We start from the raw sequence: 227077 nt of genomic DNA, 5'->3' as shown, positions 1-227077 counted from the left end.
AAGCACATGACCATTCTTGACGAACTGCCGAAAACCGCGGTGGGCAAGGTGTTCAAACCCGATCTGCGTAAGCGCGCGATCTCCCGCATCTACAACCAGGCGCTGGAAGAGGCCGGGGTGGCAACCCGCGTGCGCGATGTGGTCGACGACAAGAAACGCGGGCTGGTGGCCCGTCTGGATCGCAACGGTGCGGACGAAGCAGCCGTATCGCGCGTGCTGGGCGATTTCACCAGGCCGTGGGAATGGGCGGCCTGAGATGGCCGACTACGCGCGCCTGCTGGACGAGGAAATCCACGCCTTCATCGCGCGTACCAACGCCAGCTACCCCGAAGACGCGGCCGGGCTCGATATCGCGGGCCAGCGCCGCGTCTATGACGCGATGTGTGCCGATTTTCACGCTGGCCGGCCCGATGGGGTCGCGGTCGAGGATCGTTCGGTTTCGAAAGTGCCGCTGCGGATCTACACGGCCGGAGAGCCGTCTTGCACGGTGCTTTATTTGCACGGGGGCGGTTTTTTGGTTGGCGGGCTGGACAGTCACGACGATGTCTGCGCCGAAATCTGTGCGGGTACAGGCTATCGCGTGGTGGCCGTGGCGTATCGGCTGTCGCCCGAGCACAAGCACCCGGCCGCTTTTGAGGATGCGCGGACGGCTCTGGAGTGGGTTATCGAAAGTTTCGAGGGTCCGGTCGTGCTGGCCGGAGACAGTGCCGGTGGCAATCTTGCCGCGGCGCTTGCCCATAGTTCACGCGGGAAAACGCGCAGGATTGCGGGGCAGGTGCTGATTTATCCGGGGCTAGGCGGCGACAGCAACGCCACGTCCTATCACGATCACGCCGAAGCGCCGATGCTGAGCCGGTCGGATCTGGAATTTTACGACGGTATCCGCGCCGATGGTGCGCCGCCGCGGACTGATCCGACCTATGCCCCGCTGGGCGATCGCGATTTTCGAAAGCTGCCGCGCACGGTCATCTTTACGGCCGAGTGTGACCCGCTGCAAAGCGATGGGCCAGCCTATGCCGATCGGCTGCGGCAGGCAGAGGTTCCGGTACATCTGGTGGATGAGCCGGGACTTGTGCATGGCTATCTGCGCGCGCGACACATGTCGAACCGGGCCAGAGAAAGCTTTGAGCGCATCATACTGGCGATCGAGGCTTTGGGGCAGGGGCTTTGGCCCTATGACTGAAGGCGCTGGCGGATGCGCCGCAGGGGGCGCTGCCCCCGTCCGCTTATGCGGACTCCCCCGGGATATTTGGACCCCACAGAAAAACGGCGTTCGCGCTTCTTTGAGGTCATAGATATTCCCGCCCGAGGCACCGCGCTTGGCGCGGGACTGAATCAGGTCAGGAAAGAGCCGGCTTTCATGCTGTCGGGCACCGCGGCGCCAAGGCGTGAGAGGATCGTCGGCGCGAGCTGAAGCTGATCAATGACCGTTTCTTCGGCGGGGCCCTCGGCATCACCGAAATAGTAGAGTGCGGCCTCTTGTTGCAGATCGCTGCGCCCGCCGTGGTGGCCGCGCTCGTCCTGCCCGTGGTCGGCTGTCACGATGATCTCGTAGCCCATGGCGCGCCATTTGGGGATGAAGGGGGCCAGCATTTCGTCCATCACCGCGCAGGCATGGTCCATTTCCTGGCAGTCGTGAAAAAAGCGGTGGCCCATGCTGTCAAGCGTACAGGTGTGCAGCATCCCGTAGGTCAGATCGAAACGGCCGCAGAGGTTGGTGAGCGTGGCGAACAGGTCGACGTCCGAAGGTGTCATCTGATTGATCAACCCATAGCCCGTCATGGTGTGAAACCGGCCGTGGTTGATCGTGTCGCTGTCGGGTTCGTCGTATTCGATATCGCGCACCAGATCGAAGGGATGGCGATTGAAGAAGGACGACCAGAAGGAATGCGCCACGGCGCCGGTCACGCCGCCGGATTTGCGCACCTGGCTGAACACATCGGGCTGCGAAAGACGGAATACGTTGCCGTTGCCGGTGCATCCGTGCTCCTGCGGGCTGACGCCTGTATGGATCGACGCGTAACAGGAGGCCGAAATCGACGGCAGCACCGCGCGATGTTTCCAGACGCGCGCCTCTCCCGAGTGAACCCAGCCTTCGAGATTGCCGAACAGGCGGCGCCAGTTGCGCCAGGGCACCCCGTCGAGGATGATGAGGAGAAGTTTGCGGTCCATCTCGCGGCCTCCGTTTTTATCGGTACATCAAACCCGCCTCGGCGTGGGAGCGCAAGATCCCGATGCGCCCGGCAGCCGGCGGCTTCCGGCCCTTTTCTTCACTCTTGGCAGGCCATATACCTGCGTTACCTCGCAGTCTGATGAGGTGGCTTCCATCCTGAACCTGACGTAAGGATTTGATTTGATGAGTGGTTCCTCTGCGCGCACCTGGATTGAAATCAACACGGGCTGGGGCAACGACGTTCTGACGCTGGAAGACGGCTATTTCGACATCTACACCTCGAGCGGCACCGATACGCTGATCGTGAACCGCCTTTTGTCTGAGGTGAAGCTGGGCGCGAGCGTTGCGGGCTTTGGTGTTACCCATCCCGGCGGGGCTGCCATCGTTTCCAATGTAGAAATCCTGCAACTTACCGACATCACTTACAATGTCATCAACGGCAAGATCACCCTGCCCAGCACGCTGACCGGCACCGCGGGCAATGATCTGATGATCACGCGCACCTATGACGATACGCTTTCGGGTGGGGATGGCGACGATTGGCTTGTGTCACAATGGGGCGATGATGTGATGCACGGTGGCAATGGCAATGATCGGATATATGCCGGTCGGGACAATGACACGGTGTATGGCGATGCCGGACATGACTTTCTGAGCGGCGAGACGGGCGAAGACAAGATATACGGCGGTGCCGGAGACGATGTGATTTCGGGCGGTAAGCAAAACGATAGTGTCTGGGGCGATACGGGCAACGACCGTCTGTCGGGCAACAGCGGACGCGATGTCCTGTATGGCGGCTCTGGCAACGATGTGCTGCTGGGAGGTGGCGGCATCGATTTGCTATATGGGCAGGGCGGGAATGATCGGATCAAGGGCGGCGTGGGGTATGACAGCCTGTCCGGGGGGCAGGGCCGCGATGTGCTGATGGGCGGGGCCGGCCTTGATGTCCTGGAAGGGCAGCAAGGCCGCGACAGGCTTACTGGCGGCGAAGGCGCCGATATCTTCCGGTTCCGCAAGGGCCATGGGCAGGATATTGTGACCGACTTCGAGGTTGGTGTCGATCATCTTCAGATCATTGGCGGGCCGAACCGCATCGGGCGCCTGACTTTTGAGGCCGAAGGCGCGGATACACGTGTCAGCTTTGGCAAGCTGGAGATTCTTGTCGAGGATGTGACCGTGGCCGAATTGCGCGATGCGGATCACTTCCAGCTTCTCTGATCTCCCGAAGCGTTCGCGCGACGCTTTTGGTGCGGCTGAGATATCTTTGAAGTGAGGCGCGCGGTTTTCGCATCCGCGCGGCGAAAACCGGGACCAGGTGATCCTTTTGCGTATGCCCACGGCTATGCGTGGCAACGAGCCTATGCCCCTCATACCGCGACTTGCAGCGGGGCATCTGTCCCAGACCAGAGGCCCGTTTGAAGCCCATGAGCCATGCTCAAAACCCCGACGCTCCGCCTTTGGAACGGTTGGAATTCGAGTACTTATGCAAAGAAGAAGCGGAAACTGACCGTCAGTTTCCGGCGCTTTCCATGCGGCGATGGTCCAGCACCTCTTCGAGCCAGCCGAGTTTCATCTCGGGGACCGAGGACAGGAGCAGGTCGGTGTAGTCGTCGAACGGCGGGGCGAGCACCTGGCTTTTCGGCCCGTAACGCACCACTTTACCCTGATACATCACCGCGATGGAATCGGCGATCGCGCGCACCGTGGCGAGGTCGTGGGTGATGAACAGATAGGCCACATCCTCGATCTTCTGCAGGTTCAGCAGCAGTTTCAGGATGCCGTCCGCGACCAGCGGATCAAGTGCCGAGGTGACCTCGTCGCAGATGATGAGCTTGGGCTTGGCCGCCAGCGCGCGGGCGATGCAGACGCGCTGTTTCTGGCCGCCCGAGAGTTCGGCGGGATAGCGGTCGATGAAGCCGTCGCCGAGTTCGATCTCGTCCAGCAACTCCTGGATGCGGCGGCGTTTTTCGGCGCCTTTCATGTTGAAGTAGAATTCGAGCGGGCGGCCGATGATGGTGCCCACCGTCTGGCGTGGGTTCATCGCCACATCGGCCATCTGGTAGATCATCTGCAGTTCGCGCAGGTCTTCGCGGCTGCGGCCCTGCAGATCTCCCGAGAGCGTGCGCCCTGCAAAGTCGATCTTGCCCGAGGTCGGCGGCAGCAGCCCGGTAATGACGCGGGCAAGGGTGGATTTGCCCGAACCGGATTCGCCCACGATGGCAAGCGTCTGGCCGGGGTGCAGATCGACCGAGACCTTCTTCAGGACGTCGAAATTTGTGCCCCGGTAGCGCGCGGTGATGTTGTTGACGCTTAGCAGCGGTTGCGGCGTCGGCTGCTTTTCCTGATGTTCGATCGAGCGGACCGAGACCAGCGCCTGCGTATATTCCTCTTGCGGGGCGTTGATGATCTGGTCGGTGGTGCCGTACTCGACCATGTCGCCATTGCGCAGCACCATGATGTGGTCGCTGACCTGCGCCACCACGGCCAGATCGTGCGTGATATAAAGCGCGGCCACGCCGGTGTCGCGGATCGCTTCCTTGATCGCGGCCAGCACGTCGATCTGAGTGGTCACGTCCAGCGCGGTGGTGGGTTCGTCGAACACCACCAGATCGGGTTGCGGGCACAGCGCCAGCGCGGTCATGCAGCGTTGCAGCTGGCCGCCCGAGACCTGGTGCGGATAGCGGTTGCCGATCTTTTCGGGGTTCGGCAGGCCAAGCTTGCGGAACAGGGCCACGGCGCGCTCTTCCGCTTCGGACTTGGAGCAGCGGCCGTGCAGGATTGCCGCCTCGGTCACCTGCTCCATGATCTTGCGTGCGGGATTGAAAGAGGCGGCCGCCGATTGCGAAACATAGGTGACCTCGGCCCCACGCAGGCGGCGTACGCCGCGCAGGCCGATGTTCAGGATGTCCCGCCCGTTGACCCAGACCTCGCCGCCGGTGATCTCGACCCCGCCACGGCCATAGGCCATCGAGGCCAGACCGATGGTCGATTTGCCGGCGCCGGATTCTCCGATCAGCCCCAGAACTTCGCCCGGTTGCAGATCGAAGGACACGCCATGCACGATTTCGATGTCATGCGGGCGTTCACCGGGCGGGTAGACGGTGGCGCCAATCTTCAGATCGCGGACTTTCAGAAGCGGCTCACTCATCCGCGGCCTCCTTTCAGCGAGGTGGTGCGGTTCAGCACCCAGTCGGCCACGAGGTTGACCGAGATGGCCAGCGTGGCGATGGCAATGGCCGGGACCAGCGCGGCGGGGATGCCGTAGATGATACCGTCCTTGTTTTCCTTCACGATGCCGCCCCAGTCTGCAGCGGGCGGCTGGATGCCGAGGCCCAGGAACGACAGGGTCGACACGAAGAGCACCATGAAGATGAAGCGCAGGCCCATTTCCGCAACCAGCGGCGACAGGGCGTTGGGCAGGATTTCCCGGAAGATCACCCAAGTGTTGCCTTCGCCGCGCAGGCGGGCGGCTTCGACGTAGTCCATCACGTTGATGTCCACCGCCACGGCGCGGGCCAGCCGGTAGACGCGAGTGGAATCCAGCAGCCCCATCACCAGAACCAGCACCGGCAGGGTGACGGGCATCACCGACAGCACCACAAGCGCGAAGATCAGCGTGGGGATCGACATGATCAGATCGACAAAGCGCGACAGCACCTGATCGGCCCAGCCCCCGAGCACGGCGGCCAGCAGCCCCAGCACGGCGCCCGTGGTAAAGCTGAGCACGGTGGCGGCGGCGGCGATGAAGATCGTCGTGCGCCCGCCATAGATCATCCGGCTAAGCAGGTCGCGGCCGATGTTGTCGGTGCCAAGCCAATGCTCGGCGCTGGCCGGTTCCCACACGCCGCCGACGATTTCGGCAAGCCCATAGGGGGCGATGAGCGGCGCAAAGATCGCCGCAAGGAAATAGGCCGCGGTAAAGAAAAGGCCGACGGCGGCGGCAAAGGGAATCCTCATGCTCCGCTCCATTCATTCGGGTTCTGCGGGCGGCTCATTTCGGGTGCCTCAACCGCGGGTTCGACAGGATCGACACGATATCGGCCACAAGGTTCAGCCCGATATAGACGGCGGCGAAGATCAGGCCGCAGGCCTGCACCACCGGCACGTCGCGCTTGCTGACGTGATCGACCAGATATTGGCCCATGCCGGGATAGGTGAACACCACCTCGATCACCACGACGCCGACCACCAAATAGGCGAGGTTCAGCATCACCACGTTGACCACGGGCGCGATCGAGTTCGGGAAGGCGTGGCGCCAGATGATCCGGAACATCGTCATGCCCTTCAGCTCGGCCGTTTCGATATAGGCCGATTGCATCACGTTCAGGATCGCCGCGCGGGTCATCCGCATCATATGCGCCAGCACCACCAGCGTCAGCACGGCAACGGGCAGGGCGATGGAGTGAAGTTTGGCACCAAGGCTCATCGAGGGGTAGATGGTCGACACCGACGGCGCCCAGCCCAGTTTGACCCCGATGAAATACATCAGCACATAGCCGATCAGGAATTCGGGCACCGAGATCGAGGCCAGCGTTACTGCCGAGATCAATTTGTCCGGCCATTTATCACGGTAGCGCACGGCGAGCAGGCCGAGAAAAATGGCCAGTGGCACCGACACGAGCGCGGCCCAGAAGGCAAGGAACAGCGTATTGCCCATGCGGGTCCACAGCTGGTCTGCGATGTCCTGCCCGGAAGTCAGCGCGGTGCCGAGGTCTCCGGTCAGGGCGCCACCCAGCCAGGCGAAATAGCGGCTGAGAGCAGGTTCGTTCAGGCCCAGTTCGGCCCGAAGGTTGGCCAGCGCCTCTGGCGTGGCGGATTGGCCGAGGATGGATTGTGCCACATCCCCCGGCAGAATCTGCGTGCCCGCGAAGATCAGGATCGAGACGAGGAACAGCAGGAGGAGACCCAGCGCGATGCGCTGGGCCAACAGTCTTGCGATCGGGCCCATATCAGGCGGCGACCCACATCTTCATCGGAGCGTAGAAGTTGTTGAGTTCAAAGCCGACCTTGGCCTCTTCCCAACCTGCCACGCGGTTGCCCACGCCATCGACGAAGTCGTTGAACATCGGGCAGATCAGCCCGCCCTCGTCATGTACCAGCATCGACATTTCGGCGTACATCGCTGTCCGCTTGGCTTCGTCCAGTTCGGCGCGCGCCGCGAACAGCAGCTCGTCGAAACGGTCGTTGAAGAACCGTGTATCGTTCCAGTCAGCCGACGACAGGTAGGCCGTCGAGAACATCGAGTCCTGCGTCGGGCGGCCGCCCCAGTAGCTGGTGCAGAACGGCTGGGCGTTCCAGACTTCCGACCAGTAGCCATCGTTCGGTTCGCGCTTGATGTCCAGCGTGATGCCGGCCGCAGCCGCCGATTGCTGGAACAGCGCTGCCGCGTCGGGCGCGCTGGGGAACGAGTTGTCCGAGGTGCGCAGGAGCACCGGACCGTCGTGGCCCGATTTCTCGAAGTGGAACTTCGCCTTGTCCGGGTCATAGGTGCGCTGTTCCAGCGCCGTGTACAGCGGGTAGGACGAGTTGATCGGAGTGTCGTTGCCGACCGAGCCGTAGCCGAAAAGGATCTTTTCGACCATTTCCTCGCGGTTGATGGCGTATTTCAGCGCCAGCCGCAGATCCTTGTTGTCGAAGGGGGCCGTGTTGCAATGCATGATGAACACGTAGTGGCCCGGGCCTGCGGTTGTCTTGATCTCGATGTTGGGCGCGCGGCCCACCAGGCCGGCGGTGCGCGGCGGGACGCGGTTGACCATGTCGACCTGGCCCGATTGCAGCGCCGCCATGCGGGCGGTGTCATCGTTGATGACGATGAACTCGATGGTGTCGGCATGGCCGATGTCACCCCAGTAATCATCGCGTTTCGACGCGACGAAGCGGACGCCCATGTCGACCTCTTGCAGGACATAGGGGCCGGTGCCGATGGCGGCTGTCGGATCGTCCTTGCCGCCATTGGGCTGGATGATCAGGTGGTAGTCGGTCATCAGGTAGGGCAGGTCGGCGTTGGGCTGTTCCAGCTCGACGACGAAGGTATCGCCATCGACCGACATGCCCGCGATTCCGCGCATGATGCCCAGCGCGCCCGATTTGGTGTCTTCGCCCGAATGGCGCTCCATCGTGGCCAGCACGTCTTCGGCGGTGACGGACTTGCCGTTCGAGAAGGTGATTCCCTGACGCACCTTGAAGCGCCAGACCTTGGCGTCGGGCGAGCTTTCCCAGCTTTCCGCGACCTTGCCTTCAAGCCCGCCCTGCGGGTGCAGTTCGACCAGCGGTTCCCCCCAGAGACGGCTGACCGAGGTCGCCGTGGCGTTGGCGGCAACGGCCGGATCAAGGCTGTCCGACGATGCACCGCCCTGAATGCCGACCTTGATCGTGCCGCCTTTCTGCGGGGTCGCTGCGCGGGCCGAGTTGGTGTAAAGTCCGGTGGCAAGCGTGGTTGTCAGGCCAAGCGCCGTGGCGCGGCCGATAAACTCGCGGCGTTTCATCCGGCCAGCCATCACGCGGCTGGCGTAGAAATCAAGTTGGTCTTTCATTCGAAAGTCTCCCGGTTGTTTTAGTCCGTGCTTGAACACAGTTTTTGTTGATTGGTGAGTCAACGTTGGCGCATTTCCGCCTGTGTCGCAAGCTTTAATGGCGGGACCATCCCGCCGGCGCGTCACAGATTATCGCGTGCGATCGTGTCACGGACATCACGATCATACACCAATTCGTCGTTTTCGTAGGCCTCCAGCCGGGCTGAAAGATGAAAGCTGTCGGCGTCCGACCACATGGCGCTGAAGGTTTCCGTGCGCAGGCGAATCCCGTCACGCTCCAGTTCATCGGTCCAGTGGCATTCGCCCCGGGCCGAGGTCGGGCTGTCGGGGTGGATGCTCCAGCGTTCGCGGGCAATCGTTCCAGAGATCAGGCCGTGGTCGGCGTCGCGAAGCTTGCCGAAATCGTCCTCGATCACCAGATGAACCTCGCCGGTGGCATGGTCGATTTCGCTGCGTCGGATATTGCGGCCTTCGCGCAATGTCTCGGTCTGCCAGGGCGCTTCCGCGTCGGGCTCGGGAAAGACCCATTCCGCATCGGTCGCCGCAGGGCGCAGCGGCAGATCGACCTGCCCCGACTGCAGCGTCACCGCCGCGCGTTCGGGCGCAGGCCAGAGCAGCGGCCAATAGGCGGAAGAGATCGCAACCCGCAACCGATGGCCCGCAGGCAGGCGATAGGCGATGTGATCAAGATCCAGCGCGATGTCATAAGACTGCCCCGGAACCAGCGGTTCCGGGCTGGCCGGGCTGTCGCGATGCGACAGGTTCAGCACGCCATAGGTGATCCGGGTCGAGGCGCCATCGGGGTGAATGTGGTTCAGGCGCACGGCGATCTGTCCCTGCGGGCGATCCGCCGAAAGCCGCAGGCGGATGGCCGGAGCGCCCACGATATCCATGTCGTGCGCTGCCGGGACGCTGTCGAAACAGGCGGAAAAAGCATCGTCGCCGCGCTGATCGCCCGGAAGTTCGGGGCCCAGCCAGATGGCGCAATATTCGCCCGAGGCCGCGCCGCAATCGGCGGGCGAGTCGACCGTAATGCTCAAAGCACCCGGCGTCTCGCGCGACAGCGTGCCGTCGCCCAGATGCCAGGTTTCAACCGGCAAATGGGCCGTGGCGCCGCCCTGTTCGGTAATCCAGCGGCCGGGGCGTTCGGTGTACCATGTCGCGGGGCGCACCCCGTCCATCAGGTAGGCGCGATACTCCGGGTCACCTTCAACGCCCGTGTCGATGCCCTTCAGCCAGCGATCCCACCAGCGGAGCGCTTCTTGCAGGAACCCGATGCGCGGTTCGGGCACGGCGAAATGCGGATACTTGTGCACCCAGGGGCCAACGATCCCCTTGGCGCCGGGCACCTGTTCGACCAGTTGCGGCACGGCGTTCTTGTAGCTGTCGCTCCAGCCGCCCACGGCCAGAACGCGCGCTTTGATCGCGCCGAAATCCTCGCAGACCGACCCGTGCCGCCAATAGGCATCGCGGCGCTGGTGGCGCAGCCAGACCTGCGGCAGAAAGGGTTCGTTTTTCAACCGGTCGAGCCATATCTCGCGCCAGTCGTCGGGGCGCAGGGCCGGGTCGGGCGCGCGGCTTGAATAGCTCCACATCGTGGCGCCCCAGCCAAGGTTCTCGTTCAGCAGCGCGCCGCCCTTGTAATGAATGTCGTCGGCAAAGCGGTCGACCGTGGAACACAGCGTGATGATCGCTTTCAGCGCCTCGGGCTGCATCGCGGCGACCTGAAGCGAATTGAAGCCGCCCCAGCTGATCCCCATCATGCCCACGTTTCCGTTGCACCACGGCTGCGCGGCGGCCCATTCGATCACCTCGACCGCATCGTCCAGTTCCTGCCGGGTGTATTCATCCTCCATCAGGCCGTCGCTGTCGCCATTGCCGCGCATGTCGACACGCAGGCAGGCGTAGCCGCGCTTGGCGAAGTAGGGATGGGTCAGCGCATCGCGGGCGCAGGTGCCATCGCGTTTGCGATAGGGCAGGTATTCAAGGATCACCGGAACCGGATCGGTTTCTGCATCCTTGGGGCGCCAGACCCGGGTGGACAGTCGGCAGCCGTCTGACAAGGTGATCCCAAGATCGGGAAGCTCTTCGATATCGCGCAGGGCGTTCGTGGAAGTCATGGGCGCCTGTTTCGTTTGATGCGGTGCGGCTGTCAACCGCGCGCAAGTGGGGTGCGCGTCAAGATAGGGTGCTAAACCCGCACGGCGACTAATAAATCCATCACGTTGGTTCCGGTTGGCCCGGTCGTCAGAAGTGCCCCGGCGGATCGCAGGAACGGGCCCGAATCGGCGCGTTCCAAGGCGTCGGCCGCGCTGGGTGCCCATGTTGCGCCAGTGACAAGGCCGCCTGCCGCATCGGTCGGGCCATCGCTGCCATCGGTGCCTCCGACGATCACGGCAAGGCCCTTGGTTCCCGAAATCTCGCGCGCGAGGGCCAGCGCCAGCGCCTGATTGCGCCCGCCTTCGCCGGGATCGTCGGGCAGGTGAACGGTGGGTTCGCCGCCCAGAATCAGCACGCCGGGGGCCATGTTGCGGATGCGCGGGCCCCATGTTTCGGCGAGCGCGCTCAGGTCGTCATGCAGCGCCTCGCGGTTGTCTTGCACGATCAGCCCCAGCCCGTCCGCATGGGCGGCGGCGGCATCGCGCGCAATGGTGTTGCTGGCGATAATGCGGGTGGTGCAGCCCGGCACGAAATCGTCTGGCGGCGCGCCGATGCCCGATCCGATCACCGCCAGATCGTCGCCCGGAACGTCCGAGATCGCCAGCACGTCCACATGCGCGCCAGCAAAGCCCGACAGCAGCCCGCCGCCTTTCACGCGGCTGATCTGGCGCCGCTGTTCGTTCATCGCCGTAATGTCGAGCCCCGCGCCCAGCAGGCGCCGGTTCAGCGCGGCCAGATCGTCCAGCGTGGAGCCCGGCACCAGATCCTCGGCCAGGGCAGATGCCCCACCCGAGACCAGCAGCAACAGGCGCGACCCGTGAGCCATCTCGCCCACAGCTGTGCGCAGGGCGGCCCCGCCGCGCAGGCTGCGCGCATCGGGCACCGGGTGGGCGGATTCGATCACCTCGGCGCCGGTCAACCCCTTGGCGTGGCCGTCCTTGGTCACCACCAGTGCGGGCACGCCCGGGAAGCGGGTCAGCGCGGCGCGTGTCATCTCTCCGGCCGCTTTGCCGACGGCAAGGATGCAGTCGGGGCGGGGTAAGTCGCTCAGGGCCGCCTCGGTCGCGGCGTAGCCGCCCACCGCATCGACCCCGGCCTGCCAGATCGCGTGCGCCAGATCTGCGGGGGTGCTCATGCCTCCATCCAGATCGTCGTCGGGCCGTCGTTCACCAGCGACACGGCCATGTCGGCGCCAAAGCGCCCCGTGGCCACCGGCACGCCCTGCGCCGCCAGTGCGCGGGTGAAATGTTCGTACAGCCGTTCCCCATCCGCAGGCGCGGCGGCCGAGGAGAACCCCGGCCGGTTCCCGCGCGAGGTGTCGGCGGCCAGCGTGAACTGGCTGATTACCAGCGCCGCGCCTCCGCAATCCAGCAGCGATCGGTTCATGCGATCGTCTTCGTCGCGGAAGATGCGCAGCTTGGCGATCTTGGCGGCCAGCGCCTCGGCCCGCGCGTCGTCATCGCCCTGCATTGCGCAGACAAGGATCATCGCGCCCATGCCGATCTCTCCGATCACCGCGCCGCCAACGGTGACGCGGGCCTCGGTTACCCGTTGAATCACTGCACGCATGGCCTAGCCTCTCCAGTCAACGATATCGGACACCGGTGCGCGCGTGGTGCGAAACCTGTTTTCCGGTGCGTCAGGGTCGGCATAGCCGAAGGAAATCGCGCAGAGCACCAGCCGGTCATCGGGGATACCGAATTGACGGTGCAACAGCGGGCTATAGCTGGCCACGGCCGCCTGCGGCACCGTGGCAACGCCATGCGCCTGCGCGGCCAGCGTAAAGGCGGCGACGAATCCGCCGCTGTCCATCGCGCCATATTCGCCCAGTTCCACCGGGCTGGTGATAATCGCGCAATGGGGCGCGTCGAACAGGGCGAAATTGCGCATCGTCTGCCGGGCCGAGCCTTCGCGGTCGCCCTTGGTGACGCCGACGGCCTCATACAGCGCCCAGCCGCATTCACGCCGCCGCGCCTGATAGACGCCGCTATAGCCTTTGGGAAACGGCAGATCGGGCGCGGGGGTGCCATTGGCCACCTCGTTCTGCAGCGCCTTACGGAACCTGTCCGTGTCTTCGCCGCTGGTCACGATCACCTGCCACGGCTGCGCATTGCACCACGACGGCACCCGGCGCGCGGTTTCCACAATGGCGGTGATGGTGTCGCGCGGCACCGGATCGGGGCGGAAGGCGCGGCAGGAAAAGCGCGCGGCCATAAGCGTATCAAGGTCTTGCGGGGAAACTGTCATGCTGTGGCTGGGCCCTCGTGGTGTTCGCGCGAAGAATGGGCGCAAGCCAACACGGGTGCAAGGGGGGGGCATCGGCGCGGTGGTCAAACCTGCGCGGCGGCGGTATCAGTGGCTCGAGGCACCGGATTTTTCAGCAAGAGCGCGTTTTGCCATGACCCTTGATCCCGAGACCCCCGCAGCCCCCGCGGGAGAGGAACACCGCTTTCCCTGCGATCAATGCGGCGGCGACATGCGGTTCGATCCGGGCAACGCGCGGATGCTGTGCGACCATTGCGGCAATGCCGAACCCATTGGTGCAGGGCCGTGGGCCGGGGCAGCCCTGCGCGAACTGGATTTCGACGCCGGCCTTGCCAACAAGCTGCCCGAGGCCGAGATCGAGGAAACCCGCGTTCTGCAATGCCCCAACTGCGGCGCGCAGGTGGAGTTCGACCCGGAAACCCACGCAGCCGAATGCCCGTTCTGCGCCACGCCAGTGGTGACGGATACCGGCGCGAACCGGCATATCAAACCGCGTGGCGTGCTGCCCTTTGCGCTGGACGAGGGATCCGCCCGCGCCGCGATGACGGACTGGCTGGGCAAACTGTGGTTCGCGCCGAACGGGTTGCAGGATTACGCGCGAAAGGGGCGGCGGATGCAGGGCATCTATGTGCCTTACTGGACCTTCGATGCCGACACCAAAAGCAGTTACACGGGCGAACGTGGCACGGTGTATTACGAAACCCGCACGGTGATGCGCGATGGCAAGCGGCAGCAACAGCAGGTGCCCAAAGTCCGCTGGACCCCGGTGCGCGGGCGGGTGGCGCGGTTCTTCGACGATGTGCTGGTGCTGGCCTCGCGCAGCCTGCCCAAACGCTATACGGATGCGCTGCAACCTTGGGATCTGTCGGCGCTGGAGCCCTATCAGCCGCAATACCTTGCCGGGTTCCGGGCCGAGGCCTATCAGGTGGAACTGGCCGACGGCTTTGCCGAGGCGCGCTCGCATATGGCCTCGGTGATCGAACGCGATGTGCGGTTCGACATCGGCGGCGACCGGCAGCGCATCCACTCGCTGGACACGGATGTGAAGGACGTGACCTTCAAGCATGTCCTGCTGCCGGTCTGGCTCGCCGCCTACAAGTATCGCGGCGAAACCTATCGGTTTGTCGTCAACGGCCAGTCGGGCCGGGTCCAGGGCGAACGGCCGTGGTCGGCGATCAAGATCGCGATTGCCGTGGTGGCGGGGCTGATCGTGGCCGGAGCCATCGGCTATGTCTACGCGATGAACAGCTAGAGCAGGCGCCAGCCGGGATCAGGCGCCCGGTGGGGGGGGAGGCATCACCGTGAACAGCCGCGCCAGGTCGGTCACGTCACCCGCTCGCAGCCAGCCGTCCTGACCTTCGGTCCAGACGTAGGTTTCGCGCGTCAATCCGCCCTCGCCAACCATTCGGCCCAGCCGCGCCTTGGAAAACGGGCCCTTGGTCTCGCCGCCTTCGGCAATATGCCAGACCCGCTCGACCGGGGGCGGGGGCGGGGCGGCCGGGGCAGCGGCAGGCACGGGTGCCGCGCCCCAGGGTCCGGGCTGGGCCATCTGCTGGGCCATTGCCATGCCCATGCCCGCGCCCAGACCGGCCGCCATTCCGCCGCCTGCGGGATTGTTCGCCGCGGCCGTCATCGCCTCGGCGGCGGAATATTGGGTGAATTTCGTCAGATCGCCTGCCAGGCCCATCGAGGTCCGCTTGTCCAGTGCCGCCTCGACCGCCGGAGGAAGCGAGATGTTTTCGATATACAGTTCGGGGATGGTGACCCCGTAGGCCGCTACAGTCTCGGAGATCGCGCTGGCCACCAGCTTGCCCAGATCGGCGGTGTTCGCCGCCATGTCGAGAACGGGAATGCCTGACCCGGCCAGCACGCGCGACACTTCCTGCACGATGATGTTGCGGATCTGGAAACTGATCTCGTCCATGGTGAATTCGCCATCGGTGCCGACGATCTCGGTCAGGAAACGGCCCGGGTCGGTCACCCGCACGGAATAGGTGCCGAAGGCGCGCAACCGCACGGGCCCGAATTCCGGATCGCGCGCGATGATCGGGTTCTTGGTGCCCCATTTCAGATCGTTGAACCGGGTGGTGGCAACGAAGTAGACCTCGGATTTGAACGGCGACTGGAACCCGTGATCCCAATGCTGCAACGAGGTCATGATCGGCATATTGTTGGTTTCAAGCATGTAGAGGCCGGGCGTGAAAACGTCTGCCAATTGGCCTTCGTGAACGAAGACGGCGGCTTGCCCCTCGCGCACAGTCAGCTTGGCGCCATATTTGATCTCGTGGCCTTCGCGTTCGAACCGCCAGACCATCGTATCGCGGGTGTCATCCGTCCAATGAATGACGTCGATGAACTGCCCGCTCAGGAAATCGAAAATGCCCATGTGAAATCGGTCCTTTCCATGCTCGCCTTCCGCATCGTCACGCTTGGTGCGGTTGGCGCGTTATGAGTATTTATACAAAGAAGAAGCCGGGGGTCAGGCCCTGTCTTTGCGTTTGGCGCGTTCTGGGCTTCTTCTTTGCTCAAATACTCAAATCCCTCGGTATCCACGCCCATATCCGGCGCAAGCGGTGCGAACTTTCAAAGGTCTTCGCCGGTCAATTCGCGCGCGAGGATGCGGACAACGGGGCGCGCGTCCTCCACTGTCATCCCCGGGCGCAGGCGCGGGTCGTATAGCATTTTCAGAAGCAGTTCGTCATGATCGGTCAGCAGCGCGAATTCGTCGTCGTCGTTGAAGATTGACGGGCGCGCCTCGGGGATGTCGTTGGCAAGGCCTAGACCTTGGGCGATTTCCTCGTGAAAACACGACAAGCGCACCAGGTCGGGATGCTCGGCACGCACCAGGGCCACGGCGCGGACGTATTCATTGGGCGTGGCTGGGTCCGGAACGGCGACCACGAGGCAGTAGAAGCTGCGCGGCAGGTTGCCGAACAGATCAAGTTCGTTTGCGCCGATGCCGGGGACCAGCGCCTTGAGCCTGGCCTGCAGGAAGTCTCGGTCGTCCTCTCCTGCGACAAAAACGTGGAAGTTTGCGTTGCCTGACACCGCGCGCACCGAGTGGCCGGTCAAACGGCCCAGTCGCGCGGCATAGCTGGACACGCGATCGGTATCGATTTTTCGGATGTCTTCGGGCACGCTGTCACCGAATTCGAGTCCGATCCGGACCGGTGCACTCCACCGGCTGAGGGGCTTGGCGACATGGCCGTCACGAGCGTTGACCCCGCCGCTGCGGCGATATTCGTCGTAAAACACGATCTTTTCAAAGTTCCGCGCCAGATCGTCGGCATCGAACGGCGTGTCAGCGCCGCCGCCGTCGGTGCGGAGCAAGCCCTGCGTTAAGAGGTTGGTCTGGATCGTGCGGTAATAACCCGCCAGATCGGCGCTGCGGGCCGAGACTTTGCGTTCGCTGGGCGGCGGGGCCAGCCCTTCGGGTCGGCTTTGCGGTGGCAGCGAGGTGCGCGGGCTGATTTCGGTGCAAGCGGCGGCCAGAAGCAACCCGCTAAGGGCCGCCCCGGTCGTCAACATCCGTCCGAACATCCTGCGCATTCCGGTCGGCCCCTGCTTAGCTTCGCGGGGCGGCGGCGCTGGCGGTATCGCCAACGCCGTCGCGGCGGGCGCGCGCGGCGGCCAGGGTTTCGCGCAACTCGGCTTCCATCGTCTTGAGGTCTTCCTCGGCGCTGGCGCGGCGGGCCTTGCCTTCGTCGGCGATGCGCAGGCTGTCTTCGATGGTGCCGATCAGATCGGCGTTTGCCTTCTTCACCGCCTCGATGTCGAACACACCGCGTTCCATTTCCTGTCGCACCATCTTGTTGCTTTCGCGCAGGTTGGCGGCGTTAGCGGTCAGTAGCTCGTTCGTCAGATCGTTGGCGTCGCGCACGGCGGCGGCGGCCTCGGTGCTGCGCTGGATCGTCACCGCTTGTGCGAGCTGGGTTTCCCACAGCGGCACGGTGTTCACCAGGGTCGAATTGATCTTGGTCACCAGGCTCTTGTCGTTTTCCTGCACCAGACGGATCGATGGCAGGGATTGCATCGTCACCTGCCGGGTCAGTTTCAGGTCGTGCACGCGGCGTTCCAGATCGTCGCGGGCGGCGCGCAGGTCGCGCAGCTCTTGCGCCTTCATCACCTGGTCACTCTCGGGGGCTGCATCCACCTCGGCCTCTTTCGCAGGGATGTCCTGCGCGTCCAGCTCGGCGATGCGGGCTTCGCCGGCGGCGATATACAGCGCCAGCTCGTCGTAAAACTTCAGCGTGCGGTCATACAGCAGGTCAAGCGACTTGATGTCTTTCAGAAGCGTATGTTCATGGGCCAGCAGATCGTCGGTGATCCGGTCGATCTGGCTTTGCACCTCTTCATAGCGGGCGGTGAACTTGGCGAAGGGCGCGGCGCGGCCCATCAGCTTTTCCCAGAAGCTGCGTTCGCGGCGTACGTCAAGCTCGTTTACGGAAAAACCACGGATGGTGGTGACGATGCCGCGCAGGCTGTCTCCGGCGGGGCCGACATCCTTGTTGCGCACGTCCTGCAGCATCGCCTGGCTGATTTCCTGCAACTCGGCCTGCGCGCCTGAGCCGAAGTTCACGATCGACCCGGTGTCGGAGATGTCGATTTCATCCATGCGCGCGCGGATTTCGGCGCTGACGGGCGCATCGGCCTGTTCCAGCGGCACGATCTCGCCTTCCGGTTCGGGCAGGGTGATCGAGGTCACCTCGTCCACCAGCGATTTCGCGTGTTCGGCCTTCTGGCGTACCGTGTCGGACATCTGGAATTCCTCGTGGGTTCAGGGTCAGTCGGTCTTTACACCTTCGCGCTGCAATCTGTCGCGCAGCACGTCGATTTCAACAGTCAGGTCGCTGCGGTCGTCCAGCAGCATCTTTTCGGTTCGGGCAGCGAAATTGCGCTCGAGATCGTCCAGCAGCGCCAGGTAGTCGCGGCGGGCCGCATCGTCGCGGGTACGCGCATAGATATCGGCAAAGCGGACCGAGGCATCGCGCGCGCCCATGAGGTAAACCCCAAGGTAGCGGCGTGCGGCGCTCAGGTCGCGGGGGTCGTCCTCGACCGTGCGGAACAGGCGGCGCACGGTGTCCTGGAACTGTTCCACGCGGGTTTCCAGCCGCCGGTCGCCGGCGCGCAGGATCGCGTCGCGCATCGCGGCAAGGTGGGTTTCGGCCTCGTTCACGGCGCGGGCCACCCGGTCCTGCTGGAAGGTGTCGATGCCCTCCATCCCCTTGCTGCGCATCGGGTCAAGGCCAAAGGCCGCAAGGTGCAGCGCGCCGGCCACGGCCCCGTAGATCACCGGCGCGGCAAGCGCGGGGGCATGGGTATAGGCGGCGATCGCGGCGCCGAGCCCGGTCAGGATCGCGGCCAGCAGCTTGCGGGGCAGGGCGGGGCGGCGCGCAACGCGGCGGTCGTTGAATTCCGCCTCGGCCCGAAGGCCGCCGCGCAGCAGCCACGCGCCCAGCCCCAGCGCCCCGGCACCGATCAGCCCCGTTGCCAGCGACAGGGCGCCGCCGCCGAAGGACGTGGCCAGCAAGATCACGGGTGGAGCGAACATCAGGTTCGCGCGCAGACCCACAGGTTCGACGCGCGCGCCATCATAGCCGCCTTTGGACGGGCCGTCCGGCATATTGGCATCGGGGCTGTACTTGCCGCCAAATCGTTGCGCCATGGGCTAAAGCCCCCCGATCAGGCCGGAACTGAGGCCCAGCAACAGCACGAAGAGGGCGAGAAACGCCGGTATCTTAACGCCTTTGGTCGTCATCGCCGCACCCCCTGCCGCCGTTCGCTAAAATCTAGGCGATTCAGGCGCTTCTTGCTAGGGGCTTGCGGCGATCAGTGCCGTTTCCCGCCGTCGCGACCAGTGTTTTGGCCACCCGGCTTGCCGCGTTGTTGGGGGCGCGAACCAGACGGCTTGCCGCGATGGGCGGGTTTGCCGCCTCCGGTGTCGCCGGGTTTTCCGTGCGGCTTGCCGCCAAAGTCCTTGCGGGGGCCTTTGCCGAAATCCTTTCGCGGTCCACGATCCGGGCGGGCGTCGCCATCGCGGTCGTCACGTTTGAAACCGGGTTTGCCACCGAAATCCTTGCGCGGTCCCTTGTTGCCGAACTCCTTGCGCGGTCCACGATCCGGGCGGGCGTCGCCATCGCGGTCGTCGCGCTTGTATCCGGGTTTGCCGCCGAAATCCTTGCGGGGGCCCTTGCCAAAGTCCTTGCGCGGTCCACGGTCGGGGCGCGCGTCACCATCGCGGTCGTCACGCTTGTAGCCGGGCTTGCCACCAAAGTCCTTGCGAGGGCCTCGGTCGCCGCGCGGGTCGGGGCGGCGGGTGGGTTTGTCGCGCTTACCGCCGCCTTCGCCGGTGCCTTCGCCTGACAGATCCAGCCCCTCGGACAGCTCGTCGCCCAGCTGGTCGCGCAGCACGCGGCGTTTGATTTCAAGCACCTCGCCCGCTTTCAGCTGGCCCAGCTGGAACGGACCGTAGGACAGGCGAATCAGCCGGTTCACGGTAAAGCCGATGTCTTCCATCGCGCGGCGAATCTCGCGGTTGCGCCCCTCTCGCAACCCGATGGTCAGCCAGGCATTCGCGCCCTTCTGGCGGTCCAGCGTGATCTGCATCGGCAGGAACTGTTCGCCGTCCACCTCGATCCCTTCGCGCAGCGGATCAAAGGCCGAATCCTGCGGGCGGCCGTTGATGCGGACGCGGTAGCGACGCAGCCAGCCGGTTGCGGGCAACTCCAGCCGGCGCTTCAGCTCGCCATCGTTGGTCAGCAGCAGCAACCCCTCGGAGTTGAGGTCGAGCCGGCCCACGCTCATCACACGCGGCAGGTCGGCCCGCAATGCGTCGAACACCGTGTCGCGCCCCTGTTCGTCACGCTCGGTCGTCACGAGGCCGGGCGCCTTGTGATACAGCCACAGGCGGGTGGGTTCGGCGGCGCGCACGGGGGTGCCGTCGACGGTGATGCGGGCATCGGGGGCGATATTGACGGCAGGGGTATCGACGCGCTTGCCGTCGACCTGAACCCGTCCGGCCAGAATCATGCGTTCGGCATCGCGGCGCGAGGCAACGCCGCGTCGGGCCAGAACCTTGGCGATTCGCTCGCCGTCAGAGGGGGGAGTGGTGCTGTTCATGGCGCCGTCTATCTTGATTCCAAGGCTTGCGAAAGACCCCGTTATCGGGGCAGATCGTCGCCCATGGAGTTCACCAGCCATATGGAGGCCGCGCTGGCCGAGGCGCGTGCCGCAGCCGACCGCGACGAGGTGCCGGTGGGCGCGGTGATCGTGGCGCCCGACGGGCAGGTCGTGGCGCAGGCGGGCAACCGCACCCGCGAACTCTGCGATCCGACCGCCCATGCCGAAATCCTGGCCCTGCGCGAGGCCTGTGCCAAGGCGGGCAGCGAGCGGCTGCCGGGCCATGTGCTGTGGGTCACGCTGGAGCCCTGCGCCATGTGCGCCGCCGCCATCGCCGCCGCGCGCATCGCGCGGGTGTGCTATGGCGCGGCCGATCCGAAATCGGGCGGCGTGGCCCATGGCGCGCGGGTGTTTTCGCATCCTCAGGCGCATCACGCGCCCGAGGTCGTGGACGGGCTGGCCGCCGATCAGTCGCAGGCGCTGCTGCGCGCGTTCTTTGCCGCGCGCCGTGACGCCTGACGAATCAGAGGGTGATTGCAGTCAACACATCGGGTTCGATCACCTCGACTCCGGGCAGCGCGTCGCGCAGGGCATCGGCGGATTGCTCCAGCAGCGGGAATGTCTTGTAGTGGCAGGGGATCACCGTCTTGAAGTTGAAATAGGTCTTGGCCGCCCAGGCCGCTGCCTTCATGTCCATGGTGAAATGGCCGCCCGCGCTGAGGATGCCAACATCGGGGGCGTAATATTTCCCGAACCAATCCATATCGGCCATTATGTCGGTGTCGCCGCTGAAATAGATCGTGCGACCGCCGGCCTTGATGATGAACCCGACCTCGCTGCCGCCCACTTGCGGGCCATCTTTTGAGGGAAAGGTCGAGGAATGTTCGGCCCGCACCATGCTGACGCGCGCATCGCCCAGCTGCACCGTGCCGCCCTTGTTGAAGCCGATCGTTTCGATCCCTTTGGTTTCGCCCCACCACGACATCACGTCGTATTGGCCCACCGCCGGGATACCCAGCTTTTTCGCCAGATCGACCACATCGGCGGAATGGTCGAAATGCGCGTGGGTCATCAGGATATGCGTCGCGCCGTCGATGGCCTTGGCGTGCTGATCTTCCGGCAGCGTCGGGTTGCCGGTCAGCCATGGATCAATCAGCAGGACGGCCTCGCCGGTTTCAAGGCGGAAACTTCCGTGTCCAAGCCAGATGAGTTTCATGAGTGTCTCCCTTTTGTCTGTCGCAGGAGGCTAGCACCTGATTGTGTGATTGCCAGCGCAGAAGCGTGAAACTTAGACGACAGGTGCGGGTGAAGGCTGCCCGAAAACCGGGCGTGGCGTTGAAACATGCAACGATGCCGCGCTTTGCGACGTTGTGTTGTGATTGACCGTGGCAGGTGACAAAAGGTATCCAGCCGCGAAAGAATGTTGCGCCCGGAGGCCCGGGAAGACGCCAGCCAGATGAGGAGCCCGCAATGGCCGAAGTTGAACGCGAAGCAATGGAATACGACGTTGTCATCGTCGGGGCCGGTCCGGCGGGGCTGTCTGCCGCGATCCGTCTGAAACAGCTTGATGCGGACCTGAGCGTCGTGGTGCTGGAAAAGGGCTCGGAAGTCGGGGCGCATATCCTGTCGGGCGCGGTGCTGGACCCCTGCGGGCTGGACGCACTGATCCCCGACTGGAAGGAAAAGGGCGCGCCCGTCACCGTGCCGGTGAAAGAGGACAATTTCTACATTCTCGGCGAAGCCGGGCAGATGCGGATTCCAAATTTCCCGATGCCGCCGCTGATGCACAACCACGGCAACTATATCGTGTCGATGGGCAATGTCTGCCGCTGGATGGCCGAACAGGCCGAGGAACTGGGCGTTGAAATCTTCCCGGGCATGGCCTGTTCCGAAATCGTCTATGGCGAAAATGGCGAAGTCAAAGGCGTGGTCGCGGGCGAATTCGGCAAGGAACCGGATGGCAGCCACGGCCCGAGCTATGAACCGGGGATGGAACTGCACGGGAAATACGTCTTCCTTGGCGAAGGCGTGCGTGGCTCGCTGGCGAAACAGGTGATCGCGAAATACGACCTACAAGCTGGGAAGGAACCGCAGAAGTTCGGCCTTGGCATGAAGGAAATCTGGGAAATCGACCCGGCCAAGCATCGGGAAGGCACCGTGACCCACACGATGGGCTGGCCGCTGGGCAGCAACGCCGGGGGCGGGTCGTTCATCTATCACCTTGACAACAATCAGGTTTATGTCGGTTTCGTCGTCCATCTGAACTACAAGAACCCGCACCTGTTTCCCTACATGGAATTCCAGCGGTTCAAGCATCACCCGATCGTGTCCGAGCTGCTGAAAGGCGGCAAGCGCGTGGCCTATGGCGCGCGGGCAATCACCGAGGGCGGCTATCAGTCGATGCCCAAGATGGTGGCGCCGGGCGTTGCCATGCTGGGCTGTTCGGTGGGCATGGTCAACGTGCCGCGCATCAAGGGCAACCACAACGCGATGCTGTCGGGCAAGGCCGCGGCCGAGGCCGCCTTTGCCGCGATCAAGGACGGGCGCAGCGCCGACGAACTGAGCGATTATGAAACCGAAGTGCGCAATGGCGCCATCGGGGCCGACCTTAAAAAGGTGCGCAACGTCAAACCCTTCTGGTCGAAATACGGCCTTGCCGCCAGCCTTGCGCTGGGCGGGTTCGACATGTGGACGAACACCTTCGGCTTTTCGCTGTTCGGCACCCAAAGCCACGGCAAGACCGACGCCGCCGCAACCGAACCGGCCAGCAAGCACGAACCGATCGACTATCCGAAACCCGATGGCAAGCTGAGCTTTGACCGGCTGACCAACGTCAGCTTCTCGATGACCAACCATGAAGAAAGCCAGCCGCCGCACCTGACGCTGAAAGACCCGGATGTGCCGGTGCGGGTGGATTATTCGGAATACGCGGGCCCGTCGCAGCGGTATTGCCCGGCAGGGGTGTATGAATTCGTCGAGGATGACAACGGCAAGCCGAAGTTTGTCATCAACTTTCAGAACTGCGTGCACTGCAAGACCTGCGACATCAAGGACCCGGCGCAGAATATCGTGTGGACCACACCGCAGGGTGGCGACGGGCCGAACTACCCGAATATGTGATGGGCGACCCTGCGGTGTTCGCAGGGCGCAAACAGTCGGCAGATAAATCAAATTTTATCGCAATGGCGCGCGGCTTTCTGCCTGCGCCATTGCAGCCCGGCCCGGGAATGCATAGCCTTGCGGGAAACGCATGAGGCAGGGCAGAACCGTGATCAACAGGATTTCCCGCGCAGCCATCGCTGCGGTCGTTCTTTCGCTTACCGCACCGCTCCCCGTGGTGGCAGATACCAGTGCGGGGGCCTATCTGGCCGGCCGTCAGGCGCTGTATTCCAGCGATTTCGAGGCTGCGGCCGGTTACTATTCCCGCGCCATGGTGCGCGACCGCGAAAATCCCGCGCTGAAGGAAAATCTTGTCGTGGCACAGGTTGCGGCCGGGCGGCTCGACAAGGCTCTGGCCGTGGCCCAGCTGATGGAAGCCGAGGGCCTGCGCAGCCAAGTCGCGCATATGGCGGTTGTCGCCAACCTGATCGCCGAAGGCGATTACGCCGCTATTCTCGACCGTGACGAAGAAACATTGGGCATCGGCCCGCTCGTCGATGGGTTGGTCGAGGCGTGGGCCGCCTTTGGCAACGGCGACCGCGAGGCCGCTATGGCCCGGTTTGATGCTGTGGCCGAACAGAACGGGCTTCGCACCTTTGCGATGTATCACAAGGCTCTGGCGCTGGCCTCTGCCGGCGATTTCGAGGCCGCCGAGGCGATCTTTACCGTAGACAACGGCGGCCTGTCGCGGATGAGCCGCCGGGGCGCGATTGCCCGGGCCGAGATCCTGTCGCAGCTGGGGCGCAACGACGATGCGCTCGACATGCTGGGCGAGGCGTTCGGCGCTGGGTTCGACCCGGGGCTGACGGCGGTGGCCGACCGGCTGGTTGCGGGGGAAACGCTGCCCTTCAGCCATGTCACCACCGTGCGCGAGGGCATGGCCGAGGTGTTCTATTCCATCGGTCAGGCGCTGAAAGGCGAGGCCTCGGACGATTACGCGCTTGTCTACGCGCGTGTCGCCAGCTTTCTGCGGCCCGAGCATATCGACGCACTATTGCTGAGTGCGGAACTGCTCGACAACCTGCGCCAGTACGATCTGGCCGTCGCGACCTATCGGCAGGTGCCCGCAAGCAGCCCCGATTACCACGCCGCCGAACTGGGCCGGGCCGAAGCGTTGCGCCGCGCCGCCAAGCCGGACGCCGCCATCGAAGTGCTGGAACGGCTGGCGGGCGATTATCCGACATTGCCCATTGTGCACTCCTCGCTGGGTGACTTGCTGCGCCAGCAGGAAAACTACAAAGGTGCCGTCGCGGCCTATGACCGCGCCATCGAATATTCCGAAGAGGGCGCGCAATCGCAGTGGTTCCTTCTGTATGCGCGCGGGATTTCGCACGAGCGGCTAAAGGATTGGGATGCTGCCGAGGCCGATTTCCGGCAGGCGCTGGAGCTGAACCCGGAACAGCCGCAGGTGCTGAACTATCTGGGCTATTCACTGGTCGAACGCGAAAGCCAGTTGGACGAGGCGCTGGATATGATCGAACGCGCGGTCGCCGCGCGGCCTGATAGCGGTTATATCGTCGATAGCCTCGGCTGGGTTCTCTACCGCCTCGGCCGCTATGACGAAGCCGTGCAACACATGGAAAAGGCCGTTGCACTGATGCCGGTGGACCCGGTGGTGAATGACCATCTGGGCGATGTGTTCTGGGCTGTTGGCCGCTTCCGCGAGGCGGAATTCCAGTGGAAGCGTGCGCTGTCCTTCATCGACCCGGACGACACCGATGCCGAGGCCAAGCCCGAGCGTATTCGCCGCAAGCTGGCCGTTGGGCTGGACGCGGTGCTGGCCGAAGAAGGCGCCGAGCCGCTGAAGGTTGCCCGCGACCAGTGAGCGCGACAACTGAATTCGCCCCGGCCAAGATCAACCTGACCCTGCATGTGACGGGGCGGCGGGACGATGGCTATCATCTTCTTGATTCGCTTGTGGTCTTCGCTCGTGTGGGGGATTCCCTGACCATCGCCGATGCGCCAGAAATGGCGCTGTCGGTGACCGGCCGGTTCCGTGACGGCGTGCCCGAGGATGCGCGAAACCTTGTGTGGAAGGCCGCAGAGGCCGCCGGGCGGAGGTTGGCGATTACGCTCGACAAAACCTTGCCGCATGGCGCGGGGATCGGCGGCGGGTCGGCCGATGCGGCGGCAGTTCTGCGGTATTGCGGGGCAGGGGCGCTGGCCGCCGGCATCGGTGCCGATGTGCCGGTCTGCCTTAGCAATATGCCTCAGCGCATGCAGGATATTGGCGCAACGCTGACACCAGCAGCCAAGGTGCCCGCGCTGAATATCGTGCTGGTGCACCCCGGGGTGCATGTGCCGACGCCACAGGTGTTTGCGGCGCTCATCTCACGCGAGAACCCAGATATGGGTGTGTTTCCGGGGTGGGACGATGCGCAGGCCTTCACCGAATGGCTGAGGCAAGGCCGTAACGACATGCAAGAGGCGGCAATTTCCATCGCGCCCCACATCGGCGCGGTGCTGGATGCCTTAGGCGATGCCGATCTGGCGCGCATGTCCGGATCAGGTTCGGCCTGTTTTGGCATTTATCCGGGGCCCGAGGCCGCCGCCGCCGCCGCGCGCCGCATCCAGGCCGCACACCCCGATTGGTGGGCGGTGGCGACACAGACCATCGCCGCCTAAACGCTACGACAGCCGATCGACCACATAATCGGCCAGATCCATCAGCATCGCGCGCATGTCGCTGTCGGGCAGGGCACTCAGCGCCTGTTTTGCGCGCTCGGCATGTGCCACCGCATCCAGCCGCGTGGCCTCAAGCGTGCCGTATTTGCCCATCAGCTCCAGTGCGTGCTCCAGATCGCCATCCTGCTGGTTGCCCTTCTCGATGGTACGGACCCAGAAGGCACGTTCTTCCTCGGTCGCCTGAGCAACGGCCTTGATCACCGGCAGCGTCAGCTTGCGTTCGCGGAAATCGTCGCCCACGTTCTTGCCGGTCGCCGCGCTATCACCTTGATAATCCAGCAGATCATCCGCAATCTGGAACGCCACGCCAAGCCCGTCGCCATAGGCGCGCAGCGCCGCCACCTGATCGTCGGGCGCGCCGGAAATCACGCCGCCCACTTCGGTCGCGGCGGAAAACAGCGCCGCTGTTTTGCCCCGCGCCACTTGCAGGTAAATCGATTCGTCGGTTTTCAGGTCGCTGGCAGCGGTCAGTTGCAACACCTCGCCCTCGGAAATCGTGGCCGAGGCGTTCGACAGGATCTCGAGCACCCGAAGCGAGCCGGTTTCCACCATCAGCAGAAAGGACCGCGCCAGAAGGTAGTCGCCTACCAGTACGCTGGACTGGTTATCCCACAGCAGGTTGGCGGTGGGGCGTCCGCGCCGTTGCTTGCTTTCATCGACCACATCATCATGCAGCAGCGTGGCCGTGTGGATGAATTCGACCGTCGCGGCCAGCTTCACATGGTCGCTGCCCTGATAGCCGCACAGCCGTGCCGCGGCGAGGGTCAGCATGGGGCGCAGGCGCTTGCCGCCCGCGTCGATCAGATGCGCCGTCACCTCGGGGATGCGGGGGGCGTGTTCCGATTTCATCCGTTCGCGGATCAGCACGTTAACGGCGGCCATGTCCTCGGCCAGGGCGTCGGCCAGACGGTCATGCGGTTTGGGGTTGCTTGCGATGTCCATCACTTACTTTCGACACGTCTCGACACCGGGTCGGAGTTTACCTAAATCCGAACACATGAAGGAACTGTTGCGCTCGACCGATCCAACGATACTGGCCTTTGCATCCGCCCTCTTGCAAGGCGAGGATATAGACTGCTTTCAACTGGACGTAAACATGAGCGTCCTTGAAGGTGGCATCGGAATTTTCCCCCGGCGCCTGATGGTGCGCGCCGACGATCACGACCGCGCCGTGCGGGTGATGGTTGACAATGACATCCCGCTCGGCCGTGATTGAATTTCCCGAGGATCAGCTTGTTTTGAATGCCTTTCTTGGCGGACGGATGCAGTTGTGGCAGCCCAAAAAGGGCTATCGCGCCGGTGTCGATCCGGTGCTGCTGGCGGCTTCGGTTCCCGCGATATCCGGGCAGACGGTACTGGACCTCGGCTGCGGTGCGGGGGCTGCGGCATTGTGTCTGGCGACCCGCGTGCCGGGGCTGGACTGCGTCGGGGTCGAACGGCAGCCTGAATTCGCCGCTCTGGCGCAGCGCAACGGGGCGCAGAACGGGCTGCCATTTCACGTGATCTGTGCCGATCTGGCGGCCCCCCCGCCCGATCTGACGGCGCGCCAGTTCGATCATGTGCTGGCCAATCCGCCGTATTTCGTCGAGGGCGCACACAGCCCATCGCCGGATGCCGCCAAAGGCGCCGCGCGGGGCGAGGATACGCCGCTGTCGATCTGGCTGGACATCGCCGCCCGGCGTCTGCGTTCGGGTGGCTATTTCCATATGATTCAACGGATTGATCGGCTGCCGGAGGCTTTGGCCAGCTGTCGTCTTGGCTCGGTCGAGGTGTTGCCGCTGGCGCCGCGCATCGGGCGCGATCCCGGGCTGTTCATCCTGCGGGCGCGGAAGGGCGGACGCGCGGCATTCCGGCTGCGTGCGCCCCTGATTCTGCACAAGGGCGCGACGCACGCGCGCGACGGCGAAGACTACACCGATGAAATTTTGTCCGTTCTGCGGGGCAATGCCCCCCTGAAATGGGCGGATTGTCGCGGCGTTTAGGCTGATTCCCGCGCCTTTACCTTTCGTTCACCACGTTTTGCGACAGAAGCGTGACAGGTTCGAAAGAATGTGCTCAACTTAAAGGGCAACTTTATCAGAGGAGGATCGCCATGAGCATGAGCTCGCATCTTGCGGAACTGAAAAAGAAGCACGAACACCTGAGCATGGAAGTTGAACGCGCCCAGCGGGCGCCGGGGACGGATGGGCTCAAGGTGGTCGACTTGAAGAAGCGAAAACTCAAGCTCAAGGAAGAAATCCAGCGATTGTCATCCTGATTTTCGCGCCCTCATGCTGGCGCGTGCGGCAAGCACCGCGCCGGCTGTAATCAGAACAGCGGCAGCAGCCAGGCCCCAACTTGGCTCTGCCGTGCCGGTGACCACAAGCAGCAAGGTCGACAGCAACGGCGCAGCGTAGGCGCTGGTGCCAAGCAGCTGGATCTCACCGTGTTTTACTCCAATGTCCCAGGTATAAAAGGCAAGCCCCACGGGTCCGAGGCCCAAGGCGGCGACGGAAAGCCAGCCCATCGTGCTGACGGGCCAGATGGTCTCCTCTAGCGCAACATGCAGCACGGCGGACAAGACGCTGGCGCCGATGCAGAATACGGCCACCGATGACGTCGGCGCCGCGCCCACAAAGCGCGAGCCGACCGAATAGGCCGACCATGTCAGCGCGCAGCACAGGGCCAGCCCATAGCCGGGCAGAAAGGCCAGCGAAAACCCCGCCGCGCCTTTGCCCAGTATGATGACAGCAGCCCCGACAAAGCCAAGCAGCGCGCCAGCGGCATGGCCTGCACGCAGACGCTCTCCGGGCAGCAGGCTGGAAAACAGCACGATCAGCAGCGGCCAAAGATAGGCGATCAGCCCGGCCTCGGCAGCAGGCGACAGTCGAAGCGCGGTGAAGTACAGCGCGTGATAGCCGAACAGCCCGATGATCCCGAAGAGGTAAACGCGCAAGGGCACCTGTTTCAGCGCCCGGATATCGCCGCTGGCCGCCGTCCAGACGATACCAAGCGCGCCACCAATCGCAAAGCAGATGGCGTTCAGCAACAGCGGCGGCACCGGGGCGGAACCGACCGTGAAAAAGGCCAAAGCGGCCCACAGCAAAACGGCGCTGAAGCCGATCAACGTAGCGCGGTTCTTGTTCATGGTGCGGGGATTTCCTCGACCGGGATGATTGTGAGGGCACGTGTCACCGAAGCGGTTCGTTCGATTTCCGCAAGGATCCAGTCGCGGAAGGCGCGTATGTGTGGGCGTTCTTCGGCACCTTTGGCGCAGATGAAGCGAAAATGAGCCTGGGTGGAAATCGCAATGCTGTAGGGGGCAACAAGGCGCTTTTCATGCAACTCCTTGATGGTCAGTGATCGCCGCCCCAACATTACGCCAGCACCAGTCAACGCCGCATCAACCGCATGATCCGCTTGGGAAAAATGCGCGCCCTTGGTGGGGGCGTAGTCCATGCCGACGGCGCGGAACCACGCGGGCCAGTCACAGGCCGGGCGCAGAAAATCGATGGATTCATCAAACAGCAGGGGCGCCTCGCGCAGCGATTGCGGGGTGGGATAGCGCCGCGCCAGTTCGGGCGTCATCACCGGGGTCAGCCATTCGTTTGCCAGGGGCAGCGCATAGACGCCGGTATCTTTGCCATAGCCAAAGCGGATCGCCACATCCACGTCGCCCCGGGTCACGTCCAGCACGCGCAGGGTGGCCGACAGGCGCAGGTCGATCTCGGGATGGGCGTTGGCAAATTCATACAGCCGGGGGGCCAGCCATTTCGAGGTGAAGGCAGGCCCCGCCGTCACGGTCAACGAGGTTTCGCCGCCAATCTGCCGCGCCGCGCGCCACGCCGAGGCGAGCAGACGAAACCCCTCGGCCGCGCCCGGAGCCAGCGCCCGCCCTGCATCTGTCAGCTCAACCGCGCGGGTGAGGCGGTGAAACAGGGGCTGGCCCAGGTGGTCTTCCAACGATTTGATTTGAAACGACAGCGCCGCCGGGGTCACGTTCAGTTCGTCGGCCGCGCGGGCGAAGGACATATGCCGCGCCGCTGCATCGAAAGCGCGCAAGGCTGTCAGCGGGGGCAGGGTGTTTGGCATGGCGGTTAAGAATTTCTGATGTGTCGGTGTCGAAACTCTCGTTTGTTGTTTTGTCAGTCAAGCGTCAAATTGCGTGCGGGGAGAGGCGACAGTTAAGGAGAGCATTATGTTCGAGAACCCGACCACCCGCAGCACCCGCACCGCAATGCAGCGCGCCCATGTTGAACGTGGCATGGCGTTTCGCGCCCTTCTGGGGTGGTTCGTGGGGCGTTAAGCTGCACGAATGCAAAAGGGGCCGGCCCGCGCCAGCCCCCTGCCTATCTTGTCACACGCTTAGACGAAGAACTGCGCGCCGTTGGCCGAGATGGTCGACCCGTTGATGAACCCCGAATCGTCTGATGCGAGGAAGACAACGCAGCGCGCGATTTCTTCCGGTTCACCCAGACGGCCTGCCGGGATCTGCGCGATGATGCTGTCGCGAACCTTCTCGGGAACGGCCATCACCATGTCGGTGCCGATGTAGCCGGGGCAGATCGCGTTGGCCGTAATGCCGGCACGCGCACCTTCTTGTGCCAGCGATTTCACGATGCCCAGATCGCCCGCCTTGGTTGCGGCATAGTTAACCTGTGCGAACTGGCCTTTCTGGCCGTTGATCGAGCTGATCACGATGACGCGGCCAAACTTGCGGTCGCGCATGCCGGGCCAGACAGGATGAACGGTGTTGAACACGCCGGTCAGGTTGGTGTCGATCACCTGATGCCATTGCTCTGGTGTCATCTTGTGGAAGGGGGCGTCGCGCGTGATGCCTGCGTTGGCCACGACAACGTCAATGGGCCCGATTTCGGCTTCGACCTTTTCGATGCCAGCCTTGCTTTCATCATAGTCGGCAACATTCCATTTATAGGTCTTGATACCGGTTTCGCTGGTAAAGGCCGCGGCGGCCTCGTCATTGCCGGCATAGGTTGCCGCGACGTCGTAGCCTGCGGCCTTCAACGCCTTGGAAATTGCCTCGCCGATGCCCCGGCTTCCGCCAGTCACAAGTGCCACTCTTGCCATTATATCCTCCGATCTGGGTGTAGTCTTGTAAGTTTGTTAAACAAATTTGCCTTGTTGAGCAATATTATTACCTAGCTATCGGCAAGATATTTCTTGCCGTCCTGCTCTCCCAAACTCCATGTATCGCGCAGCTTTTGTGGATCGGTGAAGTCGATTTTATCCGCCGGTGTTTCCTTGCTCGGCCAGACATAGCTGCGGCCGTTGACATCGGGGAGCGCCTTGTATTCGCGCGTGAGCAGCACCAGCGTCTCTCCGTGGTTGGGTTCCGGCATCGGGGCCTGATCGGCCATGCCGCCATCGACAACGCGGCGGTCGTTCCAAAGGGGTGGTTCAAACACCGGGGGAATCACGGCGGCGGCGCAGATCAGGTCAACCAGCTTGCCCTCGCGCGCGGCGGCGTTGGCGTCCACAAGTTGTGAGGTCAGGCCAATTTTTTGCGCCCAGTTGAAATGCGGCGAACCGACGATGTGCAACTCGGCCTCGTAGGTTGCGGCAAGGGCGGTGCCGGTCAGGGTTGGCCAGCCGGTGTCCGGTGGATGTGCGATCTGAATTTGAAACGCGGGCCCTTCGGCGACCCTTTGCACCGCGTCGTCATCGAAGGCGCTGCTGACAACGTCGCAATACAGGCGCTGGTGCGGGGTGATACCCTCTGCGTCAGCGTTGAAAAGATCGAGATTGCTGTCGCGCTCTTCAAAGGCTGCGCACATCCTGTCGAGCAGGCGATTTTCAAGGCCTGCAATCCAGGCTGCGCCAGCCAGTGCGCCACCGCTGACACCAGTCACTCGTTCAGGGGCAAAGCGGCGGCCACGTTCGATCTGTTTCAGGAAGCCGCCCTGCCAGAAGCAGCGCAGCCCGCCGCCGGAAAAGACGATCTGTTCGGGGTTACGCGGGATATTAGGTGCCATCTGATGCGAACGGGCCCGCATTTGGGCCCGTCATTTGCAAAATCAGGGCCGCTCAAGGCACATGGCAACGCCCATGCCGCCGCCGATGCACAGCGTGGCAAGGCCTTTCTTGGCGTCGCGGCGCTGCATTTCAAACAACAGCGTATTCAGGATGCGCGCGCCCGATGCGCCAATCGGATGGCCAATGGCAATGGCGCCACCGTTTACGTTCACGATCGCCGGATCCCAGCCCATGTCCTTGTTCACGGCGCAGGCCTGGGCGGCGAAGGCTTCGTTCGCTTCGACCAGGTCCAGATCTTCGGGTTTCCAGCCGGCCTTTTCCAGTGCCTTGCGGCTGGCGAAAATCGGACCCACACCCATGATGGACGGGTCCAGCCCGGCAGTGGCGTAAGAGGCGATACGCGCCAGCGGCGTGATCCCGCGCTTTTCGGCGTTATCCGCGCTCATCAGCAGGACACCGGCGGCCCCGTCGTTCAGCCCCGAGGCATTCGCGGCGGTCACCGACCCGTCTTTGGTGAACGCGGGGCGCAGTTTCTGCATCGCTTCCATTGTGGCCCCGTGGCGGATGTATTCGTCGGCATCCATCACCGACTCGCCCTTGCGGGTCTTGATGGTGAAGGGGATGATTTCATCCTTGAACTTACCAGCCTTCTGCGCGGCTTCGGCCTTGTTCTGGCTGGCGACGGCGAATTCGTCCTGCTGGTCGCGGCTGATCTGCCATTTTTCGGCAACGTTCTCAGCGGTCTGGCCCATATGGTAACCGTTGAACGCATCCCACAGGCCGTCGCGGATCATCGTGTCGATATAGCTCATGTCGCCCATCTTGTGGCCCGCGCGCAAATTGGCGGCATGGGGGCTGAGCGTCATGTTTTCCTGGCCGCCAGCGGCCACGATATCGGCGTCGCCCAGCTGGATGTGCTGGGCGCCAAGGGCCACGGCCCGCAGACCCGAACCGCAGACCTGATTGATGCCCCAGGCCGCGCTTTCCTGCGGCAGGCCCGCATTGATATGCGCCTGACGGGCGGGGTTCTGGCCTTGGGCGGCAGTCAGCACCTGGCCCAGAATGGTTTCCGAGACTTCGGACTTGTCGATGCCGGCGCGCTCGACAATGGCAGAGAGAACGGCCGCACCCAGATCATGTGCGGGGGTATTGGCGAAACTTCCGCCAAAGCTGCCGACGCCGGTGCGTGCGGCCGATGCGATAACTACATTCGTCATGGGTCATGGTCCTCTGCCAAGTGTGAAACGGCAAAGCAGCGACGCGGCCCTTGAGGCCGGCCAATGCTTCCCGGTCCTGTTGGCACAAGCAATAGCGCGTTGGTGCAAGTGCAGCAACCGCCATGGTAAACCGCCCTAGGCGCGCGCGCGATTGCCTGCGGTATCAAGCCAGGGCGGATTGAGGGTTGGCGCGCCAAACAGATAGCCTTGCAAGCAATCGACCCCCAGTTCGATCAGCAGTTCGGCATCTTCCAGCCGCTCAACCGATGTGGCGATTACCATCATTTCGAATTGCCGGGCCACCGCGATCATCGCCCGAACCAGGGCCTGATTGTCGGGGTTTTCGGCAAGACGGTCCATATATTGCCCGTCAAGTTTCACCGCATCGAAAAAGAACTCGCGAAAGCGGGCAAAGCGGGTTGTACCTGCGCCAAATTCATCCAGCGCAAAGGCGATTCCCATGGGTTGCAGCCGGTCCATGAAGGAAATCACCAGCTCGGGCATGTCCATGGCTGAATCTTCGGTGATTTCTAGCATCAGCCGTTCGCCCAGGGTTGCGTCTTCGGCAAGATGTCGTTCCAGAGTCTGCATCCAGGGCGTGTACCCGATTGATCGCGCGGAAAGGTTCAGCGACAGTCGGACGGTGGGATTCCCGGCAAGGGTTTTCAGGCCAAGATTCAGTGCCAGAACATCCAGATCGCGGCCCAATTCGGCCTTGGTGACGGAGGGCATGAAATCCCGGGCAGGGATCACGCGGCCAGTGGCATCCAGAACCCGCAAAAGCCCTTCATAAAATCCGGTCGTATGCGGTGGCGCGCTGCGCAGGACGGGCTGAAAGGCCAGCATCGCCTCGCCGTGTTTGACAGCAGCGCGCACCATGTCGATCACCCCGGAATCGCGGCGAGCCACCGCGATATCCAGCGGATTGGAAAGCTCTTGCGCGGTCGGGTCGATCTTGGTTGTCTTGAACAGCTTCATTTCAGGTCCGTGGCAGGCCATCGTGACAAAGAGAGGAACCATGCCGGTATGCGGCCTAAACCTGAACCGATGCTTAACCGGACAATTCTAGACGATGTGCGCGGATAACCCTGTCACCCGCTGTGCTTGGGCGGGGCCCGAGCAGATATATATCGATTATCACGACACCGAATGGGGCGTGCCGGAATACGACAGCAGGGCATTGTGGGAAAAACTGATCCTGGACGGGTTCCAGGCTGGCCTCAGCTGGATCACGATACTGAAGAAACGCGACAATTTCCGCGCCGCCTTTGATGGATTCGATCCGGCCCGGATTGCCTGCTGGGGCCCGGAAGATGTCGAACGCCTGCTGCAGAACCCGGGTATCATCCGCCACCGCGGCAAGATCGAAGCGGCAATCACCAATGCCCAGTCCTGGGAACGGATCGAAGCGCGCGAAGGCTTCGACACGTTCCTTTGGCGATATGTCGACGGCGCGCCCTTGCAGAACACATGGGCGACCCAAGCCGACGTACCGCCCCAGACATCGTTGTCAGCGCGAATCTCGCAAGACCTGAAGGCCGAGGGGTTTCGTTTCTGCGGACCGACAATCGTCTATGCGTTCATGGAAGCGGTTGGCATTGTGAACGACCACATCGTGACCTGCCATCGCCATCGAACGGTGCGCGCGATGGGCCAACGGACGTAAGGGGGCTCTGCCCCCGCCCGCTGCGCGGACTCCCCCGGAGTATTTTTGCGAAGGTGAAGCAGAAAAACCGACCCTGCTTCTTTGGGCGATAAATATCCCCGCCGGAGGCCTCGCGCGTCAGCGCGACTACATGCACTCAGTCTTCGGACAGCAATTCGGCAATGATGGCGCGCGCGCTGTCAGAGTGCCAGTCGGCATCGCCGATCAAGCGGCCCAATTCGCGGCCCTCCCGGTCGATCAGGACGGTGATCGGCAGGCCCAGCACACCCATCTCACGGGCGATGGCCTGCTTCGGGTCCTGAAACGTTGGCAGGTTGTCGATTCCGTTATCCGAGAAAAACTTGGCGATGCCTTGCGGCGTGTTGCGGCCCGTGGCGAGCGTAACAACCTGAAAGTCGTCCCCTCCGAATTCAGATTGCAGCGCCGCCAAGGTCGGCATTTCCTTGCGGCAGGGGGCGCACCACGTGGCCCAGAAGTTCAGCAAGACAAATTGCCCGCGATAATCGGCCAGCGTCCCTTTGCCGCCCTCGGCAGTATGAAACGCCTCGTCAGAGATGTCGCGCGCGGTCTCGTGCAGGGTCAGTTTCTTCATGTCGCCTTCGCGCAGACCGGCGATGGCGCCAGGATCGGCCGCGACCGCATTTGCACAGAGCGCGGCGGCCATATAAAGGGGCAACAGACAATTCAGGCGCATGATCTCTCCGACGTAAAGGCACGATATGACCGACAAGACCGCGAACCAGATGTGGGGTGGCCGTTTCGCCGCCGGACCCGATGCCATCATGGAGGCGATCAACGCCTCGATCGGGTTCGATCGCCGCATGGCCGCGCAGGACATCGCCGGATCGCGGGCCCATGCCGCCATGCTGGCGGCCACGGGCGTGATCAGCGATAGCGATGCCGAGGCGATTGGGGAAGGTCTGCTCACGGTGTTGTCAGAGATCGAGGCGGGCGATTTCGAATTTTCGACGGCGCTGGAAGACATTCACATGAATGTCGAGGCGCGGCTGAAGGATCTGATCGGCGCGCCGGCGGGTCGGTTGCACACCGGACGCAGCCGCAACGATCAGGTGGCGACGGATTTCCGGCTTTGGGTGCGCGACCAGCTTGACACGGCCGAGGGCGGATTGCTGGCGCTGATCCGTGCGCTGCTAGGGCAGGCCGAGGCGGGCGCCGATTGGGTGATGCCGGGCTTTACCCATTTGCAGACCGCGCAGCCGGTGACCTGGGGCCACCACATGATGGCTTATGTCGAAATGTTCGGACGCGACCTGAGCCGGATGCGCGATGCACGCGCGCGGATGAACGAATCGCCTCTTGGGGCCGCGGCACTCGCGGGCACTTCTTTCCCGATCGACCGGGAGATGACGGCGAAGGCGCTGGGCTTCGACCGGCCCGCCGCCAACAGCCTTGACGCGGTATCGGACCGGGATTTTGCGCTCGAATTCCTGGGCGCCGCCAGCATCTGCGCAATGCACCTGTCGCGCATGGCGGAAGAACTGGTGATCTGGTCGTCGGCGCAATTCCGTTTCGTCGCGCTGTCAGACCGTTTTTCGACCGGCTCCAGTATCATGCCGCAGAAGAAGAACCCCGACGCGGCCGAGCTGATCCGCGCCAAGGTGGGGCGCATCTTTGGCGCCAATACCGCGCTGATGATGGTGATGAAGGGGCTGCCGCTGACCTATTCCAAGGACATGCAGGAAGACAAGGAACAGGTCTTCGACGCAGCCGACAACCTGATGCTGGCGCTTGCCGCGATGGAGGGCATGGTGCGCGACATGAGCGCCAATCGTGACTCGCTGGCGGCTGCCGCCGGGTCGGGCTTTTCCACCGCTACCGATTTGGCCGACTGGCTGGTGCGGGTGCTGGGGATGCCGTTCCGCGATGCCCACCATGTCACCGGGTCTTTGGTCGCGCTGGCCGAGGGGCGCGGCTGTGACCTGCCCGATCTGACGCTGGACGATATGCAATCGGTCCATGCCGAGATCACCGACGATGTGTTTACTGTTCTTGGCGTCGAAAATTCGGTAAACTCGCGGATGTCCTATGGTGGGACAGCGCCGGCGCAGGTGCGGGCGCAGATCGAACGCTGGAAATCTCTGTTGGAGTGACTGCGATGACCCTGGCTCGAATCCTGGTGGTCCTAAGCGCCCTTGCAGCCTGTGGCGCCGATGGTGAACCGGTGCAGCCCACGATGAACGCCGGGTTGACGGTTGGCTCGGGCGGGGTGCGCGTGGGTGGCGGCGTGGGTGTCAGCCAAGGGCCGATCTCGCTGATGCTTGGATTCTAGCGCCGGGGCCGTATTGGCCCGGTTCGGGAAACAATATTGCCCAAATTCAGCCTTTTTCGGCGGGTATCGCGGATACTGACCGCAGAGATCCCGCCTAGGAGGCCCCGAGATGACAAGCGCGACACTGGACGACAAGGCGCTACTGGCCGTACCCGAAGCGCCACCGCCGCCGCCGGCTTCGACCATGGTCGAAGTGGCGCGCAAGTACGGCGTCAGCCCGTTCCGGCAACTGTCGGAAATGGTGCGGCTGAACCTTGGGCCGGGGCGGCTGTACCTGCATGAATACTACTCCTCGGGTTTGTACGATCCGGCGATTTCGATGGCCGAGAAGCGGCAGTATGTCGGGCAGAAGGGCAACTGGAACCTGAACGAGGAACTGTCGCCCAAGAAGCTGCTGACGATGCACAATTTCGTTGCCAACAAGGTCATGTACACCTCGTTGATCCGACAGTTGGGCTTTCGCACCACCGAGACACAGGCGGTGGTGTCCGACTCGCGCCGGTTTGGCGAAATCCCCGCGATCACGCAGAAATCCAAGCTGAAAGCCTTCCTGATCGGGCGGGCGCGCTATCCGATCTTTGGCAAACCGACGGCCTATAGCGGCAGTTTCGGGTCGGTCCTGATCCGCGCGCGCGAAGGCGAGATGCTGGTGCTGGGCAATGGCAAGCAGATCAGCATCGACGCCTTCTGCGATGAAATCTTTGCCGAATATGCCAATGGCTACCTGCTGCAAACCGCACTGGAGCAGCACCCCGCGATGGCCGCGATAACGGGCAAGGCGGTTGGGTCGTTGCGCATCGTCACTGTGCGGCAGAACACGATGCCCGAGGTTCTGTATTCGCTGTGGAAGATCCCCGCGCCCAAGGCGATGAGCGACAATTTCTGGCAGGACGGCAGCATGATTGCGCCGGTCGATGCGCTGACGGGGCAGGTGGGGCAGTGCCGCATTGGCACCGGACTGAAGGCTGCCGACATTGACGACCACCCCGTGTCAGGCGCGCGGATCACCGGCTTCGAAGTGCCCCATTGGGAGGCCGCGCGCGCGCTGGTGACCGAGGCGCATGCGCTGTTTCCGGAATTCGGCGTGATCGGATGGGATGTGGCGATGACTCCTGATGGCCCCGCGATCATTGAATGCAACGATAACCCGTTTCACATGCTGTATCAGCTGGCCTATGGCCGGGGCATCCGCAACCCCGAGTTCACCCCGGTGTTCGAGCGTGTCGCCGCGCGCAGCAAGGCGCTGATGGCCGAACGAAAGGCCCAGTTCAAGCAGCGGGTGAAAAAGCACCGCCGCTAGGGTATGACAGAGTTTGGATCGCGCCCGGGTCATTGTTCCCGGGCGTTTTCCGTTTTCGGTATTATCGCGTCAATTTTCGCGATTTCCTGATTTTTGTTCTGTTCCGGAAACAATCCGGCCCCATTTTCGCCCGCTTTGCAACTTAGCCTTTCCTTCGAAACTGGACGATTTCGAACTTAGGGGCATTGTCATGACGACAGCGACAGTTGACAGCAAGGCACTTCTGGCCGTTCCGGCGGCCCCCAAGGCAACAGCCGCCTCGACCATGGTCGAGGTAGCGCGGGCGCACGGCGTGTCACCGATCCGGCAGTTGCGCGAAAGCGTTGCCCTGTCGTTCGGGCGATCGCGGATGAAGCTGCATGAGTACTATGCCGGAGGGCTGTATGATCCGGCGCTGACAGCGCGTGACAAACGCGAATTCGTGGGTGAGCGGGGCAGCTACCTGCTGAATTCCGGGCTGGCGTCCAAGCGGCTGACCTCGCTGCGCGGGGCAATGCGGCACAAGGTATTGCATACCGCGATGATGGAAGCGCTGGGCTTTCGCACAACGGAAACGCAGGCGGTGGTCTCGGATGAGCAGCGGTTCGGAGCCGTCGAAACCTGCACCGATGCGGCGAGCTTGCGTGATTTCCTGATGCATCGCGCGCGGTTTCCGCTGTTTGGCAAGCCGCAATCCTACAGTGGCAGCTTTGGCTCCGCCTTGATCGAGTCGCGTGAGGGCGACGACCTGTTTCTGGGCAATGGAAAACGGATCAAGATTGACGCCTTCTGCGAGGAGATCGTTGCGGAATATGCCTCGGGCTATGTCTTGCAAAGCGCGCTGCGCCAGCACCCCGTGCTGGAGGAGGCGGCTGGCCGCGCGGTCGGCACGATCCGCATCGTGACAGTACGCCGCGCGGCGATGCCCGAGGTGCTCTACACGCTGTGGAAAATCCCGGCCCCCACCGCAATGAGCGACAATTTCTGGCAGGACGGCAGCATGATCGCGCCGATTGACCCCGAGACCGGGATCGTCGGTCAAGTGCGCGCAGGCAGCGGCGTGAAGGGGCGGAATATCGACACGCACCCGGCGACGGGCGCCACTTTGACCGGGCTCCAGCTACCCGACTGGCAGGCCGCGCTGACGTTGGCGCGTGAGGGGCACGCCGTGATGTCGGAATTCGGGGTGATCGGGTGGGATATTGCCGTGACCCCCGAGGGCCCCGCAATCATCGAGGCGAATGCCAACCCGCATCATATGCTTTATCAGTTGGCCCACCGCAGGGGTATCTGGAACGCGGATTTCGCGCACGTCTGGGGCGAGGTGCGTGCACGATCCAAGGCGATGTTGCGCCGCCGTATCCAGCAGGAACTGGGGCGCGTCAAGAAACGCGCATAAGGCTTTGGCCGCGCGGCTGATCGCGCTTGATTGGTACACTCATTCCGGTTTATCCGCGCGATATGGACCATTTCCTTTACCGCGACGGCGCGCTTTTCGCCGAAGACGTTCCGGTGACCGAGATTGCGGCCGCCGTGGGCACGCCGTTTTACGTTTATTCCACCGCGACGCTTCTGCGCCATTATCACCTGTTCGACGAGGCATTGGCGGGCACCGAGCACCTTGTCTGCTATGCAATGAAGGCGGCTGGCAATATGGCGATCCTGCGCACGCTGGCGCAGGCCGGGGCGGGTATGGATGTGGTCAGCCAGGGCGAATACCTGCGCGCCCGTGCCGCTGGCGTTCCAGGCGACAAGATCGTGTTCTCTGGTGTCGGCAAAACCGAGGAAGAGATGCGCGTGGCGCTGGAGGGGGGGATTCGCCAGTTCAACGTCGAATCCGAGCCCGAGATGGAGGCGCTGAGCCGGGTTGCCCAATCCTTGGGCAAAGTCGCTCCGATCACCATTCGCGTGAACCCCGATGTGGATGCCCGCACCCATGCCAAGATTGCGACCGGCAAATCCGAGAACAAATTCGGCATCCCGATTTCGCGCGCCCGCGAGGTCTATGCGATGGCAGCCGCGCTGCCGGGGCTGGAGATCGTCGGGATCGACGTGCATATCGGCAGCCAGCTGACCGAGCTTGAGCCGTTCGAGCAGGCCTATGGCAAAGTGGCGGAACTGACCGAGGCATTGCGCGCCGATGGCCACACCATCGGCCGCCTGGATCTGGGCGGCGGGCTTGGCATTCCCTACACGCGGTCAAATGCCGCGCCCCCGCTGCCAACCGATTATGGCGCCATGATAAAACGGACGCTGGGCCATCTTGGCTGCGAGATCGAGATCGAGCCCGGGCGCCTGATTGCGGGGAACGCCGGGCTGCTGGTGTCCTCGGTCATTTACGTCAAGAACGGCGAGGGGCGCGATTTCCTGATCCTTGACGCGGCGATGAACGATCTGATCCGCCCGGCGATGTATGATGCCCATCACGACATCATTCCGGTCATCGAACCGGTCCCCGGCGCCGAACAGCACCCTTATGACGTGGTCGGACCGGTCTGCGAATCCGGCGATACCTTTGCCCGCCAACGCGACCTTCCGGAGCTGGCCTCGGGCGATCTGGTCGCCTTCCGCAGCGCGGGGGCCTATGGCGCAGTGATGTCCAGCGAATACAACGCGCGGCCCCTGATCCCCGAAGTTCTGGTGAACGGGGATCAATTTGCGGTTATCCGCCGACGCCCGAGCTTTGACGAAATGATGAATCGCGATACCATTCCTTCATGGTTGTGATGCACCCCTGCATTGCGCCCGCAGGAGTATCGCATGGCCCATCGGCACGATGCCGTCCCGACCCTGAATAAGCTGCGTCTGCCGCTGGCTCTGACCCGGCTGGGCCTTTTGGCCGAGCAGGTCTTGCGCTGTTTCTGGCCGCTGATGTCGATCATCATGGTGGTGCTGGCGGCGCTTATGCTGGGGCTGCAAGATCACGCATCGGTCGAATTGGTCTGGGGCGGGGGCATTGTTGCGGTAATTGGCGCGCTGGTGGCGCTGCTGATGGGCGCGCGCGGCTTGCACTGGCCGACACGAATGGACGCGCTGACCCGGCTGGATGCCAGCTTGCCCGGTCGCCCGATTCAGGCGCTGATCGACAGTCAGGCGATTGGCCATGACGATCCAGATTCAGCTGCGCTTTGGCGCGCGCATCAGGCCCGCATGGCACAACGTGCCGCAACTGCACGCGCGGCCCGGCCTGATCTGCGCATTGCGCGGCGCGACCCCTTTGCCCTGCGCTATGTGGCGATGCTGGCGCTTGCCGTTGCCCTGCTGTTCGGCTCGCTCTGGCGGGTTGGGTCGGTGGCCGAGATGACGCCGGGCACCGCGCAGGCCGCCGCCGGGCCAAGCTGGGAAGGCTGGATCGAGCCTCCGCGGCACACCGGTCTGCCGACGCTGTACCTGTCAGATATCACCGGCGCCGCGCTGGAAACTCCCGAAGGCAGCCGCGTGATCCTGCGGTTTTATGGCGAGGTTGGCGCGCTGACCCTGGCCGAAACCGTGTCGGGCCGGATTGGAGAGGTACCCTCGGCTTCGGAGCCGTCACAGGAATTTACCATCGCCCGCTCGGGCGAATTGCGTATTGACGGACCCGGCGGACGAACATGGGATGTTGCGGTGATCCCCGATGCCGCGCCGCGCGTTTCGGTCGCCGCCCCGCCCGAGGCAGAGGCCGCGGGCCAGATGTCGCTGCCATTCACCGCCGAGGACGATTACGGCATCGCCGCAGGCACCGCGCGCATCTCGCTTGACTTGGCCGCGGTCGACCGTCGCTATGGCCTGTCGGGCGAACCAGAGCCGCGAGAGGCCATCTTTCTGCCGCTGCCCATGCCGATTTCGGGCGACCGGGCGCAGTTCACCGAAAAACTGATCGAAGATTTCTCGCAGCATCCCTGGGCCAATCTTCCGGTGACGTTCGAGCTTCAGGTCGAAGATGATGCCGGGCAAAAAGGTGACGCGGCTCCATTTTCCGCGACGCTGCCCGGGCGGCGCTTCTTTGATCCGATGGCCGCCGCCGTGATCGAAATGCGCCGCGACCTGTTGTGGTCGCGCGAAAACGCCCCCCGCATCGCGCAGGTGCTGCGCGCCGTCTCTTACCGACCAGACGATGTGTTCCGCTCGGAAACCGCCTATCTTCGCTTGCGGTTCCTGCTGCGCCGGCTGGAACGTATGGACGAAATCGGCCTTGGTGATCCGCAGGTCGAAGAGCTGGCGCAGGCGATGTGGGATCTGGCGATCCTGCTGGAAGAGGGCGATCTGGGTGACGCGCTGGAACGGTTGCGCCGCGCGCAGGAGCGGCTAAGCGAGGCGATGAAAAACGGCGCCAGCGATCAGGAAATCGCCGAGCTGATGCAGGAATTGCGCCGCGCCACCGACGATTACATGCGTCAGCTCTCACGTCAGGCGCAGAATGGCGAAAACGGCGCGGATCAGCCTCAGCAGGGCCAGAACTCCATGCAGATGTCGCAGAACGATCTGCAACGCATGATGGACCGCATTCAGGAGTTGATGGAACAGGGCCGCATGGCAGAAGCGCAGCAAGCCTTGGAAGAGCTGCAGCAGCTGATGGAAAACATGCGCGTCACGCAGGGGCAGGGCGGGGGCCAGTCGCAGGGCCAGCAGAGCATGGATGATCTGGCCGAAACCCTGCGAAACCAGCAGGGCCTGTCGGATCAGGCCTTCCGCGATCTGCAGGAACAGTTCAACCCCGATGCGCAGGCGGGCGAAAACCAAAACAATCAGGGCCGCAACGGCGGTCAGGGCCGTGGCCAAAGCCACGAAGGTCAGAACCCCGGCCAACAACAGGGCCAGAACCAAGGCCAGGGACAGGGGCAGAATGAAGGCCAGCAGCAGGGCCAAGGTCAGCAACCCGGCGGCGAAAATGGTCAGGGCGGCGATCAGGCCGGAACGCTGGCGGACCGGCAGCGCGCTCTGCGGCAAGAGCTGAACCGCCAGCAGGGCAACTTGCCGGGCGCGGGCACACCCGAGGGCGACGCAGCCCGCGATGCACTGGATCGGGCAGGCCGTGCCATGGACGGCGCCGAAGACTCGCTGCGCCGCGATGATCTGGCCGAAGCCATCGATCAACAGTCCGAAGCGATGGAAGCGCTGCGCGAGGGGCTGCGTGCCCTGGGCGAGGCAATGGCCCAGGAACAACAGCAAGGCCGCCCCGGCCAGGGACAGGCGGAAGGCGACCAACGCGCCCAAAATCGCGATCCGCTGGGCCGCGACACGGGCACAAATGGCTCCATCGGGTCCGAGGAAAACCTGCTACAGGGCGAAGATGTCTATCGCCGCGCCCGCGAATTGCTGGATGAAATCCGGCGCCGTAGTGGGGAGGGTGAACGCCCTGATGTAGAACTCGACTACCTGAAACGCCTTCTGGAGCGGTTCTGACCAAATGTGATTGCTGTTTCTTTGGGGCGAAATATCCCGGGGGAGCCCGCAGCGCGGGCGGGGGCAGCGCCCCCGGCAACGGAATGTTGCGGGCGATCAGTTCGGAATGAAGCCCGACAGGTTCTGGTCAAGCCAGATACGGGCTTTGTCGACCACCGTAACATAATTGGCCACGAAATCCGACAGCGCCGGAACCGCTTCGGTGACTTGACTGGCGTTCATGTAGAGCAGGACCAGACCCACGGTCAGCAGAATCATCACCGAGAACCCGCGCAGAAAGCCTGACCGGCGCGGCGCGCGGACGGGAACCATCTGAACCGGTCCTGGCGCCATGCGGACATCGCGGTCATCCGGCGCAAGGGTCGATTTGATCTCTTCGATATCGGGCAACAAATCGCCACGCGGCGCGCCTGGCGGTGGGGTTGCGGGGGTGCCACGCAGCCGCGCCATACGGTCACGCGCCTGTTGGCTGCGCTTGCTGGCCTCGTCCTCTCCGACGCTGTCCAGACCAAGGTCGCCCTGGCTTTCCAGCCCGGTGCTTTCACTTGCGCGCAGACGGGATTCGTGGCGGGCTTCTTCGCGCAGAATGTCGGCAACACCCGGGTCCAGCCTTCGCTGGCGCGGCACGTCACCGGGTTCTTCCTCGGTGTCGTCGTCATCGGGGGGGGCCGTTCCAGTGTGCGGTGTGACATCCATGGCCAGCTCCGGATCGGGCGTAGAGTCCGTCTGTTCTTCGTCTGCATGAACAGAGACGGCCGGAGCGTCATCGCTCTCCTGCAATCCGGAGTCGGCGGGCAGACGGATCGGATCGCCGTTGCGGGGCTGGAACCATGTATCGCTACAGTTCGAACATTGAACGTCGCGCCCGTCTTCCGGAATGACTTCGTCGGGAACTTCGTACTGGGCGCCGCAATTCGGGCACGCTATCCGCATCGTCCTGCTCCTGTTCCTGTCATTCTGCCTGACCTGCCGAATTTTTTGGGGGATCATAGGCATTTGCCGCTGCCGCGCAAAGAGTCAATCGCAACACCGGCCGATTCCACGGCCTGCAAAACCGCGCAAGGCATTGAAACCCCGCCGCATGTCGGGCAAAAGTCGCGTGTCGTTCTGGGGGCTGGCGTGATCGAGCTTGACAATGTGGGCTACAGCTATGGCGGGGGCGACCTGCTGAGCGATATCTCGGTGCAGCTGGCGCCGGGCTCCTTCCATTTTCTGACCGGCCCGTCCGGCTCGGGCAAAACCACCCTGATGAAGCTGTGCTATGGTGCGCTGCTGCCGACCTCGGGGCAGGTTCGGGCCTTCGATGCCGACATGGCGTCACTGGATCGCGATCAGATGGCGCTGCTGCGGCGGCGGATCGGGGTCGTGCATCAGGATTGCCGGTTTCTGGATCACCTGCCGCTGGCCGACAACGTGGCCCTGCCGCTGACCGTTTCGGGGCGCGATCGTGGCGCCGAGAGCGAAAATCTTGCCGAATTGCTGGCCTGGGTGGGTCTTGGCAGCCGCACCGATGCGCTTCCGCCCGAACTGTCGGGTGGTGAACGTCAGCGTGCTGCCTTGGCGCGCGCGGTCATCATGTCGCCCGATGTGGTGTTGGCGGATGAGCCCACCGGCAACGTCGACTGGGAGATGTCGCAACGGCTGCTGCAATTGCTGGTCGAGCTGAACCGCATGGGCAAGACGGTTCTGATTGCCAGCCACGATCTGACCCTGATCCGCGCCGCAAAGAGCCATGTGCAGGCGCGTGTTCTGCGGATTTCCAACCGAAGGCTTCAGCTCGCGGGGGCCGACCTGTGAGCCGGGGCACCATCCGCGCCTATGTGCTGGGCGATGCGCAGGCTGACCGTGTCGTGCCGCCAACCGGGATCACGGCGCAGCTGACGTTTTTCGTATCAGCTGCGATGGCGTTTCTGGCGGTCTTTGCGCTGGCTTTGTCGCTGGCCTCGGGGCGGCTGGCCGACCGCTGGTCCGACGAACTGGCGCGCAGCGCGACCTTGCGCTTGAGTGCCCCGGCAGATCAGAAAGCCGAGCAGACGGCGGCGGCCCTGCGTATCCTGACCCAAACACCCGGCGTTGCACGGGCACGGGCGCTCAGTGCGGAAGAACAGGCTGCGCTGCTGGCACCGTGGTTCGGGGCCGATCTGCCGCTGGAGGATTTGCCGGTACCCCAGTTGGTCGAGATCATCGAGGGTGACAGCGGCTATGACGTTGCGGGGCTGCGGCTGCGGCTGTCAGCGGAATTGCCTGGGGCCGTGCTGGACGATCACACACGCTGGCGCCGTCCCTTGGTCGAGGCGGCCAACAGCCTGCGGCGATTGGGGTTGATCGCGGTGCTGTTGATCGGCGGCGCGACGGCGGCCATGATCACGCTTGCGGCGAATGCGGCGCTGGCGGCGAATGCGCAGGTGATCGAGGTACTGCGGCTGGTCGGCGCGCGCGACAGCTATATCGCGCAGGCCTTCGTGCGGCGGTTCACGCTGCGGGCGCTGTCGGGGGCCGCGTTGGGCATGGCCGCGGGCATGGGCGCGGTGGCCCTGTTGCCCGAAGCCTCGGACGCGGGCGGGTTTCTGACCGGGCTTGGATTTCAGGGTGCGACATGGCTGGTGCCATTGCTGGTGCCGGTGCTGGGCGCGGTCGTCGCCTTCGCAGCAACATTTGTTGCCGCGAGACGCAGGTTGGGGGAATTGCGATGATCTTACACGGTTGGCAGCTGTTCAAATCGCTGGTGTTCGTCATCCTGATCTACAGCGGAATGGCGGTGCTGGGACTGGTCTTTGCACCTTTTGCGTTGTTCTCGCGAGAACCGGCCTTCATGGCCTGCAAAAGCTTTTGCGGCTGGACCCGGTTTCTGGCGAAATGGATGCTGGGCTTGCGCACAGAAGTGCGGGGCCAGGTGCCCGAAGGAGAGGTGCTGATCGCGGCCAAGCACCAGTCGTTTCTGGATATTCTGTTAATTTTCCAGGCCTTGCCGCGCGGCAAATTCATCATGAAACGCGAGCTGCTGTGGACCCCGATCATTGGTCTTTATGCCAAGCGGGTCGGTTGCATTCCGGTGAACCGGGGCAAACGTGGCACGGCGATTGCCAAGATGGTGCGCGATGTGGCGGCTGAATTCAGCGATCCCGGCCAGTTGGTGATCTACCCCCAAGGCACACGTGTCGCACCTGGGGTTAAGGTGCCCTACAAGGCAGGGACCGGGGTTCTGTACGACTCGCTGAAAGAGCCCTGTTACCCGGTCGCGACGAATGTCGGGCTGTTCTGGCCCAAGAAGGGGCTGCTGCGCAAGCCGGGGCTGGCGGTGGTGGAATTCCTCGAGCCGATCGGGCCGGGCATGGAGCGCGGCGCCTTCATGGCCGAGCTGGAGCAGCGGATCGAAGAGCAATCGGACGCGCTGATGCGCGAGGGCGGTTTCACCGGGTGAGGGAGCCGGGGGGGCGCTGCCCCCCTCCGCTGCGCGGAGTCCCCCGGAGTACTTTGGGAATACTGAAAGAGGGGCGGGCACGCGTGGTGCCCGCCTCTTTTGATTTAGCTGTGGATCGGGCCGTCGCCACAGGCCAGCGCCGCCTCGCGCACCGCTTCGGAGCAGGTGGGGTGGGCGTGGCAGGTCAGCGCGATGTCTTCAGCTGATGCTCCGAATTCCATGGCGACGCAGATTTCGTGGATCAGCTCGCCCGCATTCGGGCCGATGATATGTGCACCCAGTACGCGGTCGGTGTCCTTGTCGGCGAGGATCTTGACGAAACCTTCGGCAGCGAACATGGCCTTGGCGCGGCCGTTGCCCATGAAGGAAAACTTGCCGACCTTGTAGGCGCGGCCTTCTTCCTTGAGCGCCTCTTCGGTCTTGCCGACATTCGCGACCTCGGGCCAGGTATAGATCACGCCGGGGATCACGTTATAATTCACGTGGCCATGTTTGCCCGCGATCACCGAGGCAACGGCCATGCCTTCGTCTTCGGCCTTGTGAGCCAGCATCGGTCCGTCGATACAGTCGCCGATGGCGTAGATGCCCTTGACCGAGGTCTGCCAATCCTTGCCGACCTGGATCTGGCCGCGCTTGCTGAGGTCTACGCCAAGCGCATCAAGGCCGAGACCTTCGGTGTAGGGTTTGCGCCCCGTCGCGACCAGCACGGTATCGGCGTCGATCTCGTGGGTGCTGTCGTCTTTCTTCAGGGTATAGGTGACCTTGGCCTTGGTTTTGCTGGCCTCGGTCTTTTGCACAGCGGCGCCCATCACGAAGGTCATGCCCTGTTTCTTCAGCGTGCGCTGGAAGGTTTTCTGAACCTCGCCATCCATGCCGGGGGTGATGGCATCGAGGTATTCGATCACGGTCACCTCGGCGCCGAGACGGGCGTAGACCGAGCCGAGTTCGAGCCCGATCACGCCGGCGCCGATCACCACCATCTTTTTCGGGATCTTCGGCAGTTCGAGCGCGCCGGTAGAGGTGACGACCACCTTTTCATCAACCTCGACGCCGGGCAGCGACGACGGCTCAGAGCCCGAGGCGATGATGATGTTCTTGGCCTCGTGCACATCGTCGCCGACCTTGACCTTACCGGCCTCGGGGATCGAGGCCCAGCCCTTGATCCAGTCTACCTTGTTCTTCTTGAACAGGAACTCGATGCCCTTTGTGTTCTGGCCGATGGTGTCATCCTTGTAGGAGAGCATCTGTTTCCAGTCGACGCTGGGCGATTTGCCCTTCAGCCCCATGGTCGCAAAGTTATGTTCCGCCTCGTGCAGCATGTGGCTGGCGTGCAGCAGCGCCTTGGAGGGGATGCAGCCCACGTTCAGGCAGGTGCCGCCCAGGGTGTCGCGCCCTTCGACGCAGGCGGTTTTCAGCCCCAGTTGCGCGCAGCGGATCGCGCAGACATAGCCGCCGGGGCCGGAACCGATGATGATGACGTCGTATTGGGCCATTTCAATCTCCTGTAATTCGAGAGGTCTGGAGGCGTGTCCGGCCCATCATGAGGGCGGCCGCGCCGTAGAGTACAGCAAAAAGCCCAAGGCCTTCGCGCACGCCCACCAGGGCGAGCGGGCCGGGGGCTTCGGCAAGGGGAAGCAGGGCAAGGCGCAGGGCGAGGGCGCCGGTGATCGCAGCCAAGGCGACGATGGGCCAGAAGGCAAGGCCACGTTGCAGGAACAGATCAAGCGTTTCGGCAAACCCGAAGGCGGCGGCGCCCAGCAGGATCAGCATGGGCCAGCCGTAGGATTCCAGAGCGCCGAGCGGGCCGGGCAGGAAGGGCAGGTTCAACACGGCCGTCCACCCCAGCCAGGCGGTCATTGCCAGCAGCAGAAAACGGGTGAGGGGGCCTGCCATTGCCCTAGACCAGCGCGGCCAGCAGCATCAGCGCGGTCGCGACCAGCCCGACCATCCAGATCAGCGAGCGCCACGGCACCCAGCCGAACAGGTAGGCCGGCACATAAAACACGCGCGCGATCAGATAGGCCCAGGCGCAGGCGGCGGTGAAGGCGCTGGACCCGGCGTGGGTTGTGACGACCACCGCAATGGTGAAGAGGATCAACCCCTCGAAGTGGTTGTTCATCGCGCGCTGCGCGCGGCCCGCGGTGCCGGTCAGTTCGATGGCGGTGTCGCGGGGGCCAAGCGCCGTGCGATTGCCAACCTGACGACGCGCGATCACCGAATAGATCGCGAATTGCACGATTTGCAAGAGACCGGAGAGGGTGAGAACGGTGATTTCGGGGGTCATGTCAGGGGCTTTCGGCTGGGGGCCGGAGCGGGCGCCGGACGGGGCCGGCGCCGCGCAGGTATTGTTTACAGATCCATCAGCAGGCGGCGGGGATCTTCCAGCGCCTCTTTCACGCGGACGAGGAAGGTGACAGCGCCTTTGCCGTCGACGATGCGGTGATCGTAGGACAGGGCGAGGTACATCATCGGGCGGATTTCGACCTTGCCGTTGATCGCCATGGGGCGGTCCTGGATTTTATGCATGCCGAGGATGCCCGACTGCGGGGGATTCAGGATCGGCGAGGACATGAGCGAGCCGTATACGCCACCGTTGGAGATGGTGAAGGTGCCGCCCTGCATTTCGGCCATCGACAGCTTGCCATCGCGGGCGCGCTTGCCCTTTTCGTTGATCGCCTTTTCGATTTCCGCGAAGGACATCGAATCCGCGTCGCGGATCACCGGAACCACCAGGCCCTGCGGCGTGCCTGCGGCGATGCCCATGTGAACGAAGTTCTTATAAACGATGTCGGTGCCGTCGATTTCGGCGTTGACCTCGGGCACTTCGCGCAGCGCGTGGCAGCAGGCCTTGGTGAAGAAGGACATGAAGCCAAGGCGCACGCCGTGCTTCTTCTCGAACAGGTCCTTGTATTCGTTGCGCAGCGCCATGACCTCGGTCATGTCGACCTCGTTGTAGGTGGTCAGGATGGCGGCGGTGTTCTGCGCATCCTTCAGGCGGCGGGCGATGGTCTGGCGCAGGCGGGTCATCTTTACCCGTTCCTCGCGCGCGGCATCGTCGGCCGGGACCGGCGCTCGCGGCGCTGTGGGGGCGCTGCTGGCGGCCGGAGCGGCCGATGCCGAAGCGATCGCCTTTTGCACGTCTTCCTTCATGATCCGGCCATCGCGGCCCGAACCGGTCACCTTGTCGGCGGAAATTCCGGCTTCGGCCATCGCCTTTTTCGCGGCGGGCGCGTTTTCCACGTCGCCCCGGTTCGAGGCGCCGGGCGCGGGGGCGGCATAGGCTTCGCCGTTGGCGCCCTCTTCCTGCACCTTGGGTGCGCTGGACGCGCCCGAGCCAGAGATCACGCCAAGCTTTGCCGAGGCGCTGACTGTCGTGCCTTCAGCCGCTGTGATTTCAGCCAGAACGCCGGCGGCGGGGCTGGGCACCTCGACGCTGACCTTGTCGGTTTCCAGCTCGCACAGCATTTCATCCTGCGCGACCGTGTCGCCCACGGCCTTGAACCATGTTGAAACCGTCGCCTCGGTCACCGATTCACCCAGCGTCGGCACCATCACATCGGTGCTGCCGCCGCCCGCGGATTTTGCGGGCTCGTCCTTGGCTTCTTTGGTGTCCTTGGCCTTTTGCGAGGGCCGCTCCTCGACGGTCTCGGCGCCTGCTTCGCCAGCTTCGGCGATGGTCGCCAGCAGCGCATCAACGCCTACGGTTTCACCTTCGGCTGCGACGATATCGGCCAGCTTGCCCGATGCGGGGCTGGGCACTTCGACGGTCACCTTGTCGGTTTCCAGCTCACAGAGCATTTCGTCCACCGCAACGCTGTCGCCCGGTTTCTTGAACCAGGTGGCAACGGTTGCTTCGGTCACGGATTCGCCCAGCGTGGGCACGCGTACTTCGGTGGTCATGGCTTAGTTTCCTTCGATGCTCAGCGCCTCGTTCACGAGCGCGGCTTGTTGGGCTTTGTGCTGGCTGGCAAGGCCGGTCGCAGGCGAGGCAGAGGTGGCGCGCCCGGCATAGACGGGGCGCTGATGACGCGCGCCGATCCGGTTCAGCACCCATTCGATATTGGGCTCGATAAAGCTCCACCCGCCCTGGTTCTTGGGCTCTTCCTGACACCAGACCATTTCCGCCTCTTTGAAGCGCTCAAGCTCTTTCACGAGGCTGATCGCCGGGAAGGGATAGAACTGTTCGATGCGCAGCAGGTAAACATCGTTGATGCCGCGGGCGTCGCGTTCTTCAAGCAGGTCGAAGTAGACCTTGCCCGAGCACATGACGACGCGCTTGATCTTGTCGTCCGCCACCAGCTGCGTGTCGGAGTTGCCCTTTTCCGCATCGTCCCACAGCACCCGGTGAAAGCTGGACCCGGTGGTGAAATCCTCGGCCGAGGAGATCGCCAGCTTGTGGCGCAGCAACGATTTCGGGGTCATCAGGATCAGCGGCTTGCGGAAGCTGCGGTGGATCTGACGGCGCAGGATGTGGAAATAGTTGGCCGGAGTCGTACAGTTGGCGACGATCCAGTTGTCCTGTCCGCACATCTGCAGGAACCGTTCCAGGCGCGCGCTGGAGTGTTCCGGGCCTTGCCCTTCGTAGCCGTGCGGCAGCAGGCAGACGAGCCCGGACATCCGCAGCCACTTGCTTTCGCCCGAGCTGACGAACTGGTCGAACATGATCTGCGCGCCGTTGGCGAAATCGCCGAACTGCGCTTCCCACATCACCAGTGCATTGGGCTCGGCCAGGGAATAGCCGTATTCAAAGCCCAGCACCGCGTATTCCGACAGCATCGAGTCGATCACTTCGTAGTTCGACTGGCCGGCGCGGACGTTGTTCAACGGGTAGTAGCGTTCTTCAGTGTCCTGATTCACAAGGCCGGAATGGCGCTGCGAGAAGGTGCCGCGCGTCGAATCCTGCCCGGCAAGGCGGACCGGGTAGCCTTCGGTCAGCAGCGAGCCGAATGCCAGCGCCTCGCCCGTGGCCCAATCAAAACCTTTGCCGGTTTCGAACATCTCGGCCTTTGCGTCCAGCAGGCGCTGCACGGTTTTGTGCACGGGGAACCCATCGGGCGCGGTGCTCAATGCCTTGCCGATTTCGGCCAGCGTTTCGGGCGCGATCTCGGTGGTGCCGCGCACATAATCTTCCTGGTTGCGGTCCAGATGGCTCCACCGGCCATCCAGCCAGTCGGCTTTGTTCGGCTTGTAATCCTTGCCCGCTTCGAATTCATCGTTCAGGTGGGCCTGGAACGCGGCTTTCATATCCTCGATCTCGCCCTCGGGGATCAGCCCATCGGCAACCAGACGTTCGGTATAAAGCGACAGTGTCGTCTTATGCGTCTTGATGTTCTTGTACATGATCGGGTTGGTGAACATCGGCTCGTCGCCTTCGTTGTGACCAAACCGGCGATAGCAGAAGATGTCGATCACCACGTCCTTGTGGAACTTCTGCCGGAATTCGGTTGCCACCTTGGCGGCGTGCACCACGGCTTCGGGATCGTCGCCGTTGACGTGGAAAATCGGCGCCTCGACCATCAGGGCAATGTCGGTGGGGTAGGGGGACGAGCGGCTGAAATGCGGCGCGGTGGTGAACCCGATCTGGTTGTTCACCACGATATGCATGGTGCCGCCGGTGCGGTGCCCGCGCAGCCCCGAAAGGCCGAAACATTCCGCGACAACGCCCTGTCCTGCAAAGGCCGCATCGCCGTGCAGCAGGATCGGCAGCACCTTGGTGCGGTCGCTGTCGCTCAGCTGGTCCTGCTTGGCGCGGGCCTTGCCCAACACCACCGGGTTTACGGCTTCAAGGTGGCTGGGGTTGGCCGTCAGGCTAAGGTGCACCGAGTTGCCATCGAATTCACGGTCCGACGAGGCGCCAAGGTGGTATTTCACGTCGCCCGAGCCATCGACATCCTCGGGCTTGAAGCTGCCGCCCTGGAATTCGTTGAAGATCGCGCGATAGGGTTTCGCCATGACGTTGGCCAGCACCGAAAGGCGGCCACGGTGGGGCATGCCGACGATGATGTCGCGTACACCCAGCGCGCCACCGCGCTTGATGATCTGCTCCATCGCCGGAATCAGCGCCTCGCCCCCGTCAAGACCAAAGCGCTTGGTGCCCATGTACTTGACATGCAGGAACTTTTCGAAACCCTCGGCCTCGACCAGCTTGTTCAGGATCGCCTTGCGCCCTTCGCGGGTAAAGGTGATTTCCTTGTCAAAGCCTTCGATCCGTTCCTTCAGCCAGCCGGCTTCCTCGGGGTTGGAAATGTGCATGTATTGCAGCGCGAAGGTGCCGCAATAGGTGCGTTTCACGATCTCGACGATCTGGCGCATCGGAGCGATCTGCAGCCCCAGCACGTTGTCGATGAAAATCGGGCGGTCCAGATCGGCCTCGCCAAAGCCATAGGTCTTCGGGTCCAGTTCCGGGTGCGGGGTCTGGTCGCGCATCTTCAGCGGGTCCAGATCGGCCACAAGGTGGCCGCGAATACGATAAGCGCGGATCAGCATCAGCGCGCGGATGCTGTCGAGCACGGCGCGCTTGATCTGGTCGTCCGACACAACCTGCCCGGCCTCGACGGCCTTGTCGGCAATCTTGCGCCCGGCGGCTTTTGCCTCGTCCGCCATCGGGCCCCAATCGCCGGTCAGGGCGCCGGTGATTTCGTCATTTGGCTGCGGCGGCCAGTCGCTGCGGGCCCAGCTGGGGCCGCGTGCCTCGGCCTTTACGTCCAGTTCGGCATCGCCCAGCGCGCGAAAGAATTCGGCCCATGCGGCATCGACGGCGTTTGGATCGCCGGCGTATTGTGCGTAAAGCTGTTCGAGATACGCGGCATTGGCCCCTTGCATGAAGGAAGAGGCGTGAAACTGGTCGTTCGGGGAGTGTTCGGTCATTGGAGTGCCCTCGCTAACCGCATTGAATAAAGGTGAGGATGGTCCGGTTGGGCGAATGTGCGACATTCGTCACCGACACAGGTTTCTGATCAGGATTGGTCGACTTGCAGAGGGGGGCAAACGCCTGTTTCACCTGCTCGTCTGACCAACGGAACGCCGCGTCCGCGGATTTCGCGACCTTGATGGCCTGAATTTTTCGGCCTTGAACGCCGACCAGAAACCCGCGCGTGTAGCCACGATATTCGGGGGCGTTCACGTTGACGCTTGGGCCAAGGTCTTGGGCAGCCGCTAGTTGGGGCGCAGCCTGCGATGTCGTTTCATCGCAGGCGGTCAAGGCAAACGTGCAGGCGCAAACTGCGCCAATCCACGCGGCACGCTGCCGCCCTGTCGCGACACGGGGTGTCGCAGTGGGACAGGGCACAGAGATTGCGGCCGCGTGAGGCATTGGGTTAGCCGATCGCCTTCAGCACGGCCTCGCCCAGCCCGGCGGGGCTGTCGGCGACCACGATACCGGCGCTTTTCATCGCTTCGATCTTGCTTTCGGCGTCGCCCTTGCCACCGGCCACGATGGCACCGGCATGGCCCATGCGGCGGCCCGGAGGGGCGGTCCGCCCGGCGATGAACCCGGCCGTCGGCTTCCAGCGGCCCTTTTTCTTTTCGTCGGCCAGGAATTGCGCGGCTTCTTCCTCGGCCGAGCCACCGATTTCGCCGATCATGATGATCGAGGTGGTTTCATCATCGGCCAGGAACCATTCCAGCACGTCGATGTGCTCGGTTCCTTTGATCGGGTCGCCGCCGATGCCCACACAGGTCGACTGACCCAGGCCCACATCGGTGGTCTGCTTCACGGCCTCGTAGGTCAGCGTCCCCGAGCGCGACACAACGCCGACACTGCCGCGACGGTGAATGTGGCCCGGCATGATGCCGATCTTGCAGGCGTCGGGTGTGATGACACCAGGGCAGTTGGGGCCGATCAGGCGGCTTTTGCTGCCTTCCAGCGCGCGCTTGACCTTCATCATGTCCAGCACCGGGATGCCCTCGGTGATGCAGACGATCACTTCCATTTCGGCGTCGATCGCCTCCATGATCGAATCCGCGGCGAAGGGCGGGGGCACATAGATCACGGTGGCGTTGGCCTCGGTCACATGCTTGGCCTCGTGGACCGAGTTGAACACCGGCAGGTCAAGGTGCGTCTGCCCGCCTTTGCCCGGGGTGACGCCGCCCACCATCTTGGTGCCATAGGCGATGGCCTGTTCGGTGTGGAAGGTCCCCTGCGAGCCGGTGAGACCCTGACAGATGACTTTGGTGTTTTCGTTGATCAGGACTGCCATTCGAGGAGCCTCCTAAGTTGTCTTGACTGCCGGGCGTCAGAAGCGACCGCCCTCGATAGTCTGTTCCAGTTTTAACGTTTTGGTCGGAAGAGCGTTGATTTCAAAGGGGTAATTGGCCATGTCGCCGCTTTGGTTCGGGAGCGAGCGGATTTCCCTCTGGCCTGCGCTTGGCCCGCCATCGGACGCGAGCCAAAGCACGATTCTTGAGGTGATATCGGCATAGCAAACATAAACCATCGAGATCGCCTGTCGCGCGCCAGAGGACGAGCGGCCTTTGACCGGAAGCACGACTTCGTCAGTGACAAGAGTGGCAAACCGCTCCAAATCGACCCGACGAAGATGAAACTCCGGGCTGTTCTCCTTCACTTGCGCAATCCACTCGGTTGCGCCGCTCCCGCTTACGGTCTCGACGAAGTAGCGGTCGTTATAAAAACGGCACGCGTCTTCGACCGACGCGTCGGCAAACCCGTAGTTGGGCAAAAGACACGCCAAGAGACCGTACGCCCGCTTCACCCCTTCACGGCCTTCACGATCTTTTCGGCACCGTCCTTCAGGTCGTCCGCGGCAATCACGTCAAGCCCCGAGTTCTGGATGATCTCCTTGCCCTTCTCGACGTTTGTGCCTTCCAGGCGCACGACCAGCGGCACCTTCAGGCCAACCTCTTTCACCGCGGCGATCACGCCCTCGGCGATCACGTCACAGCGCATGATGCCGCCGAAGATGTTCACGAGGATGCCCTTCACGTTCGGGTCCGAGGTGATGATCTTGAACGCTTCGGTCACCTTTTCCTTGGTGGCGCCACCGCCCACGTCAAGGAAGTTGGCCGGTTCGGCGCCGTAGAGCTTGATGATGTCCATTGTCGCCATGGCGAGGCCCGCGCCGTTCACCATGCAGCCGATTTCACCGTCGAGCGCGATATAGTTCAGGTCGTATTTCGAGGCTTCCAGCTCTTTCGGGTCTTCCTCGGTGGTGTCGCGCAGTTCGGCCACTTCGGGCTGGCGGTACATGGCGTTGCCGTCGAACCCCAGCTTGGCGTCCAGCACCTTCAGCTGGTTGCCCGGCATCACGATCAGCGGGTTGATTTCCAGCATCTCCATGTCCTTCTCGATGAAGGCTTTGTAGAGGATGCCCATCAGCTGGACGCACTGCTTGACCGCTGCGCCTTCCAAACCCAGCGAGAACGCGACGCGGCGGCCGTGATAGGGCTGATAGCCGGTGGCCGGATCGACGCTGAAGCTCAGGATTTTTTCGGGCGTGCTGGCGGCGACTTCCTCGATGTCCATGCCACCCTCGGTCGAGCAGACAAAGGACACGCGGCTTGTCTGACGATCCACCAGAAGGGCCAGATAAAGCTCGCGATCAATGTCGGAGCCGTCTTCGATGTAGATGCGGTTGACCTGCTTGCCCGCCGGGCCGGTCTGATGGGTGACCAGAGTTTTGCCAAGCATCTTCTTGGCTTCTTCGGCGGCTTCCTCGACCGATTTGGCAAGGCGCACACCGCCCTTTTCGCCTGCGTCGGCCTCTTTGAAGGACCCCTTGCCGCGACCGCCAGCATGGATTTGTGCCTTGACGACCCAAAGCGGCCCGTCCAGCTCGCCCGCGGCGTTCTTGGCATCTTCGGCTTTCAGAATGGCGCGGCCGTCGGAAACCGGAGCGCCATAGCTGCGAAGAAGGGCCTTGGCCTGATATTCGTGGATGTTCATGGATTACGTCCCATCTGCTAGCGATTGCGTCGGGCTATACGCCCCGTCTTGATATGGCGTTAAACGAAAAATTGCGTTCAGGCACGGGGAAACGGCAAAAAAATCACCTTTGTGATCACGGTGTAAAATGGTGTGATCACAAAACTGGAGTGATGCGCGGGCTTGTGCCGATTTCAGATGCAGGCGACGTGCGAATCAACCCACGGCAGCATTGGCGCCGGGTAAAGGCGCAAAAAAGGCGCCCGGTTCGGGGCGCCTTTTGATTTTTCAGTCTGTAGACAGCTTATGCGAGAGAACTGTCGATACCCTTGCAGGCTTCGACAAGGCCTTTGACCGCGTTGACCGAGTTGTCGAACATCGCCTGCTCGTCCTTGGTCATCTTGATGTCGATGATCCGCTCGATCCCGCCGGCGCCGATCACGGTGGGGACACCCACATACATACCCTTCAGGCCCAGCACGCCATCGCAATAGGCGGCGCAGGGCAGAACGCGCTTCTGGTCTTTCAGATAGGCTTCGGCCATTTCGATGGCCGAGGTGGCGGGCGCATAGAAGGCCGAGCCGGTTTTCAGCAGGCCGACGATTTCGGCGCCGCCGTCACGGGTGCGCTGCACGATGCCGTCCAGTTTTTCCTGCGTGGTCCAGCCCATGCTGACCAGATCGGGCAGGGGGACGCCGGCAACGGTCGAATAGCGGGTCAGCGGTACCATCGTGTCGCCGTGGCCGCCCAGCACGAAGGCGGTGACATCTTTCATCGACACGTTGAATTCGGTGGCAAGGAAGTGGCGGAAGCGCGCGCTGTCCAGCACGCCGGCCATGCCGCAGACCTTTTCATGCGGCAGGCCCGAGAATTCGCGCAGTGCCCAGACCATCGCATCCAGCGGGTTGGTGATGCAGATCACGAAGGCGTCGGGGGCGTTGTCGCGGATGCCTTCGCCGACCGATTTCATGACCTTCAGGTTGATGCCCAGCAGGTCGTCGCGGCTCATCCCCGGCTTGCGCGGCACACCGGCGGTGACGATGCAAACATCCGCGCCCGCGATGTCAGCGTAGGACTGCGTGCCCTTCAGCGTGGCGTCGAACCCTTCCGAGGGGCCCGATTCAGCAATGTCGAGCGCCTTGCCCTCGGGGGTGCCTTCGGCGATGTCGAACAGGACGACGTCGCCCAGTTCCTTGAGGGCAGCGAGATGGGCGAGGGTACCGCCGATCTGACCTGCGCCGATGAGCGCGATTTTGGGTCTGGCCATTGGATAAAGTCTCCGATGCGATGAATTTGCGGTTTGCCTAAGCCCTATCGGCCCAACGTGCAAGCGTCCTGGGGCTGTGCTCTCCTCTGTCACCGGAATTGAGAACAGGTTAAAGACCTGTGGAATTCTTTGTGCCGACAGGATGGACACAGCGATGATCGACGCCTTCTTTTTGGCCGTTGCCGGGCCAGCTGCGTTCTTTGCTGGCATCTCGAAGGGGGGATTCGGATCGGGTGCGGCCTTTGCATCATCGGCGATTCTGGCGCTGTTCCTTGATCCCGGGGTGGCTTTGGGAATCATGCTGCCGCTGCTGATGCTGATCGATCTGGCGACGCTACGGCCTTATTGGAAAACATGGAACTGGGCAGATGCGCGCGTGCTGATCGCGGGCGCCGTGCCGGGCGTTATCATCGGTGCGGTGCTGTACCGCCTGTCCGAGCCAGATGTGATTCGGGTGCTGATCGGAGGCGTTTCGCTGGCGTTTGTCGCATGGCAGGCTGCGAAATCGGCAGGCCTTGTGCCAGTGTCACGCAATCGCCTGTCGCCGATGGCGGGCGTTGTGGCCGGGGCGGTGACAGGGTTCACCAGCTTCGTCAGCCATGCAGGCGGCCCGCCTGCAGCAGTGTACCTGCTGTCGCAAAGGTTGGGAAAAACCGAATACCAAGGCACCACGGTTCTGGTGTTCTGGGTGGTCAATATCGTGAAATTCGTGCCTTACGCATTTCTGGGCCTGTTCACGGCCCAGACGGCATTGGCGGATCTGGTCCTTGCCCCCTTCGCCTTGATCGGCGCCTGGGTTGGCGTGATCGCGCATCGTGCGGTGCCCGAACGTCTGTTCTTCGGGCTGACCTATACGTTGCTGGTGATTACAGGGGCAAAGCTGGTGTTTGACGGCCTGACCTGAGCGGTCAGGCGTCGTTGCCTTCGGCAGGCAGGGCTTCGGCCAATGTCTCGAACGACTGACCCGACGCAACAAGGCAGGTTACGCCAGCGGGAGAGGTGACGGTGATTGTCCAGGTGCCGGTGTCAGTCGAGGCGAACACTTCGACAACCGCGCCCTGTGCACCAAGGCCGATGCTTTGCCGAGTTTCGCCATATCCGCCTGCAAGGCGATCGACGACAACGTCGCGCGGGGCGCAGTTGCGGTATTGCTGAGCCTGTGCGGCGGTCGTCACCGAAGTCAGAGCCACGGCGAGAGTAAGGTACAGTTTATTCAACATGGGTCATCCCCTTGGGCTGTGGCCTGCCCGTCCGGTCTGGCCGCGCCGGAGCGATCCGACGTGCCGGGCCGACAAGCCCAGATTTCCGAAATGTCGAATCCGCTGATCTATGTGTCGGGGGCCTACCCGGCGTGGACGAGATACAGGATCCGGCTGTGGAAACTGTGCGCCTGAGGTGCTTAGGAATGATTAATGGCGCGCCCCTTGTGAGAAAAAAACAAGAACACCCGACGCGAGTCACGCTGCAATCCGCATAATGCTGCGATGCGGCGATTTTCGGCTTGAATTTTTCGAAAATAAATGGCCGGTTGCGGCGCAACATTATGTCTTTGGAGAACGTCATGGACCCGCGCAACCGCCCTTATCGCTCTGCCCTGTACATTCCGGCGTCGAAAGAGCGCGCGCTGGACAAGGCGCGTGGGCTTGCCTGCGATGCGATCATTTTCGATCTGGAAGACGCGGTGACGCCCGAGGAAAAGCCAGCCGCACGCGCGACCCTGGCCAAGGCGATTGAAACGGGAGGCTATGGCAATCGCGCGCGAATCGTACGGATCAACGGGCTAGATACGCAATGGGGCGCCGAAGATGCCGAGGCGGTCGCGGCGATGGGTGTGGATGCCGTTCTGCTACCCAAGGTCGAAAGCCCCGATCACTTGACCGCGCTGGCCGAGATCACGGGCGAACTGCCGATCTGGGCCATGATGGAAACGCCCGTTGGCATGTTGAACGCAACCCAGATCGCCGCGCACCCCAAGCTGGAAGGCATGGTGATGGGGACCAACGATCTGGCGAAGGAATTGCAATGCCGGTTCCGGCCTGACCGTTTGCCAATGTTGACGGGGCTGGGCCTGTGTGTGCTGGCCGCGAAGGCGCATGGTCGAGTGATCGTGGACGGTGTCTATAACGCCTATCTGGACGAGGCCGGGCTGGAAGAGGAAGCAACTCAGGGCCGCGACATGGGCTTTGACGGCAAGACGCTGATTCATCCCGCGCAGGTCGAAATCGCGAACCGCGCCTTTGCGCCGTCGGAAGACGAGATCGACCTGGCCCGCCGCCAGATCGCCGCGTTTGAAGAAACCGAAGCATCGGGGCAGGGGGTCGCCGTGGTGGATGGCCGCATCGTCGAAAACCTGCATGTGGTGACCGCGCGCGAGATTCTGGCCAAGGCCGAGGCCATTGCCGAACTCGCCGCGCAGGGCTAATGTGAAATCGATTCACATAGCAGGGAAACCCAAGCCATGATTCTGTTGATCCTGGGCATCGTCCTTTGGTTCGGGGCGCATTTGTTCAAACGCATCGCCCCCGAACAACGTGCGGCTATGGGCAACGCCGGGCGGGGTGCCGTGGCTGCGGCACTGGCCGTGTCACTGGTGCTGATCGTGTTGGGCTATCGCTGGGCGCCGTTTATCAACGTCTGGTATCCGCCGGAATTCATGTGGCACATCAATAATCTGCTGATGGTTCTTGCGGTGCTCACCTTCGCGACCAGCGAATTGCGCGGGGCCAAGCTGTGGCCCGCAACGCGCATCCGGCATCCACAACTGACATCGGTGAAAATCTGGGCCATCGCACATCTGTTGGTGAACGGCGATCTTGCCTCGGTCATCCTGTTCGGCTCGATGCTGGCCTGGGCTGTTGTCGAGGTGATCGTGATCAACCGGGCCGAGCCGAATTGGACCCCGCCCGCCGTCGCGCCGGGGCGCAAATGGATCAGCGTCATCGCCATTTCGGCGGTGGTTTTCGCCGTCGTCACCGGCATTCACATCTTCCTGGGCGTAAGGCCATTTCCGACATGACAACTCTCTACCGTTTCCTGAGCGAAGACGACACATCCGCCTTTTGCCACAAGGTCTCTGCCGCGCTGGCGAAAGGCTGGCAGCTGCAGGGCGCGCCGACCTATGCCTTTGACGCTGCGCGGGGTGTCATGCGCTGTGGTCAGGCCGTGACCAAGGAAATCGAGGCGTCCTATGCGCCCGACATGAAGCTGGGGGAGCAGTGATGGCCAAGACCAATTCGGGCCGGTTTTTCGAGGATTACAGCCTTGGGCAGACGCTGGTGCATGCGGTGCCGCGCACGGTGAAAATGGGCGAGCGCGCGTTGTATCATGCGCTGTATCCCGCGCGCCATGCGCTCTATTCCTCGGATGCCTTTGCGCAGGCGTGCGGCCTGCCGTTCAGCCCGCTGGACGACATGATCGGGTTCCATGTCGTGTTCGGCAAAACCGTGCCGGATGTCTCGCTGAACGCGGTCGCGAACCTTGGCTATGCCGAAGGCCGCTGGCTGGCGCCGGTCTGGCCGGGGGATACGCTGCGCTCGGAAAGCGAAGTGATCGGGCTGAAGGAAAATTCCAACGGCAAGACCGGCGTGGTCTATGTGCGCACGCGCGGGCTGAACCAGCATGACGAACCCGTGCTGGAATACGTGCGTTGGGTCATGGTGCGAAAAGGCAACGTCGATGCCCCCGCGCCGGAACCTGTGGTGCCTGACCTGGCGAAGGTGGTCGCGCCCGGAGATCTGGTAATCCCGAAGGGGCTGGATTTCACCGGGTACAACTTTGCGCTGGCCGGAGAGCCGCACCGCTGGGGCGATTACGAGGTGGGCGAAACCATCGACCATGTCGACGGCGTGACCATCGAAGAGGCCGAGCACATGCTGGCCACGCGGCTGTGGCAAAACACGGCCAAGGTGCATTTCGATGCCACCTTCCGCCCCGACGGGCAGCGGCTGATCTATGGCGGCCACGTGATTTCGATGGCGCGGGCGCTGTCGTTCAACGGTTTGGCGAACGCTCAGATGGTCGTGGGATTGAATGGCGGCGCACATGCCAACCCGTGCTTCTCGGGCGATACGGTCAAGGCGTGGTCGGAAGTGCTGGACAAGGCCGAAACCGATGCGCCGGGCGTGGGCGCGCTGCGGCTGCGGCTGGTCGCGACCAAGGGAGGAGAGCCGTTCCGCCTGCGGGGCGACGACGGCAAATACCTGCCCGAAGTTCTGCTTGATCTGGATTACTGGGCGCTTGTCCCGCTGTGATCGCTCCAGCTTTGGTGCGGGCCTACCTCAACGCGGCCCGCGGCACCCAATGCAGCCGCAATGCCGGGCGATCCGTGATCACAATTTTCGCGGGCGTGATCACAGGGTGGCGAAAACCCGCAATCTGCGCCAAAAAACCGCGCCGAATCCGCTGCGGACCCCGTGACACTGCCTTGAAATGCGATAATAACGTAGCCAGCCAACCGGAGAGGAGCCATCCATGGCCGATGTCAATCGGGGCAATCGCCCGCTTTCGCCATTCATGCTGGGGCAATATTACCGCCCGCAGATGACATCGATTTCATCCATCATGGTGCGCATCACCGGCATCGCCTCGCTGGGCACCGCCGTGCTGCTGGTGCTGTGGTTGCTGGCGGCGGCCACCTCTGACGGCGCCTTCAATGTCATCGACGGAATTCTGGGCAGCTTTATCGGCGACATCCTGATGCTGCTGGCGACCTGGGCGATCTGGTATCACGTGCTGGGACGCCTGCGTCACGTGATCTGGGATTTCGGCTATGCGGTCGAACTCGACATTTCCGAAAAGATGGGCGCGATCATGTTCATCGGCGCAACGGTCATGGCGATCCTGACCGTCATCATCGTGTAAGGAGCCTGCAAGATGCGATATCTGACCGACCGCAAGCGCGCGCTGGGGCTGGGGGCATCCGGCCAGGGCACACAACATTTCTGGCATATGCTGGTAGGCTCGATCGCGCTGGTGATCCTGATGCCGCTGTTCATCTTCACCTTCGGGGCCGGGTTCGACGGGTCGCGGGAAGAGGTGATTTCCTTCTTCGGCCGCCCGTTTCCCGCAATCCTGACCGCGCTGACGCTGTTCGTCGCGATCACCCACTTCAAGCGCGAAACGCAGGAAGCGATCGAGGATTACGTGCACGGGCTGACCGGCAAGCTGCTGTATATCGCCGTGGGCGCACTGGCCTGGATCCTGATCGCGGCCGGGCTGTTCGCCCTTGTCAAAATCGCACTCTGACGCGCCGGGGACTGACGCAATGACGAAGACATACGAATACGAGACGCATGAATATGACGTCGTGGTCATCGGTGCGGGTGGCGCAGGTTTGCGCGCCACGCTGGGGATGGCGGAGCAGGGGCTGCGCACGGCCTGCGTGACCAAGGTGTTCCCGACCCGGTCGCACACTGTTGCGGCGCAGGGCGGCATTGCGGCGTCGCTGTCGAACATGGGGCCGGACAACTGGCAGTGGCACATGTACGACACGGTCAAGGGTTCGGACTGGCTGGGCGATACCGACGCGATGGAATACCTCGCCCGTGAAGCGCCCAAGGCCGTTTACGAGCTGGAACACTACGGCGTGCCGTTTTCGCGCACCGAAGAGGGAAAGATCTATCAGCGCCCGTTCGGCGGCCACACCACGGAATTCGGCGAAGGCCCCCCGGTGCAGCGCACTTGCGCCGCCGCCGACCGCACCGGCCACGCCATCTTGCACACGCTCTATGGCCAGTCGCTGAAGAACAACGCGGAATTCTACGTCGAATATTTCGCGATCGACCTTATCATGTCCGAAGACGGGCAGTGCCAGGGCGTCGTCTGCTGGAAGCTTGACGACGGCACGATGCATGTCTTCAACGCCAAGATGGTCGTGCTGGCCACGGGCGGCTATGGCCGCGCTTACTTCAGCGCCACCAGCGCCCACACCTGCACCGGCGACGGTGGCGGTATGGTGGCGCGCGCGGGCCTTGGCCTTCAGGACATGGAATTCGTGCAATTCCACCCAACCGGCATCTACGGCTCGGGCTGTCTGATCACCGAAGGCGCGCGGGGCGAGGGTGGATACCTTACCAACTCCGAAGGCGAGCGGTTCATGGAACGCTATGCGCCGACCTATAAAGACCTGGCGCCGCGCGACTATGTCTCGCGCTCGATGACGATGGAAATCCGCGAAGGCCGCGGTGTGGGCGAACATGGCGACCACATCCACCTGAACCTGAGCCACCTGCCGGCCGAGGCGCTGGCCGAACGGCTGCCGGGCATTTCGGAATCGGCCAAGATTTTTGCCGGCGTCGACGTGACCAAGGAACCGATCCCGGTTCTGCCGACCGTGCACTACAACATGGGCGGTATCCCGACGAACTATTGGGGCGAGGTTATCAACCCCACCGCCGACGACAAGAACGCAATCGTGCCGGGCCTTATGGCCGTGGGCGAGGCCGGCTGCGCCAGCGTGCATGGCGCGAACCGGCTTGGTTCGAACTCGCTGATCGACCTTGTGGTGTTCGGCCGTGCCTCGGCCATTCGCGCCGGGCAGGTGGTGGACCCCTCGACCAAGAATCCGGTTCTGAACCAGGCCAGCATCGACAAGGCGTTCGACCGTTTCGACCATTACCGCAACGCCAGCGGGGGCACCCCAACGGCCGAGCTGCGGCTGGAGATGCAGCGCACCATGCAGGCTGATGCTGCCGTGTTCCGCACCTCGAAAACCATGGCCGAAGGCGTCGAGAAGATGACCGCCATCGCCGCCAAGCTTTCCGATCTGAAAGTCACCGACCGCACGCTAGTGTGGAACAGCGACCTGATGGAAACGCTGGAACTGACCAACCTGATGCCCAACGCGCTGGCCACCATCGTCGGTGCCGAGGCGCGCAAGGAAAGCCGCGGCGCCCATGCGCACGAGGATTTCACCGAGCGCGACGACGAAAAATGGCGTGTGCACACCATTGCTCATGTCGATGGAAACAAGGTCGATCTGTCGTATCGCGACGTGATCAAGGATCCGCTGAGCACCGAGGATGAAGGCGGCATCAGCCTGAAAAAGATCGCGCCCAAGGCGCGGACGTTCTGATGGCGATCGAAGGCGTTAGGAGATAACCCATGGTACAATTCTCACTCCCCAAGAACTCGCGCATCACCACAGGCAAGACCTGGCCCAAGCCGGATGGCGCCACCAACGTCCGCAAGTTCCAGATTTACCGCTGGAGCCCTGAGGACGGGGCGAACCCGCGTGTCGATACCTATTTCCTCGACATGGACAAATGCGGCCCGATGGTTCTGGACGCGCTGATCAAGATCAAGAACGAGATCGACCCCACGCTGACCTTCCGCCGGTCCTGCCGCGAAGGCATCTGTGGCTCTTGTGCGATGAACATCGACGGAATCAACACGCTGGCCTGTATCTATGGCCTAGACGAGATCACCGGCGACGTGAAGATCTATCCGCTGCCGCATATGCCGGTGGTCAAGGACCTGATCCCTGACCTGACGCATTTCTACGCCCAGCACGCCAGCATCATGCCGTGGCTGGAAACCAAGACGAACCGCCCGGCGAAAGAATGGCGCCAGTCGATCGAAGACCGCAAGAAGCTGGATGGGCTCTATGAATGCGTTATGTGCGCTTCCTGCTCGACGGCTTGCCCGTCCTACTGGTGGAATGGCGATCGCTACCTCGGGCCTGCTGCGCTTTTGCATGCCTATCGGTGGATCATCGACAGCCGCGATGAAGCCACGGGCGAACGTCTCGACCAGCTTGAAGACCCGTTCAAGCTGTATCGTTGCCACACGATCATGAATTGCACCAAGACCTGCCCGAAAGGTCTGAATCCGGCCAACGCCATCGCGCAGATCAAGAAGATGATGGTCGAACGCGCCGTCTGAGCGGACATCGTTTCAATCAAAAGGCCCGGGGAAACAGGAATTCCCCGGGCCTTTTTTGTTTCTGAATTGTGCGGTAATCGAACAATTTATTTTGTGCGATATGAGCACAATTCATTCCGCAGATTTCGTCAGCGAAAATCGTTTGATCTATTTGCCAGTGAATGCAGCATTCAGGGCAATTTCAACCATTTGTGCAAACGATTTCTCACGTTGTTCCGAGGGCAGGGACTCGCCAGTTTTCAGATGGTCGGAAACTGTCAAAATGGCAAGTGCGCGGCGATCGTATCGCGCGGCGAGGGTATATAGTTCGGCCGCTTCCATTTCCACGGCCAAGATACCGTGCCGTACCATTTGCTCGTTCAGGTCGGGGCGTTCGTCATAGAAGGTATCGGACGAATAAATGCCGCCGACGTGTACCGGCGATCCCGACCCTTCGGCAGCATTGGCAGCCGCGCGCAGAAGGCTCCAATCGGCGCAGGGAGCGTAATCGAATTCGCGGAAGATGGATCGTGACGGAGACCCCATCGTACTGGCCGTCATTGCGATAACGATGTCACGTACTTTCACATGATCCTGCATACCGCCGCATGACCCGATCCGGATCAACGTTTGCGCATCGAAATCACGGATCAGCTCGTTTGCATAGATCGACAGAGAGGGCATTCCCATGCCGCTTCCCTGAATTGTCACCCGGTGACCCTGCCAGGTGCCTGTAAAGCCCAGCATACCCCGTGTTTCGTTGACCAGCCGGACATCGTCCAGAAAGGTCTCTGCGGCCCATTTTGCGCGATAGGGATCGCCGGGCAACAGAACCGTTTCGGCTATGTCACCCGGCTTGGCGCCGATGTGGATGGTCATCCGGCCCGATCAGATCTCGAGTTGCTTGAGATCTGTTCCCTTGGCCATTTCGTCGTGAAACCATTGCGGCTTCCGGCCAAGGCCTGTCCATGTCTGCGTGTGATCGGACGGGTTACGAAATTTCGGAGCTGACCGGGCCCGCCGCGATTTGCCGCGTTTTCCGCTCGCCGCAGCGGCGAGTTCGTCCAGCGAATAGCCGAATTTTGCCGCCGCTTCCTCTGCAGCTTGAAGCGCTTGTTGTCGCTCGCGCTTCTCGGCTGCTTTCAGTTCGTTGTCGATATCGTCCCGAAGTTTGAGAAGTTCCTTGTGGGACATTTCCTGGAGGTTAACGGTCATCTGTCATAGTTCCTATTTACGGAGCTGACGCCAATTAGCGACAATTCGGTGTAATAGAAATCAGTACCGGATAATCCGGTTCTTGGCACGAAGTTTTTGGTAAAGCTACTCGGCAGCCGCTAACGAAGGATTAATTATCGTTACCACGTCTTTCATGATGGCGTTCAATTCAAAGTCCTTGGGGGTGTACACCCGGGCCACTCCCATAGCTTTCAACTGCTTTGCGTCCTCATCGGGAATAATCCCTCCCACCAGCACCGGAACATCTGTCAGCCCGGCGGATTTCAGCCGATCCATGACATCCTGAACCAATGGCAGATGGCTGCCCGACAAGATCGACAGGCCAATCACATGCGCCTTTTCGGAAATGGCAGCCTCGACGATTTCTTCGGGCGTCATGCGAATGCCGTCATAGCTGATGTCCATTCCGCAATCCCGGGCGCGGACGGCAATTTGCTCGGCGCCGTTGGAATGCCCATCAAGGCCGGGCTTGCCGACAAGGAATTTCAACCGCCGGCCCAGCTTGTCGCTGACCGCATCGACGGCGGCGCGCAAATCCTCCAGCCCCTCGGTCTTGTTCGAGGGCGACGCCGAAACACCAGTTGGCCCGCGATAAGTGCCATAGACCTGGCGCATCTCCTCGGCCCATTCGCCGGTGGTCACACCAGCCTTGGCCGCCGCGATCGACGGCTCCATGACGTTCTGTCCCTTCTGTGCCGCCTCACGCAGGCGTGCCAGCGCGGCGGTTACGGCGGCGTCGTCACGGGTGCGGCGCCAGTCGTCCAGCCGGGCGATCTGTTCCTGTTCTGTCGCCGGATCAACAACCATGATCCCGCCATCTGCGCTCATCAGGGGCGAGGGTTCGGTCGTGGTGAATTTGTTCACGCCCACCACGGTGGTTTCTCCCGCCTCGATCCGGTTCAGCCGTTCGGCGTTGGAGTCCACCAGACGCGATTTCATGTAGTCGATGGCGGCAATCGCGCCGCCCATGCTGTCAAGGTTCGCCAGTTCGGCGCGGGCACCATCCTTCAGTTGTTCAACCTTGGCATCCACGGCTGGGTTGTTGTCGAACAGGTCGCCATATTCCAGCAGGTCGGTTTCATAGGCGAGGATTTGCTGCATCCGCATCGACCATTGCTGGTCCCACGGGCGGGGCAGGCCAAGCGCCTCGTTCCAGGCGGGCAGTTGCACCGCCCGCGCCCGCGCCTTTTTGGACAGGGTAACCGCCAGCATTTCAATCAGGATGCGATATACGTTGTTTTCCGGCTGCTGTTCGGTCAGCCCAAGCGAGTTGACTTGAACCCCATAGCGGAAACGCCGCAGCTTCGGGTTTTCCACCCCATAGCGGCTTTCCAGAATCTCGTCCCACAGATCGACAAAGGCGCGCATCTTGCACATCTCGGTGACGAACCGGATGCCGGCGTTCACGAAGAACGAAATCCGCCCGCAGACGGTGTCAAAATCCTCGGCCGGGATGCGCGGCTTCAACTCGTCCAGCACGGCGATGGCAGTGGCCAGCGCAAAGGCCAGTTCCTGCTCCGGCGTCGCGCCGGCTTCTTGCAGGTGGTAGGAACACACATTCATCGGGTTCCACTTGGGCACGTTCTTGTAACAGTATTCGGCCACGTCGCCGATCATCTTCAGGCTGGGCTTGGGCGGGCAGATATAGGTGCCGCGGCTCAGGTATTCCTTGATCAGGTCGTTCTGCACCGTACCTTGCAGCTTCGATACGTCCGCGCCCTGTTCCTCGGCCACAGCGATATAAAGCGCCAGCAACCAGGGCGCTGTCGCGTTGATCGTCATCGAGGTGTTCATCTGTTCCAGCGGGATCTGGTCGAACAGGGTGCGCATGTCGCCCAGATGGGCGACGGGCACGCCCACTTTGCCCACCTCGCCGCGCGCCAGCACATGGTCGCTGTCATAACCCGTCTGGGTGGGCAGGTCGAAAGCCACCGACAGCCCGGTCTGGCCCTTGGCAAGGTTGCCGCGATACAGCTCGTTCGAGGCTTTCGCGGTCGAGTGGCCGGCATAGGTGCGGATCAGCCAGGGGCGGTCTTTTTCGGTCTGCGACATACGAGCCTCTCGGAATCAAGGGTGCGAAATATTGTTACGTACAGGGCCTGATACTTGAAAGATTGTGCCTCTGTCAATTCGCTGCGGCGCGGCATCAAGCGGGGGTATGATACCGGATTTTCTGCATGTGCGAAATGAATCCGTGTCAAAGGGGCCGGGTTTTGGCAGAGTCGCCGGTATTGCAAGCCTTTGACCGGTGACATTCTTTGCGTCACAAGCGGTATCATGTTTCAAACGGTTTCCGTTCCGGTCTGGTTGTTGGCGCTGATCCTGCTGTTCGCGGCGATCACCTTTGCCTCGCATTTCCTGTTTCCCTCGGTGCGATGGTTCTTTCGTCGCAGGCTGGAACGGGCGGTGGCCCGGCTGAACACGCGCCTTGAAAGGCCAATCCAGCCGTTCAAGCTGGCACGCCGCTATGACACGATTCAGCGGCTGGTTTACGACACTGACGTGCTGCGCGCGGTGAAAGAACATGCCCAGGCCGAGGGGATGCCCGAAAACGTGGCCGCCGAGTTGGCCCGCAGGTACGCGCGGGAAATCGTGCCATCCTTTTCGGCCTCGGCCTATTTCGGATTCGCCATCCGGGCAGCGCGGTTCCTGTCGAATGCTCTGTATGATGTACGGATCGGCCAGCCCTTGGCGCAGACTCAGGCGGTGATCCCCCGCGATGCAACGGTGGTTTACGTGATGAACCACCGCTCGAACATGGATTACGTGCTGGTCACCTACCTGGCGGCAAGGCAATCGGCGCTGTCCTACGCAGTAGGGGAATGGGCGCAGGTCTGGCCGCTGAGTTCGCTGATCCGCGCGATGGGGGCCTATTTCATACGCCGCAAATCACGCAACGAACTCTATCGCCGGGTGCTGGCGCGTTACGTCCAGATGGCGACCGAGGCCGGGGTGACTCAGGCCATGTTCCCCGAAGGTGGATTGTCGCGCACCGGGGCCCTGATGCCGCCAAAGCTGGGTCTGTTGAAATACATCGTGGATGGTGCGCGCAATTCCGGGCGCGAGGTCGTGTTCGTGCCGGTGGCACTGAACTATGACCGCGTGCTGGAAGATCGCGCGCTGGTGGCGGCGGCCAATGATCCCGGCCATCGGTTCAACGCGGGCCTTGGCGTGGTGGCCCGTAATGCGCTGCGCCTGCTGTGGCTACGTTTGACGGGGCGTTATCGTCGTTTCGGTTTCGCGGCCGTCAGCTTTGGCGCGCCGGTGTCGCTGAAGGCGTTTGACCCGAAAGACGCCGAAGATGAAACGCAAGCTCTGGCCGACCGGCTGATGCAGCATATCGCTGCGATCGTTCCGGTTCTGGCCGTACCATTGGTGGCGCGGGTGATCTTGGCGCACGCGCCGCTGACCCGCGTTGAAATTGAATTGAAGCTGGGCGATTTGATGGAAGCCTTGCCAGAGGCCACTCAACACTTGCCGCGCGACAGTCGTGCGGTCGCGGCCGAAACAGCCATCGCGCAGTTCCTTGCACGGGGCATCGTGAGTGATGTGGATGATTCCGTCCGTGTCGTGCCGGGGCAGGGGCCGCTCCTCGAGTTCTACGCCAACTCGATCCAACACCTTATTACGGAGGGGGGAGATCATTCTGCATGCGCAAAGTAATTTTCTGCACCTGCTGGGTCATAAAGTTACAAAAAACGTCGCCATACTATTGCAATATTTCTTAACGCCTCTTATCCCATCTTGAGTGACGCCGTGATTCTGCGTTGCGGCAACTGTTTACCCAGGAGGCTTGCATGGCTTTGGATACGCATTCGGACATCGCGCCCTACGACGCGCCCCAGAAAGACCTGTACGAGATGGGCGAAATGCCTCCGCTGGGGTATGTACCGAAACAAATGTACGCCTGGGCCATTCGCCGCGAACGCCACGGCGAACCCGATACTGCAATGGTGCAGGAAGTCGTGGACGTGCCGACGCTGGACAGCCACGAGGTGCTTGTTCTGGTGATGGCGGCGGGCGTCAACTATAACGGCGTCTGGGCCGCGCTTGGTAAACCGATCAGCCCGTTCGACGGCCATGGCGAACCCTATCACATCGCGGGCTCGGATGCCTCGGGCATCGTCTGGGCCGTGGGCGACAAGGTGAAGCGCTGGAAAGTCGGCGACGAGGTCGTGATCCACTGCAACCAGGACGATGGCGACGACGAAGAATGCAACGGCGGCGATCCGATGTATTCGCCCAGCCAGCGGATCTGGGGTTATGAGACGCCTGACGGGTCGTTTGCGCAGTTCACCAACGTGCAGGCACAGCAGCTGATGCCGCGCCCCAAGCACCTGACCTGGGAAGAATCAGCCTGCTACACGCTGACGCTGGCCACCGCCTACCGAATGCTGTTCGGCCACGAACCGCATGACCTGAAACCAGGGCAGAACGTCCTGGTCTGGGGCGCCTCGGGCGGGCTTGGATCTTACGCGATCCAGCTGATCAATACGGCCGGTGCCAATGCCATCGGCGTTATCTCCGATGAATCCAAGCGCCAGTTCGTTCTGGATATTGGCGCTAAAGGCGTGATTAACCGAAAAGATTTCAATTGCTGGGGACAATTGCCCACGGTAAATACCCCGGAATACGCCGAATGGTTTAAAGAAGCGCGCAAATTCGGCAAGGCGATCTGGGACATCACCGGCAAAGGCGTGAATGTCGACATGGTGTTCGAGCACCCGGGCGAGGCGACCTTTCCAGTCTCGACTTTCGTTGTGAAAAAAGGCGGCATGGTCGTGATCTGTGCCGGCACCTCGGGGTTCAACCTGACATTCGACGTGCGCTATATGTGGATGCATCAAAAACGCCTGCAGGGCAGCCATTTCGCGCATCTGAAGCAGGCCAGCGCCGCAAACAAGCTGATGCTTGAGCGGCGGCTTGATCCGTGCATGTCCGAAGTCTTCACATGGGCCGACCTGCCTCAGGCGCATATGAAGATGCTGCGCAATGAACATAAACCCGGGAATATGTCGGTTCTGGTTCAGGCGCCAAAGACAGGGTTGCGGACTTTGGAAGAGGTTTTGGACGCCAAATCCTGAGAATTCATATATCAGTCTTTAAGGCGCCCGCGAATCGGTACCGTGACTCGCGGGCGTCGCGCTGTTTTTGGCCCGCTTGTTACGAATCAAGGCGTTGGAAAATGTCACCCCGCTATTTTGGGGGAGGAAAAACCAGCGAATTCCCTAATGAGATGGGCCGTGATACAGTTTTGTTAATTCGTTGTTAACCTCTATGAAGCGAGTCTTGTCATGCAGAACGAATGGATTCTGGACGTACTGGCTGATCTTAAAACATTTGCCTTAGCCAATGACCTCGGGCGGCTGGCCGAGCAGTTGAATGATACTCAACTTATCGCCGCCACCGAAATTGCGTCCAAATCGCTGGAAACGCGGACGGGTATGAATGGCAACGACGATAGATCTGGACCGGTTTCTAGCGCAACTGGACGCCACCAGAGAGCGTGATGACCTACAGAAGGTTATCGTCGATCTGCGCAACCTACTGGGTGTAGATCATGTCATTTATCACTGGGTAGACAGTACTGGCGATCAGTACGGCTGCGGAACCTATTCAAAGAAATGGGTCGCCCACTACCTTGAGAAGAAGTATCTGCGCGTCGATCCGGTCATCATCGGGTGTTTCCAGCGGTTCCACCCGGTGGACTGGAAGCGGCTTGACTGGTCCTCGAAACCCGCGCGCGAGTTCCTTGCGGATGCGCTGGTGCATGGCGTCGGGAACCAGGGGTATTCCGTGCCGATCCGGGGGCCGGCGGGGCAGTTTGCACTGTTCACGGCCAGCCACAATTCGGATGACGACACCTGGGAAAAGATAATTTCTTACATCGGCCGGGATCTGATTTTGATAGCGCATTTCATCAACCGCAAGGCGCTGAGCTTCGAACCCCGCCGCGCCGGGGATGCCTCTTTGACGCTGTCGCCGCGTGAAATCGATGCGATGACGTTGCTGGCCGTGGGGTACAGCCGCGCGCAGGTGGCCGAGACATTGTCGATCTCTGAACATACCTTGCGGGTGTATATCGAAAGCGCGCGGTTCAAGCTGGGGGCGCAGAACACGACCCACGCGGTGGCCCGCGCGATAGGGTGCGGGCTGATCGTGGTGTGACGCCGCGCGGGTAAACCCACCGCGCGGTGCACTTACCGCTGTTTTCCGACACAGCAGCTATCCCTGGTGGCATCACGCCACCAAGGGGAGAATTTTCATGCTGCGATATCTTTACGCCTCCGAGCTTGACGCCCATCCCGTGCTGCGCCGCGGCATGTTCACCGATCGCGCCGACCAGTTTCGCAATCGTCTTGGCTGGGATGTCAGTGTCGATGCCCAGGGCGAAGAGCGGGATCAATACGATGCTTTGAACCCTCTCTACGTGATCTGGGAACAGCCCGACGGAAGCCACGGCGGGTCGATGCGGTTTCTGCCGACCACCGGTTCGGTCATGGTGAACGAGGTGTTTGGGCACCTGCTGACCGATGGCCCGATTTCAAGCCCGCTTATCTGGGAATGCACCCGGTTCTGTCTGGCGCGCGGTGCGGGCTCGGGCGTTGCTGCCGCGCTGATGCTGGGCGGGGGCGAGATCATGAAAGGCTTTGGCATCGCGCATTTCGCCGCGGTCTTCGACTATCGGATGGAACGCGTCTATCGCGCCATCGGTGCCTCGCCCGAGGTTCTGGGCTCGGAAAACACCGGCCGCCACCGGATCAGCGTGGGATTGTGGAGCTTTTCCGCTTCGGCCCGGGCGCGGGTCGCGCTGAGGGCGGGTGTGTCGCCGACCTTGTCACGGCATTGGTTCGAACGGGCCTTTGGCCGCCGTGGCGCTGGTGGGCGCCGGCTGTCGGCCTGAGGCGCTTCCGCTCTGGTGAAGGGCGCGGCGCGCGGGTAGGGTCGCGCCATGAATTTGCCCGCTGTTACCTTCTCTGACGATCAGGCCGCCGCATTCGATGCCGTTGCCGACATGCTGCGCGATGCCGGCGTGAACCTTGACGACAGCCTGCTGTTGCCGCCGCAGGGCAAGGACCAGGGCACCATGGCCGTTCTGGGCAAGGCCGGGTCGGGCAAGACACTTCTGCTGGCACATCTGTACCACGCGCTGGAACAGGCCGGGGTCGACGTGGTGTCGGGCGATTACGAGGGCCGCAAGCGCAAGGACCGGCGCACGCTCGCCATCCTGGCGCCCACGAACAAGGCGGCCAGTGTTCTGCGCCTGCGCGGCGTGCCGGCGACGACCATCCACCGCATCCTGTATACGCCAGTCTACGACCCCGAATACGAACGCCTTGCCGAATGGCTGGCTGGTGAGGGCGAGCAGCCCGAGATCGAGGGGCTGACCGAACAGGCGCTGGCGCGCGCGGCGGCGTTTTATGCCAACAACAAATCGATTCCCGGCGCGCTGGCCGCCGCCGGTTTGCGCGGGTCCGATTTCATCTCTGGTTGGAAACGCCGGGACGAACCGCTGGACATCGGATTTGTCGACGAAGCCTCGATGCTGGACGCGCGCCAGTTCGACGACCTGCGCGAAATTTTCCCGACGCTTCTGCTGTTCGGCGATCCGGCCCAGCTGGCGCCGGTGAACCAGTCCGGCTCGATGGTGTTCGACGGGCTGGCGAAGAACCGCAAGCTGGAACTCAGCCGCGTGCACCGACAGCACGCCGACAACCCCATCCTGGATCTGGCCCATGCGCTGGCCGATCCCGAACTGACCTTCGAGGCCTTCGAGCGCATGATCGAGGCCGCCGCTGCCAAGGATGATCGCGTGCAATGGGGCCAGCGGGTCGAGGTGGATCTGATGGCGCGCTCACCCGTTTTGGTCTGGCGCAATGCCACGCGGATCCGGCTGATCAACGCCTTCCGCAAGGTCCACGGTGCGCCCGAGGATGCGTTGCTGGAGGGCGAGCCGCTGATTTGCGACGGGATCGAGCTGCCACTGAAGCACCGCAAGAAACGGCTGGATCTTGAGGCGCGCGGGCTGATCAAGGGCGCGCAGGTGATCTATCTGGGGGCAGGGCGCAAGCCGGGGTTCTCGCGCCTGCATGTGATGGGGGCGGAACAGCCGCAGGTGAACGCCGCCTCGATCGTCCAGATCGAAAAGCCCGACGAGGAAGAACCGTTCATCCCCTATGCCGCGCGCATGGGGGCGACGTTCCTGCACGGCGCTGCCTGCACCATTCACAAGGCGCAGGGCTCGCAATGGGACACGGTGCAGGTGTTCGCGCCCGATCTTTATGCCGCCGCGCGGGCGGGCCGGGTCGAGGCGGGGCAGCCGCTGTGGAAACGGCTGGCCTATGTCGCCATCACCCGCGCGCAGAACCGGCTGATCTGGGTGGTGCGCAACCGGCTGTCGAAACCGTCCGAACCGCTGGGCGTGTCCGATCTGCGCGCGCCAGCCGCCGAGTTGAAGCTTGAGATGGAAGAGGAATTCGACGGGCTGTAGCCCCTAGCGGCGCAGCATCGCAAAGGCGGCCGAGGCCAGCCAGCCCGCCAGCGCCGCAATCGCCAGCGACATCAGCCCGTAAAGCATCGCCTGTTCCTGCGCCAGCGTATATAGCCACCGCTCCAGCCCCACCTTGCGCACGTCAATCGTGGTTTCGTGCTTGGACACCACGCGCCCCTCGCGCGTCAGGAAGGTGCGGATGGTATAATCGCCCTCGACCAGATTGGCGGGCAGCTTGACGGAGGTGCGAAACAGCGTCTGTTCAGCCAATACCACCTTTCCTTCGCTTTCCTGATACAGGTCGTCATTGCGTCGGATACGGATCAACGCATTGGTAAAGTTGCGCGAATCCCGGATCGTGTCGGGCGCGCCGACCGACCGGATCGCCCGGTCGATGCTGATCTTGTGGCGCAGGTCCTCGACATTGCTCAGAACCTCGCGGATCGGCCCGGTGCTGGCGACGACGTAAAAGCTGGGTGCCAGGTCGACCTCGACCGCGTCGGTGTTCACCCAGATGCCGAATTCGCGCGACTTGCGGCGCACCAGCACCGGGGCCGAAGGCCCGGCAACGGTGATGACCACGCCCAGCGGCACCTCGGCAATCGGGGCCTCGCGCTTGACTGCGCCGAAGATAAGGATATCGGACCCGTCAAAGCTGGTGGTGATGGCGACCCGGTCGCGCGACAGGCCCAGAACGACCTCTTCCGCCTGGACAAGGCAGGGCAGCAGCAGGAAGATCAGCAACCAACGCATCATCATTACCGTGCCACGCTGGTCAGCGAGTAGAGCTCGCCGGGTTGCAGCAGCAGTTCCAGCGCCAGCTTGCCACAGACCAGCAGAACCAGCGTCGCCAGCAGGATGCGCAGCTGCTCCGCTTTCAGCCGCAGCCCGATCTGAGTGCCCAACTGCGCTCCGATCACGCCGCCCACCAGCAGCAGGATCGCCAGCACCACGTCAACAGTCTGGTTCGTCACCGCATGCGCCATTGTGGTGAAGGCTGTGACAAAGATGATCTGGAACAGCGAGGTGCCAATCACCACCTTCGTCGGCATCCCCAGCAGGTAGATCATCGCCGGCACCATGATGAACCCGCCACCCACGCCCATCACGGCCGACAGCACGCCCACGAACAGCCCGACCAGCACCGGCGGAATGACCGAGATATAGAGCCCCGATGTCCGGAACCGCATCTTGAACGGAAACTTGTGGATCAGCCCGCTGTGGTCACGCCGTTTGACCGTGGGGCGGCCCTGCGTGGCGGCGCGTTTGGCACGGCGTGCAGCGTTGATGCCCTCGACAAACATCAGCGCGCCGACAATGCCAAGGAAAACGACATAGCACAGCCGCACCAGCAGATCGACCTGACCGATGCTTTTCAGATAGTTGAAGATGAAAACGCCGAGCAGTGAGCCGATCAGACCGCCCGTCAGCAGGATCGACCCCATCTTCAGATCGACGGTGCGCCTTCGGAAATGTGCCAGAACCGCAGACACCGACGATGCCACGATCTGGTTGGCCGAAGTCGCCACGGCGACCGCCGGAGGGATGCCCACAAAGAACAGCAGGGGGGTAATCAGGAACCCGCCGCCAACGCCAAACATGCCCGACAGAATGCCCACCAGTCCGCCGAGGCCAAGCAGCAGGAACGCGTTGACGGACACCTCGGCAATGGGAAGGTATATCTGCATGATCATTCCTAAACCGCGCCTGACCGGCAAATCAATGCTGCATCGCAACAATTTGCCGTGGCGTATGGGGCCGGGGTGTCAGCGTTCCTTGACGTAGGGTTCTCCACCCGCGCGTGGTGGGGTGGCCTTGCCGACCAGCCCGGCCAGAATCACCACCACAAGGATATAGGGCAGCGCGTCCATGACCTGCACCGGGATCGTGAAATCGCCCAGCCGCACGGCCTGATAGCGCAGCGCGATGGCTTGCAGGAACCCGAACAATACGCAGGCAAACATCGCGTGCCAAGGCCGCCACTTGGCAAAAATCAGCGCCGCCAGCGCGATATAGCCGCGCCCGGCGGTCATTTCCTTGACGAACCCGGCCTGCAAGGCGGTGGCCAGATAGGCCCCCGCGATTCCGCACAGCACACCGCAGATCGCCACGGCGGCAAAACGCAGTCCAACAACCGAAACGCCCGCCGTATCGACGGCGGCCGGGTTTTCCCCGACCGCGCGCAGGCGTAGGCCAAAGCGCGTGCGATACAGCACCCACCACGACGCCGGCACCGCAAGGAACGCCAGATAGACCAGCACGGAATGGCCCGACAGAAGCTCGGAATACACCTGCTGCACCGGCCCGGCATCGGCGATCAACTGCGATACGGTGCTGCCCGCGGCCTCGGCATCCGATGGGCCGATGGCAAAGGGAAACTCCAGCCCCTCGAACCGCGCGCCCCCCATCAGGGACGGCGTGCGCCCACCCTGGCTGAACCAATCCTGCGCGATCAGAACGGTGATCCCCGACGCCAGGAAATTGATCGCGACGCCCGAAATCAGCTGGTTGCCGCGAAAGGTGATAGAGGCAAGACCATGTAGCGCCGACAGCACCAGCGAAGCCAGCGTGCCTGCCGCAAGGCCCAGCCAGACCGACCCGGTTACCGCCGCAACCGCCGCCGAGAAGAAGGCGGCGGCCAGCATCTTGCCTTCGAGTCCGATATCGAAAATCCCGGCCCGCTCGGAAAACAACCCCGCAAGGCAGGCCAGCAGCAGCGGCGTCGACAGCCGGATTGTCGAATCGAGGACTTGAACGATGGTCAGGAAATCCATGGCGACCTTTCTGCCGTGGCAAGTGTCCGGCGGGGCGTCGAGGGCATCAGGGCAAGCGTGGCCATCATCATTTCCCTTGCGGCGTGGTCGTCGGACGGCGCAGCGCCAGAAACAGCCGCTCCAGCGGCAGGCGCACCATGTTGTCCAACGCACCGGTAAACAGGATCACCAGCGCTTGAATCACCACGATCAGCTCGCGCGGGATGTTCGTCCACAGCGCCAACTCGGCGCCGCCCTGGTACAGAAATCCGAACAGGATCGACGCCAGGAAAACGCCAAACGGGTGAGACCGGCCCATCAGCGCCACGGCGATGCCGATGAAGCCGGCGCCCTCGGTCGCGTTCAGCACCAGCCGTTCCGCCTCGCCCATCACGTTGTTGATCGCCATCATCCCGGCCAACCCGCCGGAAATCAGCATCGCGATCATCGTGATCCGCACCGGAGAGATCCCGGCATAGCGCGCGCCGTTTTCCGAATGCCCATAGGCGCGGATTTCATAGCCCAGCCGCGTGCGCCAGATCAGCACCCAGACCAACACGCAGGCCGCCAGCGCGACCAGAAGCGAGATATTGGCCGGGGCCGCCTTGGAAAATTCAATGCCCAAAGGCGCCAGCAACTCGTGCAGCGTGGGCAGGTGCATGGCGGGGGCAAACCGCTCGGTCGCTGGGTCCATCGCGCCTTCGGGGCGCATCGCGGTGACCAGCATATAGTTCAGCACCGCGGCGGCGATGAAGTTGAACATAATCGTGGTGATTACGATGTGGCTGCCGCGTTTCGCCTGTAACCACGCGGGCAGCGCCGCCCAGGCCGCTCCAAAGATACCGGCGGAAATCGTGGCTGCGATCAGCGCCAGCGACCAATGCGGCCAAGGCACGTACAGGCAGGCAATCGCCACGCCCAATCCGCCCAGCATGGCCTGGCCTTCGCCGCCGATGTTGAACAGCCGCGCGTGAAAGGCGACCGCCACGGCCAGCCCGGTGAACATGAAATTGGTGGCGTAATAGAGCGTATAGCCCCAGCCATAGGTCGATCCCAGCGCGCCATCTACCATCAGCGTCACGGCGGCGACCGGGTCCTCTCCGATGCCAAGGATCACCAGCGCCGACAGGATTGCCGCCAGCAAAAGCGAGATCAGCGGCACCAATACCACCTCGGCCCATTTTGGCATCACGTCCATGGCGGGCCCTTCCTGCTCTGTACCGCTCTGCGCCGGCTCTGCCTGTAGGCGAAACGCGGGGGGGTGCGGGGGGGCATCGCCCCCCCGCTTCGGTCGGATCGCGCAGCGATCCGAAACACCGCAGTCGCACTCATGCCGCTTCCCCCGACATCCCGGCCATCAGCAGGCCAAGCTCGGTCTCGTCCGTTTCCGCAGGTAGCCGCTCGCCCATGATCTGCCCGTCGAACATCACCGCGATCCGGTCGGACAGCGAAAATATCTCGTCCAACTCGACCGAGACCAGCAGGATCGCCTTGCCCGCATCGCGCAGGGCCACGATCTGCTGGTGAATGAATTCGATGGCGCCGATGTCGACACCGCGCGTCGGCTGGCCGATCAGCAGCAGGTCGGGATTGCGCTCGATCTCGCGCGCCACCACGATCTTCTGCTGGTTTCCGCCGGAAAAATTCTTGGCCGTCAGCCACGGGTCCGGCGGGCGCACGTCAAAGCGCGCCATCTTGTCTTCGGTGTCGCGCCGCATCTCGGCGTGGTTCATCATCCCGCCCGCGCCGCAGAACCGCGCGTCGCGGTGATAGCCGAAGGCGATGTTTTCCCAGGCGTGGTAGGCCATGATCAGCCCTTCACGCTGGCGGTCTTCGGGCACATGAGCGATGCCGTCGGCGCGCCGCGCCTGCCCGTCGGCGCCATGCCCCGACAGCGGCAGCGCCCGCCCGTTGATCGACACCGCGCCCGCGCCCTCGCGCATGCCGCCCAGCACCTCCAGCAGTTCGGATTGCCCGTTGCCCGCGACACCCGCGATGCCCAGGATCTCTCCGGCGCGCACCTCAAGGTCGATGCCGCGCAGCCGTTCGACGCCCGCGCCGTCACGCACCCGCAGATCGCGCACTTCCAGCACCGGCTTGCCGGGCCGGGCCGGGGCCTTGTCGACGCGCAGCAGCACCTTGCGGCCCACCATCAGTTCGGCCAGCTCTTCCGGCCCGGTTTCGGCCGTCCTGACCGTTGCGGTCATCTCGCCGCGCCGCATCACGCTGACGCTGTCGGTGATCTCCATGATCTCGCGCAGCTTGTGGGTGATCAGGATCACCGTCTTGCCTTCGTCGCGCAGGCGCCGCAGGATGCGGAACAGTTGATCCGCCTCGGCAGGCGTGAGCACGCCGGTCGGTTCGTCAAGGATCAGAATGTCGGCTTCGCGGTACAGGGCTTTCAGGATTTCGACGCGCTGCTGCTTGCCCACGCCGATCTCTTCGATCACCGAATCCGGGTCGACGTTCAGCCCATAGTCGCGCTCCAGCTCCAGCAGGCTGCGCCGCGCCTTTGCCAACGAGGGCCGCAGCAACCCGCCGCCTTCCGCGCCCAGAATGATGTTTTCCAGAACAGTGAAATTCTCGACCAGTTTGAAATGCTGGAAGACCATCCCGATTCCGGCCGCGATGGCAGCCTGGCTGTCGGGAATATCGACCTTCTTGCCGTGGATCAGGATGTCGCCGGCATCGGCCTTGTAGAACCCGTAAAGGATACTCATCAGCGTGGACTTGCCCGCGCCGTTTTCGCCGATAATGCCATGAATGGTGCCGGGCATCACCCGGATCGAAATGTTCTTGTTGGCCTGAACCGGGCCAAAGGCCTTGGAAATGCCCCGCAGTTCAATGGCCGGAGCAGCGGTCACCCGCTGCTCCGTTGGTTCGGCGCCTGCCATGCTCAGAAGCTCAGGGCAGGGCAGCTGTCGTTTTCATAGTAGGACGTGACCGTGATCTCGCCGTCGATGATTTTCTGGCGGGCTTCGTCCACGGCGGCTTTCATCTCGTCGGTGACCAGATCGGCGTTGTTGTCATCCAGCGCATAGCCCACGCCGTCCTCGGCCAGACCCATGGTGAAGACGCCGGTTTCCACCGCGTCGCCGGCCTTCATCGCCTCGTAGACGGCCACGTCGACGCGCTTCAGCATCGAGGTCAGCACCTTGCCCGGATGCAGGTGGTTCTGGTTGCTGTCCACGCCGATCGACAGAATGCCTTCGTCGGCGGCTGTTTGCAGCACGCCTACGCCGGTGCCGCCCGCAGCGGCATAGATCACGTCGGCGCCCTGGCTGATCTGCGCCTTGGTCAGCTCGGATCCCTTCACCGGGTCGTTCCAGGCGGCGGGGGTGGTGCCTGTCATGTTGGCGACGATTTTGGCGTCGGGGTTCACGGCCTTCACGCCTTGGGCATAGCCGCAGCCAAAGTGGCGGATCAGCGGAACGTCCATCCCGCCCACGAAGCCGACGGTGCCGGATTTCGACGCCATCGCGGCCATCATGCCCACAAGGTACGACCCTTCATGTTCGGCAAAGGCGACCTGACGCAGATTCGGCACGTCCAGCCAGCTGACGTCGATCACGACGAATTTGGTGTCGGGATAGTCGGGTGCAACGGTGCTGAGCGGGTCGGCCATGGCAAAGCCCATGGTCACAATCGGGTTGGCGCCAGCCTCGGCAAAGCGGCGCAGCGCCTGTTCGCGCTGGGCTTCGGACTGCAGTTCGATCTCGCGGTAGGTGCCGCCGGTTTCTTCGGCCCAGCGTTCGGCGCCGGTATAGGCGGCTTCGTTGAAGGATTTGTCAAACTTGCCGCCGAGGTCGAAGATCAGCGCGGGTTCGGCAAGGGACGCACCAGCCGTCAGCGCAAGGCTCGCGGCCGCGCCCAGAAGCGATTTCATCAATGTCATCTTGTAGTCTCCCGGTTCTAGGTCATTGGGGTCGCACGCCTGCGGCGCCGCCCGGTCGGCAGTTTCATCTGCAATGGTTCAAATAAGGCCGCAGGCGGGGGATGGGTCAACCGCTTTTTGGCCTGTCGGGGGGCGTTGGGCGGGTGTCGTCAGGTCAGCGTGCGCTGCATGACCACCGCATCGACATGGGTGCCGTCAGGGTGGGCGTAATAGCCTTTGCGCCGCCCGGCCTCGACATAACCGCAAGTGGCATAAAGCGCCTGTGCACCTTTATTATCGGCGGCGACTTCCAGAAAGGCGCGGGTGGCTCCCCGGCGCGCGGCCTCGGCTTGCCAGTCTTGCATCACTGCCCGCGCCAGCCCTTGCCGCCGCAGGGCCGGATCGGTGGCGATGGTCAGCAACTCGGCCTCGTCATGGATGACCGAGACCAACGCAAACGCACGGGTGTCGCCCATGGCGAAGGTGCCGGGCCGCTCCAGCATGGTGCGGAATTCGCCTGCTGACCACGGCCGGGGGACACGGAACGCCTGCAGGTGCAGGGCGGCCATCTGCTCGGGCGTCATCAATCGAGCATTACCGGAGGCGCATCCCGCGCCGGGGCCGCATCGGCGGCGCGCAGGTACAGCGGCTCGGGTGGGGTAATCTCTCCCTCAGCAGCCTGAGCAAGTCGGGCAATTGCGACGGCAAGGCTGTGGATCGGGGCGGTATGGGCGGCCAGTGCGTCGTCCGCATAGGTCAGGATCGGACCCTGCGGCACCTGTTCGAGCGCCAGCGTTTCGGTTGTCATCGCACCTGCCGCGTCAAAACGGCCAAGGTAGAACCGGCCCCCCGTGGCGGGCACCGCCGCCAGCGCGGGGCGGGGCGCGTCCAGCGCGGCGGCGTGCAGCGTATCGACTCCGACTGCCGGAATGCCAAGGCCCAGCGACAAACCCCGCGCGGCGGACACGGCGATGCGGATACCGGTAAAGTTACCGGGGCCGATGCCCACGCCGATGCGGGTCAGGTCACCCCAGCCCGCACCCGCGTCGCCCAGCACCTCTTGCAGCAGCGGCATCAGCCGTTCGGCTTGCCCCCGGGCCATCGGCTCGACCCGTTCGGCCAGAACGCGGGTGCCCGACAGCAAAGCGGCCGCGCAATGCGCGGCCGATGTGTCAAAGCCAAGGATCAATCCGTCAGACGGCAACCGGGCGAACCTCGGTCACCTCGGGGATGTAGTGGCGCAGCAGGTTCTCGATTCCCATTTTGAGCGTCAGGGTCGAAGACGGGCAGCCCGCGCAGGCACCCTGCATGTGCAGGTAGACCACTCCGCGGTCAAAGCCGTGGAAGGTGATATCGCCACCGTCCTGGGCCACTGCGGGGCGCACGCGGCTGTCGAGCAATTCCTTGATCTGGCCGACGATTTCACCGTCTTCCCCGGTGTGCTCGGCATGGCCCGAGCCGGTGGACTGGCCTTCGTCGATCACCGGCTGGCCCGACTGGAAATGTTCCATGATGGCGCCAAGGATCGCGGGTTTCACATGATCCCAGTCGACGCTGTCGGCCTTGGTCACGGTCACGAAATCGTTGCCGAAGAACACGCCCTCGATACCATCGACTGCGAAGATACGGCTTGCCAGCGGGGATTTGCCCGCCGTGTCGGCGCTGGGGAAATCGGCGGTGCCCATCTCAAGCACGGTCTGCCCCGGCAGAAATTTCAGCGTCGCGGGGTTCGGGGTCGATTCGGTCTGGATGAACATGGGCTCTCTCCACTGGTTTGACCCTGATATGCGGGTGCGGGGGGAAACTGTCAAGCAGTTGGAATGGTTCTAAACTGAACGTGACGGCCTAAGTGATGGCTTCGAGCTTTTCTTTCGACAGGTCGCCCGGCACGATCGTGATCGGGATCGGCAGCGACCCGGCAGATCGCGTCATCTGGGTCACCAGCGGTCCGGGGCCCTTCTTGTCGGTGCCCGCGCCCAGCACCAGAACACCGATTTCCGGGTCTTCGCGCACCTGTTCGATGATTTCGGCCACCGGCTCGCCCTCGCGGATCACCAACTCGGGGTCGATGCCCTGCTTGTCACGCATCCACTTGGCAAATACCTCGAAATGCGCGTGAATCCTCTCGCGCGCCTCTTCCCGCATGATGTCGCCGACGCCGATCCAGTGGTTGAATTCATCTGGAGGGATCACCGACAGGATGGCCACGCCGCCGCCGGTGTGCGCCGCCCGCATCGCGGCAAAACGCATGGCGTTCAGACATTCGCGGCTGTCATCCAGCACGACCAGAAACTTGCGCATTCAATGCTCCTGCGTTGAGCGCGGATCATGACGCAACCGCCCGCGCGGCGCAATAGAAAGAGGTTAATCGTCAGGGCGCGCCGCTTGCGGGCGCCGGAACGACCGATGCGTCAAAGGCCGCCCCGAGCCTGCATCCACCAGCACCGGATCCAGCCGCTCTCCGGTGTCACGGTCGCGCAGGTGGGGGCTGTTTCCATCTCCCAGCGGATCCCAGGTTTCGGTCCACTTGATCAGTGTCACCAGCACCGGATGCAGGGCAAGGCCCTTTTCCGTAAGGCGGTATTCGTAGCGTGGCGGACGTTCCTGATACTGCTTGCGCTCCAGCACGCCTGCGCTTTCCAGCTTGCGCAACCGGTCGGCGAGAACGTGGCGCGTAATGCCCAATCGCTTCTGAAACGCATCGAACCTGCGAACGCCTTGGAAACAATCTCTTAACACCAGCATGGTCCAACGGTCCCCGATGACCGAGAGGCCACGAGCGACAGGGCATGATTCTTCGTTCAGGTCATTCCAACGCATGAGGCACATCTAGCACGGGTTGACAGGTTCCGAAAGGGAACTTACTGCTTTGATGGTTCCAAAACGGAACCCACTTGGAAAGCGAGGGCATGACATGGGCGATCTGAGCACGACCGGGACAACCACGCGCACGCGCAGCTATGACTACGCGGTGGCGGGGCTGAACCTTGCGGCGGCCCGCGTCCTAAGCGGGCTTGAGTACCTGCTGGCGCTGACCCGGGGCGAGTTTGGCAACCGCCCGTCGATGGGCGACACGATGAACATGTCGATCCCCTTCGATCTGTCCCACGGTCACGCGGTGATCGAGGGCACGCCGGCGGATTACCTGCTGAACCCGATGGGTGCGGTGCATGGCGGCTGGGCCGCGACGCTGCTGGATTCGGCAACCGGCGTGGCGGTGCACACCGCGCTTCCGGCGGGGGTGGGCTATACCACTGCGGATCTGAAGGTGAACTACACCCGCGCCATCCGCCCCGGCACCGGCACCCTGCGGGCCGAGGGCCGCGTGATCCACGTTGGGCGCCAGATGGCGACGGCCGAGGCGCGGTTGACCGGCGTGGCAGACGGCAAGCTGTACGCTCATGCCACCGCCACCTGCTTCCTGTTCCCGAACCCCGCGGGACCAAACGCATGAGCGCGGCCATTACCGACCCCGACAGCCTGGCCGCCGATGCCCGCGCCGCGCGCACGCAACTGTTGCTGACCGGCCCGGTCGGGGCCACGCTGGCGCGGTTGGCGGCGCCCAATATCCTTGCCATGCTGGTATCGGCTGCGATGAACATCTCCGAGGCCGCGTTCGCCGGGATGATCGGCGTGTCGGCGCTGGCCGGAATCGCGCTGGTCTATCCGCTGGTGATGCTGGTGCAGATGCTGTCGGCCGGGTCGATGGGCGGGGCGATTTCCTCGGCCGTGTCACGCGCGCTGGGCGCCGGAGAGGCCGCGCGCGCCGGGCGGCTGGTGGTGGCCGCATGGGTCATCGCGGGTACGATTGCACTGGCCTTCGCCGTGGTGCTCCTACTGTTCGGCGCACCAATGTTCTCTGCGCTCTCCGGCGGAGGCGAAGCCGGGCAACAGGCGCTCTCCTATGCGATGATCTACTTTCCGGGCTGCATCGCCGTCTGGCTGACGCATTCGACGCTGTCGGTGATCCGGGGGTGCGGGAACATGGCGATGCCCTCGCTGCTGCTGACGGGGGCCTCGATTGCGACGATCCCGTTGTCGGGGGCGCTGGCGCTGGGCTGGGGGCCGTTTCCGGCGCTGGGCCTTGCGGGGCTGTCGCTGGGCCAGATCAGCGTCTTCGCTGTGACCGCACTCATCGCGGTTTTCTATGTCGCCTCGGGGCGCGCGGGGCTGCGTGTGTCGGGCATCGGGCTGGGCTTGCGCCATTTCGCCGACATCCTGCGGGTGGGCGCGGCATCGTCGCTGAACGCCTTGCAGACGGTCATCACCATCGTCGCGATCACCGCAATTGTCGGCCAGTTCGGAGAGGCGGCGCTGGCCGGGTATGGCCTTGGCGCGCGGCTGGAATTCATCATGGTGCCGGTGGTCTTTGGCGTCGGCGCGGCGATGACGGCCATGGTTGGCGCCAATATGGGCGCGGGCAACCGTGATCGGGCGCTGCGCATCGGCTGGACCGGATCGGTGGCAGCGGGCGCCATCGTCGGCGGCGTCGGGCTGTTCTTTGCGCTGTTCCCCGACCTGTGGCTGGGCCTCTTCTTGGAACCCGACAACGTGGCGGCTCTGGCCGCGGGGCGCAGCTATTTCCGCACCGTGGCCCCGTTCTATGCGCTGTTCGCGCTGGGCCTTGCGCTGTATTTCGCAAGCCAGGGCGCGGGGCGGGTGTTCTGGCCGATCCTGGGCGGCGGCGCGCGCATGATCGTGGCCATCGGCGGCGCACTGGTGCTGACCAGCGCCGGTTTCGGGCTGGGCGGCGCGTTCGTCGCCATCGCGGGCGGCATGGCGGCCTATGGTCTGGTGACGGCCGTGGGGATCGCGCTGACCCGCTGGAGGTAGGCGCGATCCCGGTGCCTTATTCCGCCGCTTCGGCGTAATCCTCCATCGGCGGGCAGATGCAGACAAGGTTCCGGTCGCCGTAAACGTTGTCGACCCGGTTCACCGGCGGCCAGTATTTGTCGACCCGGAAGGCCCCCGGAGGGAAACAGCCCTGCTCGCGGGTATAGGGGCGGTCCCACTCGCGCACGAGGTCTTCCATCGTGTGCGGCGCGTTCTTCAGCGGGTTGTTGTCGCGGTCGATCCGGCCTTCTTCGATCTCGCGAATTTCGGCGCGGATCGCCAGCATCGCATCGCAGAAGCGGTCCAATTCAGCCTTGGTTTCGCTTTCGGTGGGTTCGATCATCAGCGTACCCGCGACCGGCCAGCTCATCGTCGGGGCGTGAAATCCGCAATCGACCAACCGCTTGGCGATGTCATCCACCGTGACGCCCGCGCTGTCGGCAAAGGGACGGGTGTCGATGATGCATTCATGCGCCACGCGCCCCTGCTTGCCGCGATACAGAACCTTGTACGCGCCTTCCAGCCGCTGCGCGATGTAGTTGGCGTTCAGGATTGCGACGCGCGTTGCCTGTGTCAGACCTTCGCCGCCCATCATCAGGCAATAGGCCCATGAAATCGGCAGGAGAGAGGGCGAACCATAGGGCGCGGCCGAGACCGGGCCCTCGGTCCCGCCGGTCGAGGGGTGGCCGGGCAAATGCGGCACCAGATGCGCCTTGACCCCGATCGGGCCCATGCCGGGGCCGCCGCCGCCATGCGGAATGCAGAACGTCTTGTGCAAGTTCAGGTGGCTGACATCGCCGCCAAGGTCGCCGGGGCGCGACAGGCCGACCATCGCGTTCATGTTGGCCCCGTCGATATAGACCTGCCCGCCGTGGTCATGCGTGATGTCGCAGACCTCGCGCACGGTTTCCTCGAACACGCCGTGGGTGCTGGGATAGGTGATCATGCAGCCGGCAAGGTTGTCGGCGTGCTGCGCGGCCTTGGCGCGGAAATCGTCAAGGTCGATGTCACCGTTGGCGGCCGATTTCACCGGCACCACCTTCCAGCCGACCATCTGGGCGCTGGCGGGGTTTGTGCCATGCGCGCTCATCGGGATCAGGCAGATGTTGCGGTGGCCCTGATCGTTGGCGCGGTGGAAGGCCGCGATGGTCAGCAGCCCCGCATATTCGCCCTGTGCGCCGGAGTTCGGCTGCATGGAAATCGCGGCATAGCCGGTGATCTCGCACAGCTTGGCCGACAGGTCGCCGATCACCTCGGCATAGCCCTGCGCCTGATCGGCGGGGGCAAAGGGGTGCAGCCGCGCGAATTCGCGCCAGGTGATCGCCTCCATCTCGGCGGCGGCGTTCAGCTTCATCGTGCAGGACCCGAGCGGGATCATCGCGCGGTCCAGCGCCAGATCACGGTCCGCCAGACGGCGCATGTAGCGCATCATCTCGGTCTCGGCCCGGTTCATGTGGAAAATCGGGTGTTCCAGGTAGGTCGATCTGCGCAGCAGACCCTCGGGCAGGCGGTATTCGGGGGCGAAATCGTCGTCCGGCATGACGATGCCGAAGGCGCGCCAGACCTTTTCGATTGTGGCGGGGCGGGTGCATTCATCCAGCGTGATGCCCACGCGGGTGTCGCCCACGCGGCGCAGGTTGATGCCTTCGCGTACAGCCGCCTGCAACACGCCGCGCTGCAACAGCCCCACGTCAACCGTCACCGTGTCAAAGTACACGTCGGGTTCCACCTTGAACCCTGCCTTTTCCAGCCCCTTGGCCAGCCGAACCGTCTTGCGATGGATACGCTGGGCAATGGCGCGCAGCCCCTCGGGGCCGTGGAATACCGCGTAGAACGACGCCATCACGGCCAGCAGCGCCTGCGCGGTACAGACGTTCGAGGTCGCCTTTTCGCGGCGGATGTGCTGTTCGCGGGTTTGCAGAGACAGGCGATAGGCGCGGTTGCCATGGCTGTCGATGCTGACACCCACGATCCGGCCCGGCATGTTGCGCGCGTATTGCTGTTTCGTTGCCATATAGGCCGCGTGCGGGCCGCCATAGCCGAAGGGCACGCCGAAGCGTTGCGTGGTGCCCACGGCAATGTCGGCGCCCATTGCGCCGGGTTCCTTCAGCATGGTCAGGGCCAGGATGTCGGCGGCCATCACGGCAATCGCCTTGGCGTCGTGCAGGGCGGCGATGGTGTCGGTGAAATCGCGCAGGTGGCCATGGGTGCCGGGATACTGGAACAGCGCGCCGAATACGGCGGATGGGTCCAGATCCTCGGGCGCGCCGACGATCACCTCTATCCCCAGCGGCGCGGCGCGGGTCTGGATCACGGCGATGTTCTGCGGGTGGCAGTTTTCATCGACAAAGAACGCCCCGGCCTTCGATTTCGCGACCCGCTGGGCCATGGTCATCGCCTCGGCGCAGGCGGTCGATTCATCCAGCAGCGAGGCATTGGCGATTTCCAGCCCGGTCAGGTCGCTGACCATCGTCTGAAAATTCAGCAGCGCCTCAAGCCGGCCCTGGCTGATTTCCGGCTGGTACGGCGTGTACGCCGTGTACCACGCCGGGTTTTCCAGGATGTTGCGCTGGATCGCGGGCGGCGTGACCGTGCCGTGGTATCCCTGACCGATCAGCGAGGTCAGCACCTTGTTCTTGCTGGCAGTTTTCCGCATCCGGTACAGCAATTCGCGTTCCGACAGCGGCTTGCCGAAATCCAGCGGGTTTTCCTGCCGGATTGCGCGCGGCACGGTTTCGTCAATCAGCGCGTCCAGATCGGCCACGCCCACCACCTTCAGCATCTCGGCCATTTCGGCGGGCGAGGGGCCGATGTGGCGGCGGTTGGCGAAATCGTAGGGCAGGTAATCGGTGGGTTCGTAGGGCATGGATGCCTCCGCTGTGTCAGCTCGCGCGATGGGAGAGTACGTTTATCAAGGTGCCGGCCGGGTCGCGCAGATAGAACCGGCGCACGCCCCAGGGTTCGTCGGCGGGGCCGTAGTCGGGTGTCAGGCCAAGGGCGCGGACCCGGGCCAGACAGGCGTCGATGTCGTCGACCTCGATCGACAGGGCGGGCACTGGCGTGTCCGATCCGCCCTGCGACATGAATGAGGCCTGTGCCGTCTGCCCGCCTTCGCCCACCAGCGTCACGATCCACCCCATGTCCATCCCTGTGTTCAGGTCAAAGACATCGCGGTAGAACCGGGCCACCGCCCCCGGATCCGGGGTGGCGATGTTGGCGACGATGCGGCGGACGGCCATGGGCCTAGTCTCCGATGAAGTCCTTGTAGGCGGCGTCGTCCATGTAGTCGTCCATCGGCGACAGGTCGGACGGCTTGATCTTGAAGAACCACGCCGCGCCGGTCGGGTCTTCGTTCACCTTGCCGGGGTCGTCGGTCAGGGCGGAATTCACCTCGACGATTTCGCCGTCCAGCGGGGCCAGGATGTCCGATGCCGCCTTGACGCTTTCGATCACGACAACCTCGTCGTCCTTGCTGACCTCGGTGCCTTCCTCGGGCAGCTCGATGAACACCACGTCGCCCAGTTGCTCGGCCGCGTATTCGGTGATGCCGACGACGATCAGATCGCCTTCTTCAAGCAGCCATTCATGCTCTTCGGTATATTTCATGCCAGTTCGATCCTCTCCTGGGTCTTGTTTGGATTAGCGTTTGAAACGGGCCTCGACAAAGGGCAGGGCGGTCACGGTGACCGGCAGCCGCTTGCCGCGCAATTCGCCATATAGCGTGGTTCCCGGCTCGGCCATGTCGGTGGGCACATATCCCATCGCGACGGGGCCGCCCACGGTGGGGCCGAACCCGCCCGAGGTGATGCGCCCGATCTCGGAACCGCCCTCGGCCGCGGCGAACAGCGGCACGCCCTCGCGCATGGGCGCGCGGCCCTCGGGGCGCAGGCCCACGCGTTTTCGCGGCGCGCCTTCCGTAAGCTCGGCAAGGATCGGCTCGGCCCCGGGAAACCCGCCTTCGCGGGCGCCACCGCTGCGGCGTACCTTCTGGATCGCCCATGTCAGCGCGGCCTCGGATGGTGTGGTGCCATCGTCGATGTCATGACCGTAAAGGCACAGCCCGGCCTCGAGCCGCAGCGAATCCCGCGCGCCAAGGCCGATCGGCATCACGTCGTCATGGGCCAGCAGCGCGCGGGCCAGCGCCTCGGCGCTGTCGGCGGGCACCGAGATTTCATAGCCGTCTTCGCCGGTATACCCCGAGCGCGAGACCCAGCATTCCACACCGTCAATCGTCAGCGTCGCGACATCCATGAACCGCATATCGGCGGCTTCGGGCGCGAGCGAGGCCAGCACCGACTCGGCCGCCGGGCCTTGCAGGGCCAGCAGCGCACGGTTGGTGATGGCCGAAACGTTCAGCGCCGGCTCCAGCGCGGCCTTCATATTGGCAAGGTCGTCGTCCTTGCAGGCGGCGTTTACCACCACGAACAGGTGATCGCCGCGATTGGCGAACATGAGGTCGTCCATGATCCCGCCGTCGGGATTGGTGAACAGCCCGTATCGCTGGCGGTTCTCGCCCAGCCCCAGCACATCCATCGGCACCAGCGTTTCAAAGGCGATGGCAATCGCCTCCCACGCGTCCCCGTCGATGACGACCTGACCCATATGGCTGACATCGAACAACCCGGCCTTGTCGCGGGTGTGCTGGTGTTCGGCCATGATTCCGGCGGGAAACTGCACCGGCATTTCATATCCGGCAAAGGGCACCATCTTGCCCCCCAGTTCGACATGCAGCGCGTGCAGCGGCGTTTTCAAAAGCTCTGTCATACCCGATCCAAATATCAGGCCGATGTGATTCTCAAGAAAATCATCCGGCATCAGCATTTCGCACCGGTGGCGACCGATACGCGCGATACCCCCTCTGTCCGTTTGCCTGAGATCGTTATCCCGTCGGCGGGCGCGCGGGGCGCCACTCTCCAGAGTTCAGATGCGACTGCGGTCCTGAAGCCTGAGAGTTTCCGGGGCGGTTGCTCCTTCGGCACCGGGCTGGCCCGGTTCTCCCACAATCACATGGCTGGTTCTAGCCGGGGCCAGCTGTGCTGGCAAGCCCCGGCAACCGGCCCCGTGCGGGGCCGAGGGCGCTTTACAGCGCGGCGGTCACCTGAATTTCCAGCAGAAGGCCGGGCAGCACCAGATCGGCGCGCACGGTGGCGCGGGACGGGGCCGGGTTACCATCCAGCCAGGCGGTCCAGGCTTCGTTGAAGGCGGCAAAGTTGGCCAGATCGGTGATCCAGACGGTCGCGGCCAGCAGGCGCGATTTGTCGGTCCCGGCGGCGGCCAGCTGGGTGTCGATCCGCTTGAAGATTTCGGCCGCCTGGGTGGCGAAATCGGCTTCGCGACTGTCGATGGCGACCTGGCCTGCCAGATAGGCGGTGCCGTTATAGGTGACGGCTTGCGACATGATGGGGCCGGATTCGATGTACTTGGGGTCGCTCATGCGATGTCCTTCTTGGAAAACCTGGTGGGTAAGGCGCCCCGGGGCGCCCGCGCGCGGACAATCGCGGTTTCGTGCGGTATGTGCAACCCGATGCCGGGGGGGCAGGGCGCCGATCAGCCTGCCTTGATCGCGGCCACGACTGCGGTGGTGGTGCGTTCGACATGGGTGCGGATGATGGTGGTCGCGGTCTCCACGTCCTTGTCCAGCGCGGCGGTCATCAGCGCGCGGTGTTCGGTGTGAATTTCGCGGGTCAGCACGGTGCGAATTCGGCTGAGACGACGAAACCGTTCGTGATGGGCGAACATGCTGGCCCGCGTCCGCAGCAACCAGACCGATGGGCAGGCCGCCACCAACGCCTCGTGAAACGCCTGGTTCAGCCCCTCCCAGCGGGCCATTTCCTCGACCCCTTGCCGTTCTGTGGTTTCCAGCCGTTCCAGCCGGTGAAAGGTGGTGATCACCTTTTCCTCCCACGCGGCATCGCCCAGAGGGATCGACAGCGCCAGCGCTTCGGCCTCCACCATCTTGCGCATATCACCAATTTCGCGCGCGTCCCGGGCGCTGAAGGCGGCCACGACAAAACCGCGCTGACCCAGGATTTCGACAAGGTATTCGCCGGCCAGCCGCGCCAGCGCCTCGCGGATCGGGCCCGACCCGATGTCATAGCGGGTCCGCAGCATTTCGATCTTCAGCTTCTGGCCAGGCGTCAGCGCACCCGATACGATATCTTCGCGCAGCAGGCGATAGGCCCGCTCGGCCGTCGTCTTTTCTTCGGGCGGGCTGGTTGGGGTCACAAGTGTCATCATGCTCTCCTGTCGCACCGGCATAGCGGCATATGGCCGCGAATTCCAGAATTTTCACATTTTTGACCTCACTCTAAAAATATAGATATTTTGGTTGACTTGATTTGAATATCTATATTTCTTACCGCCAGCGCCCAAGCCGTCTGCGGCAAGGGTCAATCCGTGCTAAGACGGCCCGGGCCTTGCGCCCGTAACGGGCCACCCGGGGGGAAGATGACAGTCAGTTTTCGCGATGTGCGCTACATCAGGGTTCCGGTCGCCGATCTGGACATGGCGGGCAGCTATGCCTCGGACATCCTTGGACTGAAGCTGGAAGATCGCAGCGAGACCGCGCTCTATTTCCGCTCGGACGCGCGCAACTACGCGCTGTGCTATTCGACTGCAGACGGGGCCGGGGTGGCGCTGACAGTGGCACACCGGGCCGATCTTGACGCGATGGCCGAACGGCTGGCGGCTGCGGGCTTCGCGCCCGACACCCTGACCGATGACGCCTGCCGCACGCGCCAGATCAAGGCCGGGATCGTCGCAATGGCCCCGAACGGTGTCGCGGTGGAAATCGTGTGGCGCCCGATGACCTCGGGCTGGCCTTTCCACGGCACGCGCCTGACCGGCATCACCGGGTTTCAGGCCGTGCAACTGGCCTGCACCGATATCGAGGCAAACGAATCCTTCTGGACCGATGGCATCGGGGCCGAGGTGTCGGATTGGGCCGGGCAGGCGGTGTTCCTGCGGATCGACGACAGCCACCACCGAATCGCGCTCTACCCCTCGCCGCGCGACGGGTTGCTGGGGGCCACATGGGGTGTGGCGGAAACCAATGACGTGATGCGCAACTGGTATTTCCTGCAGGCTCGCCAACAGCCCATTGCCCATGGCCCGGGGCGTCAGCCGACATCGGGTGCGGCCTTTGTCACGGCGAAGGGGCCGGGCGATATGCTGTATTCTTATGCAACCCCGATGGACGCCGCCCCGGCCAACGGCCCGCGCCAGTTTCCGGACGAAGCGCTGAGCCATTGCGCCTGGGGGTCACCCACCGAACAGCCTGAATTCAAGGGAGGACAAGACAGATGATTGACCTGAAAGATGTGGTCTATTGCCGCCTTGGCACCACCGATCTGGCGGGGGCGGAATGGTACGCCGTCAACATCCTTGGGCTGGAAGTGTCCGAGCGGCGCAAGGGCGCGATCTATTTCAAGTCCGACCAGCGCCAGCACACGCTGTGCTATTTCGACGGCGCGCCCGAAGATCAGACAACCGCGTTCGAAATCGGCTCGGCGCAGGATTTGCGCAAGGCAGGCGACACGCTCGACCGGCTGGGCCACGGTGTGCACTATGGCACCCGCGCCGAATGCGAAGAACGCCACGTCGCGGCCTTCATCGCCTTCAAGGATCCGATGGGCAACCAGATCGAATTCGTGTTGCGCCCCGACACCACCGCGCGCGCCTATCACGGCACGCGCGACGCGGGCATCACCGGGTTCAGCCATGTTGGCCTGTGTTCCGACAACCTGGAACGCGACGAACGGTTCTGGACCGAGGTCTGCAACGCGCGCGTGTCGGACCGGATCGGTGATGCGCCCCTGATGCGGCTGGGCACGATCCACCATTCGATCGCGCTGTTCCCGTTCCACAAGCCGGGCATACAGCACATCAACCACCAGGTTGGCGGCACTGACGACATCCAGCGCAGCTTCAACTTCGTGCGTGAGAACCAGATCAACGTGACCTTCGGCCCCGGGCGGCATCCGACCTCATCCGCCGAGTTCCTGTATTTCACCGGCCCCGAGGGGATGACCTTTGAATACTCCAGCGGGGTTTGTGAAATCCACGATGAACCCCTGTGGCGGGACCGGCAATTCCACTTCGAACCCAAAGGCTTCTGCCAGTGGGGATCGGCGCCGAACATTGCCGCCTTCAAGGATTGAGGACATGAGCGATGATCTTGCCCGCACCGTGCGCATCGCCGCGCGTGCCCTGGGCCGCGCCGGGCTGGTGCATGCCTATGGCCATTGCTCGGCCCGGGTGGATGGCGACAGCTTTCTGGTCTGCCCGTCGGTGCCGATGGCGCATGTGGCTGTAGGGGGGGATTGCCCCCGCGTGCCGGTGTCTGGCGACCTGCCCGAAGGCGTGCTGGGCGAGGTGCGGCTGCACCAGCAGATCTATGCCCGCCGCCCCGAGGCCGGCGGCGTTGTCCGGTTCATGGGGCCGAACATGATGGCGCTGGCCGCGCTGGGCCGGGTGCCTGAGATGCGCCATGGCTTCGGCAGCTATTTCGCGCCCCGCGTGGGCCTGTGGGATGATATCCAACTGGTGCGCGACGATGCCCGCGCCGTTGGGGTGATCGACGCGATGGGCGACAGTGTCGGCGTGATGATGCGTGGCAATGGCGCGGTTGTCGCCGGCGCTTCGCTGCCCGAGGCGGTCGGGCTGGCCTGGTATCTGGAAGACATGTGCCGCGTCGAACTGGCCGCGCTGTCATCGGGGTTGGCCGATGCGGCGCCGGTGCTGACTAAGGATGAGGCCCGCGCGCGGGCCACGCGGCAGGGCCGCATTTTCGAACGGATGTGGGATTTTCTGAGCCATGGCGACCCAGAGTTGCCGGGCCACAAGCAAGGGACATGAACGTGCAGAAGATACTGAATTTCATCGACGGAGAATTCGTGGCCGGGCAGGGCGGAGAGTTTGCCGACCACTTCCCGACCACCGGCGAGGTGATCGCCGAGGTGTCTGCCGCAGGGAAAGCCGATGTGGATGCCGCCGTGGGTGCCGCGCGCGCCGCCCTGAAAGGCCCCTGGGGTAAGATGAGCGTGCAGGAACGTGTCGCCCTGCTGCGCAAGCTGGCCGATGGCATCAACGCGCGATTCGACGAATTCTTGGCCGCCGAAATCCGCGATACGGGCAAGCCCCGCAGCATTGCCAGCCATATCGACATTCCGCGCGGCGCGGCCAATTTCAACGTCTTTGCCGACCAGATCCTGACCTCGGGCACCGAGACCTTTGAAATGGCAACGCCCGATGGCGGCGGCGCGTTGAATTATGCGCTGCGCACCCCGCGCGGCGTGATCGGCGTGGTCTGTCCGTGGAATCTGCCGCTGTTGCTGATGACATGGAAGGTCGCCCCGGCGCTGGCCTGCGGCAACACCGTGGTCGTGAAACCGTCCGAGGAAACCCCCGCCACCGCCACCCTGCTGGGCGAGGTGATGAACGCGGTGGGCATTCCGCGCGGCGTCTATAACGTGGTGCATGGCTTTGGCCCCGGCGCAGCGGGCGAATTCCTGACCAGCCACCCGGGTGTCGACGGCATCACCTTTACCGGCGAAACCCGCACCGGCGAGGCAATCATGAAGGCCGCCGCCAACGGCGTGCGCCCCGTCAGCCTCGAGTTGGGCGGCAAGAATGCGGGCATCATCTTTGACGATGCCGATCTCGACAAAACGCTGGAAGGCATCGGGCGCGCCTGTTTCGCCAATACCGGGCAGGTCTGTCTGGGAACAGAACGGCTCTATGTGCAGCGCGGCATCTATGACCGGATCTGCGAAGGGCTGGCGGCCAAGGCGGCGGGCTATGTGATGGGCGACCCGTTCGAGGATGCCACCACAATGGGCACGGTCATTTCCGCCGAGCACCGTGACAAGGTGTTGGGCTATTACGACAAGGCCCGCGCGGGCGGCGCGACCATCCTGGCTGGAGGCGGCGCGGCCGAGGTGCCGGGCTATGCCGACGGCTACTGGGTGCAGCCTACGGTCTGGACCGGGCTGGCCGAGGATCACGCCGTCGTCACCGACGAAATCTTTGGCCCCTGCACCCATATCTGCGCCTTCGATACCGAGGAAGAGGGCATCGCGCTGGCGAACAATTCGCCCTATGGCCTTGCCACGTCGATCTGGACAACGAACCTGGGCACTGCGCATCGTGCAGCCGCGCAGATCGAGGTGGGCATCACTTGGGTCAACTCGTGGTTCCTGCGCGATCTGCGCACCCCCTTCGGCGGGTCGAAATCCAGCGGGATCGGGCGCGAGGGCGGGGTGCACTCGCTTGAATTCTATAGCGAACTGCGCAACGTGTGCATCAAACTGTAAGGACAGATTATGCTGAGTGAGAAAGACCGCCAGACCTGCGTCGACAGCCTGCTGGAAAGCCATCGCACAAAGGTGCAGGGTAAACGCCCGTCGGAGATGTTCCCCGAGATCGAGATTGCCGACAGCTATGCCATTTCCAGCGCCGTGGCCGAGGCCAAGGTGAAGGCCGGGCAGAAGATCGTCGGCCACAAGATCGGCCTGACCTCGAAGGCGATGCAGGCCTCGTCGAAAATCGACGAGCCCGATTACGGGTACCTCTTCGACGATTTGGTGCTGCAGGACGGCGCGCAGGTGAAGTTCGAGGATTTCTGCGTGCCGCGCGTCGAGCCCGAGCTGACGTTCATCCTGAAAGAGCCGCTGAAGGGGCCGAATGTCGGGCTGGTCGACGTGATGCGCGCCACCGAATGGGTGGTGCCCAGCATCGAAATCATCGACGCCCGCGTGACCGAGCCGCGCAAGATTTTCGACACCGTGGCCGACAATGGCGCGGCGGCGGGGATCGTGCTGGGCGGTCGCCCCGTGCGCCCCGAGGATGTGGATCTGCGCTGGGTCGGCGCGGCCTTCTATCGCAACAGCCAGATCGAGGAAACCGGGCTGGCCTGTGGCGTTCTGGGGCATCCGGCGATGGCGATTGCCTGGCTCGCGAACAAGCTGGCGCCCTTTGGCACCGTGCTGGAACCCGGCCACATGATGCTGTCGGGCAGCTTTACCCGCCCGGTCTGGGCGGCCAAGGGCGATACCCTGCACGCCGATTTCGGCCCACTTGGCTCGGTCGCGGTGCAATTCGTATGAAGACGCCTGCGAACGATTTCAAACGCCGTCTGGCTGCAGGAGAGCCGCTGGACGGGCTTTGGGTGTCGCTGGCCAGCCCCATCGCGGCCGAGGCCGTATCGCTGCTGGGTTTCGATTGGATGCTGTTTGACACCGAGCATTGCCCGATCGATCTGGCGCAGGTGCAGCCGCTGCTGCAGGCGGCGGCCACCGGCACGGCCAGCGCTGTCCTGCGACCTGCGTGGAACGACAAGGTGCTCATTAAACGGGCGTTGGACATGGGGGCGCAGACGCTGTTGATCCCCTTCGTGCAGAGCCCGGAAGAGGCCGCCGAGGCCGTCGCCGCCACCCGCTATCCCCCCGATGGCATTCGCGGCGTGGCCGGCGCAACCCGCGCCAGCCGGTACGGGCAGGCCAGCGATTATTTCGCGCAGGCCGACAGCCAGATTGCCGTCCTGGTGCAGGTGGAAACCCGCGCCGCGATGGACCGGTTGGAAGATATCGCAGCCGTGCCCGGCGTGGATGGCGTATTTATCGGCCCCTCGGATCTGGCGGCCAGCTACGGCCACCTTGGCAACCCGGGCCACCCCGAGATGCAGGCGGTGCTGGAACAGGCGGTTCAGCGGCTGCAGGCCGTGGGCAAACCGGCGGGTATTCTGGCGACCAACGCGGCCGACGCCAAACGCTATCGCGGCTGGGGGTATGCTTTTGTCGCCGGAGCGGTGGACCTTGGGCTGCTGATTGGCGGAGCCAAGGCGCTGCTTGCGGAAATGCGCGACTGACGCAGCGTTTGGTGCACTGATGCACCAAAGAAACACCCCGCCCGGCTTGTTCGCCGGGCGGAACCGGATCATTGTCGCGCCACCACGGGCCCCGGGGCCCGCCCACTGGCTGAAACGGCGCGACATGCAAAATCCCACCTATCCCCTGATCCACGACACCTTGCAATTTCCGCTGGACGCGCCACCGGACTATGGCACCGTGCAGGAAGTGGCCGAGGGTGTACTGTGGTTACGCATTCCGCTGCCGTTCCAGCTGGACCATGTCAACATCTACCTGCTGCGCGACGGCGACGGCTGGGCGATGATCGACACCGGCATCAAGACGAAACAGGCCATAGAGATGTGGGAGACCCTGTTTGACGGCCCGTTGAAAGGGTTTCAGATCACGCGGATCATCGTCACCCATCACCACCCCGACCATATCGGCCTTGCCGGTTGGCTGTGCGACCGCACCGGCGCGCAACTGCTGACCAGCCAGACGGCTTTCATGACGTGCCGGGTGATCTCGCTTGCGCCGCAGGATTTCGGCTCGCGCCAGTATTTCGATTTCTATTCATCGCACGGGATGGAATCCGAGGCCGCCGGCTTGGTGGCGATTCAGGGCAACGAATATCTGAAACTGGTCAGCCCGCTGCCCACAACGTACCTGCGGCTGGTGCTGGGCGATCTGCTGACCATCGGAGAGCGGCAGTTTCGCGTGTTGACGGGCGACGGCCATGCACCGGAACAGATCATGTTGTACTGCGAAGCCGACCGGCTGTTGTTCGCGGCGGATCAGGTTCTGGAACGCATTTCACCTAACGTCAGCGTCTTCGCGGGCGAGCCGAATGGCGATCCGCTGGGCCATTTCCTGCGCAGTTTGCGGCTGCTTGGGTCGGAAATCCCGGATGATACGCTGGTGCTGGCCGGTCACCGCCGCCCTTTTCTTGGCCTGCACCAACGCTGCGCGGAACTGGAAGAGCATCACGAGGAACGCTGCGATCGCATTCGCAAAGCCTGTGCCGAGCGTCCGCACTCTGTGGCCGAGCTGGTGCCTATCCTGTTCACGCGCCCGCTGGATCCGCATCAGATGAGCTTTGCGTTCTCCGAAACGCTGGCGCACGCCAACCGGCTGATCCGCCGGGGCGAGATTGAAGAAATCGAAAAAGACGGGAAAAAGTTCTGCCAGAAGGTCTGATAAACCCGACGGGGCAGGCAGGATGTGGCAGGCCGAAGCCGGCCCGCCACGAAACTCATGTGATCAAGCGGCTTTCTTGCGCTTGCGAGCAATCGCCAGACCACCCAGGGCGGTCAGGATCAGAACACCACCGGCAGGCAGCGGAACCGGAGTCGTCGTCGTTGCCGAGAACGATGCGGTTGCCACGTTCGACTGCGTGGTGAAGTTCAGGTAACCCACGGTGTCGTCATAGTCCGCGTGCGAGATGATGCCGGTCGCGTTGAACGACACGTCATCGCCATCAACGGTGATGTCGCTGAATTGGTTCGCAGTGAAGGTGAAGCCCATCACCGTATAGACGACCTGCTGGAAGTCTTTCAGCTGGAAGTCCATCATGTGGGCCAGCGTCGAGTACTCGACGATGCCTTCGTCGGCAAAATCGCCATCTGCCAGGATCACGATGCCGTTGTGGCGCAGGTCAACCGTGCCGCCCGGTGTGAAATCCGAAGAGTCGATGTTTGCTTTGCCGCTGATGTCCAGCTGGCCCTTGATCGTTGCTGCGGAAGCAGCCAGGGGCGTTCCCAGCGCCACTGCGGTGGCCAGAACGGCCGTCGTAAACTTGTTCATAGCGTTTTCCAATTTACCCTCGTTAACGCCGCAAATCAGCGAACCTGATTGCGCACACCTTCCCAACGCGGTGGATTTGAAATGGGTCCGAAAAAAGTTAACAAAATTCCATTTTTCTGCCGCAGTTGAATTTTCGCTTGAAATTCCATCGCTTAGGCCCGAAAGCTCAGGACGCTTCGGCCAGCAGGGCGCGCACGTCAAGCGGGCGGTTGTACATCGAAAGCTGTCCGGCGGCGTCGCGCGGCCATTCGGACTGCGGCCTGTCGTGATACAGTTCGACGCCGTTTTCATCGGGGTCGCGTAGGTACAGCGCCTCGCTCACGCCGTGATCTGCCGCGCCGTCCAAGGGGACGCCAGCAGTGACGACGCGTTTCAGAACATCGGCCAAAGCGGCGCGGTCGGGGTAGAGGAAGGCGGAATGATACAGGCCCGTCGCATTCGGCGGCGGCGGATTGCCCCCGGCACTTTCCCATGTGTTCAGTCCGATGTGGTGATGATAGCCACCCGCCGACAGGAACGCGGCCTGTGCGCCGAACCGCTGGGTCAGCTCGAACCCAAGCACGTCGCCATAGAACCAGATGGCGCGGTCAAGGTCCGACACCTTAAGGTGGATGTGGCCGATACGGGTGGCGGGTGGGGCGATCTTGGACATGAGGCTACTCCTTTGCTGCGGCCAATATGGATTGCCTGTTGCGCCCGCGGAAGGCATCTGCGCGCGCAGGATATGTGCGCGTCTGCGTCGCGATTATTGCGCGGGCGTCCGTCAGGGCGTAGTGACATGCGCAGCAACGGAGGATGTGATGGCACAGCCAGACTGGAACCCCGCCCATTACGCCCGCTTTGCCGATCAGCGTCTGCAACCGGCGCTGGACCTGCTAGCGCGGCTGGGCGATGTGCCCGAGGGCGATGTGATCGACCTTGGCTGTGGCAATGGCGGTGTCGGCCCGGCATTGGCTGCGCGGTTCGGCGCCGCGCGGCTGCGGGGTGTCGACAATTCGGGCGCCATGCTGGATCAGGCGGCGCAGACTGGCGCCTATGCCGCGCTCGAATTGGCCGACATTGCCGGGTGGGTGCCCGAGGCGGCTCCTGCGGTGATCTTTTCCAATGCTGCGCTGCACTGGCTACCCGATCACGAAACGCTGTTGCCCGCATTGGCCGGGGCGCTGGCCGTCGGTGGAGCGCTTGCGGTGCAGATGCCGCATCAGAACCGCGCGCCCTCGCACCGGCTGTGGTACGATCTGGCCGAACAGCTGTGGCCGGGCCGTATCGATCCGGGGCTGTCGCCCGGCTGTATGGAGCCTGCGGAATATCATCGCATCCTGTCGCCCCTGGGCGATTTCGCGCTGTGGGAGACCGAATATTTCCAGCAGCTTGCACCCTGGGGCGACGGCCACCCGGTGCGCCAGTTCACCAGCTCTACCTTTGCGCGCCCGATCCTGGCCGAGTTGACCCCGAACGAACAGACCGAGTTGTTCGCCCATTACGACGCTGCCATGGCGCGGGCCTATCCCCTGCTGGCGGACGGCAGCGCGCTGTTCCCGTTCCGGCGGCTGTTCTTCACGCTGATCCCGTCCTGAAAGGAGCCACCGATGCCAGTCTTGATCAAATCGACGTATGAGGCGCGGGTGACATGGCTGGGCCATGTGCCGGGCGGGCAGGAGTCGCTGCGCGCGCAGGCGGTCGAGCGGCTGACGCTTGGGTTTGCCGGTGACGCGGGCGCGCGGCACGAAGGCACGGAGCGCGCGTCGTGCTCGCGGGTGACAAACCTTTACCCGCGCGGCACGACCATCCGCAACGTGCGGCAATTGACGATTCTGTCCGCCGAGGAAATGGCGGTGACGGCGCAGAAGATGCAGTTGGAGGCGCTGGATCCGCGCCTTCTAGGCGCGTCGATCGTGGTCGAGGGCATTCCCGATTTCACCCATATCCCGCCGTCCTCGCGGTTGCAGGGGCCGTCGGGGCTGACTCTGACGGTGGACATGGAAAACCGCCCCTGCGTTCTGCCCGCCCGCGAGATCGAGTCCGAGGCACCGGGTCATGGCACCGCGTTCAAATCGGCGGCCAAGGGGCGGCGCGGCGTGACCGCATGGGTCGAACGCCCCGGAGAGCTTGCGCTGGGCGATACGCTGACGCTGTTTATCCCCGATCAGCGCGGCTGGCTGCCAGGCGCGTAACCACGTTTCCGATTTGCGGCGGCGGTTTCGCCCTGCGACGTTTCGCGCGTCAGAAATGTCGGAATCCTTGGATTGTGCTTATTGCTTGGGCGCTATGCCTGTCGCAGGGTCGGCGCAAGTGCGCCGAGGAAACAGGAACACGAACACCGGGATCGGCCGCATGACCTATAAATCCGACATCGAAATTGCCCGCGAGGCACAGAAAAAGCCCATTCAGGAGATCGGCGCCAAGCTGGACATCCCGACCGAGCATTTGCTGCCCTATGGTCATGACAAGGCGAAAGTCAGCCAGGAGTTCATCAATTCGGTGCAGGACCGCCCCAACGGCAAGCTGATCCTGGTGACCGCGATCAACCCGACCCCGGCGGGCGAGGGCAAGACCACCACCACCGTGGGCCTTGGCGACGGGCTGAACCGGATCGGCAAAAAGGCCGCGATCTGCATTCGCGAGGCCTCGTTGGGGCCGAACTTCGGCATGAAGGGCGGAGCCGCGGGGGGCGGCTATGCGCAGGTCGTGCCGATGGAAGACATGAACCTGCATTTTACGGGTGACTTCCATGCCATCACCAGCGCGCATTCGCTGTTGGCGGCGATGATCGACAACCATATCTACTGGGGCAACGAACAGGACATCGACATCCGCCGCGTCGTCTGGCGGCGCGTTGTCGACATGAACGACCGTGCGCTGCGCCAGATCAACGTGTCGCTGGGCGGGGTCGCCAACGGCTTCCCGCGCGAAGGCGGGTTCGACATCACCGTGGCCTCCGAGGTCATGGCGATCCTGTGCCTGGCGCGCGATCTGAGTGACCTTCAGCGCCGCCTGGGCGACATGATCGTGGCCTATCGCCACGACAAGACGCCGGTGTTCTGCCGCGATATCAAGGCCGATGGCGCGATGACCGTGCTGCTGAAGGACGCGATGCAGCCGAACCTTGTGCAGACGCTGGAAAACAACCCCGCCTTCGTGCATGGCGGCCCGTTTGCGAATATCGCGCATGGCTGCAACTCGGTCACGGCGACGACGACGGCGCTGAAACTGGCCGATTACGTGGTGACCGAAGCCGGGTTCGGCGCCGATCTGGGCGCCGAGAAGTTCATGAACATCAAGTGCCGCAAGGCCGGGCTGGCACCGTCCTGCGTGGTGGTGGTGGCCACGGTGCGCGCGATGAAGATGAACGGCGGCGTCGCCAAGGCCGATCTGGGTGCCGAAAACGTCGAGGCGGTGAAGAAGGGCTGTGCCAACCTTGGCCGCCATGTCGCCAACGTGAAGGGCTTTGGCGTGCCGGTGGTCGTGGCGATCAACCATTTCGTCACCGACACCGAAGCCGAGGTCGAGGCCGTGCGCGCCTATGTGGCCGAGCAGGGATCAGAGGCGATCCTGTGCCAGCACTGGGCCAAGGGCTCCGAGGGCACCGAGGCGCTGGCCCGCCGCGTGGCCGAGATTGCCGATGCCGACATGGCGAATTTCGCGCCGCTGTATCCCGACGAGATGCCGCTGTTTGAGAAGATCGAGACCATCGCAAAGCGCATTTACCATGCCGACGAGGTGCTGGCCGACAAGAAGGTGCGCGACCAGCTGCGCGCCTGGGAAGAGCAGGGCTATGGCAACCTGCCGATCTGCATGGCGAAAACACAGTATTCCTTCTCGACCGATCCGAACCTGCGAGGCGCGCCCACCGGCCATTCGGTCCCGGTGCGCGAGGTGCGGCTGAGCGCCGGTGCCGGCTTTGTCGTGGTGATCTGCGGCGAGATCATGACCATGCCGGGCCTGCCGCGCGTGCCGAGCGCCGAGGCGATCCACCTGAACGAGGCAGGTCAGATCGAAGGGTTGTTTTAAGCGGCCAAGTGGCTGGGCGCGCCGTGGGCGTGCCTGCCGCACCCGCCGTAGACAGACGTTGCCGGAGGTGCCTCCGGCAGGAGTATTTGGACCGAAAAGAAGGGGCGCGGAATGACTGCGACGATCATCGACGGCAAGGCATTCGCGGCGGGAATCCGCGCGAAGGTGGCAGAGCATGTGGCGCGGCTGAAGGCTGATCATGATATTGTTCCCGGGCTGGCGGTGGTGCTGGTGGGTGAAGATCCGGCAAGCCAGGTCTATGTAAAGAACAAGGGCCGCCAGACCCATGAGGCCGGCATGAAATCGGTCGAGCATCGGCTGGAGGCCGACACCTCCGAGGCTGATCTGCTGGCGTTGATCGACAAGCTGAACAGTGATGAGAGCATTCACGGGATTCTGGTGCAGTTGCCGTTGCCGGATCATCTGGATTCGGATCTTGTGATCAACGCGATCGACCCGGCCAAGGATGTCGACGGCTTTCACATCTCGAACGTCGGGCTTCTTGGCACGGGGCAGAAAAGCATGGTTCCCTGCACGCCGCTGGGCTGCCTGATGATGCTGCGCGATCAACTCGGCAGCCTTTCGGGGCTGAACGCCGTGGTGATCGGGCGCAGCAATATCGTGGGCAAGCCGATGGCGCAGCTTCTGCTGGGCGACAGCTGTACCGTGACCATCGCGCATTCGCGGACCAAGGATTTGCCGGAGGTCGTGCGCCGCGCCGATATCGTGATTGCCGCCGTGGGGCGCGCCCAGATGGTGCCGGGCGACTGGATCAAGCCGGGCGCGACGGTAATCGACGTGGGCATCAACCGCATCGACAAGCCCGAAGGCGGCACGCGGTTGGTAGGCGATGTTGAATTCGACAGCTGCGCCGAAGTGGCGGGCGCGATCACCCCGGTGCCCGGTGGCGTGGGGCCGATGACCATCGCCTGCCTGCTGGCCAATACCGTCACCGCATGCTGCCGCGCCAACGGGCTGGAGGAGCCCGAGGGCTTGACCGCCTAGGCGGGTATCACGGGCACGATGGTGCCTTGGGCGATTGCGATCAGTGTTTCCGTGTCACCGTCGTAGGCGTGCACCTCGGCGGTGACGATCACCAGTCGCCGGCCCGGTTTCACCACGCGGCCCGTCGCGATCAGCCTATCTCCGCGCGCCGGGGCCAGCAGGTTGATTTTCAGCTCCGATGTCAGCACGTCGGCCCCCTCTGGCGCGCGGGTCAGGGCGGCGTAGCCTGCCGCCGTGTCGGCCAGCGTGAAACTCAGCCCGGCATGGCCGAAGCCTTGTTGCTGCCGCACCCCGGGCAGGATCGGCGCGGCAATACGCACCAGCCCCGGAGTGATCTCTTCGATCTGGGCGCCGATGGTGTCCATCATGGTCTGCGCGGCAAAGCTGTCGCGGATGCGGGTGTCAACGCTCATCTTTCGGTCCTTCGGGGGTTAACGGGGCATCGGCACCTGATGCGGCGTCGTGCCGGTCAGGATGGCGCGGGCATCGCGGTGCATCAGCGTGGTCAACGGCGCGGCATCGCAGCGCAGACCGCCGGTGAAAGTGCCGTAGGCGGGCATCACGATACGGTTGCGATCCACCAGAAATGCCGGGCGCGAGATGCTGCGCGCACCCAGCCGCACACTTGCCTTGGGGTGGTAATGGCCCGAGATCTCTCCGCTGGCGCCGTCGCGTGCGATATGACGAAAGGTCAGCGGGGCGTGCAGCAGTTCGGCCATGTGCATCCCGCCCAGTTCGATCGGGCCGGGATCGTGGTTGCCTTCGACCCAGACCCAACGCCGCCCGGCCTGAAGCCGCGTGATCCACAGCCGTTCCTCTTCCGGCAGGCCGCGCGCGGCATCCAGATCGTCGAAACTGTCGCCCAGGCAGATCACGGTGCGGGCGTTGGTGCGCAGCAGGTCGGCCGACAGCCGGTTCAGCGTGTCGCGCGTATCATAGGGGGGCAGGGTGGCACCGCCGCGGCGGGCAATGCGCTCGGCCTTGCCAAAGTGCAGATCGGACACGCAGAGCAGCGACTGGTCGCGCCACCACAGCGCGCCCGAGCCAAGCGCCAGAAGGCTGGCACCGGCCAGCGACAGGGGCAGGGCGTTCATGACTTGTTCCATTGGGTCTGAATCGCGCGGGCGCGCGGGATTTGCAAGCGAAAGATGCCGGGGTCAGGTGGCGGGGGCGAGGCTGTCGAGCCCGCTTTCAGCGAACAGCCGCGCGGTTTCTTCGGCCAGCAACCGTTCTTCGGCCGCGCCGGAGACGGGCACCTTGCCCACCTCGAGCAGGAGCGGCGCGGCCAGCGGCGTCACGCGGTCCAGCCTCAGGTGATCGATGCGGCCCTGCACGCGGGCGCACATGTCTTCGATCCGGGCGAAATCGACAAGGCCGCGCCGCGATTCCTCGCGCGTGATCTGCATCAGCAGGTGGTCGGGGTCGTATTTCAGCAAGGTGTCATACAGGATGTCCGACGAGAACGTGGCCTGCCGCCCGGATTTGCGCTGCCCTGGCATATTGCGCTCGATCAGCCCGGCGATGGTGGCCGAGGCGCGAAAGGTACGTTTCATCACCGCGTTGCCGGCCAGCCAGCTGTCGAGACCGTCGCGCAGAGCGGCCAGATCGAACAGCGGCGCAGGGTCCGTCACCGGATCAAGCCCCCAGATCAGCGTGGCATAATCGGTTGCGACAAAGCCCAGCGGGTGCAGGCCGGTGTCTTCCATCCGCTTGGTCAGCAGCAGGCCCAGCGTCTGCATCGCGTTGCGGCCCGCGAAACCATAGACGCAGGTGTGGGCGCGGCCGTCGTGCGGAAAGCTTTCGACCAGAAGCCGCCCGCGCCGGGGGAGGTGCGACACCTGCCGTTGCAGATGCAGCCAGTCGGCGGTGTGGCGCGGCATCTCGGGCCAGTCGTCGCGGGCGAACATATCCAGCATCCGTTCCGACAGTTGGGTCGAGGTGGCGAATTTCGTGCCCATGAAGGTGGCGATGCGGGGCTTCTTGTCGGCACGGCGCGTGACCTCGACCGTCATCTCGCGCAGGCCCTCGTAGCGCACGATCTGCCCGCCGATCAGAAAGGTGTCGCCGGGGGTGAGCGTGGCGGCAAAGCCTTCCTCGATCTCGCCCAGTGGCTTGCCGCCCCGGTTGCGGCGCAGGCGCACCTTCAGCGTGTCGGTGTCCTGAATGGTGCCAATGTTCATGCGGATGCGCTGGGCGGTGCGCGGGTCGCGCAGCTGCCACAGCCCGTCGGGGCGCTGCACCAGCCGCTGCCAGCGGTCATAGGCGGCCAGCGCATAGCCGCCGGTGGCGCAGAATTCGAGGCAGTCGTCGAATTGCGCGCGGCTCAGCGTGGCATAGGCGCCGGTGCTGGCGACCTCGGCGAACAGATCGTCGGCGTCGAACGGCCCGGCGCAGGCGCGGATCAGGATATGCTGGCACAGCACGTCGCGGGGGCCGGGGCCGCGCGGTTCGCCATCCAGATCGCCCGCCGCCACGGCCTGAAGCGCGGCGATGCATTCGACCACCTCGAACCGGTTGGCGGGCACCAGCAGCGCCTTGGAGGGTGCATTGTAGCGGTGATTGGCGCGGCCGATGCGCTGCACCAGTCGTTTCACGTTTTTGGGCGCGCCGATCTGGATCACCAGATCCACATCGCCCCAGTCGATTCCCAGATCGAGGCTGCCGGTGCAGACGATGGCGCGCAGCTCTCCGCGCACCATCGCCGCCTCGACCCGCTGGCGCTGGGTGCGGTCAAGGCTGCCGTGGTGAATGCCGATGGGCAGGCCGTCGTCATTTGCCAGCCAGAGGTTGTGAAAGAAAATCTCGGCCTGCGCGCGGGTATTGTGGAAGATCAGCGTGGTCTTGTGCTGGCGGATCTGGTCGAGCACGGCGGGAATGGCATGGGCGGCGCCGCCGCCGGCCCAGGGCGGCAGCGCATCGGTGTTCAGCATGGCGACATCGGGCGCGGGCCCCGGATCGGCGTGGACGATGGTGCAGGGATCGGGATGGCGCGCCAGCAGCCGCGCGATGGCGGCGGGGTCGTCGACCGTGGCCGATAACCCGACCCGCGCCAGACCGGGGCAAAGCGATTGCAGGCGCGACAGGGCCAGGAACAGCTGATCGCCGCGCTTGCTTTCCGCCAGGGCGTGGATTTCGTCGATCACCACGCGTTTGAGCCCGGCAAAGATGCGCGGGGCATCTTCGTAGGACACCAGCAGCGCAAGGCTTTCGGGCGTCGTCAGCAGGATATGGGGCGGATCGGCGCGCTGGCGGCGGCGCTGGGTGGCCGAGGTGTCGCCGGTGCGGTCTTCGATCCGGATCGGCAGGCCCATATCCTCGACCGGGCGGCGCAGGTTGCGCCCGATGTCGGCGGCCAGCGCCTTGAGGGGACTGATGTAAAGCGTGTGCAGCCCGGCGTGGTCGCGCGTGGCGAGATCGGCCAGCGTGGGCAGGAAACCCGCCATCGTCTTGCCACCGCCGGTGGGGGCGATGAGCAGCGTCGCAGGGTCATCGGCGCGCGCGAACATCTCAAGCTGGTGCGGATGCGGTGCCCAGCCACGCGTGGCGAACCAGTTGGTAAGGATGTCGGGAAGGTCTGCCATGCCCTGCGCTTGTGATGGTGCCAAGTGGCCATCATGTATGGCCGGGGCGCGTCATGGCAAGCGGTGCTGGTTGGGGAGGTCGGGCAGGGGGCGCTGCCCCCGTCCCTGCGGGACTCCCCCGGGATATTTGGCCCCAAAGAAAGCGCGGATCAATCCGCTTTGACGGCGTTCATTTCGGCGATGATCTGGCGGATCTCGGCGGTGAAACGTTCCGGGCCGATGCCGGCCGAGTTTTCCGACCAGACGCTGAAGCGTTCGAGCAGGGGCATGAAGGTTGCGATTTCTTCGGCCGTCCAACTGGACAGGAATTCGCCCATCACGAGATATTTGAACTGGCGCGCGGCCTGAACGATCGCTTCGCCGCGCGGGGTGAGGGTGACGATGGTCCGGCGCCCGTCCTGCTGGCTGACGTCGCGGCGCGCCAATCCACGCGCGATCATCTCGCTGACCTGACGCGAGGCGCGCGATGGGTCGATCCGCAGCCGTTCGGCCACGGTCGCGATCATGGTTTCCTGTTTCGCATCTGGACCGAATTCGTTCGAGGGCGCCCAGATGGCCACCAGCACGTCAAGCTGGGCAAGGTCCATTTCCTTGTCGAGGCCAAGTGCGGCAAGGGCATCATGCCCGAGTTCGCGTTTGAAATAGCGACGACGCCAGTTCTGCAGCACGGCGTCGATATCGAGCGCGGCGCGGGTGACGTCTTTTTCGATACCGGCTTCGGCAAGGAAGTCGATCATGGGAAGGTCGCGTTCGGGAATTGGAATCTCCATCGGTTATCGGCAGGCGGGATTTCTCCCCGTGTTGGGGGAAGTTTACGTGCTATTGACATATAATTGCAAGCGTCACATTTATAAGGCAACCTAACCCGAAACGCTTTGTGCGTACCGTTCGGAGAGCGCTTGTTCCGCCGGGCGGCAGTTTCTGTCAGGACATCCATTGAGTAGCCCAACGCCGCCGAATGCCACCGAACCTGTTGACTGGAGCCGTATCAGGTTAGTCTTTGCAGCCGTGGCCGTCACTCTTTTTCTTGCCTCTCTGGGGCAGACGGTTGTGACCACGGCGCTGCCCATTATCGTGGGCGAATTGGGTGGGCTGGACCAGATCACATGGGTGATCACGGCCTATCTTCTGGCGGCGACGGTGGGCGCGCCGATCTTTGGCAAGCTGGGTGATCTGTTCGGTCGGAAAAAGGTGTTGCAGGCCGGCATCCTGGTGTTTCTGACGGGAACGACGATCTGCGCGCTGGCGCCCAGTATCTGGGTTCTTGTGGCGGGCCGCGCTGTGCAGGGCATGGGCGGTGGCGGATTGATCGTGGTGTCGATGGCCACGATTGCCGACGTTCTGCCGCCGCGCCAGCGCGGGCGGTTTCAAGGCATTCTGGGCTCGGTTTTCGGGTTGTCGACGGTTATTGGCCCTCTCGCTGGCGGCTTCATCGTGCAGCATTTCGACTGGACCTGGATCTTCCTGATGAACCTGCCGATCGGGGCGGTGGTGTTTGTGCTTCTGGCCGTCCTGCTGGAAACCCCGCCAGCGCGCAAACGGGCAAGCCTTGATTATGCCGGGGCCATCGGTTTGTCACTGGTGCTGTCGCTGCTGGTCGTGATGGCCAGCCTTGGCGGCAAGACGCTGGCCTGGGACAGTGCCGAGATGGCCTTCCTGATGCTGGGCGCGGTGGCGGCGCTGGTCGGGTTTGTCGCAGCCGAGAAGCATTCGAGCGAACCGATCCTGCCGCTGGGTCTGTTCGGTATCAACAACTTCGTGGTGTCGAATTCGGTTGGCTTCATCACCGGCGTCGCAATGTTTTCGACGATCACCTTCGTGCCGTTTTTCCTTCAGGTTGTGAAGGGCGTCAGCCCGGCGATGTCGGGGTTGTATACCTTTCCGATGATGATCGGGCTGATCGGCGCCTCGACCCTGTCGGGGCAGTTCATGTCGCGCACCGGGCGGTATCGTATCCTGCCGGTCTATTCGACGCTGGTTCTGGCGCTTGCGATGGTGGCGCTGGGCTTTGTCGGGCCGCATACGCCCAACCCAGTGATCGGAGGCTTGATGTTCCTTGCTGGCGTCGGGATCGGGCCGGTGATGGGCGTGGGGGTGACCGCAATCCAGAATTCGGTGCCGGCGCGTATGGTTGGGGTGGGTACGGCCAGCGCCAACATGTTCCGCCTGATCGGCGGATCGTTGGGCACGGCGGCTTATGGCGCTCTGTTCGCGGCGGGGCTGGGGCGGCATCTTGGCACGGTGATGCCGGGGACGGATCCGCGCGCCCTGTCGGCGCAGCAGATCGCGGCCATGCCCGAAGCCACGCGCGAGGTGATTTCGCAGGGCATCGCCCACGCGCTTCACCCGGTGTTCTGGTGTTCAGCGGCGCTGGCCTGTGTGGCCAGTTGCATCGCGTTGATGATGGTGGAGCGGCCGCTGGCCGATACGCTGCCCGCGGCCGAATAGGGCGCTATTTCACGATCACCTCGTCCTTGACGAACATGTTCGCCCAGGCACGGTCCACCAACTCAGGCGTCATCTGATAGGGGATGCCTTCGAATTCGCAGATGGCGATCATCTGGTCGATCAGGAACACCGGCTGGTAGTTGGCATAGGTGTTGTCGATCGTGGGGTATTTCACCTTGAGCAGGTGCACGAGCGACGCCTCGTCCAAGGGCATGCCCTTTTTCCGCGCCACGAGGGCAAAGATTTTCAGGAAGTTTTCCTGGCTCGGGCCGTCGATCTTGATCTTGAAGAAGATCCGGCGCAGGGCCGCCTGGTCGAAGATTTCATTTGGGTGGAAGTTGGTCGAAAAGATCACCAGCGTGTCGAAGGGCACTTCGAACTTTTCTCCCGATTGCAGGCCAAGGATGTCCTTGCCTTCTTCCAGGGGAACGATCCAGCGGTTGATCAGCGCCTGGGGCGGTTCCTCTTGACGGCCAAGGTCGTCGACGATGAAGATGCCGCCGGTGGATTTCAGCTGTAGCGGGGCCTGATAGGTGCGCGCGGTGGGGTTGTAGACCAGATCGAGCATCTTGAGCGACAGCTCGCCCCCGGTCACCACGGTTGGCCGTTCGCAGCAGACATAGCGCGTGTCGAATCGTTTGGCGCGGCGCAGCGCGGTGGGATCGTCCTGCACCTGTTCCACGGCATTGTGCACGATCGGGTCGTAAACGGTGATGACCTGACCGGAATATTCGATGGCGCGCGGGACATAGACCTTGTCGCCAAGTGCGTCGCGGATGCCGTTCGAGATGGAGGATTTCCCGTTGCCGGGCGGGCCGTACATCAGGATCGAGCGGCCGGCGCTGACGGCAGGGCCAAGGTGATCCAGCAGGGAATCCGGCAGGATCAGGTGCCCCATCGCGCGGGTCAGCTGGTCGCGGGTGATCTGGATGTTGCGGATCGACTGGCGCTGAACCTGTTCGCGGTAGACATCCAGCGGCACCGGCATCGCACCGAAATATTCCGACTGCGCCAGCGCGTCCTGCGCGCGCGCCTTGCCCGCATCGGTCAGCTGATAGCCCATTTCGTTGCCGTTGTTGGCGTTCAGCGTGCCCATCGCCTCGAGCAGGCGTTGTTCGCGGGCCAGGTCGACAAGTTCCTGCGTGATCGGGATCGGCAGGCAGATCGCCTCTGCCAGTTCGCTCACAAGGGTGCAGTTCTTGCGGAACATCGTTTTCAGCACGATGTCGCGCATCATCACCATCGGTAGCCGCATTTCGGCCAGAGAGCGGGGCGGGGGCGGCGCGATGACGCCGGTCGTCTGCATGTTCATGTCAGGGGCCTGTTGTCCGTATGTGAACCTTTGCGCCATTGTTTCCGGCGTTTGTGGCCAGAGTGCGGCGCGACAAACGCCATTCGTGTCAGAATGCGATCATTCACAGGGGGGCTGAAGATTTCGTGAAGGCGTGCCCTAGCGGCCGTAGATGGCGCCCAGCAGCAGGTAGAGCGCCAGTGTGCCGCCAAGGCTCAGGCCCATCGGGAATTTCCAACCCATGTTCCAGCTTTTCCAGCCCGGCGCGATGCGGCGCAGGGGGGTGTATTTCACCAGACGGTGCGTCGCAAAGGCGGCCAGAAGATTGGCGGCAAAGATCGCCAGCAGCAGGCGCAGATCGCCCAAGGCGATATAGGGCGCTGCAGCGGCGGCAAATTTCGCGTCACCGGCCCCGATGGCACCGCCCGCGTTTAGTAGAAATCCGATCACCAGAACCACAACCATCTGCACCAGCCTCCAGCCGTAATCCGGGAGGGGCAGGGCCAAGGGGCCGATCACGACGAAAATCACGGCCAGCGCAATGACCGCCTGATTGGTGATGCGCATTTCGCGCAGGTCGGTGAAGCAGACGTAGAAGCAGATCGGCAGGACGAAGGGCAAAAACCACACTGCGGCCTGTGCGCCTTGGGTCATCGCCCTAGCTTTCCAGCGCCCGAAGCGACCGCACCGCTTCCTCGAAGTGCTGGGGATGGGTGTCGATCGATTCCCGCAGCAATTGCTTGCCGGTCTGTACGTCGCCCTGTTTCACCGCGGACAGCGCCAGCGTGTGCAATAGCTGCGCGCGCTCGGTCTGATCCATCGGGATCACCGGAAGGGTATAGTTGCGCTGGGCGCCCCGGGACAGGATCAGGTTGTTCTTGGCGGTGAACAGCGTCTGGTCCTGCCGGATCGCCTCGCCGAACAACCGCTCTGCCTCGGCGAAATCGCCGCGCGTCAGTTTGGAATAGCCCCAGTTGTTCATCACGCCGGCGGGCCGCGTTGTCAGGCCAACGGCGGTTTGATAAAAACTGTCGGCGTTTGTCCATTCCTTGTTGGCGTCGGCCACCATCGCTTCAAGCCGGTAGCGTTTGAATGTCTCATGCGTGGGGGGAATGGAATCCAGCGTGGCCTTGGCCTTGGTCCAGTCGCTGGTTCGGATCAGCGCATCGGCCAGGTCGACACTGTCCTCGGCCGTTGCCTTGGGCATCTTGGTGACCTTGGTCCAGGCGGCAACGGCCTCGGTGTTGCGCTTGGCGCGGACCAGCGATTGCGCATATCCCCGCTGCAGGTCGATCCGGTCGGGCTCGGCCTTGGTGGCGCGGCTGAAATAGCTGACCGCCTCGTTCGGGTCGGCCACCGTCAGCATCACGTCGTTGAGATTGGTTTCGTCGATGACATTCACATCGCGAAAGGCGCGTTCGACGGTATCCTTGCCGTCTTCAGCGCAGCCGGACACCACCATCGTGCCCGCAACAAGTGCCGGAATCAGAAACCCATGGCGCATTTTTTGCGTCCCTCTGCTCGTGCCGTGTCACTGGTTTTTGCGCAGTTCGAAATCGAGATTGCCGCGCTGTACCAACTTGTATTCTGCTTTTTGTTCGTCAGTATGGCCCACGTTTTCCGTTTTTGCGAGTGCAATTCGCAAATTGTCGCGGATTGCGTCACTTTCGCCATTGTCCAGCGCATAGGCCTTGCGGAAAATCTGTTCGGCCTCGGCGGTATTGCCGCGTTCCATCAGCACAACGCCAAGGTTGTTCCAGGCTTCGGGCCAGGTCGGATCGTCGCGCACGGCGCGGCGCAGCAGGTCTTCGGCCTGTCCCAGACGGCCAAGCCCAAGGTTCGCGCTTCCCATGCCCGAGAGGATTTCCGGCGTCAGCCCCTGTTTCAATGCCGCGCGGGTAAAGGCATCCAGCGCCAGTTCGTATTGCCCGGCCTGTATCAGGCGGTGGCCTACTTCGGTGCCTTCGACCGCCTCGCCCTTTGGGTCGACACCGGGGGCAAAGGGGCCATCGGGCAAATCTTCGATCCGGTCAGGACCGCAGGCGGCCACCACCGCGGCAACGGTGATGGCCGAGAGCAATTTCAGGATCGGTGCGGCCTGTCCCCCACCTTTTGAAGTCATGTCAGTTGTTGCCCATTGCGCCCAGGTTCGCGATGCCATTGGCCGAAGGACCCACAAGAATGATCAGCAGCGGCGGCACCGTCAGCCCCATTGTGGCAAGCGTCATTTTGGTTGGCAACTTGTTTGCGGCCTCTTCGGCGCGCATCACGCGCTTGTCACGCATTTCCCCGGCGAACACCCGCAGCGCGTCCGAAATCGACGTACCAAAGGTCGATGACTGGATCAGCACGGTCACGAAAGACGACACGTCCTGCACGCCGCAGCGGTCGCCCATGTCGCGCAGAACGGCCGATTTTTCCTTGCCTGCCTTCATTTCATAGGCGACGACGTCGAATTCATCTGCGAGCGCAGGGTAGGACGCGCGCAGTTCCTTGGCGACGCGCACGATCGACTGGTCCAGGGATTGCCCGGCTTCGACGCAGACCAGCATCATGTCCAGCGCATCGGGAAAGCCGCGGGTAATCGCCTCTTTGCGTTCTTCGACGCGGCGGGTGATCCAGTATTTCGGCAGGTAATAGCCGACACCGCCGGGGCCGACGATATACATCACCATCTGCTGCGAGTCGAATTCGACGCCCGCGTTCAGGACAGTCACATAGATCACCCCAAGGATCAGACCGATCACACCCAGCGCGAATTGCGCAAAGTGGAAAAAGCGAACCGAGTCTTTCGATTGATACCCGGCCTGGCGCAGCTTCAGCTGCATCGCCGAGAGCTGTTCCATATCCTGTGGTTCAAGGAAGCTCGCGAATTTCTGCAACTGCTCGTTGCGTCCGCCCTGGCGAAGCCGTTCCTTCTGGGGCTTGGATTTGGTGCTTTCGTTAACGTTGCGCTGGAGCTTTTTCAGCGGGTCTTCGGGTTGTTTCAGGAACATCACCACGACCAGCAGGATCATGGTGACACCAAGGCCGCCGACCACGATCAGCGGGCCGAAGGGGCCAAGCTGATCGGTAAGCAGGGTGTTGAAACTGTTCAGGAATTCCATGTCGGCACCTTACACCTTGATGTTGGTCAGAACGCGCATCACCACAAGGTTCGCCGACAGCAGGATGCCGACGACAAAACAGGCGGGGATGAAATAGGGGTGATCGAGCACCTCGTCGTAGTAGCCCGGGTCGTTGACCATGATCGCGCCCAGACAGAACAGCGGAAAGCCCGACAGGAACTTGCCCGACCATTTCGCCTCGGCGGTGATGGCATTCACGCGACGGAAAAGGCGGAACCGCGCGCGGATCACCTTGGCCAGACCCGACAGCACCTCGGCCAGGTTACCGCCCGATTGCTGCTGGATCGTCACGGCAACCGACAGGAACCGCATGTCCTGCATGTCCAGCCGCTCGGCCATTTCCTTCAGCGCTTCGCCCACGTCACGGCCATAGGCGCTCTCATCCGCGATGATGCCGAATTCGGTCGCCAGCGGATCCTGGATTTCCTTCGATACAATCGAAATGGCCGAGGAAAACGGGTGTCCCACGCGCAGGCTTCGCACCATCAGTTCGACCGCGTCGGGAAGCTGTTCCTCGATCATCGCCATGCGTTTCTTGGCTTTGCCGTTGACCCAGAAGAACACGCCGCCCACGCCAAGCCCGACAGAGGCAACCACGCGGATCGGCAGTTCGGTTTCCGTGCCGATCGTCAAGGCGAGGAAGGCCGCAACCGCCATGCCGCCCATGATCATGATCAACTGGCGTGGGGTGAAGGCAATCGCCGCTTTCTGAGCCCGGTCCGCCAGAAGCGAGTAGAGCGGCACCGAGCGCGATTTCATGTGCTGCTGCATTTCCTTGCGCAGCTGTTCCAGCACCTGTTCGCGGCCCGCGCCCTTGTCGAGCATTTCCAGCCGTCGGTTCACGCGGCTGTTGGCGCTGATCGATTTGCCGAAGGCCACAAGGTACAGGCCGTTCACCAGAACGACCACACCGACGAAAATCGAAACGTATAGGATAAGTTCCGTGGGGGCTTGCATCAGCGTGACTCCATCACGGTGGGTTCATAGATCGAGGCGGGCAGGTCATAGCCCCACATGCGGAAGCGTTCGGAATAGTGGCTGCGCACGCCGGTGGCGGTAAAATGACCGATGATCTTGTTGTCCGGGGTCAGGCCGACGCGCTGGAACTTGAAGATTTCCTGCATGGAAATAACGTCGCCCTCCATCCCCGTCACCTCAGTGATCGAGGTCATACGGCGCGAGCCGTCTTGCAGGCGGCTGGCCTGCACGATCAGGTTCACGGCCGATGAAATCTGCGAGCGCATCGCCTTCAGCGGCATCTCGATCCCGGCCATCGCAATCATGTTTTCCAGACGCGACACACCATCGCGCGGGTTGTTGGCGTGGATCGTGGTCATAGATCCGTCGTGGCCGGTGTTCATGGCCTGCAACATGTCGATCACTTCCTCGCCACGCGTTTCCCCCACGATGATCCGGTCAGGACGCATCCGCAGGGCGTTTTTCAAACAGTCTCGGGGGGAAACCTCGCCCTTGCCTTCCACGTTCGGGGGGCGGCTTTCCATCCGGCCCACATGGGTCTGTTGCAGCTGAAGTTCGGCGGTATCCTCGATCGTCAGGATCCGCTCCGAGTTGTCGATGAAAGACGACAGAGCGTTCAGGGTCGTGGTTTTCCCCGAACCCGTGCCGCCCGACACGATGATGTTCAGTCGGGTTGCCACGGCGGCCTGCAGATAGGCGGCCATTTCCTCGGTAAACGCGCCGAAGTTCACCAGATCGTCGATCTGGAGTTTGTCCTTCTTGAATTTCCGGATCGACACCAGCGAACCATCCACCGCAATCGGAGGCACCATCGCGTTGAATCGCGAGCCATCGGCAAGGCGGGCGTCGACGTAGGGGTTGCTTTCATCGACGCGCCTGCCCACGGCCGACACGATCTTGTCGATGATGCGCAACAGGTGGCGTTCATCTTTGAAGGTCACGTCCGACAGTTGCAACTTGCCGCCGCGTTCCACGAACACCTGCTGCGGGCCGTTCACCAGAATATCGCTGACCGTGTCATCCTGCAGCAGCGTTTCCAGCGGGCCAAGGCCCGTGACTTCGTCATAAAGTTCCTTGTTCAGCGTCTGGCGGTCTTCGCGGTTCAGCACGATCCCGCGTTCGTCCAGCAACTCGCCCGCGATTGTCGCAATCTCGTTGCGCAGCTCTTTCTCGGTGGCGTGTTCCAGCGCGGCAAGGTTCAGGTTGTCAAGAAGCGCACGATGCATCTCGATCTTGATCTCGCCCATCCGCTCCTTGCGCTTGCGTTCCTTGTCGCCTGCTGCGGTGTCCGCAGGCACCTGCTCCACCTTGCGACGCATCGAGGGCGCGGGTGTCGGTGCGGGCGTCGGCGTGGGGGCAGCCTGAGGGGCGGCGTGCACCTCTTTCGGCTTCGGCGCGGTATTGGCTGCCGGTGCGGCGGCGGCGGGGGCCTTGGGGCCGGGCTTCTTGTACTTAGAGAACATGGGATGACATGCCTTGAATGATTAAGCGGCTTGCGCGTCGCCCTGGCCGAGTTCGTGCAGGGAGGTGGCCAGCTTTGCAATTTCCTTGCGCAGCGGATTTTTCGCCCCCGAAGACGCAAGGGGCTGGCCGTGGTCGCAGCTTTGCACAACCTGCTTGCCCCCATCGGGAAGCTGAAGATCAATAGAGATTCCAAGGCTTTCGGCCATGCGCTTCACACGGCTTTTGCCTGACAGATCGGTGAATTTCGGCGCGCGATTCAGGGCGAACCGCAGCTTGTTGAACGGCAGATCCTCGGATTGCAGCGCCCGTTTCAGCCGCAGGGCATTCTGGGCCGAACGCATGTCCAACTCGATCATGGCAAAGTAAACATGCGCGGCCTGCAACACGGTTTCCGACCACAGAACCAGCGTCGAAGGCATATCGACCACAACATAATCGAAATGGGCGCGCGCCATGTCGATCACCCGCTGGATATCTTCGGGGGTGATCAGATCCAGCGGCACCATATCGGCAGGGGCGGTCAGCACCTGCAGCTTGTCTTCGAAACTGACAAGCGCCTGGCCGAACACCTCTTCGTCAAGGCTTTCTGTGTCCTGCAACATCTCGAACACGGCTTCGCGGCGGGGCAGGTCAAGATAGGTCGACACGGCGCCGTATTGGAGATCGAGATCCAGCAGGCAAACGGTGGGCGCATCGGTCTTGGTGACATTGGCCAGTTCCCACGCAAGGTTCACCGCCATTGTCGTCGATCCGCAGCCCCCGGCCAGCCCGTGCACAACAAGCAGTGCGCCTTCTTTCTGAGCGCCCGATTGCAGCGTCGGCGTGGCATGGTTGCCGACGCCTGCCTGTGCGGGCGTTTGACGCAGCCGTTCTATGGCAGATTGCAGTTCGCGTTCGGGCAGGGGGTAGGGGACAAATTCATCGGCACCCTTGCGCAGCAACTGGTGCAGCGAGGCCGGCGTCACGTCTTCGGCGATCAGGATCACACCGATGCCGCGCGATTTGGCCTGAGCGATGATTTCGCTCATCAGAACGATGTTTTCCTCGTCCTCTCCGTCCAGCGCTAAGGCAATGAATTCAAGCGATTGCGCCTCTGGCTGGCCAAAGAATGCCAGCGTTTCCGCGAACCCCAGATCGCCCCAGCTTTCGCCAAGCGCGGCTTCCATGTCTTCGATCAGAAGATCGAAATTCTGGACGTCGCGGCTGACGGTGCACGCGATGATCGGGTTGGTTTCTGGTTGCGGCATTCCGCTGCTCATTGCCATAATCCTCTGGTTTCGAGGCTTGGCTGGCGGATTGCTGGGTCTTGTCCCGACCGTTCCTGTATCCGTCTGCCAGGCCCCCGCGCGCTCTTGCGAGTCGCACGTCGCCTATCGAGGACAAGGTGGCGGGCAATGTGGGCAATAATTAGGCCCAATCAGCCCAATTGTAGGGTACTGGGCGACGATCCGTCGCCCAGACCGTTATTGTTGTTGGACGAACCCGCCCGAGCCCTGACGGCCGGTGCGTGTGGTCGGAACAACCGCGCTTTGCACGTAGTCGCGATAGATGATCTGGGCGTATTTACCATCCAGAACCGTGGGATGACGGCTGACAAATCCCGAGACCTCGGTCACCGTGCGCCGGTTCTGACGCTCGCGGTTGGGGGTGTCGATCAGGGGGCGGGTTTCGCCATAGGACACCAGCGCCTCGAGCCGCGAGCGGCTGATGCCACGCTGCGACAGGTAGGCGACAACCGCATTGGCACGCCGTTGGCCCAGGCTGCGGTTATAGCCGCTGCTGCCCACCTTGTCGGTGTGGCCGTAGACGCGGAACCGGACCTCGGGGAATTGCCGAATCCAGTTCGCCTGCTGATCCAGCGCGGCGCGTGCACCGGCATCCAGAACCGCGCTGTCGAAGGCAAAGTTCACAGTCGAAGGCACTTCGGCCGCGAACCGCGTGCCAAGGCTGATGGCATAGTCCAGCTCGCCCCGCATCACCAACTGGTTGTTGTTGTTGGCATTGCCGAAGGTCTTCATGTCCAGCTCGTGGCCCGCTTCGCGGTCACAGGCTGTCAGGGCCAGGGCCAGAACCCCGATGGAAACGATCTTGTGCATGTGCCTTTCCCTCCGCTCAGTCCAGGACATAACCATAAGACCCGCTGAAATCCTGCTTGGCCACTTCGCCCACGGCACCTTTGGCACGGCGTGTTTGTGCGGTTTGTCCGAACAGGAACAGGTCCTTCTCGCTTGGGGGTTTCACCCGGTCGGTGGGCAGGGCAAAGGCCTCGCCCCGGGTGGGGGTGACAAGATGGGCGCTGATGATGATCACCAGCTCGGTCTGCTGCCGCCGATAGCTGGAGCTGCGGAACAGCGCGCCGATCACCGGCACATCGCCGATCCAGGGCAGCTGGCCCACGTTGTCCAGGAAATCATCCTGAATCAGGCCGGCAATGGCAAAGCTTTCGCCGTCGCGCATTTCAACCGTGGTCGAGGTTTCGCGACGCGTGAAGGCATCAATCTCGAAGCCGTTGAAGTTCACGCCGTTGGTCGGGTCAACCGCCGATACGGCAGCCAGCAGTTCAAGATTGATCACGTCCTTGTCGACGACGCGAGGCACAAAGTTCAGCTCGATCCCGAAGGGTTTGAATTGAACCGAGATTGCGCCGTTGTCCTGTGCGACCGGGATCGGGTATTCGCCACCGGCCAGAAACTTGGCTTCTTGCCCCGAGAGGGCGGTCAGGTTCGGCTCGGCCAGTGTGCGCACGACACCTTTCTGCTCCAGCGCCTCAAGCAGCAGGCCCACCTGCACCGACCCGGCGTTGAACCCGAACAGGACCGCGCCAGAGTTGTCGTTTACGGCCGGGATGTTGCCACCCAGCGTGTTGGTGACCGCACCCGAGTTGTTCAGCGTGCCGGTGCCCGCATTCAGCCCGGCATTGTTGCCGAAAACGGCCCCATTCATCGCCAGAGATGAGCTGAGCGATTTCGACACGGTGCGCTGCATCTCGGCAAATCGCACTTTCAGCATCACCTGCTGCACGCCGCCGACACTCATCAGGTTGGACACGCGTTCGGGGGCATAGCGTTCTGCCAGGTCCAGCGCGCGTTGCAGCCGCTGGCTGGAAGAAACGACGCCCGACAGCACGATGCCGTCATTGGCGGTGCGGACCTCGATCTTTTCGCCCGGAAGAATCTGGCGCAGCCGTTCCTTGAACTCGCTGACATCGGCCGCGACGCGCACGTCGACGTTGGTGATCAGCCGCCCGGTTGCATCCAGCAGGGTCAGCGTGGTCAACCCCGGCGATTTACCGAGAACATAAATCGTACGGTCCGAAAGTGAAGAAATATCGGCGATACCCGGATTTGCGATGCTGAGTTCGGCAAAGGGTTCGTCGCTTTCAACAACAATCGCCCGGTTCATCGGAACGTTCAGCGTTGCAGCCGTGCCCCGTTTGACGATGGTCAATGTCTCGGCCTGCGCAGCACCCACAATAGGCGATACGGCCAGAGCAAGCCCCAACAGGGCTGTCTTGCAAAAGTCCTTGAATGTCATGTGACCTGCCTCTCCGATCACGCCTCTGTTTCGGGTCTTTTTTGCCCGTTCTGGTTGTTACTGTGCGCGAGAAAGCGATTTCATGCAATAATCAAAGGGTTTTCTTGCGTTCCTTATGTGGATAACCGGCAACAACTTGGCGCGGCCCGGGGATGTCCCGAACCGCGCCATGTGCAGTTTTGCGATAATTTCGGCTCAGTTGGTGCAGGGGATCGGAATTTCGACCACTTCGGCGCCGCGGCGCGTGCGGATGGTGCAAACCCGTTCTTCCACCTTCTCGGGCGCGGCTTCGATCGCACCAAGACCCAGAAGCGAGCGTTGATCGACCTCGACCGCGCTGGCGATTGTGTCGTCCTCGGCCCCGACCAGCGACAGCGACAGGCGGCCGGTGCTTTGTGCCTGGGCCAGGGCGGCCACCTCTTCGGGGCGGGCCGAGACGGTGACGGTGCGGGCGATGGTGCCGCTGTCGATGTCCTCGCTTGCGCTTTGGTCGATGGCGATCAGCTTGATGTTGGCCTGGATCAGGCGGGTCACATCACCATTCGATCCGGCGCCGGTACCGCGCAGAGACCCCGTCCAGTAGACGTCTACCCGGTCACCCGGGCGCAGGAACCCCGACACGCCCGACGACACGTCAACGCGGATGGCAAAGGCGCGCATTCCGCGCTCCAGCCGCGAGGTGATGCCCGCGTCTTCGCCCGGCGCGGTCACCTTCATCGCCATGATCGCCTCGTCCTTTTCCATCGAGCGCAGGATATAGCGACGATCGGTCAGCTCAGGCGGGAACAGGGCGGCGCGATCGGTAAACGCGCCTTCGGGAATGGCGTTCTGGGGCCATTTTACGGCGCGCACGGCATCTTCCGTCAGGGATTCGCCATAGCGCAGGGCGCGAGTCGCAACGAATACATCGACCGTCGGCACCACCGCGGCGCGGGCCTGGCGTTCGCGGGCCAGTTCGGTCTGATAGGCGGCGATATAGTTCTTGGCCATCATCACGGCGCCCCCCGCAAGGGCCACCCCGACGATCAGGACCAATCCGAAAACTGCGCGCATGTTCTTACCCCTCGTTCGATTGTCCCTTCAGGACAAGGCCCAGCCGCAGCGGGCTTCATGAATGTCTGAGGGGGATGTTGGCAGGCCAATATGGCCAAAAAGCGAAATTGGGATGACCCGCGCGTGTTAAATACTGCGGATTATCCCGTTTTGTTTATGGGGCGATCACTCGCCCACCTCGACTGAGGTCAGATAGTTCCCCACACCGGTCCCAACGCCCCCTGACGCGGTCTGGATCGAGGTATAGGCAGCACCGGCCAGGGCCACGACGGCGGCGGTAAGAACCACCCAGTCGACTGTGACGGCGCCTTCCTCATCCCGACTAAAGCTTGTGAACTTCTTGAGCATGGTAACCTCTCAGGGTTGAATGCAGGTGAGCTGGAAATAAGGGGCCATGCCTTGAGTTTAAGACACGGCCCCCTGAATTTCCGGCAAGGCGGGCGGCTTATTCGCCGCTCGGGTTCTTGCCTTCGATGAACGATCCGGTCGACTCGGTCAGGCTGGTTGCGCCCGACTGGATCGACGAATAGGCGGCACCGGCCAGGGCCACAACGGCCGCGGTTAGCACAACCCAGTCAACCGTGACTGCGCCGTTTTCGTCTTTGCGGAAGTTCTTGAAAAACTTGATCATGGTACATCCCTCCAAAGGATCTCTCGTAAACTTGGTCAGGCCCTGCGCCGTCTCTCTCTGGGTCGGTCCTGTTCTTCCTCAGGCCCATTCGGCGTGGCGTGGAATGATTTAGCCGCCGGAATGGGGCATGAATTGGGCGGGATTTGACGTTTTTTCTGTTTATTTGGCGGCCAGCGGGCGGCGTAGGCACCAATAAGCCGAAAAGCCGCGCCAGTTTCCTGACGCGGCCTTTGAATTCGGGAAGTCCCGTGGCGAGGATTATTCGCCGCTCGGGTTCTTGCCTTCGATGAACGAGCCGGTCGACTCGGTCAGGCTGGTGGCGCCGGTCTGGATCGAGGTGTAGGCCGCGCCGGCCAGAGCAACGACAGCTGCGGTCAGAACGACCCAGTCCACAGTCACAGCACCATTTTCGTCTTTACGGAAGTTCTTGAAGAACTTGATCATGTTTCGTCCCTCCAAAGGATCGCATTGGTCAGTTTTGGTTCCGCGTCTTCCATGACCAAGCCGCTCTCTCTAAAGGCTTGTGGACGTCGCGATGGGATGTGTATCGCCATCGGTCATGTCAGGAATTGGGCCAAAACGGGGAAATTTTCGCGCCGCGACGGATAGGGGGTGGTTTGCATTCAAGTTGTTGATTTTGCTTTAATAATTTTCCGTTTTGGCGCTGTCTGGCGTGGCTGAACGATGCAAATAGGCGTCAATTCAGGCAAAATCGTCCCGTTTGCACCGGTTTTCTCTGGCCAAAGCAGGGGCAGGCAACCGATCAAGGACAAAAACCAGAGGCAGCGCGATGAGCAGGTTCGCGATCTATTCTCTTGTGGCTTTGGCCTTGGCCGGGGCCCCCTTGGCGCGGGCCGAGGCGCCTTCGGCGTTCCCCGAGTTCTCGGCCAAGCGTGTCGTGCCACCGGGCAAATCCGGGTTGCCGGGGGCCAAACCCGCCAATCGCCGCATTACCGTCCAGATCGACCCAGACGAACAGGCCCGCGTGCTGGCCGCGCGCCCCTTGCCGCAACCTGCGGCGCCCGAGGGCGAAGCGCCCGCCGGTCCGCTGGGCAAATACGCATGGTTCTGGGATCAGGTCTCGCCCGAGCTGACCAGCGCGGGTCCGGGCCGTCTTGGCCCGGCGCTGACAGCCATCGGGTCGCAAGGCAAGGTTGCCGTGCCGCGGCTGCAATCGTTGCAAGACATTGCCCGCAGCCAGGGCGTACCGATCCTGCGCAATACGGTGGGCACGCGGGTGTCGCCCGCGCTGGTGTTGGCGGTGATCGCGGTGGAATCGGCGGGGCGGGCGGATGCCGTCAGCCATGCGGGCGCCGCCGGGTTGATGCAGCTGATGCCCGCAACCGCCGAACGCTTTGGCGTGGCCGACCGGATGATCGCCGAGGAAAACATAAAAGGCGGCGTGCGTTACCTGGATTGGCTGATGGGCGAATTCGGCAACGATCCGATCCTGGTGCTGGCCGGATACAACGCGGGCGAAGGCTCGGTCCGCAACCACAATGGTGTGCCGCCCTTTGCGGAAACGCGCGATTACGTACCCAAAGTGCTGGCCGCCTTCCAACTGGCCAGCGGGCTGTGCCAGACACCGCCACAGCTGATTTCAGATGGCTGTGTTTTTGTTGCGATGAACTAGAGCGCAAAAAAAGAGGCGCGAACGCCTCCTTTCTCATGTGCGATGTACCGGCGATCAGACGATCGTGGCTTCGGTCGCGGCGCGCAGGTCCTGCTCGGTCACGCCATCGGCGCATTCGACAATCTTCAGCCCGCCCTCGACCACGTCCAGAACGCCAAGGTTGGTTATGATGCGGTCTACCACGCCCTTACCGGTCAGCGGCAGGGTGCAGGATTGCAGCACCTTGGATTCACCGGCTTTGTTCTGGTGGTCCATAACCACAATCACGCGGCCCACACCGGCGACCAGATCCATCGCGCCGCCCATGCCCTTGACGAGCTTGCCCGGAATCATCCAGTTCGCCAGATCACCGTTTTCGGCCACTTCCATGGCGCCAAGGATAGCTGCCGCGATCTTGCCGCCCCGGATCATGCCAAAGCTCATGGCGCTGTCGAAATAGGACGTGCGCGACAATTCGGTGATGGTCTGCTTGCCGGCGTTGATCAGGTCGGCGTCTTCCTCGCCCTCGACGGGGAAGGGGCCCATGCCCAGCATCCCGTTCTCGGATTGCAGGGTGATGTCCTTGTCGCCCACATAGTTGGCCACCAGCGTCGGAATGCCGATACCCAGGTTCACATACATGCCGTCTTCAAGCTCTTCCGCCGCGCGCGCGGCCATCTGGTTGCGATCCCAGGGCATCAGGCTTCCTCCTTCTTGCGCACGGTGCGCTGTTCGATCCGCTTTTCGTGTTCGCCCTGAATGATGCGATGCACGTAGATGCCGGGCAGGTGGATTAGATCGGGGTCCAGCTCGCCGCGGGGCACGATTTCCTCGACCTCGGCGATGCAGATCTTGCCGCACATGGCTGCGGGCGGGTTGAAGTTGCGCGCTGTCTTGCGGAAGATCAGGTTCCCGGTGTCGTCGGCCTTCCACGCCTTGACGATGGACAGGTCTGCAAAGATGCCTTCTTCAAGGATGTAATCCTGCCCGTTGAAATTCTTGACCTCTTTGCCCTCGGCAATCACGGTCCCGACGCCGGTTTTGGTATAGAAGCCCGGAATGCCGCTGCCACCTGCGCGCATCCGCTCGGCCAGCGTGCCCTGCGGGTTGAATTCCAGCTCCAGTTCGCCGCTCAGGTACTGGCGCATGAACTCGGCGTTTTCGCCCACGTAGGACGACATCATCTTTTTCACCTGACGGGATTGCAGCAGCACGCCAAGGCCGAAATCATCCACCCCGGCGTTGTTCGAGGCGACGGTCAGATCCTTGGTGCCGGCGTCACGGATGGCCGCGATCAGCAGTTCGGGAATGCCGCAGAGGCCAAAGCCCCCGGCGGCAATCAGCATACCGTCGAACAACACGCCATCCAGCGCGTCGGCGGCGGATTCATAGACTTTCTTCATCAGATACTCCCGCAGAACGTTCGCCTTTGTGTGCCGCCCGCGACGGGTGAAGTCAATCGGACGCAGCGTCAATAGCAGGAGAGGGGGCACCGCCGCGCGGTCAGTCGACGCATGTTAGCGCCAACTGACCGCGCGGCAGGCAATCGGGTTACTCTTCGGCCTTTGGGGCCTTCTTCGCCGGAGCCTTTTTCGCGGCCGCTTTCTTGGCCGGGGCCTTCTTGGCTGCCGGTTTCTTGGCGGCGGCTTTCTTGGGCGCCTTCTTGCCCGATTTGGCGGCGCGTTCGGCGATCAACTCGACCGCCTGTTCCATCGTCACCTGGTCGGGCTCGATGGTGTCGGGCAGGGTGGCGTTGATCTTTTCCCATTTCACGTAGGGACCGTATTTGCCCGACATGATCGACACGGGGCCGCCTGCCTCGGGGTGTTCGCCCAACTCGCGCAGAGGTGCGGCCGCGCGCCCGCGACCGCCCCGGCTGGCAACCTTTTCGGCCAGCAGCTGCACGGCGCGGTTCATGCCGACGGTGAACACCTCGTCCAGACTTTCAAGGTTGGCGTTGGTGCCGCCCCGGTCCGATGTGCTGGGCGCGTGTTTGATGTAAGGGCCATAGCGTCCGATGTTCGACCAGACCATCACGCCGTCTTCGGGGTGTGGGCCGATCTCACGCGGCAGGCTTAGCAGCATCACGGCACGCTCCAGTTCCAGCTCTTCTGCGGGCCAATCCTTGGGCACCGACTGGCGCGGGGGCTTCTTGTTCTCTTCCGTCACCGGGCCGCGCTGAACATAGGGGCCGAAGCGGCCTTTGAAGACGCGGATTTCGTCGCCCATGTCTTCGCCCAGCAGCTTGCCATCGGGCGGAATCGCGCCATCGTCTTCCGCACCCGGAGGGCCGAAGGCGCGGGTATAGCGGCACTCGGGGTAGTTCGAGCATCCGATGAAGGCCCCGCCAGAGCGCGCGGTGCGCATGGAAAGCCGCCCCTCGCCACAGTTGGGGCAACGACGCGGGTCGCTGCCATCCTCGGTCGGCGGGAACAGGTGCGGCTCCAGCACCTCGTTTATTTTCTCCAGAACGTCGGTGATCCGCAGCTCGCTGGTTTCGGCGATCGCGGCCGAGAAATCGCGCCAGAAGCGGTTCAACACGGCCTTGTAATCGGCATCGCCCGCGCTGACGTGGTCCAGTTCGTCCTCGAGCCCGGCGGTGAAGTCGTACCCGACGTATTTCTGGAAATAGTTCTGAAGGAAGGCCGTGACCAGACGGCCCTTGTCCTCGGGGATCAGGCGGTTCTTGTCCTTGCGGACGTATTCGCGGTCCTGGATCGTGGTGACGATGCTGGCATAGGTCGAGGGGCGACCGATGCCCAGCTCTTCCATGCGCTTGACCAGCGTTGCCTCGGTATAGCGGGGCGGGGGCTGGGTGAAGTGCTGCTCGGGCGTGACGCTGCGCTTGTCGGCCTTTTCGCCCTGGCTGATCTGGGGCAGGCGCTTGTCGTCGTCATCGGTCACCGCGTCGTCGCGGCCTTCTTCATAAACGCGCAGGAACCCGTCGAACAGCACCACCTGCCCGGTGGCGCGCAGCTCGACCTGGCCATCGCGGCTGCCCACGTCGACCGTGGTGCGTTCCAGCCGGGCCGATTCCATCTGGCAGGCCAGCGTGCGTTTCCAGATCAGATCGTACAGCTTGCGCTGGTCCGCATCGGTCAGCTTCAGCGCGTCCGCATCGGCGGTCATGTCAGTCGGGCGAATACATTCGTGCGCTTCCTGCGCGTTCTTCGCCTTGTTCTTGTAGATGCGCGGGCTGCCCGGCACGTAATCCTTGCCGAACCGCGCGGCAATCGCGTCGCGTGCGGCGCTGACGGCCTCGGGCGCCATGTCGATGCCGTCGGTCCGCATATAGGTGATGTGCCCGGCCTCGTACAGGCGCTGCGCCGCGCTCATCGTCTGGCGCGCGCCCATGCCGAACTTGCGGCTGGCTTCCTGTTGCAGGGTCGAGGTCATGAAGGGCGCGCTGGGGTTGCGGCTGGCAGGCTTCGCCTCGACCGAGGTGACGGTCAGATCGCGGCTGGTGATCGCCTGCACGGCCAGCTCGGCCTGGGTGCCGTTTTCGATGTCGTAGCGGTCCAGCTTCTTGCCGGCCAGAACGGTCAGCCGCGCCTCGTACTCCTGCCCGCGCGGCGTCGCCAGCAGCGCCTTCACGCTCCAGTATTCGCGGGCGCGGAACGCCTCGATCTCCATCTCGCGCTCGACGATCAGCCGCAGGCAGACCGATTGCACGCGCCCCGCCGATTTCGCACCGGGCAGCTTGCGCCACAGCACCGGCGACAGGTTGAACCCGACGAGGTAATCCAGCGCGCGGCGCGCCAGGTAGGCCTCGACCAGTGGCATGTCGACCTGCCGGGGGTTGGCCATGGCCTGCGCCACCGCGTCCTTGGTGATCGCGTTGAAGGTGACTCGGCTGACCGGCGTGTCCTTCTTGATCGACTTGCGCTTGGTCAGCGCCTCTTGCAGGTGCCAGCTGATCGCTTCGCCTTCGCGATCGGGGTCAGTCGCGAGGATCAATTCTCCGTCTTCAGCCAGCGCATCGGCGATGGCTTTGACATGCTTGCGGCTGTCGCTGGCAACCTCCCATTTCATGTCGAAATCATGCTCTGGGTCGACCGAACCATCCTTTGGCGGCAGATCGCGCACATGGCCGTAGGACGCCAGAACGGTGTAACCGGGGCCCAGATACTTGTTGATCGTTTTGGCTTTGGCCGGGGATTCGACAACAACTACGGGCATTTAGCTCTTAACCTCATGTGCGGATTCGGGGCCGTTCTATGATCGGGCTACATGTGGGGTGCAAGGGCTGATTGTCAATCCGCGCGAAAATGGCGCGGCGGTATGGGGTGGTTGCCGCAACAGTTTGCAGGCTGGATGCGTCAGTGCAGACGCGACAGCAGCCCGCCCGATTGCCGTTCCACCCGGCCGTCAAGTTCCAGATCGACCAGCGCCGGGCCGACCACACGCGCCGAAAGGGCCAGATCGCGGATCAGCTGATCCTCGGCCAGCGGGGCGGGGCCAAGTTTGTCGAGGATCTGGCGGTGCAGTGTGGCGATGTCGGGCGCCTCGCGTTCGGGCGGGGGCGGAGATTCGAACAGATCGGGTTGCGCAGGCTCCATCGGGGTCAGCGTCGACAGGATATCGTCGGCATTGCGCACGAGCAGCGCGCCATCGCGGATCAGCATGTTGCAGCCCGAGGCGCGGGCGTCGAAGGGGTGGCCAGGAACAGCCATCACATCGCGCCCCTGATCCAGCGCATCGCGCGCGGTGATCAGGCTGCCGGATTTGGCGGCGGCCTCGATCACCACAACGGCGCGGGCCAGCCCCGAGATGATCCGGTTGCGCGGCGGAAAGTGCCGCGCCTGCGGGTGCACGCCGATGGGTTGCTCTGACACGCGCAGGCCACGTTCGGCGATGTCGCGGGCCAGATCAGTGTTTTCCAGTGGATAGACGGCATCTACCCCGCCGGCCATCACGGCAATCGTTCCGGTGTCGAGCGCGGCCAGATGCGCGGCGGTATCGACCCCGCGCGCCAGCCCCGAGACGATGACATGCCCCGCCGCGCCCAGATCGGTGGCCAGCGCGCGGGCCATGCGGGTGCCAAGCGAGGAACAGTTGCGCGCCCCCACCATGGCGATGGCGGGCCGTTTCAGCAGCGAGATGTCGCCAAGCGCCCACAGCAGGGGCGGGGCATCCGCGATATCGGCCAGAAGAGAGGGATAGTCGGGGGTGCCAAGGCACAAGAGCCGCGCTTTGACGGCTCTTGCGGCCTTTAATTCGGCTTCGACCACACCGGGTGGGCAAATTTCATACCCGTCTATCCCGGCCTTGCGTGCCACTTCGGGCAACGCGGCAAGGGCATTCTGCGCCGTGCCATGCTCGGCCAGAAGGCGATGAAACGTGGTGACGCCCACCTTCCGCGAGCGCAACAGACGGAGCCACGAGAACCGGTCTTCTTCCGTGGTGGGTGGGAGTGGGGGGTGAGTGGAAGAATGTAATTCCCCGGTCATCCGTAACTCCGCCTGATTGCAGGATCATGGGTACACGCGCCAAGGTTAACAGGCCGTAAACCAGAATACGGATTTTGCGGATTCGCGAAAAAAATTTATGTCGCGGCGCCGCCCACCGTCAGGCCGTCGATCATGACGGTGGGCTGGCCCACGCCGACGGGCACCCACTGGCCATCCTTGCCGCAGTTGCCCAGTCCCGGATCCAGCGCCATGTCGTTGCCCAGCGCGCGAATCCGGTTCAGCGCGGTGGCGCCGTCTCCGATCAGCGTCGCTCCCTTCACCGGGGCGCCGATTTTGCCGTTCTTAACGCGATAGGCTTCGGTGCAGGAAAACACGAACTTGCCGTTGGTGATGTCGACCTGGCCGCCGCCGAATCCCACGGCCCAGATACCGTCTTTCATGCTGGCAACAATGTCGCTGGGGTCGGCGTCACCGCCCAGCATATAGGTGTTCGTCATGCGCGGCATTGGTTTATGCGCAAAGCTCTGGCGGCGTCCGTTGCCGGTGGGGGCGGTGTTCATCAGCCGTGCGTTCTGGCGATCCTGCATGAAGCCGACCAATATGCCGTCTTCGATCAGCGTGGTCTTGCCCGAGGGCGTGCCTTCGTCATCCACGGTGATCGACCCGCGCCGGTCGGGAATCGTTCCATCGTCCAGCACGGTCACCCCGGGGGCGGCGATTCGCTGTCCCATCAGACCGGCAAAGGCGGAACTGCCTTTGCGGTTGAAATCGCCCTCCAGCCCGTGGCCAATGGCCTCGTGCAGCAGGATGCCGGGCCAGCCGGGCCCAAGAACAACCTCCATCACGCCAGCGGGTGCGGGCTCGGCGCCAAGATTCACCAGTGCGATGCGCAGCGCCTCGCGCGTCTTGGCCTGCCAGTCGGCCGGGGCGATCAGCCCGTCGAGGCCAAGGCGGCCGCCGCCGCCGGCCGTGCCGGTTTCGCGGCGGCCGTTTTCTTCGACAATGACCGACACGTTCAGGCGGACCATCGGGCGCACGTCGCGCACATGCACCCCATCGGGGCGCAGGATTTCAACCTCTTGCACCGAAGCGGACAGCGCCGCCGAAACCTGCACCACACGCGAATCCAACCCGCGGGCAAAGGCGTCGATCTCGCGCAGCGTGTCGATCTTGACGGAAAACGCCGTGCCGCCAATGGGATCGGCATCGGTATAGAGTCGCCGGTTCGTGGGCGTCGGCGGCTCGGCCAGGGTACCGCCGCCATCGCCTACCGCCAGCCGCGCGGTGTCGCCCGCGCGTTTCAGTGCGGCCATGCTGACCTCGGTGGAATGGGCATAGCCGGCCACCTCGCCACGCACCGCGCGCAGGCCGAATCCCTCGGACGCATCGTAATTCGCGCTTTTCAGCCGCCCGTCATCGAACACCAGCGATTCCGATCGGCGGCGTTCCACGAAAATCTCTCCATCATCGGCGCCATGGGTGGCCGAGCGCAGTTCAACCAGCGCCTCGTCCAGCGGAAGCGTTGTTTCAAAGGGGCGAAACGGGGTGTCGGACATGCTGGCGGGCCTTTCTGGGTTGCGATAAATCGAAAAAGCGCCGTTTTGACGCAAGCATCAGTCTTTATCTGTCTGACGGAATATGGTTTTAACACGCAGCAAAGACAACGGGGCAGGCGTTCCGCCATGTGGCGCGCGCAGGTTTCGGTACCAACGCGATCAACCGATCAGGAACTGACATGAAAACTGCATTGACGCTTTCGGGCCTTCTCACAGCATTCTCGGCCCTGCCGGCCTTTGCTCAGGACGGGTTGGAGACCATCGGCAAACCGCACGCGGCGGGCACCGGCTTTCAGCCGGCCGTCACGCGACTCGCTCATGAACAGCAGAGTCTGGATCACCTGATTCTGATCATCATCGCGGTGATCTGCCTGTTCGTGACCGCGCTGCTGGCCTACGCGATCCTGCGGTTCAACGCCCGGGCCAACCCCAAGCCGTCGTCGTTCACCCATAACACGCCTCTGGAAATCGCATGGACGATCATCCCGGTGTTCATCCTTGTGCTGATCGGTGCCTTCTCGCTGCCGGTGCTGTTCGACCAGCAGGAAATCCCCGAGGCCGAGCTGACCATCAAGGCGACGGGCAACCAGTGGTACTGGAGCTATGAATACGTCGACCACGAGTTCGGCTTTGACAGCTTCATGCTGCAAAAGGAACAGCTGGCCGAGGCAGGCTACAGCCCCGATGAATACCTGCTGGCGACCGACACCGCCGTTGTCGTGCCCGTCGATACGACCGTTGTGGTTCAGGTGACGGCAGCCGACGTGATCCATTCGTGGACGATCCCGGCCTTCGGCGTGAAGCAGGACGGCGTTCCGGGCCGTCTGGCCGAACTGTGGTTCAATGCCGAGCAGGAAGGCGTTTACTTCGGTCAGTGCTCGGAACTCTGCGGCAAGGACCACGCCTATATGCCGATCACCGTCAAGGTGGTCAGCCAGGAAGCCTATGACGCATGGCTGAATGGCGCGATCGAGCAATACGCGGGCAAGCCGCTGCCGATCACCGTCGCGTCGCGCTAAGCGCGGCGTTTTTCGGGCCGATGCGGCCCGCTTGCCCCTGCCGGGACCGGCGGGGGTTCGGCAGGGCAGGGGCCCGGGGCCTGACATCCCTTGGCCAGACCGCCGACCTGACCGCCCGATCCGGGCGCCCGATCTGAACGAGTGACGCATGACCGACGCAAGCATCCCGACGCAAGCCACGGCAGGTGAGGCCGGTTTCGGCGATTATTTCGCCCTTCTGAAGCCCCGCGTGATGGCGCTGGTGGTGTTTACCGCTTTTGCCGGGTTGCTGGCCGCGCCCGGTTCGGTGCATCCGTTGGTTGGCTTTTGCGCGATCCTTTTCATCGCCGTGGGCGGTGGCGCCTCGGGCGCGCTGAACATGTGGTGGGATGCCGATATCGACCGGATCATGCGCCGCACCCGCAATCGCCCGATCCCCTCGGGCCGGGTGCAGGAAGGCGAGGCGCTGTCGCTGGGGCTGGCGCTGTCGGGCTTTGCCGTTGTCATGCTGGCGCTGGCGACCAATATCCTCGCCGGGGCGCTGCTGGCCTTTACCATCTTCTTTTACGTCGTCGTCTATTCCATGTGGCTGAAGCGCTCGACGCCGCAGAACATCGTGATCGGCGGTCTGGCCGGGGCCTTCCCTCCGCTGATCGGCTGGGTCGCCGTCACCGGCGAGATGGCGATGGAGCCGTGGTTGATGGTGGCGCTGACGTTCATGTGGACCCCGCCGCATTTCTGGGCGCTGGCGCTGTTCATGCGCTCGGATTACGACGATGCTGGCGTGCCGATGCTGACGGTGACTCATGGGCGCCGCGCGACCCGGGTGCACATTCTTGTTTATACGATCCTGCTGGCATTGCTGGCCGTAGGCATGGGTTTTACCTCGCTCGGCGGTCCGCTGTATCTGTCGGTGGCCGTGGTGCTGAACGCGCTGTTCCTGCTGGGGGCTGTGCGCATCTGGCGCCGCGATGAAACCGATGCCGAAGCGGATAATTTCGCGACAGAGCGCCGGTTCTTCCGCCTGTCTTTGCTCTATCTCTTCCTGCATTTCGGCGCGATTCTGGCCGAAGCCGTGCTGCGCCCCTATGGGCTGGGAGGCTGGGCATGAGCCTGCGACCCACACATGAAATCCACAATCGCCGCTTTGGCCGCAACCTGGGCCTGGGCCTTGTGCTGGTTGCCTTCGTCGCGCTGGTGTTCGGGCTGACGATCGTCAAGGTGACGGGCGGCGATTTCCAGATGCCCAAGGCAGAGGAGCTGAACTGATGGCGATGACCGGGCCGGGCAAAACCGTGGTAAAGCTGGTGGGCGTCGTCGCACTGATGGGCGGGCTCGCCTGGGCGTCGGTGCCGTTCTACAGCTGGTTCTGCAAGGTCACCGGCTTCGGCGGCGTGCCGGGTGTCTCGGCCAGCGGGGCCGATCACGTTCTGGACCGCACTATCAAGGTGCGTTTCGACGCCTCGACCGACCGCGACATGGCGTGGGATTTCAAACCGGTCGAACGCACGATGGAAATCAAGATCGGCGAAACCGGGCTGGCCTTCTACGAGGCGCACAATCCGACCGACCGGCCCATCGCGGGCACCGCCACCTATAACGTCTTCCCCTACGAGGCGGGCGGCTATTTCATCAAGATCCAGTGCTTCTGTTTCAATGAACAGGTACTGCAACCGGGGGAAACCGTGCAGATGCCGGTGACCTTCTATGTCGATCCCGAGATCGTCGACGACATCGACGCAAAGCATGTCAACGCGATCACGCTCAGCTATACTTTCTACGAAACCGATCTGCCCGAGGGGCTTGCCTCTCTTGACGCGGGCCAGCAAAACAACCTGAACTAAGCCGCAAGGTAAGGGACACGAAACCAATGGCGCATGCTAAAAACCACGACTATCACATTCTTGCCCCCTCGATCGCGCCCTTCATGGGTTCGGTCGCCGGCTTCATCATGCTGTTCGGCGCCGTGCTCTGGATGCACGAGGTCACGCCCTATGTGTTCTGGATCGGCTTTGTCGGCGTCCTCTACACCATGTTCACCTGGTGGAGCGAAGTCGTAAAGGAAAGCCACATCGGCGATCACACCCCCGTGGTTCGGATCGGCCTGCGCTATGGCTTCATCCTGTTCATCATGTCCGAGGTGATGTTCTTCTTCGCGTGGTTCTGGTCGTTCTTCAAACACGCGATCTATCCGATGTCGTCCTATGTCGGCACCGAATACATCCCGCCGGAAATCCACGCCATCGACCCGTTCCACCTGCCGCTGATCAACACGCTGCTGCTGCTGCTGTCGGGCTGTGCAGTGACATGGGCGCACCACGGGCTTGTGCATGGCAACGACCGCAAGGCACTGGTCAACGGTCTGGCCATCGGGATCGCCTTCGGCATCGCCTTCACCGCGCTGCAGGCCTATGAATACATCCTGCTGCTGACCCATGACGGCTGGGAATTCGGCGGCGACCAGTTCTATTCGAACTTCTTCATGGCCACCGGCTTCCACGGCGCACACGTTCTGATCGGGACCATCTTCCTGATCGTCTGCCTGATCCGGGCAATGCGCGGCGATTTCACCCCCGAGAAACACATCGGGTTCGAGGCGGCCGCCTGGTACTGGCACTTCGTCGACGTGGTGTGGCTGTTCCTCTTCGTGGCTGTCTACGTCTGGGGCACCTCGGGCTTCTGATCTGGCGATTGCGGGTTCAAATGCCCGCAGTCCCGTCCTATGACACGAGGCGCGCGCCGGCATGACTCGCCAGCGCGCGCCTTGATCTTTTCCGGGGTTCCCGTTCTGCATGAAACGCTTTGGCTTTCTGATCGTCTTTGGCCTGACCGGATTCGCGGTTCTGATCGGGCTGGGCATCTGGCAGGTGCAGCGGCTGGATTGGAAGCGCGGCATTCTGGCCGAGATCGAGGCGAAGATCGCCGCGCCCGAGGTGGGCTTACCCGACGCGCCCGATGCCGAGACCGACAAGTACCTGGCCGTGCAGGTCGCGGGCACCATCCTTCCGGGTGAGCTGCACGTTCTGGTGTCGCGCAAGAACATCGGCGCGGGGTTCCGCATCATCGCGCCGTTTGAAACCGATGGCGGCCGCCGCATCCTGCTGGATCGCGGGTTCGTGCCTGCGGCCCAGGCCAAGGACACGCGCAGCCTTGGCCCCGTTACGGTCGATGGCAACCTGCATTGGCCGGACGAGACCGACAAATACACACCGGAGCCGGACCTGAAAGCGAACACATGGTTCGCCCGCGACGTGCCCGCCATGGCCGCCGCGCTGGGGACCGAGCCGGTTCTGCTGGTCGCGCGCACCGATACCGGGCCGTCGCCCATGCCGGTCGGGACCGAAGGCATCCCGAACGATCACTTGCAATATGCCATCACCTGGTTTTCGTTGGCCCTGATCTGGGCGGCGATGACCGCATTTTTCCTGTGGCGCCCGGGCGCCCCCAAGAACGGCTGAGGTTCATGCAATATATCTCGACCCGCGGCAATGCGCCGGTGCTGAGTTTCGAAGAGGCCATGTTGACGGGCCTTGCCGGTGACGGCGGGCTTTATGTGCCTGAAACGGTGCCCACGCTGTCCGCCGACGACATCCGCGCCATGAACGGCCAAAGCTATGAAGAGATCGCCTTCCGCGTGATGCGCCCCTTTGTGGATGCCACGTTTTCCGATGACGACTTCCGCGCCATCATCGCCCGCGCCTACGAAGGGTTCGGCCATCTCGCGCGCGCGCCGTTGACGCAGCTGGACACCAACCACTTCCTGCTGGAACTGTTCCACGGCCCTACGCTCGCCTTCAAGGACTTCGCGATGCAGCTGATCGGTCAGCTGTTCCAGACCGCGCTGGCCCGCCGGGGCGAGCGGGTGACCATCGTGGGCGCAACCTCGGGCGATACCGGGTCCGCCGCGATCGAGGCGTTTCGCGGGCTCGACAATGTCGATGTGTTTATCCTGTTCCCGCATGGCCGCGTGAGCGAGGTGCAGCGCCGCCAGATGACGACCCCGGCCGAATCGAACGTGCACGCGCTGGCCGTCGATGGCGACTTCGACGATTGTCAGGCCGCGCTGAAAGAAATGTTCGCAGACCACGATTTCCGCGACGAGGTGCGGCTGGCCGCCGTGAATTCGATCAACTGGGCGCGGGTGCTGGCGCAGGTGGTTTATTACTTCTCTTCCGCCGTCAGCCTTGGCGCGCCCGATCGCAAGGTCAGCTTTACGGTGCCCACCGGCAACTTTGGCGACATTTTCGCGGGCTATATCGCGCGCCAGATGGGCCTGCCGATTGATCGGCTGGTGGTGGCGACCAACCAGAACGACATTCTGCATCGCTGCCTGTCGGGACAGGGGTATCGCAAGGGCGAAACCCGCCCCTCGGTCAGCCCGTCGATGGACATTCAGGTCAGTTCAAATTTCGAACGCGCCCTGTTTGATGCCTATGGCCGTGACGGCAAGGCCGTGGCGCAGCTGATGGACGAGTTGAAGACAGGCGGCTTTGACGTGAGCCAGGGCGCGATGGAATACCTGACCGAGATATTCGACTCGGGCGCTGCCAGCGAAGAGGAAACGCTGAAAACCATCGCCGAAACCCTGCGCGACAGTGCCGAGCTGATCTGCCCGCACAGCGCCGTCGGCGTGAAGGTGGCAAAGGCGCTGCGCGACACGGATGTGCCGATGATCACGCTGGCCACAGCGCATCCGGCCAAGTTTCCAGCTGCAGTGGAAGAGGCCAGCGGCCAACATCCGCCCCTTCCCCCGCGCATGGCCGATCTGTATGACAGGCCGGAACGGGTGACCCGGATCGCCAACGATCTGGCGGCGCTCAAGCAACATATCAGGGGAATGCGCTCCAAGTGACGGTGCAACAGGATCAACTGGCGAACGGCTTCCGTATCGTCTCGGAACATATGCCGGGCCTGCAATCGGCCTCGATCGGGATATGGGTGGCCGCCGGTGGCCGCAACGAACGGCTGGAACAGAACGGCATTGCCCATTTCCTTGAACACATGGCGTTCAAGGGAACCGAACGGCGCACATCCTTGCAGATTGCCGAGGCCATCGAGGATGTCGGCGGCTATATCAACGCCTATACCAGCCGCGAGGTTACGGCCTATTACGCGCGCGTGCTGGAAAACGATGTGCCGCTGGCGCTCGACGTGATCGGCGATATCGTGCTGAACCCGGTGTTCGCCCCCGAGGAAATCGAGGTCGAGCGCGGGGTGATCCTGCAGGAAATCGGCCAGGCCCGCGATACGCCGGACGATGTGATCTTTGACTGGCTTCAGGCCGAGAGCTATCACGATCAGCCGCTGGGCCGCACCATCCTTGGCCCCGCAGAACGGGTTGGCGCGTTTTCGCGCGCAGATCTGGCCGGTTTCGTGGCCGAGCACTATGGCCCCGGTCAGATGATTCTGGCGGCTGCGGGCGCGGTGGATCACGATGCACTGATGGCGGCTGCCGAAAAGATGTTCGGCCATCTGTCGCCCGTGGTGCAAGCCACTGTCGAACCCGCCCGCTTTACTGGCGGCGAGGTGCGCGAGGTCAAACAGCTTGAGCAGGCGCATTTCGCGCTGGCACTGGAAAGCCCGGGCTACCGTGACGATGCGTTTTACACGGCGCAGATCTATTCGAGCGTTCTTGGCGGGGGGATGTCGTCGCGCCTGTTTCAGGAAATCCGCGAAAACCGCGGGTTGTGCTATTCGATCTTCGCCCAAACGGGCGCCTATGCCGATACCGGGGTCACCACGATCTACGCCGGGACCAGCGGCGCGCAGGTAAGCGAATTGGCCGGGATCACGATTGACGAAATGAAGCGCGCCGCGACGGATGTCAGCGCGCAGGAAGTCGCCCGTGCCCGTGCCCAGATGAAGGCCGGGATGCTGATGGGCCTGGAAAGCCCGTCGAACCGCGCCGAACGTCTGGCCCGGCTGGTGCAAATCTGGGACGAGGTGCCCTCGCTCGAGCGCACGATCCAGAAGATCGACGCGGTCACCACTGGCGACGTGCGTGAATTCGCGGCGGAACTGGCGCATCGCGCGCCTGCGGCCCTTGCGCTTTACGGCCCGGTTGATGGTGCGCCCGATCTGGCGGCGCTGCAGGCGCGGCGCGCGGCCTGATGCGCGACGGGGCGTCACTGTCCTGCCCCGAAAGGGGGGGCGCATGATGCTGCTGGCCAAGCGCAAGCTGCGGATCGAAACCGAGCGGCTGACCCTTCGGCCGCCGGTTCATTCCGACTTTCGCGCATGGAGCGCACTGCGCCTAGAAAGCCGCGATTTCCTGACCAAATGGGAGCCGACCTGGGCCAGCGATCACCTGTCGCGCAAATCCTTCACCAACCGGGTCTATTGGGCGCAGCGCTCGGTCACCAGTGGCTCGGCCTTGCCGCTTTTCCTGTTCCGCCGCTCTGACGAGGTCTTGGTCGGCGCGATCACGCTCGACAATATCCGCCGCGGGCCAGCGCAGGCGGGGACACTTGGATATTGGACCGGCGAACGCTTCGCGCGCAGCGGTTTTATGCGCGAAGCGGCCGCAGCAGTTGTGCATCACGCTTTTACACGGCTTGATCTCAGCCGCATCGAAGCTGCCTGTCTGCCTGAAAATGCTGCCTCGCGCGGGCTGCTGGAAAGCTCGGGCTTCAAGTACGAAGGCGTCGCGCAATCCTACCTCCAGATTGATGGCCGCTGGCGCACGCACGTCCTTTACGCAGCCCTGCGCAGCGACCGCCGCGGGCGCACCGAAACCGGGTGATCACGGTGCGAATTCTTGCCTGCCCGGCGATTTCCCGTCTGGACGCGCGCTCCGGTTTTCAGTATCCCCCCGCCAGTGCCCCTATAGCTCAGCTGGTAGAGCAACTGATTTGTAATCAGTAGGTCCGCGGTTCGAGTCCGTGTGGGGGCACCACAACACCTTGAAAATTTTTGAAAATTCTTATCGCGGCGAATCGTCTGTCCGACCGTCCGAATCTGTTCTTGGCGGATGGTGGTTATTCTGGCCATCAATGGGCAAGCCCCGGCTTGAGCTATTTTCAGCGAAGTGCGCATACCGCGACCAAGAACTGGTTCCTCGGCCATCGGTGCAGCCGCGGGCCATGTCAGCCCAAAAGATGTCCTGCTGACGGATCGCGGAGCGACACCATCGAATGGGGCGCTGGCATCTGCGGCTTAAAGATCGGTTGCGCAGACCCGGCAATATCTTCCGCTGTTCACCTCGGCGGGAAGTGTCTTGCACGCAATGCAAAGGCGATTTGGCGGGCGCTGATTGAAGCAGATCAGCATTGCCAGTCCGGCAACCGGCAGGATTACGGCCAACAGCCAAGGCAGCGTCAGGACCGCCGCAGCAGATGCGATGGCCGCCACATAGGCGATAATGGTCATATCTCGTGTCATCCGAACCTCCTTGTTTGCAATGTTGGTCGATCTATCTGCGGGGCATGACAAAATGCGCCACCATCCACGCGCGCACGAACTGGCTGGACTGCTCAGGCGGGCGCGCGGCAGGAGAGACGGTTGGACAGTCGTAAATTATTGATTTCAAACGAAGCCAAATGCTTGGCCAAAGCCGCTAGACTGTTTTTGGACGGAATGCCCACGAGTCTTAGTCAACAGACCCGGGGTTCACGTCTCAGTCTGGCATCATATCGAAGTGGTAACCTGTTTGATATTTTTCCGTGTTGGCAGCCGCGGTGGCGGAGAGGCTCGCGGCGGCTGCCCGGCGGAAAACCCCGTACACTGACCGAAGTCGTTTTGACGACGCCCGCGTGCTCTGGCATGGTGTGACCGTTGCCGATGGGCGCGACGTGACAGGTGAACTTTCATGAAATTCCGTTTCCCGATCTTCATCATCGATGAGGATTTCCGATCCGAGAACTCGTCCGGGCATGGCATTCGCGCCATGGCCGACGCCATCGAGAAGGAGGGCTTTGAGGTTGTCGGGATGACAAGCTATGGCGATCTTTCGCAGTTCGCCCAACAGCAGTCACGCGCCAGCGCCTTTGTCCTGTCGATCGACGACGAAGAGTTCAGCCCCGGACCCGATCTGGACCCGGCGGTTCTGAACCTGCGCAATTTCATCGAGGAAGTGCGCTGGAAGAACGACGATGTGCCGATCTATCTGCACGGGGAAACCAAGACCAGCCGACACCTGCCCAACGATATCCTGCGTGAGTTGCACGGCTTTATCCACATGTACGAGGATACGCCCGAATTCGTGGCGCGCCATATCGTGCACGAGGCGAAGAAGTATCTCGAAGGCATCCAGCCGCCGTTCTTCAAGGCACTGCTGGATTATGCCGAAGACGGGTCCTACTCGTGGCACTGTCCGGGGCATTCCGGTGGCGTGGCCTTTCTGAAAAGCCCGATCGGCCAGATGTACCACCAGTTCTACGGCGAAAACATGCTGCGCGCCGATGTCTGCAACTCGGTCGAAGAACTCGGGCAACTGCTGGACCACGATGGCGCCATTGGCGAATCCGAGCGCAACGCCGCGCGAATCTTCAATGCGGATCATTGCTTTTTCGTGACCAACGGCACCTCGACCTCGAACAAGATGGTATGGCATCACACTGTTGCCCCGGGCGATGTGGTGGTGGTGGATCGCAACTGTCACAAGTCGATTCTGCACAGCATCATCATGACCGGCGCGGTGCCGGTGTTTCTGAAACCCACGCGCAATCACTTCGGTATCATTGGCCCGATCCAGCAGAGCGAGTTCGAGATCGACTCGATCCGCGCCAAGATTCGCGCCAATCCGCTGTTGGCCGATGTCGATGCCGATACGGTACGCCCGCGTATCATGACGCTGACGCAGTCGACCTACGACGGTGTTCTTTACAATACGGAAACCATCAAGGGCCTGCTGGACGGCTATATCGACAACCTGCATTTCGACGAAGCCTGGCTGCCACATGCAGCCTTTCACCCGTTCTATAGCGATTTCCACGCTATGGGTCGCAACCGGGACCGCCCGCGCCATTCGGTGACCTATGCGACGCAATCGGTTCACAAGCTGCTGGCGGGGATCAGCCAGGCCAGCCACGTGCTGGTGCAGGACAGTCAGAGCATCCCGCTGGACCGGCATCTGTTCAACGAAGCCTACCTGATGCACACCTCGACCAGCCCGCAATACAGCATCATCGCCAGCTGCGACGTGGCGGCTGCCATGATGGAACCACCAGGCGGTCTGGCTCTGGTCGAGGAAAGCATCGCCGAGGCACTGGATTTCCGCCGTGCGATGCGCAAGGTCGATGAAGAATTCGGCGAGGATGAATGGTGGTTCACCGTCTGGGGGCCTGATGATCTGGCCGAAGAAGGGATCGGCGAGCCGCGTGATTGGGTGCTGAAACGCACCGACTCGGACGGCGTGCAGCAATCCGATGGAGAAGACTCGTGGCATGGCTTTGGCGACATGGCGCGCGGGTTCAACATGCTCGACCCGATCAAGACAACCATCGTCACACCTGGCCTCAACCTTGACGGTCGGTTTGACGATCTTGGGATTCCGGCTTCGATCGTCACGAAATACCTGGCCGAACATGGCGTTGTCGTCGAAAAAACAGGCCTCTACAGCTTTTTCATCATGTTCACTATCGGCATCACCAAGGGCCGCTGGAACACGCTGTTGGCAGCCTTGCAGCAATTCAAGGACGACTACGCCAAGAACCAGCCGATGTGGCGCATCATGCCGGAATTCTGCGCCCGCCACCCGCGCTATGAACGGATGGGCCTGCGGGACCTGTGCCAGCATGTTCACAAGCTGTATGCCAAGTATAATGTTGCCGTCCTGACGACCGAAATGTACCTGAGCGATCTGACACCGGCGATGAAGCCGAACGACGCCTTCGCCTGCATCGCGCGCCGCACGACCGAGCGCGTCGCCATCGACGATCTGGAAGGCCGCATCACGACGAGCCTTGTCACGCCGTATCCTCCGGGTATTCCGCTGCTGATCCCCGGCGAAGTCTTCAACCGCAAGATCGTGGAGTACCTTCAATTCAACCGCGAATTCGAACAGGAATGCCCGGGGTTCGAGAATGACATTCACGGGCTGGTGCACGAAACCGGGTCAGACGGCGTAAAGCGCTACTACGCCGACTGCGTGGCGGAATAGGGCAGGCGGGGCGGGGCCATGTCAACGCTCCGCCCATTATCTACCGGAACATTTCGCGCTACGCGCGATGCCTCCGGCGGGGATATTTTGAGCCCAAAGAAGTAACGACTCTCACATTCTTTGGGCTCCAAATATCCCGGGGGAGTCACGTAGGGACGGGGGCAGAGCCCCCTTCTACTTCACTGCTGCTAGGTGACGGGAAGTCGCGCCGCATGCAGCGACCGAATCCTGTTACTCGGCAGCGGCGCGGCCTTGGCCCATGTACAGCTTTTGCATATCCACGAACGGGCCGTTTTCCAGCTGTGCGCGCACGGGGGCCCAGCCTTCGGGGGATAGCGCGATTTCGTCAAGCAGGGCGCGGGCCACGGCGAATTCATCAATCACCTCTTCGCTCTCGGCATCGACCCAGCGCATGGTGATCTTGTCTTCCGAAACATCTGTCACGCGCAGTTCGATACCCGGCTCCAGCGGTGCCTCGGGCAGGCGGCGCAGAACGTCGAGTTTCAGAAGCTCTGCCAAGGTGTCGTCGATGTCGTTTGCGCGCAAAAGCAGCTTTTCCCTCGCAGCGGGCCAACCAAAGGTCAGGCGCACGCTCAGCCCGTCGCCGATGCCTCGCGCAACGGGCGGGGCGCCAGCGCCATAGGTTTCATCGAATACGGCGGATACGTCGTCTTCGACCTCCAGGTAATCCGGCATCTGACGGGCGGGGTAGGCGGCCAACCAAAGGCCTGCGCCCACTTCGAGGTAGTTGAACAGCGGTTCCAGCCGGATCGGCGCTTCGCAGGCGCTGCAGGGGAAGACCTGGAATGCGCCGTCCGCTATTGCCTGTTTCAGATCGGGGCGTCGGTCGGCGTTTACGGTGTTGACCGCTTCGACCGGGGTCAGGGCCGCGCAGCTTGGGCAGGTCAGGGTGTGGGGCTGGAAAAGCGACATCCGGTATCCTTTGCGTGGCGATCAGCGGGCGTTGTTGATGGCGTTGTAGTGCACGTGCGAATTCTTGATCTTGCCGGAATGCACCGCCGCGAAAAGTTCTGAAAACCACTCGCCCGGCGCTCGGAACTGATAGCCTGACACGCCATTGGCGCGGGCCGCGTAGTTGTAGCAGCTCCAGTCGTTGTCATAGCTTTCGTGGTAGACCTTGCCGTTGGCGCAGGTCGATTGTTTGGCGATGCTGTCGCTGCCCCACGGATTTTCCGAGGTGCGGACCCGGTCGACCCAGGCGCAGGCTTCGCGCCGGCGGGCTTCCCACTCGTCTGCGCTGCAGCCGTTGGGCTCGGGGATCGGCGGCGCGCTGCCCCGGCCCGAACTCATGTATTCGGCCACATAATTGGCATCGAAATCCATCTCGGCGGCAATGGCTGCGGCGGCAGGGCGGACGTTGGCGCCAAACGTCTCCCAACCGGCCATGGCCGCACCGGGGCCATCCATGAAGCCAAGTTTGTCATCCACTGCGTGGCCGACTTCGTGCAGGGTGTTCCAGCTGAAGAAATCCATCGGCTTGCCATGCTGCAACTCGAGCGTCGCAGGATCTGCGCCCAGCTCATGCTCCAGCCCGATGCCGTAGATCGCGCTGCCTTTCGCGTCGCCTTCGCGCATGGCCACTTCCTTGCGGGACCCATCGAAATACGAGGTATCGCCTTCCTCGGGCGTCTTGTTGGAGAAGATCAGCATGGAATCGTTGTCGAGGGTCGTCGAGGGCGGTAGGGCCGACATGATCTCGAAGAACCGCTGGATGTTGGGGGCCTTCTTCTCTCCGCCCTTCGAGCCGAAGAGCTTGGCAAAACGGCCCTTGGGTTTGTCCAGTTCCAGCTTGCAGCCAAAGCGCGCCTCGAAGGCCACTGTCATCACCTTGCGGCGGGTGTCTTCATCCAGCTTGTTCACCACGTCATCAAGCAGCGCGTCGCCGCCCGGCGCGGCCAGAAGAGCCTGCAGTTCCTTCTTGTTGGGCGCGGTGTTCGACGTGACCTTGATACGCAGCCGCGCCTTGGCGACCAGACCGCGCGCGGTGACAAGTTCGGCCATGGCGCCGGCATGGTCGCGGGTGTCCGCCTTGGTTTCGCTGGCATCCATCGTCACACGCAACGCGGCGATGTCCTGGGTGGCGATGTGGCGGTCTTCGTGTTTTTCCAACTCGGCCAGATCGGTGGCAACCGGCGCGCGCGCGTCCTCCCAGATTTGGCGGTCGTCCAGCACCTCGCGCAGATCGCGGCAGGTTGCAATGACGGCTTCCACGTCGTCGCGCACCGCGCGGCGTTGGGTGGCATCCGCGCGCACGCGGGTCATTCCGCCGTCGACGCGGGCCAGAAGGGCGGTCAGTTCGTCGCGGACGAATCCGGCTTGCGCGTGTTTGCGCAGATCGGCCACCAGACTGCGCGCCAGTTCGACCGTATCGCTGAACTGGTCGAAACGGCCCATTTCGCCGGCAAGCTCGGTGCAATCGGTCACTGCGCCGGTCAAAAGCGCCAGCGCCCCGTCGAAATCGGCATCGGTCATGCCGGTTGCGCGGTCGATGGTGTCCGACAGGTCGTCGAGCCTCGTCTTGACGAAAAGCGCGGCAGGGCGGGCGGCCAAATTGGCATGGGTGGCCTTGGCGGCGGCAATCGCGGCTTTCAGATCGTCGGTGTCGCCGTCGTCGACATCATTGATCTGGTCCATGATCGTTCCGAATTCGGCTTGTTGTTGCAGCGTGGCCTTGGCGGTTTCACAATCGCCGGGCAGTTCGCGGAACAGGGAGTGGGCCTGCGCGAAATCAAAGGCACCGGCAAGGCGCTGGGCGTTGTCGCGCTTGCCTTCGATCCGGGCGAACATCGGGGCAATCGGGTCGGTCCCCATGGCGCCCAGGTCCGCCACCGCCTGCAGAGCGACTGCGCGATCGCCCGCCATCAGGTCGAAGGCGTCCAGCATCGGCACGACCGCCTTGCACAGCGCATCGAACCCTTTCAGGCGCCCCATCGCGCCCGAATAGTTATGCCGCCCCTCGCGCTGGATGGCATCGTCATAAATCGCGCGCAGTTCGGTGATTCGGGTGTGCGCGGGGCCATTGGCCGTATCGTCGCGATCTTCGATTTCGGTCAGCGCCGCAGTGGCCTTGGCCTTGACTGGCAGCCAGGCGTCGTGGTCCTTGGCGGCGGTCTTGGCCTGGATGATCAGCCAGCCAACGTCACGCGCAACAAAGAAGGCCGTATCGTACAGGCTGTCGTTCATCGCCTGTTCGTAGTTTGCAATTCCTGCGCGGATCTGACCAGCCAGATGTGCAGCGCCGGGATTCGCCATCTCGTCGCCCAGACGTTTGGTGACATTTTTGGCGTAGATCGATTTGGCATCTTTATAGTTCTGTCCGCTCTTTAGAAAGGCGAAGCCCAAGGTGATCGTCTTGTTTGCCACGGCCTGCATCTCGGCCATCTTGCGGTCGTCCCAGGCCGTTTTGGTGTCGCGCTTGCCGTCTTCAAACCGGGCGATCTCGTCGGTCAATCCGGGGGCGATGTCCTTCTTGCGCAGCTTGGTGTCGATCTCGTCCAGCCGTTTTGTCGCCGTCAGGTAGAAATCAATATAATTGCAAATTCCGTATGCGTTGTGCGTCTCGACCTGAGCGGCGCGCATCTGGTCCAGAGCACTGGCGAAATCCTTGCCGGGGTCGGCAGCCTGTTCCGCCGCTCTCAGGTGGCCTTTGATCGCGTCCATTTCGGGCTTCAGCAGCTTCTTCTTGTCCCTGGTTTCGATGTCTTCGAGATCGGTCTCGAGAGCTTCGCGCATTGCGTCATATGCAGTGCGCTGGGTCAGCTTTGTCAGGATGTCGCGGCAATCCGAAATCGCTTCGTCCAACTGGGCGCGGGCGCCGGCGGCATCGGCGGGAAGCAGGCCGTTCGCCTGGTTTGCCTTGGTGTCGGCGGCGGTGAGCTCGTCGCTGAAAATGCCATCGGGATCCTGCGTGCCAACCTGGCTATGCACCTTGTCGAATTCACCCTTGGCCCCAGCGAAATCGGCGGCGATGGCGTCCAGCTTGGCGGTGTCGACCAAAGCGTCAAGCCCGGCAGCGCCATCCGCAGCTGTCTTGGCGGTGGCGACCATCTGGCGGCCCGCAATCGCCAGCCGGAAGGCCTGAAACCAATCGTCTTTTTGGGTAAATGTCAGGGCATCGTCACGCAGCGTCTTGGCCATGGTCAAAACCTGCGTGGCCTGATCCTGCCCCGCCCCGCCGGTTTCAAGCGCGGCGATTTCATTGTCCAGCGCGGCCTTGTGCGCAAGGTAATCCTTGGCATGGCCGGCCTTCGCGATCTGGCCGTTGTGCTTGTTTGACAGCGCCTCGCACAGCTTGCGGCCTTCGCGCAGGGCACCCGTGGCAGCACATCGCACGATCTTGATCTGATTGGCCTGAAGCTGTGCGATATAGTCGGCAATCGCGACGCGCCCGTTTGGGACGGTGATCGCATTGGCTGCGGCGAAATGTGTATCGAATTCGGTCTTGGCGACGATGTAATTTTCCGCCTGCTCGATCTTTTCGTCAAGCACCAGATCGAATTCCCCAAGCCCATCGATCATGCCGGCGGCTTCTTCCATCTGACCGCCGTCCGCCAGCGGTTTGCTGTCGTCCAGCAGCTTTTTATAATAGACCAAGTCGGTGGCAATCAGGGCCTTCACATCCGCATTCAGCGCGTTAGCCTGTTTCAGATATTTTGTCAGTTTCTTGCGTCCGATCACATAAACGTCTTCGTAAAAGATCAGCCGCTCGACTTTGGGCACTTCGCGGGCGATGTCGTTCAGGCGGGTCAGCGCCAGCACCATGTTCCCGGCATCGCGGGCATCTGTGGCCTGGGTCAGCAGGTCGGTCGTGTCGGTGATCGCCGTCTTGATCTGGTCAAAGGTGCGCGTGTTCGCAGCGGGCAACGCATCAACCATGGCGCGGCGTTTTTCCAGCAGGTCAAGGAAGCCCTCGTAGCTGTCGGCAAAGGTGATCGCGGCCTCGACATCGGTGGCCACCGGTATGAGCGCGGCCGCGGCCCCGGCATAATCATGGGCCAGCGACAGATCGGCAGCGGCCTTGTAGGCATTCGTCACCAAAAGGAAGCGCGGCGCAACATAGGTCGCCTCCGAGGCGCTGGGGTGGGCGGTCATCACCTTGTAGCGCGGCAGGAATTTCGTATGTGCCCGCTGCCATGCGTCTACCTCGGCCAGCAGGCGGTTATAGCCTGTATCAGCCGCGGCCAGCGCCTGTTCGGCCGCCGTAGCCGCCGCGGGCAGTCCGGCCACGTCGGCGGCTGCCCCGTCGTCCAGCCGGTCCTGCACTGTCTTGAACAGCGCCGTCAACGGGGGCGGCACATGTGCCTTGGTAAAGGCGGCATCGGCGCCCTTTTGCAACTCGGCCAGAGCGATGCCGACATCGCGCAGCTTGCGCTTGCTTTCACGGCCGTCGCCCGTCACGTCTGGGCGCCCCGCGTCAATCAGCGCGGCCAGTTGGTCCAGCGCGCGCTCGGCCTCGTTCAGCTTGGTCGGGTCATTGGCGCGGGCCCCGCTGTCGAAGGTTGTGTCGGCAAAGGCCCAGACGCGGTTGATGTCGTCGATATTGTCGAGTGGGGGGCTATTTTCGACCACGTCCATGCGGGCCAGCATCAGCGCGTGCTTGCCGCGCACCTCCAACTGGCGGGCATGGGCGGCGACGGCTTTGTTCACGTCGATCAACATGGCGGTGGCCGTGTCGAAGTCCAGCGCCTTCGGATCGGTGCCGATGGCTTCCTCGGCTCGGGCCAACTGCGATTTCAACAGCTTCTGAACAACGGGATCGCCCAAGGCCTCGATCCGGGTTTTCACCGCATCCTTCTGCACGTTGAACCGGCGAAAATTCACCGTCGCCTTGTCGCGCCGTTTCTCAGCTTTCTTGCGGCCGAAACCGCGTGGAACCAGAATGAAGGTTTCGACAAAGTTGGATTGCGCGTCGGTCAGACCGTCGATCGGCATGTGCAAAGTCCGTTTGGCTAAAATCCCTGCGCGTGACCTTACGGTACCCGCGCGGGTTGTCAAACGGACAAATTGGTTGCGTTCAGGATGAGAGCGCGGGTTCCCGGGTCGCAGCCCGGGCGGCGCGGCCTTGGACGCCCTCTGCCCAGCGATGCGATGCTGCTCCGAAACAATCATGGATCGAATCCACCGCGATAACGCTGCCAAGCGCCAGACGGCCCAACAGGCAAAGGCCCGAAACCGGGGAACCATCGCTGCGCATCACTTGCGCATCTGCCGCGGTGCGGGTGCCACCAACGCCGGGCACGGAAGACAGCAGACCGGCGTCGTGTAGATCCTGAACCGGGTCGCCCGTGACGGCTTTCAGCTTAGGCGAGGGCAGCACCGTGTCGACCATCGCATCAATCCGCAGGGCCGCCGAAGAGTCGCCATGCAGAGTCCAGCCGTGTTCGGTGCAGGCGATGTCGGGGTCGTCGGCGGCCGCCAGCGTGACCAGCCCGGCCTCGCACAGCGCCAGCAACTCGCGTGCCGCGCTGACAGGCGGGCCGTAGGAGTAGCGTTTCAACCCTTCATCAAATCCGATCAGCGCCTCGGCGGTGTCTGGCAAACATTTGGCGGGGTTGAACAGCTTGCGCAGATCGTTCTGCCACTTGCGCCAGACGTGCCCCACCGCATAGCCGACCGAAGGCGCGGCACGGCCCGTCGCCCCGTCCAGCCCGGCGCGCAGGGCGTCCAGCGGCGCGCGGGTTTCCTGAGATCCGGGCGCGTTGCGCTCACACTCAAGCCAATGCGCCACCTTGTCGGGATGCGCGCCCGAAATGCGCGCGGCGGGAGCGATCAGCGCCTCGCAGACATTCGCAAGTATCGCATCTGCTCCTTCGTTCGACGCCGTATCAAGGGCATGACGGAATCCTTCGGTTTCGGCGTCAGTGGGGTCGAACTGCGCATCGACCTGCACGGTCGCGGGCTTAGGCGCGGGCGGCTGGCCATCCAGCGAGAAGGGAACGATCAGCCCGGGTTCGCGACCCGATGGCACATAGCGGTCATCGCGCCAGTCGCCTCCCTGACCAAATGTAAGAACGCGCAGCGCGTCCAACGTCGACAGGCCCAGACCCCGCAGGCCCACCGTCTTGCCCGCCCATGTCTCCGCCCGCTGCATCAGATCGCGCGCGGGATAGACCTGTGCCAGCTCGGCGCCCGTGTCGGCGGCGTGCTCTTGCCATTTGGCAAGCTGATCGTCGGGCTGGGTGGCGGGCTGGCCGACGGTGACAAGCACCTCGTCATACCGTCCGGTCGCATGCTCTCCGGCGGAGACCTGCCAGCGCCCATCCGCGGGGGCGATATGCGATACGTCGCAATCGTGAAAAGCGATGGTCAGCCCAGAGGGAAGCGTGTCGCACAGGTGGTCGCGACGCGCGATGAAATAGCGGCCCAACTCGGAGCGCGTGGGGAACCTGTCGGGATGATTTTCGGGGGCAAGCCAATCCGAGAAGTTGGCGAAACTGCCGATAGGGTGTGGCAAATCCACGTCGCGCACCGGCACGTTCAGCAGGCACAGCGGCGTTTCCTTCGGGTCGAAATTCGGACCGGCACCGGGGGCATCGCTGGTATCGAATATATCAAGGTGGACCCGTGCGCCCGTGGAGTCGGCAAGCCCGGCCAGAGCCTCGACCGCGCCAAGCCCGCGCGGGCCGAACCCGATCACGGCAACCCGATAGATGTCATTTCGTGGTGTCATCGTCCGTTCCCGCCTGTCGCCTTGGCTGGCAGATCAACGCCGGTCTGGTCGGGCGAGTTCCCGGGTTGGTCGTCTTGCCTAGTAGTCGTGAATGTGTTCCACGCTATCGCCCAAGGCGCGCAGGCGATCCGCCAGTTCCGCCACCGGCGTGACGATCAGATGCCGGGTGTCGCCGTATCCCTGCCGGGGCAGTGACATCAGCGCGCCGGGCACGGTGGGGCTGGCCGAGATCGCCGTGAACATGATCGTCTGGTTTCCCGCGATCTCGACGAAATTTGCGCCGTCTTCTGCCATGTCGACAAGCACTTTGGTAAGGGCGCGATAGCGGGGCGTTTCCACCTCGATCCCCGGCTCAAGCGGGCCGATCACCTCGACCTCGGGCATTTGCGCCAGCTGCGCGGGCGGCAGCCCCGTCACCACCATGCGCAGGCGCAGTGCGTCGGCACCGACCGATTGCACCGCCTGTTCGATCACCCCGGCGTAGGCCGCTTTGGCGCTGTATTCCAACCCCAGAGCCAAGGCGCGTTCACGGTCGCGGAAGGCCCCTGTCGCCTGCGCGTTCAGCGCGGCGCGGTCCGCGGTGAAATCCCATTTGTACCACGGCACCTGTTGCAGGAAGGCGACGTAATCGGCGGCCTGTTGCGCCGACAGGCGATCCAGCGGCGCGTGGTCCGGGCCCCGGACCCATGTAGCGATGCGGCCCAGTGTTTCTTCATACGCGGCTTTCAGCGCCAGTTCGGCGGTAAAGCTGACGCCGATCACATGCACCATCTGCCGCGTGCCGCCGTCAATTCCGCCCATCGGGCCGGTTTGCCGCGACAGTGTGCAGAGCGACGACCAGAATTGCCCGATGGCGCGCAGATAGCCGAAATCATGTGGATCGCCCTGCGCGATGGTGCGGGCGTAATCGTCATAGGCATGAACGATGTGCCATTCCGGGTAGGTCATCAATGTGCGCGCTTCGGGGCGATGGTGTTCCGGCGCGATCAGGGCGGTGTGTTGCTGCGCGGAGCCTTCGGGGCGGCACATGGTTTCGACGTATCCGACCGGCAGCGCCAGCGCGACAAGCGCCAGCAGCACCACCGCCAAACCCCGCCAGAGCCACCGCATCAGGCGCGCGCCAGTCGCAGCCCGGCCCAGAGCGCAAAGCCCCCCAGCGCGATGTGCGGCAAGTTCAACAGCACCCGGCCCAGCGTGAAGGACATGCCGTAGTTGCCATAGATGAAGATGCCCGCATCCAGATAACCGAACCCGGTGAAGAAACCGAAGATGCCATCGCCCAGATACAGCGCGCCAAAGACGATCAGGAAGAACCGCGCCGCGCGATGCGACCACAGCGCCGCCCCCAATGCCCACAGCGCCGAGCCGATGTGCAGCGCATCATCGAACCAGTCGAGCGCGAACAAGCCAAGGCACAACCCGTTTTCGTCGCGCACTCCGGGGATGTAGTTCAGCAGCGCCGCAAAGGTCAGCGCCCCGGCATAGCCGAGCGCGATTTTCTGCAAGGTGGTCATAGGCTCTCCATATACCGATCCCACAAGGCGTTGCGGAACAACAGCTGCGGATCAAGCGCGCGTTTGGCGGTGGCGAATTCGGCAGCGCGCGGGTAGGCGCGGGTGAGCTGGCCCTGCGTCGCGTGCGGGCGATAGGGCAGGTAATAGGTGCCGCCGATCTCGATCATGCCTTCGATCAGCGTGCGGGTCATGCGCGCCATGTCGGCCTCGGCCCGGGCCGTCATTTCCTGGCTGAACGACATCACCGCCGCGATGCGGGGCACCGGCGCATAGCTGAGCCAGCTTTCGGGATCGGGCGCGATGTGGCGCAGGGTGACGTTCAGGAACGCCTGATACGAGGCCGGGATCACCGCGCGGCAGAGGTCAAGAAACTCGGGGAAGCGTTCGGGCGCGACAAAGTACTCATGCAGGATGTCGGTGCGGTTCGGGTCGCGGTCGTCCAGCGTGACGACGGGTTCGTTGATCAGCGAATTGCGCGTGGCGGCGGCCGACAGGGCCGGGCCAACGGTGGTTTCGGTGAACCAGCGCAGGCGTTTCACCGGCTCGCGGCCCAGTTGTGCGCGATAGATGTGCCGCGCCAGATGCGACATCACGCCCGAGCCCGAGGCCGCGGGAAGGTCGGATTGATCGGCGTCGGGGCGATAGGCGATCATAAGCGCCTCGCGAAAGAAATTGCCGTGATCCACGTTCAGCCGGCCATAGGCCATTGTCACGCCTGGGTCGGCCAGCGCGGTGGTGAAGGCGGGGCCGAACTCTTCGGCCGGCATCCGTGTGAAGTCGGCGACCAGCCGCTGGTTCGGCACCATCTCGACCGTCAGCGCGGTAATGGCCCCGGTCAGCCCGTAGCCGCCCATCGTCATGGCGAACAGATCAGCGTTTTCCTCGCGCGAGCAGGTGACCAGATCGCCCGATGGGAGGATCATGTCAAAGGCGCGCACCGTGCTGCCCATAGGGCCAAAGGGCACGGGCCAGCCGTGGGCGTTGACGCAGAAGGTGGCCGCCACGCCGAAATCGTTGTTCGATTGCATGACCTTGGGCGAAAAGCCTATCGGGTCGAGCGCGGCAATCACCTGCGACCAGCGGGCACCGGCGTGGACGCGATAGGTGCCGTTTGCCGTGTCGGGTTCGACCGCGCCATTTTCGAAGGTCAGCGCATGGCCGTTGCGGGGGATCGCTTGACCGCCCATCGAATGCCGCGCGGCGCCGACGTTTACGGGGCGCCCCTCGGCCGCGGCCTCGGCCATTTCGGCGCGGATGGCATCAACCAGCGCGTCGCCGCTCTGGACCATCGTGGTATGGCGATGGATCGGCGTGGCCGACAGCCCGCTGGCATCGTTCAGCGTACCGGGTCCGGGCGGCGGCAGCGTGGCAGGCATCACCGGGCTGCGAGACGTCAGCGCGCGCGTTGCCAACGCCCCCAGCGCCGCACCCGAGCCAAACAGCACCGCGCGGCGGCCTAGGCGGCGCATGTCACGGCCCCTGCGTCGTTTTTCACCATCCAACCCTCCCACGGCTGGCGCGACCTTAGCAGCCCGCCCGCCACAGGCCAGTGCCGGTTTTCCCTACCTTGCGGCGCGCCTAGTGCGACCCAAGCGCGATCAGCCAGAGCCAGACCGTCAGCACCGAAGCCCCGGTGGCGATCAGCACGGAGGATGCCGCGACCCGTTTGGCCCGGCCGTAGATGTTGGCGAAGATATAGGCGTTGAACCCCGGCGCCATGGCCGAGTTCATGATGGCCGAGCGGAACAGGTCGGTCTTCAGCGACAGCGCGCTGCCAAAGGTCCAGACCAGCATCGGATGCAGCGCCAGCGAGACCGAGCAGACAAAGGCAATCGCGCGCAGGTCGCCCTCGGGGCGGTATTGCACCAGCACGCCTCCCAGCGCGAACAGCGCGCAGGGCAGGGCGGCGCGGATGATCAGACCCAGCGCATCCTCGGCCACGCCGGGGATCGGGATGCCGCCGATGTTGAAAATGAACCCCAGCGCAATCCCGATGATCAGCGCGTTCCTGAACATTGCCGTCAGCACGGATTTGACCATCGCCATACCGGTCTGGCCACGCCCGCGCACCACTTCCATCACCGTGACGCCGATGCCGTAGCAAAACGGCGCGTGGAAGGCGATGATTGCATAGTTGCCGGTCAGCGCGTCGGGGCCAAAGGCGCGTTCGGTGATGGGCAGGCCCAGCAGGACCGAGTTCGAGAACAGGCAGGCAAAGCCGATGACGACACAATCTTCCCAGTCGCGTTTGAACAGCAGCCGGGCGCCCATGATACCGACAAGGAAACACAGACCCGCCGCCGAATAGAAGGACGCAAGCAGCGCGGGGTCGAAGCCGCTTGCCAGGTCGATATGGGCGATTGCGCGGAACAGCAGGCAGGGGATGGCGAAGCCCTGGGTGAATTTCATCAAGCCGTTGATGTGTTCGCTGGTCAGGTATCCGGCCCGTGTGGTGGCGTATCCTGCCCCGATCACAAGGAAAACGGGCAGGATGACATCAATCAGGCTGGAAAACATGGCAGGGTCCGCGCGGGAAGAAGGATCAAACCGGCACCCGCAGGATCATCCCGTCATAGGCACAGGTCACGTTATCGGGCGTTTCGGCGCAGACGGTGTCATAGTCCAGGTCGATATGCATGTTCGTCAGTACGGCCTGACGTGGGTCAAGCTGCGCGATCCAGTCCAGCGTATTGTCCAGATGCGAATGGGTCGGATGCGGAGCGCGGCGCAGGGCGTCGACGATGAACGTATCAAGCCCCTGCAACTCGGCCCAGGCGTCTTCCGGGATGTCGGCCACATCGGGCAGATAGGCGAGGTCTCCGATACGAAAACCAAGGCTGTCGATCGAGCCATGCGACACGCGGAACGGCCGGAAGGTGATCGGCCCGCCATCGCCCGTCACCGTGAAAGGGCCGCTGATGGTTTTCATATTCAGGATCGGCGGATAGGGCGAGCCTTCGGGTTGCACGAATGCATAGCCGAACCGCGAGAACAGCGCATTCTGCGTGTCGCCATCGGCCCAGACCGGCAGGCGCGCGCGCATGTTGAAGACGATCATCCGAAGATCGTCTATGCCGTGCACATGGTCGGCGTGGGAATGGGTATAAACCACGCCATCCAGCCGCCCGGTGCCCGTGTCCAGAAGCTGCTGGCGCAGGTCCGGGGTGGTATCGATCAGGACGGTGGTGATGCCGTCCTCGGTTTCGCGCTCGACCAGTAGCGAGCAGCGGCGGCGCGTGTTCTTGGGGTTCTCGGGGTCGCAATCGCCCCAATGGCCGCCAAGGCGCGGCACCCCGCCCGACGATCCGCAGCCCAGAATGGTAAACCGCATTTCGCCCATCATGTGGCCTCGTAGGCGGCGGCTTTGGTGAACAGCCGGTCGAAATTGGCCTGCGTCTGTGCGGCGAAATCGGCGTAATCCATGCCGAAGACCTCGGCCCCCACGCGGGCGGTATGGGCGGTATAGGCGGGTTCGTTGCGTTTGCCACGATGCGGCGGTGGGGCCAGGTAGGGGCTGTCGGTTTCCACAAGGATGCGATCCACCGGGGCGGCGGCGAAGATGTCGCGCAACTCCTGGCTTTTGGGGAAGGCGGCGATGCCCGACATCGACAGGTAGAACCCAAGCTCCAGCGCGGCGCGGGCCAGCTCGGCGCTGGAGGAAAAGCAATGCATCACGCAGGTATAGGCGCCGTTGCGGTATTCCTCGGTCAGGATGCGGGCCATGTCGTCATCGGCGGCGCGGGCGTGGATGATCAGCGGCAGGCCCGTTTCGCGCGCGGCGGCGATGTGGTTGCGCAGCGAGTCCTGCTGCACCTGCGCGGTTTCGGCGGTATAGTGGTAATCCAGCCCGGTTTCGCCGATGCCGACGAATTTCGGATGCTGCGACAGGGCAATCAGCGTGTCTACCGGAACCAGCGGTTCCTCGTGCGCGCGCATCGGGTGGACCCCGGCGGCATAGAATACGGGCGCGTGGGTTTCGGCGATGGCGCGCACCTTGGGTTCGGCGTCCATCCGAGTGCAGATCGTCACCATCCGCGTGACGCCGGCGGCCAGCGCGTTTTCGATGATCTGCGCCTGCTGCCCGTCGAAGTCGGGGAAATCAAGGTGACAATGGCTGTCGGTAATCGCGGGGTGTTCGCTCATCTGGTCCTGTAGGCGGTTCAACCCGCTGCCGTTTCCTGAAGTTTGAACACCGTATCTAGGACCAGCGCGGCAGGGTCAAGGTTCACCGCCGTGCCCTGCTGGTTTCGGGCGCTGACATGGGCGGCGGTTTCGGCCCATGCCCGCCCTTTGGGCGCGGAATCGGCCAGCCGGGCGAAAATCTCGGCTTCGCCTTTCGCGGCTTCGGGGGCAGGGGGCGTGCCCATCGCGCCGGTGCGGGCCAGCCGCGACAGGGCAATGTCGATCAGCCGCATCAGCACATCGGCCTTTTCGGTCGCCCCGCGCTGGGCGGCGCTTTCGGCCAGCTTCAGCGCGCGCGGCCGGTCAAGCGAGGGGAGGGTACCCAACAGGCCGATCAATTCGGAGTAAAGTTCGAGCCCGCCCAGCGACAGCAGCCGCTGCGCATCGCCCACAGACCCTGCGGCCAGCGCGGCCAGCGCCTGAGTCTGGCCCGGGTCCAGCGCGCCAACGCCTGCGTTTTCCAGCGCGCGGGCCAGATCGTCAGGCGCGAGCGGGTTCAGCCGAAGGGTGCGACAGCGCGAGCGGATCGTCGGCAACAGGCGCGAGGGCTGATGCGACACCAGCAGCAGCGTGGCACGGGCGGGGGGCTCTTCCAGCATCTTCAGCAGCGCATTGGCGGCGTTGGTGTTCATGTCGTCGGCGGCATCCACGATCACCACGCGCCGCCCCCCATCCACCGCCGTCAGGCTGAAGAAGCGGCCCAGCTTGCGCACGTCATCCACCACGATATCGCGGCGCAGGCGCTTTGTTTTATCGTCAACCGATCGGGTGACGCTGGTCAGCCCCGGTTCGGCCCCGGCCAGCACGCGGCGTGCGACCGGGTGTTCCGGGTCGATATCCAGTGATGTCGGGGGTGGCGGGGCACCGAACAGCCCATCATCATCCTGCGGAGGGGTTGCCAGCAGAAACCGCGCGATACGCCATGCCAGCGTAGCCTTGCCAATGCCGCGCGGACCGGTCAGCAGCCAGCCGTGATGCAGCCGATCACGCGAGAACGCGTCCAGAAACGCCTCTTCAGCGGCCTGCTGGCCAATCAAAGCCTGCGTTTCGCGCGGGTGGGGGGCGCCGGGCGCCTGATCGGGGCTGTGGTCTGACTCGTCGCTCATGCCAAGTGGTCTAGCACGATCTCGCGAACCTCGGCAGCAACGGAATCGATGTCGCGCGCGCCGTCGATCACGCGGAACCGGGGCGCGAATTCCCGCGCCAGCGCAAGGAACCCGGCGCGCATCCGGCGTTGCAGATCGGGGCCGAAATCCTCGAACCGTTCCTCGTGCCCCTTGCGCGACAGCGCCCGGCCCAGCCCGGTATCCGGGTCCATGTCGATCAGCAGCGTCAGGTCGGGTTCATGGCCGATCATGAGGCTGTGCAGCTGGTCCACCTTGGCGCGCAGATCGCCGCGCGACAGGCCCTGGTACATTCGGGTGCTGTCGGCAAAGCGGTCGCAGATCACAATTTGCCCGGCAGACAGCGCGGGCAGGATCGTGCGTTCCAGATGATCGCGGCGCGCAGCGGTGAACAGCAACAGTTCGGTTTCCGCCGACCAGCGGTCGGGGTCACCTTCCAGTACCAGCGAACGTATTTCCTCGGCCCCGGGCGAGCCACCCGGTTCGCGGGTCAGGATCGCGTCATGCCCGCGCTCGCACAAGGCGGCGTGCAACATGCGGGCCTGAGTTGATTTGCCCGATCCATCGATACCTTCGAAGGTAAGGAACAGCCCGCCCCGGCCGCCCGACTGCGCCGATGTCACGACGCGTCGGCCGCCGGTTCGACCGGACCGTTGGAAAACCGCGTCAGCAGCAATTCAGCGGCGGTGCGGACCTTGATGATGAAACCACCTGTTGCCACCGCGCGGTCGGCCACCAGCGGCAGCCGCACCTCGGGCAGGTCTTCGCGGGTGATGACCAACTCGCCCAACTGCTGACCCTGCTGGATCGGCGCGGGAACGGGCCCCTGATAGACAACCTCTCCGGTCAGCCCGTCGCTGCCCGACAGCGCGGGCAACAGCACGCGGTATTCCTCGGGCGCGACCATGTTCACCGTCTGCTCGCTTCCCATCCAGACCCGGGCCTCGGCGATCGGGTCTCCGGCCTTGGCGACCGTCTTTTCGGCAAATTGGCGAAACGACCAGTTAACGATGGCCGCGGCCTCCTCTGCGCGCTGCCGTTCGGTATCCAGCCCCGAGATGACAAACACGACGCGCCGGTCACCCTGCTTGGCCGATCCGACAAGCCCATATCCGGCTTCTTCCGTATGGCCGGTTTTCAGCCCGTCCGCGCCGATGCCCTGTGTCAGCAGCGGGTTGCGGTTGCGCACGTTCGAGGGCGCGCGCCCGTCAAAGGCAAATTCGGTTTCCGCAAACAGAGGATAGAATTCGGGGAAGTCGACGATCAGATGATGCGCAAGGATCGCCAGATCCTCGACCGACATGCGATGCCCCGCCTGCGGCCAGCCGTTCGAGTTCATGAAAGTGGAATTTTTCATGCCCATCTGCTGGGCACGCTGGGTCATGTAGCGGGCGAACCCCGCCTCTGTGCCATCGGGGCTGAGGGCTTCGGCGATCACGGCGCAGGCATCGTTGCCAGACAGAACGATGATGCCGCGCAGCAAATCCTCGACCCGGACCTTGTCCTGCGTGTTCAGGAACATGGTCGAGCCCTTGTAGCTCATCGCGTGCTGCGACACCGACAGGCGTTCATCCAGCGTCAGGCGGCCATCGCGGATCGCCTCGAACGCGACATAGAGCGTCATCAGCTTCGACATGGACGCAGGCGGCAGAGGTGCCTGCGCGTCTTTCTGCATCAGCACCGTGTCGGTGGTGACGTCCAGCACATAGGCGGCACGGGCACTGGTATCGAAGGCCCAGGCGGGCAGGGCGGTCAGCACACAGGCAAAGGTGGCAGCGACGGCGCGGCGAAACGGTTTCAACGGCGGCGGGCCTTTCGTCAGTTTGTCACGGCATAGGCATCGGAATAGCCGATGCCCTTGATCTTTTTCAGCAGGGCCGAGCGTTCCGAGGATGTTTGCGCCGGTCCGACAACGACGCGCCAGAACGGTTTGCCGTTGCTGGATTGTTCATAAACCGTCGGGACAATGCCAGCAGATCGCATCTGATTGGCGGTATTTTGCGCATTGCCCTGTACGCTGAAGATACCGATCTGAAGGAACGGCTTGTCCAGCGATGATGTTTTCGGTGCAGCGGCGGCTGCGGGCTTCGACGTGGCAGGTTGGGCAGAGGCGGCCTGAGCCGGAGGCAGTGCGCTTTCGGTGACAGGAGCCGATGCGGGAATGGCCGCCGGTGTGTCCGACAGGGCCGACAGCGGGGCGCCTACGGCTTTGGGCTTTTTCTGGAACAGCTTGGCGCCGAACCACGGCTTGCGAGGGGCTGATGCCGTTTCAGCTGAGGCCTCGGGCGCGGCGACTGCTGCCACCATTTCGGTCTCTGCTTCTGCAACAGGCGCAGTGTTGGCGGGCTCTGATGCGTCGATCGCGGCGGCAGCGCCGGCGATCGGGTCAAGGCTGGCCTGACGCACGGCACTTGGCGCGCTGACGGTGGGGGCGGGTGTCGGTGCCTCGGCTACGTCAATGGTGGGTTCGGCGGCGGCTACTGCCGGTTCAGGCGCGACTTCTTCGCGACGCAGCGCCGTCACCTCAAGCTGCACCGGCGATCCCGCAAGCATCCCAAGGGCCTGCGCCGCATCGGACGACGCCTGCAGGCGCGGGCCCGGTATTTCGCGTTCCTTGCGGAACAGGGCGCCAATGACGAACTTGCCGTTCGCAGAATTCCGGATAATGACCCGCTCGGGGTCGTTCACATCGGGGTGCGCCACCCAGACCCCGCCGAGCGACGGTCGCCCATCCCAGAGCCCCGCCTCGGCAGCGGAAAAAACATCGGGAGCTTCAACATCGCGTTCGACAAGCCGGGTCGTCGTTTCGGCCCGCGCTTCGCCTTCAAGTTTCGGTTTTGATTGAAGAAATCCCAGGCCTTCGCCTTCGGTGCAGCCACTTACCGCGACCGTGCCCAGCAGGATCGCCAGCACACTGGCGTTGCGTCCGCTGAAACGTGTTGCTTTGCGCATCTTCGTTTCCTTGCCTGTTTTCGTGGCCTGGTTCGGCCTTGTTGCCGGTTGTCCGGTCTACTGCCTGCGAGGCTTTGCCTCTGCGTGACCCTACCATAGCAAGCAGGGCCTGTCATGGTAAAGTATACGGGACACAGGCGCCGAATTTTCCGCTTTTGACTTGCTTGCCTGCCCACGGCCGCCTAAACCCGCGCAACGGGCCGCGGCGGCACTTGCTGTCGTTGCGTCTGGCCCTTTGGAAGGGTGGCAGAGTGGTCGATTGCACCGGTCTTGAAAACCGGCGATGTGAGAGCATCCGTGGGTTCGAATCCCACCCCTTCCGCCACGAAACGATGCGCGCTTTCGTTGCGTAAAGGGCGCGCAAAGTGCAGCTGTGGCGTAAACTTACTCGCAATTCACCATAGTTTTGGCTTAATTCGCCGATATTCCGTATATTAACTGTGGTTGAGATCCGTGCCGGGCATTGTGCAAGGTGTCGGCCGGACCCGAGAGAACTGTTGAACTTGGAGCTTTTATGCGGTCCCATGTGAACACTGTTGCCGGCCAAGGTGCCCGGGGACCGCGCATTCCGCAAAGGTCTGGTGGGTGTCGCGGGCCGCTGTCATGGCAGGATCGCGGTGCTGGCGCATCAGATGAGCGAAATGCAGGGTAATACGGGCGCAGGCTCGGGAAGAAGTGCGGGAACTCCATTGCTGAAATATCTTCGGGATTATTCTCGCGCCGTAATCTTCGAAACCTGGCAACGACAAAGCATGTTCGTTGCCGTTGCGCTTTTGACCGGAGCATTCTTTGTGCCGTGGCACGCGGCGCTGTTCTTCGCCGTCTGCATGGGCTGCGAATTTGTCGATCTGACACTGGCCCGTAGGGTTCAGAAGATCGCGCCCAGCGACAATCGGGCGATCCGGATGGCATTTTTCGGGTTCATCGCCAACACCATCGTCAGCGCGCTTGCGATCGGCGTCTATGCTGTTTCGGTCGGCATCGCCGACGATGTTGACGGGCGGTTCACGGCTTTGTTCTGTCTGTTCGCTGCGGCGCTTTATGCGGCGATCAACAACCATCAGATCGTGGTGGCGCTGGCGATCCGCCTGACGATCTATGGCTCCGCCTTTCTGCTGATTACCGTGCGCGACATCTGGGTGTATCGGCCCCCGATGTCTTCTTCGATCTGGTTGCAGTTCTTCACCGTTGTCTTTGTGATGTACTTCCTGATCGATTGCTCGATGCGCTTCCTGCGCATGTATCGTCAGGATTTGCGACGCCTTGCCGATCTCGAGGTCGAACACGAGCGTGCAAAAGAGGCGTTGGTTCTGAAATCGCAACTTGTCGCGGTTGTCAGCCACGAATTGCGCACGCCGTTGACATCGATCAAAGGTTCTCTGGATCTTGTCAATTCCGGTAAGTTCGGCGAATTGCCGCCGAAGATGAGATCGCTTCTGGGGTTGGCTGGTCGTAATACTGAACGGCTTGCGACGCTGGTGGACGATCTTCTGGATTTGCAGAAGCTCGAAGAGCGCAAGATGAAATTCGACAAGGAGACCGTGGATATTCGCGCGTTTCTGTCGGATGCAGGAACATCGCACGAAGGGCTCGCCGAACGCTATAACGTGCGGCTGAATGTCGAGCTTGGCAGCCGCGTGCCGGTTTATGTGAATACCGACAGGTCGCGTTTGATGCAGGTTGTGGGAAACATCATTTCCAATGCGGCCAAATTCTCACCTGATCGCGGCGATGTCGATGTCTGGTACGAGGTTTCGAACGCGCAGGTGAAAATTTTCGTGCGAGATCATGGTATTGGCATTCCCGAAGGCAGCAAGGAACAGGTTTTCGGTCGCTTTACCCAGCTAGACTCCTCGGATCAGCGGCAATTCGGCGGAACCGGATTGGGCATGAATATCTCGCGTGAAATCATGGCGGCGTTGGGGGGCAGCATTGACTATGATAGCGAAGTTGGCGTCGGCACGACTTTCCGGGTCGTGCTGCCCTGCGCCACGGTGCACGAAGCCGCTCCGCCCGCCGATCCGCGGGCTGGTGGAGATCAACCTATGAGTGTGTCCTTGCGGTCGCGAGGCTGATAGCGGTTCTCATCTTTGCGGCTCTGGTGCTGCCTAAGTCATTGCCGCAAGGTAATGTCACACTTTTGCCTTTTTGATTCGAGTCGCGTTTAAGTTGCTTGTCGAGTGAATCTTCCGCGCCTATGATTCTCGTTGGGTGAAATAGCCAAGCGGTGGGAGCTTGGTCCGTGTGGGTGGCAGCGTCACGTTTTTCGTGCACTGATCCAAGGCCTTTTGGGCCAAGGCCCCCGTGCGGGTTATGGAAGTGCGAAGGAATTCCGGACTCATGTGGGAAGCGTTGAATATCGTCGCCGGACTGGTGGCTTTTGGCTATTTCGTAAGCATCTCGATCGCGACACGGCAACATTTTTCGTCCGAGAAATATCCGCTGGGTATGTATCTGATTTCAGCGCTCTCGCTCGTTGGGCTCTACCTCTTCATGCGGTTTGCTTTTGTGTTCGCTCTGAACAATTTCGTTGTGTCCGCCGCGCTGATCCTGATTGCATTCGCGCTGTTCGTCTGGGCGCTGAAGCACAGCCGCGAAAAGAAGCTTTCACTGGCGTTCGATGAAGAAACGCGGATCGACGGCATTATTGTCAGCGGACCGTGGAAGTACGTCCGCCATCCTTTCTATGTCTCCTATGTGCTGTTCTGGCTGGGGTGTGCTTTGGGCACGCTTCATCTTGCTTCGATCATGGTCGCTGCTGCGCTTCTTTTCATTTACGCCTACTCTGCGGCACGTGAAGAGGCGGCTCTGAAACTTGGGCGCTACGGTGGTGACTATGTCGAATACCGCAAACGCGCCGGATTTTTCCTCCCCCGTATCACATCAAGGAACTGAGTCGTTGGGCAAGACATTCGATATCGCTAGAGTCCGATCGGACAGCGAATTGGGCGAAGTGGGAAAATTCAGGTATCAATGCTACCTCGAAGAGGGGCTTATCGAGGCGAAGGCTGATCAGTGCTTTCTGGACGACTACGATTTCGCGCCGAACGCGCAAATCTATACCGTCACCATGGATGACAGGATCGTGGGCACGATCCGGCTGCACGTGTTGGACCACAAGAACTACGAATCCGCGACGATGGCGGCATTTTCAGATGTGCTGATGCCGAAGATTTGGTCCGGGATGAAGCTGTTGGATGGCGCGCGCTTTGCGGTGGCGCCTGATCTGGGTGCCGTGCGTCTGGCCGTGGCGCGGCAGACGCTGCGGCTTTACGCCAATTTTGCCGAATTGAACGCGGTGGATTACGGTGTGGCGGCTGTCGCCGATTACCGTATCTTGGTTTATCACAAGCTTTACGGTTTCAGCCAGATTTCAGAGCCGCGCAAATATGCAGATCTGTCGAAGGAGCTTGTTCTGATGGGCGTCGATCTTCGAGAGTTCAAGGCACAGGCCATCGCAACAGGGCAGGGCGCTGTGTATCCGCTGGTACGGGGGCAGATGCCGCACTAAGCCTGCAAAGAAAACCGCTTGCGCGTTCGGTTGGCGAATGCGACGAGCGACAGCATGACCGGCACCTCGACCAACACGCCGACGACCGTTGCCAATGCGGCGCCTGACTGCAGCCCGAACAGGCTGATCGCCACGGCAACCGCAAGTTCAAAGAAATTCGAGGTCCCGATCAGGGCGCAAGGCGCGGCAATGCGGTGCGGCACACGCAAGGCATAGGCAGCGCCATAGGCCAGCGCGAAAATCCCGTAGCTTTGGATCAGGATCGGCACGGCAATCAGCGCAATGACACCGGGGCTGGTCAGGATGGTTTGCCCCTGAAGCCCGAACAGGATTGCAACCGTGGCGATCAGGCCGATCATCGACAGGGGTTTGATCCGTGTCGCGAAGGCGTCGATCGCAACCGGAGATCCCAGCCGTCGGCGGGTTATCAACCCTGCCACCAGCGGTAGTGCGACGTACAGTGTGGTCGCCAGCACCAGCGTTTTCCAGGGCACTGTCAGGTCGGTCACCCCAAGCAGGAAGGCGACAATGGGCGCAAAGGCCACCACCATTACCAGATCGTTCACCGAGACCTGTACCAGCGTATAGGTCGCATCGCCCCGCGCCAGTTGCGACCAGACGAATACCATTGCGGTGCAGGGCGCCGCGCCCAGCAGGATCAGCCCGGCAATATATTGCTGGGCGTCCTCGGGTGCGATCAAGGGCGCAAACAGGTGCTCGAAGAACAGAACTGCAAGAAGGGCCATGGTGAAGGGTTTGATCAGCCAGTTGACCGTCAGCGTCACCAGTAGCCCCTTGGGCTGTCGCGCCACACCTGCGATGGCGCCAAAATCGACAGCCGTCATCATCGGGTAAACCATGGCCCAGATCAAAACCGCGACCACAAGGTTGACGTTTGCCACCTCGCTGGCGGCAATGGCCTGAACCAGCGCCGGCGCGGCCTGGCCGATCGCGATGCCTGCAATCATCGCCAGTCCGACCCACAGCGTCAGATAGCGTTCAAATCCGCTCATGCCGGCTGTTCCCCGGTGCCGTCGCGCAACCGCCCCGACGCCAGCGCCGCCAGTGCGACCATCAACGCCGCAGTGCCCATAACCATCGGAAGCCCGCCGATCTGATAGGTCAGCCCCGACAGAACCGTGCCCAGTAACCGCCCCGCCGCGTTCGCCATGTAGTAAAAGCCCACGTCCATCGTCACCCTCTCGGATTTCGAGAAGGCGAGGATCAGATAGGAATGAAGCGCCGAATTCACGGCAAATATCGCGCCGAACACCAGCAGCCCCGCCACCATCACCGCCGTCAGCGCAGGTGTCGGCGCAGGAGAGATCAGTGCCGCGGTGCACAACAAGGCAGGCACAACGCACAGCGCCCAGGCCCAGCCGCGGGCGGCGCGCACCAGCGCGGCCTCGGGACGGGCGCGGGCGTTCAGCATGCGGGGCGCGCTGGCCTGCACCGTGCCGTAAAGGATGATCCAGACGGCCATGAAGGTGCCGATCAGGAAAAAGGCGGCGCGGTTCCCGGCTTCAGTGCCATCAGACAGCACCGCGTAGAAATAGACGGGGATGCCCACCACGAACCACACATCGCGTGCGCCGAACAGGAACACCCGCGCGGCCGAGAGCCAGTTGACGTTGGTCGATGTCGACACCAGCTCGGAAAATTTCGCGCCCTTGCGCCCGCGCGGAAGTCCCGCTGGCATGAACAGGACCACGCCCAGCAGAATCATTCCCAACACAGCCGCCATGCCAAGCACCGCGCCGGTAAAGCCTGCGCTGGCCAGCAGCGCCGCGCCAAGAAGAAACCCAATGCCCTTCACCGCGTTCTTCGACCCGGTCAGCACCGCGACCCAGCGGAACAGCGCGCCGTCGCCCGCAGGTGCCAGCAGCTTGACCGCCGATTTCGATGACATCTTGGCCAGGTCCTTCGCCACACCGGACAGCCCCTGCACCCCCATCACGAAGGCGACCGAGGCGGCAACACTCCACTCCGGGTCCAGCTGTGTCAGCGCCAGCAGCGCGATCACCTGCACCCCAAGCCCGGCATAGAGTGTCGAAGTCAGGCCAAAGCGCGCCGCGATCCACCCGGCCGACAGGTTCGTGGCCATCCCGGCCACCTCGTACAGCACGAACAGATAGGCCAGCTGCACCGGGCTGAACCCCAGCGTGTGGAAGTGCAGCAGCACCAGCATCCGCAGCGCGCCATCGGTCAGCATAAAAGCCCAGTAGGCCGCCGTGACGGCCACATAGGCGCCAAGCGGCCGCGCGGTCACAGCGATGCCCCGACCATCAGCGCCACATCGGCCAGCCGCTGCGCATAGCCCCATTCGTTGTCGTACCAGGCAAAGACCTTCAGCTGCGTGCCGTTCACCACCATGGTCGAGGGCGCGTCGATGATGCTGGAGCGCGGGTCGTTGGTGTAATCGGCCGATACCAGGGGCCGGGTCTCGTAGCCCAGGATGCCCTTCAGCGGCCCGTTCGCGGCGGCCTCGAAAGCAGCGTTGACCTCTTCCGCCGTGGTCTCGCGGTTCAGCTCGAACACGCAATCGGTCAGCGAGGCGTTCAACAGCGGCACCCGCACCGCGTGGCCGTTCAGGCGGCCCTTCAGCTCGGGGTAGATCAGCGTGATCGCCGTGGCGCTGCCGGTTGTCGTGGGGATCAGCGAGTTCAGCGCCGACCGCGCGCGGCGCAAATCCTTGGCGGGGCGGTCCACGATGGTTTGCGTGTTGGTCACATCGTGGATCGTGGTCATCGACCCGTGGCGAATGCCGAAGGTTTCATGCACCACCTTCACCACAGGCGCCAGGCAGTTCGTGGTGCAGGAAGCCGCCGTGACAATCCGGTGCCGGACAGGATCATAGCTGTCGTGGTTGACCCCCATCACGATATTCGCGGCATCGCCGTCCTTGACCGGGGCCGACACGACAACCTTCTTCACGCCTGCCTGAAAATAAGGGGCCAGCTTGGACTCGGACTTGAAGGCGCCGGTGCAGTCGACCACCACGTCGATCCCGTCCAGCGGCAGATCGGCGAGCGACTTGGTTCCGATAAAGGGCAGGCTGGTGCCGTCGATGGTGATGCTGCTTTCGTCGTGGGAAAACGCCGCATCCCAGCGCCCGTGTACCGTGTCGAATTCCAACAGGTGCGCGTGCATCGCGACATCGCCCACGCCATCGTTGATCCATGCGATCTGCGCGCCGCGGTCAAGCAGCGGTTTCAACGCAAGTTTCCCCATACGGCCAAGGCCGTTCAGCGCATAAGTGGTCATGTCGTCGGCTCCAATGAGTTGCGGCCAATGTCGTCCACTGCGGCTTGCAGCGCGATCCGATCAAGGCTGGCAAGGGGCAGGGCGGTAAAGGCTTCGATGCGGCGCTTGAGCGCGCCATACGCCTGATGAAAGGCAAGGCTCTTCTCGGCATCCGTACCTTCCACTTTCACCGGATCCGGCATGCCCCAGTGACCGCTGATCGGCTGTCCGTCCCACGCGGGACACGATTCATTCGCAGCCTGATTGCACACCGTGAAAACGAAATCGAAACCGGGCGCATCGGGGCCGGTGAATTCGCTGATGTGTTTTGATCGCAGGCCCGTGGTGTCGTGCCCCTTGTCGCGCAGCACCTGCATTGCAATCGGATTGAGCGTGCTCTGCGGCAGCGTACCGGCCGAGTAAGCGCGGAACCTCCCAACGCGGATCTGGCGCAGCAGGCTTTCAGCAAAGATCGACCGGGCCGAGTTGCCCGTGCAGATGAAAAGAACGGAATAGATGCGTTTGGGCATGGGGGCAGGTCCTGTGAAAAGAGGTGCGCAAATATCGGGGCGGCCACGGCAGCAGTCATTCAGCAGGTCGCTGAACAGCTGTTGCACCACCGTCATGTTGATCGAATACAGAAGGGACGTGCCCGACCGTTGCTGGCTGACAAGCGCGACACGTGTCAGCGCCGCAAGATAGGCCGACAGGGTGCTGGGCTTGGCCGCCAAAGCGGCCGAAAGCTCTCCAGCCGGCACCTTGTCGGGAAATCGGCGCATCAACAGGCGGAACAGCTCCAGCCGTTGCGGATGGCCCAGGGTCGCCAGTTGCTCGGGAAGCCGGTTTTCCATATTTCACGAATTAGCGAAATAAGGGTCGGGCGCCAAGTGAAGGTTTTGTAACGCGGTTACCATCTCAGGGGGCGCATGACTTGCGGACGTCGCAGCAGGCTGTTGAAAGTCGTTTCGACAAGCCGACGGGCTTTCATGCGAAACACTCTGTCTCTGAACCTGCGGTGTCTGGCGCGACGCTAAACCAGCAGCCGGCCTCTCTCATTCTCCGCAAGCTTTGGTGCGTAAGCCATCCCGCGAACATGATCGAAAAATACGCGGCCGTTATCCCTGATGTGTCTGACGAGGTGCTGGACAAACTGAACGCGGCCCGTGTCAGTGCCCGAAGGGATGGCCACAAGTTCTAATCGAACCGGGCATGGAAGCTCGTCGGTGTCAGGGTGACATGGTGATCAAGCGGGGGCGGAACTCGAAGGCTCTCGGCCCCCGCGCGTTGTTGTAAATCCTGAAGAGATGCCAGATGTCACGGTTCTCTTCAGCGACACGCAGTTCGTTTTGTGAGATGTGAAACGGCGTGCGGTCCCAGCCGTTCGTCGTTTTCACTTCCAGCAGGCGTGGCGTGCCGTCCGGCGTGAAGCTGAAAATGTCGTATCCCGCGCCATCGCCCATGTCCTCGCTGACCCAGATGACTTTTCTGGCCAGATCATCACGCCCCGCATCCCTGAGCGTGGCGCGCTCATGGGCGAGGGCGCGTTCTTCGCCGAGACGTCCGAGGGCCCGGTTGCGTTCATCGCGCCCGGCAGCGTCAAATCGGTCCGCTGTTCCAGACAGTTTCCTCAGGCCGCGAGGCGGCGGCTCGTTGCGCATGTGCGGCGGGATAACGAACTCGATCTTTCCGGAAGAAAATGCGGGCTGGGGCTCGGCAAAGCCCGCACGAGGCCAGATACCTCCATTAGCAGAGAGCCATCGCGCGACGGCGTCCTCTATCGATTTCTGGTAATTCGCATTGGGCGCGTATCCAGGTAGCCAGATTTCTCCGGCGCCCATCAGCACGCCACTGATGTTCATGTGCTTCCTCTCGATAGACTTTTCGTTTCGATCATTGATCGTTTGGAGCTTCGAGAGGAGCGCGCGTCTGTGCTGGGACTTATTTGGCGTGGTGCCAGCAATAACCATACGGAACATGGCGAAGTAATCCGCAACGATCAGATCGTTCTCTTCGTCAGTCCAGTCCACCATATTAAGACCTTAGCTGCGGCCTGGTGAACTGTCACGAAAAGAGGTCAGGAGCGATGAAACTGTAGCCCGACCTGTAAACCAAGCCGTATTTCGCGGCTCGTGGCAGCGGATCAAGCGGCTAAGTCATTGATTTTGTTTGGAGGCGAGTACCGGAATCGAACCGGTGTACACGGATTTGCAATCCGCTGCGTCACCACTCCGCCAACTCGCCAGAGCCTTGAAAACATGGGCTAACGTGGATGAGCCGGGGTTTAGCGGCTTTCAGGACGGGGTGCAAGTGACATTGCGCAGGGGCGTGGTCTTGGTTCGCTCCAAGGTGGGGAGCGGCGTGGAGCCTCAAGAAGTTGCATAAAAATCGCGACATCGGGGAAAGGCCGATGGCGACGTGTGATTTTCCTATGCATCTGGAATCCATAAGCTTATGCCTGTGTCCAACGCGGGAAGCCCGGCGGATCGATATGCATCGCCTGTGCAGCGCGGTGCCGGACTGCGTGCCATTGGTCGCACTGGCCGGAAAACCGGCCGGCGGGGCGTTGCCCGTTGAAGCGGGATGTGCCAGAAACCGGCTTGAGCAAAGATGATGGAAGCCTGCCCATGACTGATTTCGCCGCACGCCGCCTGATGATGGTCGATACGCAGGTGCGACCCTCGGATGTGACCAAGTTTCCCGTCATAGATGCGATGCTGACTGTTCCGCGCGAAACCTTTGTCCCCGCGTCGCGCCGCGAGGCGGCTTATGCTGGCGACAACGTGGACATCGGTCCGAATCGTGTCGTGCTGGAGCCGCGTACCCTGGCCAAGATGCTGGATGCGTTGAACGTGCAGGGCGACGAACTGGTGCTCGATGTGGGCTGCGGGCTGGGGTATTCCTCGGCCGTGGCGTCGCGCATGGCGCAGGCGGTTGTCGCGCTGGAAGAAGACGAGGCGATGGCGAGCGAAGCGCAGTCATTGCTGCTGGATGCTGGCGCCGACAACGTGATCACCCATACCGGCCCGCTGGCCGAAGGGGCGGCCGAACATGGCCCCTTTGATGTGATCATCGTGCAGGGCGGTGTGGAACAATTGCCCGACGCGCTGACGGACCAGTTGAAAGATGACGGGCGGATTGCATGTATGTTCATGCAGGGCGCTCTTGGCGAAGTCCGGATCGGGTACAAGTCGGGTGGCGCCATTTCGTGGCGATTTGAATTCAATGCGGGCGCGCCCGTGTTGCCGGGGTTTGAAAAGCAATCTGCTTTTGCCCTTTGACGGCGTCGGCATCAGCCGACGAGGCGTAATGCGCCCGGGATACAACGGTCAGTCAGGCCGGGCCGGGCCGTGCTGGAGGCAGACATGGGCGTGGCCATGAAAAATAAAATTTGGCGTGGGGGCAGGGCAATCCTGCTTGCCGGTACACTTGGGCTAGCGGCGGTGTCGGCAAAGGCGGAAAACCTCGCCGACGCACTTGCAAGCGCATATAACACCAGCGGATTGCTGGAGCAGAACCGTGCGTTGCTGCGTGCGGCGGACGAAGATGTCGGGATCGCGGTGGCGCGGTTGCGACCGGTTCTGGACTTTTTGATCCGGGTTCAGCGCACCTATAACAAGGCAGGCGTCAACTCGATCGTGACTTCGCGCACCAACTCCAACCCGATGGCGGCGCAGCTATCACTGGACTGGTTGCTGTTTGACAACGGGCAAAGCCGGTTGCTGCAAGAGGCGGCGAAGGCCACCGTTCTGGCAACGCGCCAGCAGCTTCTGGGGTTCGAACAGCAGGTGCTGTTCCGGGCGATCGCGGCCTATCTGAACGTGCTGTTGCAGCAGGAAAGCGTGCGCCTTCAGGGCAACAACCTGCGCGTGCTGGGCGAGGAACTGCGCGCCGCGCAGGACCGGTTCGACGTGGGCGAGGTGACCCGTACCGATGTGGCGTTGGCACAGTCCCGCGTGGCCGAGGCGCGCGCCAATCTTGTGGCCGCGCGTGGTGCCTTGGAAAACGCGCGTGCCGAATACACCGCCGTTGTCGGGCGTCCGCCGCAGAACCTGTCGCCGGTGCCCCGGCTTCCGGCGCCGCCGGCTTCGGTTGCCAGTGCAACGGCCGTCGCCCTGCGCCAGCATCCCGACATCATTGCGGCGCAATACGCGGTGGAATCGAATGAATTGCAGGTGCGGGCAAGCTCGGCCGGGCTGGGGCCCAAGCTGAACGCCGGTGCGCAGATCGGTCTGACCGAACGGCTGGACAACAGCGGTTACAGCCGGGATGCAACGGCCTCGCTTACGCTTAGCCAGCGCATCTATCAGGGCGGCGCCTTGAACGCGGGTGTGCGAAAGGCGATGGCTCAGCGCGATGCCAGCCGTGCCAACCTGCTGACCGTGCAGAAGAATGTGCGGCAGGATGTGGATGACGCCTTTGTGCGTCTGCAAGTGGCGCAGGCCAGCCTTGCCGCCACGTCCGAGCAAATTCGTGCCGCGCGCGTCGCCTTTGACGGTATCCGCGAAGAGGCGACCTTGGGCGCACGCACCACGCTGGATGTGCTGGCGGCCGAGCAGGATCTGCTGGATGCGGAAACCGCACGGATTTCGGCAGCGTCGGAACGGTCGATTGCCTTGTATCAGCTGTTGCTGGTGCAGGGGGTCCTGACCGCCGAACAGCTTGGCCTGGCCGTGCAGCTTTACGATCCGACGCTGTATTACAACCTTGCCAAAACTGCGCCTGCGGGTACCAGCAAGCAAAGCAAGGATCTGGATCGTGTGCTGAAGGCGCTGGGGCGCAACTAACCCGGTTGCCGGAACATCAGAGCGGGGTTAGCCTGCCGACGTGGGAAGAGTGGAAGTGAAATGTCGGATCCTGTGAAGAACGTCGAGATCGAGGATGTGCTGTCTTCGATCCGCCGCCTTGTGACAGAAGAAGGGCGGGAAAAACCCAAGTCAGGAACAAAGCCTTCGCAGCCTGTTGGCCGCTTGGTGCTGACCCCGTCGCTGCGGGTATCCGAGCCATCGGATGACGCAGAGCAGCCAGAGCAGGACGCACTCGCCACAGCCGAAACCTCTGCGACGGACAGCGGCGACGTGTTGACGCTTAGCCGCGATTTTCGATCTGTATCCTTCGCGGACGAAATCGAATTTCGTCGTGATGCCAGCAGGTTGCGCCGCACTGTTACAGAAGAGGCCAATTCGGATGACGCTGAGGACAACTCCGCATCGGACGTTGCAGCTGACCCAGAGCCCGAAAGTCCAGGCGACACAGCCAAACCGTCTGGCGCGCGGAATGTGACATACGACATGCCGGAGCCGACGACCGGTGAATTTGCCGAAGGTCGCACCCCTTGGAAGCGCCCCGACGCAACGTTGCACGAAGCCGCTGATCTGGCGTCAGAGCCCGAGGTGGATGCCCCTCTCGAAGACAGTGTTTCGCAGCAAGAGGCATCAAAGCCAATCGCGAGAACCGCGGCGGTTGCCTCTGATCCGTTGAAACAGGCGGCTGCCATGCGCTCGGCCTCGCTGAGCGCCAAGATCAAGGCGTTGGAAGCGGCGATCGCCGAGCGCGCCGAAAAGTGGGAGCCTGACGGAAGCGCCGAAGAAGTGTTCGAAACCGCCGGCCACGCGCCCATGGCGTGGCGCGAGCCCGGTCAGGACACTACGCAACAGCCTGATCAGGTGGAACAGGCTGCACCTGACGCGCCGGTGGCCGAGGCCGAAGACCTTTTGGCCGAGGGCGCCGCAACCAAGACCGACGTGGAAGAACCCGACGAGGGTGACGACGCGGTCATGGACGAAGATGCCCTGCGCGAGTTGGTTGCCGAGATCGTGCGTCAGGAGTTGCGCGGTGCCTTGGGGGAACGGATCACACGCAACGTGCGTAAACTGGTGCGCCGCGAAATCCAGCGGGCGCTTGCCACGCAGGCGCTGGAATAGGGCCCTAGACCAAGGGCGCGCGCGACAGTTCGAACAGGCGATCCACGTCCAGATGGTGTTCCAGATGGTCGGCCAGCGCATCCAGCGTGGCGTCGACCTCTTGTTCGTAGTGCGTCTGCGCCCGATGCCCCAGCCGTTTCAGGAAACTCGCGCGAAAGCTGTCGGAGGTGAACAGCCCGTGCATATAACATCCCATCACGCGGCCATCCGCTGACGCCGCGCCCGCAGGCGTTCCTCCAATATCGAGCCATGCGCGTACGCAATCGGGGCCTTGAGTATCTCCCATGTGGATTTCGTACCCCGTCACGACCTCTCCGCCGGGCAGGGCGCGGGCATCGCGCAGTGTCACGGTCTTGCGGGGCTGCATTGTGGTTGTCACGTCCAGCAGGCCCAACCCCGGGGCGCTGCCCGCGCGGCCATCCACGCCGTCGGGGTCGTCGATCTGCTTGCCAAGCATCTGGTAACCGCCGCACAGGCCCAGAACATGCCCGCCGCGCCGCACGTGCGCGGCAAGGTCTATATCCCAGCCTTGCGCGCGGAACGCCGCCAGATCGCCCAGAGTCGTCTTGCTACCGGGGATCAGCACCAGATCGGCATCGGCGGGCAGAGGGCGGCCCTGCGGAATGATCTCGACCGTGACTTCAGGTTCCGACGCCAGCGGGTCCAGGTCGTCGAAGTTCGCCATGCGTGGCAGCTGTGGCACGACGATCTTGCAAGCACCACCGGGGCGCGAGGCGATGTCGAGCATATCCTCGGCTGGAAGCCGCCAGGCATCGGTGAACCATGGCACCACCCCAAGGCAGGGCCAACCGGTGCGATCGACAATCGCGTCGCGGCCCGCGTCAAACAGACGAACGTCGCCCCGGAAGCGGTTTATTGCAAAGGCGGAAATCTGTGCTGCGTCTTCGGCCTCAAGTACCGTTTTCGTGCCGACCACCTGCGCAATCACGCCGCCCCTGTCGATATCGCCCACCAGCACCACGGGTACCCCGGCGGCGCGGGCGAACCCCATATTGGCGATGTCGCCCCGGCGCAGGTTGATTTCAGCCGGGCTGCCTGCACCTTCGATCAGCACAAGATCGGCGCGGGTGCACAGCCGGGAAAAACTTTCCAGAACACGGGGCATCAGCGAGGTGCGATCACGCTGATAGGCGCCCGCTTCGCTGTGGCCCAGCCGCTGGCCCTGCACGATCACCTGCGCGCCGGTTTCGGTTTCGGGCTTCAGCAAAACGGGGTTCATGTCGGTGTGGGGCGGCACGCCAGCGGCGCGTGCCTGCAACGCCTGCGCGCGCCCGATCTCACCGCCATCTACGGTGACGGCAGCGTTGTTCGACATGTTCTGCGGCTTGAATGGCAGCACGCGCAGCCCCCGCCGCGCGAAGCAGCGCGCCAGACCGGCCACCAGCATGGATTTGCCGACATTGCTGCCAGTGCCCTGAATCATGATGGCGCGTGCCATGGTCTGCCTCCGGTCGAATTTGCGGCAGATGACCCGATTCCGCAGACCCGCGAAAGGGCCCCGTGCGCCGGAGCATAAAAAAAGCGCGCCCGGGGGCGCGCCTTTTTTGATTGGCCGTTCTGGCCAAGCTTTGATCAGGCGGCTTCAGCCTGTTCGGCGGCATTGCGCCGCTCGCTTTCTTCACGCGACAGCGCGACAGAGGTCCGCACACCGCGGCCGACAAATTCCATCAGGCCCGAAACGACACGTTCGTTCGGGTCGATTCCGGCGCAGGAAAGAACCTCGCGTCCATCGCGCGAGCGGGCCCAGCGGGCGATCTGTTCCGGACCGTTGCCATATTTCTTGTCGTCTGCGATGGCATCATCCAGCGCGGCCAGTACGACGGCCGCAAAAAGTTTACGAGCACGGTTGCCTTGTTCATTGTTAAAGGCTGTGCCGTCAACGAAATCTTGCATCTCGTTTCCCTTATTGTTTTTGCTCTTGTGTATTTCGGCGCGCCGCCCCTTATGACGGAAGCGAAACGATTCGGATACCACACAAAAGCATACCTACCATGCGTGTGGCGCATGGCTTTGCCAGTGATCACTACCTTATGTCGTTACCTTGTCAGGCTCATCACCGCGATATATAGCTCCGCAATCTTATTCATCAACATCGCCAAGGGTGTGGGTACATGCCAAAAATCAATGGAAATGAAATCCGGCCCGGGAACGTGCTGGAACACAATGGCAGCCTGTGGTCGGCCGTGAAGGTCGATCACGTGAAGCCGGGCAAGGGGGGCGCATTTGCTCAGGTCGAGATGCGCAACCTGCGCAACGGCTCGAAACTGAACGAACGCTTCCGGAGTGCCGACAAGGTCGAACGCGTGCGCCTTGAACAAAAAGATCAGCAATTCCTGTACGAAACCGACGGGATGCTGGTGTTCATGGATGCCGAGACCTATGAACAGGTTGAATTGCCTGCGGAAATCCTGGGCGACCGCCGCCCGTTCCTGCAAGATGGCATGACCATCGTCGTGGAATTCCACGAGGCAGAGGCGTTGAACGCAACGCTGCCGCAAAAGGTGACCTGCAAGATCGTGGAAACCGAACCGGTGGTGAAGGGCCAGACTGCGGCGAATTCATTCAAGCCGGCGATCCTGGACAACGGGGTCAAGGTGATGGTGCCGCCCTTCGTCGGGCAGGATGAAGACATCATCGTGAACACCGAAACGATGGAATATTCCGAGCGCGCGTAACGTCGCGTCATCAATCAATAGAAAAGGGGCGTGCCACTTGGTGCGCCCCTTTTTCGTGTCGTCAGAATGTTGTGATCAGGTCGACCGCAGTAGCGTCTTGTTCGATCCGATGGCCTCGGCGATGCGGGCATAGTGCAGCTTTTTGCCGCTCTCGTCGTCGGGGCTGCGCAGCAGCAGGGTCTGGGTGCGGTCCAGAATGGCCGTGGCCTCGGCGTTCACGCTGGCGAGCCTGTCGGGTGCAACCGGCGTCAGCGGGCGGGTCGAATCGCCGCCTGCACTGGCGGTCTTGCGCGGCTGCGCACGGTCTCGATTGCGCCGGGTCAGATCGGTCATTTCGCGCGAAGCCTGGGCCAGCACCTGCCGCACTTCGGCATAGTCGCTGTCTTCCGGGATATCCTCGGCCATCTGGTTCAGGCGGTCCGCCAGACAGTCGGTCTGATAGGCGCGATCCAGCACGCCGCAGAATTGTTTCGCTGCGCCCAGTGTGTTCACGACAACATCGGTGAAGTTCTTCGAGCCGAAGTTCCCGGCCGGAACGATGAACGTCACGATTGTGCCTGCGCCGCCTTGGGCCAATACGGTCGTCGGCAAAGGCGCGGCCAAGGCCAGCGACGCAAGGCCAAGCAACGGGTAACGAATGAACGGGGTCATGAATGCGTCTCCTTGAAACGACTTTATAAGACCACGATTCGTCAGCGGTTCAAAGAGACTGGCAAGCCAACGAAGACAAGAATGGGCGAACTCTGGCCGCTTCGCAAAATTGTGTTGTTTACCACGTTGAAACCCGGCTTCGGATCAGGAATCATGCACACGCTGTGTAATCCGGCACCTATCGGGCAAGTTTGAGCAGATTGATAAATGGGCATTTTGAGCAGAATTCGGAACATTGGGCTGGCGACTGTGCTTTCGTCGGCCGCTCTTGTGGCGACTCCGGTGGCGGCGCAGGTCAACCAGGCGCTGGCCGAGGCCCGCTCTCGCGTGGCCTGTGGGGCAGCGACGCTGGTATCGGCAACCTATATCGGGGGCGGCATGATGCGCGTGACCTGTTCCCAGCCTGACCGTCAGCAGCAGAATCGCGAGCAGCCAAACCAGTCGGCGCAGCAGTCGATTCCGGCGAATTCACCACTGGCTGGCACTGGACTATCAACGCCGGTTGCGGCGGGGATTGTCCTGTCGGTCATTACGCTTGCGGTGATTACCGATAACGGGACCGAAGGCACCACCACGACTGCGACCAGCGGAAGCGGCTCGGCGGTGGGCCTGCGCTAGGCAGGCTCCGCGCGCGTCACTTTGGCGTCGCCGGCGTCCATGTCGCCTTCGGCGCGATCAAACCGCAGATATGCGATGGCGTGATTTCCCGCGCGGGTGTGCAGCGTGCCCACCGGTTTGCCCTGCGCGGTGATCTCGTCGCCTTCCTGCGCCGGGCCGTCTATTGCCACGCGGGCCAGCCCCTTGCGCAACTCGGTCTTGTGTTTCATGCGGGCGGTCACCTCTTGTCCGACGTAGCAGCCCTTGCGGAAATCGACACCGTGCAGCCGGTCGAACCCGACCTCAAGGATATAGCTGTCGGGCGTCAATTCGCGGCCCGTCTCGGGAATGCAATGCGCAACCCGGATCGCATCCCAATCGGTGCCATCGTCGGATTCGGGCGCTGGGGAATATGCCCGCCAACCCAGATCGGGATGGCGTGGATCGGGCAGGGCGCCTTCGGGGGCGGGTCCGGTGCCGCGCTGCAAGTTCAACCCGGCTTCGGAGATGCTCACATCGGCGCGCAGCTTGTACATGGTCAGCCGCCGCAGCAGATCGTCGGCCAACTCCTCTGCCACGTCCAGCAGAACGCCATCCCGATACGGTACCAGAAAGAAATCGGCGATATACTTGCCCTGCGGCGTTAACAGCGCGGCATAGACCAGCCCGCGATCAAGCCCGGCCAGATCGTTGGTAACCAGATTCTGAAGAAAATCTTGCGTGTCCTTGCCGGAAAGATGCCAGATACGGCGCGTTGGCATGACGTGCTCCTTGCGTCTTTTGCCCCGTCATATAGGTATGTGCCCGGTGTTTAACAGAGGATGTTGTCTTGAGCGCAGAAATCAGCGTCGTGATCCCCACCCTGAACGCCGAGGGTACATTGCCCGCCTGTTTGAACAGCCTGATGGAAGGGCTGACCACCGGACTGATCCGCGAATTGATCGTCAGCGACGGTGGATCCGACGATGCGACCGTGATGATGGCCGATGATGTGGGCGCGCGGATCGTATCCGGCCCGGCCTCACGCGGGGGGCAATTGCGGCGGGGCTGCGCCGATGCGCAGGGCAAGATGCTGCTGATCCTTCATGCCGATACGGTGCTGGAACCGGGATGGAGCCGTGTCGTGCGCGACTACCTCGACCTTGAAACCGGACCCGCCTATTTTCGCCTGCGCTTCCGTGCGACGGGTCTGATGCCGATGCTGGTGGCAGGCTGGGCTAACCTGCGTTCGGGGCTGTTCGGGCTGCCCTATGGCGATCAGGGGTTGCTAGTGACGCGCGCCGATTACGACCGCGCCGGGGGCTTTCCCGATCAGCCGCTGATGGAAGATGTCGCCTTGATCCGCGCGCTGGACCGCAGTGTGACCGGTCTGCCAGCCTTTGCCCATACAGGGGCCGAACGCTATCAGCGCGCAGGCTGGCTGCGGCGCGGCGCGCGCAATATCTGGACGTTGACGCGCTACCTTGCCGGGGCCGATCCTGAACGGCTGGCGCAGGCCTACCGCCGATAGGCGCTAGCCGAACAGTTTACGCCCGATCCGCCGCAGGATCGACGGTGGCCGGTCGGAATTCTCTGGGAAGCGCGCGGCCAGCGCGGCGGTGCCGACCGGGTCGATGATGGTTTTGCCGTCCTGAAACTGTAGGCGATACAGATCGGCGTAGATGCCGCCGCGTGCCAGCAGTTCATCATGGGTGCCCTCGTCGACCACCTGTCCGCGATCCATCACAAGAATCTTGTCAGCGTTGCGGATCGTGGACAGCCGGTGCGCGATCACCAGAGTAGTGCGCCCGCCCGCCAGCCTGTCCAGCGCGCTTTGCACCACTTTTTCGGACTGCGCGTCCAGCGCGCTTGTCGCCTCGTCCAGCAACAGCACGGGCGTGTTGCGCAGCAGCGCGCGGGCGATCACCACGCGCTGACGTTGCCCCCCGGACAAGGCCGAACCGCGCGGCCCCACCAGCGTATCCAGCCCATCCGCCAGCTTGGGCAGGAAATCGGCGACATGGCTCGCCTCCAGCACGCGCTGCAGTTGCTCGTCGCTCACGTCGTCACGGCCCAGCAGGATGTTTTCGCGCAGGGTTTCGTCGAACAGCAGCGCCTCTTGGCTGACGACGGAATAGAGCCCGCGCAACTCGGCCATATCGATATTGCGGACTTCCGTTCCACCCACGCGCACCGCCCCCTCCTGCGGATCAACAAGGCGCGTCAACAGGTTGAACACGGTGGATTTCCCGGCGCCAGAGGCCCCGACCAGCGCGGTCGTCTTGCCCGGTTCGGCCCGGAAGGTCAGCGCCCGCAGTACAGGCGAGTCGCCATAGTTCAGCGACACCTTGTCAAAGTCGATCGCGGGCAGACCTTCGGGCGCGGCCACGGGATTTTCCGGCGACAGCACACGGATCGGCGCATCCATCAGCTCTTTCAGCCGTTCAAGCGAGGCCGCCGCCGCTTGCCAGATGCCGCTGACCGCCGCCAGCCGGCGCATCGGGTCAAAGGCCAGCGCGATGGCGGTGAAAAAGCTCATGAACTGGCCGACGGTCTTTTCGCCTGCAATGATCTCGGCGCCGCCATACAGCAGCACGCCCATGAACCCGACCCCGGCCATCACGTCGATCATCGCCGTAATCCCGGCGGTTCCGAAAGAGGCGCGCACCTCGGAACGGACGTAGGTTTTTGTCAGCCCCTGAAAGCGGTCGGCCTGATATTCCTCCAGGCTGTTCAGCTTGATCGGAACGATGCCGTGGAACACCTCGTCCAGCCGTGTTGCCAGCGCGGCGCCCAGGTCGCGGGCCTGCGCGGCCTTCTTGCGCACATAGCGTTGCAGCACGGCAATCGGCAGCATCAGCATGGGCAGCCCGATCAGCATGACGGCGGTCCAGCGCCAGTCGATGCTGATCGCGACGCCGATCAGGATGAACAGTGAAATCGTATCGCGCCCCGCGCCGGTAATGATCGCGCGCCAGACATCGTTGACGGCGTTCACATCCATCTGCACCCGCTGGATCAGGAACCCGGGCGGATGCGTCTGGTGAAAGGCGGTGTCCTGACGGATCAGGCGGCGCAGCAGATCCAGCCGCATATGCGCGGCGCTTTCCTGTGAAATCCGGGTCAACAGGATTTTCTGGCACATGCCCGCCAGACCGCGCACGCAGAAGATCACGAAGAAGGTGGCGCTGACCCATCCCAGCGCCGAGGAATTGCCCTGCACGAAGACCAGATCGAACATCGGTTGCATCATGTAGCTGATGGCACCGACCATCGAGCCTTCGAGCAGCATGAAGACAATCGCGATCCCGAGCAAAGGAATGTGGCGGCGCAGGTAGTTGTTCCAGAGCCAGCCCATCAGCTCGCCCGAGGAGGCGTGAGTTTTCTTCATGGCCGGGCGTTCCGGGGCAGGGCGGTGAACATGGCGCGCGCCTTCGTAACTGTGTCGGGTCGAATGGTCATCAAATAGGGGTGGTGCAAGCGGCGGCGAATTGCAAGGGCGCGCCGCATTGACGCCGGGGTCTTCATGCGTAGTGTGGCGCGGCAGATTCCACGACGGACCACCTCATGACACATCCATCCACTCTCGCGCAGGGGCGCAGCTATCTGGCGATTCCGGGGCCTTCGGTTATTCCCGATGCGGTGCTTCAGGCGATGCACCGCGCTGCGCCCAATATCTATGGCGGCGAGCTTGTCGAGGTGACCCATTCCGTGGTCGCCGACCTGAAGCGCGTGGCGCGCACCCGGCACAAGGTGGCGATGTACCTGGCCAACGGTCATGGTGCATGGGAGGCGGCGTTGGCCAACGTGCTGTCGCCGGGCGATCTGGTGCTGGTGCCCGCCACGGGGCGGTTCGGCATGGGCTGGGCGGACATGGCGCAGGGGCTGGGGGCGGAAACCCAGATCATCGATTTCGGCAAATCCTCTCCTTTCGATCTGGACCGCGTGGCCGAGGCGCTGCGCGCGGATACCGGCCACCGGATCAAGGCGGTGCTGGCGACGCATGTCGATACCTCCAGTTCGGTGCGCAACGACATTCCGGGCCTGCGCCGGGTGCTGGACGATTGCGCCCATCCCGCGCTGCTGATGGTGGATTGCATCGCCTCGCTGGCCTGCGACCGGTTTGAAATGGACGACTGGGGTGTCGATGTGACGGTTGCGGCCTGCCAGAAGGGCTTGATGGTGCCGCCGGGCATGTCTTTCGTGTTCTTTAATCCGCGCGCCGAAGCCGTGCGCAATGCGATGCCCCGCGTCAGCCGCTATTGGGATTGGGGGCCGCGCGGCGCGCCGGCCGAATATTACCAGCATTTCGGCGGCACGGCGGGCACGCACCATGTGTATGGCCTGCGTGCCGCGCTTGACCTCATCCACGGCGAAGGGATCGAGGCTGTCTGGACTCGTCATGAAACCCTTGCCCGCGCGATCTGGGCCGCCTGCGAGGCCTGGGGGCAAGAGGGCGATTTCCACCTGAACATCGCCGATCCCGCATTGCGCAGCCATGCGGTAACGGCGGCGCGCCTGTCGGGCCCTGATGGGACGCGGCTGCGCAACTGGCTGTCGGACAATATCGGCCTGACGCTGGGCATCGGGCTGGGCATGGCGCCTGCGGGCGATCCGGCGGGCGATGCGTTTTTCCGTCTTGGCCACATGGGTCATGTGAACGGCCAGATGATCATGGCGCTGCTGGGCGGGATCGAGGCCGGGATGGCCGCGAATGACATCGCTCACGGTAGCGGCGCGCTGTCGGCTGCCGCAAGGGTGATCGCCGGTAAGGCCTAGCCTTCGCGGGCTTCTGCAAGGGCTTCGGGCAAGGCGCGGGCGAAAAACTCCAGCGTCTCGGCCGGGGCCGCGCTGACCCGGATGCAGCGGTTCTGCGGCGCGGCAAAGGGCATTCGCACGAACACGCCACGCGCGATAAGCCCGGCCACCACCCGCGCCGCAAGCGCCCCGTCGCCGCCACAGTCAATGGCGACGAAATTGGTGGCCGAGGGCAGCGGCGTCAGGCCGTTGTCGCGCGCGATCTGGCCGATCCGGTCGCGTGCGGTGGCAATCTCGCCCTGCACATGCGCCAGCCAATCGCGATCTTCCAGCGCGGCCAGCGCCCCGGCCTGGGCAATCCGGTTGATGCCGAAATGATTTCGCACCTTGTCGAAGGCGCGGATCAGATCGGGTGCGGCCAAGGCATAGCCGATGCGCGCGCCCGCCATGCCGTAGACCTTGGAAAAGGTCCGCATCCGGATCACACGCGGATCGTCGGGCTGCACCGGCAAGGCCGTGCCCTCTGGCGCGCATTCGACATAGGCCTCGTCGACGATCATCAGACAGCCCTCGGGCAGGCGATCCAGCGCGGCCAGCAGATCGGCGCCGCTGTGCCAGCTGCCCATCGGGTTGTCGGGATTGGCGATATAAACCAGCTTGGCCCCAACCTCGCGCGCCTTTTCGATCAGCGCCTCCGGGTCTTCGCGATCGTCGCGATAGGGTACTTTGTGCAGCACCCCGCCAAAGCCCGAAACGTGATAGTTGAACGTGGGATAGGCGCCTTCGGACGTGACGACGGCATCGCCTTCGCCCACGACGAGCCGCACCAGATAGCCGAGCAGCCCGTCAATCCCTTCACCAACCACAATATGTTCGGGGCGCACCCCATGCTCGGCCGCCAGAGCCTTGCGCAGGTCGTGGCTTTGCGCGTCGCCGTACATCCAGACATCGCCGGCCGCCGCCTGCATCGCATCAATAGCGCGGGGCGAAGGGCCAAAGGTATTTTCATTCGCGCCAAGACGCGCGTCAAAGGCGGCGCCACGTTCGCGTTCTTGTGTCTCGGGGCCGACGAACGGCACGGTAGAGGGCAGCGCGGCGACAAGCGGGGTGTAGCGAGGAAAGGTCATGCCGCGCAGATAAGCCCAAGCGCGCGGTCCCGGCAAGCGGCAAACCGGGGCTTAGCGGTCAGGCCGTGTCAGCACATAGGCGGCGCCGATGCCCATCAACAGGCCCTGCGCGATCAGCACCCGGCCGGGCACGCCCATCGCCCAGGACAGGGCAAAGGTGGCGGCCATCACCGGACAGGCAGCGATCTTGACCCGGCGCGGGATCGCGCCCGTCGCTTCCCAATCGGCGATCATCGGGCCAAAGCGCCGGTGCCCAAGGATCCACGCGCGCAACCGAGGAGAGCCTTTGCCGAAACAGAAGGCCGCAAGCAATACCAGCGGCGTGGTCGGCAGCACGGGAAGGAAAATGCCCAGAATCCCCAGCGCCAGCGACAGCAGCCCGGCCAGTGTCCAAAGCGGACGCATCGCGCGGCGTGGCTGTCGTGCAAGGCTGCGTGACATGAACAAAGTCCCTTTCTGTGCAGGGGAGCGGTCGCGATCTAGCCACGACCCGGACCTCCTGTAAACGGCCATACCGGCCGCGGTGTTCCGTCACGTAGTGCTGGCATCGCGCCTGACCACGGGGCAGGGTAAGCCCGACACCAGCGGAGGGCATCACATGGCGCGTGTATCAGTCACCTATGAACAACATATTGCCAGGGTCACGCTGACCCGCGGCGACAAGATGAACGCGCTGGACCGCGAGATGATGGAGGCCATCGTCGCCGCCGGACAAGAGGTCGCGGCCTCTGACGCGCGCGTGGTGGTGCTTTCGGGCGAAGGTCGTGCCTTTTGCGCGGGGCTCGACATGGCAAGCTTTGCAACCATGGGTACCGTCGATCCCGAAGCATGGCTGATGGAGCGCACCCACGACGACGCCAATCTGGTGCAAGAGGTGGCGATGACATGGCGTCGCGCGCCGATGCCGGTGATTGCGGCGATCCAGGGCGTGGCCTTTGGCGGCGGCCTGCAACTGGCGCTGGGCGCCGACATTCGCATCGCCGCGCCCGATGCGCGGGTTTCGCTGATGGAGATGAAGTGGGGCCTTGTGCCCGATATGGGCGGCATGGCGCTGCTGCCGGCGCTGGTGCGCTCGGACGTTCTGCGACTACTGACCTACACTGCCGAGCCGGTGGGTGCCGAGCAGGCCGAACGCTGGGGGCTGGTGACCTCGCTGGCCGAAGACCCGCTGTCGGCAGCGCTGGACCTGGCAGGAACGATCACCGGCAAGAGCCCCTCGGCGATCCGCGCGGCCAAGGCGCTGATTGCCACCGCCGAATCCGAGGGCCAGTCCGATGTGCTGCTGGAAGAATCCCGTGCCCAGGTGCCGCTGATCGGCAAACCCCACCAGATGGAGGCGATTGCCGCCCAAATGCAGAAACGCGCGCCCAACTTCAAATAGGCCGTTACCAAGCGGAGTGCGCCTGATGGCGCACACGACATGCCCGCGCTGCACGCGGTAGGGGGGCGCCGTAGGGGCCGGGGTGTGTTATGAAACGGGTTGCGCCTGCGGCACGGCTGTAGTTCGCTTGTGCCAATCGAGGAGGGGCCGCCATGACCATCGCATCGCGCGTTCAGACATTCTGCGAAGCTTACGGGTTGCAGATGCCAATCCTGTTGGCGCCCATGGCAGGTGCTTGCCCGGTTGCCCTGTCGCAGGCGGTTGCACGCGCGGGCGGCATGGGCGCCTGTGGGGCGCTGCTGATGTCGCCCGATGCCATTTCGGACTGGGCGCGCCAGATGCGCGCGGGCGGCAACGGCGCCTTTCAGATGAACCTCTGGGTGCCCGACCCCCCGCCCGAACGCGACCCCGAGGCCGAGGCGGCTGTGCGTGGCTTCCTGGGGCAATGGGGCCCCGAGGTTGACGCCAAGGCGGCCGAGGTCGGGTTGCAGGATTTCGCAGCGCAAGTCGATGCCGTAATCGATACAGGGCCGTCGGTTATCAGCTCGATCATGGGGGTTTACGACGAGGAGACGGTGAAGCGCCTAAAGGACAACGGCATCCGCTGGTTCGCAACCGTCACCACCGTGGCTGAGGCGCTGGAAGCCGAAGCCGCCGGCGCCGATGCGGTCGTGGCACAGGGGTCTGAAGCCGGGGGCCACCGCGGCGCGTTTCACGCCGACCGGGCCGAGGCTCAGATGATCGGCCTTTTCTCTTTGCTTCCTGCTGTGGTGGATGCGGTGAAGGTTCCGGTCATCGCGACAGGTGGCATCGCGGACGCACGTGGCATCGCGGCAGCCCTGACGCTTGGTGCCAGCGCGGTGCAGATCGGTACCGGCTTTCTGCGCACGCCCGAGGCTGGCACGCCGACCCCCTGGGCCGATGCTCTTGGCCGCGCGCGCCCAGAGGACACGGCGCCGACCCGCGCCTTCTCGGGCCGCTTGGGGCGCAGCCTGCGCACCGCCTATACCGAAGCCGCCGCAACGCCAGAGGCCCCGAAACCCGCGCCCTATCCGATCCAGCGCAACCTGACCGGCGCCATGCGAAACGACGCGGCCCAGGCTGGCGATCTCGACCGGATGCAGGCTTGGGCCGGTCAATCCGCCGCTCTCGGTGCCACCGATCCGGCAGAGGAGGTGACGGACCGTCTCTGGTCCCAGGCCAGAGAGCTCCTCAACCTTTCGACCAGCTGAACCGTCCAACTCTTCTTTGGGGCTCAAATATCACGGGGGAGGCCGCGCAGCGGGCGGGGGCAGAGCCCCCTTCCTTCCTGTATTGCCGCCTCCCGGCGGCGAGAGGCAGAGCCCCCTTCTACGATGACGGCCGGACGCGGGTGACAAACCGCCACCCGCGCGGTCTCCTCACCCTAGTTCGGCCAACCTTGCCAGCGCCTCTTTCAGCCGTGCCTCTTCCTCTTCGCGCGCGGCGAGGTTGGCGCGGGTTTCGGCGACAACATCTTCAGGCGCGGATTCGGCGAATTTCGGGTTGTTCAGCCGCCCGCGCAGCCCGCCCAGTTCCTTGGCCAGCTTGCCCAAGCTCTTCTCGAGACGCGCCTTCTCCTCGGCGATGTCGATGATCTCGGCCAGCGGCAGCCCAAAGGACGCGCCCTCGGCGGCGATGGTGATCGTACCTTTGGGGAAGCTGTCGACCGGGGTCAGGCTTTCGATACGGGCCAGCCGCATGATCAGCGTCTGGTTCCGGTCCCACGCGGCCTGGCCGGCGGCGTCGATGTCGCTCACCACCATCGGCACTTGAAGCCCCGCGGGCACATGCATCTGCATCCGGGCCGAGCGGATCGACTCGATCAGCGCGATCACCCATGTCATCTCGCGGTCGGCCTCGGCGTTGATCGCCTCGGGCCCATAGGCGGGCCAGTCGGTCAGCATCAGCATCCCATCGCGCTGGCCCGAGGTCTGCCAAAGCTCTTCCGTGATGAACGGCATGATCGGATGCAGCAGCACAAGGCACTGATCCAGAACCCATTTCATCGTCTCGCGGGTCTCGGCCATGGCCGCGGCATCCTCGCCCTGCAACAGCGGCTTGGAGAATTCCACGTACCAGTCGCAGACCTTGCCCCAGACAAAGCGATACAGCGCGCTGGCGGCATCGTCGAAGCGGAAGTTTTCCAACGCCTCGTCCACCTCGGCCCGCACCCGCGCGGTTTCGCCGACGATCCAGCGGTTCACCGTCTGCGCAGGCGCCGGAACACCCGCAGCCGCGGCCTCGAACACGCCGTTCATCTCGGCGAAGCGCGCGAAGTTCCACAGCTTGGTGCCAAAGTTGCGGTAGCCGGTGATGCGCTGGGTATCCAGCTTCAGCACGCCGCCAAGGCTGGCCATCGCGGCATTGGTAAAGCGCAGCGCGTCGGCGCCGAATTCGTCGATGATATCCAGCGGATCAACCACGTTGCCAAGGCTCTTGGACATCTTCTTGCCCTTGGCGTCGCGCACCAGCCCGTGCAGGTAAACCGTTGAAAACGGGATCTGATCGACCACGGCCAACTGCATCATCATCATCCGCGCGACCCAGAAGAACAGGATGTCCTGCCCGGTCACCAGCGTCGATGTCGGGAAATAGCGCGCCAGTTCCGGCGTCTGCTCGGGCCAGCCCAGCGTCCCGATGGGCCACAGGCCGGACGAGAACCATGTGTCAAGCACATCGGGGTCGCGCCAGACCGGGTAAACCAGGTGGGTTGGGTCCTGGGTCACATTGTATTCGGCAAGGCTCGCCGCCAGTGTCTCGATTGCCGCCTGACGGTCGGCCACTTCGACGACCCGCGAATGGTTGATCGGGGTGGGGGTGTCGTCCAATTCATGCAGGAAGGCGCGCGTGACATCATCGAGCGTGGCACCGCAATGGGCAACTTCGCCCGCGTGCAGCATCCCGCCTTCGTTCAGCAGGCGGCCCAGCTCGACCGCATCCAGCGCGCCATCGCCTTCGTCGTCCTTGAAGCGATGCACGCCGAGGTCGAAACCATACCACACCGGAATCTGGTGGCCCCACCAGAGCTGGCGCGAGATGCACCAGGGCTCGATGTTTTCCAGCCAGTGGTAATAGGTCCGCTCGCCCGACTCTGGCATGATCCTGACCGTGCCGTTCTTCACGGCGTCCAGCGCCGGGCCGACGATCTGCGCGGTATCGACAAACCACTGATCAGTCAGCATCGGCTCGATCACCACCTTCGACCGGTCTCCGAAGGGCTGCATGATCGGCTTGGCCTCGACCAATGGGATGGGATGCACCTCGCCATCCTCACCCGGTTCGCCGGGCACCATCACGGCCAGCCCTTCGGCGGTGATCTGCGCGACCACCTGCTTGCGGGCCTCGAAGCGATCCAGCCCGCGCAGCTCGTCCGGGACAAGGTTCAGCGTATCGACCTCGGCGCCCGTGAAGGCGGCGCCATTTGCAATTTCCTGTGCGCGGGCGGCGGCCTCGGCATAGGGTGCGCCATCGTCGCGCATCCGCCCCTTGGTATCCATCAGGCGATACATCGGGATATCGTTGCGGCTGGCGACGCCATAGTCGTTGAAATCATGCGCGCCGGTGATCTTCACCGCGCCCGAGCCGAAACTCGGGTCCGGGTACTCATCGGTGATGATGGGGATAAACCTGCGGAATTCCTGTGGACCAACCGGAATTTCGCACAGCTTGCCGACGATTGGTGCGTAACGTTCATCCGATGGGTGAACCGCAACCGCGCCATCGCCCAGCATCGTCTCGGGGCGGGTGGTGGCGATCGAGATATAGTCCCGCGTCTCCCGCAGGGTTACGTTGCCGTCTTCATCCTTCTCGACGTATTCATATGTCTCGCCCCCCGCAAGCGGGTACTTGAAGTGCCACATGTGGCCGGCGACCTCGATGTTCTCGACTTCAAGATCGGAAATCGCGGTTTCGAAATGGGGATCCCAGTTGACCAGCCGCTTGCCGCGATAGATCAGCCCCTTGTTGTACATATCCACGAAGACCTTGATGACGGCATCGTGGAAATTGCCGCCTTCGCCCTCGGGGGCTTGCGGGGCGCCCGACATGGTGAACGCCTCGCGCGACCAGTCGGCCGAGGCGCCAAGGCGCTTCAGCTGGCCAATGATCGTGCCGCGCGACTTGACCTTCTGGTCCCAGACGCGCTTCAGGAATTCCTCGCGTCCCATCTCGGCGCGGGTCGGTTCGCCATTGGCGGCCATCTCGCGCTCGGTCACCATCTGGGTGGCGATGCCGGCATGGTCGGTGCCGGGCTGCCACAGCACGTCGAACCCCTTCATGCGCTTCCAGCGGATCAGGATGTCCTGCAACGTGTTGTTGAAGGCGTGTCCCATATGCAGGCTACCGGTGACGTTCGGCGGCGGGATCATGATCGAATAGGCCGAGGCGCCGGGCTTGGCATTCGCCCCCGCCTTGAAACATCCGGCCTCTTCCCAGGCCCGGTACAGGCGGTCTTCGGCGTCGGCCGCGTTGAATGCTTTTTCCAGTGCCATGGCGGTGATCCTTGCAAACGTCCGCGCCCCGTCTATCGAAGCTGGCGCGGAAGGGGAAGCGCACTTGCACCCGGCGCGGCATTTGGGCGTGGAAATCTGCCGCCCGCTGCCCCAGATTACCGGACAAACAGGCAAGGAGAGCGCGAATGGCGATCAGACTGGCACATCGCTGTGACGGAACCGGCGGGGCCGAAGAAATCGACCCGCAGGGGCAGACAGCCGCGCAGCTGTCGCAGGGCGAAGGGTTCGTCTGGCTGCACCTCGAACGGCCCGCACCAGATGAACCCGACTGGCTGCACCAGTCGGGGCTGGATGCGCTGGTGACCGAGGTGCTGGACGCGCCCGAGACCCGGCCACGCTGCGCGACCCACGGTGACGGGGTGCTGATGAACCTGCGCGGCGTGAACCTCAGCGAAGGCGCCGAGCCCGAGGACATGGTGTCGCTGCGCATCTGGGCGACGCAGGGGCTGGTCGTGACGGTTCAGCGGCGCCGCATTCGCGCGGTCGAAGACGTGGCCGAGGCGCTGACCCGCCGCGCTGCGCCGCAAGACAGCGGAGAGCTGATCGCCCGGATCGCCCTGCGCCTTGCCGACCGCGCGGAACCCATCGTCGCCGACCTGAACGAACGCATCGACGATCTGGAAACCGAACTGGAAGATAACGGTCGCGTCCCGTCGCGCGCCGAACTGGCCGAGGTGCGCCGCGTGTCGATCATGCTGCGCCGCTACATGTTCCCCCAGCGCGACGCGCTGAGTACGCTGGAAATCGAGGATATGGACTGGATGATGCACGGCGCGCGCGAACGGGTGCGCGAAGCCACCGAACGCGTCACCCGCCTTGCGGAATCGCTCGACGCGATCCGCGACCGCGCCGAAGTCGTGCACGACCAGATCATGGACATGCGCGCCGAGGCCAGCAATCGTCAGATGCTGGTGCTGTCGGTGGTCGCCGCGATCTTCCTGCCGCTGGGCCTGTTGACGGGACTCCTCGGCATCAATGTCGGCGGCGTGCCCGGCGCCGCACAACCCATGGCCTTCTGGGTCGTTTGCGCGCTCCTGCTGGTGATCGGCGCCGGTCAGGTCTGGCTCTTCCGCCACCTCGGCCTCATCGGCCGCGACCGCGGCTGAAATCGCGCTGACGCGCGATGCCTCCGGCGGGGATATTTGGACCCCAAAGAAGCACGGGGTTCGTCTCTCTTCATCATTCCGGAAATACTCCGGGGGAGTCCCGAAGGGACGGGGGCAGCGCCCCCAACTGGCCTCGAACCTGGACTCGGGGCTGATTGTGCGAGGGAAAACGCTGCCCCGCTCTGGACATCCGAACGCTGGGGGATAGTGTCCGACTGACCCAACACACGAAGGACGCGCAGATGGAGAAATTCGGGAAAAGCCAACCGGTCACGCGGTTCGAGGATGTCCGGTTTCTGACCGGCGAGGGGCGCTATGTCGATGACATCACGCCCTCCGGCGCACTCTTCGCCTTTGTGCTGCGCAGCCCGGTGGCGCATGGCACGATTTCGGAACTCAATTGCGAGGATGCCCGCGACGCGGACGGCGTGCATCTTGTCGTGACCGCGGCCGATCTCGACGCGGCGGGTATGGACGGCGGCTTGTGGGGCGTCACGGTCGACAACCGCGACGGCACCAAAGGCGCCGCGCCGCATCGCCCCTTTTTGGCGCGCGACCGTGTCCGCCATGTGGGCGAGCCGGTCGCCATCGTGATTGCGGACACGCTCGAGCAGGCCCGCGACGCCGCCGAGATGATCGAGCTGGACATTGACGAACTTCCGGCCAAGCTGGATTTCGCGCCCGGCGGCGAGACAATTCACCCCGAGGCGCCAGATAACATGGCCTATGACTACGGCATCGGAGACGAAGACGCGACCGAGGCCGCGTTTCAGGCCGCCGCGCGCACCGTCAAACTGGAAGTGGGCGACAACCGCATCATCGTGAACGCGATGGAGCCGCGGGGCTGTTTTGCCGAATGGGATGGCAACCGCATCCACCTGGCATTTGGCGGGCAGGGTGTCTGGGGCATGAAGGGGCACCTGGCTCGCGCAATGAAGCTGGACGAGGCCGACGTGCGCATCACCAACCCGGATGTCGGCGGCGGATTTGGCATGAAGGCCGCGCCCTACCCAGAATATTTCGCCGTGGCCCATGCTGCCCGCGCATTGGGGAAACCCGTGCGCTGGATGTCGGACCGGACCGAAGCGATGCTGAGCGACCATGCCGGGCGCGATCTGGTTTCGATTGCCGAGCTGGCTTTTGATGAGACAAACAAGATCACCGCCTACCGGGTGAACACGCGGTCGAACATGGGGGCCTATAACTCGAACTTCGGGCAGATCATCCAGTCGTTCCTTTTTGCCCGCGTGCTGATGGGCACCTATGATGTTCAGACCATCTGGATGAATTCCCGCGCCTATTACACCAACACCACGCAGGTCGACGCCTATCGCGGCGCGGGCCGACCCGAGGCGATTTACGTGCTGGAACGGGTGATGGACCGCGCCGCGCGTGAGCTGGGTGTGGACCCGATCGAGCTGCGCAAGCGCAACTTCATCGCGCCCGACAACTTTCCCTATACCTCGGCCACCGGCGAAACCTATGACGTAGGCGAGTTCGCGCGCGTGCTGGACCGGGGCGCCGACGCAGCTGATTGGCAGGGGTTCGAGTCACGCCGTGAGGCGGACGGAAAGCGCGGTCTGCTGCGCGGGCGCGGGTTGGCTTACTATATTGAAAGTATTCTCGGCGATCCTTCGGAAGGCGCGAAGGTCGAATTCCACGAGGATGGCATGGTGAGCATTTATGTCGGGACACAGTCGAACGGGCAGGGGCATGAAACCGTCTATGCCCAGTTCCTGAGCGATCAGACCGGCATCCCGGTAGATCGTATCCGGGTGGTGCAGGGCGACAGCGACAAAATCGCCAAAGGCGGCGGCACTGGCGGGTCACGGTCGGTGACGACGCAAAGCAATGCGACTTTGGCGGCCGTGTCGACGATGGCGGCTGCGTTTGCGCCCTATCTTGCCGACAAGATGGGGGTCGAGGAAGATGCGATTACCTTTGATGAAGACGGATTCAGCGCGCCCGGGTCGAACATGCGCCCGACGTTGATGGAGGCCGTGGACATGGCGCGCGCCGATGGCCGCGCCGACCTGATGGTGCATGAGGCGCGCGCCACATTGCCGGCCCGTTCTTACCCGAACGGGGCCCACGTGGCCGAGGTGGTGATCGACCCTGAAACCGGCCATACGCGAGTTGACCGGTATTCGGTCGTCGACGATTTCGGAAACATGATCAATCCCTTGCTGGCCGAAGGTCAGGTCCACGGTGGGGTGGTCCAGGGCATCGGGCAGGCGCTGTGCGAACACGTCGTCTTTGACGAGGATGGCCAGTTGCTGACGGCGACCTTCATGGACTACGCGATGCCACGCGCGGCCGATGTGCCCGAGATCGGGTTTACCACCGAACCGGTGCCTTCAACCGCCAATCCGATGGGGATGAAAGGCTGTGGCGAAGCTGGAACCGTGGGCGCGCTGGCGGCCGTGTCCAACGCAGTTCAGGATGCCCTATGGGACAAGGGCGTGCGGCAGGTCGACATGCCCTTTACCCCTCTGCGTATGTGGGAGATGCTGGCCGATGGGCCGGTCGCTGCTGAATAAACGCGTTCTGCCCCGCAGGCGGGGCGCGCCATGAGCGGGCCGTTTCAGGGGCTGGCGCAACGCGTGCTGGGCTGGCTTGGTCGGCCCATGCGCAGCGCGCATTCGCCGGAAACCCCCGACCGGGGCGTGCGCACCCATGTCATCATTCTGGATGGCACCCTGTCGAGCCTGGAGCACGGATTCGAAACCCACGCGGGCGTGACCTATCGGCTGTGTTCGCAGATGGGAGGTCGCGTATCGGTCTACTATGAAAGCGGGGTGCAATGGCGCGGCTGGCGCTCTGGCCTCGACGTGCTGATGGGGCGGGGGATCAACCGCCAGATCCGCCGCGCCTATGGCTATCTGGCGTCGCGCTATCGCCCCGGTGACCGCCTGTTCCTGTTTGGCTATTCCCGCGGCGCCTATGCGGTGCGTTCGCTGGCCGGGGTGATCGACCGGGTTGGCCTGCTGCGCGCTGAACATGCGACGGAAACCAATATCCGCACCGCCTATCGCCATTACGAGATGAACCCCGACGGCCCGCATTCGCGCGCCTTTGCCGCGCGGTTCTGCCACGCTGACGTGCCGATTCAGATGGTGGGCGTGTGGGACACGGTCAAGGCGCTTGGGCTGCGGCTGCCGTTTCTGTGGAAAGCGGCCGAAGAACGGCATGCGTTTCACAACCACGCGCTGGGCGCCAGCGTGCGCAACGGGTTTCACGCCCTTGCCTTGGATGAAACGCGCGAGGTGTTTACCCCGGTGATGTGGCGCTGCCCGCGCGACTGGCCGGGCCGGGTCGAACAGATGTGGTTTTCCGGCGCGCATGGCGATGTGGGCGGGCAATTGGGCGGGTACGAATTGGCGCGACCTCTGGCCAATATCTCGTTGATCTGGATGCTGGAACGGGCTGAGGATTGCGGATTGCAGTTCCCCAAGGGCTGGCAAGCGCGATTCTATACCGACGCGGGCGCGCCTTCGGTCGGAACGTGGCGGGCCTGGGGCAAGGTATTCCTGCTGCGCAAACCGCGCGAGGTGGGTGCGGACTGGACGGAATCGTTGCACTACACGGTGCGGCCCGAAAGCGCAGAACGTCTGTCACCGGGCATCCGCCGCTCGCGCCCTGTGAATTGACCGATCCGGCGCAATTTGTCGGTGGCCTCTGCGGTCTGTCCCGCCTAGCCTGATTGAATGGTCAGGGGAGGAGAGCCAGATGACGGAGCTTACAGGAAAAACAGCGTGGATCACGGGCGCAGGCACGGGCATTGGCGCGGAATCGGCGGTGGCGCTGGCGCAATCTGGGGCGCGGGTGATCTTGTCGGGACGACGGAGCGCACCACTGGAGACCGTGGCCGAGAGAATTGCAGATGCCGGTGGCACGGCCCATGTGGCACCGCTGGACACTGGTGATCGGGCCGCTGTTGATGCGGCGGTGCAGAAGTTCGCGCCGATCGACATTCTTGTCGCCAGCGCAGGGTTGAACGTGCCAGACCGCGCATTGGACAGCATCACGCCCGAGAGTTGGGACAAGGTGGTCAACGTGAACCTGACCGGCGTGTTCAACCCGGTGCATGCGTTGCTGCCTGGGATGCGCGCGCGGGGCGACGGCTGTCTGATCCTGGTGTCCAGCTGGGCCGGGCGCTATGCCACGCGGATGACAGGCGCGGCTTATAACGCGACAAAACGCGCGGTTCTGGCGCTAAGCGAAACCATCAACGAGGAAGAGGGCGGTCGCGGCATCCGATCCACCGTGATCATGCCCGGCGAAGTCGCGACAGATATCCTGAAATCGCGCCCGGTGCCGCCGTCGCAGGCGGATATGGATCGGATGCTGCAATCCGGGGATCTGGCGCGGACGGTGCGCTTCGTCGCCGAAAGCCCGGCGCATGTGTGCCTGAACGAGATTCTGATCTCGCCCACGTGGAACCGATTTTACCAAGGCATGAAAGAGGTTTAGCCCCTATCCCGGCAGATGCCCCGCCAGCCGGTATGTGAGCAGCCCATCGGCGTGGTCCAGCGTGCCAGTGCCGTCGAAATCAGCGGGCACAATGCTGTCGAGCAAGGTGATACCAAAGCCACGCCGTTTTCCCAAGCCATTGGCGTGGGGAACGGTCTCGCTCCATTCCATGTCGAATTCAGTCCCTTTATGGCGCCATTCGATGCGGATCGCGCCGCCCTGCGCCAGCGCGCCGTGCTTCAGCGCATTTGTTGCCAGTTCGTTGATCGCCAGCGCCATGGCCATAGATTGCCGTTCCGGGAGCAGGATCGATGGCCCCTCCAGAACCACCGCCGAATTGTCCGCCATATGCACCTTAAGCGCCGACAGGATCACATCGCGGATATCGGCGGCGCGGTGGCTTGTGGTACCCAGCGATTTTTGCGCCTCGGCCAAGGCGCCCATCCGGGCAGAAAGTGCCGCCCAGGCAGAATCGGTATCGGACGCGTTGAGAACCGATTGGCGCGCAATGGCGGTCACGATGGCAAAAGTGTTACGCATCCGGTGCGCCAGTTCGTCGTTCAGCGCCTGCATGGCGGTCAGCGCATGAACCGTTTGCGTCGTCTCGATCACCGTGTCGATAAATCCCGACACCTGTCCGGTTTCGTCGAAAACGGGGCTGTAGCAAAAGGTAAAGTGGCAGTATTCATCGTACCCGTTGCGGTTGATCGTCAGCGGGAAATTCTCGATGAAGGTTGCCTCGCCGCCAAGAGCGCGGGCTGCAATATCGCCGATGTCATCCCAGGCTTCGGCCCAAATATCGCGAAAGCTGCGGCCCTGCGCACATTGTTTTTTGCCCAGGATCGGGGCAAAAGCATCGTTGTGCAGGGTGATCATCTCGGGGCCCCAGACAAGCGCCTTGGGGAAATGCGAGGCCAGCATCATCTGCACCGCGACCCGCAGCGCCGTGCTCCACGTGTCGGGCGGGCCAAGCGGGTTGGCGTGCCAGTCCATGTTCGACAGGGCCCGGGGCGCATCGCCCGGAATCTGGAACAGGCTGGTTTTGAGGGTCTTGTCCATAAGGGCCGGTAATCCAAGGAGAGACAGGGGCATGATTGCCATGGGCCATGGGGCAAGGGGCCTTGAGCCAATCGCCATCTGACCTATTTCCGGGGTCCCAGTCAATGAATCGTGTCAAGAGGGGATCAAATAGGCGAAATTGCCTACGCGCCGGGGCTAGCTGATCTTCATGACGATGCAGGTGGTCGAGCCGGTGGCATACAGTTTGCCGTCCTCTATCCCGCGAATTTCGCCATGAGAAATCCCGGTGGACCGGCCGACGTGATCGACGGTTCCGATACAGTCGATTTCCATCCCCAGCGGGATCGAGCGCAGGATATTTATCTTGTATTCCAACGTCGTATAGACCGAACCTCGCGGCACGCCCGTCATCACCGCGCAGGCCATCGCGCTGTCCAGAAGGGTGCCGTACCAGCCGCCATGTACCGTTCCCATCGGGTTCGTCATGCTGAATTCCGGCGTGCCACGAAACACCACGCGGCCCTCGGACACTTCAGCCAGGCGGTAATTCATCGTCTGGCCGATCGGAGGGCCAGGCAGACGCCCTTCCAGAATGCCCTGCATGAATTCCAGACCCGAAAGTTTCAGGGCCTCGGCTTGGCTCAGCAGGTCGGATGGCTGTTTTGCGATTGTCATGTCGGGTGTCTCCTGCCGTGGCATGACGCTAACGGCAGGAGGGGGAAGTGCAAGATGCCCGCGATAATTACGCGACGTTCTGCAGGTTCAGTTTCGGCGTCACACCCAGCGCGTGGCACACATCGCGTGTCAACTCGGGGCGGTTCAGCGTGTAGAAATGCAGCTTGTCCACGCCTTCGTCGATCAGGTCGCTGCACAGCTCGGTGCAGATCGCCGTGGCCAGCAGATCCTCGCGCCCGTCACGGGCTGCGGTGGTGAAGGCATCATCGACCCAGTCGGGGATATAGGTGCCACAGGCCTTGGCGAATTTCGACGCGCCTTTCCAGTTCTCGATCGGCAGAATGCCCGGCGTGATCGGCTTGTCGATACCGGCCTTCGCACAGGCATCACGGAAGCGCAGGAACGATTCGGCCTCGAAGAAGAACTGTGTCAGTGCCTCGTCGGCGCCCGCATCCAGCTTGGCCTTCAGCCAGTCGATATCGGCGGCCATGTCGGCGGCATCGGGGTGGGTATCGGGGTAGGCGCCAACGCGGATGGTGAACTCGCCCGCCTGTTTCAGCGCCGCGATCAGCTCAACGGAATTGGCGAACCCATCGGGATGCGGCTGGAACGCGCCGGTGCCCTTCGGCGGGTCGCCACGCAGCGCCACCAGTTCGTTTACACCGGCCTCGGCAAAGCTGCGCGCGATGCCCAGCGTTTCCTCGCGCGTGGCGTTCACGCAAGTCAGATGTGCGGCCACGTTCAGCCCCGAGGATTTGTGCAGCGTCGCCACCGCATCGCGGGTCAGGTCGCGTGTGGTGCCACCGGCGCCGTAGGTCACCGAGACAAACCGCGGGTCCAGCGGGGCGAGTGTCTGAACCGTATCCCACAGGCGAAACGACGCCTCGAGGTTTTGCGGCGGGAAGAATTCGAAAGAAACGATAGGCGCGGGCATCGGTGTGATCCTTGTGATTTGATCTCTTGTGACATGCAGGGCGTTGTGAGACAATTTCATAATTCTCAAGAACAACATGAGTTCCATTGCAGTATGCATATCGAGTTCAGGCACCTCCGTTCGATCAAGGCGATCCACGAGGCAGGCGGGCTGGCGCGCGCCGCCGATCTGCTCAACATCACCCAAAGCGCGCTGAGCCATCAGATAAAGGGCTTGGAAGATCAGGCCGGGGTCGAGCTGTTCGTGCGTAAATCCAAGCCGATGACGCTGTCTGCGGCAGGGTTTCGGCTGTTGCGGCTGGCCGACCAGGTGTTGCCGCAGGTCGAGGCAACGCTGGCCGAGTTCACCAACCTGCGCGACGGCAAGGCCGGGCGGATGCACATCGCAATCGAATGCCACGCCTGTTTTGAATGGCTGTTTCCCGTGCTGGAAGGCTTCCGCAAGGATTGGCCCGATGTCGATGTCGACATTCGGCCCGGACTTGCCTTCGACGCGTTGCCGGCGCTGCAAAAGGAAGAGGTCGATCTTGTGGTGTCGTCCGACCCCGAAGTATTGCCCGGCGTCGAGTTCATCGAACTGTTCGATTATGCGCCGGTCTTCGTGGCCTCGGCGCAGCATCCGCTTGCGGCCAAGGATCACGTCGATGCCGAAGATTTTCGCGGCCAGACGCTGATTACCTATCCGGTGGAACGCTCGCGCCTTGACGTGTTCAGCCAGTTGCTGACCCCGGCCAAGGTCGAACCGGCCGCGATCCGGCAGGTGGAATTGACGGCGGTGATCCTGCTGTTGGTCGCATCCAACCGCGGCGTGGCGGTGCTGCCCGATTGGGTGGTGCGCGAGGTGAAATATTCTTCGGACTATGTGACGCGCCCGCTGACCGAACAGGGCGTGACGCGGCGGTTATATGCTGCCATCCGCTCGGAAGATCGCGAAAAACCCTTTGTGATGCGCCTGATCGATCTGGCGCGCACCGAGGCGCGCAAGTTGCAATCTCAATAGAACACTCGATCCAGTCAGGACATCACAATGCGTATCATCATCATGGGCGTCGGCGCCGTCGGCGGAACACTGGCCGTGGCACTTGCCGCGTCAGGGCAAGAGGTTGTCGGTATCGCGCGCGGCGCGCAGTTGCAGGCGATCCGCGACGGCGGGCTGACGCTGCGCACCCCGATGGGTGACACCCACGCGCGTTTTTCCTGCGTTGCCAGCCCCGACCAGATCGACTGGCGCCCCGATGACGCGGTGGTGATGACGGTGAAAGGCCAGCATACCGCGGCGGCGCTGGATCAACTGGTCGCGGCGGGCGTGACGGATCAGCCGATCTTCTGCGCCCAGAATGGCGTCGACAACGAACGCCAGACGTTGCGCCGCTTTGCCAACGTGCATGCGGTGACGGTGATGCTGCCCGCTACATTCCTGACCCCCGGAGAGGTGCTGTGCCACGGCGCGCCCAAACCCGGCTACTTCGACATCGGGCGGTATCCGCAAGGTCTTGACGCTGCCGACCATGCGCTTGCCGAAGCGCTTGAAAAGGCAGGGTTCGGTGGATACGCGGTTGAGGATGTGATGGCCTCGAAATACGGCAAGCTACTGATGAACCTTCATAACATCGCCGAAGCTGCGATCGGGGAAGGCGCGCGACCCATCGCCGAGAGAATGCGCGCAGAGGCCCGCACCGTGCTGGAGGCAGCTGGTATCGACGCTCGCGATATGGGGAGCAATGACCCGCGCCGCACGACGGTCATGAAAGTCACCGAGATCCCCGGAACGCAGCGCCCGGGAAGCTCCACCACCCAAAGCTTCGAACGGGGCACCGGATCCGTCGAAACCGACTACCTGAACGGTGAAATCTGCCTGCTCGGCCGCCTGCATGGCGTCCCCACGCCGGCAAACGATTGGGGCATGGCGATTGCCGCCCGCATGCTTGCCGAGAATCTGAAACCGCATTCGATTTCTTTTGAAGATGCCAAAGCGGCCTTGGCCGTCACAGCAAATTCGCGCTGACGCGCGAGCCTCCGGCGGGGATATTTGACCCCCAAAGAAGCAGGGAGACTGTCAATTTCTTTGGGGCCAAATATCCCGGGGGAGTCCCGAAGGGACGGGGGCAGCGCCCCCGATTTGTCTACTGCCGGCTCTCGGCGGTGTGGGGCAGCGCCCCCGACCTGGCTCAGATCAGCTTGACGATCTGCTTGCCGGTATTGCCGCCTTTCAGCATGGCCATGAACGCCTTTGGTGCGTTCTCGAGACCTTCGGCAATATCTTCGACATAGGCCACGTCGCCATTGGCGACCTTGGGGCCAACCGTTGTCAGGAACTCGCCCATCCGGTCGAAGTGGTTCGAGATGATGAAGCCGTTCACCGACAGGAATTTCACCAGGATCGTGCGCCATAGCTTCGGCCCGGTCACATCCGGATCCTGCGCGCCCGAGCCCAATCCGCCCGCATTGTACCACGCGATCATGCCACAGATCGGAATACGGCCAAACCGGTTCATCAGCGGCAGAACCGCGCTCAGCACCTTGCCGCCCACATTTTCGAAATAGATGTCGATTCCATCCGGGCATTCTGCCGCAAGCGCTTTCCGCAGATCCGAAGCGGTGTCATAGGCCCGATGGTCCAGACAGGCATCGAAACCAAAGGTGTCGACCGCCATCCTGCACTTGTCGGCACCGCCGGCCACGCCGACCACGCGCAGACCCAGCCCTTTGGCAATCTGCCCGACCATCGAGCCGACCGGCCCGGTTGCCGCCGCGACCACCAGCGTTTCGCCTGCCTTCGGTTTGCCATGTTCCATCAGGCCGAACCACCCCGTCAGCCCCGGCATCCCCAGCACGCCAAGCGCGGTTGTGATCGGCCCATGTGCCGGATCGATCTTGCGCAGCATCTTGGCGGGCTGCACGCCATGGGTGGCCCAGCCGAACATGCCGAAGGCGAAATCGCCCGGCTTGAAATGCGGGCTGTTCGACGCGATCACCTCGCCCACGCCGCCGGCTTCCATCGTGCCACCCACAGGCACCGGGTCGGAATAGCTCTCGGCGTCATCCATGCGCCCGCGCATATACGGGTCCAGAGACATGTAGTGCACGCGCACCAGCACCTCGCCATCCCCGGGCACGGGCATCTCTTGTGGCTCATAGCGGAAATTCTCGGGCTTGGGCGCCCCCTCCGGGCGGCTGGCCAGGGCCACGCGGTACATCTGTTCGCTCATGTCGCTCTCCTCCTGATATGCTTGGCGCAACGGTGGAGGCAGTTCACGCGCTTGGCAAGGTCGGGCCGCGCGAAAGGACGCGACGTTGCGGCCCTTGGCAAGACGGGTCGCAGTGCGTATAGGCCGGGGCTGATCGTTTCAGGAGTCCGGGCAATGATTGGCAGCGCAAATCTCAACATCATGATCAAGGCCGCGCGTCGCGCGGGCCGTTCGCTCGTCAAGGACTTCCGCGAGGTCGAGAACCTCCAGGTTTCGATGAAAGGCGCGGGCGATTTCGTCAGCCGCGCCGATACCGCCGCCGAAGAGATCATCAAGGAAGATCTGATGGGCGCGCGCCCGACCTATGGTTGGCTGGGCGAAGAAACCGGCGAAACCGAGGGCGAAGACCCGACCCGCCGCTGGATTGTCGATCCGCTGGATGGCACCACCAACTTCCTGCATGGGCTGCCGCATTGGGCCATTTCGATCGCGCTGGAACACAAGGGCCAGATCGTGGCCGGTGTGGTGTTCGACGCCGCCAAGGATGAAATGTTCTTTGCCGAAAAAGGGGCCGGCGCCTGGATGAACGACCAGCGCCTGCGCGTTTCGGGCCGTTCGCGCATGATCGAAAGCATCTTCGCCACCGGTCTGCCCTTCGGCGGTCGTGCCGATCTGCCAGCCACGCTCAAGGATCTGGGCCGCCTGCTGCCCGCCTGTGCCGGCGTGCGCCGCTGGGGCGCGGCCTCGCTCGATCTCGCCTATGTGGCGGCCGGGCGCTATGACGGTTTCTGGGAACGCCGCCTGCACGCCTGGGACATCGCGGCCGGGCTCATCATCCTGCGCGAGGCCGGTGGTCTGGCCGAGCCGATGACCAAGGGCGGCGACATCCTGAGCGACGGTGAAGTCGTCGCCGCGAACGAGGCGATCTTTGCCAGCTTCGCCAAGGTCATCCGCGGCTAACGGCGGGGCACCCGCGGGATGCTGGATTTCACGAAGGTATAGTCTGCTTCCGGATGCGGCGGATGGCCCTCGGTCTGGCTCCAGAACCGCGGTCCGCCCCGGCGCACCCACAGCGGCAGCGCCAACAGCAACCCAATGACGAACCCGCCGGAATGCGCCCAATAGGCCACGCCGCCCGCTTCGCTGTCAGACCCGACACTGTTGAACACCTGAAGCGCGAACCATGCCCCCAGCATCACCCAAGCGCGCATCGGGATGATCTTGAAGAAGACGATGAAGAAAAAGAACACGTCAACGCGCGCCTTGGGATAAAGCAGCAGATAGGCGCCCATGACCCCGGCAATCGCACCCGACGCGCCCACCGTTGGCACCGGTGACAACGGGCCTGCCACGACATGCACCAGCCCCGACCCGACCCCGCAGGTAAGATAGAAACCAAGAAAGGGCAGGTGCCCCATCTCGTCTTCCAGGTTGTCGCCAAAGATCCACAAAAACAGCATGTTGCCGCCCAGGTGCATGACCCCGGCGTGCAGGAACATCGAGCTGAACAGCGTATGCAGCTCGGCCCCCTGCGTGATACGCGCCGGAATGATCGCCCATTGCGCATAGAATTGCCAGATCGCGCGCCCATTCCCGATCAGATCGGCATAGCTCAGGAAAATCAGGATGTTCGCCGCCACCAGCGCATAGGTGACATAGGGCCTGCGCCCCGACGGATTGTGGTCGCGGATCGGAAACATGGCCGCACGCTGCGACCAAATCCCACACCGGTCAAGTCAGGAAACCGGCCGCGCCCATACTTTCATTCTTTGGGACAAAAATATCCCGGGGGAGTCCCGCAGGGACGGGGGCAGAGCCCCCTTCCGACGCTTCCGCGTGCTCAAAAGGCGGGCTCGATGACACAGGCGTGGTACGGGCGGTGGGACTCGAACCCACACGGGCAAAGCCCTTCGGATTTTAAGTCCGATATGTCTACCATTCCATCACGCCCGCGTGGCGCTTGGATAGCAACCGCAACCGCCGCTCACAAGCGCCATAACGCGATCAAACCGGCAGATCGGGCAGGCCGTCTTCTTTCACTGCCTGCATGGCCACATAGGTCGAGGTACCGGCAAGATGCGGCAGGGTCGAGATTTTTTCGGCCAGGACGCGGCGGTATTCGGTCATGTTGCGGGCGCGAATCTTGATCAGATAATCGAAGTTGCCCGCGATCAGGTGGACTTGTTCAATCTCGCCGATCCGCGCGACGGCGGCGTTGAATTCGGCCAGCGCGGATTCGCGAGTGTCGACCAGGCGCACTTCGACAAAGGCGATCAGGTCCAGACCCAGCCGGATCGGGTCGATCAACGCGCGATAGCCCCGGATGAATCCTTGGGTTTCCAGCCGTTTCAGCCGCGCCTGCGTGGGCGATTTCGACAGCCCGATGTGGCGCGCCAGATCGGCCACGCTCAGCCGTCCGTCGCTCGCCAGAACAGACAGGATTGCCCGGTCGTGGCGATCCAGATCATTCCAGTCGTTTTGCATCGCTATCTCGCCGATAATAAGTCGATTGGCCTGTGAATATCTCAAGATCAGGTCAATGTCCCGTAGAAATGCGGCTATACCCTGAAAATGCACCAGGAGAGGCCCGCATGACCGATATATACGCCATCGACCAGCTCAAATACGCCGACCAGACCGAGATCCTGACAGAGTTGCAGGATCGCGCGGCGCTTTCGACCGAAGATCGCGCCGCCATCGTGCAGGCCGGCGCGACGCTGGTGCGCGATATCCGCAATGCCTCTGACCCGGGGCTGATGGAGGTGTTTCTGGCGGAATACGGCCTGTCGACCGACGAGGGCATCGCGCTGATGTGTCTGGCCGAGGCGATGCTGCGCGTGCCCGACGCCGAAACCATCGACGCGCTGATCGAGGACAAGATCGCGCCGTCGGACTGGGGCAAGCATCTGGGTCATTCCGCCAGTTCGCTGGTCAATGCCTCGACCTGGGCGCTGATGCTGACGGGCCGCGTGCTGGACGAAGACCGCCCCGCGCCGTTCCGCGCCCTGCGCGGCGCCGTCAAGCGGCTGGGCGAGCCGGTGATCCGCACCGCTGTGGGCCGCGCCATGCGCGAGATGGGCCGCCAGTTCGTGCTGGGCGAAACCATCGAAGGCGCGATGAAACGTGCCGCCGGGATGGAGGCCAAGGGCTTTACCTATTCCTATGACATGCTGGGCGAGGCTGCGCGCACCGAGGCCGATGCCGCGCGCTATCACCTGTCGTATTCGCGCGCCATTTCCGCTATTTCGCGGGCCTGTACCGCGTCTGATATCCGCGAGAACCCCGGCATTTCGGTCAAGCTCTCGGCGCTTCATCCGCGTTACGAGGTGGCCCAGCATTCCCGCGTGATGCGCGATCTGGTGCCGCGTTTGCGCTCTCTGGCACTGCTGGCGAAATCCGCGGGCATGGGTTTGAACATCGACGCGGAAGAGGCGGACCGCCTTGCGCTCTCGCTCGAGGTGATCGACACGGTGTTGGCCGAACCCGCGCTGGCGGGGTGGGACGGGTTCGGCGTGGTGGTGCAGGCCTATGGCCCGCGCTGCGGGGCTGCCATCGACGCGCTTTATGACATGGCCCAGCGGCATGACCGCCGGATCATGGTGCGGCTGGTCAAGGGCGCCTATTGGGACACCGAGGTCAAGCGCGCGCAGGTCGAAGGCGTCGACGGTTTCCCCGTCTTCGTGCACAAGGCGGCGACCGATGTGTCCTACATCGCCAATGCCCGCCGCCTGCTGGGCATGACCGACAGGATTTACCCGCAATTCGCCACACACAACGCCCACACGGTCAGCGCGATCCTGCACATGGCCGACGACCCCCAGGCCTATGAGTTCCAGCGCCTGCACGGCATGGGCGAGACGCTGCATACGCTGGTGAAAACGCGCAACGGCACGCGCTGCCGGATTTACGCGCCGGTTGGCGCGCACCGCGATCTGCTGGCCTATCTGGTGCGGCGGCTGCTGGAAAACGGCGCCAACAGTTCCTTCGTGAACCAGATCGTCGATGAAACCGTCCCGCCGGAAACCGTGGCCGCCGACCCGTTCGCAGCGCTGGAGGCCAATGCGCCGACCCTGCGCAAGGGAACCGAGCTGTTTCAGCCCGAGCGCGCGAATTCGCAGGGGTTCGATCTGTCCCACGCGCCCACGCTGGCCCGCGTCAACACGGCGCGCGAGGCGTTCCACACCCACAGCTGGCAGGCGGCGCCGCTGCTGGCTGGTCCGGTTGCGGCCGACCCCGCGCAGCCGGTCGAAAACCCCGCCGATGCACAGGATACCCCCGGCACCGTCGCCCCGGCCAGCGCGGCCGATGTGGCAACGGCGCTAGGGGCAGCGACTCCCTGGGCCGCCAGCCCCGAAGAGCGCGCCGCCGTGTTGAACCGCGCTGCGGATCTCTACGAGGAACACTTTGGCGAGTTGTTTGCCCTGCTGGCGCGCGAGGCGGGCAAATCCCTGCGTGACAGTGTGGCCGAACTGCGCGAAGCCGTGGATTTTCTGCGCTACTATGCCGTCAACCGCCCCGAGGCCGAGCCTGTGGGTCTGTTCACCTGCATCAGCCCGTGGAACTTTCCGCTGGCGATCTTTACCGGCCAGATCTCGGCGGCGCTGGCCTGTGGCAACGCGGTCCTGGCAAAACCGGCGGAACAGACGCCGCTGATCGCGCATCGCGCGGTCGCGCTGCTGCATGAGGCGGGCGTGCCGGCCTCGGCCCTGCAACTGCTGCCCGGTGGTGGCGCGGTGGGTGCTGCGCTGACGTCGGATGCGCGCGTGGGCGGTGTGGCTTTCACCGGATCAACCGCGACGGCGCTGAAAATCCGGTCGGCCATGGCGCAGCACATGGCGCCGGGTGCGCCGCTGATCGCGGAAACCGGCGGGTTGAACGCGATGATCGTCGATTCGACCGCGCTGCCGGAACAGGCGGTGCAGGCGATTGTCGAATCCGCCTTCCAATCGGCGGGCCAGCGGTGTTCGGCCCTGCGCTGCCTCTATGTGCAGGAAGACATCGCCGAGGATCTGCTGAAGATGCTGCAAGGCGCGATGGATGCGCTGTCGCTGGGCGATCCGTGGCTGTTCAGCACCGATTGCGGCCCGGTGATCGACGAAACCGCCCGCGCCGGCATTCGCGACCACATCGACATCGCCCGCCACGAAGGCCGCGTAATCAAAGAGTTGCAGGCCCCCCAAGGCGGCATCTTTGTCGCGCCCACGCTGATTGCGGTTCCGGGCATCGGCGCCCTGAAGCGCGAGATTTTCGGCCCCGTGCTGCATGTCGCCCGTTTTCGTGCGGGAGAGCTGGACCGCGTGATCGGCGAAATAAACGCCACCGGATACGGGCTGACCTTCGGGCTGCAAACCCGGATCGACGACCGGGTGCAGCATGTGACCGAGCAGGTTCACGCGGGCAACCTCTACGTCAACCGCAACCAGATCGGTGCGATTGTCGGCAGCCAGCCGTTTGGCGGCGAGGGGCTGTCGGGCACCGGGCCCAAGGCGGGCGGGCCGCACTACCTTGGCCGGTTCTGTGCCGTGCCGGTGCGTGAAACGGCAACAGGATGGGATGGAATGGCCAAAGGGGTACTGCCCGCGCCGCAAGGTACGCCGCGCCCGCCCGAGCCGCGCATCCTGCCGGGGCCAACAGGCGAAACAAACCGGCTGGGCTATGTTCCGCGCGCGCCTTTGCTGTGCATGGGGCCGGGGGCGGGGATCGCCGCCGAACAAAGCGATGCGGTGCTGGCGCTGGGCGGCACGGCCATTGTGCCCGACGGGGCGCTGGACCCGGCCAGCCTGACGGCGGCGCAGGGCATCGGCGGCGTGATCTGGTGGGGTGACACCAACACCGCCCGCCAGATCGAACAGGCGCTGGCCAAACGCGACGGGCCGATCCTGCCGCTGGTGCGGGGCGCGCCGGATGTGGCGCGGGTGATGGGCGAACGCCACCTCTGCGTCGATACCACAGCCGCCGGAGGCAACGCCGCGCTGCTGGGTGGCACCAGCTAAGCGTCTAGCGCCGGAACGTGCCGACAGCGGTGGTCAGCAGAAAGCTGGCCGCCGCGACGCAGACAATGCTGGGGCCGGTCGGCGTATCAAACCACCACGCCGCCCACAGCCCGCCAAGCGCCGAGACCGCGCCCACCACCACTGCGCCAATTGCCATGCCTTCGGGCGAGCGCACGATGGGGCGCGCGGCGGCGGCCGGAATGACCAGAAGCGCGCCGATCAGCAGCACGCCGACCACCTTGATCGCCACCGCGATCACCAATGCCAGCGCGACGATCAGCCCGGCCTCTTCCCGTTTCGGATTCAGCCCCGCCGCCCGCGCCAGATCGGGGTTCAAAGTCACGGTCAGCAACGCCGACCAGCGCCACCACGTCAGCCCCAGCACCAACGCCGCGCCACCCCAGATCACCGCCAGATCGGTGCGGGTGACAGCAAGGATGTCGCCGAACAGAAACGCCATCAGATCCAGCCGCACATCGGCCAACAGCGCGACGCAGACCAGCCCGAGCGCCAGCGCGCTATGGGCCAGCACGCCCAGCACCGTATCAACCGCATGGCCGCGCCCCGTCAGCGTGGCGGTCAGCGCCGCCATTCCAAGCGCCGCAATCAGGACCATAGGCAGCAGCGGCAACGACAGACCCAAAGCCAGCGCCACGCCAAGGATGGCGGCATGGGCTGTCGCCTCTCCGAAATAGGCCATGCGGCGCCAGACGACGAAACACCCCAAAGGCGCGGCGGCCAGCGCCACGCCAAGCCCGGCCAAGGCGGCGCGGATCAGAAAGCTGTCAAGCATGGTCGTGCCCGTCGTGCGGGTGGTCGTGATGGTGGTGGCCATGCCCGTGATGGTGGTCGTGCTGGTGCTGGTACAGTGCCAGCGTGCCCTTGGTGCCGGTGCCGAACAGCGCGCGGTATTCCGGCGCGGTCGCCACCACGGCGGGCGTGCCTTCGCAGCAGATATGCCCGTTCATGCACAGCACCCGGTCAGAGGCGGCCATCACGACGTGCAGATCGTGGCTGACCATCACCACGGCACAGCCGGTATCCTGCCGCACCTCCTCGATCCGGGCGTAGAAGGCGGCGGACCCGGGCTGGTCCAACCCCTGTGTCGCCTCATCCAGCAACAGGACCTGTGGCCGGTCCAGCAGGGCACGCGCCAGCAGCACGCGCTGAAACTGGCCGCCGGACAGGTCGGTCATCTGGCGGCTGTACAACTCGGGCACTTCGGCGCGCTCCAGCACCTCCATCGCGCGCGCCTTGGGCACCGCGCGGGGCAGTGACAGGAACCGCCCCACGGTGATCGGCAGGTTGCCGTCAATCGCCAGCTTTTGTGGCACGTATCCGATGCGCAGACCCGGTGCGCGTTCGACACGGCCCGATGCGGCGGGAACGGCGCCAATCAGCGCCTTCAGAAACGTCGATTTGCCCGAGCCGTTGGGGCCGACGATGGTCAGGATTTCGCCCGGCGCAATGTTGACCGTGACGTTCTGCAACACCGTGCGCCCGTCCAGCCGGACCGACAGATCGCGTGCGGCCAGCATTGGCTGGGCACTCATGAGGCCGCCCCGGCAGTGTCGCGGCAGCGCGGGCAGAGGCCCTCGGCCTCGACCACCACACGTTCGATGGTAAAGTCGCTGTCACGCGCGGCCTGACCCAAACGGCCCTGAGACAGTTCCGTGGTGGATTCCGCGACTGTCTTGCAGTCACGGCAGATCAGAAACGCAGGCACGTGATCGTGGTCGGGGGCGGTGCAGGCGGCAAAGGCATTAAGCCGCTCGATCCGGTGGGCAAATCCGTGGCGCACAAGGAAATCCAGCGCCCGATAGGCCACGGGTGGCTGCGCGGGCTGACCTTCCGAGGCGAGCACTTCCAGGATGTCATAGGCCCCCAGCGCACGATGTTCGGCCAGCAGGATTTCCAGCACCCGACGGCGGATCGGGGTCAGCTGCCACCGGTTCTGCGCGCAGGCCGCTTCTACCGCGCGCATCGTGTCGCTGATGCAGGCGGCGTGATCGTGCCGGTGAAATCCCGGGCTTGCTCCGGTATCGGTCATGGGCGCCCTTTCATGGCGGTGAATTCATGGATTGATATGTTATAACATTTTGCCTATCAAGTGAGTCCCTGAATGAATTCCCCGAGGTTTGCAATGCGATTCCTGCGTTCTCTGACGCTTTTGTGCCTGCCATTTGGTGCCACGCCATGCGTTGCCGAGGTGCCCAATGTGGTCACCGACATTGGCCCTGTCCAGTCTTTGGTCGCGATGGTGATGGGGGATCTTGACACGGCGCAGGCCATCGTGCCGCCCGAGATGTCTCCGCATAATTTTGCCCTGCGCCCGTCGCAGGCGCGGGCGCTGGATGGTGCTGATCTGTTGGTCTGGGTCGGGCCAGAGCTGACTCCGTGGATGGAAAAGGCCACCGCTGCCCTGTCGGGCGAGGCGCGGCACATTCGGCTGCTTGGTGTCGATGGCACAACGGTGCTGAGCTATCGGGACCCGATCAAGGCGGCAGAGCACGGCCACGACGATCACGACCACGACGATCACGACCACGGCGATCACGAGAACCACGATCATGCGGATCATGACGCGCATGAAGGCCACGATCACGACGCGCACGATCATGAGGGCCACGACCATGAGGAGCACGATCATGGCACCGAAGCGCATGACGATCACGACCACGATGGCCAAGACGGGCACCATCACGAAGGAACCGATCCGCACGCCTGGCTTGACCCGCAGAACGCGGCTGTCTGGATCGGGGCGATTGCCGAAAGCCTGTCTGAAATGGACCCCGAAAATGCCGATACCTACCGCGCCAATGCCTCGGACGCGCGTGCGAAGCTTGACCAGTTGAAACAAGAAGTCGCTCAGCAACTTGGCGATCAAGAAAACCTGGGCTTTGTCACCTTTCACGACGCGTTCCAGTATTTTGAACACCGCTTTGGGTTGCAGTCTTCGGGCACGGTCAGCCTGGGGGATGCCAGCCAGCCCAGTCCGGCGCGTCTGGCCCGCCTGCGCGATGCGATGGAAGAGCGTGGTGTCGCCTGCGCGTTCCGCGAGCCGCAGTTTACCGACCGCCTGTTGAACGCAGCGTCGGAAGGAAGCACGGTAACCATCGCGGTGATCGACCCGCTGGGCGTGAACCAGGAACCGGGCGCGGGTATGTATCCGGCGATCATCCGGGCGATGGCGCAGGCCATGTCCGACTGCGCCGGACAGTAGGCCGTAACGAAAAACGGCCCCGTCTGCGCGGGGCCGTTTCCAACACGTCAGGGGCGGATCAGACCGCGATCTTGCCGCCGCCCTGTTTCGTCACCACCAGCACCGAGGGGCGCGGCGGCATGGCCGGGTCGAAATCGGGCCAGCGGGTGGCGGGATCCTCGAACGTGGAATTCCGCTCGAACCCGGCATAGTTCTTGGTGCCGTCCGTCCCCGGGTGCTGCACCGCAAGGAACAACGTTTCGCTATCGTCGGTGAAGTAGGGGCCGCAGAGTTCGCCGCCAACGGGGCAGCGGAAGAACAGGCGCGACAAGCCGCGCTGTTCGCCTTCGGTTTCCAGCGCATAGAGACCGTCGGATTTGCCGGTCTTGCCCCAGCCGCTGCCTTGGTCGGTCGAAATCCACAGGCGGCCGTCGGCGTCGATGGCGCAGTTGTCGGGCGAACCGAACCAGCCGTTGGCCGAGGTTTCGGGGTGCCATTTGGCGCCCACGTCGGCCAGCGACGGGTCGCCGCATTTCACCAGGATCGACCAGGTGCCGGTGGTGGCGGCATGGTCGCCCGCGTCTTCCTTGATCTCGATGATGTGACCAAAGCTCGATTCCGGGCGCGGGTTGGCCGCGTTGACCTGCTCGGGTGTGCGCTTGGTGTTGTTGGTCAGCATCACATAGGCGGTGCCATCGCCGCGCGGCTGCACGTCTTCGGGGCGGTCCATCGGAGTGGCGCCCAGCAAGTCGGCGGCGATGCGCGTGTCGATAACAACGTCGGCCTGGCTGGCAAAGCCGTTGTCGGCGGTCAGCGGGCCTTCGCCATGCACCAGCGGCATCCAGGTGATGGTGCCATCTTCGTCAAAGCGTGCGACGTACAGCGTGCCGTCGTCCAGCAGGGCGGAATTGGCGGCGTTGTCGTCGGACACGGTGCCGGTCGAGACGTATTTGTAGAGGTAATCGAACCGGTTGTCGTCGCCCGAATACACGACCAGCTGGCCCGAAGGCGCAACCGTGGTTTCGCAGCCTTCATGGCGGAAGCGGCCCAGCGCGGTGTGCTTGATCGGCATGGCCGACGGGTCGCGCGGATCGACTTCGACAACCCACCCGAAGCGGTTGGGTTCGTTCGGTTCCTTGTCGATGTTGAAACGGTCGTAATGCTGGCCCCAGTTGTACCACAGACCCGGCACGCCATAGCGTTTCATCTGCGCGGCTTCGGCCTGGGCCGACAGGTCGGGCTTGCCTTCGGCGTCAACCGCGTCGGTCCAGAAATAGCCGTGGAAGTTTTCCTCGGCCATCAGGTAGGTGCCCCAGGGCGTCATGCCGCCGGCGCAGTTGTTCAGCGTGCCGATGACGCGGGTGCCGGTCGGATCCTCGGTGGTTTTCATCCGGTCGCTACCGGCGGCGGGGCCTGCAATCGCCATCTCGGTGGTCAGCGGGGTGATGCGGCGGTTGTACTGGCTGTCACGCACCAGCGCCCATTTGCCGTTCTCGCCCTTGGCGATTTCGACAACCGAACCACCATGCGCGGCCATTTCGATGTCGACCAACTCCTTGGTCATCGCGGCAAAGTTCTGGTTGTCCTGACGGCCGATACCGGGGAACATGACCTCTTCGTTGGTGTATTCGTGGTTCACGCACAGCAGGCCACGGTCGCCTCTGTCGTCCAGCGCGGTAAAGCCGACGTAATCGTTGTTATAGCCGAACTGCTTCAGCTGGGCCTCGGCGGTCTGGTTCATCACGTCGAACTCGGGCGCGTCGGCGGTGATCGGATCACCCCAGCGCAGCAGCACGTCGGCGTCATACCCTTCGGCGATGTGGTGGGTTTCGTCGTTGCCCCAAGTCAGCTCTTCAAAGTTGTAGCGGCTGGACCCGGCGGCAGCGGCCTGGCGCGGCGCAACCATGGCAGACGTGCCGAACAGGGCGGTCGTGGCCGACACGGCCAGCATCCCGCGCAGCACGTCGCGGCGGCCATAGCGGGCGTTGATCACGTCACCGATGGTGCGCGACAGGTTGGGGTTTGTCGGAATGTCGTCGAACGCCTCGAAGGCTTCGGCCTTGTTGCCGAATTCGGGGTTCTGGATGATGTCCTTGCGAGACATGTGCTGGCTCCTGAAACTGGCTTCTTGTCCGGCGGTCGGGCCGCACGGTGCGCGCACTTCCTCGCGGCATACTGTAACACGGGAATGAAGGTTTTCGGACCGGCGTGTGACAGTTCGCGATTGCCTGTGGGCAAGTCGGGCCTAGTTGCCGGGCGCGGCGTATCCGGCGTGGGTTGCCAGCATGTCACCCAGCAGCGGCCAGAAGAAATCAGCGCCGGGGTAACCCTCGATCCGGGCCAGTTCGCGGCCGTCGTCCACCAGCAGGAAGGTCGGCGTGAACCGCACGCGGCGGTCAAGCGTCAGATCGTCGGGAATGGCGCGCAGATCGACACGGCGCAGCGGAGCGAACCTGCCTTCGGCCGTTTTAGGGTAGGCGGGCGCGATTTCGGCATCCCAGCGCGCGCACCAGACACAGCCGGGCTGTTCCACCATCACCAGCTCGGTCGCGGCGGCGGCAATCGGCAGCATCAGCGCGGCCAGCACGGCAAACATCCGTTTCATGCGGCTCGTTGACCCCCCGTTGACCTTGTCATGACCGCGCACGTAGGGTGCGCCGACCACGAAATCAAGCGGCGCCGGGGGCTTTGGCCGATGTTCGAAATCACCTACCTCGGCGCGGCGCTGGCCGGGGTGCTCAGCTTTTTCACGCCCTGCGTGCTGCCGATGGTGCCGTTCTACCTGTCCTACATGGGCGGACTGTCGATGGCAGAGCTGCGCGGAGACGGGCAGATCGCCCCGGGGGCACAGCGGCGGCTGGTGGTGTCCTCGGTCTGCTTCGCGCTGGGCGTGACCACGGTGTTCATGGCGCTGGGCATGGGGGCCAGCGTGCTGGGGCGGCTGTTCGGGCAGCTGCTGGACCCGCTGTCTTACGTCGCGGCGGCGGTGCTCATCCTGTTCGGGCTGCACTTCCTTGGCGTGATCAAGGTGCCGCTTCTGTATCGCGAGGCACGGGTCGACTCGCGCGCGCCAGCCTCGACCATGGCGGGGGCCTACCTGATGGGGCTGGCTTTTGGCTTTGGCTGGACACCCTGCGTCGGCCCGGCGCTGGCCTCGATCCTAATGATCGCCAGCGGCATGGGCGACGTGGGGCAGGGGGCGCTGCTGCTGCTGGCCTACGGGTTGGGGATGACGGCGCCCTTCATCGTGGCGGCGCTGTTCGCGCGGCCCTTTCTGGGCTGGGTTCAGCGCCACCGCGCTGCGCTGGCCTGGGCGGAAAAGGCGATGGGCGCGATGTTGATCCTGTTCGGCGTGCTGATCGCCACCGGCGGCGTTGCCCTGATCGCCGATGCGATGATCCGCTGGTTTCCCGGGTTTCTGGCGGTAGGATAACCCCGAAGCCAACCCTGTAACGATTTTGGAACGAGGAGCCGAGACCATGAAACATCTGCTTGCCGGCGCGCTGGCGCTGATGATGGCCCTGCCGGCGGGGGCCACCGAACTGGGCGATGACGGTCTGCACAAGACGCCTTGGATGCGCGACACCTTCAAGGACCTGCGCGAAGATCTGGCCGAGGCCAGTGCCGAGGGCAAACGCCTTGTGCTGTTCTTTGAGCAGCGCGGCTGCATCTACTGCACCAAGATGCATCAAGAGGTCTTCCCCCGCCCCGAGATCGACAGCTACATCTCCGAGAACTTCTTTGTGGTGCAGCTGAACCTGCATGGCGACACCGAGGTGACCGATTTCGACGGAGAAGTGCTGAGCGAAAAGGCCATGGCGCGGCGCTGGAACATCCTGTTCACCCCGACGATTCTGTTCCTGCCCGAAGAGGTGGCCGAGGATGCCACCGCGCCCGAGGCCGCCGTGGCCGTGATGCCGGGCGCTTTCGGGCCGGGAACCACGCTGGATATGTTCACCTGGGTGAATGAAAAGCGATACGCGCTTGATAATGGCGAGGATTTTCAGCGCTATCACGCCCGCCGGATTCAGGAACGCGACAACGGCAAAACCGACTGACGTGGGCCGCTTGCGTTAACCCTTTCAAATCAATGGCCTTGTTGTTGCGTCGGGTGCGGCATTCTGTCATAGGTTTGCACCCAAGCTGAAACGCCAAGGGGCCGCCACTGGCGGCTAGGACGGAGGGTAGGATGAGCGCAGGACTGTGGCTGGCACTTGCCGGTGGTCTGCTGGGGGCCACGATGGCCCAAGCCGAAGGCGTGGTCGCGCCGTCGGACGTGGTGTTCGAAGATGGCGCCGTGGCCGTCTCGCTGACCGGTGCGCCCGGCAATCCCGAAAACGGGCCGGACATCATCAACAAGGGCTCGGGCAACTGCATTGCCTGCCATCAGGTTTCGGCGCTGCCCGATCTGGCGTTTCAGGGCGAAATCGGCCCGCCGCTGGATGGCGTGGGCGACCGCTGGTCCGAGGCGCAGCTGCGCGGGATCGTGGCCAACGCCAAGATGATGTTCGACGAGTCGATGATGCCGGCCTTCTACAAGACCGAAGGCTTCATCCGGCTGGGCGACGAGTTCACCGGCAAGGCCCACGCGGGCGAGGTGACCCCGATCCTGACTGCCGAACAGGTCGAGGATGTGGTCGCCTATCTGCTGACGCTGAAGGATTGACATGCCGACAGGCGGGCCCGCGGGGCCGCGCCGGTCGATAGCAAGGAGAGAGTGACATGGAGTTCACACGACGCGAAACGCTGGCGCTGGGCCTGGGTGCCGCCGCGATGATGGTGCTGCCGCTGCGGGCCAATGCCTCGGCCACCGATGACCTGATCGCCGAATTCACCGGCGGGGCCGATCTGGCTGACACCGGCATCACGCTGACCGCGCCCGAGATCGCCGAGAACGGCAACACCGTGCCGATCGAGGTTTCGGCCCCCGGCGCGAGTGAAATCGTGGTCTTCGCCACCGGCAACCCGGTGCCGCCCGTGGCGCAGTTCAGCTTTGGCCCGCTGGCCGGCAGCCAGACCGCGGCAACCCGCATCCGCCTGGCCAAGACGCAGGACGTGGTGGCCGTGGCGCGCATGGCCGACGGCAGCTTTGCCCGCGCGACGCAGCTGGTGAAGGTGACAATCGGCGGCTGCGGCGGTTGATCCGCCCGACCCGCTCTTGACAGGAGAAACGATATGGCAACCGGTGTAAAACCGCGCGTGAAGGTTCCCGCCACCGTGGCTGCGGGCGAAACCATCACCATCAAGACGCTGATCAGCCACAACATGGAAAGCGGTCAGCGCAAGGACAAAGAAGGCAACACGATCCCGCGGTCGATCATCAACCGCTTCACCTGCGCCTTCAACGGGGAAACCGTGATCGACGTGGCGATGGAGCCTGCGATCTCGACCAACCCCTATTTCCAGTTCGAGGCCAAGGTGCCCGAAGCGGGTGAATTCGTCTTCACCTGGTATGACGACGACGGGTCGGTCTACGAAGAAAAGAAAACCATCGCCATCGGCTAGTCCGAAGCAAGGGGAGGAACGGGGATGTTCCAAGGCAAGGGGGCGCTGGCCCTGGCAATTGGCGGGGCGCTGTCCCTGATCGCGGCGGGCTCTGTGGTGGCAGACGAACCCGCCAAGCTGGTCGTGAACGGCGAGATCGAGATGGTCACCGAAACCGAAGCGCCCGCGCATCTCGACGCCTTCGACACCATCTATTCGGGCTGGACCTTCCGCACGCCGGAAACCCGGATGTTGCAGATGGACGATTTCGACAACCCGGCGATGGTCTTCGTGGATCAGGCCGCCGAGGCCTGGGACACGGTCGACGGGTCCGAGGGCAAATCCTGTGCCTCGTGCCATGGCGACGTGGCCGAGGGCATGGCCGGCGTGCGCGCCGTCTATCCCAAGTGGAACGAAGCCGCAGGCAAGGTGCGCACCCTTGTGCAGCAGGTCAACGATTGCCGCGAAACCCGCATGGGTGCCGAGCCGTGGAAATACGACGGCGGCAAGATGGTTGCGATGGAATCCCTGATTTCCGTGCAGTCGCGTGGGATGCCGGTGAACGTTGCCATCGACGGGCCCGCGCAATCCACCTGGGAGCAGGGGAAAGATCTGTATTACACCCGTTTCGGTCAGCTAGAACTCAGCTGCGCGAATTGCCACGAAAACAACTATGGCACCATGATCCGCGCCGACCACCTGAGCCAAGGCCAGATCAACGGCTTCCCGGTCTACCGGCTGAAGAACACCAAGCTGAACACCGCCCACGCGCGGTTCAAGGGCTGCGTGCGCGATACCCGCGCCGAAACCTTCAACCCCGGCAGCCCCGAATTCGTGGCGCTGGAGCTGTATGTCGCCAGCCGCGGCAACGGCCTGTCGGTCGAAGCGCCCTCGGTGCGCAACTGATCCAACCGTGCCCCGGCGGCCAGGCCACGGGGCACGGGTTTTCCAGTACAGGAGCCGGGCCATGATCTCGCGGCGCGATTTTCTTCAAGCCTCGATGGCGGCGGCGGCGCTGTGGGGCGGATCCGGCTTTGGCGGATGGTCGCGGCTGGCGGCGCAACAGCGGCTGACACAGGACGATCTGATCGGCGGCGGCAGCTTCGGCAATGTCACGCTGATCCACCTGACCGATCTGCACGCCCAGCTGACCCCGATCTATTTCCGCGAGCCTGAAATCAACATCGGCGTTGGCGCCAATGCCGGGGTCGTGCCGCATCTGACCGGCGCCGACTTCCGCCGCCGCTATGGCATCGACGATGGCTCGCCCGCGCATTACGCGCTGACCTATGACGATTTCACCGCGCTGGCGCAGGGCTATGGCCGCATGGGCGGGGTGGATCGCATCGCCACCGTGGTGAATGCCATCCGGGCCGACCGCCCCGATGCGCTGCTGCTGGATGGCGGTGATACATGGCAGGGGTCCTATACCTGCCACCACACGGCCGGGCAGGACATGGTGAATGTCATGTCAGCGCTGAAACCCGACGCGATGACCTTTCACTGGGAATTCACGCTGGGCAGCGAGAGGGTGCACGAGATCGTGCAGGGGCTGCCCTATGCCGCGCTGGGGCAGAACATCTTTGACGCCGAATGGGACGAACCGGCCGAGCTGTTCAAGCCCTACGAGTTCTTCGAAACCGGCGGGGTGCAGGTTGCGGTGATCGGGCAGGCGTTTCCCTATATGCCCATCGCCAACCCGGGCTGGATGTTCCCGGAATATTCGTTCGGCATCCGCGACGAACACATGCAGCAGATGGTGGACGAGGTGCGCGCCAAGGGGGCCGAACTGGTCGTCTGCCTCAGCCATAACGGGCTGGACGTCGACAAGAAGATGGCCGGCATCGTCACCGGCATCGACGTGATCCTGTCGGGCCATACCCACGACGCGCTGCCCGAACCGGTGCAGGTGGGCGACACGATCATCGTCGCCTCTGGCTCGCACGGGAAATTCGTCAGCCGCGTCGATCTGGATGTGCGCGACGGGCGGATGATGGGCTTTCGCCATCGCCTGATCCCGGTGTTTTCCGATGTGATCGCGCCCGATGCGGACATTGCCGCCCTGATCGAGGCGCAGCGCGCGCCCTTCCGGCCGCAGCTGACCGAGGTGATCGGCCAGACCGATTCGCTGTTGTATCGGCGGGGCAACTTCAACGGCTCGTGGGACGATGTGATCTGCGACGCGCTGCTGTCGGAACGCGAGGCGCAGATCGCGCTTAGCCCCGGGGTGCGCTGGGGGCCCAGCCTTCTGCCCGGTCAGGACATCACGCGCGAGGATATCTTCGGTGTCACTGCGATTTCCTATCCCGAGGCCTATCGCACGGAAATGAAAGGCGAATTCCTGAAAATCGTACTGGAAGATGTGGCCGACAACATCTTCAACCCCGATCCCTATTACCAGCAGGGCGGCGACATGGTGCGCACCGGGGGCCTTGGCTATCGCATTGATGTATCGCAACCGCAGGGCGCGCGGATTTCCGACATGACGCTGCTGGCCACCGGCGCCCCGATCGACGCCAGCAGTTCCTATGTCGTGGCCGGCTGGGCGAGCGTGAACGAAGGCACCGAGGGCCCGCCGATCTGGGAGGTGGTGGAAAACCATATCCGCGAGCTGGGGTCCGTGCGCGTTGAACCGAACACCTCGGTCGAGGTGAGCGGGATTTGACCGGCGGCGCGGCATGAGTGACGCGGCCCCTCCCTCGCGCCGGGCCGTTCTGACGGGCGCTGCGGCGGCCATGGTTGCGGGGCGGGCGCGGGCTGATGACACGCTGATCACGCAGGTTCAACCGTGGTCGCGCAATTTGGGCGACCCGGTGGCCGCCGCGCCCTATGGCCTGCCCACGCCGCATGAATTCGACGTGGTGCGCCGCACGGTCGACTGGCTTACGGCAGACGCTTACAGCTCGGTCAGTTTCACCCCGATACACGCGCTGGACGGTACGATCACCCCGCAGGGCTGCGCGTTTGAGAGGCATCATTCCGGCGCTATCGACCTGCGCAAGGAAGACTATCGCCTGATGGTGATGGGCGATGTGGCGCGGCCGCTGGTGTTCACCTACGCCGATCTGGAACGCTTTCCCCGCGACACCCGCGTGGCCTTTTGCGAATGCGCCGCGAATTCGGGGATGGAGTGGCGGGGCGCCCAGTTGAACGGCGCGCAATATTCCCACGGCATGATCCACAACATGGAATACACCGGCGTCCCGCTGCGTCTTCTGCTGGAAGAGGCCGGGTACGATACGTCGCGCCGATGGGTTTACGTCGAAGGGGCCGATGCCGCGTCGAACGGGCGCTCGATCCCGATAAAGAAGGCGCTGGACGATGTGCTGGTTGCCTTCAAGGCCAACGGAGAGGCGCTGCGCCGCGAACATGGCTATCCGGTGCGGCTGGTGGTGCCGGGGTTCGAGGGCAACCTCTGGATCAAGTGGCTGCGCCGGATCGAGGTGCGCGACACCCCCGTGCACAGCCGCGAGGAAACGTCGAAATACACCGATACGCTGGCCGATGGCATCAGCCGCCAGTTTACCTTCGCGATGGATGCCAAATCGGTCATCACCGCGCCCAGCCCGCAGGCACCGGTGCGCCATGGGGACGGACCACTGGTGATTTCGGGGCTGGCCTGGTCGGGGCGCGGCGCGATCACGCGGGTCGATGTGACGCTGGATGGCGGGCAGAACTGGAAGGTCGCGCGGCTGGCCGCGCCACCCGCGCCGATGGCGCTGTGCCGGTTCTACCTGGATGTAGCCTGGGACGGGGCCGAGATGCTGCTGCAATCACGCGCCATCGACGACACCGGCTATGTCCAGCCGACCAAGGCCCAGCTGCACGCCGCGCGCGGGATGAATTCGACCTATCATAACAATGGCATCCAGACATGGTTGATGCGCGCGGATGGAAGCGTTGAAAATGTCGAGGTCTCGTAGGGTTGTCCTTGCCGTTGTCGCCGCGGGTTGCGCGCAGTCGCTGGCGGCACAACCGTTTGGCCTTGGTCGCGCGGCCACGCCCGCCGAAATCGCGGCCTGGGATGTCGATGTTGCACCAGATGGCAGCGGCCTGCCGCCAGGGCAGGGCGGGGCGTCGCGGGGCGAGGCGCTATTCGCCGATTTTTGTGCGGGTTGCCATGGGGACTTTGCCGAAGGGGTCGGCCGCTGGCCCGGTCTGATTGGGGGCTATGGCACCCTCGACAGCCGCGATCCGGTCAAAACCGTCGGATCGTTCTGGCCCTATGCGCCGACGCTATGGGATTACGTGAACCGCTCGATGCCCTATGGCAACGCACAGACACTGGCACCGGACGACGTTTATGCCCTCGTTGCCTATATCCTTTCTGCGAATGATCTGGTTGGCCCAGATACCCATTTGACCGAGAAAACGCTTCCGAATGTCGTAATGCCGAACCGCCACGGTTTTGCCCGCGATGACCGGGGGAAAGCCGAACGTCACCTGTGGCGCGCCGAGCCGTGCATGACCAATTGCAAGCCAGAGGTTGAAATCCGGATGCGGGCGACCGATCTGGATGTGACACCGAAGTAAACCTCTGACCGAAATACCACCCGGACTTTTGCGCAGACCCCCGCGGGCCAAGGCTTGGCCAAATTGGAAACGATGCGGGAATCAAGAGATTATTGTTTCAAACCCATGCGCGAGCGATGGCAACACCATGAATCACAACATATGGTTAACGCTGCGGTGGCCCGAACCGCCGCGCACCCCTTGCAGCCCCTTCGGAGCGATACTAAGACTCGGGTAACTTCTTTCGGGATATGATCCCGCACACCTAGATACAGGCGCACATATGTACGATCCAGTTGACACCTATATGAACACGCTTGTCCCCATGGTGGTTGAACAGACCAGCCGGGGCGAACGGGCCTACGACATCTTTTCGCGCCTGCTTAAGGAACGGATCGTGTTCATCAACGGCCCGATTCACGACGGGATGAGCCATCTTGTCGTGGCGCAGCTGCTGCACCTCGAGGCGGAGAACCCCAGCAAGGAAATCAGCCTGTACATCAACAGCCCCGGTGGCGTCGTGACCTCGGGCCTGTCGATCTATGACACGATGCAGTACATTCGGCCAAAGGTTTCAACGCTTTGCATCGGTCAGGCGGCCTCGATGGGGTCGGTCCTGCTGGCAGGCGGGACGCCGGGGATGCGGTTCTCGCTGCCCAACAGCCGGATCATGGTGCACCAGCCCTCGGGCGGCTACCAAGGCCAGGCGAGCGATATCATGATCCACGCGGCCGAGACGCAAAAGCTGAAGGATCGCCTGTACGACATCTACGTGAAGCACACCGGCCAGACCAAGAAGGCCGTGGAAAAGGCGCTGGACCGCGACAATTTCATGTCGCCGGAAGAGGCGAAGGACTGGGGCCACATCGACGAGATCGTGGAGAACCGCGAAAAGGCCGAACCCAGCGCTGGCTAAGTTCTGGGCGCCGCGGCCGCAGGGGCGTTCGCGGCGCAATTTGCGATTGTGGAGCACCGGTGGCTGGCCTAAGCTGAGTCGGACCGGAAAATCCTGCCTCGATGCACGGGGCAGGGCGACACATCGAAGACATATCGAAGCCGAAAGGTAGGCTATGGCAACGAACACGGGTGGCGACAGCAAAAATACGCTCTACTGCAGTTTCTGCGGCAAGAGTCAGCACGAGGTGCGCAAGCTGATTGCCGGTCCGACGGTATTCATCTGTGATGAATGTGTCGAACTTTGCATGGATATCATCCGCGAGGAGACCAAGGCCTCGGGGTTGAAGGCGACCGATGGCGTTCCCACGCCCAAGGACATCTGCGAGGTGCTGGACGATTACGTGATCGGTCAAGCTACGGCGAAACGGGTCCTGTCGGTGGCGGTGCACAATCACTACAAGCGCCTGAACCACGCCCAGAAAGCTGGCAATGACATCGAACTGGCGAAATCCAACATTCTGCTGATCGGTCCCACGGGCTGCGGCAAGACGCTGCTGGCGCAGACGCTGGCGCGCATTCTGGATGTGCCGTTCACCATGGCCGATGCTACCACGCTGACCGAAGCCGGTTACGTGGGCGAGGATGTGGAAAACATCATCCTCAAGCTGCTACAGGCCAGCGAATACAATGTGGAACGCGCACAGCGCGGCATCGTCTATATCGACGAGGTCGACAAGATCACGCGCAAGTCGGAAAACCCCTCTATCACCCGCGACGTGTCGGGCGAGGGTGTGCAGCAGGCGCTGCTCAAGCTGATGGAAGGCACCGTGGCCTCTGTGCCGCCGCAGGGCGGGCGCAAGCATCCGCAGCAGGAATTCCTGCAGGTGGACACCACGAACATTCTGTTCATTTGTGGCGGCGCATTCGCCGGGCTGGACCGGATCATCGCGCAGCGCGGCAAAGGCAGCGCCATGGGTTTCGGCGCCGACGTGAAAGACCCGGACGCGCGCGGTGTTGGCGAGATTTTCAAGGAATTGGAGCCCGAAGATCTGCTGAAATTCGGCCTGATCCCGGAATTCGTTGGCCGTCTGCCGGTTCTGGCGACGCTGGAAGATCTGGATGAAGATGCGTTGGTGACCATCCTGACCCAGCCGAAGAACGCGCTGGTGAAGCAGTATCAGCGCCTGTTCGATCTGGAAGATACCGAGTTGACGTTCACCGACGATGCGCTGCGCGCCATCGCCAAACGGGCGATTCAGCGCAAGACAGGCGCACGCGGTCTGCGCTCGATCCTGGAAGACATCCTTCTGGATACGATGTTCGATCTGCCCAGCCTCGACAGTGTGACCGAGGTGGTCGTGAACGAAGAGGCAGTGATGTCGGATGCGGCGCCGCTGATGATCTACGCGGACGCGGAAAAGGATTCGGCCAGCGCCGGATGACCGGGGCGATGCCGATGCAACAACCAGAACGCGCGCCAGACAGGCGCGCGTTTTGCGTTCAGGAACAGGAAACGTGACATGACAATCCGTCGAATTCACTCGGGTGGCGCCTATGAGGACAAGATCGGCTATTGCCGGGCGGTTGTGGCTGGTGGTTTCATCCACGTGGCGGGCACGGTGGGGCATGGCGCGGATGTGACGGCGCAATGCCGTTCGGCGCTCGAGATCATCGGCAAGGCGCTGGCCGAGGCGGGTGCCAGCTTTGCCGATGTCGTGCGCGTTCACTATATCCTGCCGGATCGGGCCGAATTCGAACCCTGCTGGCCCATCCTGCGCGAGGCCTTTGGTGACAATCCCCCCGCTGGCACCATGATCGAAGCCGGGTTGCTGGACCCGATCTTTCGCATTGAAATCGAAGTGACCGCGCTGGCCCCCGCCTAAGGCCACACAGCGGCGCCTTGTCACTGGACGTTGGAGCCGCGATGCGCCATATCAGGGGCAGACAACCGGAGAGTTTCATGGGCATCCTGAACACATTGCTGCGCGCGGCGACCTGGTGGAACGGTCAGACGCTGAACACCCAGCTTTTTACGTGGCGCAAGGGCCAGCGCGTGGGCGAAGACAGCCAAGGCAACGTGTTTTACCGCAATGCGGATGACAGCAAGCGTTGGGTGATCTTCAACGGCGAGATGGAAGCAAGCCGGGTTGATCCCGACTGGCACGGCTGGCTGCACCGCACCTGGAACGAACCGCCGACCGATCGCCCGCTCGCACATAAGGCGTGGGAAAAACCGCATCAGGAAAACCTGACCGGAACCGCGATGGCCTATGCGCCGGCGGGATCGCTGCGCCGTACCAATCCGGTTGAGCGTCGCGATTACGAGGCATGGTCTCCGGAATAAGCAAAGGCAGGACTGGCGATGGCCACCCATAACACGACCGAGGTTCTGGTCGGCGGCGTCGTATTGGCGGCGGCCATCGGCTTTGGGCTCTATGCGACTCAGACAACCGGTTTCGGCCGCGGCGGATCGGGCGGCTATGAACTGGTTGCGTCGTTCCGTTCGCTGGAAGGCGTCAACGTTGGCACCGATGTCCGTCTTGCCGGGGTCAAGATCGGCACCGTGTCCAGCGTCGAGCTGAACCCCGAAACATATCGGGCCGACACGCGGGTCAAGCTGCAGAACGACATCCAAATCCCCGACGACAGCGCGATCATCATCTCGTCCGAAGGTCTGCTTGGCGGAAATTTCGTGGAGATCGCACCGGGCGGGTCGCTGGATTATTTTGCCCCGGGCGACAGCATCGACGACACGCAGGGTGCCGTCAGCCTGATTTCACTGCTGGTGAAATTTGTCGCTGGCGGGGGCGAAGAGGAAGAGCAGTGATCCGGGCTGCGGCGATCCTTGCGTTCGCCTTCGCCTTGGGCACCGGGGCGGGCGCGCAATCGGATGTCGATGTGACATCAGGGCAGGGCGCTGTTGTGCGTGCACTGGACAAGGTAAATGGCCATACCGTCGATACCACCATGCTGTCGGGTGGTGGGCAGGCCATTCTTGGGCTCGAGGTCGAGCTGGCGGACTGCCGCTATCCGACCAATAACCCCACCGGCGATGCCTATGCCTTTCTGACGATCCGCAGCCAGGGCAGTTCTGACATCCTGTTCCAAGGCTGGATGATGGCGTCCTCCCCGGCGCTGAACGCCCTGGATCACAGCCGTTACGATCTGTGGGTGCTGAACTGCACCACGTCCTGAGCCGAGGGTATCGGGCCGTTTCCGAAGCGGGCAAAGCGGCCTAGCGCACGCGCAAGCTCGGCATGGTAATCGGCGCGCGAAATTTCGATCGCGCCAAGCGAGGCCAGATGCTCGGTCAGGAACTGCGTGTCGAAGAGGGTGAAACCGTCGCGTCTTAGCAGATGCACAAGGTAGGCAAGCGCCGCTTTCGAGGCATCGGTACGGCGCGAGAACATGCTTTCGCCGAAAAAGGCCGCCCCCAGCGCAACGCCATAGACACCGCCAACCAGGTCATCCCCTTCCCAGATCTCCAGTGAATGGGCGTGACCCTGATGATGCAGAGTCACATAGAGGTCGCGAATTTCGGCATTGATCCATGTTTCCGCACGATCGGCGCAGCCGTCCAACACGCCTTCGAAATCGCGGTTGATCGTGGCCGTGAACGTGCCGCGCAGCAATCTGCGGCGCAAGGATCGCGATATGTGAAACCCTTTCAGGGGGATAACGCCGCGCCGCTTCGGGTCGACCCAGAAAATCTCGGGGTCCTCGCGGTGCTCGGCCATGGGAAAAATCCCCATGGCATAGCCTTGTAGCAGAAGGTCGGGCGTCAGGCTCATGCCGGGCGCCCGGACTAGGGTTTGGCCAGCGCCGACTCGAGCCAATGTTCGAGCCAATGGATGTTGTAGTTCCCCGAGAGGATGTCGGGTTCCTGCAGCAGCGCATCGAACAAGGGAACGGTGGTGTCCACCCCGTCTACGATCAGTTCGGACAGGGCCCGGTTCAGCCGGGCGAGCGCCTCGGGGCGGTCGCGGCCATGCACGATCAACTTGCCGATCAGGCTGTCGTAGTAGGGCGGGATCGAATAGCCGTCATAAAGCGCGGAATCCATCCGCACCCCCAGCCCGCCCGGGGCGTGATACTGGGTGATCCGGCCGGGGCAGGGCGAGAAATTCGGCAGCTTCTCGGCGTTGATCCGCACCTCGATGGCGTGGCCGTTGATCTTCAGATCGTCCTGACCGAATGACATCGGCAAACCGGCGGCCACTCTGATTTGTTCACGGACCAGATCGACACCAAAGATACCTTCGGTCACCGGATGTTCCACCTGCAGGCGGGTGTTCATCTCGATAAAATAGAATTCGCCGTTTTCGTACAGGAATTCGATCGTGCCCGCGCCGATATAGTTGATCTGGGCCATCGCGTCGGCGCAGATCTTACCAATCCGGGCGCGTTCTTCGGGCGTGATCGACGGGCCGGGTGCCTCTTCGAAGACCTTCTGGTGGCGACGCTGCAACGAACAGTCCCGCTCGCCCAGATGCACGGCCTTGCCTTTGCCATCGCCGAACACCTGAATTTCGATGTGGCGCGGCGTGGTCAGGTATTTCTCGATATAAACTTCATCGTTGCCAAAGTTCGCCTTGCCCTCGGCGCGGGCTGTCTGGAACGCACGCTCCATTTCGGCGTCGGACTTGGCAACCTTCATGCCCTTGCCGCCACCGCCAGCCGTGGCCTTGATGATAACCGGATAACCGATCTCGGCGCCGACGCGCTTGGCCTCCGCCAGATCGGGAACACCGCCATCGCTGCCGGGTACGCAGGGTACGCCCAGTGCTTTCATGGTGTCCTTGGCGGTGATCTTGTCGCCCATGACGCGGATGTGTTCGGCGGTGGGGCCGATGAACGTCAGGTCGTGATCTTCGACAATTTGAACGAAATTGGCGTTTTCCGACAGGAAGCCATAGCCCGGGTGAATCGCCTGCGCACCGGTGATTTCACAGGCGGAAATGATCGCGGGTACGGACAGATAGCTTTGCGGGCTGGGCGGCGGGCCGATGCAGACGCTTTCGTCGGCCATGCGCACATGCATCGCGTCGCTGTCGGCGGTCGAATGCACGGCAACCGTGGCGATGCCCATCTCGCGCGCGGCGCGCACCACGCGCAGGGCAATTTCGCCGCGATTGGCTATCAGGATTTTGTCAAACATCCCAAACCCTTATTCGATGATGACAAGGGGAGTGCCGAATTCGACGGCGGCGCCATCTTCGACCAGGATACGTTTGATCTTGCCCGCGCGAGGGGCGGGGATGTGGTTCATCGTCTTCATAGCCTCGACGATCAGCAGCGTGTCGCCCTCGCCAATCTGCGCGCCGACCGAAATGAACGAAGGCGCACCCGGTTCGGGCTGCATATAGACGGTGCCGACCATTGGCGAGGTCACGGCGCCAGGATGGCTGGCAGGATCTTCGCTGGCCTCGGCGGCGGCTGCGACGGGAGCGGATGCAGGGGCAGGGGCGGCAGCGGCGGGCGCGGCAGCAACGGGTGCGGCGGCCACGGGGGCCGGCGCCGTCATGCGGCTGACGCGCACATTCAGGCTGTCGTCTTCACCATAATCCCGTTTGACCTGCACCTCGGTCAGATCGTTTTCGCGCAGCAGTTCGGCCAGGGCCTTTATGAATGCCACGTCCTGCTCGTGCTTCTTCTCTGTCATGTGTTCCTCGAACGGTTCGCCATATCCCGTCTTTTCTTGGCGGGCCTCGTTTGGTGTTTGCTTATAGGACAAGGCGCCGCCGCTGAAAAGCGCCCTTCGTCGCCAA

Annotated in this window: 216 protein-coding genes, 4 tRNA genes, 1 pseudogene and 2 riboswitches (1 of these 223 running past the window's edge); of the genes and pseudogenes, 98 read left to right on the top strand and 123 right to left on the bottom strand. The window is 63.3% G+C overall.

The window, feature by feature from the left end:
* Positions 1-255: the final stretch of an acyl-CoA synthetase gene (locus FGK64_RS04645; RefSeq protein ID WP_138862604.1), read on the top strand. It extends 1626 nt beyond the left edge of the window; only the last 255 of its 1881 coding nucleotides appear in the window; its start codon lies off the left edge, out of view; the stop codon is at positions 253-255.
* 1 nt (position 256) lies between these two features.
* Positions 257-1183: an alpha/beta hydrolase gene (locus FGK64_RS04640; protein WP_138862603.1), complete on the top strand. Its 927-nt coding sequence runs from the start codon at positions 257-259 to the stop codon at positions 1181-1183.
* Positions 1184-1335: 152 nt separating this feature from the next.
* Here the strand turns inward: FGK64_RS04640 and FGK64_RS04635 are convergent, their stop codons facing one another.
* Positions 1336-2172 (bottom strand): alkaline phosphatase family protein, encoded by an 837-nt coding sequence (locus FGK64_RS04635; RefSeq protein WP_138862602.1) that lies wholly within the window; start codon positions 2170-2172, stop codon positions 1336-1338.
* A gap of 184 nt (positions 2173-2356) precedes the next feature.
* Here FGK64_RS04635 and FGK64_RS04630 point away from each other — a divergent pair, with 184 nt between their 5' ends.
* The gene (locus FGK64_RS04630) at positions 2357-3391 is read left to right on the top strand and encodes a calcium-binding protein (protein WP_138862601.1); all 1035 of its coding nucleotides are present in this window, start codon (positions 2357-2359) and stop codon (positions 3389-3391) included.
* Positions 3392-3683: 292 nt separating this feature from the next.
* On the opposite strand, the gene FGK64_RS04625 is transcribed toward FGK64_RS04630, so the two are convergent.
* From FGK64_RS04625 to FGK64_RS04590, 8 genes are all read right to left on the bottom strand, one after another.
* Positions 3684-5321, bottom strand: a complete 1638-nt coding sequence (locus FGK64_RS04625) for an ABC transporter ATP-binding protein (RefSeq protein WP_138862600.1) — start codon at positions 5319-5321, stop codon at positions 3684-3686.
* Entirely contained in the window at positions 5318-6130 is an 813-nt protein-coding gene (locus FGK64_RS04620; RefSeq protein ID WP_138862599.1) for an ABC transporter permease, read from the bottom strand. Before FGK64_RS04620 ends, FGK64_RS04625 begins: the two co-directional genes overlap by 4 nt.
* 34 nt (positions 6131-6164) lie before the next feature.
* Positions 6165-7121: an ABC transporter permease gene (locus tag FGK64_RS04615; protein WP_138862598.1), complete on the bottom strand. Its 957-nt coding sequence runs from the start codon at positions 7119-7121 to the stop codon at positions 6165-6167.
* Between the two features lies 1 nt (position 7122).
* A complete protein-coding gene (locus FGK64_RS04610) occupies positions 7123-8706 on the bottom strand; it encodes an ABC transporter substrate-binding protein (protein ID WP_138862597.1) in 1584 nt (527 codons plus the stop codon).
* A gap of 122 nt (positions 8707-8828) precedes the next feature.
* A complete protein-coding gene (locus tag FGK64_RS04605; RefSeq protein WP_138862596.1) occupies positions 8829-10826 on the bottom strand; it encodes a CocE/NonD family hydrolase in 1998 nt (665 codons plus the stop codon).
* 71 nt (positions 10827-10897) lie between these two features.
* Positions 10898-12001: a glycerate kinase type-2 family protein gene (locus FGK64_RS04600; RefSeq protein WP_138862595.1), complete on the bottom strand. Its 1104-nt coding sequence runs from the start codon at positions 11999-12001 to the stop codon at positions 10898-10900.
* Positions 11998-12435 carry a D-aminoacyl-tRNA deacylase gene (gene dtd, locus FGK64_RS04595; protein ID WP_138862594.1) on the bottom strand — a complete coding sequence of 146 codons (438 nt, stop codon included), beginning with the start codon at positions 12433-12435 and terminating at the stop codon, positions 11998-12000. The genes FGK64_RS04600 and dtd overlap by 4 nt, the downstream gene beginning before the upstream one ends.
* A gap of 3 nt (positions 12436-12438) precedes the next feature.
* Positions 12439-13113, bottom strand: coding sequence for a nitroreductase (locus tag FGK64_RS04590; RefSeq protein ID WP_138862593.1), 675 nt, complete (start codon positions 13111-13113; stop codon positions 12439-12441).
* Between the two features lie 151 nt (positions 13114-13264).
* Between FGK64_RS04590 and FGK64_RS04585 the strand changes: the two genes are divergently transcribed.
* A complete protein-coding gene (locus FGK64_RS04585; RefSeq protein ID WP_138862592.1) occupies positions 13265-14383 on the top strand; it encodes a TFIIB-type zinc finger domain-containing protein in 1119 nt (372 codons plus the stop codon).
* Positions 14384-14401: 18 nt separating this feature from the next.
* On the opposite strand, the gene FGK64_RS04580 is transcribed toward FGK64_RS04585, so the two are convergent.
* The 5 genes from FGK64_RS04580 to FGK64_RS04560 all read right to left on the bottom strand — a co-directional run bounded on the left by FGK64_RS04580 (position 14402) and on the right by FGK64_RS04560 (position 20250).
* On the bottom strand, positions 14402-15517 hold the full coding sequence (locus FGK64_RS04580) for an SPFH domain-containing protein (protein ID WP_138862591.1): 1116 nt from the start codon (positions 15515-15517) through the stop codon (positions 14402-14404).
* 197 nt (positions 15518-15714) lie between these two features.
* On the bottom strand, positions 15715-16680 hold the full coding sequence (locus FGK64_RS04575; RefSeq protein WP_138862590.1) for a DUF2927 domain-containing protein: 966 nt from the start codon (positions 16678-16680) through the stop codon (positions 15715-15717).
* A 16-nt stretch (positions 16681-16696) separates the two neighbouring features.
* Positions 16697-17890, bottom strand: coding sequence for a toxic anion resistance protein (locus FGK64_RS04570; RefSeq protein ID WP_138862589.1), 1194 nt, complete (start codon positions 17888-17890; stop codon positions 16697-16699).
* 24 nt (positions 17891-17914) lie between these two features.
* Positions 17915-18796 (bottom strand): 5-bromo-4-chloroindolyl phosphate hydrolysis family protein, encoded by an 882-nt coding sequence (locus tag FGK64_RS04565; protein ID WP_138862588.1) that lies wholly within the window; start codon positions 18794-18796, stop codon positions 17915-17917.
* A 164-nt stretch (positions 18797-18960) separates the two neighbouring features.
* Positions 18961-20250 carry a pseudouridine synthase gene (locus tag FGK64_RS04560; RefSeq protein WP_138862587.1) on the bottom strand — a complete coding sequence of 430 codons (1290 nt, stop codon included), beginning with the start codon at positions 20248-20250 and terminating at the stop codon, positions 18961-18963.
* A 63-nt stretch (positions 20251-20313) separates the two neighbouring features.
* Between FGK64_RS04560 and FGK64_RS04555 the strand changes: the two genes are divergently transcribed.
* Positions 20314-20769, top strand: coding sequence for a nucleoside deaminase (locus FGK64_RS04555; protein WP_138862586.1), 456 nt, complete (start codon positions 20314-20316; stop codon positions 20767-20769).
* A 4-nt stretch (positions 20770-20773) separates the two neighbouring features.
* On the opposite strand, the gene FGK64_RS04550 is transcribed toward FGK64_RS04555, so the two are convergent.
* Positions 20774-21466 (bottom strand): metal-dependent hydrolase, encoded by a 693-nt coding sequence (locus tag FGK64_RS04550; RefSeq protein WP_138862585.1) that lies wholly within the window; start codon positions 21464-21466, stop codon positions 20774-20776.
* Between the two features lie 254 nt (positions 21467-21720).
* Between FGK64_RS04550 and FGK64_RS04545 the strand changes: the two genes are divergently transcribed.
* The 3 genes from FGK64_RS04545 (at position 21721) to FGK64_RS04535 (ending at position 26034) form a co-directional block, all read left to right on the top strand.
* Positions 21721-23370 carry an electron transfer flavoprotein-ubiquinone oxidoreductase gene (locus FGK64_RS04545; RefSeq protein ID WP_138862584.1) on the top strand — a complete coding sequence of 550 codons (1650 nt, stop codon included), beginning with the start codon at positions 21721-21723 and terminating at the stop codon, positions 23368-23370.
* A gap of 130 nt (positions 23371-23500) precedes the next feature.
* Complete coding sequence (locus tag FGK64_RS04540; protein WP_138862583.1) at positions 23501-25234, top strand: tetratricopeptide repeat protein; 1734 nt, start codon at positions 23501-23503, stop codon at positions 25232-25234.
* A complete protein-coding gene (locus FGK64_RS04535) occupies positions 25231-26034 on the top strand; it encodes a 4-(cytidine 5'-diphospho)-2-C-methyl-D-erythritol kinase (protein ID WP_138862582.1) in 804 nt (267 codons plus the stop codon). The genes FGK64_RS04540 and FGK64_RS04535 overlap by 4 nt, the downstream gene beginning before the upstream one ends.
* 3 nt (positions 26035-26037) lie before the next feature.
* On the opposite strand, the gene FGK64_RS04530 is transcribed toward FGK64_RS04535, so the two are convergent.
* On the bottom strand, positions 26038-27036 hold the full coding sequence (locus FGK64_RS04530) for a polyprenyl synthetase family protein (RefSeq protein WP_138862581.1): 999 nt from the start codon (positions 27034-27036) through the stop codon (positions 26038-26040).
* Between the two features lie 55 nt (positions 27037-27091).
* Between FGK64_RS04530 and FGK64_RS04525 the strand changes: the two genes are divergently transcribed.
* The 3 genes from FGK64_RS04525 to FGK64_RS04515 all read left to right on the top strand — a co-directional run bounded on the left by FGK64_RS04525 (position 27092) and on the right by FGK64_RS04515 (position 28351).
* Positions 27092-27310, top strand: coding sequence for a putative signal transducing protein (locus FGK64_RS04525; RefSeq protein ID WP_138862580.1), 219 nt, complete (start codon positions 27092-27094; stop codon positions 27308-27310).
* Positions 27285-28076, top strand: coding sequence for a tRNA1(Val) (adenine(37)-N6)-methyltransferase (locus FGK64_RS04520; protein ID WP_138862579.1), 792 nt, complete (start codon positions 27285-27287; stop codon positions 28074-28076). Before FGK64_RS04525 ends, FGK64_RS04520 begins: the two co-directional genes overlap by 26 nt.
* A 110-nt stretch (positions 28077-28186) precedes the next feature.
* Positions 28187-28351, top strand: coding sequence for a YdcH family protein (locus FGK64_RS04515; protein ID WP_138862578.1), 165 nt, complete (start codon positions 28187-28189; stop codon positions 28349-28351).
* Here the strand turns inward: FGK64_RS04515 and yddG are convergent.
* From yddG to FGK64_RS04485, 6 genes are all read right to left on the bottom strand, one after another.
* Positions 28343-29221, bottom strand: a complete 879-nt coding sequence (gene yddG / locus FGK64_RS04510; RefSeq protein ID WP_138862577.1) for an aromatic amino acid exporter YddG — start codon at positions 29219-29221, stop codon at positions 28343-28345. The two genes, FGK64_RS04515 and yddG, sit on opposite strands and share 9 nt — an antisense overlap.
* Positions 29218-30165, bottom strand: coding sequence for a transcriptional regulator GcvA (locus tag FGK64_RS04505; protein WP_138862576.1), 948 nt, complete (start codon positions 30163-30165; stop codon positions 29218-29220). The genes yddG and FGK64_RS04505 overlap by 4 nt, the downstream gene beginning before the upstream one ends.
* Before the next feature lie 273 nt (positions 30166-30438).
* Complete coding sequence (gene phbB / locus FGK64_RS04500) at positions 30439-31161, bottom strand: acetoacetyl-CoA reductase (RefSeq protein WP_138862575.1); 723 nt, start codon at positions 31159-31161, stop codon at positions 30439-30441.
* Between the two features lie 71 nt (positions 31162-31232).
* On the bottom strand, positions 31233-32066 hold the full coding sequence (locus FGK64_RS04495; RefSeq protein ID WP_138862574.1) for a patatin-like phospholipase family protein: 834 nt from the start codon (positions 32064-32066) through the stop codon (positions 31233-31235).
* 42 nt (positions 32067-32108) lie between these two features.
* Positions 32109-33284 (bottom strand): acetyl-CoA C-acetyltransferase, encoded by a 1176-nt coding sequence (locus tag FGK64_RS04490; protein WP_138862573.1) that lies wholly within the window; start codon positions 33282-33284, stop codon positions 32109-32111.
* A 135-nt stretch (positions 33285-33419) separates the two neighbouring features.
* A complete protein-coding gene (locus tag FGK64_RS04485; RefSeq protein ID WP_138862572.1) occupies positions 33420-34262 on the bottom strand; it encodes an EAL domain-containing protein in 843 nt (280 codons plus the stop codon).
* 94 nt (positions 34263-34356) lie between these two features.
* On the opposite strand from FGK64_RS04485, the gene FGK64_RS04480 reads away from it, so the two are divergent.
* Positions 34357-34950, top strand: a complete 594-nt coding sequence (locus FGK64_RS04480) for a DNA-3-methyladenine glycosylase I (protein ID WP_138862571.1) — start codon at positions 34357-34359, stop codon at positions 34948-34950.
* Between the two features lie 136 nt (positions 34951-35086).
* Here the strand turns inward: FGK64_RS04480 and FGK64_RS04475 are convergent, their stop codons facing one another.
* A complete protein-coding gene (locus FGK64_RS04475; RefSeq protein WP_138862570.1) occupies positions 35087-35644 on the bottom strand; it encodes a TlpA disulfide reductase family protein in 558 nt (185 codons plus the stop codon).
* 25 nt (positions 35645-35669) lie between these two features.
* Between FGK64_RS04475 and argH the strand changes: the two genes are divergently transcribed.
* The 6 genes from argH (at position 35670) to FGK64_RS04450 (ending at position 43904) form a co-directional block, all read left to right on the top strand.
* A complete protein-coding gene (gene argH, locus FGK64_RS04470) occupies positions 35670-37061 on the top strand; it encodes an argininosuccinate lyase (RefSeq protein ID WP_138862569.1) in 1392 nt (463 codons plus the stop codon).
* Positions 37062-37066: 5 nt separating this feature from the next.
* Positions 37067-37240 (top strand): hypothetical protein, encoded by a 174-nt coding sequence (locus FGK64_RS22115; RefSeq protein WP_171053967.1) that lies wholly within the window; start codon positions 37067-37069, stop codon positions 37238-37240.
* 109 nt (positions 37241-37349) lie between these two features.
* Positions 37350-38540, top strand: a complete 1191-nt coding sequence (locus FGK64_RS04465; protein ID WP_138862568.1) for a sugar-transfer associated ATP-grasp domain-containing protein — start codon at positions 37350-37352, stop codon at positions 38538-38540.
* 190 nt (positions 38541-38730) lie between these two features.
* Positions 38731-39918 carry a sugar-transfer associated ATP-grasp domain-containing protein gene (locus FGK64_RS04460; RefSeq protein WP_138862567.1) on the top strand — a complete coding sequence of 396 codons (1188 nt, stop codon included), beginning with the start codon at positions 38731-38733 and terminating at the stop codon, positions 39916-39918.
* 62 nt (positions 39919-39980) lie between these two features.
* Positions 39981-41246 (top strand): diaminopimelate decarboxylase, encoded by a 1266-nt coding sequence (gene lysA, locus FGK64_RS04455; RefSeq protein WP_138862566.1) that lies wholly within the window; start codon positions 39981-39983, stop codon positions 41244-41246.
* 33 nt (positions 41247-41279) lie between these two features.
* Complete coding sequence (locus FGK64_RS04450) at positions 41280-43904, top strand: TIGR02302 family protein (RefSeq protein ID WP_138862565.1); 2625 nt, start codon at positions 41280-41282, stop codon at positions 43902-43904.
* A 96-nt stretch (positions 43905-44000) separates the two neighbouring features.
* Here FGK64_RS04450 and FGK64_RS04445 read toward each other — a convergent pair whose 3' ends face one another.
* Positions 44001-44837: a zinc-ribbon domain-containing protein gene (locus tag FGK64_RS04445; RefSeq protein ID WP_138862564.1), complete on the bottom strand. Its 837-nt coding sequence runs from the start codon at positions 44835-44837 to the stop codon at positions 44001-44003.
* Between the two features lie 186 nt (positions 44838-45023).
* Here FGK64_RS04445 and FGK64_RS04440 point away from each other — a divergent pair, with 186 nt between their 5' ends.
* The 3 genes from FGK64_RS04440 to FGK64_RS04430 are packed head-to-tail and all read left to right on the top strand — an operon-like array spanning position 45024 to position 47325.
* Positions 45024-45701, top strand: coding sequence for a cell division ATP-binding protein FtsE (locus tag FGK64_RS04440; RefSeq protein WP_138862563.1), 678 nt, complete (start codon positions 45024-45026; stop codon positions 45699-45701).
* Positions 45698-46597, top strand: a complete 900-nt coding sequence (locus FGK64_RS04435; protein ID WP_138862562.1) for a cell division protein FtsX — start codon at positions 45698-45700, stop codon at positions 46595-46597. The genes FGK64_RS04440 and FGK64_RS04435 overlap by 4 nt, the downstream gene beginning before the upstream one ends.
* On the top strand, positions 46594-47325 hold the full coding sequence (locus tag FGK64_RS04430; RefSeq protein WP_138862561.1) for a lysophospholipid acyltransferase family protein: 732 nt from the start codon (positions 46594-46596) through the stop codon (positions 47323-47325). The genes FGK64_RS04435 and FGK64_RS04430 overlap by 4 nt, the downstream gene beginning before the upstream one ends.
* A gap of 104 nt (positions 47326-47429) precedes the next feature.
* On the opposite strand, the gene lpdA is transcribed toward FGK64_RS04430, so the two are convergent.
* The 10 genes from lpdA to mdh form a co-directional block, all read right to left on the bottom strand.
* Positions 47430-48818: a dihydrolipoyl dehydrogenase gene (lpdA, locus tag FGK64_RS04425; RefSeq protein ID WP_138862560.1), complete on the bottom strand. Its 1389-nt coding sequence runs from the start codon at positions 48816-48818 to the stop codon at positions 47430-47432.
* Between the two features lies 1 nt (position 48819).
* Positions 48820-49218 carry a hypothetical protein gene (locus FGK64_RS04420; protein WP_138862559.1) on the bottom strand — a complete coding sequence of 133 codons (399 nt, stop codon included), beginning with the start codon at positions 49216-49218 and terminating at the stop codon, positions 48820-48822.
* 4 nt (positions 49219-49222) lie between these two features.
* On the bottom strand, positions 49223-49609 hold the full coding sequence (locus tag FGK64_RS04415; protein WP_138862558.1) for an MAPEG family protein: 387 nt from the start codon (positions 49607-49609) through the stop codon (positions 49223-49225).
* Between the two features lie 65 nt (positions 49610-49674).
* Positions 49675-51225, bottom strand: coding sequence for a 2-oxoglutarate dehydrogenase complex dihydrolipoyllysine-residue succinyltransferase (gene odhB / locus FGK64_RS04410; RefSeq protein ID WP_138862557.1), 1551 nt, complete (start codon positions 51223-51225; stop codon positions 49675-49677).
* Positions 51226-51228: 3 nt separating this feature from the next.
* Positions 51229-54192 carry a 2-oxoglutarate dehydrogenase E1 component gene (locus FGK64_RS04405; RefSeq protein ID WP_138862556.1) on the bottom strand — a complete coding sequence of 988 codons (2964 nt, stop codon included), beginning with the start codon at positions 54190-54192 and terminating at the stop codon, positions 51229-51231.
* Between the two features lie 13 nt (positions 54193-54205).
* Positions 54206-54448 (bottom strand): hypothetical protein, encoded by a 243-nt coding sequence (locus FGK64_RS04400; RefSeq protein WP_171053966.1) that lies wholly within the window; start codon positions 54446-54448, stop codon positions 54206-54208.
* A gap of 193 nt (positions 54449-54641) precedes the next feature.
* The gene (gene sucD / locus FGK64_RS04395) at positions 54642-55523 is read right to left on the bottom strand and encodes a succinate--CoA ligase subunit alpha (RefSeq protein ID WP_138862554.1); all 882 of its coding nucleotides are present in this window, start codon (positions 55521-55523) and stop codon (positions 54642-54644) included.
* Between the two features lie 36 nt (positions 55524-55559).
* Positions 55560-56003, bottom strand: coding sequence for a hypothetical protein (locus FGK64_RS04390; protein ID WP_138862553.1), 444 nt, complete (start codon positions 56001-56003; stop codon positions 55560-55562).
* Positions 56004-56032: 29 nt separating this feature from the next.
* Positions 56033-57226, bottom strand: coding sequence for an ADP-forming succinate--CoA ligase subunit beta (gene sucC, locus FGK64_RS04385; RefSeq protein ID WP_138862552.1), 1194 nt, complete (start codon positions 57224-57226; stop codon positions 56033-56035).
* A 283-nt stretch (positions 57227-57509) separates the two neighbouring features.
* Positions 57510-58472: a malate dehydrogenase gene (gene mdh / locus FGK64_RS04380; RefSeq protein ID WP_138862551.1), complete on the bottom strand. Its 963-nt coding sequence runs from the start codon at positions 58470-58472 to the stop codon at positions 57510-57512.
* Between the two features lie 154 nt (positions 58473-58626).
* On the opposite strand from mdh, the gene FGK64_RS04375 reads away from it, so the two are divergent.
* The gene (locus FGK64_RS04375) at positions 58627-59376 is read left to right on the top strand and encodes a sulfite exporter TauE/SafE family protein (protein ID WP_138862550.1); all 750 of its coding nucleotides are present in this window, start codon (positions 58627-58629) and stop codon (positions 59374-59376) included.
* A gap of 4 nt (positions 59377-59380) precedes the next feature.
* Here the strand turns inward: FGK64_RS04375 and FGK64_RS04370 are convergent, their stop codons facing one another.
* On the bottom strand, positions 59381-59692 hold the full coding sequence (locus tag FGK64_RS04370; protein WP_138862549.1) for a hypothetical protein: 312 nt from the start codon (positions 59690-59692) through the stop codon (positions 59381-59383).
* Positions 59693-60033: 341 nt separating this feature from the next.
* Here FGK64_RS04370 and FGK64_RS04365 point away from each other — a divergent pair, with 341 nt between their 5' ends.
* The 8 genes from FGK64_RS04365 (at position 60034) to FGK64_RS04330 (ending at position 66353) form a co-directional block, all read left to right on the top strand.
* The gene (locus FGK64_RS04365) at positions 60034-60894 is read left to right on the top strand and encodes an HpcH/HpaI aldolase/citrate lyase family protein (protein WP_138863061.1); all 861 of its coding nucleotides are present in this window, start codon (positions 60034-60036) and stop codon (positions 60892-60894) included.
* A gap of 36 nt (positions 60895-60930) precedes the next feature.
* Positions 60931-61488 carry an NnrU family protein gene (locus FGK64_RS04360; RefSeq protein WP_138862548.1) on the top strand — a complete coding sequence of 186 codons (558 nt, stop codon included), beginning with the start codon at positions 60931-60933 and terminating at the stop codon, positions 61486-61488.
* Positions 61485-61691 carry a DUF1737 domain-containing protein gene (locus FGK64_RS04355; protein ID WP_138862547.1) on the top strand — a complete coding sequence of 69 codons (207 nt, stop codon included), beginning with the start codon at positions 61485-61487 and terminating at the stop codon, positions 61689-61691. The genes FGK64_RS04360 and FGK64_RS04355 overlap by 4 nt, the downstream gene beginning before the upstream one ends.
* Positions 61691-62722 carry a MaoC family dehydratase gene (locus FGK64_RS04350; RefSeq protein WP_138862546.1) on the top strand — a complete coding sequence of 344 codons (1032 nt, stop codon included), beginning with the start codon at positions 61691-61693 and terminating at the stop codon, positions 62720-62722. Before FGK64_RS04355 ends, FGK64_RS04350 begins: the two co-directional genes overlap by 1 nt.
* Positions 62723-62942: 220 nt before the next feature.
* Positions 62943-63332 (top strand): succinate dehydrogenase, cytochrome b556 subunit, encoded by a 390-nt coding sequence (gene sdhC / locus FGK64_RS04345; protein WP_138862545.1) that lies wholly within the window; start codon positions 62943-62945, stop codon positions 63330-63332.
* 12 nt (positions 63333-63344) lie between these two features.
* A complete protein-coding gene (gene sdhD / locus FGK64_RS04340; RefSeq protein WP_138862544.1) occupies positions 63345-63716 on the top strand; it encodes a succinate dehydrogenase, hydrophobic membrane anchor protein in 372 nt (123 codons plus the stop codon).
* Between the two features lie 19 nt (positions 63717-63735).
* Positions 63736-65544, top strand: a complete 1809-nt coding sequence (gene sdhA / locus FGK64_RS04335; RefSeq protein WP_138862543.1) for a succinate dehydrogenase flavoprotein subunit — start codon at positions 63736-63738, stop codon at positions 65542-65544.
* A gap of 29 nt (positions 65545-65573) precedes the next feature.
* Positions 65574-66353 (top strand): succinate dehydrogenase iron-sulfur subunit, encoded by a 780-nt coding sequence (locus FGK64_RS04330; RefSeq protein ID WP_138862542.1) that lies wholly within the window; start codon positions 65574-65576, stop codon positions 66351-66353.
* A 147-nt stretch (positions 66354-66500) separates the two neighbouring features.
* Here FGK64_RS04330 and deoD read toward each other — a convergent pair whose 3' ends face one another.
* The 3 genes from deoD to FGK64_RS04315 form a co-directional block, all read right to left on the bottom strand.
* The gene (deoD, locus tag FGK64_RS04325; RefSeq protein WP_138862541.1) at positions 66501-67211 is read right to left on the bottom strand and encodes a purine-nucleoside phosphorylase; all 711 of its coding nucleotides are present in this window, start codon (positions 67209-67211) and stop codon (positions 66501-66503) included.
* Between the two features lie 9 nt (positions 67212-67220).
* Positions 67221-67547, bottom strand: a complete 327-nt coding sequence (locus FGK64_RS04320) for an H-NS histone family protein (RefSeq protein ID WP_138862540.1) — start codon at positions 67545-67547, stop codon at positions 67221-67223.
* A gap of 105 nt (positions 67548-67652) precedes the next feature.
* The gene (locus tag FGK64_RS04315; RefSeq protein ID WP_138862539.1) at positions 67653-69620 is read right to left on the bottom strand and encodes a protein meaA; all 1968 of its coding nucleotides are present in this window, start codon (positions 69618-69620) and stop codon (positions 67653-67655) included.
* Positions 69621-69845: 225 nt separating this feature from the next.
* Here FGK64_RS04315 and FGK64_RS04310 point away from each other — a divergent pair, with 225 nt between their 5' ends.
* From FGK64_RS04310 to FGK64_RS04285, 5 genes are all read left to right on the top strand, one after another.
* A complete protein-coding gene (locus tag FGK64_RS04310; RefSeq protein WP_138862538.1) occupies positions 69846-71231 on the top strand; it encodes a 1-acyl-sn-glycerol-3-phosphate acyltransferase in 1386 nt (461 codons plus the stop codon).
* Between the two features lie 134 nt (positions 71232-71365).
* Positions 71366-72652, top strand: coding sequence for a crotonyl-CoA carboxylase/reductase (gene ccrA, locus FGK64_RS04305; protein WP_138862537.1), 1287 nt, complete (start codon positions 71366-71368; stop codon positions 72650-72652).
* Between the two features lie 364 nt (positions 72653-73016).
* Entirely contained in the window at positions 73017-73736 is a 720-nt protein-coding gene (locus FGK64_RS04295; RefSeq protein WP_138862535.1) for a helix-turn-helix transcriptional regulator, read from the top strand.
* Between the two features lie 97 nt (positions 73737-73833).
* Positions 73834-74472 (top strand): acyl-homoserine-lactone synthase, encoded by a 639-nt coding sequence (locus FGK64_RS04290; protein WP_138862534.1) that lies wholly within the window; start codon positions 73834-73836, stop codon positions 74470-74472.
* Positions 74473-74520: 48 nt separating this feature from the next.
* Complete coding sequence (locus tag FGK64_RS04285) at positions 74521-76059, top strand: AAA family ATPase (protein WP_138862533.1); 1539 nt, start codon at positions 74521-74523, stop codon at positions 76057-76059.
* A 3-nt stretch (positions 76060-76062) separates the two neighbouring features.
* Here FGK64_RS04285 and FGK64_RS04280 read toward each other — a convergent pair whose 3' ends face one another.
* The 11 genes from FGK64_RS04280 to FGK64_RS04230 all read right to left on the bottom strand — a co-directional run bounded on the left by FGK64_RS04280 (position 76063) and on the right by FGK64_RS04230 (position 85431).
* Positions 76063-76818 carry a TIGR02186 family protein gene (locus FGK64_RS04280; RefSeq protein WP_425456594.1) on the bottom strand — a complete coding sequence of 252 codons (756 nt, stop codon included), beginning with the start codon at positions 76816-76818 and terminating at the stop codon, positions 76063-76065.
* Positions 76818-77747, bottom strand: coding sequence for a sulfite exporter TauE/SafE family protein (locus FGK64_RS04275; protein WP_138862532.1), 930 nt, complete (start codon positions 77745-77747; stop codon positions 76818-76820). Before FGK64_RS04275 ends, FGK64_RS04280 begins: the two co-directional genes overlap by 1 nt.
* A gap of 78 nt (positions 77748-77825) precedes the next feature.
* Positions 77826-78833 carry an ABC transporter permease gene (locus tag FGK64_RS04270; RefSeq protein WP_138862531.1) on the bottom strand — a complete coding sequence of 336 codons (1008 nt, stop codon included), beginning with the start codon at positions 78831-78833 and terminating at the stop codon, positions 77826-77828.
* 67 nt (positions 78834-78900) lie between these two features.
* Positions 78901-80010, bottom strand: coding sequence for an ABC transporter permease (locus FGK64_RS04265; protein WP_138862530.1), 1110 nt, complete (start codon positions 80008-80010; stop codon positions 78901-78903).
* A gap of 130 nt (positions 80011-80140) precedes the next feature.
* Entirely contained in the window at positions 80141-81706 is a 1566-nt protein-coding gene (locus tag FGK64_RS04260; protein ID WP_138862529.1) for an ABC transporter ATP-binding protein, read from the bottom strand.
* A 2-nt stretch (positions 81707-81708) separates the two neighbouring features.
* Positions 81709-82707 (bottom strand): BMP family lipoprotein, encoded by a 999-nt coding sequence (locus tag FGK64_RS04255; protein WP_138862528.1) that lies wholly within the window; start codon positions 82705-82707, stop codon positions 81709-81711.
* Positions 82708-82856: 149 nt separating this feature from the next.
* Positions 82857-83270: a GNAT family N-acetyltransferase gene (locus FGK64_RS04250; RefSeq protein WP_171053965.1), complete on the bottom strand. Its 414-nt coding sequence runs from the start codon at positions 83268-83270 to the stop codon at positions 82857-82859.
* Entirely contained in the window at positions 83270-83890 is a 621-nt protein-coding gene (gene tsaB, locus FGK64_RS04245; RefSeq protein ID WP_138862527.1) for a tRNA (adenosine(37)-N6)-threonylcarbamoyltransferase complex dimerization subunit type 1 TsaB, read from the bottom strand. The genes FGK64_RS04250 and tsaB overlap by 1 nt, the downstream gene beginning before the upstream one ends.
* The gene (locus FGK64_RS04240) at positions 83880-84443 is read right to left on the bottom strand and encodes a NifU family protein (RefSeq protein ID WP_138862526.1); all 564 of its coding nucleotides are present in this window, start codon (positions 84441-84443) and stop codon (positions 83880-83882) included. The genes tsaB and FGK64_RS04240 overlap by 11 nt, the downstream gene beginning before the upstream one ends.
* 88 nt (positions 84444-84531) lie before the next feature.
* Positions 84532-84987 carry a universal stress protein gene (locus tag FGK64_RS04235; protein WP_138862525.1) on the bottom strand — a complete coding sequence of 152 codons (456 nt, stop codon included), beginning with the start codon at positions 84985-84987 and terminating at the stop codon, positions 84532-84534.
* A 63-nt stretch (positions 84988-85050) separates the two neighbouring features.
* On the bottom strand, positions 85051-85431 hold the full coding sequence (locus FGK64_RS04230; RefSeq protein WP_246057672.1) for a winged helix-turn-helix transcriptional regulator: 381 nt from the start codon (positions 85429-85431) through the stop codon (positions 85051-85053).
* Between the two features lie 169 nt (positions 85432-85600).
* Between FGK64_RS04230 and FGK64_RS04225 the strand changes: the two genes are divergently transcribed.
* Complete coding sequence (locus tag FGK64_RS04225; protein ID WP_138862523.1) at positions 85601-86140, top strand: PaaI family thioesterase; 540 nt, start codon at positions 85601-85603, stop codon at positions 86138-86140.
* The gene (locus FGK64_RS04220) at positions 86137-87519 is read left to right on the top strand and encodes an MATE family efflux transporter (protein ID WP_138862522.1); all 1383 of its coding nucleotides are present in this window, start codon (positions 86137-86139) and stop codon (positions 87517-87519) included. Before FGK64_RS04225 ends, FGK64_RS04220 begins: the two co-directional genes overlap by 4 nt.
* Before the next feature lie 16 nt (positions 87520-87535).
* On the opposite strand, the gene gcvP is transcribed toward FGK64_RS04220, so the two are convergent.
* The 6 genes from gcvP to FGK64_RS04190 form a co-directional block, all read right to left on the bottom strand.
* Entirely contained in the window at positions 87536-90385 is a 2850-nt protein-coding gene (gene gcvP / locus FGK64_RS04215) for an aminomethyl-transferring glycine dehydrogenase (protein WP_138862521.1), read from the bottom strand.
* Between the two features lie 16 nt (positions 90386-90401).
* Positions 90402-90758 carry a VOC family protein gene (locus tag FGK64_RS04210; RefSeq protein ID WP_138862520.1) on the bottom strand — a complete coding sequence of 119 codons (357 nt, stop codon included), beginning with the start codon at positions 90756-90758 and terminating at the stop codon, positions 90402-90404.
* Positions 90759-90762: 4 nt separating this feature from the next.
* A complete protein-coding gene (gene gcvH, locus FGK64_RS04205; protein ID WP_138862519.1) occupies positions 90763-91125 on the bottom strand; it encodes a glycine cleavage system protein GcvH in 363 nt (120 codons plus the stop codon).
* A 33-nt stretch (positions 91126-91158) separates the two neighbouring features.
* Positions 91159-92283: a glycine cleavage system aminomethyltransferase GcvT gene (gcvT, locus tag FGK64_RS04200; RefSeq protein WP_138862518.1), complete on the bottom strand. Its 1125-nt coding sequence runs from the start codon at positions 92281-92283 to the stop codon at positions 91159-91161.
* Positions 92284-92367: 84 nt separating this feature from the next.
* Positions 92368-92442, bottom strand: a riboswitch (glycine riboswitch).
* Positions 92443-92529: riboswitch (glycine riboswitch) on the bottom strand.
* A gap of 70 nt (positions 92530-92599) precedes the next feature.
* Positions 92600-92953, bottom strand: coding sequence for a RidA family protein (locus FGK64_RS04195; RefSeq protein ID WP_138862517.1), 354 nt, complete (start codon positions 92951-92953; stop codon positions 92600-92602).
* A gap of 113 nt (positions 92954-93066) precedes the next feature.
* Positions 93067-93753, bottom strand: a complete 687-nt coding sequence (locus FGK64_RS04190) for a GntR family transcriptional regulator (protein ID WP_138862516.1) — start codon at positions 93751-93753, stop codon at positions 93067-93069.
* A 213-nt stretch (positions 93754-93966) separates the two neighbouring features.
* Here FGK64_RS04190 and FGK64_RS04185 point away from each other — a divergent pair, with 213 nt between their 5' ends.
* The 7 genes from FGK64_RS04185 to FGK64_RS04155 all read left to right on the top strand — a co-directional run bounded on the left by FGK64_RS04185 (position 93967) and on the right by FGK64_RS04155 (position 100562).
* A complete protein-coding gene (locus FGK64_RS04185) occupies positions 93967-94824 on the top strand; it encodes a VOC family protein (protein ID WP_138862515.1) in 858 nt (285 codons plus the stop codon).
* Positions 94821-95678, top strand: coding sequence for a VOC family protein (locus FGK64_RS04180; RefSeq protein WP_138862514.1), 858 nt, complete (start codon positions 94821-94823; stop codon positions 95676-95678). Before FGK64_RS04185 ends, FGK64_RS04180 begins: the two co-directional genes overlap by 4 nt.
* Positions 95679-95682: 4 nt before the next feature.
* A complete protein-coding gene (locus tag FGK64_RS04175; RefSeq protein WP_138862513.1) occupies positions 95683-96375 on the top strand; it encodes a class II aldolase/adducin family protein in 693 nt (230 codons plus the stop codon).
* Between the two features lie 2 nt (positions 96376-96377).
* Positions 96378-97832, top strand: a complete 1455-nt coding sequence (locus FGK64_RS04170; protein ID WP_138862512.1) for a 2-hydroxymuconic semialdehyde dehydrogenase — start codon at positions 96378-96380, stop codon at positions 97830-97832.
* A 9-nt stretch (positions 97833-97841) separates the two neighbouring features.
* Positions 97842-98624 carry an FAA hydrolase family protein gene (locus tag FGK64_RS04165; RefSeq protein ID WP_138862511.1) on the top strand — a complete coding sequence of 261 codons (783 nt, stop codon included), beginning with the start codon at positions 97842-97844 and terminating at the stop codon, positions 98622-98624.
* Positions 98621-99385, top strand: a complete 765-nt coding sequence (locus tag FGK64_RS04160; RefSeq protein ID WP_138862510.1) for an HpcH/HpaI aldolase family protein — start codon at positions 98621-98623, stop codon at positions 99383-99385. Before FGK64_RS04165 ends, FGK64_RS04160 begins: the two co-directional genes overlap by 4 nt.
* Positions 99386-99509: 124 nt before the next feature.
* Positions 99510-100562, top strand: coding sequence for an MBL fold metallo-hydrolase (locus FGK64_RS04155; RefSeq protein WP_138862509.1), 1053 nt, complete (start codon positions 99510-99512; stop codon positions 100560-100562).
* Positions 100563-100625: 63 nt separating this feature from the next.
* On the opposite strand, the gene FGK64_RS04150 is transcribed toward FGK64_RS04155, so the two are convergent.
* Positions 100626-101168 carry a VPLPA-CTERM sorting domain-containing protein gene (locus FGK64_RS04150; RefSeq protein WP_138862508.1) on the bottom strand — a complete coding sequence of 181 codons (543 nt, stop codon included), beginning with the start codon at positions 101166-101168 and terminating at the stop codon, positions 100626-100628.
* Positions 101169-101334: 166 nt separating this feature from the next.
* Positions 101335-101820, bottom strand: a complete 486-nt coding sequence (locus tag FGK64_RS04145; RefSeq protein ID WP_138862507.1) for a VOC family protein — start codon at positions 101818-101820, stop codon at positions 101335-101337.
* Positions 101821-101968: 148 nt separating this feature from the next.
* Here FGK64_RS04145 and FGK64_RS04140 point away from each other — a divergent pair, with 148 nt between their 5' ends.
* From FGK64_RS04140 to folD, 4 genes are all read left to right on the top strand, one after another.
* On the top strand, positions 101969-102745 hold the full coding sequence (locus tag FGK64_RS04140) for a methyltransferase domain-containing protein (RefSeq protein WP_138862506.1): 777 nt from the start codon (positions 101969-101971) through the stop codon (positions 102743-102745).
* 12 nt (positions 102746-102757) lie between these two features.
* Positions 102758-103342: an MOSC domain-containing protein gene (locus FGK64_RS04135; RefSeq protein WP_138862505.1), complete on the top strand. Its 585-nt coding sequence runs from the start codon at positions 102758-102760 to the stop codon at positions 103340-103342.
* 160 nt (positions 103343-103502) lie between these two features.
* Complete coding sequence (locus FGK64_RS04130) at positions 103503-105179, top strand: formate--tetrahydrofolate ligase (RefSeq protein WP_138862504.1); 1677 nt, start codon at positions 103503-103505, stop codon at positions 105177-105179.
* 111 nt (positions 105180-105290) lie between these two features.
* A complete protein-coding gene (gene folD / locus FGK64_RS04125) occupies positions 105291-106184 on the top strand; it encodes a bifunctional methylenetetrahydrofolate dehydrogenase/methenyltetrahydrofolate cyclohydrolase FolD (protein WP_138862503.1) in 894 nt (297 codons plus the stop codon).
* Here folD and FGK64_RS04120 read toward each other — a convergent pair.
* The 4 genes from FGK64_RS04120 to FGK64_RS04105 form a co-directional block, all read right to left on the bottom strand.
* Complete coding sequence (locus FGK64_RS04120; RefSeq protein ID WP_138862502.1) at positions 106181-106597, bottom strand: PaaI family thioesterase; 417 nt, start codon at positions 106595-106597, stop codon at positions 106181-106183. The genes folD and FGK64_RS04120 overlap by 4 nt on opposite strands.
* An 18-nt stretch (positions 106598-106615) precedes the next feature.
* Positions 106616-107278 (bottom strand): ligase-associated DNA damage response endonuclease PdeM, encoded by a 663-nt coding sequence (gene pdeM / locus FGK64_RS04115; RefSeq protein WP_138863058.1) that lies wholly within the window; start codon positions 107276-107278, stop codon positions 106616-106618.
* Between the two features lie 63 nt (positions 107279-107341).
* Positions 107342-109765 (bottom strand): ligase-associated DNA damage response DEXH box helicase, encoded by a 2424-nt coding sequence (locus FGK64_RS04110; RefSeq protein WP_138862501.1) that lies wholly within the window; start codon positions 109763-109765, stop codon positions 107342-107344.
* Between the two features lie 149 nt (positions 109766-109914).
* The gene (locus FGK64_RS04105) at positions 109915-110535 is read right to left on the bottom strand and encodes a MarR family winged helix-turn-helix transcriptional regulator (protein ID WP_171053964.1); all 621 of its coding nucleotides are present in this window, start codon (positions 110533-110535) and stop codon (positions 109915-109917) included.
* Positions 110536-110701: 166 nt separating this feature from the next.
* Here FGK64_RS04105 and FGK64_RS04100 point away from each other — a divergent pair, with 166 nt between their 5' ends.
* Positions 110702-112213 (top strand): MDR family MFS transporter, encoded by a 1512-nt coding sequence (locus FGK64_RS04100; RefSeq protein WP_138862500.1) that lies wholly within the window; start codon positions 110702-110704, stop codon positions 112211-112213.
* A 4-nt stretch (positions 112214-112217) separates the two neighbouring features.
* Here FGK64_RS04100 and FGK64_RS04095 read toward each other — a convergent pair whose 3' ends face one another.
* The 14 genes from FGK64_RS04095 to FGK64_RS04030 all read right to left on the bottom strand — a co-directional run bounded on the left by FGK64_RS04095 (position 112218) and on the right by FGK64_RS04030 (position 124736).
* Positions 112218-113525, bottom strand: coding sequence for a P-loop NTPase family protein (locus FGK64_RS04095; protein WP_138862499.1), 1308 nt, complete (start codon positions 113523-113525; stop codon positions 112218-112220).
* Positions 113526-113663: 138 nt separating this feature from the next.
* Positions 113664-114158 carry a prepilin peptidase gene (locus FGK64_RS04090; RefSeq protein WP_138862498.1) on the bottom strand — a complete coding sequence of 165 codons (495 nt, stop codon included), beginning with the start codon at positions 114156-114158 and terminating at the stop codon, positions 113664-113666.
* Positions 114159-114162: 4 nt separating this feature from the next.
* Entirely contained in the window at positions 114163-115008 is an 846-nt protein-coding gene (locus tag FGK64_RS04085) for a tetratricopeptide repeat protein (RefSeq protein WP_138862497.1), read from the bottom strand.
* 27 nt (positions 115009-115035) lie between these two features.
* Positions 115036-115626, bottom strand: coding sequence for a tetratricopeptide repeat protein (locus FGK64_RS04080; protein ID WP_138862496.1), 591 nt, complete (start codon positions 115624-115626; stop codon positions 115036-115038).
* A 1-nt stretch (position 115627) separates the two neighbouring features.
* A complete protein-coding gene (locus tag FGK64_RS04075) occupies positions 115628-116611 on the bottom strand; it encodes a type II secretion system F family protein (RefSeq protein WP_138862495.1) in 984 nt (327 codons plus the stop codon).
* A gap of 9 nt (positions 116612-116620) precedes the next feature.
* Positions 116621-117589, bottom strand: coding sequence for a type II secretion system F family protein (locus FGK64_RS04070; RefSeq protein ID WP_138862494.1), 969 nt, complete (start codon positions 117587-117589; stop codon positions 116621-116623).
* A complete protein-coding gene (locus FGK64_RS04065) occupies positions 117589-119073 on the bottom strand; it encodes a TadA family conjugal transfer-associated ATPase (protein WP_171053963.1) in 1485 nt (494 codons plus the stop codon). Before FGK64_RS04065 ends, FGK64_RS04070 begins: the two co-directional genes overlap by 1 nt.
* Positions 119074-119094: 21 nt before the next feature.
* The gene (locus FGK64_RS04060; protein ID WP_138862493.1) at positions 119095-120333 is read right to left on the bottom strand and encodes a CpaE/TadZ family protein; all 1239 of its coding nucleotides are present in this window, start codon (positions 120331-120333) and stop codon (positions 119095-119097) included.
* Between the two features lie 204 nt (positions 120334-120537).
* Complete coding sequence (locus FGK64_RS04055) at positions 120538-121170, bottom strand: OmpA family protein (RefSeq protein WP_138862492.1); 633 nt, start codon at positions 121168-121170, stop codon at positions 120538-120540.
* Positions 121171-121186: 16 nt separating this feature from the next.
* Entirely contained in the window at positions 121187-122608 is a 1422-nt protein-coding gene (locus FGK64_RS04050; RefSeq protein WP_138862491.1) for a type II and III secretion system protein family protein, read from the bottom strand.
* A gap of 195 nt (positions 122609-122803) precedes the next feature.
* Positions 122804-123661 carry a Flp pilus assembly protein CpaB gene (cpaB, locus tag FGK64_RS04045; RefSeq protein WP_138862490.1) on the bottom strand — a complete coding sequence of 286 codons (858 nt, stop codon included), beginning with the start codon at positions 123659-123661 and terminating at the stop codon, positions 122804-122806.
* 165 nt (positions 123662-123826) lie between these two features.
* Positions 123827-124009, bottom strand: a complete 183-nt coding sequence (locus FGK64_RS04040) for a hypothetical protein (RefSeq protein WP_138862489.1) — start codon at positions 124007-124009, stop codon at positions 123827-123829.
* A gap of 97 nt (positions 124010-124106) precedes the next feature.
* Positions 124107-124292 carry a hypothetical protein gene (locus FGK64_RS04035; RefSeq protein WP_138862488.1) on the bottom strand — a complete coding sequence of 62 codons (186 nt, stop codon included), beginning with the start codon at positions 124290-124292 and terminating at the stop codon, positions 124107-124109.
* 258 nt (positions 124293-124550) lie between these two features.
* Complete coding sequence (locus FGK64_RS04030; protein WP_138862487.1) at positions 124551-124736, bottom strand: hypothetical protein; 186 nt, start codon at positions 124734-124736, stop codon at positions 124551-124553.
* A gap of 346 nt (positions 124737-125082) precedes the next feature.
* On the opposite strand from FGK64_RS04030, the gene FGK64_RS04025 reads away from it, so the two are divergent.
* On the top strand, positions 125083-125925 hold the full coding sequence (locus FGK64_RS04025; RefSeq protein WP_138862486.1) for a lytic transglycosylase domain-containing protein: 843 nt from the start codon (positions 125083-125085) through the stop codon (positions 125923-125925).
* Positions 125926-125979: 54 nt separating this feature from the next.
* Here FGK64_RS04025 and FGK64_RS04020 read toward each other — a convergent pair whose 3' ends face one another.
* The 5 genes from FGK64_RS04020 to tldD all read right to left on the bottom strand — a co-directional run bounded on the left by FGK64_RS04020 (position 125980) and on the right by tldD (position 132871).
* Positions 125980-126603: a 3-oxoacid CoA-transferase subunit B gene (locus tag FGK64_RS04020; protein ID WP_138862485.1), complete on the bottom strand. Its 624-nt coding sequence runs from the start codon at positions 126601-126603 to the stop codon at positions 125980-125982.
* Positions 126603-127307: a CoA transferase subunit A gene (locus tag FGK64_RS04015; RefSeq protein WP_138862484.1), complete on the bottom strand. Its 705-nt coding sequence runs from the start codon at positions 127305-127307 to the stop codon at positions 126603-126605. Before FGK64_RS04015 ends, FGK64_RS04020 begins: the two co-directional genes overlap by 1 nt.
* Positions 127308-127455: 148 nt before the next feature.
* On the bottom strand, positions 127456-130083 hold the full coding sequence (topA, locus tag FGK64_RS04010) for a type I DNA topoisomerase (protein ID WP_138862483.1): 2628 nt from the start codon (positions 130081-130083) through the stop codon (positions 127456-127458).
* Between the two features lie 140 nt (positions 130084-130223).
* A complete protein-coding gene (dprA, locus tag FGK64_RS04005; protein ID WP_138862482.1) occupies positions 130224-131354 on the bottom strand; it encodes a DNA-processing protein DprA in 1131 nt (376 codons plus the stop codon).
* Positions 131355-131449: 95 nt separating this feature from the next.
* The gene (gene tldD, locus FGK64_RS04000; protein ID WP_138862481.1) at positions 131450-132871 is read right to left on the bottom strand and encodes a metalloprotease TldD; all 1422 of its coding nucleotides are present in this window, start codon (positions 132869-132871) and stop codon (positions 131450-131452) included.
* Positions 132872-133050: 179 nt separating this feature from the next.
* On the opposite strand from tldD, the gene coxB reads away from it, so the two are divergent.
* The 10 genes from coxB (at position 133051) to FGK64_RS03955 (ending at position 140764) form a co-directional block, all read left to right on the top strand.
* Positions 133051-133890, top strand: coding sequence for a cytochrome c oxidase subunit II (gene coxB / locus FGK64_RS03995; RefSeq protein WP_138862480.1), 840 nt, complete (start codon positions 133051-133053; stop codon positions 133888-133890).
* 148 nt (positions 133891-134038) lie between these two features.
* Positions 134039-134980, top strand: coding sequence for a heme o synthase (gene cyoE / locus FGK64_RS03990; RefSeq protein ID WP_138862479.1), 942 nt, complete (start codon positions 134039-134041; stop codon positions 134978-134980).
* Complete coding sequence (locus tag FGK64_RS22110; RefSeq protein WP_171053962.1) at positions 134977-135138, top strand: hypothetical protein; 162 nt, start codon at positions 134977-134979, stop codon at positions 135136-135138. The genes cyoE and FGK64_RS22110 overlap by 4 nt, the downstream gene beginning before the upstream one ends.
* Positions 135138-135713, top strand: coding sequence for a cytochrome c oxidase assembly protein (locus FGK64_RS03985; protein WP_138862478.1), 576 nt, complete (start codon positions 135138-135140; stop codon positions 135711-135713). Before FGK64_RS22110 ends, FGK64_RS03985 begins: the two co-directional genes overlap by 1 nt.
* Before the next feature lie 26 nt (positions 135714-135739).
* Positions 135740-136552, top strand: a complete 813-nt coding sequence (locus FGK64_RS03980) for a cytochrome c oxidase subunit 3 (protein WP_138862477.1) — start codon at positions 135740-135742, stop codon at positions 136550-136552.
* Between the two features lie 109 nt (positions 136553-136661).
* Positions 136662-137327 (top strand): SURF1 family protein, encoded by a 666-nt coding sequence (locus tag FGK64_RS03975; protein WP_138862476.1) that lies wholly within the window; start codon positions 136662-136664, stop codon positions 137325-137327.
* Positions 137328-137332: 5 nt separating this feature from the next.
* The gene (gene thrC / locus FGK64_RS03970) at positions 137333-138721 is read left to right on the top strand and encodes a threonine synthase (protein WP_138862475.1); all 1389 of its coding nucleotides are present in this window, start codon (positions 137333-137335) and stop codon (positions 138719-138721) included.
* On the top strand, positions 138718-139980 hold the full coding sequence (locus FGK64_RS03965) for a M16 family metallopeptidase (RefSeq protein ID WP_138862474.1): 1263 nt from the start codon (positions 138718-138720) through the stop codon (positions 139978-139980). The genes thrC and FGK64_RS03965 overlap by 4 nt, the downstream gene beginning before the upstream one ends.
* Before the next feature lie 46 nt (positions 139981-140026).
* Positions 140027-140611, top strand: a complete 585-nt coding sequence (locus FGK64_RS03960) for a GNAT family N-acetyltransferase (protein WP_138863055.1) — start codon at positions 140027-140029, stop codon at positions 140609-140611.
* Positions 140612-140688: 77 nt separating this feature from the next.
* Positions 140689-140764: transfer RNA gene (locus FGK64_RS03955), tRNA-Thr, on the top strand.
* A gap of 260 nt (positions 140765-141024) precedes the next feature.
* On the opposite strand, the gene FGK64_RS03950 is transcribed toward FGK64_RS03955, so the two are convergent.
* The gene (locus FGK64_RS03950; protein ID WP_138862473.1) at positions 141025-141249 is read right to left on the bottom strand and encodes a hypothetical protein; all 225 of its coding nucleotides are present in this window, start codon (positions 141247-141249) and stop codon (positions 141025-141027) included.
* Positions 141250-141676: 427 nt separating this feature from the next.
* On the opposite strand from FGK64_RS03950, the gene FGK64_RS03945 reads away from it, so the two are divergent.
* A complete protein-coding gene (locus tag FGK64_RS03945) occupies positions 141677-143968 on the top strand; it encodes an arginine/lysine/ornithine decarboxylase (protein ID WP_138862472.1) in 2292 nt (763 codons plus the stop codon).
* A gap of 231 nt (positions 143969-144199) precedes the next feature.
* On the opposite strand, the gene FGK64_RS03940 is transcribed toward FGK64_RS03945, so the two are convergent.
* The 13 genes from FGK64_RS03940 to FGK64_RS03880 form a co-directional block, all read right to left on the bottom strand.
* Positions 144200-144901 carry a CpXC domain-containing protein gene (locus FGK64_RS03940; RefSeq protein WP_138862471.1) on the bottom strand — a complete coding sequence of 234 codons (702 nt, stop codon included), beginning with the start codon at positions 144899-144901 and terminating at the stop codon, positions 144200-144202.
* Positions 144902-144922: 21 nt separating this feature from the next.
* Complete coding sequence (locus FGK64_RS03935; RefSeq protein ID WP_138862470.1) at positions 144923-149920, bottom strand: hypothetical protein; 4998 nt, start codon at positions 149918-149920, stop codon at positions 144923-144925.
* Positions 149921-150002: 82 nt separating this feature from the next.
* Positions 150003-151658, bottom strand: a complete 1656-nt coding sequence (locus FGK64_RS03930) for an FAD/NAD(P)-binding protein (protein ID WP_138862469.1) — start codon at positions 151656-151658, stop codon at positions 150003-150005.
* 78 nt (positions 151659-151736) lie between these two features.
* Positions 151737-152768 (bottom strand): hypothetical protein, encoded by a 1032-nt coding sequence (locus FGK64_RS03925; protein WP_138862468.1) that lies wholly within the window; start codon positions 152766-152768, stop codon positions 151737-151739.
* Positions 152768-153172 carry a hypothetical protein gene (locus tag FGK64_RS03920; protein WP_138862467.1) on the bottom strand — a complete coding sequence of 135 codons (405 nt, stop codon included), beginning with the start codon at positions 153170-153172 and terminating at the stop codon, positions 152768-152770. Before FGK64_RS03920 ends, FGK64_RS03925 begins: the two co-directional genes overlap by 1 nt.
* On the bottom strand, positions 153169-154641 hold the full coding sequence (locus tag FGK64_RS03915) for an FAD-binding oxidoreductase (protein WP_138862466.1): 1473 nt from the start codon (positions 154639-154641) through the stop codon (positions 153169-153171). Before FGK64_RS03915 ends, FGK64_RS03920 begins: the two co-directional genes overlap by 4 nt.
* A gap of 109 nt (positions 154642-154750) precedes the next feature.
* On the bottom strand, positions 154751-155689 hold the full coding sequence (locus FGK64_RS03910) for an AEC family transporter (RefSeq protein ID WP_138862465.1): 939 nt from the start codon (positions 155687-155689) through the stop codon (positions 154751-154753).
* A 25-nt stretch (positions 155690-155714) separates the two neighbouring features.
* Positions 155715-156512, bottom strand: coding sequence for an MBL fold metallo-hydrolase (locus FGK64_RS03905; RefSeq protein WP_138863054.1), 798 nt, complete (start codon positions 156510-156512; stop codon positions 155715-155717).
* Positions 156512-157315 (bottom strand): TatD family hydrolase, encoded by an 804-nt coding sequence (locus FGK64_RS03900; RefSeq protein ID WP_138862464.1) that lies wholly within the window; start codon positions 157313-157315, stop codon positions 156512-156514. Before FGK64_RS03900 ends, FGK64_RS03905 begins: the two co-directional genes overlap by 1 nt.
* Positions 157316-157332: 17 nt before the next feature.
* The gene (locus FGK64_RS03895) at positions 157333-158460 is read right to left on the bottom strand and encodes a DNA polymerase III subunit delta' (RefSeq protein ID WP_138862463.1); all 1128 of its coding nucleotides are present in this window, start codon (positions 158458-158460) and stop codon (positions 157333-157335) included.
* The gene (gene tmk, locus FGK64_RS03890) at positions 158457-159101 is read right to left on the bottom strand and encodes a dTMP kinase (RefSeq protein WP_138862462.1); all 645 of its coding nucleotides are present in this window, start codon (positions 159099-159101) and stop codon (positions 158457-158459) included. Before tmk ends, FGK64_RS03895 begins: the two co-directional genes overlap by 4 nt.
* Positions 159098-160279: a D-alanyl-D-alanine carboxypeptidase family protein gene (locus tag FGK64_RS03885; protein WP_138862461.1), complete on the bottom strand. Its 1182-nt coding sequence runs from the start codon at positions 160277-160279 to the stop codon at positions 159098-159100. Before FGK64_RS03885 ends, tmk begins: the two co-directional genes overlap by 4 nt.
* A gap of 17 nt (positions 160280-160296) precedes the next feature.
* Positions 160297-161430 carry an SPOR domain-containing protein gene (locus FGK64_RS03880; RefSeq protein WP_138862460.1) on the bottom strand — a complete coding sequence of 378 codons (1134 nt, stop codon included), beginning with the start codon at positions 161428-161430 and terminating at the stop codon, positions 160297-160299.
* A 237-nt stretch (positions 161431-161667) separates the two neighbouring features.
* Here FGK64_RS03880 and FGK64_RS03875 point away from each other — a divergent pair.
* From FGK64_RS03875 to FGK64_RS03860, 4 genes are all read left to right on the top strand, one after another.
* Positions 161668-161755: transfer RNA gene (locus tag FGK64_RS03875), tRNA-Ser, on the top strand.
* A 427-nt stretch (positions 161756-162182) separates the two neighbouring features.
* Positions 162183-163505, top strand: a complete 1323-nt coding sequence (locus FGK64_RS03870; RefSeq protein ID WP_171053961.1) for a sensor histidine kinase — start codon at positions 162183-162185, stop codon at positions 163503-163505.
* A 265-nt stretch (positions 163506-163770) separates the two neighbouring features.
* Complete coding sequence (locus FGK64_RS03865) at positions 163771-164325, top strand: methyltransferase family protein (protein WP_171053960.1); 555 nt, start codon at positions 163771-163773, stop codon at positions 164323-164325.
* A 4-nt stretch (positions 164326-164329) separates the two neighbouring features.
* The gene (locus FGK64_RS03860) at positions 164330-164941 is read left to right on the top strand and encodes an N-acyl amino acid synthase FeeM domain-containing protein (RefSeq protein WP_138862457.1); all 612 of its coding nucleotides are present in this window, start codon (positions 164330-164332) and stop codon (positions 164939-164941) included.
* Here the strand turns inward: FGK64_RS03860 and arsB are convergent.
* The 6 genes and pseudogenes from arsB to FGK64_RS03825 all read right to left on the bottom strand — a co-directional run bounded on the left by arsB (position 164938) and on the right by FGK64_RS03825 (position 170425).
* Complete coding sequence (arsB, locus tag FGK64_RS03855) at positions 164938-165954, bottom strand: ACR3 family arsenite efflux transporter (protein ID WP_138862456.1); 1017 nt, start codon at positions 165952-165954, stop codon at positions 164938-164940. The two genes, FGK64_RS03860 and arsB, sit on opposite strands and share 4 nt — an antisense overlap.
* On the bottom strand, positions 165951-167210 hold the full coding sequence (gene arsJ, locus FGK64_RS03850) for an organoarsenical effux MFS transporter ArsJ (protein WP_246057669.1): 1260 nt from the start codon (positions 167208-167210) through the stop codon (positions 165951-165953). Before arsJ ends, arsB begins: the two co-directional genes overlap by 4 nt.
* Positions 167207-168205, bottom strand: coding sequence for an ArsJ-associated glyceraldehyde-3-phosphate dehydrogenase (locus FGK64_RS03845; RefSeq protein WP_138862454.1), 999 nt, complete (start codon positions 168203-168205; stop codon positions 167207-167209). Before FGK64_RS03845 ends, arsJ begins: the two co-directional genes overlap by 4 nt.
* Complete coding sequence (locus FGK64_RS03840; RefSeq protein ID WP_138862453.1) at positions 168202-169035, bottom strand: arsenate reductase/protein-tyrosine-phosphatase family protein; 834 nt, start codon at positions 169033-169035, stop codon at positions 168202-168204. The genes FGK64_RS03845 and FGK64_RS03840 overlap by 4 nt, the downstream gene beginning before the upstream one ends.
* A 343-nt stretch (positions 169036-169378) precedes the next feature.
* A pseudogene (locus FGK64_RS03830) lies at positions 169379-170214 on the bottom strand (protein NO VEIN domain-containing protein).
* A gap of 137 nt (positions 170215-170351) precedes the next feature.
* Positions 170352-170425: transfer RNA gene (locus FGK64_RS03825), tRNA-Cys, on the bottom strand.
* Between the two features lie 383 nt (positions 170426-170808).
* Between FGK64_RS03825 and FGK64_RS03820 the strand changes: the two genes are divergently transcribed.
* From FGK64_RS03820 to FGK64_RS03810, 3 genes are all read left to right on the top strand, one after another.
* Positions 170809-171462 (top strand): protein-L-isoaspartate O-methyltransferase family protein, encoded by a 654-nt coding sequence (locus FGK64_RS03820; protein ID WP_138862451.1) that lies wholly within the window; start codon positions 170809-170811, stop codon positions 171460-171462.
* A 96-nt stretch (positions 171463-171558) separates the two neighbouring features.
* Positions 171559-172968, top strand: a complete 1410-nt coding sequence (locus FGK64_RS03815; protein ID WP_246057668.1) for a TolC family outer membrane protein — start codon at positions 171559-171561, stop codon at positions 172966-172968.
* Between the two features lie 60 nt (positions 172969-173028).
* Positions 173029-174105 carry a prolipoprotein diacylglyceryl transferase gene (locus FGK64_RS03810; RefSeq protein ID WP_138862450.1) on the top strand — a complete coding sequence of 359 codons (1077 nt, stop codon included), beginning with the start codon at positions 173029-173031 and terminating at the stop codon, positions 174103-174105.
* 4 nt (positions 174106-174109) lie between these two features.
* Here FGK64_RS03810 and FGK64_RS03805 read toward each other — a convergent pair whose 3' ends face one another.
* Positions 174110-175564 carry a cobyric acid synthase gene (locus FGK64_RS03805; protein WP_138862449.1) on the bottom strand — a complete coding sequence of 485 codons (1455 nt, stop codon included), beginning with the start codon at positions 175562-175564 and terminating at the stop codon, positions 174110-174112.
* A 134-nt stretch (positions 175565-175698) separates the two neighbouring features.
* Positions 175699-176019 (bottom strand): DUF6280 family protein, encoded by a 321-nt coding sequence (locus FGK64_RS03800; RefSeq protein WP_138863052.1) that lies wholly within the window; start codon positions 176017-176019, stop codon positions 175699-175701.
* 218 nt (positions 176020-176237) lie between these two features.
* On the opposite strand from FGK64_RS03800, the gene efp reads away from it, so the two are divergent.
* Positions 176238-176801, top strand: a complete 564-nt coding sequence (efp, locus tag FGK64_RS03795; RefSeq protein WP_138862448.1) for an elongation factor P — start codon at positions 176238-176240, stop codon at positions 176799-176801.
* Between the two features lie 75 nt (positions 176802-176876).
* On the opposite strand, the gene FGK64_RS03790 is transcribed toward efp, so the two are convergent.
* Positions 176877-177452 carry a hypothetical protein gene (locus FGK64_RS03790; RefSeq protein ID WP_138862447.1) on the bottom strand — a complete coding sequence of 192 codons (576 nt, stop codon included), beginning with the start codon at positions 177450-177452 and terminating at the stop codon, positions 176877-176879.
* A gap of 249 nt (positions 177453-177701) precedes the next feature.
* Here FGK64_RS03790 and FGK64_RS03785 point away from each other — a divergent pair, with 249 nt between their 5' ends.
* Complete coding sequence (locus FGK64_RS03785; RefSeq protein ID WP_171053959.1) at positions 177702-178070, top strand: hypothetical protein; 369 nt, start codon at positions 177702-177704, stop codon at positions 178068-178070.
* Here FGK64_RS03785 and ygfZ read toward each other — a convergent pair.
* On the bottom strand, positions 178067-178810 hold the full coding sequence (gene ygfZ, locus FGK64_RS03780) for a CAF17-like 4Fe-4S cluster assembly/insertion protein YgfZ (protein ID WP_138862445.1): 744 nt from the start codon (positions 178808-178810) through the stop codon (positions 178067-178069). The genes FGK64_RS03785 and ygfZ overlap by 4 nt on opposite strands.
* A gap of 68 nt (positions 178811-178878) precedes the next feature.
* Here ygfZ and FGK64_RS03775 point away from each other — a divergent pair, with 68 nt between their 5' ends.
* Positions 178879-179559 (top strand): TIGR04283 family arsenosugar biosynthesis glycosyltransferase, encoded by a 681-nt coding sequence (locus FGK64_RS03775; RefSeq protein ID WP_138862444.1) that lies wholly within the window; start codon positions 178879-178881, stop codon positions 179557-179559.
* A gap of 3 nt (positions 179560-179562) precedes the next feature.
* Here FGK64_RS03775 and FGK64_RS03770 read toward each other — a convergent pair whose 3' ends face one another.
* Complete coding sequence (locus FGK64_RS03770) at positions 179563-181419, bottom strand: ABC transporter ATP-binding protein (protein WP_138862443.1); 1857 nt, start codon at positions 181417-181419, stop codon at positions 179563-179565.
* Positions 181420-181595: 176 nt separating this feature from the next.
* Between FGK64_RS03770 and FGK64_RS03765 the strand changes: the two genes are divergently transcribed.
* Complete coding sequence (locus tag FGK64_RS03765) at positions 181596-182807, top strand: pyridoxal-phosphate-dependent aminotransferase family protein (RefSeq protein ID WP_138862442.1); 1212 nt, start codon at positions 181596-181598, stop codon at positions 182805-182807.
* Here FGK64_RS03765 and FGK64_RS03760 read toward each other — a convergent pair.
* Both FGK64_RS03760 and FGK64_RS03755 read right to left on the bottom strand, forming a co-directional pair.
* Complete coding sequence (locus FGK64_RS03760; protein WP_138862441.1) at positions 182804-183913, bottom strand: pyridoxal phosphate-dependent aminotransferase; 1110 nt, start codon at positions 183911-183913, stop codon at positions 182804-182806. The two genes, FGK64_RS03765 and FGK64_RS03760, sit on opposite strands and share 4 nt — an antisense overlap.
* Positions 183914-183964: 51 nt before the next feature.
* The gene (locus FGK64_RS03755; protein WP_246057667.1) at positions 183965-184354 is read right to left on the bottom strand and encodes a YbaN family protein; all 390 of its coding nucleotides are present in this window, start codon (positions 184352-184354) and stop codon (positions 183965-183967) included.
* Between the two features lie 157 nt (positions 184355-184511).
* On the opposite strand from FGK64_RS03755, the gene FGK64_RS03750 reads away from it, so the two are divergent.
* A complete protein-coding gene (locus tag FGK64_RS03750; protein ID WP_138862440.1) occupies positions 184512-185294 on the top strand; it encodes a crotonase/enoyl-CoA hydratase family protein in 783 nt (260 codons plus the stop codon).
* Between the two features lie 152 nt (positions 185295-185446).
* A complete protein-coding gene (locus FGK64_RS03745; protein WP_138862439.1) occupies positions 185447-186526 on the top strand; it encodes an NAD(P)H-dependent flavin oxidoreductase in 1080 nt (359 codons plus the stop codon).
* A gap of 168 nt (positions 186527-186694) precedes the next feature.
* On the opposite strand, the gene FGK64_RS03740 is transcribed toward FGK64_RS03745, so the two are convergent.
* A complete protein-coding gene (locus FGK64_RS03740; RefSeq protein ID WP_138862438.1) occupies positions 186695-189805 on the bottom strand; it encodes a valine--tRNA ligase in 3111 nt (1036 codons plus the stop codon).
* A gap of 146 nt (positions 189806-189951) precedes the next feature.
* Between FGK64_RS03740 and FGK64_RS03735 the strand changes: the two genes are divergently transcribed.
* From FGK64_RS03735 to FGK64_RS03720, 4 genes are all read left to right on the top strand, one after another.
* Positions 189952-190932 carry a zinc transporter ZntB gene (locus tag FGK64_RS03735; protein ID WP_138862437.1) on the top strand — a complete coding sequence of 327 codons (981 nt, stop codon included), beginning with the start codon at positions 189952-189954 and terminating at the stop codon, positions 190930-190932.
* Positions 190933-191174: 242 nt separating this feature from the next.
* Entirely contained in the window at positions 191175-193472 is a 2298-nt protein-coding gene (locus tag FGK64_RS03730; protein ID WP_138862436.1) for a xanthine dehydrogenase family protein molybdopterin-binding subunit, read from the top strand.
* Positions 193473-193502: 30 nt separating this feature from the next.
* The gene (locus FGK64_RS03725) at positions 193503-194582 is read left to right on the top strand and encodes a DUF2235 domain-containing protein (protein WP_138862435.1); all 1080 of its coding nucleotides are present in this window, start codon (positions 193503-193505) and stop codon (positions 194580-194582) included.
* Between the two features lie 79 nt (positions 194583-194661).
* A complete protein-coding gene (locus tag FGK64_RS03720; RefSeq protein WP_138862434.1) occupies positions 194662-195405 on the top strand; it encodes an SDR family oxidoreductase in 744 nt (247 codons plus the stop codon).
* A gap of 3 nt (positions 195406-195408) precedes the next feature.
* Here the strand turns inward: FGK64_RS03720 and FGK64_RS03715 are convergent, their stop codons facing one another.
* From FGK64_RS03715 to metF, 3 genes are all read right to left on the bottom strand, one after another.
* Complete coding sequence (locus tag FGK64_RS03715) at positions 195409-196464, bottom strand: sensor histidine kinase (RefSeq protein ID WP_171053958.1); 1056 nt, start codon at positions 196462-196464, stop codon at positions 195409-195411.
* A gap of 156 nt (positions 196465-196620) precedes the next feature.
* Positions 196621-197100 (bottom strand): PaaI family thioesterase, encoded by a 480-nt coding sequence (locus FGK64_RS03710; RefSeq protein ID WP_138862432.1) that lies wholly within the window; start codon positions 197098-197100, stop codon positions 196621-196623.
* Between the two features lie 67 nt (positions 197101-197167).
* Positions 197168-198034 (bottom strand): methylenetetrahydrofolate reductase [NAD(P)H], encoded by an 867-nt coding sequence (gene metF / locus FGK64_RS03705; RefSeq protein WP_138862431.1) that lies wholly within the window; start codon positions 198032-198034, stop codon positions 197168-197170.
* Between the two features lie 93 nt (positions 198035-198127).
* On the opposite strand from metF, the gene FGK64_RS03700 reads away from it, so the two are divergent.
* Entirely contained in the window at positions 198128-199033 is a 906-nt protein-coding gene (locus tag FGK64_RS03700; protein WP_138862430.1) for a LysR family transcriptional regulator, read from the top strand.
* A 27-nt stretch (positions 199034-199060) separates the two neighbouring features.
* Positions 199061-200038, top strand: coding sequence for a ketopantoate reductase family protein (locus tag FGK64_RS03695; protein WP_138862429.1), 978 nt, complete (start codon positions 199061-199063; stop codon positions 200036-200038).
* Positions 200039-200201: 163 nt separating this feature from the next.
* On the opposite strand, the gene FGK64_RS03690 is transcribed toward FGK64_RS03695, so the two are convergent.
* Entirely contained in the window at positions 200202-201242 is a 1041-nt protein-coding gene (locus FGK64_RS03690; protein ID WP_138862428.1) for an NADP-dependent oxidoreductase, read from the bottom strand.
* 153 nt (positions 201243-201395) lie between these two features.
* Here FGK64_RS03690 and FGK64_RS03685 point away from each other — a divergent pair, with 153 nt between their 5' ends.
* On the top strand, positions 201396-202181 hold the full coding sequence (locus FGK64_RS03685) for an inositol monophosphatase family protein (protein WP_138862427.1): 786 nt from the start codon (positions 201396-201398) through the stop codon (positions 202179-202181).
* On the opposite strand, the gene FGK64_RS03680 is transcribed toward FGK64_RS03685, so the two are convergent.
* From FGK64_RS03680 to FGK64_RS03670, 3 genes are all read right to left on the bottom strand, one after another.
* A complete protein-coding gene (locus FGK64_RS03680) occupies positions 202178-202921 on the bottom strand; it encodes a rhomboid family intramembrane serine protease (RefSeq protein ID WP_138862426.1) in 744 nt (247 codons plus the stop codon). The two genes, FGK64_RS03685 and FGK64_RS03680, sit on opposite strands and share 4 nt — an antisense overlap.
* A 168-nt stretch (positions 202922-203089) precedes the next feature.
* Positions 203090-203174 (bottom strand) — tRNA-Leu (locus FGK64_RS03675).
* 51 nt (positions 203175-203225) lie between these two features.
* Positions 203226-203705, bottom strand: a complete 480-nt coding sequence (locus FGK64_RS03670) for an Lrp/AsnC family transcriptional regulator (protein ID WP_138862425.1) — start codon at positions 203703-203705, stop codon at positions 203226-203228.
* A 107-nt stretch (positions 203706-203812) separates the two neighbouring features.
* On the opposite strand from FGK64_RS03670, the gene putA reads away from it, so the two are divergent.
* Positions 203813-207214, top strand: a complete 3402-nt coding sequence (putA, locus tag FGK64_RS03665; protein WP_138862424.1) for a bifunctional proline dehydrogenase/L-glutamate gamma-semialdehyde dehydrogenase PutA — start codon at positions 203813-203815, stop codon at positions 207212-207214.
* A 4-nt stretch (positions 207215-207218) separates the two neighbouring features.
* Here the strand turns inward: putA and FGK64_RS03660 are convergent, their stop codons facing one another.
* Genes FGK64_RS03660 through FGK64_RS03650 form a run of 3 tightly spaced genes read right to left on the bottom strand, consistent with a single transcriptional unit; the run spans position 207219 to position 209264 of the window.
* Positions 207219-208007 carry a metal ABC transporter permease gene (locus FGK64_RS03660; RefSeq protein WP_138863050.1) on the bottom strand — a complete coding sequence of 263 codons (789 nt, stop codon included), beginning with the start codon at positions 208005-208007 and terminating at the stop codon, positions 207219-207221.
* The gene (locus FGK64_RS03655; RefSeq protein ID WP_138862423.1) at positions 208000-208767 is read right to left on the bottom strand and encodes a metal ABC transporter ATP-binding protein; all 768 of its coding nucleotides are present in this window, start codon (positions 208765-208767) and stop codon (positions 208000-208002) included. The genes FGK64_RS03660 and FGK64_RS03655 overlap by 8 nt, the downstream gene beginning before the upstream one ends.
* Positions 208764-209264 (bottom strand): Fur family transcriptional regulator, encoded by a 501-nt coding sequence (locus tag FGK64_RS03650; protein WP_138862422.1) that lies wholly within the window; start codon positions 209262-209264, stop codon positions 208764-208766. Before FGK64_RS03650 ends, FGK64_RS03655 begins: the two co-directional genes overlap by 4 nt.
* Before the next feature lie 93 nt (positions 209265-209357).
* Here FGK64_RS03650 and FGK64_RS03645 point away from each other — a divergent pair, with 93 nt between their 5' ends.
* Positions 209358-210437: a zinc ABC transporter substrate-binding protein gene (locus FGK64_RS03645; RefSeq protein WP_138862421.1), complete on the top strand. Its 1080-nt coding sequence runs from the start codon at positions 209358-209360 to the stop codon at positions 210435-210437.
* A 58-nt stretch (positions 210438-210495) separates the two neighbouring features.
* On the opposite strand, the gene FGK64_RS03640 is transcribed toward FGK64_RS03645, so the two are convergent.
* The gene (locus tag FGK64_RS03640) at positions 210496-212520 is read right to left on the bottom strand and encodes a PhoX family protein (protein WP_138862420.1); all 2025 of its coding nucleotides are present in this window, start codon (positions 212518-212520) and stop codon (positions 210496-210498) included.
* Positions 212521-212661: 141 nt separating this feature from the next.
* The gene (locus tag FGK64_RS03635; RefSeq protein ID WP_138862419.1) at positions 212662-213021 is read right to left on the bottom strand and encodes a thioredoxin domain-containing protein; all 360 of its coding nucleotides are present in this window, start codon (positions 213019-213021) and stop codon (positions 212662-212664) included.
* Positions 213022-213111: 90 nt separating this feature from the next.
* Between FGK64_RS03635 and FGK64_RS03630 the strand changes: the two genes are divergently transcribed.
* From FGK64_RS03630 to FGK64_RS03560, 15 genes are all read left to right on the top strand, one after another.
* Entirely contained in the window at positions 213112-213849 is a 738-nt protein-coding gene (locus FGK64_RS03630; protein ID WP_138863049.1) for a cytochrome c biogenesis CcdA family protein, read from the top strand.
* A 46-nt stretch (positions 213850-213895) separates the two neighbouring features.
* Entirely contained in the window at positions 213896-214474 is a 579-nt protein-coding gene (locus FGK64_RS03625; RefSeq protein ID WP_138862418.1) for a thioredoxin family protein, read from the top strand.
* Positions 214475-214605: 131 nt separating this feature from the next.
* Positions 214606-215082, top strand: a complete 477-nt coding sequence (gene soxX, locus FGK64_RS03620) for a sulfur oxidation c-type cytochrome SoxX (RefSeq protein ID WP_138862417.1) — start codon at positions 214606-214608, stop codon at positions 215080-215082.
* Between the two features lie 56 nt (positions 215083-215138).
* The gene (gene soxY, locus FGK64_RS03615; RefSeq protein WP_138862416.1) at positions 215139-215558 is read left to right on the top strand and encodes a thiosulfate oxidation carrier protein SoxY; all 420 of its coding nucleotides are present in this window, start codon (positions 215139-215141) and stop codon (positions 215556-215558) included.
* Between the two features lie 33 nt (positions 215559-215591).
* Positions 215592-215921, top strand: coding sequence for a thiosulfate oxidation carrier complex protein SoxZ (soxZ, locus tag FGK64_RS03610; RefSeq protein ID WP_138862415.1), 330 nt, complete (start codon positions 215592-215594; stop codon positions 215919-215921).
* Positions 215922-215945: 24 nt separating this feature from the next.
* Positions 215946-216806 (top strand): sulfur oxidation c-type cytochrome SoxA, encoded by an 861-nt coding sequence (gene soxA, locus FGK64_RS03605; RefSeq protein WP_138862414.1) that lies wholly within the window; start codon positions 215946-215948, stop codon positions 216804-216806.
* A 61-nt stretch (positions 216807-216867) separates the two neighbouring features.
* The gene (soxB, locus tag FGK64_RS03600; RefSeq protein WP_138862413.1) at positions 216868-218565 is read left to right on the top strand and encodes a thiosulfohydrolase SoxB; all 1698 of its coding nucleotides are present in this window, start codon (positions 216868-216870) and stop codon (positions 218563-218565) included.
* Positions 218566-218578: 13 nt separating this feature from the next.
* Positions 218579-219823, top strand: a complete 1245-nt coding sequence (gene soxC, locus FGK64_RS03595) for a sulfite dehydrogenase (protein ID WP_138862412.1) — start codon at positions 218579-218581, stop codon at positions 219821-219823.
* Positions 219807-220433: a c-type cytochrome gene (locus FGK64_RS03590; protein WP_138862411.1), complete on the top strand. Its 627-nt coding sequence runs from the start codon at positions 219807-219809 to the stop codon at positions 220431-220433. Before soxC ends, FGK64_RS03590 begins: the two co-directional genes overlap by 17 nt.
* Before the next feature lie 262 nt (positions 220434-220695).
* A complete protein-coding gene (locus FGK64_RS03585) occupies positions 220696-221328 on the top strand; it encodes an ATP-dependent Clp protease proteolytic subunit (protein ID WP_138862410.1) in 633 nt (210 codons plus the stop codon).
* Positions 221329-221482: 154 nt separating this feature from the next.
* Positions 221483-222751, top strand: coding sequence for an ATP-dependent Clp protease ATP-binding subunit ClpX (gene clpX / locus FGK64_RS03580; protein WP_138862409.1), 1269 nt, complete (start codon positions 221483-221485; stop codon positions 222749-222751).
* A 78-nt stretch (positions 222752-222829) separates the two neighbouring features.
* Entirely contained in the window at positions 222830-223192 is a 363-nt protein-coding gene (locus tag FGK64_RS03575; protein WP_138862408.1) for a RidA family protein, read from the top strand.
* A 77-nt stretch (positions 223193-223269) separates the two neighbouring features.
* Positions 223270-223653, top strand: coding sequence for an NADH:ubiquinone oxidoreductase subunit NDUFA12 (locus tag FGK64_RS03570; protein WP_138862407.1), 384 nt, complete (start codon positions 223270-223272; stop codon positions 223651-223653).
* 18 nt (positions 223654-223671) lie between these two features.
* Entirely contained in the window at positions 223672-224136 is a 465-nt protein-coding gene (mlaD, locus tag FGK64_RS03565; RefSeq protein WP_138862406.1) for an outer membrane lipid asymmetry maintenance protein MlaD, read from the top strand.
* Positions 224133-224504, top strand: a complete 372-nt coding sequence (locus FGK64_RS03560; RefSeq protein WP_138862405.1) for a DUF2155 domain-containing protein — start codon at positions 224133-224135, stop codon at positions 224502-224504. The genes mlaD and FGK64_RS03560 overlap by 4 nt, the downstream gene beginning before the upstream one ends.
* Here the strand turns inward: FGK64_RS03560 and aat are convergent.
* The 3 genes from aat to accB are packed head-to-tail and all read right to left on the bottom strand — an operon-like array spanning position 224468 to position 226971.
* Positions 224468-225100, bottom strand: a complete 633-nt coding sequence (aat, locus tag FGK64_RS03555) for a leucyl/phenylalanyl-tRNA--protein transferase (RefSeq protein ID WP_138862404.1) — start codon at positions 225098-225100, stop codon at positions 224468-224470. The genes FGK64_RS03560 and aat overlap by 37 nt on opposite strands.
* Positions 225101-225114: 14 nt before the next feature.
* A complete protein-coding gene (gene accC / locus FGK64_RS03550; protein ID WP_138862403.1) occupies positions 225115-226467 on the bottom strand; it encodes an acetyl-CoA carboxylase biotin carboxylase subunit in 1353 nt (450 codons plus the stop codon).
* Between the two features lie 9 nt (positions 226468-226476).
* Complete coding sequence (accB, locus tag FGK64_RS03545; protein ID WP_138862402.1) at positions 226477-226971, bottom strand: acetyl-CoA carboxylase biotin carboxyl carrier protein; 495 nt, start codon at positions 226969-226971, stop codon at positions 226477-226479.
* Between the last annotated feature and the right edge of the window lie 106 nt (positions 226972-227077).

The sequence above is a fragment of the Arenibacterium halophilum genome (genome assembly GCF_005938225.1).
Taxonomy (GTDB): domain Bacteria; phylum Pseudomonadota; class Alphaproteobacteria; order Rhodobacterales; family Rhodobacteraceae; genus Arenibacterium; species Arenibacterium halophilum.
Note: the sequence above shows the minus strand (reverse complement) of the source record. Positions and strands in the feature narration are given on the sequence as shown.

Bases quoted from the DNA above. Each gene is read 5' to 3' on its own strand.
- FGK64_RS04640 (WP_138862603.1), top strand. From the start codon at position 257: ATGGCCGACTACGCGCGCCTGCTGGACGAGGAAATCCACGCCTTCATC.
- FGK64_RS04635 (WP_138862602.1), bottom strand. From the start codon at position 2,172: ATGGACCGCAAACTTCTCCTCATCATCCTCGACGGGGTGCCCTGGCGC.
- FGK64_RS04630 (WP_138862601.1), top strand. From the start codon at position 2,357: ATGAGTGGTTCCTCTGCGCGCACCTGGATTGAAATCAACACGGGCTGG.
- FGK64_RS04625 (WP_138862600.1), bottom strand. From the start codon at position 5,321: ATGAGTGAGCCGCTTCTGAAAGTCCGCGATCTGAAGATTGGCGCCACC.
- FGK64_RS04620 (WP_138862599.1), bottom strand. From the start codon at position 6,130: ATGAGGATTCCCTTTGCCGCCGCCGTCGGCCTTTTCTTTACCGCGGCC.
- FGK64_RS04615 (WP_138862598.1), bottom strand. From the start codon at position 7,121: ATGGGCCCGATCGCAAGACTGTTGGCCCAGCGCATCGCGCTGGGTCTC.
- FGK64_RS04610 (WP_138862597.1), bottom strand. From the start codon at position 8,706: ATGAAAGACCAACTTGATTTCTACGCCAGCCGCGTGATGGCTGGCCGG.
- FGK64_RS04605 (WP_138862596.1), bottom strand. From the start codon at position 10,826: ATGACTTCCACGAACGCCCTGCGCGATATCGAAGAGCTTCCCGATCTT.
- FGK64_RS04600 (WP_138862595.1), bottom strand. From the start codon at position 12,001: ATGAGCACCCCCGCAGATCTGGCGCACGCGATCTGGCAGGCCGGGGTC.
- dtd (WP_138862594.1), bottom strand. From the start codon at position 12,435: ATGCGTGCAGTGATTCAACGGGTAACCGAGGCCCGCGTCACCGTTGGC.
- FGK64_RS04590 (WP_138862593.1), bottom strand. From the start codon at position 13,113: ATGACAGTTTCCCCGCAAGACCTTGATACGCTTATGGCCGCGCGCTTT.
- FGK64_RS04585 (WP_138862592.1), top strand. From the start codon at position 13,265: ATGACCCTTGATCCCGAGACCCCCGCAGCCCCCGCGGGAGAGGAACAC.
- FGK64_RS04580 (WP_138862591.1), bottom strand. From the start codon at position 15,517: ATGGGCATTTTCGATTTCCTGAGCGGGCAGTTCATCGACGTCATTCAT.
- FGK64_RS04575 (WP_138862590.1), bottom strand. From the start codon at position 16,680: ATGCGCAGGATGTTCGGACGGATGTTGACGACCGGGGCGGCCCTTAGC.
- FGK64_RS04570 (WP_138862589.1), bottom strand. From the start codon at position 17,890: ATGTCCGACACGGTACGCCAGAAGGCCGAACACGCGAAATCGCTGGTG.
- FGK64_RS04565 (WP_138862588.1), bottom strand. From the start codon at position 18,796: ATGGCGCAACGATTTGGCGGCAAGTACAGCCCCGATGCCAATATGCCG.
- FGK64_RS04560 (WP_138862587.1), bottom strand. From the start codon at position 20,250: ATGAACAGCACCACTCCCCCCTCTGACGGCGAGCGAATCGCCAAGGTT.
- FGK64_RS04555 (WP_138862586.1), top strand. From the start codon at position 20,314: ATGGAGTTCACCAGCCATATGGAGGCCGCGCTGGCCGAGGCGCGTGCC.
- FGK64_RS04550 (WP_138862585.1), bottom strand. From the start codon at position 21,466: ATGAAACTCATCTGGCTTGGACACGGAAGTTTCCGCCTTGAAACCGGC.
- FGK64_RS04545 (WP_138862584.1), top strand. From the start codon at position 21,721: ATGGCCGAAGTTGAACGCGAAGCAATGGAATACGACGTTGTCATCGTC.
- FGK64_RS04540 (WP_138862583.1), top strand. From the start codon at position 23,501: ATGAGGCAGGGCAGAACCGTGATCAACAGGATTTCCCGCGCAGCCATC.
- FGK64_RS04530 (WP_138862581.1), bottom strand. From the start codon at position 27,036: ATGGACATCGCAAGCAACCCCAAACCGCATGACCGTCTGGCCGACGCC.
- FGK64_RS04525 (WP_138862580.1), top strand. From the start codon at position 27,092: ATGAAGGAACTGTTGCGCTCGACCGATCCAACGATACTGGCCTTTGCA.
- FGK64_RS04520 (WP_138862579.1), top strand. From the start codon at position 27,285: ATGACATCCCGCTCGGCCGTGATTGAATTTCCCGAGGATCAGCTTGTT.
- FGK64_RS04515 (WP_138862578.1), top strand. From the start codon at position 28,187: ATGAGCATGAGCTCGCATCTTGCGGAACTGAAAAAGAAGCACGAACAC.
- yddG (WP_138862577.1), bottom strand. From the start codon at position 29,221: ATGAACAAGAACCGCGCTACGTTGATCGGCTTCAGCGCCGTTTTGCTG.
- FGK64_RS04505 (WP_138862576.1), bottom strand. From the start codon at position 30,165: ATGCCAAACACCCTGCCCCCGCTGACAGCCTTGCGCGCTTTCGATGCA.
- phbB (WP_138862575.1), bottom strand. From the start codon at position 31,161: ATGGCAAGAGTGGCACTTGTGACTGGCGGAAGCCGGGGCATCGGCGAG.
- FGK64_RS04495 (WP_138862574.1), bottom strand. From the start codon at position 32,066: ATGGCACCTAATATCCCGCGTAACCCCGAACAGATCGTCTTTTCCGGC.
- FGK64_RS04490 (WP_138862573.1), bottom strand. From the start codon at position 33,284: ATGACGAATGTAGTTATCGCATCGGCCGCACGCACCGGCGTCGGCAGC.
- FGK64_RS04485 (WP_138862572.1), bottom strand. From the start codon at position 34,262: ATGAAGCTGTTCAAGACAACCAAGATCGACCCGACCGCGCAAGAGCTT.
- FGK64_RS04480 (WP_138862571.1), top strand. From the start codon at position 34,357: ATGTGCGCGGATAACCCTGTCACCCGCTGTGCTTGGGCGGGGCCCGAG.
- FGK64_RS04475 (WP_138862570.1), bottom strand. From the start codon at position 35,644: ATGCGCCTGAATTGTCTGTTGCCCCTTTATATGGCCGCCGCGCTCTGT.
- argH (WP_138862569.1), top strand. From the start codon at position 35,670: ATGACCGACAAGACCGCGAACCAGATGTGGGGTGGCCGTTTCGCCGCC.
- FGK64_RS22115 (WP_171053967.1), top strand. From the start codon at position 37,067: ATGACCCTGGCTCGAATCCTGGTGGTCCTAAGCGCCCTTGCAGCCTGT.
- FGK64_RS04465 (WP_138862568.1), top strand. From the start codon at position 37,350: ATGACAAGCGCGACACTGGACGACAAGGCGCTACTGGCCGTACCCGAA.
- FGK64_RS04460 (WP_138862567.1), top strand. From the start codon at position 38,731: ATGACGACAGCGACAGTTGACAGCAAGGCACTTCTGGCCGTTCCGGCG.
- lysA (WP_138862566.1), top strand. From the start codon at position 39,981: ATGGACCATTTCCTTTACCGCGACGGCGCGCTTTTCGCCGAAGACGTT.
- FGK64_RS04450 (WP_138862565.1), top strand. From the start codon at position 41,280: ATGGCCCATCGGCACGATGCCGTCCCGACCCTGAATAAGCTGCGTCTG.
- FGK64_RS04445 (WP_138862564.1), bottom strand. From the start codon at position 44,837: ATGCGGATAGCGTGCCCGAATTGCGGCGCCCAGTACGAAGTTCCCGAC.
- FGK64_RS04430 (WP_138862561.1), top strand. From the start codon at position 46,594: ATGATCTTACACGGTTGGCAGCTGTTCAAATCGCTGGTGTTCGTCATC.
- lpdA (WP_138862560.1), bottom strand. From the start codon at position 48,818: ATGGCCCAATACGACGTCATCATCATCGGTTCCGGCCCCGGCGGCTAT.
- FGK64_RS04420 (WP_138862559.1), bottom strand. From the start codon at position 49,218: ATGGCAGGCCCCCTCACCCGTTTTCTGCTGCTGGCAATGACCGCCTGG.
- FGK64_RS04415 (WP_138862558.1), bottom strand. From the start codon at position 49,609: ATGACCCCCGAAATCACCGTTCTCACCCTCTCCGGTCTCTTGCAAATC.
- odhB (WP_138862557.1), bottom strand. From the start codon at position 51,225: ATGACCACCGAAGTACGCGTGCCCACGCTGGGCGAATCCGTGACCGAA.
- FGK64_RS04405 (WP_138862556.1), bottom strand. From the start codon at position 54,192: ATGACCGAACACTCCCCGAACGACCAGTTTCACGCCTCTTCCTTCATG.
- sucD (WP_138862554.1), bottom strand. From the start codon at position 55,523: ATGGCAGTCCTGATCAACGAAAACACCAAAGTCATCTGTCAGGGTCTC.
- sucC (WP_138862552.1), bottom strand. From the start codon at position 57,226: ATGAACATCCACGAATATCAGGCCAAGGCCCTTCTTCGCAGCTATGGC.
- mdh (WP_138862551.1), bottom strand. From the start codon at position 58,472: ATGGCCAGACCCAAAATCGCGCTCATCGGCGCAGGTCAGATCGGCGGT.
- FGK64_RS04375 (WP_138862550.1), top strand. From the start codon at position 58,627: ATGATCGACGCCTTCTTTTTGGCCGTTGCCGGGCCAGCTGCGTTCTTT.
- FGK64_RS04370 (WP_138862549.1), bottom strand. From the start codon at position 59,692: ATGTTGAATAAACTGTACCTTACTCTCGCCGTGGCTCTGACTTCGGTG.
- FGK64_RS04365 (WP_138863061.1), top strand. From the start codon at position 60,034: ATGGACCCGCGCAACCGCCCTTATCGCTCTGCCCTGTACATTCCGGCG.
- FGK64_RS04360 (WP_138862548.1), top strand. From the start codon at position 60,931: ATGATTCTGTTGATCCTGGGCATCGTCCTTTGGTTCGGGGCGCATTTG.
- FGK64_RS04355 (WP_138862547.1), top strand. From the start codon at position 61,485: ATGACAACTCTCTACCGTTTCCTGAGCGAAGACGACACATCCGCCTTT.
- FGK64_RS04350 (WP_138862546.1), top strand. From the start codon at position 61,691: ATGGCCAAGACCAATTCGGGCCGGTTTTTCGAGGATTACAGCCTTGGG.
- sdhC (WP_138862545.1), top strand. From the start codon at position 62,943: ATGGCCGATGTCAATCGGGGCAATCGCCCGCTTTCGCCATTCATGCTG.
- sdhD (WP_138862544.1), top strand. From the start codon at position 63,345: ATGCGATATCTGACCGACCGCAAGCGCGCGCTGGGGCTGGGGGCATCC.
- sdhA (WP_138862543.1), top strand. From the start codon at position 63,736: ATGACGAAGACATACGAATACGAGACGCATGAATATGACGTCGTGGTC.
- FGK64_RS04330 (WP_138862542.1), top strand. From the start codon at position 65,574: ATGGTACAATTCTCACTCCCCAAGAACTCGCGCATCACCACAGGCAAG.
- deoD (WP_138862541.1), bottom strand. From the start codon at position 67,211: ATGACCATCCACATCGGCGCCAAGCCGGGTGACATAGCCGAAACGGTT.
- FGK64_RS04320 (WP_138862540.1), bottom strand. From the start codon at position 67,547: ATGACCGTTAACCTCCAGGAAATGTCCCACAAGGAACTTCTCAAACTT.
- FGK64_RS04315 (WP_138862539.1), bottom strand. From the start codon at position 69,620: ATGTCGCAGACCGAAAAAGACCGCCCCTGGCTGATCCGCACCTATGCC.
- FGK64_RS04310 (WP_138862538.1), top strand. From the start codon at position 69,846: ATGTTTCAAACGGTTTCCGTTCCGGTCTGGTTGTTGGCGCTGATCCTG.
- ccrA (WP_138862537.1), top strand. From the start codon at position 71,366: ATGGCTTTGGATACGCATTCGGACATCGCGCCCTACGACGCGCCCCAG.
- FGK64_RS04295 (WP_138862535.1), top strand. From the start codon at position 73,017: ATGGCAACGACGATAGATCTGGACCGGTTTCTAGCGCAACTGGACGCC.
- FGK64_RS04290 (WP_138862534.1), top strand. From the start codon at position 73,834: ATGCTGCGATATCTTTACGCCTCCGAGCTTGACGCCCATCCCGTGCTG.
- FGK64_RS04285 (WP_138862533.1), top strand. From the start codon at position 74,521: ATGAATTTGCCCGCTGTTACCTTCTCTGACGATCAGGCCGCCGCATTC.
- FGK64_RS04280 (WP_425456594.1), bottom strand. From the start codon at position 76,818: ATGATGATGCGTTGGTTGCTGATCTTCCTGCTGCTGCCCTGCCTTGTC.
- FGK64_RS04275 (WP_138862532.1), bottom strand. From the start codon at position 77,747: ATGCAGATATACCTTCCCATTGCCGAGGTGTCCGTCAACGCGTTCCTG.
- FGK64_RS04270 (WP_138862531.1), bottom strand. From the start codon at position 78,833: ATGGATTTCCTGACCATCGTTCAAGTCCTCGATTCGACAATCCGGCTG.
- FGK64_RS04265 (WP_138862530.1), bottom strand. From the start codon at position 80,010: ATGGACGTGATGCCAAAATGGGCCGAGGTGGTATTGGTGCCGCTGATC.
- FGK64_RS04260 (WP_138862529.1), bottom strand. From the start codon at position 81,706: ATGGCAGGCGCCGAACCAACGGAGCAGCGGGTGACCGCTGCTCCGGCC.
- FGK64_RS04255 (WP_138862528.1), bottom strand. From the start codon at position 82,707: ATGACATTGATGAAATCGCTTCTGGGCGCGGCCGCGAGCCTTGCGCTG.
- FGK64_RS04250 (WP_171053965.1), bottom strand. From the start codon at position 83,270: ATGACGCCCGAGCAGATGGCCGCCCTGCACCTGCAGGCGTTCCGTGTC.
- FGK64_RS04240 (WP_138862526.1), bottom strand. From the start codon at position 84,443: ATGTTCATCCAGACCGAATCGACCCCGAACCCCGCGACGCTGAAATTT.
- FGK64_RS04235 (WP_138862525.1), bottom strand. From the start codon at position 84,987: ATGCGCAAGTTTCTGGTCGTGCTGGATGACAGCCGCGAATGTCTGAAC.
- FGK64_RS04230 (WP_246057672.1), bottom strand. From the start codon at position 85,431: ATGCTGGTGTTAAGAGATTGTTTCCAAGGCGTTCGCAGGTTCGATGCG.
- FGK64_RS04225 (WP_138862523.1), top strand. From the start codon at position 85,601: ATGGGCGATCTGAGCACGACCGGGACAACCACGCGCACGCGCAGCTAT.
- FGK64_RS04220 (WP_138862522.1), top strand. From the start codon at position 86,137: ATGAGCGCGGCCATTACCGACCCCGACAGCCTGGCCGCCGATGCCCGC.
- gcvP (WP_138862521.1), bottom strand. From the start codon at position 90,385: ATGCCCTACGAACCCACCGATTACCTGCCCTACGATTTCGCCAACCGC.
- FGK64_RS04210 (WP_138862520.1), bottom strand. From the start codon at position 90,758: ATGGCCGTCCGCCGCATCGTCGCCAACATCGCCACCCCGGATCCGGGG.
- gcvH (WP_138862519.1), bottom strand. From the start codon at position 91,125: ATGAAATATACCGAAGAGCATGAATGGCTGCTTGAAGAAGGCGATCTG.
- gcvT (WP_138862518.1), bottom strand. From the start codon at position 92,283: ATGACAGAGCTTTTGAAAACGCCGCTGCACGCGCTGCATGTCGAACTG.
- FGK64_RS04195 (WP_138862517.1), bottom strand. From the start codon at position 92,953: ATGAGCGACCCCAAGTACATCGAATCCGGCCCCATCATGTCGCAAGCC.
- FGK64_RS04190 (WP_138862516.1), bottom strand. From the start codon at position 93,753: ATGACACTTGTGACCCCAACCAGCCCGCCCGAAGAAAAGACGACGGCC.
- FGK64_RS04185 (WP_138862515.1), top strand. From the start codon at position 93,967: ATGACAGTCAGTTTTCGCGATGTGCGCTACATCAGGGTTCCGGTCGCC.
- FGK64_RS04180 (WP_138862514.1), top strand. From the start codon at position 94,821: ATGATTGACCTGAAAGATGTGGTCTATTGCCGCCTTGGCACCACCGAT.
- FGK64_RS04175 (WP_138862513.1), top strand. From the start codon at position 95,683: ATGAGCGATGATCTTGCCCGCACCGTGCGCATCGCCGCGCGTGCCCTG.
- FGK64_RS04165 (WP_138862511.1), top strand. From the start codon at position 97,842: ATGCTGAGTGAGAAAGACCGCCAGACCTGCGTCGACAGCCTGCTGGAA.
- FGK64_RS04160 (WP_138862510.1), top strand. From the start codon at position 98,621: ATGAAGACGCCTGCGAACGATTTCAAACGCCGTCTGGCTGCAGGAGAG.
- FGK64_RS04155 (WP_138862509.1), top strand. From the start codon at position 99,510: ATGCAAAATCCCACCTATCCCCTGATCCACGACACCTTGCAATTTCCG.
- FGK64_RS04150 (WP_138862508.1), bottom strand. From the start codon at position 101,168: ATGAACAAGTTTACGACGGCCGTTCTGGCCACCGCAGTGGCGCTGGGA.
- FGK64_RS04145 (WP_138862507.1), bottom strand. From the start codon at position 101,820: ATGTCCAAGATCGCCCCACCCGCCACCCGTATCGGCCACATCCACCTT.
- FGK64_RS04140 (WP_138862506.1), top strand. From the start codon at position 101,969: ATGGCACAGCCAGACTGGAACCCCGCCCATTACGCCCGCTTTGCCGAT.
- FGK64_RS04135 (WP_138862505.1), top strand. From the start codon at position 102,758: ATGCCAGTCTTGATCAAATCGACGTATGAGGCGCGGGTGACATGGCTG.
- FGK64_RS04130 (WP_138862504.1), top strand. From the start codon at position 103,503: ATGACCTATAAATCCGACATCGAAATTGCCCGCGAGGCACAGAAAAAG.
- folD (WP_138862503.1), top strand. From the start codon at position 105,291: ATGACTGCGACGATCATCGACGGCAAGGCATTCGCGGCGGGAATCCGC.
- FGK64_RS04120 (WP_138862502.1), bottom strand. From the start codon at position 106,597: ATGAGCGTTGACACCCGCATCCGCGACAGCTTTGCCGCGCAGACCATG.
- pdeM (WP_138863058.1), bottom strand. From the start codon at position 107,278: ATGAACGCCCTGCCCCTGTCGCTGGCCGGTGCCAGCCTTCTGGCGCTT.
- FGK64_RS04110 (WP_138862501.1), bottom strand. From the start codon at position 109,765: ATGGCAGACCTTCCCGACATCCTTACCAACTGGTTCGCCACGCGTGGC.
- FGK64_RS04105 (WP_171053964.1), bottom strand. From the start codon at position 110,535: ATGGAGATTCCAATTCCCGAACGCGACCTTCCCATGATCGACTTCCTT.
- FGK64_RS04095 (WP_138862499.1), bottom strand. From the start codon at position 113,525: ATGAACATGCAGACGACCGGCGTCATCGCGCCGCCCCCGCCCCGCTCT.
- FGK64_RS04090 (WP_138862498.1), bottom strand. From the start codon at position 114,158: ATGACCCAAGGCGCACAGGCCGCAGTGTGGTTTTTGCCCTTCGTCCTG.
- FGK64_RS04085 (WP_138862497.1), bottom strand. From the start codon at position 115,008: ATGCGCCATGGGTTTCTGATTCCGGCACTTGTTGCGGGCACGATGGTG.
- FGK64_RS04080 (WP_138862496.1), bottom strand. From the start codon at position 115,626: ATGACTTCAAAAGGTGGGGGACAGGCCGCACCGATCCTGAAATTGCTC.
- FGK64_RS04075 (WP_138862495.1), bottom strand. From the start codon at position 116,611: ATGGAATTCCTGAACAGTTTCAACACCCTGCTTACCGATCAGCTTGGC.
- FGK64_RS04070 (WP_138862494.1), bottom strand. From the start codon at position 117,589: ATGCAAGCCCCCACGGAACTTATCCTATACGTTTCGATTTTCGTCGGT.
- FGK64_RS04065 (WP_171053963.1), bottom strand. From the start codon at position 119,073: ATGTTCTCTAAGTACAAGAAGCCCGGCCCCAAGGCCCCCGCCGCCGCC.
- FGK64_RS04060 (WP_138862493.1), bottom strand. From the start codon at position 120,333: ATGAGCAGCGGAATGCCGCAACCAGAAACCAACCCGATCATCGCGTGC.
- FGK64_RS04055 (WP_138862492.1), bottom strand. From the start codon at position 121,170: ATGCACAAGATCGTTTCCATCGGGGTTCTGGCCCTGGCCCTGACAGCC.
- FGK64_RS04050 (WP_138862491.1), bottom strand. From the start codon at position 122,608: ATGACATTCAAGGACTTTTGCAAGACAGCCCTGTTGGGGCTTGCTCTG.
- cpaB (WP_138862490.1), bottom strand. From the start codon at position 123,661: ATGCGCGCAGTTTTCGGATTGGTCCTGATCGTCGGGGTGGCCCTTGCG.
- FGK64_RS04040 (WP_138862489.1), bottom strand. From the start codon at position 124,009: ATGCTCAAGAAGTTCACAAGCTTTAGTCGGGATGAGGAAGGCGCCGTC.
- FGK64_RS04035 (WP_138862488.1), bottom strand. From the start codon at position 124,292: ATGATCAAGTTTTTCAAGAACTTCCGCAAAGACGAAAACGGCGCAGTC.
- FGK64_RS04030 (WP_138862487.1), bottom strand. From the start codon at position 124,736: ATGATCAAGTTCTTCAAGAACTTCCGTAAAGACGAAAATGGTGCTGTG.
- FGK64_RS04025 (WP_138862486.1), top strand. From the start codon at position 125,083: ATGAGCAGGTTCGCGATCTATTCTCTTGTGGCTTTGGCCTTGGCCGGG.
- FGK64_RS04020 (WP_138862485.1), bottom strand. From the start codon at position 126,603: ATGCCCTGGGATCGCAACCAGATGGCCGCGCGCGCGGCGGAAGAGCTT.
- FGK64_RS04015 (WP_138862484.1), bottom strand. From the start codon at position 127,307: ATGAAGAAAGTCTATGAATCCGCCGCCGACGCGCTGGATGGCGTGTTG.
- topA (WP_138862483.1), bottom strand. From the start codon at position 130,083: ATGCCCGTAGTTGTTGTCGAATCCCCGGCCAAAGCCAAAACGATCAAC.
- dprA (WP_138862482.1), bottom strand. From the start codon at position 131,354: ATGACCGGGGAATTACATTCTTCCACTCACCCCCCACTCCCACCCACC.
- tldD (WP_138862481.1), bottom strand. From the start codon at position 132,871: ATGTCCGACACCCCGTTTCGCCCCTTTGAAACAACGCTTCCGCTGGAC.
- coxB (WP_138862480.1), top strand. From the start codon at position 133,051: ATGAAAACTGCATTGACGCTTTCGGGCCTTCTCACAGCATTCTCGGCC.
- cyoE (WP_138862479.1), top strand. From the start codon at position 134,039: ATGACCGACGCAAGCATCCCGACGCAAGCCACGGCAGGTGAGGCCGGT.
- FGK64_RS22110 (WP_171053962.1), top strand. From the start codon at position 134,977: ATGAGCCTGCGACCCACACATGAAATCCACAATCGCCGCTTTGGCCGC.
- FGK64_RS03985 (WP_138862478.1), top strand. From the start codon at position 135,138: ATGGCGATGACCGGGCCGGGCAAAACCGTGGTAAAGCTGGTGGGCGTC.
- FGK64_RS03980 (WP_138862477.1), top strand. From the start codon at position 135,740: ATGGCGCATGCTAAAAACCACGACTATCACATTCTTGCCCCCTCGATC.
- FGK64_RS03975 (WP_138862476.1), top strand. From the start codon at position 136,662: ATGAAACGCTTTGGCTTTCTGATCGTCTTTGGCCTGACCGGATTCGCG.
- thrC (WP_138862475.1), top strand. From the start codon at position 137,333: ATGCAATATATCTCGACCCGCGGCAATGCGCCGGTGCTGAGTTTCGAA.
- FGK64_RS03960 (WP_138863055.1), top strand. From the start codon at position 140,027: ATGCTGCTGGCCAAGCGCAAGCTGCGGATCGAAACCGAGCGGCTGACC.
- FGK64_RS03950 (WP_138862473.1), bottom strand. From the start codon at position 141,249: ATGACACGAGATATGACCATTATCGCCTATGTGGCGGCCATCGCATCT.
- FGK64_RS03945 (WP_138862472.1), top strand. From the start codon at position 141,677: ATGAAATTCCGTTTCCCGATCTTCATCATCGATGAGGATTTCCGATCC.
- FGK64_RS03940 (WP_138862471.1), bottom strand. From the start codon at position 144,901: ATGTCGCTTTTCCAGCCCCACACCCTGACCTGCCCAAGCTGCGCGGCC.
- FGK64_RS03935 (WP_138862470.1), bottom strand. From the start codon at position 149,920: ATGCCGATCGACGGTCTGACCGACGCGCAATCCAACTTTGTCGAAACC.
- FGK64_RS03930 (WP_138862469.1), bottom strand. From the start codon at position 151,658: ATGACACCACGAAATGACATCTATCGGGTTGCCGTGATCGGGTTCGGC.
- FGK64_RS03925 (WP_138862468.1), bottom strand. From the start codon at position 152,768: ATGCGGTGGCTCTGGCGGGGTTTGGCGGTGGTGCTGCTGGCGCTTGTC.
- FGK64_RS03920 (WP_138862467.1), bottom strand. From the start codon at position 153,172: ATGACCACCTTGCAGAAAATCGCGCTCGGCTATGCCGGGGCGCTGACC.
- FGK64_RS03915 (WP_138862466.1), bottom strand. From the start codon at position 154,641: ATGCGCCGCCTAGGCCGCCGCGCGGTGCTGTTTGGCTCGGGTGCGGCG.
- FGK64_RS03910 (WP_138862465.1), bottom strand. From the start codon at position 155,689: ATGTTTTCCAGCCTGATTGATGTCATCCTGCCCGTTTTCCTTGTGATC.
- FGK64_RS03905 (WP_138863054.1), bottom strand. From the start codon at position 156,512: ATGGGCGAAATGCGGTTTACCATTCTGGGCTGCGGATCGTCGGGCGGG.
- FGK64_RS03900 (WP_138862464.1), bottom strand. From the start codon at position 157,315: ATGAGCGAACACCCCGCGATTACCGACAGCCATTGTCACCTTGATTTC.
- FGK64_RS03895 (WP_138862463.1), bottom strand. From the start codon at position 158,460: ATGAGCGACGAGTCAGACCACAGCCCCGATCAGGCGCCCGGCGCCCCC.
- FGK64_RS03880 (WP_138862460.1), bottom strand. From the start codon at position 161,430: ATGCGCAAAGCAACACGTTTCAGCGGACGCAACGCCAGTGTGCTGGCG.
- FGK64_RS03870 (WP_171053961.1), top strand. From the start codon at position 162,183: ATGTTCGTTGCCGTTGCGCTTTTGACCGGAGCATTCTTTGTGCCGTGG.
- FGK64_RS03865 (WP_171053960.1), top strand. From the start codon at position 163,771: ATGTGGGAAGCGTTGAATATCGTCGCCGGACTGGTGGCTTTTGGCTAT.
- arsB (WP_138862456.1), bottom strand. From the start codon at position 165,954: ATGAGCGGATTTGAACGCTATCTGACGCTGTGGGTCGGACTGGCGATG.
- FGK64_RS03845 (WP_138862454.1), bottom strand. From the start codon at position 168,205: ATGACCACTTATGCGCTGAACGGCCTTGGCCGTATGGGGAAACTTGCG.
- FGK64_RS03840 (WP_138862453.1), bottom strand. From the start codon at position 169,035: ATGGAAAACCGGCTTCCCGAGCAACTGGCGACCCTGGGCCATCCGCAA.
- FGK64_RS03820 (WP_138862451.1), top strand. From the start codon at position 170,809: ATGACTGATTTCGCCGCACGCCGCCTGATGATGGTCGATACGCAGGTG.
- FGK64_RS03815 (WP_246057668.1), top strand. From the start codon at position 171,559: ATGAAAAATAAAATTTGGCGTGGGGGCAGGGCAATCCTGCTTGCCGGT.
- FGK64_RS03810 (WP_138862450.1), top strand. From the start codon at position 173,029: ATGTCGGATCCTGTGAAGAACGTCGAGATCGAGGATGTGCTGTCTTCG.
- FGK64_RS03805 (WP_138862449.1), bottom strand. From the start codon at position 175,564: ATGGCACGCGCCATCATGATTCAGGGCACTGGCAGCAATGTCGGCAAA.
- FGK64_RS03800 (WP_138863052.1), bottom strand. From the start codon at position 176,019: ATGCAAGATTTCGTTGACGGCACAGCCTTTAACAATGAACAAGGCAAC.
- efp (WP_138862448.1), top strand. From the start codon at position 176,238: ATGCCAAAAATCAATGGAAATGAAATCCGGCCCGGGAACGTGCTGGAA.
- FGK64_RS03790 (WP_138862447.1), bottom strand. From the start codon at position 177,452: ATGACCCCGTTCATTCGTTACCCGTTGCTTGGCCTTGCGTCGCTGGCC.
- ygfZ (WP_138862445.1), bottom strand. From the start codon at position 178,810: ATGCCAACGCGCCGTATCTGGCATCTTTCCGGCAAGGACACGCAAGAT.
- FGK64_RS03770 (WP_138862443.1), bottom strand. From the start codon at position 181,419: ATGAAGAAAACTCACGCCTCCTCGGGCGAGCTGATGGGCTGGCTCTGG.
- FGK64_RS03765 (WP_138862442.1), top strand. From the start codon at position 181,596: ATGACACATCCATCCACTCTCGCGCAGGGGCGCAGCTATCTGGCGATT.
- FGK64_RS03760 (WP_138862441.1), bottom strand. From the start codon at position 183,913: ATGACCTTTCCTCGCTACACCCCGCTTGTCGCCGCGCTGCCCTCTACC.
- FGK64_RS03755 (WP_246057667.1), bottom strand. From the start codon at position 184,354: ATGTCACGCAGCCTTGCACGACAGCCACGCCGCGCGATGCGTCCGCTT.
- FGK64_RS03750 (WP_138862440.1), top strand. From the start codon at position 184,512: ATGGCGCGTGTATCAGTCACCTATGAACAACATATTGCCAGGGTCACG.
- FGK64_RS03745 (WP_138862439.1), top strand. From the start codon at position 185,447: ATGACCATCGCATCGCGCGTTCAGACATTCTGCGAAGCTTACGGGTTG.
- FGK64_RS03740 (WP_138862438.1), bottom strand. From the start codon at position 189,805: ATGGCACTGGAAAAAGCATTCAACGCGGCCGACGCCGAAGACCGCCTG.
- FGK64_RS03735 (WP_138862437.1), top strand. From the start codon at position 189,952: ATGGCGATCAGACTGGCACATCGCTGTGACGGAACCGGCGGGGCCGAA.
- FGK64_RS03730 (WP_138862436.1), top strand. From the start codon at position 191,175: ATGGAGAAATTCGGGAAAAGCCAACCGGTCACGCGGTTCGAGGATGTC.
- FGK64_RS03725 (WP_138862435.1), top strand. From the start codon at position 193,503: ATGAGCGGGCCGTTTCAGGGGCTGGCGCAACGCGTGCTGGGCTGGCTT.
- FGK64_RS03720 (WP_138862434.1), top strand. From the start codon at position 194,662: ATGACGGAGCTTACAGGAAAAACAGCGTGGATCACGGGCGCAGGCACG.
- FGK64_RS03715 (WP_171053958.1), bottom strand. From the start codon at position 196,464: ATGGACAAGACCCTCAAAACCAGCCTGTTCCAGATTCCGGGCGATGCG.
- FGK64_RS03710 (WP_138862432.1), bottom strand. From the start codon at position 197,100: ATGACAATCGCAAAACAGCCATCCGACCTGCTGAGCCAAGCCGAGGCC.
- metF (WP_138862431.1), bottom strand. From the start codon at position 198,034: ATGCCCGCGCCTATCGTTTCTTTCGAATTCTTCCCGCCGCAAAACCTC.
- FGK64_RS03700 (WP_138862430.1), top strand. From the start codon at position 198,128: ATGCATATCGAGTTCAGGCACCTCCGTTCGATCAAGGCGATCCACGAG.
- FGK64_RS03695 (WP_138862429.1), top strand. From the start codon at position 199,061: ATGCGTATCATCATCATGGGCGTCGGCGCCGTCGGCGGAACACTGGCC.
- FGK64_RS03690 (WP_138862428.1), bottom strand. From the start codon at position 201,242: ATGAGCGAACAGATGTACCGCGTGGCCCTGGCCAGCCGCCCGGAGGGG.
- FGK64_RS03685 (WP_138862427.1), top strand. From the start codon at position 201,396: ATGATTGGCAGCGCAAATCTCAACATCATGATCAAGGCCGCGCGTCGC.
- FGK64_RS03680 (WP_138862426.1), bottom strand. From the start codon at position 202,921: ATGTTTCCGATCCGCGACCACAATCCGTCGGGGCGCAGGCCCTATGTC.
- FGK64_RS03670 (WP_138862425.1), bottom strand. From the start codon at position 203,705: ATGCAAAACGACTGGAATGATCTGGATCGCCACGACCGGGCAATCCTG.
- putA (WP_138862424.1), top strand. From the start codon at position 203,813: ATGACCGATATATACGCCATCGACCAGCTCAAATACGCCGACCAGACC.
- FGK64_RS03660 (WP_138863050.1), bottom strand. From the start codon at position 208,007: ATGCTTGACAGCTTTCTGATCCGCGCCGCCTTGGCCGGGCTTGGCGTG.
- FGK64_RS03655 (WP_138862423.1), bottom strand. From the start codon at position 208,767: ATGAGTGCCCAGCCAATGCTGGCCGCACGCGATCTGTCGGTCCGGCTG.
- FGK64_RS03650 (WP_138862422.1), bottom strand. From the start codon at position 209,264: ATGACCGATACCGGAGCAAGCCCGGGATTTCACCGGCACGATCACGCC.
- FGK64_RS03645 (WP_138862421.1), top strand. From the start codon at position 209,358: ATGCGATTCCTGCGTTCTCTGACGCTTTTGTGCCTGCCATTTGGTGCC.
- FGK64_RS03640 (WP_138862420.1), bottom strand. From the start codon at position 212,520: ATGTCTCGCAAGGACATCATCCAGAACCCCGAATTCGGCAACAAGGCC.
- FGK64_RS03635 (WP_138862419.1), bottom strand. From the start codon at position 213,021: ATGAAACGGATGTTTGCCGTGCTGGCCGCGCTGATGCTGCCGATTGCC.
- FGK64_RS03630 (WP_138863049.1), top strand. From the start codon at position 213,112: ATGTTCGAAATCACCTACCTCGGCGCGGCGCTGGCCGGGGTGCTCAGC.
- FGK64_RS03625 (WP_138862418.1), top strand. From the start codon at position 213,896: ATGAAACATCTGCTTGCCGGCGCGCTGGCGCTGATGATGGCCCTGCCG.
- soxX (WP_138862417.1), top strand. From the start codon at position 214,606: ATGAGCGCAGGACTGTGGCTGGCACTTGCCGGTGGTCTGCTGGGGGCC.
- soxY (WP_138862416.1), top strand. From the start codon at position 215,139: ATGGAGTTCACACGACGCGAAACGCTGGCGCTGGGCCTGGGTGCCGCC.
- soxZ (WP_138862415.1), top strand. From the start codon at position 215,592: ATGGCAACCGGTGTAAAACCGCGCGTGAAGGTTCCCGCCACCGTGGCT.
- soxA (WP_138862414.1), top strand. From the start codon at position 215,946: ATGTTCCAAGGCAAGGGGGCGCTGGCCCTGGCAATTGGCGGGGCGCTG.
- soxB (WP_138862413.1), top strand. From the start codon at position 216,868: ATGATCTCGCGGCGCGATTTTCTTCAAGCCTCGATGGCGGCGGCGGCG.
- soxC (WP_138862412.1), top strand. From the start codon at position 218,579: ATGAGTGACGCGGCCCCTCCCTCGCGCCGGGCCGTTCTGACGGGCGCT.
- FGK64_RS03590 (WP_138862411.1), top strand. From the start codon at position 219,807: ATGTCGAGGTCTCGTAGGGTTGTCCTTGCCGTTGTCGCCGCGGGTTGC.
- FGK64_RS03585 (WP_138862410.1), top strand. From the start codon at position 220,696: ATGTACGATCCAGTTGACACCTATATGAACACGCTTGTCCCCATGGTG.
- clpX (WP_138862409.1), top strand. From the start codon at position 221,483: ATGGCAACGAACACGGGTGGCGACAGCAAAAATACGCTCTACTGCAGT.
- FGK64_RS03575 (WP_138862408.1), top strand. From the start codon at position 222,830: ATGACAATCCGTCGAATTCACTCGGGTGGCGCCTATGAGGACAAGATC.
- FGK64_RS03570 (WP_138862407.1), top strand. From the start codon at position 223,270: ATGGGCATCCTGAACACATTGCTGCGCGCGGCGACCTGGTGGAACGGT.
- mlaD (WP_138862406.1), top strand. From the start codon at position 223,672: ATGGCCACCCATAACACGACCGAGGTTCTGGTCGGCGGCGTCGTATTG.
- aat (WP_138862404.1), bottom strand. From the start codon at position 225,100: ATGAGCCTGACGCCCGACCTTCTGCTACAAGGCTATGCCATGGGGATT.
- accC (WP_138862403.1), bottom strand. From the start codon at position 226,467: ATGTTTGACAAAATCCTGATAGCCAATCGCGGCGAAATTGCCCTGCGC.
- accB (WP_138862402.1), bottom strand. From the start codon at position 226,971: ATGACAGAGAAGAAGCACGAGCAGGACGTGGCATTCATAAAGGCCCTG.